Source organism: Streptomyces sp. NPDC017940, assembly GCF_044328435.1.
Classification (GTDB): Bacteria; Actinomycetota; Actinomycetes; order Streptomycetales; family Streptomycetaceae; genus Streptomyces.
This window is the reverse complement of record NZ_JBIRHJ010000008.1, coordinates 279,259-509,944: the sequence shown is the minus strand read 5'-3', so window position 1 is coordinate 509,944 and position 230,686 is coordinate 279,259. Positions and strand designations below refer to the sequence as shown.

The 230,686-nt window shown below is 71.2% G+C and carries 192 protein-coding genes, 4 tRNA genes, 4 pseudogenes and 1 riboswitch (1 of these 201 cut by a window edge); of the genes and pseudogenes, 117 read left to right on the top strand and 83 right to left on the bottom strand.

Annotation, left to right across the window (positions count from 1 at the left end):
• From ACH4DX_RS28540 to ACH4DX_RS28530, 3 genes and pseudogenes are all read left to right on the top strand, one after another.
• Positions 1-215: the 3' portion of a hypothetical protein gene (locus tag ACH4DX_RS28540; RefSeq protein ID WP_398157258.1), read on the top strand. 151 nt of this gene lie to the left of the window's left edge; 215 of the gene's 366 nt are visible here — the last part of the coding sequence; its start codon lies beyond the left edge, outside the window; its stop codon occupies positions 213-215.
• Positions 216-1,880: 1,665 nt separating this feature from the next.
• Positions 1,881-2,012, top strand: a pseudogene (locus tag ACH4DX_RS28535) (NUDIX domain-containing protein); the annotation flags it as partial.
• Entirely contained in the window at positions 1,997-2,761 is a 765-nt protein-coding gene (locus ACH4DX_RS28530; protein ID WP_398157284.1) for a GntR family transcriptional regulator, read from the top strand. The pseudogene ACH4DX_RS28535 and the gene ACH4DX_RS28530, both read left to right, overlap by 16 nt.
• 154 nt (positions 2,762-2,915) lie before the next feature.
• Here the strand turns inward: ACH4DX_RS28530 and ACH4DX_RS28525 are convergent.
• Both ACH4DX_RS28525 and ACH4DX_RS28520 read right to left on the bottom strand, forming a co-directional pair.
• A tRNA-Ser gene (locus tag ACH4DX_RS28525) sits at positions 2,916-3,000 on the bottom strand.
• 48 nt (positions 3,001-3,048) lie between these two features.
• Positions 3,049-4,635 carry a S1C family serine protease gene (locus ACH4DX_RS28520; RefSeq protein WP_398157257.1) on the bottom strand — a complete coding sequence of 529 codons (1,587 nt, stop codon included), beginning with the start codon at positions 4,633-4,635 and terminating at the stop codon, positions 3,049-3,051.
• A gap of 217 nt (positions 4,636-4,852) precedes the next feature.
• Here ACH4DX_RS28520 and ACH4DX_RS28515 point away from each other — a divergent pair, with 217 nt between their 5' ends.
• The 3 genes from ACH4DX_RS28515 to ACH4DX_RS28505 all read left to right on the top strand — a co-directional run bounded on the left by ACH4DX_RS28515 (position 4,853) and on the right by ACH4DX_RS28505 (position 8,071).
• Positions 4,853-5,755 carry a glycerophosphodiester phosphodiesterase gene (locus ACH4DX_RS28515; protein WP_398157256.1) on the top strand — a complete coding sequence of 301 codons (903 nt, stop codon included), beginning with the start codon at positions 4,853-4,855 and terminating at the stop codon, positions 5,753-5,755.
• A 53-nt stretch (positions 5,756-5,808) separates the two neighbouring features.
• Positions 5,809-6,462, top strand: a complete 654-nt coding sequence (locus ACH4DX_RS28510) for an ATP-binding protein (protein WP_398157255.1) — start codon at positions 5,809-5,811, stop codon at positions 6,460-6,462.
• Between the two features lie 625 nt (positions 6,463-7,087).
• Entirely contained in the window at positions 7,088-8,071 is a 984-nt protein-coding gene (locus tag ACH4DX_RS28505) for a DUF5926 family protein (RefSeq protein ID WP_398157254.1), read from the top strand.
• Positions 8,072-8,603: 532 nt separating this feature from the next.
• On the opposite strand, the gene ACH4DX_RS28500 is transcribed toward ACH4DX_RS28505, so the two are convergent.
• Both ACH4DX_RS28500 and ACH4DX_RS28495 read right to left on the bottom strand, forming a co-directional pair.
• Positions 8,604-9,287: a hypothetical protein gene (locus ACH4DX_RS28500; protein WP_398157253.1), complete on the bottom strand. Its 684-nt coding sequence runs from the start codon at positions 9,285-9,287 to the stop codon at positions 8,604-8,606.
• A 55-nt stretch (positions 9,288-9,342) separates the two neighbouring features.
• Positions 9,343-10,146, bottom strand: coding sequence for a bifunctional DNA primase/polymerase (locus tag ACH4DX_RS28495; protein ID WP_398157252.1), 804 nt, complete (start codon positions 10,144-10,146; stop codon positions 9,343-9,345).
• A 624-nt stretch (positions 10,147-10,770) separates the two neighbouring features.
• Between ACH4DX_RS28495 and ACH4DX_RS28490 the strand changes: the two genes are divergently transcribed.
• Together ACH4DX_RS28490 and ACH4DX_RS28485 are read left to right on the top strand one after the other, a co-directional pair.
• A complete protein-coding gene (locus ACH4DX_RS28490; protein WP_398157251.1) occupies positions 10,771-12,249 on the top strand; it encodes a PP2C family protein-serine/threonine phosphatase in 1,479 nt (492 codons plus the stop codon).
• Positions 12,250-12,490: 241 nt separating this feature from the next.
• Positions 12,491-13,960 (top strand): aminopeptidase P family protein, encoded by a 1,470-nt coding sequence (locus ACH4DX_RS28485; RefSeq protein ID WP_398157250.1) that lies wholly within the window; start codon positions 12,491-12,493, stop codon positions 13,958-13,960.
• A 290-nt stretch (positions 13,961-14,250) separates the two neighbouring features.
• Here ACH4DX_RS28485 and ACH4DX_RS28480 read toward each other — a convergent pair whose 3' ends face one another.
• Positions 14,251-14,838 carry a carboxymuconolactone decarboxylase family protein gene (locus tag ACH4DX_RS28480; RefSeq protein WP_398157249.1) on the bottom strand — a complete coding sequence of 196 codons (588 nt, stop codon included), beginning with the start codon at positions 14,836-14,838 and terminating at the stop codon, positions 14,251-14,253.
• Between the two features lie 41 nt (positions 14,839-14,879).
• Here ACH4DX_RS28480 and ACH4DX_RS28475 point away from each other — a divergent pair, with 41 nt between their 5' ends.
• On the top strand, positions 14,880-16,337 hold the full coding sequence (locus tag ACH4DX_RS28475) for a PLP-dependent aminotransferase family protein (RefSeq protein ID WP_398157248.1): 1,458 nt from the start codon (positions 14,880-14,882) through the stop codon (positions 16,335-16,337).
• Between the two features lie 102 nt (positions 16,338-16,439).
• Here the strand turns inward: ACH4DX_RS28475 and ACH4DX_RS28470 are convergent, their stop codons facing one another.
• A complete protein-coding gene (locus ACH4DX_RS28470; RefSeq protein ID WP_398119308.1) occupies positions 16,440-16,946 on the bottom strand; it encodes an ATP-binding protein in 507 nt (168 codons plus the stop codon).
• A gap of 204 nt (positions 16,947-17,150) precedes the next feature.
• Between ACH4DX_RS28470 and ACH4DX_RS28465 the strand changes: the two genes are divergently transcribed.
• The 9 genes from ACH4DX_RS28465 to ACH4DX_RS28425 all read left to right on the top strand — a co-directional run bounded on the left by ACH4DX_RS28465 (position 17,151) and on the right by ACH4DX_RS28425 (position 27,807).
• Positions 17,151-18,020 carry a hypothetical protein gene (locus ACH4DX_RS28465; RefSeq protein WP_398157247.1) on the top strand — a complete coding sequence of 290 codons (870 nt, stop codon included), beginning with the start codon at positions 17,151-17,153 and terminating at the stop codon, positions 18,018-18,020.
• A 181-nt stretch (positions 18,021-18,201) separates the two neighbouring features.
• Positions 18,202-18,972, top strand: a complete 771-nt coding sequence (locus tag ACH4DX_RS28460) for a YcnI family protein (RefSeq protein ID WP_398157246.1) — start codon at positions 18,202-18,204, stop codon at positions 18,970-18,972.
• 71 nt (positions 18,973-19,043) lie between these two features.
• Positions 19,044-19,829: an SCO family protein gene (locus tag ACH4DX_RS28455; RefSeq protein WP_398157245.1), complete on the top strand. Its 786-nt coding sequence runs from the start codon at positions 19,044-19,046 to the stop codon at positions 19,827-19,829.
• Positions 19,826-20,536 (top strand): copper chaperone PCu(A)C, encoded by a 711-nt coding sequence (locus ACH4DX_RS28450; RefSeq protein WP_398157244.1) that lies wholly within the window; start codon positions 19,826-19,828, stop codon positions 20,534-20,536. The genes ACH4DX_RS28455 and ACH4DX_RS28450 overlap by 4 nt, the downstream gene beginning before the upstream one ends.
• 16 nt (positions 20,537-20,552) lie before the next feature.
• Complete coding sequence (locus ACH4DX_RS28445) at positions 20,553-22,682, top strand: copper resistance CopC/CopD family protein (RefSeq protein WP_398157243.1); 2,130 nt, start codon at positions 20,553-20,555, stop codon at positions 22,680-22,682.
• 4 nt (positions 22,683-22,686) lie between these two features.
• Positions 22,687-23,937, top strand: a complete 1,251-nt coding sequence (gene efeB / locus ACH4DX_RS28440) for an iron uptake transporter deferrochelatase/peroxidase subunit (protein ID WP_398119320.1) — start codon at positions 22,687-22,689, stop codon at positions 23,935-23,937.
• A gap of 161 nt (positions 23,938-24,098) precedes the next feature.
• A complete protein-coding gene (gene pheA, locus ACH4DX_RS28435; RefSeq protein ID WP_398119322.1) occupies positions 24,099-25,034 on the top strand; it encodes a prephenate dehydratase in 936 nt (311 codons plus the stop codon).
• Between the two features lie 647 nt (positions 25,035-25,681).
• The gene (serS, locus tag ACH4DX_RS28430; protein WP_398157242.1) at positions 25,682-26,971 is read left to right on the top strand and encodes a serine--tRNA ligase; all 1,290 of its coding nucleotides are present in this window, start codon (positions 25,682-25,684) and stop codon (positions 26,969-26,971) included.
• Positions 26,968-27,807 (top strand): HAD family hydrolase, encoded by an 840-nt coding sequence (locus tag ACH4DX_RS28425; RefSeq protein ID WP_398157241.1) that lies wholly within the window; start codon positions 26,968-26,970, stop codon positions 27,805-27,807. Before serS ends, ACH4DX_RS28425 begins: the two co-directional genes overlap by 4 nt.
• Before the next feature lie 448 nt (positions 27,808-28,255).
• On the opposite strand, the gene ACH4DX_RS28420 is transcribed toward ACH4DX_RS28425, so the two are convergent.
• The 4 genes from ACH4DX_RS28420 to ACH4DX_RS28405 are packed head-to-tail and all read right to left on the bottom strand — an operon-like array spanning position 28,256 to position 31,905.
• The gene (locus ACH4DX_RS28420; RefSeq protein ID WP_398119328.1) at positions 28,256-28,978 is read right to left on the bottom strand and encodes an ABC transporter permease; all 723 of its coding nucleotides are present in this window, start codon (positions 28,976-28,978) and stop codon (positions 28,256-28,258) included.
• Between the two features lie 11 nt (positions 28,979-28,989).
• Positions 28,990-29,901: an ABC transporter ATP-binding protein gene (locus ACH4DX_RS28415; RefSeq protein WP_398157240.1), complete on the bottom strand. Its 912-nt coding sequence runs from the start codon at positions 29,899-29,901 to the stop codon at positions 28,990-28,992.
• 53 nt (positions 29,902-29,954) lie between these two features.
• Positions 29,955-30,836 carry an ABC transporter permease gene (locus ACH4DX_RS28410; protein ID WP_398157239.1) on the bottom strand — a complete coding sequence of 294 codons (882 nt, stop codon included), beginning with the start codon at positions 30,834-30,836 and terminating at the stop codon, positions 29,955-29,957.
• On the bottom strand, positions 30,826-31,905 hold the full coding sequence (locus ACH4DX_RS28405; protein ID WP_398157283.1) for an ABC transporter ATP-binding protein: 1,080 nt from the start codon (positions 31,903-31,905) through the stop codon (positions 30,826-30,828). The genes ACH4DX_RS28410 and ACH4DX_RS28405 overlap by 11 nt, the downstream gene beginning before the upstream one ends.
• A 310-nt stretch (positions 31,906-32,215) precedes the next feature.
• Between ACH4DX_RS28405 and ACH4DX_RS28400 the strand changes: the two genes are divergently transcribed.
• The 6 genes from ACH4DX_RS28400 to ACH4DX_RS28375 all read left to right on the top strand — a co-directional run bounded on the left by ACH4DX_RS28400 (position 32,216) and on the right by ACH4DX_RS28375 (position 38,075).
• Entirely contained in the window at positions 32,216-33,067 is an 852-nt protein-coding gene (locus tag ACH4DX_RS28400) for a M24 family metallopeptidase (RefSeq protein WP_398157238.1), read from the top strand.
• Positions 33,064-34,845: an SDR family oxidoreductase gene (locus ACH4DX_RS28395; RefSeq protein ID WP_398157237.1), complete on the top strand. Its 1,782-nt coding sequence runs from the start codon at positions 33,064-33,066 to the stop codon at positions 34,843-34,845. Before ACH4DX_RS28400 ends, ACH4DX_RS28395 begins: the two co-directional genes overlap by 4 nt.
• Before the next feature lie 37 nt (positions 34,846-34,882).
• Positions 34,883-35,863: a MerR family transcriptional regulator gene (locus tag ACH4DX_RS28390; protein WP_398157236.1), complete on the top strand. Its 981-nt coding sequence runs from the start codon at positions 34,883-34,885 to the stop codon at positions 35,861-35,863.
• 188 nt (positions 35,864-36,051) lie between these two features.
• Entirely contained in the window at positions 36,052-36,210 is a 159-nt protein-coding gene (locus ACH4DX_RS28385) for a hypothetical protein (protein WP_398157235.1), read from the top strand.
• Positions 36,207-37,109 carry an LLM class flavin-dependent oxidoreductase gene (locus ACH4DX_RS28380; protein WP_398157234.1) on the top strand — a complete coding sequence of 301 codons (903 nt, stop codon included), beginning with the start codon at positions 36,207-36,209 and terminating at the stop codon, positions 37,107-37,109. Before ACH4DX_RS28385 ends, ACH4DX_RS28380 begins: the two co-directional genes overlap by 4 nt.
• A 105-nt stretch (positions 37,110-37,214) precedes the next feature.
• Positions 37,215-38,075, top strand: coding sequence for a Cof-type HAD-IIB family hydrolase (locus tag ACH4DX_RS28375; protein ID WP_398157233.1), 861 nt, complete (start codon positions 37,215-37,217; stop codon positions 38,073-38,075).
• A 177-nt stretch (positions 38,076-38,252) separates the two neighbouring features.
• Here ACH4DX_RS28375 and ACH4DX_RS28370 read toward each other — a convergent pair whose 3' ends face one another.
• From ACH4DX_RS28370 to hisC, 6 genes are all read right to left on the bottom strand, one after another.
• Positions 38,253-39,332, bottom strand: coding sequence for a M23 family metallopeptidase (locus tag ACH4DX_RS28370; protein ID WP_398157232.1), 1,080 nt, complete (start codon positions 39,330-39,332; stop codon positions 38,253-38,255).
• A gap of 110 nt (positions 39,333-39,442) precedes the next feature.
• On the bottom strand, positions 39,443-41,176 hold the full coding sequence (locus ACH4DX_RS28365; protein WP_398119343.1) for a GAF domain-containing protein: 1,734 nt from the start codon (positions 41,174-41,176) through the stop codon (positions 39,443-39,445).
• Between the two features lie 356 nt (positions 41,177-41,532).
• A complete protein-coding gene (gene cydD / locus ACH4DX_RS28360; protein ID WP_398157231.1) occupies positions 41,533-45,393 on the bottom strand; it encodes a thiol reductant ABC exporter subunit CydD in 3,861 nt (1,286 codons plus the stop codon).
• 169 nt (positions 45,394-45,562) lie between these two features.
• Positions 45,563-46,645 carry a cytochrome d ubiquinol oxidase subunit II gene (gene cydB, locus ACH4DX_RS28355; protein WP_398157230.1) on the bottom strand — a complete coding sequence of 361 codons (1,083 nt, stop codon included), beginning with the start codon at positions 46,643-46,645 and terminating at the stop codon, positions 45,563-45,565.
• Between the two features lie 32 nt (positions 46,646-46,677).
• Positions 46,678-48,222 (bottom strand): cytochrome ubiquinol oxidase subunit I, encoded by a 1,545-nt coding sequence (locus ACH4DX_RS28350; RefSeq protein WP_398157229.1) that lies wholly within the window; start codon positions 48,220-48,222, stop codon positions 46,678-46,680.
• Between the two features lie 364 nt (positions 48,223-48,586).
• Complete coding sequence (gene hisC / locus ACH4DX_RS28345) at positions 48,587-49,666, bottom strand: histidinol-phosphate transaminase (protein WP_398119350.1); 1,080 nt, start codon at positions 49,664-49,666, stop codon at positions 48,587-48,589.
• A 523-nt stretch (positions 49,667-50,189) separates the two neighbouring features.
• On the opposite strand from hisC, the gene ACH4DX_RS28340 reads away from it, so the two are divergent.
• The 3 genes from ACH4DX_RS28340 to ACH4DX_RS28330 all read left to right on the top strand — a co-directional run bounded on the left by ACH4DX_RS28340 (position 50,190) and on the right by ACH4DX_RS28330 (position 53,950).
• Positions 50,190-51,311, top strand: coding sequence for a LacI family DNA-binding transcriptional regulator (locus ACH4DX_RS28340; RefSeq protein ID WP_058849983.1), 1,122 nt, complete (start codon positions 50,190-50,192; stop codon positions 51,309-51,311).
• 232 nt (positions 51,312-51,543) lie between these two features.
• The gene (locus ACH4DX_RS28335) at positions 51,544-52,869 is read left to right on the top strand and encodes a metallophosphoesterase (RefSeq protein WP_398157228.1); all 1,326 of its coding nucleotides are present in this window, start codon (positions 51,544-51,546) and stop codon (positions 52,867-52,869) included.
• A gap of 193 nt (positions 52,870-53,062) precedes the next feature.
• On the top strand, positions 53,063-53,950 hold the full coding sequence (locus ACH4DX_RS28330) for a hypothetical protein (RefSeq protein WP_398157227.1): 888 nt from the start codon (positions 53,063-53,065) through the stop codon (positions 53,948-53,950).
• A gap of 252 nt (positions 53,951-54,202) precedes the next feature.
• Here ACH4DX_RS28330 and thiC read toward each other — a convergent pair whose 3' ends face one another.
• A complete protein-coding gene (gene thiC / locus ACH4DX_RS28325; RefSeq protein ID WP_398119356.1) occupies positions 54,203-55,990 on the bottom strand; it encodes a phosphomethylpyrimidine synthase ThiC in 1,788 nt (595 codons plus the stop codon).
• Positions 55,983-56,137: riboswitch (TPP riboswitch) on the bottom strand. (Overlaps the previous gene by 8 nt.)
• Before the next feature lie 71 nt (positions 56,138-56,208).
• On the opposite strand from thiC, the gene ACH4DX_RS28320 reads away from it, so the two are divergent.
• Positions 56,209-57,612, top strand: a complete 1,404-nt coding sequence (locus ACH4DX_RS28320; protein WP_398157226.1) for a YibE/F family protein — start codon at positions 56,209-56,211, stop codon at positions 57,610-57,612.
• Between the two features lie 120 nt (positions 57,613-57,732).
• Here ACH4DX_RS28320 and ACH4DX_RS28315 read toward each other — a convergent pair whose 3' ends face one another.
• From ACH4DX_RS28315 to ACH4DX_RS28300, 4 genes are all read right to left on the bottom strand, one after another.
• Positions 57,733-58,167, bottom strand: coding sequence for an SsgA family sporulation/cell division regulator (locus tag ACH4DX_RS28315; RefSeq protein ID WP_398119359.1), 435 nt, complete (start codon positions 58,165-58,167; stop codon positions 57,733-57,735).
• A gap of 101 nt (positions 58,168-58,268) precedes the next feature.
• Complete coding sequence (locus ACH4DX_RS28310; RefSeq protein WP_398157282.1) at positions 58,269-58,994, bottom strand: IclR family transcriptional regulator; 726 nt, start codon at positions 58,992-58,994, stop codon at positions 58,269-58,271.
• 495 nt (positions 58,995-59,489) lie between these two features.
• Positions 59,490-59,705: a DUF5326 family protein gene (locus ACH4DX_RS28305; RefSeq protein WP_398119361.1), complete on the bottom strand. Its 216-nt coding sequence runs from the start codon at positions 59,703-59,705 to the stop codon at positions 59,490-59,492.
• Between the two features lie 296 nt (positions 59,706-60,001).
• Positions 60,002-60,319: a cupin domain-containing protein gene (locus ACH4DX_RS28300; protein ID WP_398157225.1), complete on the bottom strand. Its 318-nt coding sequence runs from the start codon at positions 60,317-60,319 to the stop codon at positions 60,002-60,004.
• A gap of 70 nt (positions 60,320-60,389) precedes the next feature.
• Here ACH4DX_RS28300 and ACH4DX_RS28295 point away from each other — a divergent pair, with 70 nt between their 5' ends.
• Entirely contained in the window at positions 60,390-60,770 is a 381-nt protein-coding gene (locus tag ACH4DX_RS28295) for a phage holin family protein (RefSeq protein WP_030559739.1), read from the top strand.
• 15 nt (positions 60,771-60,785) lie between these two features.
• Here the strand turns inward: ACH4DX_RS28295 and ACH4DX_RS28290 are convergent, their stop codons facing one another.
• Positions 60,786-60,992 carry a hypothetical protein gene (locus ACH4DX_RS28290; protein ID WP_398157224.1) on the bottom strand — a complete coding sequence of 69 codons (207 nt, stop codon included), beginning with the start codon at positions 60,990-60,992 and terminating at the stop codon, positions 60,786-60,788.
• Between ACH4DX_RS28290 and ACH4DX_RS28285 the strand changes: the two genes are divergently transcribed.
• The 4 genes from ACH4DX_RS28285 (at position 60,991) to ACH4DX_RS28270 (ending at position 64,478) form a co-directional block, all read left to right on the top strand.
• Positions 60,991-61,431 (top strand): low molecular weight protein-tyrosine-phosphatase, encoded by a 441-nt coding sequence (locus ACH4DX_RS28285; RefSeq protein WP_398157223.1) that lies wholly within the window; start codon positions 60,991-60,993, stop codon positions 61,429-61,431. The two genes, ACH4DX_RS28290 and ACH4DX_RS28285, sit on opposite strands and share 2 nt — an antisense overlap.
• A gap of 179 nt (positions 61,432-61,610) precedes the next feature.
• Positions 61,611-62,768, top strand: a complete 1,158-nt coding sequence (locus ACH4DX_RS28280) for a cystathionine gamma-lyase (protein ID WP_398157222.1) — start codon at positions 61,611-61,613, stop codon at positions 62,766-62,768.
• Between the two features lie 262 nt (positions 62,769-63,030).
• Positions 63,031-63,936 carry a LysR family transcriptional regulator gene (locus ACH4DX_RS28275; protein WP_398157221.1) on the top strand — a complete coding sequence of 302 codons (906 nt, stop codon included), beginning with the start codon at positions 63,031-63,033 and terminating at the stop codon, positions 63,934-63,936.
• 59 nt (positions 63,937-63,995) lie between these two features.
• On the top strand, positions 63,996-64,478 hold the full coding sequence (locus ACH4DX_RS28270; protein WP_398157220.1) for an NUDIX domain-containing protein: 483 nt from the start codon (positions 63,996-63,998) through the stop codon (positions 64,476-64,478).
• Positions 64,479-64,509: 31 nt separating this feature from the next.
• Here ACH4DX_RS28270 and ACH4DX_RS28265 read toward each other — a convergent pair whose 3' ends face one another.
• Positions 64,510-65,940, bottom strand: a complete 1,431-nt coding sequence (locus tag ACH4DX_RS28265; RefSeq protein WP_398157281.1) for a globin domain-containing protein — start codon at positions 65,938-65,940, stop codon at positions 64,510-64,512.
• Positions 65,941-66,782: 842 nt separating this feature from the next.
• Positions 66,783-67,190: a hypothetical protein gene (locus tag ACH4DX_RS28260; protein WP_398157219.1), complete on the bottom strand. Its 408-nt coding sequence runs from the start codon at positions 67,188-67,190 to the stop codon at positions 66,783-66,785.
• Here ACH4DX_RS28260 and ACH4DX_RS28255 point away from each other — a divergent pair, their 5' ends adjacent.
• Positions 67,191-67,772 carry a DUF2269 domain-containing protein gene (locus tag ACH4DX_RS28255; protein ID WP_398157218.1) on the top strand — a complete coding sequence of 194 codons (582 nt, stop codon included), beginning with the start codon at positions 67,191-67,193 and terminating at the stop codon, positions 67,770-67,772. It begins immediately after the preceding gene.
• Positions 67,773-67,777: 5 nt separating this feature from the next.
• A complete protein-coding gene (locus tag ACH4DX_RS28250; protein WP_398157217.1) occupies positions 67,778-68,662 on the top strand; it encodes a GNAT family N-acetyltransferase in 885 nt (294 codons plus the stop codon).
• 153 nt (positions 68,663-68,815) lie between these two features.
• On the opposite strand, the gene ACH4DX_RS28245 is transcribed toward ACH4DX_RS28250, so the two are convergent.
• Together ACH4DX_RS28245 and ACH4DX_RS28240 are read right to left on the bottom strand one after the other, a co-directional pair.
• Complete coding sequence (locus tag ACH4DX_RS28245) at positions 68,816-69,244, bottom strand: heme-binding protein (protein WP_398157216.1); 429 nt, start codon at positions 69,242-69,244, stop codon at positions 68,816-68,818.
• A gap of 183 nt (positions 69,245-69,427) precedes the next feature.
• On the bottom strand, positions 69,428-70,660 hold the full coding sequence (locus tag ACH4DX_RS28240) for an MFS transporter (RefSeq protein WP_398157215.1): 1,233 nt from the start codon (positions 70,658-70,660) through the stop codon (positions 69,428-69,430).
• 141 nt (positions 70,661-70,801) lie between these two features.
• On the opposite strand from ACH4DX_RS28240, the gene ACH4DX_RS28235 reads away from it, so the two are divergent.
• Together ACH4DX_RS28235 and ACH4DX_RS28230 are read left to right on the top strand one after the other, a co-directional pair.
• Entirely contained in the window at positions 70,802-71,260 is a 459-nt protein-coding gene (locus ACH4DX_RS28235; RefSeq protein ID WP_398157214.1) for a MarR family winged helix-turn-helix transcriptional regulator, read from the top strand.
• A gap of 107 nt (positions 71,261-71,367) precedes the next feature.
• Complete coding sequence (locus ACH4DX_RS28230; protein ID WP_398157213.1) at positions 71,368-71,820, top strand: GNAT family N-acetyltransferase; 453 nt, start codon at positions 71,368-71,370, stop codon at positions 71,818-71,820.
• Positions 71,821-72,054: 234 nt separating this feature from the next.
• On the opposite strand, the gene ACH4DX_RS28225 is transcribed toward ACH4DX_RS28230, so the two are convergent.
• Together ACH4DX_RS28225 and dnaB are read right to left on the bottom strand one after the other, a co-directional pair.
• Positions 72,055-73,428: a serine hydrolase domain-containing protein gene (locus ACH4DX_RS28225; protein ID WP_398157212.1), complete on the bottom strand. Its 1,374-nt coding sequence runs from the start codon at positions 73,426-73,428 to the stop codon at positions 72,055-72,057.
• Between the two features lie 115 nt (positions 73,429-73,543).
• Complete coding sequence (gene dnaB / locus ACH4DX_RS28220; RefSeq protein ID WP_398119390.1) at positions 73,544-75,019, bottom strand: replicative DNA helicase; 1,476 nt, start codon at positions 75,017-75,019, stop codon at positions 73,544-73,546.
• A gap of 459 nt (positions 75,020-75,478) precedes the next feature.
• Here dnaB and ACH4DX_RS28215 point away from each other — a divergent pair, with 459 nt between their 5' ends.
• A complete protein-coding gene (locus tag ACH4DX_RS28215; RefSeq protein WP_398157211.1) occupies positions 75,479-76,816 on the top strand; it encodes an MATE family efflux transporter in 1,338 nt (445 codons plus the stop codon).
• Between the two features lie 224 nt (positions 76,817-77,040).
• On the opposite strand, the gene rplI is transcribed toward ACH4DX_RS28215, so the two are convergent.
• From rplI to rpsF, 4 genes are all read right to left on the bottom strand, one after another.
• Positions 77,041-77,487 (bottom strand): 50S ribosomal protein L9, encoded by a 447-nt coding sequence (gene rplI, locus ACH4DX_RS28210; protein WP_030559716.1) that lies wholly within the window; start codon positions 77,485-77,487, stop codon positions 77,041-77,043.
• Between the two features lie 18 nt (positions 77,488-77,505).
• The gene (gene rpsR, locus ACH4DX_RS28205; protein ID WP_003949403.1) at positions 77,506-77,742 is read right to left on the bottom strand and encodes a 30S ribosomal protein S18; all 237 of its coding nucleotides are present in this window, start codon (positions 77,740-77,742) and stop codon (positions 77,506-77,508) included.
• Between the two features lie 72 nt (positions 77,743-77,814).
• On the bottom strand, positions 77,815-78,417 hold the full coding sequence (locus tag ACH4DX_RS28200) for a single-stranded DNA-binding protein (RefSeq protein ID WP_398157210.1): 603 nt from the start codon (positions 78,415-78,417) through the stop codon (positions 77,815-77,817).
• Positions 78,418-78,519: 102 nt separating this feature from the next.
• Complete coding sequence (gene rpsF / locus ACH4DX_RS28195; RefSeq protein ID WP_030559714.1) at positions 78,520-78,810, bottom strand: 30S ribosomal protein S6; 291 nt, start codon at positions 78,808-78,810, stop codon at positions 78,520-78,522.
• A gap of 264 nt (positions 78,811-79,074) precedes the next feature.
• On the opposite strand from rpsF, the gene ACH4DX_RS28190 reads away from it, so the two are divergent.
• The 3 genes from ACH4DX_RS28190 to ACH4DX_RS28180 all read left to right on the top strand — a co-directional run bounded on the left by ACH4DX_RS28190 (position 79,075) and on the right by ACH4DX_RS28180 (position 81,851).
• Complete coding sequence (locus ACH4DX_RS28190) at positions 79,075-79,386, top strand: hypothetical protein (protein ID WP_398119395.1); 312 nt, start codon at positions 79,075-79,077, stop codon at positions 79,384-79,386.
• A gap of 201 nt (positions 79,387-79,587) precedes the next feature.
• Complete coding sequence (locus ACH4DX_RS28185) at positions 79,588-80,709, top strand: lipid II:glycine glycyltransferase FemX (RefSeq protein WP_398157209.1); 1,122 nt, start codon at positions 79,588-79,590, stop codon at positions 80,707-80,709.
• A 110-nt stretch (positions 80,710-80,819) separates the two neighbouring features.
• Entirely contained in the window at positions 80,820-81,851 is a 1,032-nt protein-coding gene (locus ACH4DX_RS28180; protein ID WP_398119399.1) for an alanine racemase, read from the top strand.
• Positions 81,852-81,985: 134 nt separating this feature from the next.
• Here ACH4DX_RS28180 and ACH4DX_RS28175 read toward each other — a convergent pair whose 3' ends face one another.
• Positions 81,986-83,545, bottom strand: a complete 1,560-nt coding sequence (locus ACH4DX_RS28175; protein WP_398157208.1) for a glycosyltransferase family 87 protein — start codon at positions 83,543-83,545, stop codon at positions 81,986-81,988.
• A gap of 199 nt (positions 83,546-83,744) precedes the next feature.
• A complete protein-coding gene (locus tag ACH4DX_RS28170) occupies positions 83,745-86,492 on the bottom strand; it encodes a transglycosylase domain-containing protein (protein ID WP_398119403.1) in 2,748 nt (915 codons plus the stop codon).
• 375 nt (positions 86,493-86,867) lie between these two features.
• Between ACH4DX_RS28170 and ACH4DX_RS28165 the strand changes: the two genes are divergently transcribed.
• From ACH4DX_RS28165 to ACH4DX_RS28150, 4 genes are all read left to right on the top strand, one after another.
• Positions 86,868-87,554, top strand: coding sequence for a helix-turn-helix transcriptional regulator (locus tag ACH4DX_RS28165; protein WP_398119405.1), 687 nt, complete (start codon positions 86,868-86,870; stop codon positions 87,552-87,554).
• 59 nt (positions 87,555-87,613) lie between these two features.
• Entirely contained in the window at positions 87,614-88,696 is a 1,083-nt protein-coding gene (locus ACH4DX_RS28160) for an inositol-3-phosphate synthase (RefSeq protein WP_398119407.1), read from the top strand.
• Positions 88,697-88,925: 229 nt separating this feature from the next.
• Complete coding sequence (locus tag ACH4DX_RS28155) at positions 88,926-90,182, top strand: MFS transporter (protein WP_398157207.1); 1,257 nt, start codon at positions 88,926-88,928, stop codon at positions 90,180-90,182.
• A 131-nt stretch (positions 90,183-90,313) separates the two neighbouring features.
• A complete protein-coding gene (locus tag ACH4DX_RS28150) occupies positions 90,314-90,835 on the top strand; it encodes a hypothetical protein (protein ID WP_398157206.1) in 522 nt (173 codons plus the stop codon).
• Between the two features lie 216 nt (positions 90,836-91,051).
• Here the strand turns inward: ACH4DX_RS28150 and ACH4DX_RS28145 are convergent, their stop codons facing one another.
• Positions 91,052-92,518, bottom strand: coding sequence for a CCA tRNA nucleotidyltransferase (locus tag ACH4DX_RS28145; protein ID WP_398157205.1), 1,467 nt, complete (start codon positions 92,516-92,518; stop codon positions 91,052-91,054).
• A gap of 227 nt (positions 92,519-92,745) precedes the next feature.
• Between ACH4DX_RS28145 and ACH4DX_RS28140 the strand changes: the two genes are divergently transcribed.
• From ACH4DX_RS28140 to trxA, 7 genes are all read left to right on the top strand, one after another.
• Complete coding sequence (locus ACH4DX_RS28140) at positions 92,746-95,187, top strand: DUF6049 family protein (RefSeq protein WP_398157204.1); 2,442 nt, start codon at positions 92,746-92,748, stop codon at positions 95,185-95,187.
• A gap of 47 nt (positions 95,188-95,234) precedes the next feature.
• On the top strand, positions 95,235-98,060 hold the full coding sequence (gene murJ / locus ACH4DX_RS28135) for a murein biosynthesis integral membrane protein MurJ (RefSeq protein WP_398157203.1): 2,826 nt from the start codon (positions 95,235-95,237) through the stop codon (positions 98,058-98,060).
• Positions 98,061-98,178: 118 nt separating this feature from the next.
• Positions 98,179-99,891 carry a protein kinase family protein gene (locus ACH4DX_RS28130; protein ID WP_398157202.1) on the top strand — a complete coding sequence of 571 codons (1,713 nt, stop codon included), beginning with the start codon at positions 98,179-98,181 and terminating at the stop codon, positions 99,889-99,891.
• 42 nt (positions 99,892-99,933) lie between these two features.
• On the top strand, positions 99,934-100,743 hold the full coding sequence (gene sigM, locus ACH4DX_RS28125; protein WP_398157201.1) for an RNA polymerase sigma factor SigM: 810 nt from the start codon (positions 99,934-99,936) through the stop codon (positions 100,741-100,743).
• Positions 100,740-101,753 (top strand): anti-sigma factor family protein, encoded by a 1,014-nt coding sequence (locus tag ACH4DX_RS28120; RefSeq protein WP_398157200.1) that lies wholly within the window; start codon positions 100,740-100,742, stop codon positions 101,751-101,753. The genes sigM and ACH4DX_RS28120 overlap by 4 nt, the downstream gene beginning before the upstream one ends.
• Positions 101,754-101,978: 225 nt before the next feature.
• Positions 101,979-102,944: a thioredoxin-disulfide reductase gene (trxB, locus tag ACH4DX_RS28115; RefSeq protein ID WP_398119425.1), complete on the top strand. Its 966-nt coding sequence runs from the start codon at positions 101,979-101,981 to the stop codon at positions 102,942-102,944.
• Between the two features lie 50 nt (positions 102,945-102,994).
• Complete coding sequence (gene trxA / locus ACH4DX_RS28110; RefSeq protein WP_398119427.1) at positions 102,995-103,327, top strand: thioredoxin; 333 nt, start codon at positions 102,995-102,997, stop codon at positions 103,325-103,327.
• A gap of 102 nt (positions 103,328-103,429) precedes the next feature.
• On the opposite strand, the gene ACH4DX_RS28105 is transcribed toward trxA, so the two are convergent.
• From ACH4DX_RS28105 to rpmH, 9 genes are all read right to left on the bottom strand, one after another.
• A complete protein-coding gene (locus tag ACH4DX_RS28105; protein ID WP_398119429.1) occupies positions 103,430-104,047 on the bottom strand; it encodes a GNAT family N-acetyltransferase in 618 nt (205 codons plus the stop codon).
• Between the two features lie 326 nt (positions 104,048-104,373).
• Positions 104,374-105,504, bottom strand: coding sequence for a ParB/RepB/Spo0J family partition protein (locus ACH4DX_RS28100; protein WP_398119431.1), 1,131 nt, complete (start codon positions 105,502-105,504; stop codon positions 104,374-104,376).
• Positions 105,501-106,577: a ParA family protein gene (locus tag ACH4DX_RS28095; protein ID WP_398120029.1), complete on the bottom strand. Its 1,077-nt coding sequence runs from the start codon at positions 106,575-106,577 to the stop codon at positions 105,501-105,503. Before ACH4DX_RS28095 ends, ACH4DX_RS28100 begins: the two co-directional genes overlap by 4 nt.
• 262 nt (positions 106,578-106,839) lie before the next feature.
• Positions 106,840-107,556 carry a 16S rRNA (guanine(527)-N(7))-methyltransferase RsmG gene (rsmG, locus tag ACH4DX_RS28090; protein WP_398119433.1) on the bottom strand — a complete coding sequence of 239 codons (717 nt, stop codon included), beginning with the start codon at positions 107,554-107,556 and terminating at the stop codon, positions 106,840-106,842.
• Positions 107,557-107,661: 105 nt separating this feature from the next.
• On the bottom strand, positions 107,662-108,174 hold the full coding sequence (locus ACH4DX_RS28085) for a protein jag (protein ID WP_398119435.1): 513 nt from the start codon (positions 108,172-108,174) through the stop codon (positions 107,662-107,664).
• 14 nt (positions 108,175-108,188) lie between these two features.
• Positions 108,189-109,520: a membrane protein insertase YidC gene (yidC, locus tag ACH4DX_RS28080; protein ID WP_398119437.1), complete on the bottom strand. Its 1,332-nt coding sequence runs from the start codon at positions 109,518-109,520 to the stop codon at positions 108,189-108,191.
• A 3-nt stretch (positions 109,521-109,523) separates the two neighbouring features.
• Positions 109,524-109,883: a membrane protein insertion efficiency factor YidD gene (yidD, locus tag ACH4DX_RS28075; RefSeq protein WP_398119440.1), complete on the bottom strand. Its 360-nt coding sequence runs from the start codon at positions 109,881-109,883 to the stop codon at positions 109,524-109,526.
• Positions 109,880-110,251, bottom strand: a complete 372-nt coding sequence (gene rnpA, locus ACH4DX_RS28070) for a ribonuclease P protein component (RefSeq protein WP_398119442.1) — start codon at positions 110,249-110,251, stop codon at positions 109,880-109,882. The genes yidD and rnpA overlap by 4 nt, the downstream gene beginning before the upstream one ends.
• A 20-nt stretch (positions 110,252-110,271) precedes the next feature.
• On the bottom strand, positions 110,272-110,409 hold the full coding sequence (rpmH, locus tag ACH4DX_RS28065; protein WP_016644655.1) for a 50S ribosomal protein L34: 138 nt from the start codon (positions 110,407-110,409) through the stop codon (positions 110,272-110,274).
• Between the two features lie 377 nt (positions 110,410-110,786).
• Here rpmH and dnaA point away from each other — a divergent pair, with 377 nt between their 5' ends.
• The 9 genes from dnaA to ACH4DX_RS28020 all read left to right on the top strand — a co-directional run bounded on the left by dnaA (position 110,787) and on the right by ACH4DX_RS28020 (position 123,835).
• A complete protein-coding gene (gene dnaA / locus ACH4DX_RS28060; protein WP_398157199.1) occupies positions 110,787-112,952 on the top strand; it encodes a chromosomal replication initiator protein DnaA in 2,166 nt (721 codons plus the stop codon).
• A gap of 933 nt (positions 112,953-113,885) precedes the next feature.
• On the top strand, positions 113,886-115,016 hold the full coding sequence (dnaN, locus tag ACH4DX_RS28055; RefSeq protein ID WP_398119446.1) for a DNA polymerase III subunit beta: 1,131 nt from the start codon (positions 113,886-113,888) through the stop codon (positions 115,014-115,016).
• 107 nt (positions 115,017-115,123) lie between these two features.
• A complete protein-coding gene (gene gnd, locus ACH4DX_RS28050) occupies positions 115,124-116,008 on the top strand; it encodes a phosphogluconate dehydrogenase (NAD(+)-dependent, decarboxylating) (RefSeq protein WP_398119448.1) in 885 nt (294 codons plus the stop codon).
• A gap of 88 nt (positions 116,009-116,096) precedes the next feature.
• Positions 116,097-117,221 (top strand): DNA replication/repair protein RecF, encoded by a 1,125-nt coding sequence (recF, locus tag ACH4DX_RS28045; RefSeq protein WP_398157198.1) that lies wholly within the window; start codon positions 116,097-116,099, stop codon positions 117,219-117,221.
• Positions 117,218-117,928 carry a DUF721 domain-containing protein gene (locus ACH4DX_RS28040; protein WP_398157197.1) on the top strand — a complete coding sequence of 237 codons (711 nt, stop codon included), beginning with the start codon at positions 117,218-117,220 and terminating at the stop codon, positions 117,926-117,928. The genes recF and ACH4DX_RS28040 overlap by 4 nt, the downstream gene beginning before the upstream one ends.
• 285 nt (positions 117,929-118,213) lie before the next feature.
• Complete coding sequence (gene gyrB / locus ACH4DX_RS28035; RefSeq protein ID WP_398157196.1) at positions 118,214-120,316, top strand: DNA topoisomerase (ATP-hydrolyzing) subunit B; 2,103 nt, start codon at positions 118,214-118,216, stop codon at positions 120,314-120,316.
• 56 nt (positions 120,317-120,372) lie between these two features.
• Positions 120,373-122,967: a DNA gyrase subunit A gene (gene gyrA, locus ACH4DX_RS28030; protein ID WP_398119454.1), complete on the top strand. Its 2,595-nt coding sequence runs from the start codon at positions 120,373-120,375 to the stop codon at positions 122,965-122,967.
• An 18-nt stretch (positions 122,968-122,985) separates the two neighbouring features.
• On the top strand, positions 122,986-123,660 hold the full coding sequence (locus ACH4DX_RS28025) for a DUF3566 domain-containing protein (protein ID WP_398119456.1): 675 nt from the start codon (positions 122,986-122,988) through the stop codon (positions 123,658-123,660).
• 98 nt (positions 123,661-123,758) lie between these two features.
• Positions 123,759-123,835, top strand: a tRNA-Ile gene (locus tag ACH4DX_RS28020).
• Between the two features lie 273 nt (positions 123,836-124,108).
• Here the strand turns inward: ACH4DX_RS28020 and ACH4DX_RS28015 are convergent.
• Entirely contained in the window at positions 124,109-124,447 is a 339-nt protein-coding gene (locus tag ACH4DX_RS28015; protein WP_398157195.1) for a DUF6344 domain-containing protein, read from the bottom strand.
• Positions 124,448-124,691: 244 nt separating this feature from the next.
• On the opposite strand from ACH4DX_RS28015, the gene ACH4DX_RS28010 reads away from it, so the two are divergent.
• Positions 124,692-124,820 carry a DLW-39 family protein gene (locus tag ACH4DX_RS28010; RefSeq protein ID WP_003999697.1) on the top strand — a complete coding sequence of 43 codons (129 nt, stop codon included), beginning with the start codon at positions 124,692-124,694 and terminating at the stop codon, positions 124,818-124,820.
• 367 nt (positions 124,821-125,187) lie between these two features.
• On the opposite strand, the gene ACH4DX_RS28005 is transcribed toward ACH4DX_RS28010, so the two are convergent.
• Entirely contained in the window at positions 125,188-125,322 is a 135-nt protein-coding gene (locus tag ACH4DX_RS28005; protein WP_398157194.1) for a hypothetical protein, read from the bottom strand.
• 157 nt (positions 125,323-125,479) lie between these two features.
• Between ACH4DX_RS28005 and ACH4DX_RS28000 the strand changes: the two genes are divergently transcribed.
• Positions 125,480-126,601: a hypothetical protein gene (locus tag ACH4DX_RS28000; RefSeq protein ID WP_398157193.1), complete on the top strand. Its 1,122-nt coding sequence runs from the start codon at positions 125,480-125,482 to the stop codon at positions 126,599-126,601.
• A gap of 41 nt (positions 126,602-126,642) precedes the next feature.
• Here the strand turns inward: ACH4DX_RS28000 and ACH4DX_RS27995 are convergent, their stop codons facing one another.
• Complete coding sequence (locus tag ACH4DX_RS27995) at positions 126,643-128,529, bottom strand: protein kinase (RefSeq protein WP_398157192.1); 1,887 nt, start codon at positions 128,527-128,529, stop codon at positions 126,643-126,645.
• Between the two features lie 47 nt (positions 128,530-128,576).
• The gene (locus ACH4DX_RS27990) at positions 128,577-129,125 is read right to left on the bottom strand and encodes a helix-turn-helix domain-containing protein (RefSeq protein ID WP_398119493.1); all 549 of its coding nucleotides are present in this window, start codon (positions 129,123-129,125) and stop codon (positions 128,577-128,579) included.
• Between the two features lie 185 nt (positions 129,126-129,310).
• Between ACH4DX_RS27990 and ACH4DX_RS27985 the strand changes: the two genes are divergently transcribed.
• A tRNA-Ala gene (locus tag ACH4DX_RS27985) sits at positions 129,311-129,383 on the top strand.
• Positions 129,384-130,032: 649 nt separating this feature from the next.
• Here ACH4DX_RS27985 and ACH4DX_RS27980 read toward each other — a convergent pair.
• Together ACH4DX_RS27980 and ACH4DX_RS27975 are read right to left on the bottom strand one after the other, a co-directional pair.
• Positions 130,033-130,434, bottom strand: a complete 402-nt coding sequence (locus tag ACH4DX_RS27980) for a rodlin (RefSeq protein ID WP_398119495.1) — start codon at positions 130,432-130,434, stop codon at positions 130,033-130,035.
• 314 nt (positions 130,435-130,748) lie between these two features.
• Positions 130,749-131,159 carry a rodlin gene (locus tag ACH4DX_RS27975; protein WP_398119497.1) on the bottom strand — a complete coding sequence of 137 codons (411 nt, stop codon included), beginning with the start codon at positions 131,157-131,159 and terminating at the stop codon, positions 130,749-130,751.
• Between the two features lie 330 nt (positions 131,160-131,489).
• On the opposite strand from ACH4DX_RS27975, the gene ACH4DX_RS27970 reads away from it, so the two are divergent.
• The 4 genes from ACH4DX_RS27970 to ACH4DX_RS27955 all read left to right on the top strand — a co-directional run bounded on the left by ACH4DX_RS27970 (position 131,490) and on the right by ACH4DX_RS27955 (position 135,461).
• Positions 131,490-131,891 carry a rodlin gene (locus tag ACH4DX_RS27970; RefSeq protein WP_398119499.1) on the top strand — a complete coding sequence of 134 codons (402 nt, stop codon included), beginning with the start codon at positions 131,490-131,492 and terminating at the stop codon, positions 131,889-131,891.
• A gap of 243 nt (positions 131,892-132,134) precedes the next feature.
• Positions 132,135-132,368, top strand: a complete 234-nt coding sequence (locus ACH4DX_RS27965; protein WP_398119501.1) for a chaplin — start codon at positions 132,135-132,137, stop codon at positions 132,366-132,368.
• Positions 132,369-132,465: 97 nt separating this feature from the next.
• Entirely contained in the window at positions 132,466-134,025 is a 1,560-nt protein-coding gene (locus tag ACH4DX_RS27960) for a chaplin family protein (RefSeq protein WP_398157191.1), read from the top strand.
• A 287-nt stretch (positions 134,026-134,312) separates the two neighbouring features.
• Positions 134,313-135,461: a glycoside hydrolase family 26 protein gene (locus ACH4DX_RS27955; RefSeq protein ID WP_398157190.1), complete on the top strand. Its 1,149-nt coding sequence runs from the start codon at positions 134,313-134,315 to the stop codon at positions 135,459-135,461.
• Between the two features lie 73 nt (positions 135,462-135,534).
• Here the strand turns inward: ACH4DX_RS27955 and ACH4DX_RS27950 are convergent, their stop codons facing one another.
• The 8 genes and pseudogenes from ACH4DX_RS27950 to ACH4DX_RS27915 form a co-directional block, all read right to left on the bottom strand.
• A complete protein-coding gene (locus tag ACH4DX_RS27950) occupies positions 135,535-136,668 on the bottom strand; it encodes a GNAT family N-acetyltransferase (RefSeq protein WP_398157189.1) in 1,134 nt (377 codons plus the stop codon).
• Positions 136,669-137,540: 872 nt separating this feature from the next.
• Positions 137,541-138,725, bottom strand: a pseudogene (locus ACH4DX_RS27945) (glycosyltransferase); the annotation flags it as partial.
• Positions 138,722-139,528, bottom strand: a complete 807-nt coding sequence (locus tag ACH4DX_RS27940) for a polysaccharide deacetylase family protein (protein ID WP_398157188.1) — start codon at positions 139,526-139,528, stop codon at positions 138,722-138,724. The pseudogene ACH4DX_RS27945 and the gene ACH4DX_RS27940, both read right to left, overlap by 4 nt.
• Positions 139,518-141,356, bottom strand: a complete 1,839-nt coding sequence (murJ, locus tag ACH4DX_RS27935; RefSeq protein WP_398157187.1) for a murein biosynthesis integral membrane protein MurJ — start codon at positions 141,354-141,356, stop codon at positions 139,518-139,520. The genes ACH4DX_RS27940 and murJ (ACH4DX_RS27935) overlap by 11 nt, the downstream gene beginning before the upstream one ends.
• A complete protein-coding gene (locus tag ACH4DX_RS27930; protein WP_398120033.1) occupies positions 141,353-142,693 on the bottom strand; it encodes an O-antigen ligase family protein in 1,341 nt (446 codons plus the stop codon). Before ACH4DX_RS27930 ends, murJ (ACH4DX_RS27935) begins: the two co-directional genes overlap by 4 nt.
• Before the next feature lie 117 nt (positions 142,694-142,810).
• Positions 142,811-143,644 (bottom strand): annotated as a pseudogene (locus ACH4DX_RS27925) (sugar transferase); the annotation flags it as partial.
• Between the two features lie 1,310 nt (positions 143,645-144,954).
• Positions 144,955-146,193 carry a glycosyltransferase gene (locus tag ACH4DX_RS27920; RefSeq protein ID WP_398119513.1) on the bottom strand — a complete coding sequence of 413 codons (1,239 nt, stop codon included), beginning with the start codon at positions 146,191-146,193 and terminating at the stop codon, positions 144,955-144,957.
• A 43-nt stretch (positions 146,194-146,236) separates the two neighbouring features.
• A complete protein-coding gene (locus tag ACH4DX_RS27915; RefSeq protein WP_398157186.1) occupies positions 146,237-147,640 on the bottom strand; it encodes a DUF3344 domain-containing protein in 1,404 nt (467 codons plus the stop codon).
• Positions 147,641-147,943: 303 nt separating this feature from the next.
• Between ACH4DX_RS27915 and ACH4DX_RS27910 the strand changes: the two genes are divergently transcribed.
• The 7 genes from ACH4DX_RS27910 to ACH4DX_RS27880 all read left to right on the top strand — a co-directional run bounded on the left by ACH4DX_RS27910 (position 147,944) and on the right by ACH4DX_RS27880 (position 152,216).
• Positions 147,944-148,183 (top strand): chaplin, encoded by a 240-nt coding sequence (locus ACH4DX_RS27910; protein ID WP_398119517.1) that lies wholly within the window; start codon positions 147,944-147,946, stop codon positions 148,181-148,183.
• A 203-nt stretch (positions 148,184-148,386) separates the two neighbouring features.
• Positions 148,387-148,998, top strand: coding sequence for a hypothetical protein (locus ACH4DX_RS27905; protein ID WP_398157185.1), 612 nt, complete (start codon positions 148,387-148,389; stop codon positions 148,996-148,998).
• A 218-nt stretch (positions 148,999-149,216) separates the two neighbouring features.
• The gene (locus tag ACH4DX_RS27900) at positions 149,217-149,495 is read left to right on the top strand and encodes a hypothetical protein (protein ID WP_398119521.1); all 279 of its coding nucleotides are present in this window, start codon (positions 149,217-149,219) and stop codon (positions 149,493-149,495) included.
• A 171-nt stretch (positions 149,496-149,666) separates the two neighbouring features.
• Positions 149,667-150,170: a DUF5949 family protein gene (locus ACH4DX_RS27895; RefSeq protein ID WP_398119523.1), complete on the top strand. Its 504-nt coding sequence runs from the start codon at positions 149,667-149,669 to the stop codon at positions 150,168-150,170.
• On the top strand, positions 150,170-150,832 hold the full coding sequence (locus tag ACH4DX_RS27890; RefSeq protein WP_398157184.1) for a vitamin K epoxide reductase family protein: 663 nt from the start codon (positions 150,170-150,172) through the stop codon (positions 150,830-150,832). The genes ACH4DX_RS27895 and ACH4DX_RS27890 overlap by 1 nt, the downstream gene beginning before the upstream one ends.
• 105 nt (positions 150,833-150,937) lie before the next feature.
• On the top strand, positions 150,938-151,300 hold the full coding sequence (locus tag ACH4DX_RS27885) for a tyrosinase cofactor (protein WP_398119527.1): 363 nt from the start codon (positions 150,938-150,940) through the stop codon (positions 151,298-151,300).
• Positions 151,301-151,346: 46 nt separating this feature from the next.
• Positions 151,347-152,216 (top strand): tyrosinase family protein, encoded by an 870-nt coding sequence (locus ACH4DX_RS27880; RefSeq protein WP_398119528.1) that lies wholly within the window; start codon positions 151,347-151,349, stop codon positions 152,214-152,216.
• 56 nt (positions 152,217-152,272) lie between these two features.
• Here ACH4DX_RS27880 and ACH4DX_RS27875 read toward each other — a convergent pair whose 3' ends face one another.
• Positions 152,273-152,536, bottom strand: a complete 264-nt coding sequence (locus ACH4DX_RS27875) for a chaplin (protein ID WP_398119530.1) — start codon at positions 152,534-152,536, stop codon at positions 152,273-152,275.
• 215 nt (positions 152,537-152,751) lie between these two features.
• Between ACH4DX_RS27875 and ACH4DX_RS27870 the strand changes: the two genes are divergently transcribed.
• Complete coding sequence (locus ACH4DX_RS27870) at positions 152,752-153,036, top strand: hypothetical protein (RefSeq protein ID WP_398119532.1); 285 nt, start codon at positions 152,752-152,754, stop codon at positions 153,034-153,036.
• Between the two features lie 93 nt (positions 153,037-153,129).
• Here the strand turns inward: ACH4DX_RS27870 and ACH4DX_RS27865 are convergent, their stop codons facing one another.
• Positions 153,130-153,870: a M23 family metallopeptidase gene (locus ACH4DX_RS27865; RefSeq protein WP_398157183.1), complete on the bottom strand. Its 741-nt coding sequence runs from the start codon at positions 153,868-153,870 to the stop codon at positions 153,130-153,132.
• A 112-nt stretch (positions 153,871-153,982) separates the two neighbouring features.
• On the opposite strand from ACH4DX_RS27865, the gene ACH4DX_RS27860 reads away from it, so the two are divergent.
• Positions 153,983-154,549: a hypothetical protein gene (locus ACH4DX_RS27860; RefSeq protein ID WP_398157182.1), complete on the top strand. Its 567-nt coding sequence runs from the start codon at positions 153,983-153,985 to the stop codon at positions 154,547-154,549.
• 344 nt (positions 154,550-154,893) lie between these two features.
• Here the strand turns inward: ACH4DX_RS27860 and ACH4DX_RS27855 are convergent, their stop codons facing one another.
• On the bottom strand, positions 154,894-155,613 hold the full coding sequence (locus ACH4DX_RS27855) for a DUF5324 family protein (RefSeq protein WP_398157280.1): 720 nt from the start codon (positions 155,611-155,613) through the stop codon (positions 154,894-154,896).
• 237 nt (positions 155,614-155,850) lie between these two features.
• Between ACH4DX_RS27855 and ACH4DX_RS27850 the strand changes: the two genes are divergently transcribed.
• A complete protein-coding gene (locus ACH4DX_RS27850; protein WP_398119538.1) occupies positions 155,851-156,384 on the top strand; it encodes a peptidylprolyl isomerase in 534 nt (177 codons plus the stop codon).
• Between the two features lie 139 nt (positions 156,385-156,523).
• A complete protein-coding gene (locus ACH4DX_RS27845; protein ID WP_398119539.1) occupies positions 156,524-157,420 on the top strand; it encodes a rhomboid family intramembrane serine protease in 897 nt (298 codons plus the stop codon).
• Between the two features lie 320 nt (positions 157,421-157,740).
• Here the strand turns inward: ACH4DX_RS27845 and crgA are convergent, their stop codons facing one another.
• Entirely contained in the window at positions 157,741-157,998 is a 258-nt protein-coding gene (gene crgA / locus ACH4DX_RS27840; RefSeq protein WP_398119541.1) for a cell division protein CrgA, read from the bottom strand.
• Between the two features lie 150 nt (positions 157,999-158,148).
• Here crgA and ACH4DX_RS27835 point away from each other — a divergent pair, with 150 nt between their 5' ends.
• The 6 genes from ACH4DX_RS27835 to ACH4DX_RS27810 are packed head-to-tail and all read left to right on the top strand — an operon-like array spanning position 158,149 to position 162,339.
• Positions 158,149-158,922, top strand: a complete 774-nt coding sequence (locus ACH4DX_RS27835) for a DUF881 domain-containing protein (protein WP_398157181.1) — start codon at positions 158,149-158,151, stop codon at positions 158,920-158,922.
• Positions 158,923-158,957: 35 nt separating this feature from the next.
• Positions 158,958-159,656 (top strand): class E sortase, encoded by a 699-nt coding sequence (locus ACH4DX_RS27830; protein ID WP_398157180.1) that lies wholly within the window; start codon positions 158,958-158,960, stop codon positions 159,654-159,656.
• 31 nt (positions 159,657-159,687) lie between these two features.
• The gene (locus ACH4DX_RS27825) at positions 159,688-159,849 is read left to right on the top strand and encodes a hypothetical protein (protein WP_398119547.1); all 162 of its coding nucleotides are present in this window, start codon (positions 159,688-159,690) and stop codon (positions 159,847-159,849) included.
• Positions 159,846-160,496, top strand: a complete 651-nt coding sequence (locus ACH4DX_RS27820) for an aminodeoxychorismate/anthranilate synthase component II (protein ID WP_398119549.1) — start codon at positions 159,846-159,848, stop codon at positions 160,494-160,496. Before ACH4DX_RS27825 ends, ACH4DX_RS27820 begins: the two co-directional genes overlap by 4 nt.
• Positions 160,493-161,569: a class E sortase gene (locus ACH4DX_RS27815; protein WP_398157179.1), complete on the top strand. Its 1,077-nt coding sequence runs from the start codon at positions 160,493-160,495 to the stop codon at positions 161,567-161,569. The genes ACH4DX_RS27820 and ACH4DX_RS27815 overlap by 4 nt, the downstream gene beginning before the upstream one ends.
• A 26-nt stretch (positions 161,570-161,595) precedes the next feature.
• A complete protein-coding gene (locus tag ACH4DX_RS27810) occupies positions 161,596-162,339 on the top strand; it encodes a class E sortase (RefSeq protein WP_398157178.1) in 744 nt (247 codons plus the stop codon).
• A gap of 114 nt (positions 162,340-162,453) precedes the next feature.
• Here the strand turns inward: ACH4DX_RS27810 and pknB are convergent, their stop codons facing one another.
• The 6 genes from pknB to ACH4DX_RS27780 form a co-directional block, all read right to left on the bottom strand.
• A complete protein-coding gene (gene pknB / locus ACH4DX_RS27805) occupies positions 162,454-164,526 on the bottom strand; it encodes a Stk1 family PASTA domain-containing Ser/Thr kinase (RefSeq protein ID WP_398157177.1) in 2,073 nt (690 codons plus the stop codon).
• A gap of 170 nt (positions 164,527-164,696) precedes the next feature.
• Entirely contained in the window at positions 164,697-166,160 is a 1,464-nt protein-coding gene (locus tag ACH4DX_RS27800; RefSeq protein WP_398119557.1) for a peptidoglycan D,D-transpeptidase FtsI family protein, read from the bottom strand.
• Positions 166,157-167,587 (bottom strand): FtsW/RodA/SpoVE family cell cycle protein, encoded by a 1,431-nt coding sequence (locus ACH4DX_RS27795; RefSeq protein WP_398157176.1) that lies wholly within the window; start codon positions 167,585-167,587, stop codon positions 166,157-166,159. Before ACH4DX_RS27795 ends, ACH4DX_RS27800 begins: the two co-directional genes overlap by 4 nt.
• Positions 167,588-167,613: 26 nt before the next feature.
• Positions 167,614-169,371 (bottom strand): Stp1/IreP family PP2C-type Ser/Thr phosphatase, encoded by a 1,758-nt coding sequence (locus ACH4DX_RS27790; protein ID WP_398157175.1) that lies wholly within the window; start codon positions 169,369-169,371, stop codon positions 167,614-167,616.
• 75 nt (positions 169,372-169,446) lie between these two features.
• Positions 169,447-169,956 carry an FHA domain-containing protein gene (locus ACH4DX_RS27785; protein ID WP_398119563.1) on the bottom strand — a complete coding sequence of 170 codons (510 nt, stop codon included), beginning with the start codon at positions 169,954-169,956 and terminating at the stop codon, positions 169,447-169,449.
• A 10-nt stretch (positions 169,957-169,966) separates the two neighbouring features.
• The gene (locus ACH4DX_RS27780; RefSeq protein ID WP_398157174.1) at positions 169,967-170,857 is read right to left on the bottom strand and encodes an FhaA domain-containing protein; all 891 of its coding nucleotides are present in this window, start codon (positions 170,855-170,857) and stop codon (positions 169,967-169,969) included.
• Positions 170,858-171,334: 477 nt separating this feature from the next.
• Here ACH4DX_RS27780 and ACH4DX_RS27775 point away from each other — a divergent pair.
• Positions 171,335-171,421: transfer RNA gene (locus tag ACH4DX_RS27775), tRNA-Leu, on the top strand.
• Positions 171,422-171,544: 123 nt separating this feature from the next.
• On the opposite strand, the gene ACH4DX_RS27770 is transcribed toward ACH4DX_RS27775, so the two are convergent.
• The 3 genes from ACH4DX_RS27770 to ACH4DX_RS27760 are packed head-to-tail and all read right to left on the bottom strand — an operon-like array spanning position 171,545 to position 175,912.
• Positions 171,545-173,251: an acetyl-CoA carboxylase biotin carboxylase subunit family protein gene (locus tag ACH4DX_RS27770; protein ID WP_398157173.1), complete on the bottom strand. Its 1,707-nt coding sequence runs from the start codon at positions 173,249-173,251 to the stop codon at positions 171,545-171,547.
• On the bottom strand, positions 173,245-174,585 hold the full coding sequence (locus tag ACH4DX_RS27765) for an argininosuccinate synthase-related protein (protein WP_398157172.1): 1,341 nt from the start codon (positions 174,583-174,585) through the stop codon (positions 173,245-173,247). Before ACH4DX_RS27765 ends, ACH4DX_RS27770 begins: the two co-directional genes overlap by 7 nt.
• A gap of 43 nt (positions 174,586-174,628) precedes the next feature.
• Positions 174,629-175,912, bottom strand: coding sequence for a hypothetical protein (locus ACH4DX_RS27760; protein ID WP_398119570.1), 1,284 nt, complete (start codon positions 175,910-175,912; stop codon positions 174,629-174,631).
• Between the two features lie 460 nt (positions 175,913-176,372).
• On the opposite strand from ACH4DX_RS27760, the gene gpmI reads away from it, so the two are divergent.
• The 13 genes from gpmI (at position 176,373) to ACH4DX_RS27695 (ending at position 195,407) form a co-directional block, all read left to right on the top strand.
• Positions 176,373-177,872 carry a 2,3-bisphosphoglycerate-independent phosphoglycerate mutase gene (gene gpmI, locus ACH4DX_RS27755; RefSeq protein WP_398157171.1) on the top strand — a complete coding sequence of 500 codons (1,500 nt, stop codon included), beginning with the start codon at positions 176,373-176,375 and terminating at the stop codon, positions 177,870-177,872.
• A 10-nt stretch (positions 177,873-177,882) separates the two neighbouring features.
• Positions 177,883-178,728 (top strand): TauD/TfdA family dioxygenase, encoded by an 846-nt coding sequence (locus ACH4DX_RS27750; RefSeq protein ID WP_398119572.1) that lies wholly within the window; start codon positions 177,883-177,885, stop codon positions 178,726-178,728.
• A gap of 207 nt (positions 178,729-178,935) precedes the next feature.
• Positions 178,936-179,760: an isocitrate lyase/phosphoenolpyruvate mutase family protein gene (locus ACH4DX_RS27745; protein WP_398119574.1), complete on the top strand. Its 825-nt coding sequence runs from the start codon at positions 178,936-178,938 to the stop codon at positions 179,758-179,760.
• Positions 179,757-180,947, top strand: coding sequence for a phosphonopyruvate decarboxylase (gene aepY, locus ACH4DX_RS27740; RefSeq protein WP_398157170.1), 1,191 nt, complete (start codon positions 179,757-179,759; stop codon positions 180,945-180,947). The genes ACH4DX_RS27745 and aepY overlap by 4 nt, the downstream gene beginning before the upstream one ends.
• Positions 180,937-182,175, top strand: coding sequence for a phosphonoacetaldehyde reductase (locus ACH4DX_RS27735; protein ID WP_398157169.1), 1,239 nt, complete (start codon positions 180,937-180,939; stop codon positions 182,173-182,175). Before aepY ends, ACH4DX_RS27735 begins: the two co-directional genes overlap by 11 nt.
• Positions 182,176-182,202: 27 nt before the next feature.
• Positions 182,203-187,488 (top strand): AMP-binding protein, encoded by a 5,286-nt coding sequence (locus ACH4DX_RS27730; RefSeq protein ID WP_398157168.1) that lies wholly within the window; start codon positions 182,203-182,205, stop codon positions 187,486-187,488.
• 28 nt (positions 187,489-187,516) lie between these two features.
• Positions 187,517-188,893: a biotin carboxylase N-terminal domain-containing protein gene (locus ACH4DX_RS27725; protein WP_398157167.1), complete on the top strand. Its 1,377-nt coding sequence runs from the start codon at positions 187,517-187,519 to the stop codon at positions 188,891-188,893.
• A gap of 128 nt (positions 188,894-189,021) precedes the next feature.
• A complete protein-coding gene (locus ACH4DX_RS27720; protein ID WP_398157166.1) occupies positions 189,022-189,924 on the top strand; it encodes a hypothetical protein in 903 nt (300 codons plus the stop codon).
• Positions 189,921-191,351 (top strand): MFS transporter, encoded by a 1,431-nt coding sequence (locus ACH4DX_RS27715; protein ID WP_398157165.1) that lies wholly within the window; start codon positions 189,921-189,923, stop codon positions 191,349-191,351. Before ACH4DX_RS27720 ends, ACH4DX_RS27715 begins: the two co-directional genes overlap by 4 nt.
• Positions 191,338-192,438 (top strand): hypothetical protein, encoded by a 1,101-nt coding sequence (locus tag ACH4DX_RS27710; protein WP_398157164.1) that lies wholly within the window; start codon positions 191,338-191,340, stop codon positions 192,436-192,438. The genes ACH4DX_RS27715 and ACH4DX_RS27710 overlap by 14 nt, the downstream gene beginning before the upstream one ends.
• A 72-nt stretch (positions 192,439-192,510) precedes the next feature.
• Positions 192,511-194,019, top strand: a complete 1,509-nt coding sequence (locus tag ACH4DX_RS27705; protein WP_398157163.1) for a DUF2252 domain-containing protein — start codon at positions 192,511-192,513, stop codon at positions 194,017-194,019.
• A gap of 38 nt (positions 194,020-194,057) precedes the next feature.
• Positions 194,058-194,960 carry a hypothetical protein gene (locus tag ACH4DX_RS27700; RefSeq protein WP_398157162.1) on the top strand — a complete coding sequence of 301 codons (903 nt, stop codon included), beginning with the start codon at positions 194,058-194,060 and terminating at the stop codon, positions 194,958-194,960.
• A gap of 99 nt (positions 194,961-195,059) precedes the next feature.
• A complete protein-coding gene (locus ACH4DX_RS27695) occupies positions 195,060-195,407 on the top strand; it encodes a rhodanese-like domain-containing protein (RefSeq protein ID WP_398157161.1) in 348 nt (115 codons plus the stop codon).
• Positions 195,408-195,587: 180 nt separating this feature from the next.
• Here the strand turns inward: ACH4DX_RS27695 and ACH4DX_RS27690 are convergent, their stop codons facing one another.
• The 6 genes from ACH4DX_RS27690 to paaA form a co-directional block, all read right to left on the bottom strand.
• Positions 195,588-196,799, bottom strand: a complete 1,212-nt coding sequence (locus ACH4DX_RS27690; RefSeq protein WP_398157160.1) for an acyl-CoA dehydrogenase family protein — start codon at positions 196,797-196,799, stop codon at positions 195,588-195,590.
• 363 nt (positions 196,800-197,162) lie between these two features.
• Positions 197,163-198,230: a 1,2-phenylacetyl-CoA epoxidase subunit PaaE gene (gene paaE, locus ACH4DX_RS27685; RefSeq protein ID WP_398157159.1), complete on the bottom strand. Its 1,068-nt coding sequence runs from the start codon at positions 198,228-198,230 to the stop codon at positions 197,163-197,165.
• The gene (gene paaD, locus ACH4DX_RS27680; RefSeq protein ID WP_398157279.1) at positions 198,230-198,706 is read right to left on the bottom strand and encodes a 1,2-phenylacetyl-CoA epoxidase subunit PaaD; all 477 of its coding nucleotides are present in this window, start codon (positions 198,704-198,706) and stop codon (positions 198,230-198,232) included. The genes paaE and paaD overlap by 1 nt, the downstream gene beginning before the upstream one ends.
• Before the next feature lie 149 nt (positions 198,707-198,855).
• On the bottom strand, positions 198,856-199,638 hold the full coding sequence (paaC, locus tag ACH4DX_RS27675) for a 1,2-phenylacetyl-CoA epoxidase subunit PaaC (RefSeq protein WP_398157158.1): 783 nt from the start codon (positions 199,636-199,638) through the stop codon (positions 198,856-198,858).
• Positions 199,635-199,925 carry a 1,2-phenylacetyl-CoA epoxidase subunit PaaB gene (paaB, locus tag ACH4DX_RS27670; RefSeq protein ID WP_398119600.1) on the bottom strand — a complete coding sequence of 97 codons (291 nt, stop codon included), beginning with the start codon at positions 199,923-199,925 and terminating at the stop codon, positions 199,635-199,637. Before paaB ends, paaC begins: the two co-directional genes overlap by 4 nt.
• Positions 199,922-200,878 carry a 1,2-phenylacetyl-CoA epoxidase subunit PaaA gene (gene paaA / locus ACH4DX_RS27665; protein ID WP_398120040.1) on the bottom strand — a complete coding sequence of 319 codons (957 nt, stop codon included), beginning with the start codon at positions 200,876-200,878 and terminating at the stop codon, positions 199,922-199,924. The genes paaB and paaA overlap by 4 nt, the downstream gene beginning before the upstream one ends.
• 390 nt (positions 200,879-201,268) lie before the next feature.
• Here paaA and ACH4DX_RS27660 point away from each other — a divergent pair, with 390 nt between their 5' ends.
• The 3 genes from ACH4DX_RS27660 to ACH4DX_RS27650 are packed head-to-tail and all read left to right on the top strand — an operon-like array spanning position 201,269 to position 204,572.
• Positions 201,269-202,435 (top strand): DUF5819 family protein, encoded by a 1,167-nt coding sequence (locus ACH4DX_RS27660; protein WP_398157157.1) that lies wholly within the window; start codon positions 201,269-201,271, stop codon positions 202,433-202,435.
• Positions 202,435-203,709, top strand: coding sequence for an HTTM domain-containing protein (locus ACH4DX_RS27655; protein ID WP_398157278.1), 1,275 nt, complete (start codon positions 202,435-202,437; stop codon positions 203,707-203,709). The genes ACH4DX_RS27660 and ACH4DX_RS27655 overlap by 1 nt, the downstream gene beginning before the upstream one ends.
• Complete coding sequence (locus tag ACH4DX_RS27650) at positions 203,706-204,572, top strand: TrmH family RNA methyltransferase (protein WP_398157156.1); 867 nt, start codon at positions 203,706-203,708, stop codon at positions 204,570-204,572. The genes ACH4DX_RS27655 and ACH4DX_RS27650 overlap by 4 nt, the downstream gene beginning before the upstream one ends.
• Before the next feature lie 70 nt (positions 204,573-204,642).
• Here the strand turns inward: ACH4DX_RS27650 and paaN are convergent, their stop codons facing one another.
• On the bottom strand, positions 204,643-206,334 hold the full coding sequence (paaN, locus tag ACH4DX_RS27645) for a phenylacetic acid degradation protein PaaN (protein WP_398157155.1): 1,692 nt from the start codon (positions 206,332-206,334) through the stop codon (positions 204,643-204,645).
• Positions 206,335-206,530: 196 nt separating this feature from the next.
• Between paaN and ACH4DX_RS27640 the strand changes: the two genes are divergently transcribed.
• Positions 206,531-208,045: a 3-hydroxyacyl-CoA dehydrogenase gene (locus ACH4DX_RS27640; RefSeq protein WP_398119608.1), complete on the top strand. Its 1,515-nt coding sequence runs from the start codon at positions 206,531-206,533 to the stop codon at positions 208,043-208,045.
• A complete protein-coding gene (locus ACH4DX_RS27635) occupies positions 208,042-208,632 on the top strand; it encodes a TetR/AcrR family transcriptional regulator (RefSeq protein ID WP_398119610.1) in 591 nt (196 codons plus the stop codon). Before ACH4DX_RS27640 ends, ACH4DX_RS27635 begins: the two co-directional genes overlap by 4 nt.
• Before the next feature lie 28 nt (positions 208,633-208,660).
• Here ACH4DX_RS27635 and ACH4DX_RS27630 read toward each other — a convergent pair whose 3' ends face one another.
• On the bottom strand, positions 208,661-209,161 hold the full coding sequence (locus ACH4DX_RS27630) for an Lrp/AsnC family transcriptional regulator (protein ID WP_398119612.1): 501 nt from the start codon (positions 209,159-209,161) through the stop codon (positions 208,661-208,663).
• Positions 209,162-209,359: 198 nt separating this feature from the next.
• Between ACH4DX_RS27630 and pdhA (ACH4DX_RS27625) the strand changes: the two genes are divergently transcribed.
• The 9 genes and pseudogenes from pdhA (ACH4DX_RS27625) to ACH4DX_RS27585 all read left to right on the top strand — a co-directional run bounded on the left by pdhA (ACH4DX_RS27625) (position 209,360) and on the right by ACH4DX_RS27585 (position 220,094).
• Positions 209,360-210,502 (top strand): pyruvate dehydrogenase (acetyl-transferring) E1 component subunit alpha, encoded by a 1,143-nt coding sequence (gene pdhA / locus ACH4DX_RS27625; protein ID WP_398157154.1) that lies wholly within the window; start codon positions 209,360-209,362, stop codon positions 210,500-210,502.
• Positions 210,499-211,503 carry an alpha-ketoacid dehydrogenase subunit beta gene (locus ACH4DX_RS27620; RefSeq protein ID WP_398157153.1) on the top strand — a complete coding sequence of 335 codons (1,005 nt, stop codon included), beginning with the start codon at positions 210,499-210,501 and terminating at the stop codon, positions 211,501-211,503. Before pdhA (ACH4DX_RS27625) ends, ACH4DX_RS27620 begins: the two co-directional genes overlap by 4 nt.
• Positions 211,503-213,155: a dihydrolipoamide acetyltransferase family protein gene (locus ACH4DX_RS27615; protein WP_398157277.1), complete on the top strand. Its 1,653-nt coding sequence runs from the start codon at positions 211,503-211,505 to the stop codon at positions 213,153-213,155. Before ACH4DX_RS27620 ends, ACH4DX_RS27615 begins: the two co-directional genes overlap by 1 nt.
• A gap of 54 nt (positions 213,156-213,209) precedes the next feature.
• Positions 213,210-214,301: pseudogene (locus tag ACH4DX_RS27610) on the top strand (DUF6457 domain-containing protein); the annotation flags it as partial.
• A 341-nt stretch (positions 214,302-214,642) separates the two neighbouring features.
• Positions 214,643-216,448: a molybdopterin molybdotransferase MoeA gene (locus tag ACH4DX_RS27605; RefSeq protein ID WP_398157152.1), complete on the top strand. Its 1,806-nt coding sequence runs from the start codon at positions 214,643-214,645 to the stop codon at positions 216,446-216,448.
• Positions 216,445-217,557, top strand: coding sequence for a potassium channel family protein (locus ACH4DX_RS27600; protein WP_398119619.1), 1,113 nt, complete (start codon positions 216,445-216,447; stop codon positions 217,555-217,557). The genes ACH4DX_RS27605 and ACH4DX_RS27600 overlap by 4 nt, the downstream gene beginning before the upstream one ends.
• Before the next feature lie 87 nt (positions 217,558-217,644).
• On the top strand, positions 217,645-218,625 hold the full coding sequence (locus ACH4DX_RS27595) for an NAD(P)H-quinone oxidoreductase (RefSeq protein ID WP_398119621.1): 981 nt from the start codon (positions 217,645-217,647) through the stop codon (positions 218,623-218,625).
• 299 nt (positions 218,626-218,924) lie between these two features.
• Positions 218,925-219,440: a hypothetical protein gene (locus ACH4DX_RS27590; protein WP_398157151.1), complete on the top strand. Its 516-nt coding sequence runs from the start codon at positions 218,925-218,927 to the stop codon at positions 219,438-219,440.
• Between the two features lie 99 nt (positions 219,441-219,539).
• Positions 219,540-220,094: a bacterial proteasome activator family protein gene (locus tag ACH4DX_RS27585; RefSeq protein WP_398119625.1), complete on the top strand. Its 555-nt coding sequence runs from the start codon at positions 219,540-219,542 to the stop codon at positions 220,092-220,094.
• A gap of 143 nt (positions 220,095-220,237) precedes the next feature.
• Here the strand turns inward: ACH4DX_RS27585 and ACH4DX_RS27580 are convergent, their stop codons facing one another.
• Complete coding sequence (locus ACH4DX_RS27580) at positions 220,238-221,917, bottom strand: protein kinase (protein WP_398119627.1); 1,680 nt, start codon at positions 221,915-221,917, stop codon at positions 220,238-220,240.
• 399 nt (positions 221,918-222,316) lie between these two features.
• Here ACH4DX_RS27580 and ACH4DX_RS27575 point away from each other — a divergent pair, with 399 nt between their 5' ends.
• Positions 222,317-223,936: a protein kinase gene (locus ACH4DX_RS27575; RefSeq protein WP_398119629.1), complete on the top strand. Its 1,620-nt coding sequence runs from the start codon at positions 222,317-222,319 to the stop codon at positions 223,934-223,936.
• A gap of 64 nt (positions 223,937-224,000) precedes the next feature.
• Here the strand turns inward: ACH4DX_RS27575 and ACH4DX_RS27570 are convergent, their stop codons facing one another.
• Both ACH4DX_RS27570 and ACH4DX_RS27565 read right to left on the bottom strand, forming a co-directional pair.
• Positions 224,001-224,414 (bottom strand): pyridoxamine 5'-phosphate oxidase family protein, encoded by a 414-nt coding sequence (locus tag ACH4DX_RS27570; RefSeq protein WP_398157150.1) that lies wholly within the window; start codon positions 224,412-224,414, stop codon positions 224,001-224,003.
• Positions 224,415-224,603: 189 nt separating this feature from the next.
• On the bottom strand, positions 224,604-225,263 hold the full coding sequence (locus ACH4DX_RS27565) for a response regulator (RefSeq protein WP_398157149.1): 660 nt from the start codon (positions 225,261-225,263) through the stop codon (positions 224,604-224,606).
• A 358-nt stretch (positions 225,264-225,621) separates the two neighbouring features.
• On the opposite strand from ACH4DX_RS27565, the gene pdhA (ACH4DX_RS27560) reads away from it, so the two are divergent.
• The 3 genes from pdhA (ACH4DX_RS27560) to ACH4DX_RS27550 are packed head-to-tail and all read left to right on the top strand — an operon-like array spanning position 225,622 to position 229,340.
• The gene (gene pdhA, locus ACH4DX_RS27560; protein WP_398119635.1) at positions 225,622-226,890 is read left to right on the top strand and encodes a pyruvate dehydrogenase (acetyl-transferring) E1 component subunit alpha; all 1,269 of its coding nucleotides are present in this window, start codon (positions 225,622-225,624) and stop codon (positions 226,888-226,890) included.
• 2 nt (positions 226,891-226,892) lie between these two features.
• The gene (locus ACH4DX_RS27555; RefSeq protein ID WP_398119637.1) at positions 226,893-227,873 is read left to right on the top strand and encodes an alpha-ketoacid dehydrogenase subunit beta; all 981 of its coding nucleotides are present in this window, start codon (positions 226,893-226,895) and stop codon (positions 227,871-227,873) included.
• A 12-nt stretch (positions 227,874-227,885) separates the two neighbouring features.
• A complete protein-coding gene (locus ACH4DX_RS27550; RefSeq protein ID WP_398157148.1) occupies positions 227,886-229,340 on the top strand; it encodes a dihydrolipoamide acetyltransferase family protein in 1,455 nt (484 codons plus the stop codon).
• A gap of 143 nt (positions 229,341-229,483) precedes the next feature.
• Here the strand turns inward: ACH4DX_RS27550 and ACH4DX_RS27545 are convergent, their stop codons facing one another.
• Positions 229,484-230,389: a D-alanyl-D-alanine carboxypeptidase family protein gene (locus tag ACH4DX_RS27545; protein ID WP_398120046.1), complete on the bottom strand. Its 906-nt coding sequence runs from the start codon at positions 230,387-230,389 to the stop codon at positions 229,484-229,486.
• Between the last annotated feature and the right edge of the window lie 297 nt (positions 230,390-230,686).

Below are 230,686 nucleotides of genomic sequence, written 5' to 3'. Positions count from 1 at the left end.
CCAACAAAGTCGATCTTACGGTGGCAAACGAGGAAACAGTTCGCACTTCAATGGCGAAGCGCATCTACAAGGTAAGAAACGCCTTGGTTCACGCAAAAGAAGGCGATCTTCCGAAGTATGCGCCTTTCGCGCACGACGATGAGCTCTCGCAAGAAGTGCCGCTTATGCGTTTCATTTCAGAGCAGATCATCATCAAACATGGAAAGGTTCTTTAGCTCAGACCGAGTCTGGACCCCTCCTCGCCGCCATCGCCGAAGCGAGCAACCCAGGTCTGCCCCAGTCGCCTCGGGGCGACCTCCGTCTGGCCCACGTATGGCCCACACGCACTGGTCAGAGGCAGTACATCCCCGAATCAGGGTGAGACAGGCCAAGCGAAGAGGGCGTGACCCCGAATCGGAATCACGCCCTCTGACCAGCGCTAACGCTGACCTGCTGCGGTGGGTGTGGGATTTGAACCCACGGTGACTTGCGCCACGGCGGTTTTCAAGACCTTTCAAGGGTCGGGCGGGTTACCCGCTCCGGTGCAGGTCAGGCGAGCGAAACCGCCCCGCCTCAGTAACCGCAGCGCTTTCCGTGCCCCCTACGTGCCCCATCACCGTGCGAAGCGGAGAGCAATAGGGGAAGCTCCCGACTCCGTCCATGCTTTAGCGAACCACTGACCGATTTTCGTGAGCCGCCAATTATCCACACTGCGCCCACTGCCCACCGCCTGCGAGTCCCCAAGAATTCTCACGTAACCGTCAGATTCCAGAAACCTGAGACATGACCGCTGACTCTGCGGGTGCTGGAAATGCATGCCACCACGCTGCGCGAAGACCTGTAGCCACATGTACTCACTACCTGTGTATCTATCATTCGCCCAAGCGAGACGCGCCTTGATTACTCGCAGGTCATGATCTGGAATACGTCCGGCAGTGTGCTCGTGATGGTGAGCCGCACATGCCCTAAGAAGGTTACCAAAGACATCAGGTCCCCCCTTAGCGCGATCCCAAATGTGACAGTTCTCCTGTGCAGGCATTCGACAGAAAGCAAATGGACACACTCCCCCAACTTCAAGGCGGAGATCGCGCTCCAATGTCGCTGGGAGACTAGGACGTGATCCACTCATCTCAAATAGCCCCATAGTGCTCTCGCGCTGCACTGGCTACTTCCATTCCAACATCCTTTTGCCGTACACCACCGCAGCTTCACTCCAAGAACATGCACTACAACGATCAAGGTACGCATAGGTCGACGCATCTCGTGCGGCCTTCTCACTCAAGCGCCTGAAATTATGGCGATCACGAACACGGCCACAGGGGGCATCAGCAGAGTGATAGATAGTTAGCTCCGGGCCCGGCGTCCATCGCACCAGACATGGGATGCCCCCACTTTCCCTAGCCACTTTGGCCGCCTTTCGAGCAACCTTCAACAGCCTACTACTCACCTCCTCCTGTAAGCGAAGCACTTGAGAATGGGATTCCTCCAAAATCTTCGCCTTCTCCCGCTTCAACTCCTCGAAGACATCACTACCGCTCACAGGTCACCCCTAACGATCTACTTCCGGGACGGTTAATTAATACCACCCGACCACTCTCTAGACGGGGGGTTGACATCTATTTTCCCAGTAAAGGCATCAATCGATCACTTCTCTACGAGATTTGATCACTGGTGATCAAAGCGCAGAGACATCAAGGGGAATTGTTGCCAGGGGATCCATGATCTTAATGGTTCAGGCAGGCCGCACATATCAACACAACGGCCCCCGACTAGATGAGCGTCGGGGGCCGTGCGTATTATGCGTTTAGGCGGGGTGAGGTTGCCACAGCTTACCCGTCTTCCTCCCCGGCAGTACGTGTTCCAGATCCGTGGTCACGCCCACTGAGGTAGCCGGAGTCGTGGTGCGCGAAGACGGACGCCTCCTGGCGATCCGCCGAGCCGACAACGGGACATGGGTACTCCCCGGCGGCGTACTTGAACTCAACGAGACCCCGGAGGCCGGCGTAGCCCGCGAAGTCTGGGAAGAGACCGGCAGCCGCCCTATCTCCGCATCGCCGATGAGCTACGACGGCGGATCGCGGAGCACGTGTGGGAGCCGGGGGATCGCCTCCCCTCGCGCGCCCAGATCGGCCAGGAATGCGGCGTGGGCGAGAACGCCGTCCGCAGGGCTCAAGAGCTGCTGATCTCCCAAGGCGTGCTGGAAGGCCGAGCCGGTTCGGGCACCTACGTCGCCGAGCCCCGGCAACGCGTACGTGTGGTGCGGTCGTCCGCGCGCGAGCAGCCAGAAGGGTCGCCGTTCCGGGCGGACATGAAGGCCGTCGGCAGGCAGGGTGACTGGGAGAGCAAGACCGACGCCAAGGTGCCGGCCCCGGCGGAAATCGCCGCCCGGCTCGGTATCGGCGAGGGTGAGCTGTGTGTCCGGACCGCGTACGAGTTCCTGGCCGACGGCAGGCCCGTGCAGTTGTCGACCAGTTGGGAGCCGTACGACCTCACCGCCGGCACTCTCGTCGTCCTCCCCGAGGGAGGGCCGCACGCCGGGGCAGGCGTCGTGAATCGGATGGCCGCCATCGGGATCACCGTCAGCCACGCCGTGGAGCAGCCCGAGCCCAGGCAGGCGACCGCAGAGGAGGCGTCGCTACTCGGCATCCAAAAGGCTGCGCTCGTCACGCACATCCGGCGGACGTACTACAGCGACCAGGGGCGGCCGGTCGAGACAGCGGACATCGTGGTGCCCGCCGCGCACTGCGAGATCGTGTACGAGATTCCGATCAGCCGGGCGTAAGCGACCCGGCGGCAGGGCCTTCAGGGCATGCCCCAGCCGTGCCCCTTCCGTGCCCGATCGGCCGGGAAATCGCGGGGAACAGCGGCACCCGGCGGGTCCCACCCACGACAACGGCCCCCGACCGTCACACCTGGTCAGGGGCCGTCAATCTCTGCGGTGGGTGTGGGATTTGAACCCACGGTGGTGTGAACCACGACGGTTTTCAAGACCGTTCCCTTAGGCCGCTCGGGCAACCCACCCCGCGCCCGCGGCCCAGACGGCCGTGGCGCGGGGTCAAGAGTAGCGGGTCAGCTGTCGCCCTTGCGTGCACCCAGGATCACATCGGCTGTGCGCTCCTTGCCGTCGCGCTCGTAGGTGATCTTCACGGAGTCGCCGGGCTTGTGGGTCCAGATCTGGCCGATCAGCGTCGGGCCGCTGTCGATGACCATGTCGTCCAGCTTCTTGATGACGTCGCCGGACTTGAGGCCCGCCTTGGCCGCGGGGCCGCCGGGCTCCACCGCGGGGCCCGAGCCGGTGGCGCCGCGGTCGGAGATGGTCGCGCCGTCCGAGGTCTCCGCCAGGGCGACCGACGCGCCGATGACGGGGTAGGTGGCCTCGCCCGTCTTGATCAGCTGCTGCGCGACGTTCTTCGCCTGGTTCACCGGGATCGCGAAGCCCAGGCCGATGGAGCCGGACTGGCCGCCCCCGCCGAGGCCGCCGCCGCTGTCGGCGGGCTTGATCGCGGAGTTGATGCCGATGACCGCGCCGCGCGCGTCCAGCAGCGGGCCGCCGGAGTTGCCCGGGTTGATGGAGGCGTCGGTCTGCAACGCGCTCATGTACGAGCTCTTGTTGCCGCCGTCGCTGGAGGTCACCGGGCGGTTCTTGGCGCTGACGATGCCCGTCGTGACCGTGTTCGACAGGCCGAAGGGGGCGCCGATGGCGATCGTGGAGTCCCCGACGGCCACCTTGTCGGAGTTGGCGATCGGGATCGGCTTGAGGTTCGCCGGCTTGTCCTTGAGCTTGATCACCGCTACGTCGTAGCCCTCGGCTCGGCCGACGACCTCGGCGTTGTACTTCTTTCCGTTCGAGAACGTTGCGGACAGCTTGCCGCCCTCGGCCGCGGACGCCACTACGTGGTTGTTTGTGAGGATGTGGCCCTGAGTGTCATAGACGAAGCCCGTGCCCGTGCCGCCCTCGCCGCTGCCGCTCTGGGCCTCGATCGTGACGACGCTCGGCAGCGCCCTGTTCGCGATGGACGCCACCGAACCCGGCTGTCGCTTGAGGTCGGCGGGGGAGTCCGAGGCGGAGACCGTCGTCGAGTCCGTGCTGCTGTCGTCGTTGCGGTCCGCCGCCCAGAAGCCGAGGCCGCCGCCGACGCCGCCCGCGATCAGCGCCGCCGCGAGGACCGCCGCGACCAGACCGCCCTTGCCGCCGCTCGGCTTCGGCGCGGACGGCTGCTCCGCCGTCCAGGACGCACCCCAGCCGGAACCGGCCCCGCCGCCGTGCCCCCCGCCCTGCGCGTACGTCGGCACCGCCGGCGGGGGCGGCGGGGGCCACGCACCGGCCGGGCTCTGGCCGGTTGTGGGCTGTCCCGCATCCGGGCGGGGCGCCTGACTCCGGCCCGCGCCCTGGTGCGCCGCCGTGTGGGCATACGGGTCCGGCACGCCCGGGGCGGGGGCGGGAGCGCCCGGCGCCGGGGCCTGCGCCGGAGTGTGGCCGGGCGCGACCGGCTCACCCCCGGCGGCGGTCGCCCCGGACTGCGCGGCGGCTCCCCCGGAGTGCTCCGGGGGCTGCTGCGCCGGCGCGTCGGGGGCGGAAGCAGCGGGAGTGGCCACCGGCACAGGAGGTGCGGACGGGGCCGGTGGTACTTCGGTGCCCTCGTTCTCGGTGCTCACAGCTTCTTCTCCTCGGTCCACGCTGTCGTACTCGGTCACGGCCTGAGAGCAGCAAACGATCAGATCGGTTCAGATGTGTCTGTAGTCAGCTTTTCCCATGGACTGTCAGGGCACCATAAGCCGAGGCTGTGCGTTCACGGCGGGCGAAACCGGCACACCCCGCCCCGGACCGACCCGCACGGCGGGCGCGGCGAGGCAGCGATGGCACGATGACGCGGTGACCCACGCACGACAGCACCACATCCAGGTCGTCGCCCACCGCGGCGCGTCCGAGGACGCCCCGGAGCACACCCTGGCCGCCTACAAGAAGGCGGTCGAGGACGGCGCCGACGCCCTCGAATGCGACGTACGGCTCACCGCGGACGGGCATCTCGTGTGCGTCCACGACCGCCGTGTGAACCGCACCTCCAACGGCCGCGGCGCCGTCTCCGCCCTGGAACTCGCCGATCTGGCCACCCTCGACTTCGGCTCCTGGAAGAACGGCGGCGCCGGGGGCACGGCCGGGGGTGTGCCCCCTGGCATGGACGCCGCCGGAGGAGTGCCCCCGGGCATGGACGGAGGTGTCGACGGGGAAGGGCCCGACTGGGACGTGGCGCCGGACCCCGCGGACACCTCGGTCCTCACCCTGGAGCGGCTGCTGGAACTCGTGGCCGAGAACAACGCCTCCGGCCGCCGGGTGCAGCTGGCCGTCGAGACCAAGCACCCCACCCGCTGGGCCGGTCAGGTCGAGGAGCGGCTGCTGCACCTGCTCAAGCGTTTCGACCTCGACGCGCCGCCCGCCGACGGCCCCTCCCCCGTCCGTGTCATGAGCTTCTCGGCGCGCTCCCTCCAGCGCGTGCGGGCCGCGTCGCCGACCCTGCCGACGGTCTATCTGATGCAGTTCGTCTCGCCCCGCCACCGCGAGGGACGACTGCCGCGCGGGGTGCGGATCGCGGGCCCGAGCGTCCGGATCCTGCGCAACCACCCCGGGTACGTGGCCAAGCTCAAACGCGCCGGGCACCAGGTCCACGTATGGACCGTGAACGAGCCCGAGGACGTCGAGCTCTGCGCCCGCCTCGGAGTCGACGCGATCATCACCAACCGCCCCAAGCAGGTGCTCTCCCAACTGGGCCGCGGATAGCCCCTGTCACGGGGAGTGCACCGGCGCGTTCGCTGCGTGTTCGACCGTGTCGAGTGCGTCACCATCCCGTCGTTGGCCGGTTTCCGGTCCAGGCCATTGGGGCATCCACACCGTGGCGTGGGGCAAAGGAGGTCTCGGGGGTGGCATTTGTGGTGGCACGGGAGGTGCCCGCGTCGTCGAGCATGGCCGTACCCCATGGTCCTGCGGGCGTGGGGGAAGCACGACACCGGATGCGTGATCAGTTGCGCGTCAGCGGAGTGTCGGAGACGGTCATCGACGATGCCGTACTAATCCTGTCCGAACTTCTCAGCAACGCCTGCCGACATGGCAGGCCGCTGGGCCAAGGGCTTCATGACGACGGCGACAGCGACGGAGACGTACGCGCGGCATGGCGCGTCGACAGGACGGGACGGCTCACGGTCGAGGTGACGGACGGCGGCGGACCGACCCGCCCGGCCCCCGCCACCCCGTCCGTCACGGCCCACGGCGGCCGCGGACTGAACATCATCACCGCTCTCGCCGAGAACTGGGGGGTCCGCGACGACATCCACGGCGAGGTCACCGTCTGGGCCCTCGTGCAGTCCGGTCACCGCCGCGAGGATTTCGCTACGCGCGTCGCGGCACCGGCCGGGGCCCCGGCGACGGCGACGGCGACGGCGACGATGTCCGAACTGGCCTACGCCGATACGTTCGACGACGGGGACTGACGACAGGGACCCGACGACAGGGACCGGCGGCGGGACTGCGGGCGGAGCTGCGGGCGGGACCGGTGGCGACACCGCGGGCGGTCCGCCAGGGCTCCGGGACGGAGCAGCGAGGGCTGCGGAACAGCAGGATCTACGGAACAGCGAAGGCTTCGGAACAGCGCGAGCTTCGGACGGGCGGAAGGTGCTACGCCCGGTGGCGCGACACCCACCAGCCCTTCGGTACGAGGCGCGGCGGCCCGACGACCCGGCGCCGCCCCGGCCCCTCGGCACGAGACGTACTCGCCCCATGACATGACACGCACCGGCCCAACGGCATGAACCGTACCGGGCCGAAGGCAGGACGGACAGTAGCCGGACCGCACCACATCGGGCGGACCTGCCGCGGAGGGTACGAGAGCCACCGGTACGAAGGCCCCCGATCCCGCGCGGCGACCCGCACCGGGCCCGCAAGCCGACCCCCGGCCGTCCCGCGACGGGACACACCGGGTCCGCCGGCACCACCCGCACCGGTCCCGGGCCGCCGCGACCGCCCCTCGCCGGTGCGCACGCGCGCTCAGTCCGGTCCAGGGTGAACGGCTAGGCTCGCGCCCGTACGCAAGCGAGCCGTAACCGGGAGACACCCACGATGGCCAAGAAGCGCCCGCAGACCAAGGGCAACCAGGGCAACAAGGGCAAGCAGTCGCAGCTCAAGGACCATGAGGTCCCGGTGGTCGGCGCCCGGGAACCCTGCCCCTGCGGTTCGGGCCGCCGCTACAAGGCCTGTCACGGCCGGTCCGCCGCGCACGCGGTGACCGAGCTGGTGCAGCGCCCGTTCGACGGTCTGCCCGGCGAGTGCGACTGGGTGGCCCTGCGCGAGTTGGTGCCCGCCGCGACCGTCGAACTCACGCTGAAGGAGGCGCTGCCCGACGGCGTGCCCTCGGTGACCCTGGCGACCGTCCTTCCGATGGCCTGGCCCGCGCTGCGCCGCGACGACGGCTCGGTCCTGCTCGGCTTGCAGAACGAGACCTCGTCCGGCGACATCAGCCGCGATCTCGCCGACACCCTGCGGCGCGCCCTCGCCACCGAGCCGGGCAATCCGGTCCCCGGCCGCCGGGCGCCCGCCGACGGGCCGCGGCTCCAGGAGCTGATCGACGAGAAGAGCGCGTTCGAGCCGGTCGTGCACTCCGGGTTCGAGTTCTGGGTGCCGGACGCGGAGAACGCGGCGCCGGAGGTGTCGGCCTCCCTGGAGCGCGCGAACGCCGCCGCCATCCCGACCGTGAGGCTGTCCGGCGTGGACGCCGCGTACTGGTGCGAGACGCCGGAGAAGAACCACCTGCGGTGGGTCATGCCGCACCCCGAGGAGCAGTTGCTCGACGCGCTCGCGCGGCTGCACGCGGCCGGTACGTCGAGCCTCGGCGAGGGCACCCGCCTGGTCGGCTCCTTCCGTGCACACGGACTGACCGTGCCGGTGTGGGACCTGCCGAGCGGTGTGGGCGCCGCCGACGTCGAGGGGCCCGCCGCCGAGTTCGCCGGGCGCCTGGCCACGGCGCTCGCGGCCACCGAGCCGCTGACGCCGGAGGAGCGCAGGGCCCGCGGCGGCCTCACCAACCGTCAGGTGACCCTCAGCTGAGGTGTCCCCGGCGGTCGACCGCGGGGCATCCGGACGCCCGGCCGACCCGCAGGAGACCCCCGGCCGACCCGCAGGAGACCCCCGGCCGACCGGCAGGAGACCCCCGGCCGACCGGCAGGACACTCCCGGCCGACCGCCAGGGCGGCGCAGGCGCGGGCGCCCGGATGGCGTAGGCGCGGGTGCCGGGATGCGTGGACGCCACGCGTCCGGTACCGCGCCGCCGTCCGCCGAGGCACTTTCGGACGAGTGTCCGGACACGCTCAGGGGCCGGTCCGCGCGCACCCGGCGACGGGGCTCGCGAGGGGCGGGCCGCCCCGTCGGCTGCGACTCCTCACTGACCCACCAGTCAGTCGGATCGGAATGCGTGACTCCTGTCACAACTCCCGTGGGAAGCAGGTAAATCCCTGTCCGGATAACTGGGATCGAATTTGCCAAGCGCCGATCTCTTGTTACCGTTCTGGTAGCCCGGTTGCTGGTGCATCCCCCGTCGCCAGCAACCGGGCGTTTCTGTGCCCTGCGAACGGTCGCACGCTCAACTGCCCGCTGGGGCCGCCGAGTTGCTGCCCGACCGCAGCAGCAGGGCGTCGCTGCGCTCCACCGCGAACTCCGCCACCGCCGAGTACCGCGCCGCGGCCCCCGCCGTGCGTTCCCGGGGCGTGTCGCAAGCCGTGGGCTCGTCCTCCGCGCCCACCGGACAGTGCATCCGCAGGGTGCGCCCCATGGGCCCCATGAGACTGAGTACAGCCTTCATCGACTCGCCGGTGGCGTTGCGGTAGTACGTGCGCGCCCAGGTCTCACCGGCCTGGGTCAGGACGCAGGTCTGGGCTTCGACGCCTCCCGGCGAGGAGAGTTCCGGCCCGCAGCGCACGGTGGTCTCGGCCGGGGGCGGTACGTCGCCCGCGGCGGCGGGTGCGTCGGCGGACGCGGCCGCGGGTGCGTCGGCATTCGGGGCAGCGGCGCGCGCGGGCCCCTCGGGCGCCTTGGCGTCGTCGTGGACGATGGACCCCTCGGGCGCTTCGGCGTCCTCGTGCAGGACGGACCCCTCGGAGGCCTCGGCGTCCTCGGCGTCCTCGTGGAGCACAGCTCGCTCGCGGGCCTTGGCGTCCTGCGTGGGCACGGGCCCCGCGGACGCGCCGGCGAGCGGCAGCAGCACCGCGACGGCCACGACGCCCAGGAGTGCGAGCAGGCGGGGGTTCACGACCGGGGGCGGGTGCATGGGCCGAAGATAACGACCGGGAAGGCCCGGCCCGTCCGTCCCGCGCCCAGTACCCCTACAACTCGGGCGCGCTCACACCCGGACGAGTGAGCGCGTCGACCACCGCGTCGACGACGGCCTGGACGTCGGGCACCCAGGGGTTCGCGGAGCCCGGGGCCGGGGCGCGCTCCCAGCGCACCTGCCCCTGGCCGGTCTCCGACGGCGGCAGGGCGACGTACCCGCCGTCGCCGTGGAACCGCAGCGATCCCGGGACCCAGTCCTTGGCGTAAAGGAGCGCGCCCAACTGCTCCATCGAGTACGGCGCGACGAGGATGAGGACACGGGTCTGGGTGGCGACGACGGGGCCGAGTCGGACACCGGCCTTGTCGAGTGCGGCCAGGGCGCGCGCGCCGGCCACGGCGGGCAGGCTCACGGCGCACGGGGCGCGCCCGCCGGTGGCCATGAGCACCGGTGCGCCGGGCCGATTGGTCCACCACCAGCGCACCATGCGCTCGTCGGTGGTCGCGGCGAGCAGGCCCGGGTCGAGCGGGTGGGCGCCGGGGAAGGCACAGTCGGGGTCGGGACACGCGCAGCGCGTGGTGGCACTCCGCGGTGCGGACGCACCGGTGCCCTTGGCGGCCTTCCTGGCGGCCTTGCCGGTCCTCCTGCGGGTGTCGCCCTGCCGGTCCGCGCGCGCGCCGAGGGTGTCGAGGCCGTCGAGGCCCCGCCTGACCTGGTCCTCCGTACCGATGCCCGGCAGCACGGGCCATCGCCACGCTGTCGCGAAGGTCAGGGCCGCGAGCAGAGCAGGACTCTGGTCAGGCTTCCTACCGACTCGCCAGGACAGGAGCCTGCGTCGCCTTCCGAGGATCTCGCGCATGAGCGCTCGTTCCTTTCCGTTACACGCAGAGGGACACTTCGGGCCACATCACACCATGAGTGGATCTCAATCGCCGTGCGTACGAGGTGCGCGTACTAGGTGCATGCAAGTGCGTACAGGTGCGTACAGGTGCGTACAAGCTGGCGCATCACACCCCAGCCTGCGGCATGGGGCTCCCCTATGGGCCGAGCGTTGACGTGGCGAGGGGTGGCGACGCCTGGCGTTTGCCGTCCCGCGCATTTCATGCCGCCCGTACCGCGGGAGGATGGGGCACGGTCGCCGTGGGTTTAGACGCTCGACTCGGCCACCAGGTTCCGGGCACCGTACAACTGCCCCCGGCCATCACCGAGTACGTACCCCACACGACCGCTGTGACGCTCCTTCGAACAATGTCAGTCGACCGCAATATGCCGTTCGCTGCAACAGTTTTCAGACAAGTTCTCAAGATCGGTTCCAGTTCACGGAATTCACCCGCGTCGCACTGGACACCACGAATCCTTGCAGGACAATGCTGGACATCCCCTCTTCCCTGCGTGTAGATGTGGAGACATTGCCAGCGACGCAGAATGACAGGGGGTTTGCGATGCTATCGAGCAATACGCGCTGGTCGGAAAGCCGTCAGCCATGAACGCCCCGCATCCTCCGAAAGTGGCCGGAATCGATTCCACTGTTCCCTCGCCCGCCCACACTGCCACGCCCGCCCCAACCGCTCAGGGCGCGCCGGGGGCACTGATCCAGGACCGTCTCGCCGGCTGGGTCTCGGACCTCACCACCCTGCACGAACTCTCCGAGCGCCTGTCCCGCACGGCCACCCTTGACGACGCGCTCAAGGAACTGCTCCGCGCCGGGGCCGCGCTGGTCGGCGCCGCCCGCGGCCTCGTCGTCCTGGAGCCCGCCGACGGCCGCGGCCCCGACACGACGGTCGGACTCGGCCTCACCCGCGCCGACCTCGGCCATCTGGAGACGGTGCCGCGCACCGCGACGTCGCTCGGCAGACTGCTCGACGCCACCGCCGCGTACGCCCCCGGCGCGGCCGACGCGGCGAGCGCCCCGACCGCGGGGGAGACCCCCGCCATGGCCACCGCGGGCACCCCCGCGCCCCGGCCGCCCGTCACCGAGATCGTGCAGCCCGACCTCTTCGCCGACGACACCCTCGACCCCCGCCACCGCGAGGTCGCCCTCCGCATCGGCTACGCCGCGAGCTACGCGCTGCCGCTGGTCACCGACGCGGCGGGACGGGTCGGCGCGGTGGTGTGGCTGTACGCCGAACCCGCCGAGCCCGCCGAGCGCCGACGGCACCTCGCAGGCCGCTACGTCCAGTACGCGACCGAGCACCTGGCGCGCTTGGTGGAGCTCGACCGCGCCCGTACGACCACCGCGACCCTGCGCGAGGAACTGCTTCCCTCGCGGCTTCCGCGCGTGCCGGGGGTGCAACTCGCGGCCCGGCACCACGCGGGACCGCGCGGCGGCGGCGACTGGTTCGACGCGCTGCCGCTGCCCGAGGCGGCGCTCGGCCTCGCGGTCGGCTCCGTCACCGGGTCGGGGCCGAGCGCTGTCGCCGCGATGGGACGGCTGCGGGCGTCGCTGCGGGCGTACGCGGTGATGGAGGGCGAGGACCCGGTCGCCGTCCTGTCCGACCTGGAGCTGTTGCTCCGCCTGACCGAGCCCGCGCGCTCGGCGACGGCGCTCTTCGCGTACTGCGAACCGGCGCCGCGCAAGCTCGTGCTCGCCGGGGCCGGGCACAGCCCGCCGCTGATCATCGGCGAGCGGCGCACGGAGTTCCTGGAGACGTCCCTGTCGGCGCCGCTCGGCATGCTCGCCTGCTGGGAGGCGCCCAGCGTGGAGCTCGACGCGGAACCTGGAGAAACGGTGCTGCTCTATACGGACGGGCTCCTCCACCGCACCGGTGACTCGATGGACCGCGCCTTCGCCCGGCTGCACGCGGCGGCGGTCGGCGTACCGAAGGCGGCCCGCGAGGACCCCGGCGCCGTCGCCGACCACATCCTGCGCACGATGCTGCCGGCGGGCCCCGACGCCCCGAACAGCGTGCACGGCGCGGACAGCGAGGAGGACGTGGTGCTGCTCGCGGTGCGCTTCGAGTGAGGGTTCGCGGTGCGCTCCGGCCAGGACTCGGGGTGCGCCCGACGTAAGGAACCCGCCCCGCGCAAGGAAACCGCCCGGCGCAAGGAACCCGCCCCGCGCAAGGAACCCGCCGGCTGTAAGGAACTCGGTACTCCGCGTAAGCCTGCCGCCGTGGGCCTTCCGGCCCTGGGCCCCCTCCCGTACGACCGTACGATGGAGGGGCTCCAGTGACGTACACAGCCGTGAAAACAGGAGGCAGACCGTGTCGGACGCCCTCAACCCGGAGACCCCGGAAGAGCTGGTGGAGACCGAAGAAGAGCCGATCAAGCAGCGCAAGAACGGCCTCTACCCCGGTGTCTCCGACGAGCTCGCCGAGAACATGAAGTCCGGGTGGGCCGACACCGAGCTGTACGACCTGCGGCCCGTCCCGCAGGCCGCGGAGACCGCCGCCCGGCGCGCCGCGCTCTCCGCGCGCTTCCCCGGCGAGCGTCTCGTCGTGCCCGCGGGCAACCTGAAGACCCGCTCCAACGACACGGAGTACGCCTTCCGCGCCTCCGTCGAGTACGCCTACCTCACCGGCAACCAGACGGAGGACGGCGTCCTCGTCCTCGAGCCCACGGCCGAGGGCCACGAGGCGACCATCTATCTGCTGCCGCGGTCCAACCGCGAGAACGGCGAGTTCTGGCTCGACGGCCAGGGCGAGCTGTGGGTCGGCCGCCGTCACTCCCTGACCGAGGCCGAGAAGCTGTACGGCATCCCCGCTTCCGACGTGCGGGAGCTCGCGGACGCGCTGCGCGAGGGCACCGGGCCCGTCCGCGTCGTACGCGGGTACGACGCCGGGATCGAGGCGGCCCTGGCCGACAAGGTCACCGCCGAGCGCGACGAGGAGCTGCGCGTCTTCCTCTCGGAGGCCCGCCTGGTCAAGGACGCGTTCGAGGTCGGCGAGCTACAGAAGGCCGTGGACTCCACGGTGCGCGGCTTCGAGGACGTGGTGAAGGTCCTCGACAAGGCCGAGGCCACCAGCGAGCGCTACATCGAGGGCACGTTCTTCCTGCGCGCCCGCGTCGAGGGCAACGACATCGGCTACGGCTCGATCTGTGCCGCCGGCCCGCACGCCACCACCCTGCACTGGGTGCGCAACGACGGCGCCGTCCGCTCCGGCGAGCTGCTCCTGCTCGACGCGGGCGTGGAGACGCACACGTACTACACGGCGGACATCACCCGCACCCTGCCGATCAACGGCCGCTTCGACGAGTTGCAGAAGAAGATCTACGACGCCGTGTACGAGGCCCAGGAGGCCGGTATCGCGGCCGTCAGGCCCGGCGGCAAGTTCCGTGACTTCCACGACGCCTCGCAGCGCGTGCTCGCCGAGAAGCTCGTGGAGTGGGGGCTGGTCGAGGGCCCGGTCGAGCGGGTCGTCGAGCTCGGGCTCCAGCGCCGCTGGACGCTGCACGGCACCGGCCACATGCTCGGCATGGACGTGCACGACTGCGCCGCCGCGCGCCGCGAGTCGTACGCCGACGGCACCCTGGAGCCGGGCATGTGCCTGACCGTCGAGCCGGGTCTGTACTTCCAGGCGGACGACCTGACCGTGCCCGAGGAGTACCGCGGCATCGGTGTGCGCATCGAGGACGACATCCTCGTCACCGAGGACGGCAACCGCAACCTCTCGGCCGCGCTGCCCCGCCGGTCCGACGAGGTCGAGGCGTGGATGGCCGCGCTGAAGGGCTGACCGCGACGTGCTGGACGGGCTGGAGGTTTCCGGCCCGTCCCATGTACTGGGCGGCCCGGAGGCTCTGGCCCGTCCGATGTGCTGCGCGGCCCGGAGATTCCCAGCCCGCCGGACGGCCCGAAGATTCCCAGCCTGCCGGACGGGCCGGAGATTTCCAGCCCGTCCGGCGTTTGAGGACGAGGCCGCAGGCCGATTCTTGAACCCCAGCCGGGGACGGGCCGCAGGCCGATTCTCGACCCCCGGCCGGGGACGGGCCGCAGACGCCACAGGCCGGCGAGGGGGCGCCGGGGTCAGCCCCGACGCTCATCCGTCCCGGCAACCTTCCCCGTGGCGAGGGCGATCCGATTCCACGTATTGATCGCGAGGATCAGGGCGAGAACCTGCGCAAGCTCCGCCTCCGCGAACTCCCCCGCGGCCTCCGCGTAAGCGGAATCCGGCACCCCCGCGTCCGCGACACGGGTCACCGCGTCCGTCAGGGCGAGAGCGGCCTGCTCCTTGGCGGTGAAGAAGTTCCGGGCCTCGCGCCAGACGGCCACCATGTGCAGCCGGTCCTCGCTCTCGCCCGCCTTGCGCGCGTCGTTGGTGTGCATGTGCAGGCAGTACGCGCAGCCGTTGAGGTACGAGGCGCGGATCTGGATCAGTTCGACCAGGGCCGGGTCGAGGCCCTCGCGGGCGGCGGCGTCCAGGCCGATGACGGCCCTGAAGACCTTCGGGGCGGTCCTGGCGAAGTCGACGCGGGCGACGGTCCCGGTGGCCGCGGCGGTGTGCGTGCCGGGCGCGGTGTGGGTGGCGGCGGGGGCCGTGCTGTGGGTCGTGATGGGGGCCGCGGTGTGCGTCGTGGCGGGGGCCGCGGTGTTCGTGTTGTTCGTCATGACCATGAATCTATGGCCCGGAAAGACCACGGATAGGGTGCATTCCCATGGCGGAATCGTGGGTCAATTCGGCGGAGCGCATCGGCAGTGACCTGCACCTGGAGCTCTCCGGCGGCGGCAGCCGCAGGGCCGCGCTCAGCCGTGCCCTGCGCGCGGCGGTCCAGGACGGCAGACTCGCCCCCGGCACCCGGCTCCCCCCGTACCGCTCCCTCGCCGCCGACCTGGGCATCGCCCGCAACACCGTCGCCGACGCCTACGCCGAACTCGTCGCCGAGGGCTGGCTGACGGCCAGGCAGGGCTCGGGCACCCGGGTGGCCGAACGGGCCGCCCCACCGCCCGGCGTGCGCGTGCCCAAGCGCTCCGCGGCGGCCGCGCGCCCCGCGCACAACCTCGTCCAGGGCCAGCCGGACACCGGCTCCTTCCCCCGCACCGCCTGGCTCGCCGCCGCCCGGCGTGCCCTCACCGCCGCGCCCAACGAGGCCTTCGGGCCCGGCGATCCGCAGGGGCGCATCGAGCTGCGCCGGGCGCTCGCCGGGTATCTGGCGCGGGCGCGCGGGGTGCGCACGACCCCGGAGCGGATCGTGGTGTGCTCCGGCTTCGCGCACGCGCTGCGGCTGCTGTTCGGCGGGCCCGGCGGTGGCGGAAGCGGAGGGGTGCTGCGCGGTCCCGTCGCCGTGGAGGCCTACGGACTCGGCTTCCACCGCTCGCTGCTCGACGCCGCGAAGGCGCGGACCCTGCCGCTGACCCTCGACGAACACGGTGCCCGCGTCGAGGAGTTGGCGGACCTTCCGGTACCCGTACGGGCACTGCTCCTGACGCCCGCGCACCAGTTCCCGACCGGCGGGCCGCTGCACCCCGGGCGCCGCAGCGCCGCCGTCGACTGGGCCCGTACCAGCGGCGGGCTGATCCTGGAGGACGACTACGACGGTGAGTTCCGCTACGACCGGGAACCCGTCGGCGCGGTCCAGGGCCTGGACCCCGAACGCGTCGTCTACACCGGCTCGGTGAGCAAGAGCCTGTCGCCCGCCGTACGGCTCGGCTGGATGGTCCTCCCGGAGCATCTGGTCGACGCCGTCGTCACCGCCAAGGGCGAGCGGGAGGCCTGGGCGAGCGTCCCCGACCAGCTCACCCTCGCCGACCTGATCGACTCCGGCCACTACGACCGGCACGTCCGCCGCATGCGCCAGCGCTACCGGCGCCGCCGCGACCACCTCGTCGCCGCCCTCGCCGAGAGCGCCCCGCACATCACCGTCACCGGCATCGCGGCGGGCCTGCACGCCGTGCTCCGGCTGCCGCTTGGCACGGAGGCCTCCGCCGTGAAGGCCGCCGCGTGGCAGGGCGTCGGCGTGGAGGGCCTGTCCGACTACCGTCACCCGGCCGCGCCGGACCGGGCACCGGACGGCCTGGTCGTCGGGTACGCGACACCGCCCGAGCACGCGTACGCGGCGGCGGTCGAGGCCCTGTGCAGGGTGCTGCCGCCGCCCCCGGGCGGGCCGGGGCTCTGACGGCCACCTGCGCGCCCTTCTGGGCCGTGCCCCGATCCCGGCACTGGATGTGTACGAGAGGACGGTACGGACCACTGGGCGGTACGCGGCCTGAGGAAAGCCTCAGGCAGAGACGAGCGGGGCGCCCTCACGCCACTTGAGGACCTTGTCGAAACTGATCACCGCGCCGCCGCGCCCAGACTTGTTGTCCAGGTCCACGTGGTCGGCGAGCTCCCTGATGAGACACAGGCCGCGCCCGCTCTCCGACGTCTCGGGAGGCAGGGGGAGCGCTGGGGCCGGAGCGGGGCGCCGGGACCGGCGCCGCCCCCGGCGGCCCGCGGACACGCGCACCCGGCTCGGCGGGAAACCGGGGCCGGAGTCGGCGACCTCGATGCGGCACTTCTCGCCGTCGAGGTACGCCGTGACCCGGTAGGCGCCGCCGGGCGCGTCGGGAGGCGCGGCCCCGCCGTGCTCCACCGCGTTGGCGCAGGCCTCGGTGAGCGCGAGGGACAAGTCGTAGGAGTCGTCGGGGTGCACCCCCGCGCTCTCCATCGTGCCCATCAGCAGGCGCCGGGCGAGCGGGACGCTCGCAGCTTCGCGCCGCAAATGGAGTGACCACCAGATGCTCATGCTCCAGCCTCCTGGCTGCGGCTCGACATACCGATACGTATTGCCGCGCACACCGGCGGATAAGCGCCCTCTTGCCGTGATGCCGCCCATACGGCGGACGCGGTGCCAACCCCGCCCGGTGTAGTCGCGTACCCGTTCCACGAAGCGGAAGCCTGTCGACCTGCCGTAGGCGCGGGAGGCGCCTGGTGCGATGATGGCCCGGCCATGACTGCCCCCCACCAGCGCCACGCGCGCACCGGAGCCGACCTCCGGCTGCTGCGGGCCGCGACGTTCGCCGCGGTCTGCGTCGCGCTGTCCGCCGGGGGCCATGTGCTCGCCTCGTGTGCCGCCGTACCGCTGTGGACGCTGGCCGTGGCCTTCCTCGCGGCCCTCGCCTTCGCCATGCCCCTCGCCGGGCGCGAGCGGACGCTGCCGGGGATCGCGGCCGCGCTCGCCGTGGGCCAGCTCGCGCTGCACGCCCTGTTCGGCCTCGGCCAGCAGCACGGCACGGCGATGACCGCGGCCACCGCCGGTGGCGGACAGGACACCGGTTCGCTCGTCGAGCGCGCCGCCCGCATCGTGTGCGGCGCCGGCGGGGCGACCATCACGCCCCTCCAGGCCCGGCAGATCCTGGAGGGCGCCGGGCTCGGCCCGGCGGGCGGCGCGCACGCGGCGCACGCCCCCGCCGGGGCCACGGCGGCTCCCCCGCCGCCGACGGGGCCCTCGATGGGCCCGGCGATGGACACCGGTACCGCGGCCGCCCTGCTGCCGTCCCTGCCGATGCTGCTCGCGCACCTCCTCGCGGCGCTCGCCGCGGGCTGGCTGCTGCGCCGCGGCGACCTCGCGCTCGGCCGCCTGGTGCGGCTCTCCGCCCAGGGGGCGTACGGAGTCGCCGAGGCGGCGCTCATGCGCTCCCTGCGGGCCGCTCTCGCGCTGGTACGAATCCTGCGCGCCGGGCTCACCGGCGCACCCACGGCAGGCCCGGTGCGCGCCGCCCACACCCTCGTACCGCCGCGGCCGAGGACACCCGCGCTCGATGACACGGTGATCCGCCGGGGCCCGCCCGCGCCCGCCGCACTCACGCTCGCCGCCTGACGCGGACCGCTCCTCCCGTACGACCCGGAGGGGTGCCGCGTGGCGCACCCACACGCGCGCACGCGTGGCCGTACGGCCCGCCGCCGCGTCCCCTTCCGAACACCACAGTGCGTACGGCCGTATTCACCGTTCATCACGGGCACGACCTCGTGCCCGCCTGCTGAAACTGGAGCACTCCGCCATGAAGTCCCTGACCCGCGTCTCCGTCGTCGCCGGCACCGCCGCCTCCGCCGTCCTGCTGCTCTCCGCCGTCCCCGCGTTCGCGCACGTCAGCGTCACCGCCGAGGGCGTGGCCGCCAAGGGCGGCTACGCGACCGTCAACTTCAAGGTCCCCAACGAGCGCGACGACGCCTCGACGACCAAGCTCGAGGTCACCTTCCCCGCCGACCAGCCGCTCGCCTCCGTGATGACCCAGCCCGTGCCCGGCTGGAAGGCGAAGGTCACCAAGACCAAGCTGAAGAAGCCGCTCGAGATCCACGGCGAGAAGATCGACGAGGCCGTCTCCAAGGTCACCTGGACCGCCGACGGCAAGGGCATCGAGCCCGGCACCTTCCAGAAGTTCCCGCTGTCCGTCGGCCAGCTCCCCGAGGACGCCGACCAGATGGTCTTCAAGGCCCTCCAGACGTACAGCAACAAGGAAGTCGTCCGCTGGATCGAGCCGCAGCAGAAGGGCGCGGAGGAGCCGGACTTCCCGGCGCCCGCCCTCGCGCTGAGCGCCGCCGACGACCACCACGGCGGCGGTGCCGCGTCCGACGACGCCGACGACGACGCCGACGACGCCGACGACGCCAAGGCCGCCGGAGCCAAGGACGGCGAGGAGGCCTCCTCGAAGGCGTCCGACAGCGACAGCAGCGACACCACCGCCCGGACCCTCGGCGTCGTCGGCATCGTCGTCGGCGCCGCGGGCGTGGCCTTCGGGGTGCTCGCGGGCCGTCGCCGCGCCAACAGCTGAGCCACCCGCGGGACGCGCCGCGGGCCCGGCCCCGGCGCGTCCCGGACTCCTCACATCTGGGACATTTTCGTATGCGCAAGTTGAGCAAGTCGAGCAAGCCGAACAACGGATCGAGCCACAAGCCGAGTAACAACCCGAGCAACGAGTCGAGCAACAAGCCGGGCAACAAGCCGGGCAAGCAGACCACGAAGGCGCTGGCCGCTGCCGCGTTGCTCACCGCGGCCGCCCTCTCCCTGACGGCGTGCGGTTCGGGCGACGGCAAGAAGGACAAGCCGGTCGCCGACGTGTCGATGGAGTCGGGCACGAAGAAGGCCGCGACCGTCCTCGACAAGCCGTTCAAGAAGCCGGACCTGGTCCTGAAGGACACCCACGGCAAGAAGTACGACCTGCGCGAGCAGACCAAGGGCAAGCCGGTGCTCCTCTACTACGGCTACACCAACTGCCCCGACGTCTGTCCGCTGACGATGAGCAACATCGCGGTCGCCAAGAAGAGCCTGCTACAGAAGAAGACCGTCACGAAGGCGGAGCTCGACAAGCTCCAGGTCGTCTTCGTCACCACCGACCCGAAGCGGGACACCGGCAAGGAACTCGGCACGTGGCTGAAGGCCCAGGACCCCGAGTTCATCGGCCTGACCGGTGACTTCCCGACCATCCAGGGCAGCGCCCGCACCGTCGGCATCAGCATCGAGCCGTCCAAGGAACTCAAGAACGGCAAGATCGAGTCGATGCACGGCACCCAGGTCGTCGCCTTCTCGCCGAAGTCCGACACCGGGTACGTCGTCTACAACGGCAAGGACGCGACGGCCAAGGACTACGAGCGGGACCTCCCCAAGATCATCGAGGGGCGGAACCCGTGAACCACCGCACCACCCGCCGTCGCCGTCTCCTCAGCGGCGGCGCCCTCGCGCTGACCGCGGGCCTCGCCCTCGCGGGCTGCGGCGACGACTCCGGCTCCGGCTCGGCATCGGCGTCCTCCGAAGCCGCGAAGAAGCCCGAACTCGCCGTCAGCGGCGCCTACATCCCCGCCCCCGCCATGGACAACATGGCAGGCGGCTTCTTCAAGATCACGAACAGGGGTGCGGCCGACAAGCTCGTCTCGGCCTCGAGCCCGCTCGCGGGCAGCGTCACCCTGCACGCCACCGTCGGCTCCACGATGAAGGAGCGGAAGTCCTTCGACGTGCCAGCGAACGGCGAGCTCGACTTCGCCCGCGGCGGCAACCACATCATGCTGGAAAAGCTGAAGCACAAGCCGGAACAGGGCGACGAGGTCGAGGTCACCCTCCGCTTCGAGAAGTCGAAGCCGATCACCGTCACGATGCCGGTGCGGGCCGCGACGTACAACCCGGACGCGGGCTCCGAGGACTCCGGCGCCACGGCGAAGCACCCCTCCGGCGCCGCGGAGAAGCACGAGTCCGGCTCCACGGGGAAGCACGACTCCGGTTCTACGGAGAAGCACGACTCCAGCTCCGCGGAGAAGCACGACTCCGGCAACACCAAGACCCACTCCACCACCGACAAGCACGCGGCGGCCGACGAGCCGACCGACCTGCACGCGTCGCACTGAGGGGACTGAAGAGTTGATGCGGACCACCGCTCCCCGCCCGGGGCCGGCCTTCCCGACCGGGTACGGGCGCCTGCTGATCGTCGCCGTCGCCCTGATCGGCGCCGTCCTCGGCTCCCTGCTCGCCGCGGCGGCGCCCGCCGACGCGCACGCCGCGCTCACCGGGAGCGACCCCAAGCAGGGAGCGGTGGTCGACGAGGCACCCCGGCAGGTGTCACTGACCTTCTCCGAGAAGGTCGCCCTGTCCGACGGCTCGGTACGGGTCCTCGACCCGGCCGGGAAGCGCGTCGACACCGGCAGGACCAGTGACCTGGGCTCGCACGCCTACGGCGTGAAGCTCAAGCCGGGGCTGCCCGACGGCACCTTCACCGTCGCCTACCAGGTCGTCTCCGCCGACAGCCACCCCATCGCCGGCGCCTTCACCTTCTCCATCGGCGCGCCGTCGGCCACCAAGGTGTCGCTGTCCGAGCAGGAGGTCGGCGGCGGACTCGTCGGCGGACTCTACGACTTCGCCCGCTACATCGCGTACGCGGGATTCACCGTCGTCGTCGGCGGCGCCGCGTTCGTGCTGGGCTGCTGGCAGCGCGGTGCGGGCGTGCGGGCGCTGCAACGCCTCGTGGTCGGCGGCTGGCTCGCGCTCACCGGCGCCACCCTGGTCACGCTGCTGCTCCGCGCGCCCTACACCGGCTCCGGCAAGCTCGGCGACGCCTTCGACCTGGCCGAACTCGGCGACGTGCTCCAGACCAAGACCGGTGCCGCCCTCGTCTCGCGGCTGCTGCTGCTCGCGGCCGCCGCACTGTTCATCGCCGTGCTCTTCGGCGTGTACGAGCGGCGCGAGGACCCCAAGGAGAAGCGGGACCTCGCCTTCGGCCTGGCCATCGGCGGCAGCGTCGTCGCCATCGGCATCGCGGCGACCTGGGCGCTCGCCGAGCACGCGTCGACCGGTATCCAGCCCGGGATCGCCATGCCCGTGGACGTGCTCCACCTGCTCGCCGTCGCCGCCTGGCTCGGCGGCCTCGCCGCGCTCCTGCTGTGCCTGTACCGCGCGCCGCTCGTCGACGCCGACGCCGTGCGCCGTTTCTCCCGTGTCGCCTTCGCCAGTGTGGTGACGCTCGTGGCGACCGGCCTGTACCAGTCGTGGCGGCAGGTCGGCTCGTGGTCCGCGCTCACCGGGACCGGGTACGGGCAGTTGCTGCTGGTCAAGGCCGGGCTCGTCGTCGTCCTCGTGGGCGTCGCCTCGATGTCGCGGCGCTGGACCGGCCGGATCCTCGCGGAGGCCGGGGGCCTGACGCCCGAGGCGGCGGCCGCGGCGGTCGTCGAACAGCGGACGGGCGCGGTGGGCACCGCGGGCACCACGACCAAGAGGAAGAAGCCCGTCGCCGTGGCGCACAGCTCGAAGACGGGCGTCTCGGCTCGGGTCGAGACCCCGGACGTCGAGGGCGACGGCGGCGGCAAGCGCGGCGGAGTCGACAGCAGCGGCAAGCGCGGCGGAACCGGCGGCGCCAGCAGTGGCAACGGCAGCCACGGCGGTGGAGTCGACGGCGGCGAGAAGACGGGCAGCAAGGCCCCCGGCCAGGACAAGCGGTCCGCGCAGCTCGCCCGGCAGCAGGCCGCCGTGGACGCCGCCCGCGAGAAGCGCATCCGCGACGCCGACCCGCACCGCTCGGGCCTGCGGCGCACGGTCTTCGTCGAGGCGGGCATCGCCGTCGTCGTGCTCGCCGTCACCACGCTCCTGACCAGCACCGAACCCGGCCGTACGGAGGAGGAGGCCAAGAACGCCTCCTCGGTCTCGGCCCAGCAGCCCACAGGCCCCGTCAAGCTCAAGATCCCCTTCGACACCGGTGGCCAGGACGGCAAGGGCACCGTGCGCCTGGAGCTGGCACCGGGCCGCACCGGCAGCAACGACCTGCACGTCTTCGCGAACCGGCCCAACGGCAGCGCCTTCGACCTGCCCGAGGTGAAGGTCGCCCTCACCCTCGAGGCCAAGGACGTCGGCCCGCTGCCCGTCGCCCCCGACCGCATCGCGACCGGACACTGGAGCGCGAGCGGCGTACAGATCCCGATGGCAGGCAAGTGGCAGATCAAGCTGACCGTGCGCACTTCCGACATCGACCAGGTGACCCTCGACAAGAACGTGCAGATCGGCTGACCCCATGGCGGACCACACCATTTCGCGACGGCGCCTGCTCGGCACGGCGGGCGCCACCGGCCTCGCCCTCGGCACGGCGGGCAGCGCCGCCGGATACGCGGTCGCGTCCTCGGACTCCTCCGGCGGCTCCGGGGCGGCCCTGACGACGCTCGGCACGGACGAGGTGATGTTTCACGGGAAACATCAGCCGGGAATCACCACGCCCGTGCAGTCCCGCGGCCATCTGGTCGCCTTCGACCTCGCCGCGGGCGCCGGGCGCAAGGAGGCGGCGGCTCTGCTGCGCCGCTGGTCGACGGCCGCCGAGCAGCTGATGGCGGGCAGGCCGGTGGACGGCGCGGGACCGGACACGGACGTCGCGCGCGACGCCGGACCGTCCGCGCTCACCGTCACCTTCGGCTTCGGCCACAGCTTCTTCGGCCGCACCGGCCTGGAGAAGCAGCGCCCCGCCGCCCTCGATCCGCTGCCGGACTTCTCCTCCGACCACCTCGACAAGGCCCGCAGCAACGGTGACCTCTGGGTACAGATCGGCGCGAACGACCCGCTCGTCGCCTTCCACGCGCTGCGCGCCCTGCAACGCCTCGCCGGTTCGGCGGCGAAGGTGCGCTGGCAGATGAACGGCTTCAACCGCTCGCCCGGCGCCACCACCCGCCCCATGACCACCCGCAACCTCATGGGCCAGATCGACGGTACGAACAATCCCCAGCCGTCCGACGACGACTTCAACAAGCGGATCTTCGTGCCCGGCAGACCGGACGGCACGGATCCGGCCTGGATGGCCGACGGCTCCTACGCCGTCGTACGCCGTATCCGGATGCTCCTCGACGACTGGGAGGAGCTGTCCACGCGCGCCCAGGAAGAGGTCATCGGCCGCCGCAAGTCCGACGGCGCGCCCCTCACCGGCGGCACGGAGACCACCGAGATGCAGCTGGAGAAGACCGGCACCGGCGGTGATCTCGTGGTTCCTCTCAACGCGCACGCCCGTATCTCACGGCCGGACCAGAACGGCGGCGCCGCGATGCTGCGGCGGCCCTTCTCGTACCACGACGGCTTCGACGCCAAGGGCGACCCCGACGCCGGTCTCCTGTTCGTCTGCTGGCAGGCGAACCCCCTCCAGGGCTTCGTCCCCGTACAGCGCAAGCTCGACCGCGGCGACGCCCTCTCCGCGTTCATCCGCCACGAGGCGAGCGGTCTGTTCGCGGTGCCGGGCGGGGCGGGGGCCGGGGAGTACGTGGGGGAGCGGCTCCTGGAGGGGTGAGGCGGCCGAGGGCGCGCGGCGGGCCGGACGCGGCACGGGGGGGCCGCGGCACGGGGGCCGCGGCACGGCGTGGCGCGCGAGGCGGCGTCAACAGTGGCCGCCGCCCTGCTGTAGCGGTCGCCGTACGCCATCCGTCCCACCCGGCGCATTAGTGTGACGGCATGTCGGCGACGCGATATACCTACCTCGGCCCCGAGGGCACCTTCACCGAAGCTGCCCTGCGGACCCTGCCCGAAGCGGCCACCCGTGAGCTGGTCCCGATGGTGTCCGTGCCCGCCACCCTGGACGCGGTGCGCAGCGGGGAGGCCGCGGCCGCGCTCGTCCCCATCGAGAACTCGGTGGAGGGCGGTGTCACCACGACCGTCGACGAGCTCGCCAAGGGCGAGCCGTTGATGATCTACCGCGAGGTCGTCCTGCCGATCGCCTTCGCGCTGCTGGTGCGCCCCGGTACCAAGCTCAAGGACATCAAGACGGTGACCGGCCACCCGGTGGCCCAGCCGCAGGTGCGCAACTGGCTCGCCAAGCACCTGCCGCACGCGGTGTGGGAGTCGGCGGCGTCGAACGCGGACGGCGCGCGGCTCGTGCAGGAGGGCCGGTACGACGCGGCCTTCGCCGGTGAGTTCGCGGCGGCTACGTACGGCCTCCAGGCCCTGGTCACCGACATCCACGACGCGCAGAACGCGGCGACCAGGTTCGTGCTGGTGGGCCGTCCGGCCAGGCCCGCCGCGCCGACCGGCGCGGACAAGACGTCGCTGGTGATCTGGCTGGGCGACGACCACCCCGGTGCGCTGCTCGAACTGCTCCAGGAGTTCGCGGTGCGCGGCGTCAACCTCGTACGCATCGAGTCCCGGCCGACAGGACAGGGCATCGGCAACTACTGCTTCAGTGTCGACACCGAGGGCCACATCACGGAGCGGCGTGTCGGTGAGGCCTTGATGGGCCTGAAGCGGATCTGCCCGAAGGTGCGCTTCCTCGGGTCCTACCCGCGTGCCGGTGTGGCCCTCGAGGACGTGCGGCCGCTGCGGCCGGGGACCTCCGACAGGGAATTCATGGCGGCGGCGGACTGGCTCACGCAGTGCCAGGACGGCCGATTCTGAGCGTTTCTGCGGTCCTACCTGCGGATTTACGTTGTCCACAGAAGTTATCCACAGGTGCCCTTCTCGATCTGGGGACAAGTCGACAACGAAGTGCGACATGGTCGACAAAGCGGCTCTCGGACCCCAGTGGTGTCCACACCCCCGCACGTCACCTCTCGTCCACCCTTTTGTATTGATCAACTCTTTGGAGTTAACCAATTCCACTCGAAAGTTGGCCGGGAGGGGGTTTGGGGGAGGAATCCAGTGGGGCGGGAGGAGTATTGGGAACCGCCCATTCCGGCGTCCACAGATCTTTCGCACAGCCTGTGGATAACTTTTCGGGACCCCCCACCCCTGTGGACAACCGCACCCCCAAGTCCCGTTGCCCGCAAGGTGATCCGGTCAAGGCGACAAGGGGGCTGTGCCCCGTTTCGGGGAATCGTGTCCGCTTTATTGACCTTGCGTGAACCGGTCGATACGGGTCGGCGCGGGCCGATGCGGGTCCGAAGCGAGTCCGAGGCGGGGCGATCTTCGGCCATCCCGGTCGGCACCGGAAGTGACGCGCGAGACCCGATGCATTCCCGTATCCAATCCGGCAAAACGGTCATAACGTACACAGCGAGAATATCGATTCGTGGGCCGCAACGACGCGACGGTAGCCTTGAGGGGTGATTGACCTTCGCCTGCTCCGTGAGGACCCCGACCGTGTTCGCGCTTCGCAGCGCGCCCGTGGAGAGGACGTCGATCTCGTCGACGCCCTGCTCTCCGCCGACGAGCGGCGCAGGTCGTCCGGGCTCCGCTTCGACGAGCTGCGCTCCGAGCAGAAGGCGCTCGGCAAACTCATCCCCAAGGCAGCCGGCGACGAGAAGGCCGGGCTCCTGAAGAAGGCGGGCGAGCTCGCCGCCGCGGTCAAGGCCGCGAACGCCGAGCAGGACGAAGCCGACGAGGAGACCAAGCGCCTGCTCATGCGCCTCGGCAACCTCCTGCACGAGGACGTGCCGGTGGGCGGCGAGGAGGACTTCGTCGTCCTGGAGACGCACGGCACGATCCGCGACTTCGCCGCCGAGGGCTTCGAGCCCAAGGACCACCTGGAGCTCGGCGAGGCCCTCGGCGCCATCGACGTCGAGCGCGGCGCGAAGGTCTCCGGGTCCCGTTTCTACTACCTGACGGGCGTCGGCGCGCTGCTCGAGCTCGCGCTGGTCAACGCGGCCATCGCGCAGGCCACCGAGGCCGGGTTCACCCCGATGCTCACGCCCGCCCTGGTGCGCCCGCGCGCCATGGAGGGCACCGGCTTCCTCGGCCAGGCCGCCGAGAACGTGTACCACCTGGAGAAGGACGACTACTACCTGGTCGGCACCTCCGAGGTCCCGCTCGCGGCGTACCACATGGACGAGATCATCGACGCCGACAAGCTCCCGCTGCGGTACGCCGGGTTCTCCCCCTGCTTCCGCCGCGAGGCCGGTACGTACGGCAAGGACACCCGCGGCATCTTCCGGGTGCACCAGTTCGACAAGGTCGAGATGTTCTCGTACGTCGACCCGCAGGACGCGGAGAACGAGCACAAGCGCCTCCTCGACTGGGAGAAGCAGTGGCTGACCGGCCTCGAACTGCCCTTCCAGGTGATCGACGTGGCAAGCGCCGACCTGGGCGCTTCGGCCTCCCGCAAGTACGACTGCGAGGCCTGGATCCCCACCCAGGGCAAGTACCGCGAGCTGACGTCGGCGTCGAACTGCGACAGCTTCCAGGCCCGCCGGCTCTCGGTGCGCATGCGTGAGGAGCGCGACGGCAAGAAGGCCGTGCAGCCGCTCGCCACGCTGAACGGCACGCTGTGCGCGGTGCCGCGCACGATCGTGGCGCTCCTGGAGAACCACCAGCTCGCCGACGGTTCCGTACGCGTCCCCGAGGTCCTGCGGCCGTATCTGGGCGGCCGGGAGATCCTGGAGCCCCTCGCCAAGTGAGCACCGCCCCCGCCGCCCCGACCGGCACCGCAGGACCGGCCTTCCCGTACCCCCTCGTCGCGACCGACCTCGACGGGACGCTCCTGTCCCCCGACGACACGGTCTCGGCGCGCACCCGGGACGCGCTCGTCGCGGCCACCGCGGCGGGTGCGGCCCACATCGTCGTGACGGGCCGCTCCGTCGCCTGGACCCGGCACATCCTGGACGACCTCGGCTACCGCGGGATCGCGGTGTGCGGGCAGGGCGCGCAGGTCTACCACGCGGGCGAGCACCGCCTGCTGACCTCCGTGACCCTGGACCGGCAGCTCGCCGGGCTCGCCCTCGCCAAGATCGAGGCGGAGGTCGGTCCGCTGGCGCTCGCCGCGAGCCGCGACGGCCTGGACGGCGAGGTCCTGGTCGGTCCCGGGTACGCGGTGCAGGAGGGCCCGCTCCCCGTCGTCCCGTTCACGGACGTGGCGGACCTGTGGGCCGCGCCGCTCAACAAGGTGTACGTCCAGCATCCCGGGCTCGGTGACGACGCCCTGGCGGCCGTGGCGCGGGAGACCGCAGGTGATCTCGTCGGCGTGACGATGGCGGGCGAGGGGATAGTGGAACTCCTGCCGCTCGGCCTGACGAAGGCGACGGGCCTGTCCATCGCGGCCCGCCGCCTCGGCGTGAAGGCCGCGGGCACCATCGCCTTCGGCGACATGCCCAACGACATCCCGATGTTCGCCTGGGCCGCGCACGGCGTGGCCATGGCCAACGCCCACGAGGACCTCAAGGCCGTGGCCGACGAGGTGACGTCGTCCAACGAGGAGGACGGCATCGCAGTGGTCCTGGAACGCCTCCTGCCGTAGGCCAGGCTTCCGGCACAGGCCTCCGGCTCACGGCGGCTTGCCCTGCGGCGACTGGTCCGTCTGCCCCGTGGGTGACTGGCACGCCAGAGCCGACCCCGGGTCGCGGGAACGTTCCCGTGACCCCGGGATCGGCCCGGCGCGACGTTGGGTGGGCGGCCCGCGCAGCGAAGGTGCGCGCTCGAAGCGGCCGCCCCGGGCGATCCCCCGTAGCGCGCTCGGACGGAGTGAGTAACTACCCCGGAGCGCACCCGAATCGCCCTGCCGGGAGCGCGACGAACCGTCGAAGGGACGCCGTCGGCTCCACTCCCAGAAGGTGAGCACCGGGACGAACCCGGCGCGGTGGCATCCCCAACTCTGCCGCTCCCCGCGGCGGACCGCCACCGAATTTAGCTGTCGGCAGCAGACCGCCCCGGGGCCCCCGACCCCCCGTGCACCCCAGGGGAGCGGCCTACTCCTCCCCGGCCAGCGTCAGCGTCCGCAGCTTCTGCCCCGCGTACCAGGTGGCACCGGCCGTGACCACGGCCAGGAGGATCACCGCGGCGGGCAGCCCCACGTCCGAGGTGACCAGGTCACCGCCGTCCGCGGCCCTGTGGGCGACGGCGAGGGACCACTGCTGGACGCTGAGCGTGCGGGCACCGGCGACGAGGGACCCGAAGAGCGCCTCCCACACCAGGGCGTAGACGAGCCCGAAGACCACCGCGTGCCGGGTGATGGTGCCGAGCAGCAGGAAGATCGCCGCGTACGCGATGGAGGAGACCAGGGCGGCGATGGTGTAGGCGACGGCGACCTGCTGGCCGTTGCCGTTCAGGATCATGCCCGCGGCGAAGGTCGGGAGCGCCGAGAACGCCATGGTGACGGCGACCGCGACGGTCAGCTTGGTGACGATGATCGTGGGCCGTTTGACCGGCTTGGACAGCAGGTAGAGCACCGAGCCGTCGTCGATCTCGGGACCGATCGCGCCGGTGCCCGCGATGACACCGATGATCGGCACCATCGTGGCGAGCGCGAAGCCGCCGAGCAGGTCGGACGCGACCTGGTCGTCGGCGCCGCTGAGGGCCCGCACCGCCACGGAGATGACGATGAGCAGCAGCGGCAGGGCGAAGAGGATGAGGGCCCGGCGGCGGCCGAGGAGCGCCCGGTAGGTGAGCCGGGCGACAGTGGGGTCGTACACGATGGCTCCCTTCAGGCCGCGACGAGGTAGGAGAAGACCGACTCGAGCGACTCGTCCGACGGCGAGACGGTCAGGAGCCGGATGCCGTGCTCGCGGGCGATGCGTGGCAGGAGGGTGGTGAAGCGGCCGAAGTCGACGGCCTGGATGCGCAGTGCGCCCTCTTCCGGGTCGACCTCGATGCCCGCGGTCGACGGGTCGGCGATGAGGACGGCGGCGAGCGCGCGGTCGTCGCTCGAGCGCACCAGGTAGCGGTGCGGCCGGTCCGTCATCAGGCGGCGGATCCTGCGGAAGTCGCCGCTGGCCGCGTGCCGCCCGGCGACGATCACCTCGATGTGGGAGGCGAGTTGTTCGACCTCTTCGAGGATGTGCGAGGAGAAGAGCACGGTGCGGCCCTCGTCGCCCATGGCGCGCAGGAGTTCCATGAGCTGCATGCGCTGGCGCGGGTCCATGCCGTTGAAGGGCTCGTCGAGCAGCAGCACGGACGGTTCGTGGACGAGGGCGGAGGCCATCTTCACGCGCTGCCGCATGCCCTTGGAGTACGTCGAGATCTTGCGGTCCTGCGCGTACTCCATCTCCACCGTGGCGAGGGCGCGCTGAGCGGCCTTCTCGCCGAGGCCGTGCAGCTCGGCGTTGGCCACGACGAATTCGCGGCCGGTGAGGAAGTCGTACATCCCCTCGCGCTCGGGGACGATGCCGAGGTGCTTGTAGATCGTCTCGTTGCGCCAGGTCGGCATGGTGTCGAGGGTGACACTGCCCGTGGAGGGGGCGAGGAAACCACCCATCATGCTGATGAGGGTGGACTTCCCGGCGCCGTTCGGGCCGAGCAGACCGGTGACTCCGGGGCCGATGGTCATGGTGATGTCGTTGACCGCCACGACGTTGCCGAACCAGCGGGAGACGTGGTCGATGGTGAGAGAACTCATGGGCGCTGCCCGTTCCTTGGAAGGGTGGTGGTGGGCGACGGGTGGGCCATGGCTCAGAGCCCTGCCTTCCGGTAGCGGCGCATCAGGCCCGCGTAGCTGCCCGCGATGAGGGCGAGGACGACGAGGACGTACACGACGCCCGTGCCGGCCGAGGGGCCCTCCTGCCCCGGGAAGGCGGACGTGGCTCCCAGGAAGGCGGTCTGCACGCCGTCGATGAGGGTGATCGGCGAGAACAGGCCGAGCCAGCTGATGGCACCGTCGCTGCCCTGCTCGTGCGCGATCGCCTGGACGGTGGACACCGCCCCGAAGGTGATGGTCAGGACAGCGATGACGGCGGCGATACCGAGGCCGCGACGCGGGGTGACCGCCGAGATGAGCAGCGCGATCCCGGCGAACAGTACGGAGAGCAGTGCCACGGAGACCAGCCCTTGGGCGAATCCCTTCGTCTGGTCGGCGAAGTCAAGTTTGGCGAGCAGCGCTCCTACGTAGAGCACGATCAGGGGCGCGGCGGTCAGGATGAACAGGGCGCTGGAGAGTGCCGCGAACTTCGCGCGTACGTAGTCGACGCGTTCGATGGGGCGGGAGAAGTACAGCGGCACGGTCTTGAACCGCAGGTCCCTGGAGACGGTCTGCGGGGCCTGGGCGGCCAGGTAGAGGCTGATGACGGCCTGGAGGACGATGGCGTAGCGCGTGTAGTCCACGGGCAGGTCGTTGGCCTTGGTGGCCACCGCGACCGCGACCATGATCAGCGCGGGGGCGCACATGACCCCGAAGAGGATCATCGGCAGGACCTTGGACTTGGCCGAGCGGCCGAGCCCGTAGGCGCCGCGCAGGCTCTGCGAGAACAGTGAGCGGGTGGCGTAGGCGCGGCCGAGGCGCTGGCCGTCGTAGTGGCGGTAGCCGATGTTGTGGATCTGGGTGGAGTCAGCGGGCATCGCGGCCGCCTCCCGTCTGCTCGGCGGCTCCCGCGGTGGCTGCGGTGGCCTCGGTGGCCGTGGACGCCTCGGTGGCCGTGGTGGCGTTCCGGGCGGCGGGCTCGGGGGCCGCCTCCTGCGCGGCCTGCGCGACCTGTTCGTCGTGGGCGCGGAAGACCTCCGCTATGTGGTGCCTGCGCTGTTCCATCCGGACGAGACCGAGGCCGAGTTCGGCCACCACGTCCCGCAGCAGGTCGTAGGTCTCCTCGCTCTCCGCTTCGAACAGCACGGTGTGTCCGGCGCCGGGCAGTCCGCCGCCGTCGTCGTGGGTGGCCACACCGCGGGCCGCCAGTGCCTCGCGGAGGGCGGCGGTGCCGTCGGGGTGGGTGTCGCTGTCGGTGACCTCCACGGCCACCGTCGTGGTGCTCTGGGTGAAGTCGGTGGTGGAGCTGGAGCGCAGGAGCTTGCCGCCGTCGATGACGACGACGTGGTCGCAGGTGCGCTCCAGTTCGCCGAGGAGGTGCGAGGTGACGAGGACCGAGATCCCGAAGTCGGTGTGCACGCGCCGGATCAGGCCCAGCATCTCGTCGCGGCCCACCGGGTCGAGGCCGTTGGTCGGCTCGTCGAGGAAGACCAGCTGCGGGTCGTGGACGAGGGCCTGGGCGAGCTTCACGCGCTGCTTCATGCCGGTCGAGTAGCCCCCGATGGGGCGGTAGCGCTCTTCGTAGAGACCGACGTGGCGCAGGGTGTCCGCGGTGCGCTCGCGTGCCGCGGCAGGTGGCAGGCCCGACATGCGCGCCATGTGGACGACGAACTCGGTGGCCGAGACGTCGGGCGGCAGGCAGTCGTGTTCGGGCATGTAGCCGACGCGCTCGCGGATCTGGCCGCCGCTGGTGGCGACGTCGAGGCCGAGCACGGCCGCGCGGCCCTCCGTGGCGGGGGACAGACCCAGCAGGATCTTGATCAGTGTGGACTTGCCGGCTCCGTTGGCTCCGACGAGTCCGGTCACACCGGGCCCGATATCCATGGAGAGCCGGTCAAGCGCGGTCACCTTGGGAAACCGCTTGCTCAGGCTTTCGGTCGCGATCACAGTCACGTTCCGAACCTAGTGGCGCGGGCCACAACGGGCGTCAGCCCTGAGACCCGGTCCGGCGTCACTCTCGAGTATTACGGGCCCGTAGGGGTCGCCCGGAAGCCGACCCCGAGGTCGACGGGAGTCGCGTCTCCGGGCTCCCTCGGGGAACTTCCGGATCTGTCCCGCGGGGTCGCGCAGACCTATTGACGCAGCCGTCAGGCATTGTCACATTCATCAGTGTCAAGTTACGAACGCGTACGGAGACGGACGTCGGCGCGGCGGTGCGCGGCGCCCGGCGTGGTGGAGACGGCGGACGGACGGTGGCATGACCTCAGCAGTGAAGGGTGGACTCTCCGCGGAACTGCGGGGGTTCCAACGCGTGCAGACCCTGGCGTACGCAGGTGCGGAAGCGGTCGCCGCCCAGCTCAAGCCGGGGGTGACGGAGCGCGAGGCGGCCCGGATGCAGCGGGACTGGCTGCGGGCGCGGGGCGTGCGGGACTGGTTCCATCTGCCCTTCGCCTGGTTCGGGGGCCGCACGGCCTTCGCGAACTTCCGCATACCGCTCCAGTTCTTCCCCACCGGCCGCCGCCTCGAGCCGGGGATGCCCTTCATCCTCGACATGGCGCCGGTCCTCGACGGCTTCACGGCGGACATCGGCTATTCCGGCTGCCTCGGCCTGAACCCCCTGCACGACAAGCTGCTCGCGGACCTGGAGGCGCACCGCGAGCTGATCCTGCGGGAGGTGCGCGAGCGCCGTCCGCTCCGGAAGATCTACGAGAGCGTGGACCGGCTCATGGTCCGCCAGGGGTATGCCAACCGCCATCGCGCGTATCCCTTCGGTGTCATCGCGCACAAGGTGGACCGCGTCAGGGAGCGCCGCTTTTCGCCGCACGTCCTGGGGTTCGGCACGCAGTCCCTGAAGGGCCTGGCGAGCGACGCGCTGCACGGCCACCGGGACGGCTGGTCCCCGCTGTGGTCGCCGTACAGGTTCTCCGACCATCCGCCGCGGCCGGGCCTGTGGGCGGTCGAGCCCCATCTGGGCTTCCGCGGTACGGGCGCGAAGTTCGAGGAGATCCTGGTCGTCACCGACTCCGCGGACCCCGAGCAGAGCGCCTTCTGGCTGGACGACGATCTGCCGCATGTGCGGCGCTGGGCCGAGGAAAGGGCTGCCGCATGACCACCGTCGATCTTCTGGGTGCGCGTGAGCGCCGGGTGCGTACGGGCGGCGTCGAGCTGTGCGTCGCCGAGCTGGGGGACGCCACGCGGCCCACGGTGCTGCTCGTGCACGGCTATCCGGACTCCAAGGAGGTGTGGTCCGAGGTCGCCGTCCGCCTGGCGGACCGCTTCCACGTGGTGGTGTACGACGTGCGCGGCCACGGCGGGTCGACGGCGCCGAAGCCGCTGCGCGGCGGCTTCACACTGGAGAAGCTGACCGACGACTTCCTCGCCGTCGCCGACGCCGTCAGCCCCGATGAGCCGGTGCATCTGGTGGGCCACGACTGGGGTTCGGTGCAGGGCTGGGAGTTCGTGACGGTAGAGCGCACCCAGGGGCGCGTCGCGTCCTTCACGTCGATGTCGGGCCCCTCCCTCGACCACTTCGGCCACTGGATCAAGAAGCGCGTGTCTCGGCCTACACCGCGCAGGGCCGCCCAGCTCATCAACCAGGGCGCCAAGTCCTGGTACGTGTACATGCTGCACACCCCCGTCCTTCCCGAACTGGCCTGGCGCGGCCCGCTCGGCAAGCGCTGGCCGAAGCTGTTGCAGCGCCTGGAGAAGGTCCCCGCGGACGGCTATCCCACGCCGTCGCTGCCCTCGGACGCCGCGCACGGCGCCTGGCTCTACCGCGACAACGTCCGTTCCCGGCTCCGCAGGCCCCGCGCCGACGCGTACGCCCACGCCCCCGTGCAGCTCATCGTCCCGTCCGGCGACATCTTCCTCTCCGAGAGGCTCTACGACGACCTCGACCGGTGGGCACCGCAGTCGATCCGGCGCACGCTCCCCGCCAAGCACTGGGTGCCGCGCACCCGCCCGGACCAGCTCACGGCGTGGATCACGGAGTTCGTCACGGCACACGAGGACGGCGGTCCTGCCGCCCCGTCGCGTGCGGCGGCCCCGGCTCCCGGCAGGCACGCCGAGCGGTTCGCGGGCCAGCTGGTCCTCGTCACGGGGGCGGGCAGTGGCATCGGCAGGGCCACGGCGTTCGCGTTCGCCGAGGCGGGCGCGCGGGTGGTCGCCGTCGACCGGGACGCGGAGGCCGCCGCGCGCACCGCGGAGCTGTCCCGCCTCGTCGGAGCCCCGGCGGCCTGGGCCGAGACGGTGGACGTCAGCGACGAGCAGGCCATGGAGAAACTCGCCGAAAAGGTCGCCACGGAGTACGGCGTGGTGGACGTCCTGGTGAACAACGCGGGTATCGGTCTCTCCGGTTCGTTCCTCGACACCAGTGCCGAGGACTGGAAGAAGGTCCTCGACGTCAATCTGTGGGGCGTGATCCACGGCTGCCGCCTCTTCGGACGGCAGATGGCCGAGCGCGGCCAGGGCGGCCACATCGTGAACACGGCGTCCGCCGCCGCCTTCCAGCCCTCCAAGGCCCTCCCCGCGTACAGCGCGTCGAAGGCCGCGGTCCTGATGCTCAGCGAGTGCCTGCGCGCCGAGCTCGCCGGGCAGGGCATCGGCGTCTCGGCGATCTGCCCGGGCTTCGTGAACACGAACATCACGGCGACCGCCCGCTTCGCCGGTGTCTCCGCCGACGAGGAGAGGCGCCGCCAGAAGAAGTCCAGTCGCCTCTACGGCCTGCGGAACTACCCACCGGAGAAGGTCGCCGACGCCGTGCTGCGCGCCGTCGTCCGCAACCAGGCCGTGGTGCCCGTCACCCCGGAGGCACGCGGCGCCCATCTGATGTCCCGCTTCACGCCCAAGGCCCTGCGCGCGATAGCCCGCCTTGAGCCACCGTTGTGAGCGCGCAGGCAATCCGAGCCTCGGGAAGGTCTTGAGCGTGGAGGAACGGCCGGCAGTCGCCGAGGTGTCGGTGCCCGCCCCGGGCGAGCCGCGGGTGGAGTACCGCATAGAGGACCTCGCGCACCACAGCGGTGCCACGGTGCGCACCATCCGGGCCTACCAGGACCGCGGTCTGCTCCCCCGCCCCGAGCGGCGCGGCCGGTCCAATGTGTACGGGGACGCGCATCTGGCCCGGCTGCGCCAGATCGCCGACCTGCTCGACCGGGGCTACACCCTGGCGTCCATCAAGGAGCTCCTGGAGGCCTGGGACGCGGGCCGCGGCCTCGGGGGTGTGCTCGGTCTGGTAGCCGAGGTCGACGGCCCCTGGACGGACGAGAAGGCCGACCGGATCACGCGGGCGGAGCTGGACGCGGCGTTCGGCGGCAACCCGGACGAAGCGGCGGTCGCGGACGCGGTCGCGCTCGGTGTGCTCGAACCGCTGCCGGGACGCGACGACGAGTTCCTGGTGCCGAGCCCGCAAGAGCTGGCGGTGGCGGCGGAGTTGCACGCGGCGGGGGTTCCCCTCTCGGCGATAGCCGCTCATTTGCGGGAGTTGAGGGGGCAGGTGGAGCACATCGCCGCCCGCTTCCTGGAGTTCACCAACGAGCACGTCTTCGCGCGTTATCTCGGCGTCAGCCCGCCGAGCGAGGCCGACGCGGCGGAAGCGGCCGCACTCGTCCGCCGCCTGCGCCCCCTGGCCCAGCAGTCGGTCGACGCCGAACTGGCGCGCGCCATGCGGACGTTCGCGACCCGGTACCTGCGCCGCCACCTCACCCCGGAGGTAGCCGCCCAACCGAGCGACGAGCCGCAGCATGTGGCCCTGCCCGCGCGCACAATGCGCGCTGTGCAGAGCTTGGTTGGGGTGGAGCACGCCGCGGCGTTCATTGCGGCTGCCGTTGAACGAGAGGTACAGAGCCGTACATTGGACACACTTGCGGCAAGTCATAGCAAGGAGTCAGGAGTTGATCAAAAGGATTAATGCGCCGGAGAGTTGTCCACAGAATTAGCAACGGACCTGTGGATAACTGGAGTTGGTTGTGGATCAAACCTTCCGCTCGAAATTCGTCGATGAAGAGTGGGTGGCGCGAAATAGAGTGCGCGGAGAACGAGCCTTCGCGCGCGCCTGACCTGCGGTACGCCCCGTACGACTGGCGTACGGTCCGCCCCATGCGCCTGACGTGCGGTCCGGCCCGCACCCGCACCCTCGCCCTCGCCCTCGCCCGCGTGATCCCGCGCACGCCTTGGCTGGACGCCCGGGTGCGCCGGGAGCCCGGTCGGAGCCGACCCGTGGTCACGGCGGGCGTCGCCGTACCCTCGGAGCCATGAGTCTGCGTCTGAGCACCGTGATCCTCCCCGTACGCCGCTGGCACGACGGCGGCAAGGAGCGCTGGCAGCGCGCGGAGGAGCTCGGTTTCCACACCGCGTACACCTACGACCACCTGTCCTGGCGGACCTTCCGCGACGGGCCGTGGTTCGGCGCGGTGCCCACGCTGACCGCGGCCGCGGCGGTGACCGAGCGCCTGCGCCTGGGCACGCTCGTCACCTCGCCGAACTTCCGGCACCCGGTGACGCTCGCCAAGGAACTGATCACGCTCGACGACGTCTCCGACGGACGGATCACGCTCGGCATCGGCGCGGGCGGCAACGGCTTCGACGCCAGTACGCTGCGCAGGGCCGGCGAGGAGCCCTGGACACCCCGTGAACGCGCGGACCACTTCGCGGAGTTCCTGCCGCTGCTCGACCGTCTCCTCACCGAGGACTCGGTGACGTACGAGGGCGAGCGGTACGCGGCGTACGAGGCGCGGAACATCCCAGGCTGTGTGCAGCGCCCCCGGCTGCCGTTCGCCGTGGCCGCCACCGGCCCGCGCGGTCTGCGGCTCGCCGCCCGGCACGGACAGGCGTGGGTGACCACGGGCGACCCGAAGATCTCCGAGTCGGGCACCCCTGAGCAGTCCCTCGACGCCATCCGTGGCCAGGTCGACAGGCTCGGCGCAGCCTGCGCGGAGATCGGCCGCGACGTCGGCGAGCTCGGCAAGGTGCTGCTCACCGGTTTCACGCCGGACCGCCCGCTCGCCTCCTTCGACGCCTTCGTCGACTTCGCGGGCAGGCACGCCCCCCTCGGCGTCGACGAGATCGTGCTGCACTGGCCGCTGCCCGGCACGGACTTCGCCGCGGACGAGAAGCTCTTCGAGCGCATCGCCACGGAGGCGCTCGCCCAGCTCTGAGCGGACACCCGACACGAGAGACGGCAGGGGAGCACGGGCGCGCGGCGCACTCAGATGTGCGCCCCGCCACACAGCCGTGCGCGCATATGCGGGACAATCGCGTACGTGACCTCAACCACCCCCCGGCCCCCGGCACCCACCGTCCCGCCCCGGCTGATCGCCACGGACCTGGACGGCACCCTGCTGCGCGACGACAAATCCGTGTCGCAGCGCACGGTGGCCGCGCTCGCCGCCGCCGAGGCCGCGGGCATCGAGGTCTTCTTCGTGACCGGCCGCCCGGCCCGCTGGATGGACGTCGTCAGCGATCACGTGCACGGCCACGGCCTGGCGATCTGCGGGAACGGCGCGGCGGTCGTCGACCTGCACGGCGGCCCCGGCAACCACCGCTTCGTGAAGGTGCGGGACTTGGCGCCCGCGACCGCCCTGGAAGTCGTCGGCATCCTGCGCGCGGCGGCGCCCGGCACGTCGTTCGCGATCGAGCGGACCGGCGGCGTGCACCACGAGCCCGCCTACCCGCCGCTGCACCTCGACCCCGCCGCCGGTGTGGCACCCGCGGAGAAGCTGCTCGCGGCCGAGTCCGACGGCGCCGACCAGCCCGTGCTCAAGGTCCTCGCCCACCACCCCGAGATCCTGCCCGACGCCTTCCTGACGCTCGCCCGGATCGCCGCGGGCAGCCTCGTGGAGATCACCCGGTCCAGCCCGACCGCCCTCCTGGAGATCAGCGGCCCGGGCGTCTCCAAGGCCAGCACGCTCGCCCTGTGCTGCGCCGAGCGCGGCATCAGCCACGAGGAAGTCGTCGCCTTCGGAGACATGCCGAACGACATCGAGATGCTCACCTGGGCCGGTGCCTCGTACGCGATGGGCAACGCCCACGCGGACGTGATCGCCGCCGCGTCCGGCCGCACGGCGGCCAACAACGAGGACGGCGTGGCGGCCGTCATCGAACGCATCCTGGCGCAGCGGTAGGCCTGGCAGCGGACCGGACCGCCAGGCGGCAGGGCATGAACGGCCCGGCGGCGGACCAGAAGCGACCCGGCCGCGGACCAGAAGCGGTCGGCAACGGACCAGAAGCGGCCCGTAGCGGGACCAGGACTGCCCGGTGGACCGGACCCCGGCAGCGGGACCCAGGGCCCCGCTCGCGGCCTACAGGTCGACTCCCCGTTCGGCCAGCCACTCCACCGGGTCCACGCCCGAGCCGTGGTGCGGCGTGCGGCGGGCCTCGAAGTGCAGATGGGGTCCTGTCGAGTTGCCGGTGGTGCCGACCTGGCCGATCCACTGGCCGACGCGCACCAGCTCCCCCTGGTCGACGGCGGCGGACGCGAGGTGCGCGTACTGCGTGTACGCGTCGTCCTCGTGCCGCACCACGACCTCGATGCCGAAGCCGCCGCCGCACGACACGCGCACCACCCGGCCGTCGCCGACCGACCGCACCGGCGCGCCGATGCCCACGGCGAAGTCCTGCCCGGTGTGCCGGCCTGCCCACCGCTCGCCCACGCTGTCGAAGCCCGCGGACAGTTCGTACGACGCCACGGGCGAAACCCACGCGCGCGTGGACGACGACGGCGGCTGGGCGTGCCGCACGGCGCCCCGGCACCGGCCCGCCGCGGCCGACCGGTCCGCCTCCCCCTGCAACCGCCACCGGGCCGACTCCAGCTTCTCCTCGATGTCCCGTTTCAGGCGCCCGAGCTGTGCCGTGCGCCGGTCGAGGACGCGGCGGGCGCGGTCGGCGGCCTGCTTGGCGACGCCGAGCCGGGCCGCGGCCCGCTGTGTCCTCGCGACGGCGTTGGTGACGGCCAGATCCACCTGGCCGACCACGCGCCGGCCGCGCAGCAACTGCTCGGGGTCGTCGGCGAGCAGCAGCTGGGCCGTGAGGGGCAGCCCGCCGCCGGTGCGGTACTGGGCGCTCGCCATCCGCCCCAGGTCCTCGTGCAACACGGCGACCTCGTGCTGCTCATCGGCGAGGAGCCGGTCGAGGCGCCGGACGCGGGCGCGCTGGGCGTCGGCCGCGCGTGCGCCCTCTTCGTAGCGCGCGGTGGCCGCCTGCGCCTCTTCGTAGAGGTGGCTCACCGCGGCGCCCGCGGCGGGAACCCCGGGACCCGCGGCGCCGTCGTCGTCCGCAGCCGCCGAGGGCGGCATGCACAGGGCGGTCAGGGCGACCGTCGCGCACAGCAGGAGCGGGACGACGGGCGGGCGGGGGCGCCGGTGGCGGAACGGTGCACGCATGTCCCGGATCGTTGCCCCTACGTACGGTCGGAGGTCCGGACGACTCGTACGCGCGGGGGACCTCGTGACCCGTACGGGGCACACCCGTACCGCCGAACAGGGGTGGGCCCTCAGTGCGGTGCCTGCCACACCACCGTCGTGCCGCGCCCGTCCTCGCCGGTGCCGGGGCCGTACCAGCTGTCGCCGCCGAGGGACTCCGCGCGCCGCTTGAGGTTCCTCAGGCCGCTGCGCCGACCCCCCTCCTTGATACCGACGCCGTCGTCGGCGACGGTCAGGCGTACGCCCGGCCGCCCGTCGGGAAGGAGCACCGTGGCGTCGACGACGACGTCGATACGGTCGGCCCGGGCGTGCCGGAACGCGTTCGACAGGGCCTCGCGCAGTGCCGCGACGAGGTTCTTGCCGGTGAGTTCGCCGACGAGCGCGTCCACGGCGCCCACGAAGTGGTGCGAGGGCTTGAAGCCGAGCGGCATCGCCGCCATGTTGATCTCGCGAAGGACCCGGGTGCACAGCCCGGCGGGAGCCTCCGCGGGCCCCTGCTGGAGCGCGAAGATCGCCGTGCGGATCTCCTGGATCGTCACGTCCAGCTCGTCCACGGCGTTGCCGACGCCCTGCTGGACCTCCGGTACGAGGGACCGCCGCCGGGCGCCCTCCAGCATCATCCCGGTGGCGAAGAGCCGCTGGATGACCAGGTCGTGCAGGTCGCGGGCGATGCGGTCGCGGTCCTCGTAGACGGCGAGCCGTTCCCGGTCACGCTGGGCCTCGGCCATCATCAGGGCGAGCGCGGCCTGCGAGGCGAACTGGGTGGCGAGGGTGCGCTCCACCTCCGTGAACGGCCGTGCCCCACGCGCGCGGGGCGTGACGAGCGTCCCTAGGACCCGGCCGTCGCTCTGTAGCGGCAGCACCATGGCGGGCCCGTAGCCGCGCGCGAGATCGGTCGTGATGCGGGGGTCCGTGGCCGCGTCGTCGATGAACACGGCCCGCCCTTCGAGCAGATCGGCGATGATGCGGCTCTCCGGGGGCACGGTCATGCCGAGGGCCGCGCTCGGCCGGTCCGAGGACACGGCGACGATCTCCATGCCGCCCTCCTCGTCGGGCAGCAGCACGATGCCCGCGGCCGAGTCCGCGAGGCGGCGCGCCTGCTCCGCGACGACCGCGAGCGCCTCGTCGGCGTCGGAGCCCGAGAGCAGCGCCGTGGTGACGGCCACGGACCCGTCGATCCACCGCTCGCGCTGCTTGGCGGCCTCGTACAGGCGCGCGTTGCCGATCGCGATCCCGGCCTCCGTGGCCAGTACGCGCACCAGGTGCACGTCGTGGTCGTTGAACTCGCCGTCGCGCTTCTCCGTGAGATAGAGGTTCCCGAAGATCTCGCCCTGTACGCGGATCGGCACCCCCAGGAAGCTGCGCATCGGCGGGTGGTGGGCGGGGAAGCCGCAGGAGCGCCGGTCGTCGGCGAGTTCGGCGAGGCGCAGCGTCTCCGGTTGGTGGATGAGCGCACCGAGCAGCCCGCGGTGGCCGTCGGGGGGCCGGCCGATGCGCCGGGCGGTGGTTTCGTCGATGCCCGCGAAGACGAAGTCGCAGAGCCCGTCGGCGTCTTCGGAGACGACGCCGATCGCCGCGTAACGGGCGTCCGTCAGCTCGGCCGCGGTCTCACAGATGCGGTCCAGGGTGGTGTGCAGTTCGAGCCCGGCGCCGACGGACCGCATCGCCTCCAGAAGCTGCGGCACCCGCGCGGTCAGCTCGCTGGAGAGCCCCTGAAGCCCTTGCGCCGCCCGGGCCGCCGCCTTCGCCGGGTCCGGGGCGCCGTCAGGGGGCGGGGTGGGGGCGGAGGCCGGGGGGACGGGCATGCCTTGAGAGTAGTAAGTCCGATTTGCCAGGGAAAGTCGAACCGCGACCGGGCGGTTCGCGGGCACGGCCCGGTTCGCGGGCGCGCCGCTGCGGGTTCGCAGCCGTGGGTTCGCAGCCGCGGGCGGCGGCAGGAGCGAGCACGCGGGCGCAGGCACGCGGCCACCGCCAGGCACCCACGGACCAGGGCGCAGGGCGCGCAGCGCCGGTTTGGCAGCCCCAGCACGCAGCACCGTTCGCAGGGCGGGCTCGCAGCACCGTTCGCAGGGCGGGCCCGCAGCCGCACCCACCCGGCTACCGGCACACAGCGGGGCACGCAGCCGCAGGCACGCCGCTACCGGCACGCAACCGCGCCCGCTCAGCCGCCCACGGCGGTCAGCAGGTCCGCCGCCGCCTCCCGTTCCTGCATGCGCCGCAGCGGCCCGTCGGCGGACAGGAGCTCGTCGTACGACCCGCGCTGCACCACTCGCCCGGCGTCCAGGACGAGCACCTCGTCAACTTTGTCGAGTCCGACGAGACGGTGTGTGATGAGCACCGAGGTGCGTCCCTCGGTGGCCGCGAGCAGGTCGGCAGTGAGTGCGTCGGCGGTCGGCAGGTCGAGGTGTTCGGCGGGCTCGTCGAGCACGAGGACGGGGAAGTCGGCCAGCAGTGCGCGAGCGAGCGCGAGCCGCTGGCGCTGTCCGCCGGAGAGCCGGGCACCGTGCTCGCCGACCGGCGTGTCGAGCCCGTCGGGCAGGGACCGTACCCAGCCGTCGAGACGTGCCGCCGCGAGCGCCGCGTACAGCTCGTCGTCGGCGGCGTCCTTGCGGGCGAGCAGCAGGTTCTCCCGCACGGTGCTGTCGAAGACGTGCGCGTCCTGGGCGCACAGCCCGACGGAGCGGCGTACGTCGTCACCGTCGAGCACCGCCACGTCCGTGCCGGCCAGCGTGTACGTCCCGTCGGTGGTCCCGAGGAAGCGCAGCAGCACATGGGCGAGCGTCGTCTTGCCGGAGCCGGACGGGCCGACGACGGCGACGCGGCGGCCGCGCTCCAGGGTGAGCGAGACGTCCGCGAGGGCGTCGCGGTCCTGCCCGTCGTAGCGGGCGTGCACAGCGTGGAGGCGCAGGGGGAAGGGGGCCCGCGGGTCCGGCGCCGTGGCCTCGACCACCGCCCGCCCCGGCCCGGAAGCTTCGATCCCTGCCTCCCTCAGCCCCGGAGCTTCGATCCCTGCCTCCCCCAGCCCGGAGGCTTCGGTCGCCGCCTGCCCCGGCCCGGAAGCTTCGGCCGCCGTCCGGCCCGGCGCTAGGGCGACGCCCGCCCCGCCCCGCGCGGGGGCGGCAGGAGCCGGTACGGGCTCGGGGGCGTCGAGGACCTCGTGGACCCGCTCCGCGCTCTTTTTGACGCGCTGGCGGTACTGGACGGCGAGCGGCAGCCCGGTCACCGCCTCGAACGCGGCGAGAGGGGTGAGGACGACCACGGCGAGCGCCACGCCGCTGAGCCGCCCGTCGTGCACGCCCTGCACGCCGACGAGTGCGGCCGCCGCCACGGTCAGGCCCATGGCCAGGGCGGCGAGCCCGTCGCCGAGCGCGGTGGCACCCGCCGTCCGCGCGGCGATCCGGGTCAGCTCGGCGTCGGCGGCCTTCGCCCGGTCGGTACGGCCGCGCAGGGCGCCCGCGACCGTCAGCTCGGCGGTGCCGGTGAGCAGGTCGGACACCCTGGTGGCGAGCACTCCGCGCGCGGGGGCCAGCCTGCGTTCGGCACGGCGGGCCACGGCTCCGCTGACGAGGGGCACGCCGACACCGGCGGCCAGCAGGCCCACCGCCAGGACGGCCCCCGCCTCCGGGAGCAGCCACGCGGTGAAGCCGACGGCGCCGGCGCTGACGAGAGCCGCGGCGCCTGCGGGCAGCAGCCAGCGCAGCCAGTAGTCCTGGAGGGCGTCCACGTCGGCGACGAGGCGGGACAGCAGGTCACCGCGGCGGGTCGTCCGCAACCCCGCGGGGGCGAGGCGCTCCAGGCGCCGGAACACCGCGACCCTGGTGTCGGCCAGCATCCGGAGCACCGCGTCGTGCGACACCAGCCGCTCGGCATAGCGGAAGCAGGCCCGCCCGATGCCGAAGGCGCGGGTCGCCGTGACGGCGATCATCAGGAACATCACCGGGGGCTGCTCCGAGGCCCGCGAGATCAGCCACCCGGAGGTGGCCATGAGCCCCACGGCACTCCCGAGGGCGAGGCTTCCCAGCAGCAGGGCCAGCGCCAGCCTCCCCTTGCGCTCCCGCGCCGCTTCCCTGACCCGAGCGAGCACCCCACGCTCCGACCCCCGCCAGGCACCCGCCCCCTCGGAGCCGGTTCCCTCGCGCCCGTCCCCCTCGCGGACAACGACCCCAAGACCGCTACCGCTGCGGGCAACCGCGACGCCCTCATCACTACTGCTGCGGGCAGCGGCGACACCCTCACCGCCACCGCCGCGGGCCACCGCGACGTCTGCACCACTACCACCGGGGGCACCCGCCCCGCCCCCGCCGCTCCCGCTGCGGGACACCGCCCCGCGCGGCGGAACGGCTGGGCTCAGCCCGACATCCCGAGCACCGTCGACGTCCGCACCCACCCGTACGACCCTGTCGGCGACAGCCAGGAGCGCCGGCCGGTGGACGACAAGCACCACGGTCCGGCCGACAGCCAGCCTCCGTACCGCGTCGACGACCCCCGCCTCGGTCTCCCCGTCCAACGCGGCAGTGGGCTCGTCCAGAAGCACCACGGGCCGGTCGGCGAGAAACGCCCGCGCCAGGGCGACCCGCTGCCGCTGCCCGGCGGAGAGCCCGACCCCATCCTCCCCGAGGACGGTCTCGACGCCCCGCGGCAAGGCGGCCACGAACTCCCAGGCCCCCGCCGCCCGCAGCGCGTCGGCCACGTCCGCGTCGTCCGCCCCGGGGCGAGCCAGCCGGACGTTGTCCGCGATGGTCCCCGCGAACAGGTGCGGCCGCTGCGGCACCCAGGAAACCCGCTCCCGCCACCGCCCCAGGTCGACGTCACCGAGATCACTGGCACCGGGCGCGCCGTCGCCGACCAGCACCCGCCCCCGCGTGGGCCTGACGAAGCCCAACAGAACATTCAGCACGGTCGACTTGCCGCCGCCGCTCGGCCCCACAAGGGCCACCGTCTCCCCGTCCGCGACGGAGAACGACGCCCCGGAGACGGCGTCCTCCGTCCGCCCCGGGTACCGCACGGTGAGGTCCTCCACCCGCAGCCCGCCCCGCTCGGGTACCGGCCCCGTCCCCCCGTCGGGAACCGGGGTCTCCAGGACCCCGAAGATCTCCTCCGCCGCGGCAAGCCCCTCCGCCGCCGCGTGGTACCGCGCCCCGACCTGCCGCAGCGGCAGATAGGCCTCGGGCGCGAGGATGAGGACGACAAGACCGTCGTACAGCTCCATGTCGCCGTGGACGAGCCGCATGCCGATGGTGACGGCGACGAGCGCCACCGAGATGGTGGCGAGGAGCTCCAGGGCGAACGACGACAGGAACGCGATGCGCAGGGTGCGCATCGTCGCCTGCCGGTACTCCCCGGTGATCCTCCGGATCGACTCTGCCTGTGCCTTGGCGCGGCCGAACACCTTCAGCGTCGGCAGACCCGCGACGACGTCCAGGAAGTGACCGGAGAGCCGGGAGAGGAGCTGCCACTGGCGGTCCATACGGGCCTGCGTGGCCCAGCCGATCAGCATCATGAAGATGGGGATCAGCGGCAGCGTCGCGACGATGATCGCCGCGGACACCCAGTCCTCGGTGACCACACGCAGGAGCACCGCGGCGGGCACCACCACCGCGAGGCCGAGTTGCGGCAGATAGCGGGAGAAGTAGTCGTCGAGCGCGTCCACACCCCGGGTCGCCAGCGTGATCAGCGAGCCCGTCCGCTGGCCGGTCAGCCAGCCGGGACCCAGCTCCCCCGCCCTCTCCAGGAGGCGCCCGCGAAGCTCCGACTTGACCGCCGCGCTCGCCCGGTGCGCGGCGAGTTCGGTGAGCCATGCCACCAGCGCCCGGCCCACCGCGACGACCGCCAGCACAAGCAGCGGCGTGCTCAGGTCACCGGCGTCGAGCCCGTCCTGGAAGCCGCCCACCACGATCTCGGCGATCAGCATCGCCTGGGCGACGACGAGGCCCGCGCCGGCCAGGCCGAGGACCACCACGGCGACGAGGAAGAACCGCGTGGCACGCGCATAGCGGAACAGGCGCGGGTCGATCGGTTTCACGTGAAACACACCCTCCCAAGGAGCTTGCGCGTCAGTCGAGTTGGGTCAGTACTTGGCTTCGCCACGCAAGCTCTGTGCACAGTCTCGTCACCTTAGCTGTACGCGCGGCATCGTCACGGAACTCCCGCGGTACCTCGTCACCTCTACGCGCCACCTCGTCACGCACCCGTCAGTGTGCGGCGTCGACCGCGTGCGGGCCGGGCTCGTGCGGGTCGGTCGGGTGCGGGCCGGGTGACCGGGGGTTCGGCGCGTGCGGGTCCGGTGCGATGTGCTGCGTACCGATCCGCTTGCGGAACACCCAGTACGTCCACGACTGGTAGAGCAGCACGATCGGCGTCGCGACGCCCGCGCACCACGTCATGATCTTCAGGGTGTAGGGGGTCGACGAGGCGTTGGTGACCGTGAGGCTCCAGTCCTCGTTCAGCGACGAGGGCATGACGTTCGGGAACAGCGTCAGAAAGAGCATCGCGACGGCGGCGACGATCGTGACGCCCGAGAGGGCGAATGACCAGCCCTCGCGCCCGAGTTTGATCGCCACGACGGCCGCGGCCAGGGCCACCACCGCCACGATCATCGCGGCCAGGCTCTTGGCGTCGCCCTGGTCGGCCTGCGTCCAGACGAGGAACCCGAGCGCGAGCACCGCGGTGACCAGGCCCAGGGCGAGCGCCAGCTTCCGCGCCCGCATCCGGATGTCGCCGACCGTCTTCAGGGCCGTGAACACCGTGCCGTGGAAGGTGAACAGCGACAGGGTGACCAGGCCGCCCAGGAGCGAGTACGGGTTGAGCAGGTCCCAGAGGTCGCCCACGTACTCCTTCTGCGCGTCGATCTTGACGCCGCGCACGATGTTGCCGAAGGCCACGCCCCACAGGAACGCCGGGAGCAGCGAGGTCCAGAAGATCGCGTGCTCCCAGTTGGTCTGCCAGCGCTCCTCGGGGCGCTTCGCCCGGTACTCGAAGGCGACACCGCGCACGATCAGGCAGAGCAGGATGATCAGCAGCGGCAGATAGAAGCCGGAGAACAGCGTCGCGTACCACTCGGGGAAGGCGGCGAAGGTCGCGCCGCCCGCCGTGAGCAGCCACACCTCGTTGCCGTCCCAGACCGGGCCGATGGTGTTGATGAGCACCCGCTTCTCGGTGCGGTCGCGGGCGAGCAGTTTGGTGAGGACGCCGACTCCGAAGTCGAAGCCTTCGAGGAAGAAGTAGCCGATCCACAGGACGGCTATGAGCACGAACCAGACGTCGTGAAGTTCCATGTCGCCTGTTCTCCTTCAGGACGAGAAGGCCATCAGTACGAGAAGGCCATGGGCCGGTCGGCCTCGGCCTCGGCGTCGGTGTCCGCGCCCGCTCCGCCGGGCGGGCCGCCGATCCTGGTGGGCGGGTTGAGGTCGGCGTCGGTGAGCTGCGGCGGCCCCTGGCGTACGTACTTGAGCAGCAGCCGGACCTCGATGACGGCGAGGATCGCGTAGATGAGGGTGAAGACGATCAGTGAGGTGAGCACCTCGCCCTGCGAGACGCCGGGGGAGACCGCGTCCTCGGTGCGCAGGACGCCGTAGACGACCCAGGGCTGCCTGCCGGTCTCGGTGAAGATCCAGCCCCAGGCGGTGCCGATGAGCGGGAAGATCAGCGTCCACTGCGACAGACGCCACCACCAGATGCCGACCTTGGGGGTCAGCTCCTTGTTCTTGGTGAGCATCAGCCTCGGTATGTCGTCCGCACCGGTGCGGTGCTCCGGCGCGAGCCAGAACCTGCGCCGGGTGAGCCAGAGCCCGGCGATGCACAGGGCCATGGAGACGCCGCCGAAGCCGATCATCCAGCGGTAGGACCAGTAGGTGGTGGGAATGTTCGGCCGGTAGTCGCCGGGGCCGAACTTCTCCTGTGCCTCCCGGTTGAGGTCGTTGATGCCGGGGATCTCGGAGCTGAAGTCGTTCTTTGCGAGGAAGGACAGGATGCCGGGTACCTCGATGGCGACCTTGTTGTGCCCCTCGGCGACATCACCGTACGCGAAGATCGAGAACGGTGCGGGCTTCTCGGACTCCCACAGGGCCTCGGCCGCCGACATCTTCATCGGCTGCTGCTCGTACATCACCTTGCCGAGGGTGTCGGCGCTGACGACGGTGAGCAGGGTGCCGGCGAACGCGGTGACCAGGCCGAGGCGCAGCGACATCCGCATGGTGCGGACGTGCTGCTTCCTGCGCAGGTGGAAGATCGCGATGCCGGTCACGAAGGCGCCGCCGACCAGGATCGTCGCGGCGATCACATGGAAGAAGTTGACGAGCGTCGTCTCCTGGAACAGCACCTGGGAGAAGTCGGTGAGCTCGGCGCGCTTCTTGCCGTCCCGCTCCGTGATCCTGTAGCCGACCGGGTGCTGCATAAAGGCGTTCGCGGCGATGATGAAGTACGCCGACAGGATGGTGCCGATCGACACCATCCAGATCGTGGCGCAGTGCAGCTTCTTGGGGAGTTTGTCCCAGCCGAAGATCCACAGGCCGATGAAGGTCGACTCGAAGAAGAAGGCGATCAGCGCCTCGAAGGCCAGCGGGGCACCGAAGACGTCACCGACGAAGCGCGAGTAGTCGGACCAGTTCATGCCGAACTGGAACTCCTGCACGATGCCCGTGACGACGCCCATCGCGATGTTGATCAGGAACAGCTTGCCCCAGAACTTGGTCGCTCTGAGGTAGTGCTCCTTGCCCGTCCGCACCCAGGCCGTCTCGAGGATCGCCGTGAGGGCGGCCAGGGAGATCGTCAGGGGGACGAAGAGAAAGTGGTAGACGGTGGTGATGCCGAACTGCCATCGCGCCAGGGTTTCCGGCGCCAGAGCCAGGTCCACGTCGACTTCTCCTTACGTGCCGTGGTCGAACCGGCGTTTTGCTCCTTTTGTCAGGGACATCCCCGGAGCAAGTAGGACACGCTTGTGAACGCGTTCACATTCACAAGCATTATGTCGTACGAGCGGACGATCTCCGAACTGGGGGTCCCCCTTACCGGGGGGACGGGGTGGGCAGCCGCGCGGGGTGCCCGGGACCGGGCATGGCGAAGGGGCCGACGGCGCAGTCTCCTGCCGTCGGCCCCTCGGTTCGGCTTCGCGGTCCGGCCCGCGTCGGGCCGGACCGGGGTCGGACCGGACCGGGGTCGGACCGCTCCGGGGTCGGGCCGCTCCTGGGTCGGGCCGCTCCTGGGTCGGGCCGCTGCGCCTACAGCTCCTTGCGGAACGCCTCCGCGGCCTGAAGGAAGATGTCGTTGGCCTCGGTCTCCCCGATCGTGATCCGCGCCCCCTCGCCCGTGAACGGCCGCACCACCACCCCGGCCTTCTCACAGGCCGCCGCGAAGTCGACCGTACGGTCGTCCAGGCGCAGCCACACGAAGTTCGCCTGCGTCTCCGGGACCGTCCAGCCCTGAGCACGCAGCGCGTCGACCACCCGGGTGCGCTCGTCCACCAGCGCGCCGACCCGCTCCATCAGCGCGTCCTCGGCACGCAGGGAGGCCACCGCCGCGTCCTGTGCCAGCTGGCTCACGCCGAAGGGCACCGCCGTCTTGCGCAGCGCCGCGGCCACCGGCTCGTGGCCGACCGCGAAGCCGACCCGCAGGCCCGCGAGGCCGTAGGCCTTGGAGAACGTACGCAGCACGCAGACGTTCGGCCGGTCGCGGTAGATCTCCAGGCCGTCCGGCACGTCGGCATCGCGGATGAACTCCCGGTACGCCTCGTCGAGCACGACCAGGACATCGCTCGGCACCCGGTCCAGGAAGCGTTCGAGCTCGGCCCGGCGCACCACCGTGCCGGTGGGGTTGTTGGGGTTGCAGACGAAGATGAGGCGCGTGCGGTCGGTGATCGCGGCGGCCATCGCGTCCAGGTCGTGCACCTCACCCGGCGTCAGCGGCACCCGTACCGACGTGGCGCCGCTGACCTGCGTGATGATCGGGTACGCCTCGAAGGAGCGCCAGGCGTAGATCACTTCGTCGCCCGGGCCCGCGGTCGCCTGCACCAGCTGCTGGGCGACGCCGACAGAACCGGTGCCGGTGGCGAGGTGCGAGACGGGCACACCGAAGTGGTCGGCCAGCTCGCTCATCAGACCGGTGCAGGCCATGTCGGGATAGCGGTTGAAGCTCCCGGCCGTGGCCAGCACGCTCTCCATGACGCCGGGCAGCGGCGGGTAGGGGTTCTCGTTCGAGGACAGCTTGAAGGCCACCGGGCCGCCGGCCGCGGCGGGCCTGCCCGGCTTGTAGGTGGGGATACCCTCCAGCTCGGCGCGCAGCCTCGGGCTCGTCTCGCTCACCGCGGTCCTCCTCGTGATCATCCGAACTTCAATGATTCTCACCTTATGAGGATTCGGCGCCGCTGCGAATGGGCTGTCGGTCTCGGTTGCGCATGAGCTGTCGGTCCCGGCTGCGCATGAGCTGTCGGTCCCGGCTGCGCACGGGCTGTCGGTCCCGGTCCGGACAATGGCACCGGTCCGCCCTCGGAGAGCACCCGCCCCGGAGGGCTGTCCCAGGGGCTCTCCCGGGGGCCGTCCCCGGGGCAGCAGCGCTCGGCGTCAGGGGGAGCGCATCCCGCTCCGGCACGCGCCGGTGGCTCACTCCGTGGCGCGCATCACCCGTGAAGGTGAGTTGAGACCTCTTCGAGACCTGGGTCATTTGGCAGGCCCTTGCGCGACGACAAGGTACCGATGCCTAACTGTGCGCCCAACTCCCTGTGTTTCCAAGGTCATTGCACGTTTTCCGCCATGCAGAAACGTGCCTGTCAACGGGTGCATATGCGTCCGCACTACCCACCCCCATGAGCCCTACTATCGGCTCGCCATGACAGCAGCAGGGAAGCACCAGGTGAGCCGAGCGGAGACCTCCCGCCGGGGCAACCGGCAAAGCCGAGCGGGTATCAGAGACGTCGCCGCGGCAGCCGGTGTCTCCATCACGACTGTCTCAGACGCCCTCAACGGCAAGGGCAGGCTGCCCGACGCCACGCGACGCCATGTCCGCGAGGTCGCCGACCGCCTGGGCTACCGCCCGTCGGCCGCGGCCCGAACCCTCCGTACCGGTAAGTCGGGCCTCATCGGCCTCACCGTGACGACGTACGGGGATGAACCTTTCACCTTCACGGAATTCGCGTACTTCGCGGAGATGGCGAGAGCCGCGACCTCGGCCGCGCTCGCCCGGGGCTACGCCCTGGTCATCCTCCCCGCCACCTCGCGCCGCAGCCCCGTCGACGTGTGGTCGAACGTCGCCCTCGACGGCACCGTCGTCGTCGATCCCTCCGACCACGACCCGGTGGTCAGCGAGTTGGTGCGGCAGGGTCTGCCGGTGGTCTCCGACGGCCGCCCCGCCGGTTCGCTCCCGGTCACGGCCTGGGTCGACAACGACCACGAGGCCGCCGTCCTGGAGATCCTCGAACACCTCGCGGCGGCCGGCGCGCGCCGCATCGGCCTGCTCACCGGCACCACCACGGACACCTACACCCATCTCTCCACCACCGCCTATCTGCGCTGGTGCGAGCGCGTCGGCCAGGACCCGGTGTACGAGTCCTACCCCGCGCACGACCCCTGTGCGGGCGCCGTCGCAGCCGACCGGCTGCTCGCCCGCCCGGACCGCCCGGACGCGGTGTACGGCCTGTTCGACCCGAACGGGACCGACCTGCTCGCCGCCGCCCGCCGCTACGGCCTGCGCGTACCCGACGACCTGCTGCTCGTGTGTTGCAGCGAGTCCACCGTGTACGCCACCACCGAACCGCCCATCACCACGCTCTCGCTGAAGCCGCGCCGCATCGGCACCGCCGTCGTCCAGCTCCTCATCGACGCCATCGAGGGGCTCGACGCCGGGCGACCCGTCGAGCAGGTGATACCGACCGAACTGATCGTGCGCACCTCGTCCGAGCGACGTCCACCCCGTACGACGGTCAGCCCGCCGCGGTCCCCCGGCCACAGCTGACCCCGTTCCCTCCGACCGGCCCGGGGCCCGCCACCTGCGGAAAAGCAGGGGGAAACCTCGGGCCAATTCGGGAGAAAAGCGCAGTGAACCGGTTCCCCGCACCGATTCACCACCCCTGGTGCACCACACAGCGACAGCCGCATTCCTATGATGGGCGGACGACACCGCGGGCCGCTGCGACCAGGCAGTCCGATCCCGGTGCAGATGCGGCGCGATGGTGGTGGAGGGGTCGATGACTCAGGGGGCCGGTCAGGGACCCGAGGTGCGGACGGCGACGCTGCGTGACTTCCGCGTGCCCGCGTACGTCTATGAAGGCGTCCGTGAGACCGACCTGCCCGCCGCGCAGGAGCAGGGCGGTGCGCCTGGGGCCGACCCCGACCGAGGGTTCGCGCCTGATCAGGGGTTCGCGCCCGAGCAGGGCCTCGCGCAGGTTCCGCCCGCGGAGGGGCTCGGGCAGGGGCCGGTTCCGCCCGCGCAGGTTACGCCCGCGCAGGCTCAGCAGGCCCCCGTACAGCCCCAGCAGGCGTCCGTGCCGCAGCATGCGCCCGTACAGGACCGGCAGGCCCCCGTACAGCCCCAGGCCGAGACGCAGGCCACCGCGCACCCCGGATCCGCCGGTGAGGTCCCGGAGGGCTACACGCCCACCGAGCGCGACCTTCCGGTGATCAACCGCGGTGACACCCTGGTCGAGGTGCGGGAGATGCCGGAGCCGCCGCCCGCCCCGGAAGGCGACGGCCTGGGTCCGCTGTACGTCGTCGGTGACGTGCACGGCTACCTGGACGAGCTGCTCGCCGCCCTCGCGGCCGAGGGCCTCATCGACGCCGACGGCACCTGGTCCGCCGGCAACACGCGCCTGTGGTTCCTCGGCGACTTCACCGACCGCGGCCCCGACGGCATCGGCGTCATCGACCTCGTGATGCGGCTCTCCGCGGAGGCCGCCGCCGCGGGCGGCTACTGCAAGGCGCTCATGGGCAACCACGAGCTGCTGCTCATCGGCGCCAAGAAGTTCGGGGACACCCCGGTCAACTCCGGCGCGGGCACCGCCACGTTCCAGGCCGCCTGGCTCCTCAACGGCGGCCAGCGGGCCGACATGGAGCGCCTGGAGGACCACCACCTGCAATGGATGGCCCGCCTCGACGCCATCGAGGAGGAGGACGGGCACCTGCTCGTGCACTCCGACACGACCGCCTACCTCGACTACGGTGACTCGATCGAAGAGGTCAACGACACCATCCGCGAGGCGCTCACACGCAACGACGCGGACGAGTACTGGGACCTGTTCCGCAAGTTCACCAAGCGCTTCGCCTTCCGCGACGACTCGGGCCCCACCGCCGTACGCGAACTCCTCGACGTGTACGGCGGCAGCCGCATCGTCCACGGCCACAGCCCCATCCCCTACCTCCTCGGCGAGGTCGGCTCCGAGTACGACGGGGACGACGACGGGCGCCCGGTCATCGAGGGCCCGCACGTCTACGCGGACGGCCTGGCCATCGCCATGGACGGCGGCGTGACCATGGCCGGAAAGCTACTGGTCTGCCAACTTCCACTGGGGAACTGAACGTTCATCCCGAACGTTCACGGGGCACGTGCCTCCATACAGGATCACGCTGGCCAGAGGGCCAATTCTTGATAACCCCTGTCACCGCGTGCCGTCACCGCTCTACCATCGCCTTATCCGTAGCAGGCTCCCCTCCGTTTCTGCCCGACGGCTCGTAACCATGCGAGCCCCAAGCCCTACGGAGCATCGGGGGATGCACATGAACAGCGCTCCACACCTGCTCAATGAGGACCGCCCCCAGTACGAGCGGGTCCTCGATGAGGCGCTGCGCACCGCACCGAACCGCCCGGAGCTGGCCGCGGTGGGCCAGCGACTCAATCCCGAGCAGCTGCGCACCATGGCTCTCAGCGCCACCGCACTGATCACGGCTGCCGCCGCGACCGAGTACCACCACTATGTGAAGGCCCGCGAGGAACTGCGCGACCCCGGGCCCTCATCCGCGACAACGATGCGTGAAAGGAGCGGATCCGGATCCGACTCGCCCGAGTCCGGCTCCGGCGGTATAGGCCTCGCCACCACCATGGGCGAGGTCACCGAAACCGCGGGCGCCGGTCTGGTCGCCGTGGTCGCGGTGCTCGCGCCCGTCCTCGCCGGGGCGGCCGCCGCGATCTTCCTGCTCGTCGGCTACATCCTGAAGATGCTCGACCCCGAGCCCGCCTTCGCGGACACCCTGCTCACCGCCGGGTGGCTGTTCGGCGCGCTCACGGCGGGCGCCATCCTGGTCGCCGCGGTCGGTCTGCTCCTCACCGCCCTGCGCAACGGCTCCACCTCTCTTCAGGCAGGCTCGCACCATGAGCGGGACGAGGCGGTGGAGCGGGCCAGGGAAGCCTGGTGCCGGGCGCTTCTCGAGCGGGGCATCCTGCCCTTCCTGCGCGAGGCGCTCGCGGACCCGGACGCCACGGCGGCGCCCACGCCCCGCACGCCGTCCGCGGGACCTGCCGGGCGCATGCCGCAACTGGGCTACCACAGGCCGGGCTTCAGCAGCCCGGACGGCGGCTCGACCACCGGAACGCGTCCGAGCTACACCAGTCCGGACTTCTCGAGCCCGGACTACGGCGGTCCCGAGCACCGGCCGGACTGACCGGGAGCAGGTTCGTCCGGCCGCCGGACGAGCAGGTTCGTCCGGCCGCCGGACCGACCGGACGCCTGTCCGTCGGACCAGGCGAGCTCGGCACGTACCGCGGGAGAGGCGACGGGAAGATTGGCACCCTTGCGCAGGGAACTGGCAGTCATGCGGCCAGTCTGCCCAGCCCCGCGCCGCGGGGGTACCCGTGCTGTGGGGGTAACCGTGCTGTGGGGGTAACCGTGCTGTGGGGGTAATCGTGCTGTGGGCTCAGTCGGCCAACGGCAGATAGACCCGGTTCCCCGCCGCCGCGAACTCCTCGGACTTCTGCTGCATGCCCTCCTCGATCTCCGTCTGCGTGGTGCCGTGCTCACGCCGGATGTCCTGCGAGATCTTCATCGAGCAGAACTTCGGCCCGCACATCGAGCAGAAGTGCGCCGTCTTCGCCGGCTCGGCGGGCAGCGTCTCGTCGTGGAACTCCCGTGCCGTGACCGGGTCGAGGGCAAGGTTGAACTGGTCCTCCCACCGGAACTCGAAGCGGGCGTCCGAGAGCGCGTCGTCCCAGTCCTGCGCCCCCGGGTGCCCCTTGGCGAGGTCCGCCGCATGCGCCGCGATCTTGTACGTGATGACGCCGGTCTTCACGTCGTCGCGGTTGGGCAGGCCGAGGTGCTCCTTCGGCGTGACGTAGCAGAGCATCGCCGTGCCCCACCAGCCGATCATCGCGGCGCCGATGCCGGAGGTGATGTGGTCGTAGGCGGGAGCGATGTCCGTGGTCAGCGGGCCCAGCGTGTAGAACGGCGCCTCCTCGCAGATCTCCTGCTGGAGGTCGATGTTCTCCTTGATCTTGTGCATCGGGACGTGACCGGGGCCCTCGATCATCGTCTGTACGTGATGACGCTTGGCGATCCGGTTGAGTTCCCCGAGCGTGCGCAACTCCGCGAACTGCGCCTCGTCGTTGGCGTCCGCGATCGACCCGGGCCGGAGTCCGTCGCCGAGCGAGTACGTCACGTCGTACGCGGCGAGGATCTCGCACAGCTCCTCGAAGTGCTCGTAGAGGAAGCTCTCCTTGTGGTGCGCCAGGCACCAGGCCGCCATGATCGAACCACCGCGCGAGACGATACCGGTCTTGCGGTTCGCGGTGAGCGGCACGAACGGAAGGCGCACGCCCGCGTGCACCGTCATATAGTCCACGCCCTGCTCGGCCTGCTCGATGACCGTGTCCTTGTAGATCTCCCAGCTGAGCTCCTCGGCCCGGCCGTCGACCTTCTCCAAGGCCTGGTACAGCGGCACCGTGCCGATCGGCACGGGGGAGTTGCGCAGGACCCACTCGCGGGTCGTGTGGATGTTCCGGCCGGTGGACAGGTCCATGACCGTGTCGGCACCCCACTGCGTGGCCCACGTCATCTTGTCCACCTCCTCCTCGATGGAGGACGTGACCGCGGAGTTGCCGATGTTGGCGTTGACCTTCACCAGGAACTTCTTGCCGATGATCATCGGCTCGATCTCCGGGTGGTTCACGTTCGCGGGAAGCACCGCCCGGCCCGCGGCGATCTCGTCCCGCACCACCTCGGGCGCCATGCTCTCCCGGATGGCCACGTACTCCATCTCGGGCGTGATCTCCCCCCGCCGCGCGTACGCGAGCTGCGTCACGGCCTGCCCGTCGCGACTCCGGCGCGGCTGGCGCGGGCGGCCGGGGAACACCGCGTCGAGGTTCTTCAGGCCTCCGCGGGGCGAGGTGTGCTTGATGCCGTCGTCCTCGGGGCGGACCGGACGGCCCGCGTACTCCTCCGTGTCACCGCGGGCGATGATCCAGTTCTCCCGGAGCGGTGCGAGGCCCCGGCGGACGTCGGTGTCGATATCGGGGTCGGTGTACGGCCCCGAGGTGTCGTACAGCGTCACGGCCTTGCCGTTGGTGAGGTGCACCTGGCGGACCGGCACCCGCAGATCCGTGCGCGAGCCCTCCGGGCCCGCCACATACGCCTTGTGCCAGCCGTTGGACTTCCCGCCCCCGGCACCCTCGGTGCTGGAGGCAGGCGTGCGTGCGTCCGATGTGGTCATGAGACCTACTCCCTACGCCGGCATTACCCGGTAACAGGTTCGGCGGTCGACGCAGCCGTTTCCGTACGGTCCGAACCGGTATCTGCCCGTTCGTACGGAGGTCAGCGCCCTCTCAGCCCGGTGCTCCGAGCTCCCGCGATTGCAAAGGTGCCTCCACGCTAGCGTCCCATCGGGCGCGGTGAACAGAGGGCCCCCACCGTTCTTGCGATGATCGGGCCGTGACGACGACACCTACGCCCACCGGGCCCCCCACCCCGGAGCCGCACGGCCACAGCCACAGTCATGGCCCCGCAGCCCCCGTGTCCCAGCACCTGCGCAAGGTCATCGCCGCCGTCCTCATCCCCTTCGCCGCAGCGGTCCTCGTCGGCCTGGTGGTGCTGTGGCCGGGCGGCGCGCCCGCCCACGAACGCACCGGCGTCGGCTTCGACCGGCAGACCCAGTCGGCCACCGTGACCAAGCTGGACAAGCTCCCCTGCAAGGACCTCAACCCTTCGCAGACCCCGCCGGGCGGCGACACCTCCACCGCCGAGGGGCAGTCCGCCGAGGCCCGCACCCAGGGCACCTGCGGCCGCGCCACGATCAAGGTCACCAGCGGACCCGACAAGGGCCGCACCTTCACGGAGATCGTCCAGCCCGACGCCCCCCGGCAACTGCGCAAGGGCCAGGACCTGGTGGTCGCCTACGAGCCCAAGGCCCCCAAGGACCTGCAATACTCGGTCACCGATGTGAACCGCAAGGTCCCCATGGCCCTGCTCGCCGGCATCTTCGCCCTCGCGGTCGTCGCCGTGGGCCGCTTGCGGGGTGTCATGGCCCTGGTCGCCCTCGCGGTGAGCTTCCTGGTCCTGACCTTCTTCATCCTCCCGGCGATCCTCCAGGGCTCGAACCCGCTCGTCGTCGCCGTGGTCGGGGCGAGCGCCATCATGCTGTGCGCGCTCTACATGTGCCACGGCCTGACCGCGCGCACATCCGTCGCGGTGCTCGGCACCCTGGTCTCCCTCCTGCTCATCGGCCTGCTCGGCTCCCTGTTCATCGGCTGGGCCTCCCTCACCGGCAACACGGACGACAACACCGGCCTGATCCACGGCCTGTACCCCGACATCGACATGAGCGGCCTGCTGCTCGCCGGTGTCATCATCGGCTCCCTGGGCGTGCTCGATGACGTCACCGTCACCCAGACCTCCGCGGTCTGGGAGCTCCATCAGGCCAACCCGACGATGGGCCGCCGCGGTCTGTACCGCGCGGGCATCCGCATCGGCCGCGACCACATCGCCTCCGTCGTGAACACCCTCGTCCTCGCCTACGCGGGCGCCGCGCTGCCCCTCCTGCTGCTGTTCTCCATCGCCCAGAGCAGTGTCGGCACCGTCGCCAACAGCGAACTCGTGGCCGAGGAGATCGTCCGCACCCTCATCGGGTCCATCGGTCTCGTCGCCTCCGTTCCCGTCACCACCGCGCTCGCGGCCCTGGTCGTCTCCGCCGACCGCCCCGGCCCCACCACCCCCTCGTTGTCCGCCCCCACGCCCCCGTCGCCGACCCCGCCCGGAACCACGCCCCCCGCCTCCCCGGGCCGCCCGGCACCTCGTCGCCCCTCCTTGGCAGGCAAGGGCCGCCGCCGCAAGACGTGAGCCCTTGGTCCCAGTCCCGGCCCCGGCCCCTGCTCCAGCACCGGCGTCGACCCCGGCACGGCCCAAGTGCCATGAAATGCCCTGGTCCGCCACCTGCCAGGGTTCGTTGAGGACGCCGAGTCAGCCAGCGCTCTGCTCCGCGAGGATCCGGTCCAGGGCCTCGTCGAGATGCGTCTCGAAGTCGACCAGCGACCGCTCCTGCCCCAGCGGCACCAGCTTGTCCGTCCGGTCGAGAAAGGCGAGCAACGGCGGAATGCCCACCTTGAACAGGGCCTGGTCATGCCCCACTTGCAGCCGGATCAACGCCTCGTCCAACGGGTCGGGGCCCGTCGGCGAGATGCGCACATCCCCGTCCCCGCACGCCCTGCCCACCCCGTCCGCCAGCAACTCCCGCCCGAACGCCCAGGTCACCGGGACGTCTCCGGGGAGGTGGAAGGTCAGCCGCACGGCATAGGGATCGCACGTCTCGTAGCGCAGCTCCACCGGGATACGGAACGACAGCTCCTCCGACACAAGGAAGCTCATCATGACCTCTGCCTGGACCGACTCTCGCATCGCCGTCTACCCCGTCAGTAGCTTTGAGGTGGCAGGAACCAACTCCCTGACACTCTTGGCATCTTGCTTAACGTGCACACCAGATCACAAGGAGTGAGTTTTCAGATGCTGATAGAGAAGGCGAGTGTCCGTAGTAGCTTTCCGGTCTCTTCCTGCAACAGGCGCGTCGCCGGTTTCAGCCGGTAGGCCTGCGAGGACGGCACGGAGATGGCCATCGTGCCCGCGGTCGTGCCCACCGTGACCGGGATCGCGGCGCACACCGTCCCCAGCGCGTACTCCTGTTGCTCCACCACCGGAGTCATCCGCCCCAGCGCGTCCAGTCGGCGCAGCAACGTCCGATCGTCACGCACCGTGTTCGGCGTGAGCGAGCGCACCGGGTGGCGGTCCAGGTGGTTCCGTCGCTCCCCGTCGTCGAGTTGAGCGAGCAGACACTGCCCGATCGCGTGGGCGTGACCCGTCTCCCGGAAGTCGGCCCACTCCTCTACCGCAGGTGCGCCCGCGGTGTCGGCCACGGACACGACTTCGATCTCACCGTCCCGGTAGATCGCGAAGTAGACGGGCACCCCGATGAGCTCGCACCAGTGCGCCAGGGTCTCTGCGATCACGGCGCGACGCTTCTGCTCCGCCGCTCCGGCACTGAGCCGCTCGGTCGCGGCACCGAGCACGAACACCCCCTTCTCCCTTCGCAGATAACCCTCGTGGTTCAGCGTCCGCAGCAGGTGGTACGCCGTCGGCAGTGCGAGGCCGGCCTCGCGGGCCAACTGCTTCGCCGGCGCCCCGTTCGGGTGCGTGGCGGCTGCCTCCAGGAGCCGCATCGCACGCTGCACGGAGCCGATGAGGGTGGGGCCGACACCCTCGGGCGCTGTGGTGGTGTCGGATCCGTTGCTACGGGGCCACGGAACGCGCTTGCTGTTCGGCGGAGTTGACGTGTCGTCGCCGCTCGAAGGTGCGTCACCTGCGCGTTCGCTCGGCTGGGTGTCACGGGGTGCGTCGTCAACCGCGGCCATGGGTCACTCCCGGAGCACATGGGGGTCCACCTCCGCCCGGAGGCATGAGAGTGGCGCAGTGGGCCCGCCTGCGGGGGTGAGCCCGCGTCGGTTTTCGGACTCTAACCCCTGGCCCCCGGCGTGGGGCGCCGTGGCGGAAAACTTCCCCCTGGGGAGGGACTCGGCGTTCGCCCTCTCACCAGGCGCTGCGTCGTCGTCCGTCGCCTGTTGCTCGCCAGGCGTCGCTGCGGCTCGCTCGGCGCGTGCTCACCGCTCTTGAACTCGCTGCTCGTGAGCTCGCTGCTCCGGTGCTCCGGTGCTCCGGTGCTCCGGTGCTCACCAGTCGCCGCGTGACGAGGATGAGCTGGATATGAACTTCCGTACCACGTAGACGACTCCGCCGACCAGGGCCACGAAGAGCAGCAGCTTGAAGAGCAGGCCGAAGACGAAGCCGATGACGCTCGCTATCAGGCTGCCGAAGACGACCAGGGCGATGACCGGCACCGCGATCCACTTCACCCACCACGGCATACCCGTGAAGATCTCTCGCATTGCCCTTGCCTTACCTTTCTCCGCAGCTTCCGGGAAATCCGCTCATGTGCAGATTTCCCACTTCATGCATTCGATGCTAGGACGGAAAAGGCCAGTTCGGGGCGGCGTGAGCCCTTGTCCTCCCCTGACTCTCCCCCTAGGGAACCCCTAGACCTGGCCCCCTAGACCTGAGTCCCAACACCTGGGTCCCGATACCTGAGTCCCTATACCTGGCCACCCGGGCGGGGTGCTCGGGGAGGGCCTGAGTGCTCGCGAGGGCTGGCACCGTCCGGGCCCGTCCCGGTCCCGTCCCGGCCTCACCGCTCCGGCGGCGAGAAAACGACCAGAACCCGCAGGTCCTCGCTGATGTGGTGGAACTTGTGCGGCGCCCCGGCCGGTACGTACACGACACTGCCGCGCGCTACCTCCGTCGTCTCCATCCCGACCGTGATCGAAGCACGGCCGCTGACGACCATGTACACCTCGTCCTGCCCGTGCGGCTGCTGCGGGTCGTTCTCGCCCGCATTCAGCGCGTAGAGCCCGACCGACATGTTCCGCTCACGGAGAAATTGCAGATACGCGCCGTCGTTCGCGGCCCGCTCCGCTTCCAGCTCGTCCAGTCGGAAAGCCTTCATCGCTCTGTCTGCCCCTTGCCCCGGGTCGTGCACCGACCTCTGTTGACCTTCGTCTGCCACGATCAGACACATGAAGAATTTCGTAGTCAAGACGCTCGCCAACGCGGTGGCCCTGGCCGTCGCGGTGTGGCTGCTCGACAAGATCACGCTCACCGGTGACAGCACGGGCAAGAAGACCCTCACGCTGCTCGCGGTCGCCCTGCTGTTCGGCTTGGTGAACTTCCTGGTCAAGCCGATCGTGCAGGTCCTGACCTTCCCCTTGTTCATCCTGACGCTCGGCCTGATCACACTGGTGGTCAACGCCCTGATGCTGCTCCTCACCTCGTGGCTCGCCGACAAACTGGACGTCAGCTTCCACGTGGAGGGGTTCTGGACCGCCGTACTGGGTGGCCTGATCATCTCGATCGTGTCCTGGGCACTGAACGTCGCGCTCCCCGACCACAAGGACTGACCCGCACGCCATGCCTCATTCCTCCTCCGTGCCACCCACACCGTCCGGAACATCCGCATTACCCGGAACCTCCGCCTTGTCCAGAACATCCGCCTCGACCGGAACTCCCGTATCGTCCGGCACCCCCGGACCGTCCGGGACACCCGTGCCGCCCGGAACCTCCGTTCCCGAGGCTTTCGCCGTCTGCTTCGTGTGCACCGGCAACATCTGCCGCTCGCCCATGGCCGCGTCGGTGTTCCGCGCGCGGGTGCGTGACGCGGGCCTCGACGGGGTCGTCGTGGTGGACAGCGCGGGCACCGACGGCTGGCACGAGGGGGACGGTGCCGACCCGCGTACCGTCGCCGTCCTGGACTCCGCCGGGTTCGAGACCGAGCACGTGGCCCGCCAGTTCCAGGCGGACTGGTTCGCCCGGCTCGACCTGGTGATCGCCCTCGACCGGGGCCACCAGCGCTCCCTGCGCCGCCTGGCGTCGACCCCGGAGGACGCCGACAAGGTCCGTCTGCTGCGTTCGTACGACGCGTCGGCAGGCGGTGACCTGGACGTTCCCGACCCCTACTACGGCGAGGTCGACGGGTTCGAGGAGTGCCTGACAATGGTGGAAGCGGCGAGCGAAGGCCTGCTCGAAGCGGTACGGGACGCGGTGGAAGGACGAGCGGCATGACGGACGGGGAGCGGATACCAGACCCGGCACCGGCACCGGCACCGGCACGGGAGCACACGCCCGGCGTCGCGGACGCTGCCCACGCCGCGCGGGGCCGTGAAGACACCGGGAAAATTTGGAACACCGGGGGCACCAGGGGTGCTAGGGACAGCGGAGGCCCCGGAGACAGCACCCGCGCCGTGCGTGCCGGGCTGCCCGACCCCGCGCAGTACGAGCCGACCCTGCCGGGCCCGGTGTTCGCGGCCCACTTCCACCTCTCCGGCGAGCCCACCGGCCCCTACACGTACGGCCGCGACTCCAACCCGACCTGGACCCGTCTGGAGCGTGCCATCGGGGAACTGGAGTCCCCGGAACCGCCCGGCGGGCACGGCACCCCCCACGGTGACGCCCGGGAGGGCGCGGCCGGGGAGAGCGCTCCCGCCGCGGAGACACTCGTTTTCGCGTCCGGCATGGCGGCGATCTCCGCGGTGCTCTTCTCCCAGCTCCGCGCCGGCGACGCCGTAGTCCTGCCGGACGACGGCTACCAGGCGCTGCCGCTCGTGCGGGAGCAGCTCATCGCGTACGGCATCGAGGTCCGTACCGCGCCCACCGGCGGCGACGCGCAGCTCGACGTCCTCGACGGCGCCCGTCTCCTGTGGATCGAGACCCCGTCCAACCCGGGCCTCGACGTCTGTGACGTGCGTCGCCTGGCCGACGCCGCCCACGCGCGCGGTGCCCTTGTCGCCGTCGACAACACCCTCGCCACCCCGCTCGGCCAGCGCCCCCTCGACCTCGGCGCCGACTTCTCCGTGGCCAGTGGCACCAAGCAGCTCACCGGACACGGCGACATCCTGCTCGGGTACGTGACCGGCCGCGACGCCGAGCTGATGGCCACCGTACGGCGCTGGCGCAAGATCGTCGGGGCGATTCCGGGCCCCATGGAGGCCTGGCTGGCCCACCGCTCCCTCGCCACGCTCCCCTTGCGCGTCGACCGGCAGAACGCGAACGCCCTGGCCCTTGCCGAGGCGCTGCGGACGCGGGCCGAGGTGACCGGCCTGCGCTATCCGGGGCTGCCCGACGACCCCTCGTACGAGATCGCGCAGAAGCAGATGCGGCGCTTCGGGTGCGTGGTGTCGTTCGAACTGCCCTCGCGCGCGCGTGCCGAGCGTTTCCTCGCGGCGCTGCGGCTCGTGGACGACGCGACGAGCTTCGGTGGCGTACGCTCCACCGCCGAGCGGCGCGGTCGGTGGGGCGGGGACGCCGTAGCGGAGAGCTTCATCCGCTTCTCCGCGGGGGCGGAAGACCCCGAGGACCTCGTAGCGGACGTGCTGCGGGCCCTGGACGAGTCGAAGAACTGAGCCCGGTCCGATCGCGGCGGCCTCGCGGCCGCCGGGACGCAGGGGACGACGTGGCGGGCCCCGAGGGGAGCCGCCTACGTACAACGGACGGCCCGAACCTCCCCCCTCGTGGCTCGGGCCGCCCCGGTTCTGCGCGCGAAGAACCGCGCGAACAAGGCTAGTTGACTCTGTGTCAGTGTCCAATCACAGTAGCGACAGCAACCTATCGACAAATTTATAGTTGCGCGGTGCGCGGGGGCTGACTGGAGAGGACGGCTGCACCATGGATCTGGCCCTGCTGCGCACCTTCGTGACCGTCCACCGGGCCGGGTCCTTCACGCGCGCGGCAGCTCTCCTCGGGCTCTCCCAGCCCGCGGTGACCTCCCAGATCCGCGCCTTGGAGCGGCAGCTGGGCCGACCGCTGTTCCTGCGCCAGGCTCGCGGCGTGACCCCCACGACCATGGGCGACGAGCTCGCCCACAAGGCCGCCCCACACCTCGACGCCCTCGTCGAGATCACCGAGGAGGGGCTCCACGAGGACTCCTCGGACCGTACGCTGCACCTCGCCGGACCACCGGAGTTCACCGCGGGGCGCGCCCTTCCGGCCCTCACCGCGCTCACGGGCGACGACGGCCACGGGTTCGCCCTGCGTGCCTCATTCGGCAACGCGGAGGAGGTCCTGGAGGGTCTTGCCGCCGGCCATCACGACCTGGCCCTCACCACCGCCCGGCCGCGCGGCGCGTTGCTCACCGCGACCCCTCTGTGCGACGAGGAGCATGTGCTCGTCGCCTCCCCGCGCTGGGCCGCCCGCATCGGCCCCGGCAAGCTGCGCCGCAAGGGTGCCGGGGCCGTGGAGAAGCTGCCGGTGGTCGAGGTCCACGAGTCACTGCCGCTCGTGTCGCGCTACTGGGCCGCCGTCTTCGACTCCCGGCCTGCCGCCTCGGGTGCCGTGATCGTGCCGGATCTGCGGGCGGTGCTGGCCTGTGTCACCACCGGCGCCGGGCTCGCCGTACTGCCCCGCTATTTGTGCGCCGACGCCCTGGAACGCGGAGACGTCGTGGCCCTGCTCGACCCGGCGGTTCCACCACTGCGTACGTACTTCCTGGTCGTCCGCACCGGCACACTCGCGATGCCGCACATTGCGCGGGCGCACGAGTGGCTGCGGCACGCTGCGAGCGACTGGACCTGAGGCGGCCTCCACCCGGCTCACGATGTTTCACGTGGAACAGTCCGGGCCACATTTCTCCCATGACCGTCCGACCCGTGGTCAAGCGCACCGCACGTGCCGTCCTCCTCGACGGGGACCATCTGATCCTGATCAAGCGGACCAAGCCGGGTGTGGATCCGTACTGGATCACCCCGGGCGGTGGCGTGGAAGCGGAGGACGCGACCGTGGTCGACGCGCTCCACCGGGAAGTGCATGAGGAACTGGGCGCCAAGATCACCGATGTGGTGCCGTGCTTCGTGGACACGGTCGAGCACATCGGCGAGGACAGCGGCACGACGGGTGTGAAGGTGCAGCACTTCTTCGTCTGCCATCTGGAGTCGATGGACACGGGGCAGCGGCACGGCCCCGAGGTGGACGAACCCGCCGGCGAGTACGAGATCGTACGGGTGCCGTTCACCCGCGTCGGAATCGCCTCGGTCCACCTCGTCCCGCTGTCCCTGCGCCACTACCTGGACGGCAACATCGAGGGCGTACGCGCGATGCACGCGCCCGACCTGGGCTGATGCCCGCGAAACAGCATCAGGTGGGGCTGGTTCACGCGAGCTGGTCGCCCGCCGCCACCAGTTCCTCCACCGAGTCGTGCCGGATGCGGCCCGCGGGAATGCCCACGTCCCGAAGGGCGTCCACTCCGCTGCGGATCATGCCGGGCGGGCCCGAAAGATAGGCGTCGTACTCGGTCCACGGTCCGTACTCGCGCACCACGTCGGGCAGCTGGGCCGCCCGGTTGTCGACGATCGGGCGGACGGCCAGCCACGGATGGCTCTGCTGGAGGCGCAGCATGGTGTCGATGTCGTACAGGTCGTGATCGGTGCGCGCGCCGTAGAAGACCTCGACCGGGCGTCGTCTGCCGTGCTCGGCGACATCCTCCACGAGCGCCTTGATGGGCGCGATGCCGGTGCCGCCGCCCAGGCACAGCAGACCGCTGTCGGTCGAGTGGTCCACGGTCATGGAACCTGCGGGCGGACCGAGCCTGAGCACATCGCCCGGGCGGGCGTGGTGCACGAGGGCGTTGGAGACCCAGCCCGCCGGGACCGCCTTCACATGGAAGGAGAGCAGTCCGTCGGAGCGCGGCGCCGACGCGAAGGAGTAGTGCCGCCAGACGCGGGGCCACCAGGGGGTTTCCAGACTTGTGTACTGGCCGGCGAGAAAGGCGTAGGGCTGGTCGGGGCGCACGGTGACGACAGCGATGTCCGACGTCCTGAGGTCGTGCGCGACGACTTCCGCGTACCACCAGGCGGGCGCGCGCAGTTCGTCCTCGGCAGCCGCGTCGATCATGATTTGCGAGATCGTCGTGTACGCGCGGACCCAGGCGGCCTCGGTGTCGTCGTCCCAGACCGAACTCGCGTACCGGCTCAGCGCGCCGATCAGACACTCACCGACGGCCGGGTAGTGCTCGGCCTTGGTGCCGTACTTGCGATGCCCGCGCCCGAGGTTGCGCAGATAGCCGACGAGCGTCTCGGTGTGGTCGATGTGCTCCGCCGCGGTCAGCAGCGCCTTGAGCAACCGGTCGCGCTGGGTGTCCATCGCCGCCGGGAACAGGGCCCGCAGATCGGGGTGGCGGGTGAAGAGCAGCGCGTAGAAGTACGAGGTGACCTTGTCGGAGATCGGCGCGATCTCGGCCATCGTGCGCTGTACGAGGATGGCGTCGGGGGACGCGTTCGGGCTGTGGGGGGCGGCTTCGGCGGGGGCGAGAGCGGCGCGCGGGGGTTCCTGCCGGGCGTCAGCGCGTTCGGAGGGCTCGGGTGGGGCTGGGGCGCTCCCAGCGGCGTCGGGCCGGGCGTCGGGGCCTTCGGGGGCGTTCTCACCCCGGTCCGCGACCACGGCCACGCCCACGGCATCGGCATCGACATCACCGGCAAGGTCGGCCTCGTACGCACTCTCGTCAAGGTCGACTTCGTCGACTGCGTACGCACCGTCCGGCTCATCGGCCTTGTTCACATCTGCGGCACTGCCAGCCTCGTTCATGCCCGCGGCACCGTCAGCCTCGTGCTCGCCCGCGGCACCGTCAACCTGACTGGCCTCGTTCGCACCCTCGGCCTCGTACCCGGTCGTGGTCTCGGCTTCTGCCTCGGCCACAGGCTCCGCCTCGGTCACAGGCTCTGCCTCGGCCACGGGCTCCGCCTCGGCTACAGGCCCGGTCTCTGCCTCTGCCTCCGCGGGGCGTATTCGCCCGGTTCCAAGCCCGGGCGCGGCATCGCCCTCAGGTCTGGGCCTGCCGACCGGACGTATCGTCGACACCCGCCGGCCCGGTGTCGCCTCCCGCTGACCGCTCTCGTCGGCGGGCGCGTGCCCCGTCTGCGGCGTGGAGCCGGGCGATTCCACGTCCTCCCGCGTCTCATGGCGCCGCGGCGCCACACGCGGCGTGAACCAGCCGCCGGAACCGCCGCGGTCCCCAGAAGTGCCGTTGCCCGCCGACGTGGTGGTCGGAGCGTCCATGCTGTGCCTCGCCTCGAACATCTCTCAGTCGGTCCGTGCACTTCCGCAACGGAAGGTGCGTGCGTTCCCCGCTCTGCCCCGGCAGCCCATATCGACCACATTGAACCCTGACGCCCCAAGAGTTACGGACAAGTAGGGAGGAATGTGACATTGACCGCAGTCGCCTCAACCGCAGCATCGCAGCTGCGCCGCTCGCCCACTGGGCAAAGCGAGAAGTACGGGTTCTCGATCCAGCCGCCTCGATAGGCTTTGTTGACCTACGTCCCGCCCCCTCGGTGCGCACGTCCACGCCCGGCTCGAATCGCCTTCACCTTTGGCCTGAACCGGATTCGACCATACCGGCCGCAGCTCAGCGCACAAGTCCCCTTCCGTCACTCGGAATTCAAGGCTCTCCCCTCATCGAGTGCCTTTATCGCCGGAATGCGCACCAGTTCGTACGCCTTCCACAAATCGCGCCCGACATACGTATGTGTGGCCAGGTCGACCAGCCGGGCGTCCGCGTTCACCGCGACGGAAACAGGCATGGCGGCGAACAGAGCCAGGTCGGACAGCGAGCCGTGCGTGGCGTGGGCTCCCCACTCCAGCAACCGCTCCACGAAGAACGAAGGAGAGAGCGAAACAACGGCGCAGTAGTCGCTGTTCGCACGGAGCGCCTTCCAGGTCTCCCGGATGCCGGTCAGCCAGGGCGCCCCAGGCGTGCCATGTACGCCGAGGCTAGTACCCGCGGTTACTCCCTCTGTCAGACGCCCCGGCCGCACGCTCCCGGCACCGTGTTTCACGTGAAACTACGCCGCCCCGCACGCCGGGCCACCCTCGTCGTCCATGTCGCCGCCTCCGCCGGCTGGCTGGGGCTCACACTCGGTCTAGTCGCGCTCGCCGCGGCAGCCATCACCACCGACTCCCACCCGACCGTCGAGGCCTCCGTCCGCGCGATGAAGGTGTTCACCGACTGGCTCGTCCTGCCGCTGGCCTTCCTCACCCTGCTGAGCGGGCTCCTGCTCTCCCTCGGCACACCCTGGGGGCTGGCACGGCACCACTGGGTCCATACGAAGTTCTGGCTGACCCTGGCCACGACCACCGCCACGACCTTCGCCCTGCGCCCCGGGATCAACGACACGGCAGTGAAGGTCTCCGCCGGAGAGCCCCTGGCAGCCTCGACCGACCTCATCGCCGGTCCGATCGTCTCGCTGAGCGCGTATCTGTTCATGACGGTCATCTCGGTCCTCAAGCCCTGGGGGCTGACCCGCCGAGGACGGCGTCTACGCACCTCGCATCAGCCCGACCAGAAGCAACATGGCCAAAAGCAACGTGCTTCTCCCCACAAAAAGGTGGACGCCGAGGTCATGCGTCAGACAGCCTGACCCGCGTGTCGACACCTTCCCTCTCCGCACTGCCCATCCGCAGGCTGACTCCCCGCGATCTCGCAGCCTGTGCCGATCTGTCCGAGAACCGTGGCTGGCCCCGTGAAGAGCACAAATGGGGCCTGCTCCTCTCGGCCGGAACGGGCTACGGCATCGACGACCCCGACGCCCCCGGACTGATCGCCGCGTGCGTCGTGACCCAGTACGGCTCCCTCGAAAACCCCGAACTCTCGGCGATCGGCATGGTGCTCGTCGCAGAGCGCCATGCCCGCAAGGGCATCGGCCGCCACCTGATGCGGAACGTCATCGAATCCGCGGGCACCACTCCGCTCACTCTGCACGCCACCTCGAACGGCCGCCTCCTCTACGAACAGCTCGGCTTCAAGACGACCGGCCGTGTCGAAATGGTCAGGGGCCGCTTCACTCCGGACGCCTCGGACACCGGGTCCGCGGCTTCGGGGATCACCACCCGGGCGGCGACAGCGGAGGACCTGCCGACCCTCATCAGACTCGACACAGAGATCTTCGGCCTGGACCGCACCCACGTACTCACCCGCCTTCCGGCATTCACCGACCAGCTGCGGGTAGCGGAGGCGGACGGTGAGATCGTCGGCTGCGCGGGTGCGTGGCCGAACATGGAGACCCACGTCGTCGGCCCCCTGATCGCCCGGGACACACAGACGGCTAAGGCGCTCATCGCGTCGCTCGGCGCCCGCACCGATCGACCGCTGCGCACCGACATCGACGTGCGGCACGAGGAACTGCTCACCTGGGTGAAGGCGCGCGGCCTCGAGTCCGTCGCCTTCAACGCCGTGATGACGTACGGCATCACGGAGCTGCCCGGCGACTGGACGCGCCGCTTCGCCCCGTTGACGGTGGCCGCAGGCTGAGCGGACCACCGGCCGCACACGCGTCGAAGCCCGCCCCCGAGCGCCATGTTCCTGTCGGCGCCCGGGGGCGGGCTTCGTTGCTGCGGGCGGGTACGGTGCTCGCTCGTACTACGGGGGGAGTACGAGGCCCATGGCCGCCCGGTCGGCGATTCGCTACGCGAGGGACCGCGTGGCCTCGGTGGCGAACTCGTGGTCCTGCTCCGGGGCACCACCACCGACACCGATGGCGCCGATCAGGCGACCGTCACGGTGGACCGGCAGGCCGCCCGCGATGAACAGGAGCGGCCGGTCGAGTGCCGTGGGCAGGGTGTGGAACGGGGCGCCGGGCTGTACCGCGTCGACGAGGTCGGCGGTCGGGGCGTTCAGCTGGAGTGCGGTGTATGCCTTCCGGGTGCTGGTCTCCCCGGAGATCAGCACGGCACGGTCGTCGCGCCGGAAAGCCAGGAGGTGACCGCCCGCGTCGAGGACGGTGACGCTCACCGTGACGTCCGCTGCTTCGGCGGCGCGCCGGGCGGCGGCTACGAGGACCTCGGCGTCGGTGGTGGTCAGCGGGGCGACAGCGGTGGCGGGGGTGGTGCTCATGGGGGGGCTCCTCGGTGGTTCTTCCAGGGGTGAGGCCGGGGCGGAAAGGGTTTCGCCCGGGCCGAGAGGTGGTTACGGCGAGAGGTGGTTATGGCGGGCCGAGAGGTGGTGTCGGCGGGCCGTGGAGGTGTTCCGTCCGGGCCGGAGATGGTTTCGTCCGGGCGGCGGTAGGGACGGGTGGGGTCAGCGGTGAGCGGGGGCGGGCACGGGGACCTCAGCCGTGCCGGGCTCTACCGCGGGAGCAGCACCCGTGACGACCCTGCTGGTGCCGGTGGAACGACGTTCCAGGGCGGCAGAGAGGAGGGCCAGGGCGAGGGCGGAAGCGGCCAGCGCGGCGCCCACCCAGTTCGGAGCGGTGTAGCCGAATCCGGCGGCGATCACGATTCCGCCGAGCCAGGCGGCGAGGGCGTTGCCGAGGTTGAAGGCGCCGATGTTGGCGGCGGACGCGAGGGTGGGGGCGGCGGCGGCCTGGTCGAGGACCCGCTTCTGCAACGGCGGCACGGTGGCGAAGCCGAGCGCACCGATCAGCATGACGGAGACGGCGGCCGTGAACTTGTCGTGCGCGGTGACCGTGAACAGGGCGAGCACCAGGGCGAGTGCGCCCAGCGAGACGAACAGCATCGGCATCAGGGCGCGGTCCGCGAACCGGCCACCGATCAGATTGCCGCCGACCATGCCGAGGCCGAAGAGGACGAGCAGCCAGGTCACGGAGGAGTCGGCGTAGCCCGCGACGTCCGTCATCATCGGCGTGATGTAGGTGATGGCCGCGAAGACGCCGCCGAAGCCGAGGACGGTCATGGCCATGGCCAGGAGCACCTGGACATTGCGGAAGGCTCCGACCTCGTCACGGAGCCGTACGCCTTCGGGCTTGGGCAGGTCAGGCACGAGCTTGGCGACGCCGACGAGGCCGATCACGCCGAGAGCGGCGACGACGACGAACGTGATGCGCCAGCCGATGGCCTGGCCGACGAACGTGCCGAGCGGCACACCGACCACGTTGGCCACGGTCAGTCCGGTGAACATCAGGGCGATGGCGCCGGCCTTCTTCTCCGGGGCGACGAGCTCGGCGGCGACGACCGAACCGATGCCGAAGAAGGCACCGTGGGCGAGCGAGGCGACGACGCGCCCGGCGAGCATGACGCCGAACGACGGAGCCACGGCGGAGAGCAGATTGCCCACGATGAACAGACCCATCAGGAGCATCAGCATCCGCTTGCGGGAGATCCGCTGACCGAGAACGGTCATGAGCGGGGCTCCGGCGACGACACCGAGGGCATAGCCGGTGACGAGCAGACCGGCGGTGGGGATGGAGACGTCGAAGTCACCCGCGACCTCGGGAAGCAATCCCATGATCACGAATTCCGTGGTCCCGATTCCGAAGGCCCCGATCGCGAGGGCCAGAAGCGCGAGAGGCATGGAGCTACCTTCCAAACGGTTGCAGGTGCGCTTAACGTGCGTCCACAATAGTTGCAGACGCGGGATAAATGCAAGCGCGGGATATTGCACGGGTGGCTTATCCTGGAGCAGGACGGGCCGCAGGAAGACGGAGGAGCAGTCATGACAGCGACAGACCCCGCACTCACCGCCCTCGCCCAGGGCTGGTGCGCTCTCTCCCTCCTCCACGGAAAGATCGAGGCTCATGTCGAGCGGGCCCTCCAGGCCGAGCACGGCCTGAGCGTGCGGGAGTACAGCCTGCTGGACGTCCTCAACCGCCAGCACGACGGCGACGGGGGCCACCTCCAGATGAAGCAGGTGGCCGACGCCGTCGTCCTCAGCCAGAGCGCCACCACGCGCCTGGTCACCCGCCTCGAAGAGCGCGGGCTCCTCTCCCGCTATCTGTGTCCCACCGACCGGCGCGGCATCTACACGGACGTCAGCGAGAGCGGCGCAAAACTCCTCGCCGAGGCGCGGCCCACCAATGACGCGGCGCTGCGTGAGGCCCTGGACGAGGCCGCCAAGCGCCCCGAGCTGGCTCCGCTGGTCCGGGCGGTCGAGGCGGTCCACGCCCCCGCGTAGCGCCCACGGGGCCCGCGGGACGGGCACCCGGTGCCCCCAGGACAGAGCCCGGAGGCCCTTGAACGGGCGTCCGGCTGCCGCCATGGGGCAGGCCCTAGGCTGCCGCCATGGGAGATCTTGAAATACGACCCGCAGCCGCCGACGACATCCCCGCGATCGTGGCCATGCTCGCCGACGACCCCCTGGGCGCCGAACGCGAGTCCCCTGACGACCTCACGCCCTACGCCGAGGCGTACGAGCGACTCGCGCAGGACCCGAACCAGCGGCTGGTCGTCGCCGTCCGCGAAGGGCGCGTGGTGGGGACGCTCCAGCTCACGATCGTGCCGGGCCTGTCCCGGAAGGGCGCGACCCGGTCCATCATCGAGGCCGTCCGCGTGCACGCCGACGAGCGGGGCGGCGGGCTCGGTACGCGCTTCATCCAGTGGGCCGTCGACGAGTCCCGCCGCGCGGGCTGCCAACTGGTGCAGCTGACATCGGACGCCACCCGTACCGACGCCCACCGCTTCTACGAGCGCCTGGGGTTCACGGCGTCCCACGTGGGCTTCAAGCTACAGCTCTGAGCTCTGAGCCCTGACGACACCGGGTGCACAGCGGGGGTCGAGTGCGGTGCGTCCAGGGTCACGGAGGGGTGCGCGGTGCAGGGGTTGCACGGTGCAGGGGTACATGGTGCAGAGGTGCGCGGTGCAGGGGGCCCGGCCCTGTTTCACGTGAAACAGGGCCGGGCCCCCTGCACTCGGTCCCAGGCGTCCCGGTGGTGTGGACCCCCGCACGGCCGCCCCGGCCCCGCGCGCTCCTCACGCCAGCCCGCGCCAGCCCTCCGGGTCCACCCCGCCGGGCACCGGCGCCCCCGCCTCGTACGGCTCGCGGGTGAAGACGAACGACGCCAGGTCGAGGTGGCTCACGGAGCCGTCCGCGCGCCGCACGGCCTCGAGCCGCTCGCCCGCGTAGTACCCGTCCAGCCCCGTCCATGAGCCGTCCCCGTTGGGCCGGAACCGTGAGCCGCGGCCCGCACCCGAAAGCGGCCCCACCTCGACCCAGCCGTCCCTGGCGAGGCGCAGCGCATAGACCCCGGTCCCCCAGTACCAGGGTCCTGTCAGCTCCAGCACGGACCGGTCGACGTCCGGCAGGGGCTGCCACGGCTCGGGAATGCGCGGTTCGGCCTCCGCCACGATGCGCACGAGATCCGCCGCCAACCCGGCTATCGACACCCCTGAAGTGCAGTTGGCAAGGGCCACCGCCGCCAGCCCGTCCTGCTCGCTCATCAGGAGCGCTGCGAGGAACCCGGGCAGCGAACCCGAGTGACCGGCCAGGACACGCCCGTCCCGGACGATGAGCTCCGCCCCGAGCCCATACGTACGCTGCCAGTCCCCGGCACCCGCCGGAGCCGCGGGTGTCCTCATCTCACGCACCGAGTCGGCGCTCAGCACCCGTTCGTCGCCCTGCATGAGAAAGACCGCGAACCGCGCCAGGTCGGCGGTGGTGGACCACAGTTGACCGGCCGGTGCCATCAGCCCCAGGTTCTGGCTGGGCTCCGGCAGCAGTACGTCCGCCCACGGGTGGACCGCCCACCCGTCGGCGTGCGGTGCCTGCGGGTGGGCACTGGTACGGCGCAGGCCGAGGGGTTCCAGGACCTCCCGGCGCAGGACGTCCTCCCAGGGTTCGCCGCGCAGCGCCTCCACCAGCGACCCCAGCAGGGTGTACCCGGGGTTCGAGTAGTGGTACCGACGCCCCGCCGGGTGCTTGCGCGGCTGCTCACCGAGCACGTCGTGCAGTTCGGGACGCAATGACCCCGCGCTGCGCTCCCACCACACTCCGGGCGACTCCGCCGCCAACCCGGCGGTGTGCGAGAGGAGTTCCGCGATCGTCGACTCGCCCACGCCCGTGTCCGGCAGGTGCTTCTCCAGGGGGTCCGCGAGGTCGAGGACGCCTTCGTCACGCAGTCGCAGCACGAGTACGGCGGTGAACATCTTCGTGATCGAACCGATGCGGTACTGCACGTTCTCGTCGGCTGTCCGGCCCGCCGCCGACGTGCGGGCCCCGTTCCACACCACCTCGCCGTCCCGGACGACCGCGGCGACCACGGAGGGTGCCCGCCCCTCCGCCTGGGCGGTGGCGAGGCGATGGGTCAGGGAGCGACACGTACCGGGAAACAGCTCTTCATGGGTCATGGGGCAAGTCCACAGGCACCACTGCCGATGTCACAAGCCCCTGAGGAACATGTGGACCGCCGTGGCGAAGCCCGCCGGGTCCGTCTCGTGAGTGGCCGTGCCCCATGGCCCCACTTTAGGTCTGAGCCATGTCCACGAACCTCGAATAATGGCCCTGGAACGCCACGGTGATCGTCGCGGTCGGGCCATTACGGTGCTTGCCGACGATGATGTCGGCCTCGCCCGCGCGCGGGGACTCCTTCTCGTACGCGTCCTCACGGTGCAGCAGGATGACCATGTCCGCGTCCTGCTCGATGGATCCGGACTCGCGGAGGTCGGAGACCATCGGCTTCTTGTCCGTGCGCTGCTCGGGGCCACGGTTCAGCTGGGAGAGCGCGATGACCGGGACCTCCAGCTCCTTGGCGAGAAGCTTCAGGTTTCGCGACATGTCCGAGACTTCCTGCTGGCGGCTCTCGGCGCGCTTGGAGCCACCGGACTGCATCAGCTGAAGATAGTCGATGATCACGAGCTTGATGTCGTTGCGCTGCTTGAGCCGGCGGCACTTGGCGCGGATCTCCATCATCGACAGGTTCGGGGAATCGTCGATGTAGAGCGGAGCCGCCGACACCTCGGGCATCCGGCGGGCGAGTCGCGTCCAGTCCTCGTCCGTCATCGTGCCGGAACGCATGTGGTGCAGGGCCACCCGCGCCTCCGCGGACAGCAGGCGCATCGCGATCTCGTTGCGCCCCATCTCCAGGGAGAAGATGACGCTCGGCAGGTTGTGCTTGATGGAGGCGGCCCGCGCGAAGTCGAGGGCCAGCGTGGACTTACCCATGGCGGGGCGGGCGGCGATGACGATCATCTGGCCCGGGTGCAGCCCGTTCGTGAGCGAGTCGAAGTCGGTGAAGCCCGTGGGCACACCCGTCATCTCACCGCTGCGCGAACCGATCGCCTCGATCTCGTCGAGGGCGCCCTCCATGATGTCGCCGAGCGGCAGATAGTCCTCGCTCGTGCGCTGTTCGGTGACGGCGTAGATCTCGGCCTGGGCGCTGTTGACGATCTCGTCGACGTCGCCGTCCGCCGCATACCCCATCTGGGTGATGCGCGTGCCCGCCTCGACCAGGCGGCGCAGGACGGCGCGCTCGTGGACGATCTCCGCGTAGTACTCGGCGTTCGCTGCCGTCGGGACGGTCTGGACGAGCGAGTGCAGATACGAGGCGCCGCCGACCTTGGTGATCTCGCCGCGCTTGACCAGCTCGGCGGCGACGGTGATGGGGTCGGCCGGCTCGCCCCTCGCGTACAGGTCGAGGATCGCCGTGAAGATCGTCTCGTGCGCCGGCCGGTAGAAGTCGTGGCCCTTGATGACCTCGACGACGTCCGCGATGGCGTCCTTGGACAGCAGCATGCCGCCGAGCACGGACTGCTCGGCGTCGAGGTCCTGTGGCGGCACCCGCTCGAAGGACGTGCCCCCGCTGTCCCAGGTGCTCTCCCGACCCCGCTCGTGCTGCTCCTCACGGCCACGGCCCGAGTCACGGCGCGGCCGGGAGACGGGCAGACGATCACCTGGACCGCTGTCGGCCCACGGGTCGTCCAAGGGCTCGGAGATACTCACCGGGCCACCTCCTCCGTCCGCCGCGCGGACCTCGCCGTGCACCTCTTTCCTAGGGCACGACACTGACAAATAAGGGGGCCCGACTCCGCTTCTGACGCGTCGGATTTGCGGGGTTTCCGCGATGGCAGGACGAGGCGGGCGCCGGACCACGGTAGGCCTGTCGGCACCGTCAGCCAATCTGGTTATCCACAGGCGCTGTGGATGACGGGCCCGATGCTGTGGAGAACCCGGCCAAACCTGTGCACGGGCCGGTGGACAGGCCTGTGAACAAGCCCTCAGCCCACTTTCCACACACGCTTTGACCTGCCGTTTTCCCGTCCACCGGCTGTGCAGAAGAAAAACTTTCCCACTCGGCCCAAGTTCTTGTCGAACAGCGCCCTGAGCACTGCCTCGACTTGAGCAAAGTAAGGGTCCTAAGGCAATTGCATCTCTTACCTGTGGAAGATTAGATTGGTGCCCATGACACAGGCTCCCGCGGCGCCCAAGGCCGCCCGCCGACGGCACGACCGAGAGATCGTCGCCCTCGCCGTTCCCGCCTTCGGCGCACTCGTGGCCGAGCCTCTCTTCCTGATGGCCGACAGTGCCATCGTCGGCCATCTGGGTACCGCCCAGCTCGCCGGTCTCGGCATCGCCTCAGCACTCCTGGGGACGGCCGTCAGCATCTTCGTCTTCCTTGCCTACGCCACCACGGCCGCCGTGGCCCGCCGCGTCGGCGCCGGGGATCTCCAGGCCGCCATCCGCCAGGGCATGGACGGCATCTGGCTCGCCCTGCTCCTCGGCGCCGCCGTCGTCACCGTCGCCCTGCCCACCGCACCCGCACTCGTCGACCTCTTCGGCGCCTCCCCTTCGGCCTCCCCGTACGCAGTCACCTATCTGCGCATCTCCATCCTCGGCATCCCCGCGATGCTCGTCGTACTCGCCGCCACCGGTGTGCTGCGTGGCCTACAGGACACCAGGACCCCGCTGTACGTCGCCGTCGGCGGCTTCGTTGCCAACGGTGCCCTGAACGTGCTCCTCGTCTACGGCTTCGACTTCGGCATCGCCGGTTCCGCCTGGGGCACCGTGCTCGCCCAGTGCGGCATGGCAGCCATCTACCTGTACGTCGTCATCCGCGGCGCCAGGCGTCACGGCGCCTCCCTGCGCCCCGACGCGGCCGGCATCAGAGCCTGCGCCCAGGCCGGTGTCCCCCTGCTGGTCCGCACCCTCGCGCTGCGTGCCATCGCGCTCATCGCCACCGCGGTGGCAGCCCGCCTCGGCGACGCCGACGTGGCGGCTCACCAGATCATCCTGTCGTTGTGGAGCCTGCTCTCCTTCGCCCTCGACGCCATCGCGATAGCCGGGCAAGCCATCGTCGCCCGGTACCTGGGGGCGGGCGATCCCCAAGGCGCTCGGGACGTCTGCCGCCGCATGGTCCAGTGGGGCTTCGTCTCGGGTGCCGCTCTGGGACTGCTGGTGGTCGCGGCCCGGCCCGTGTTCGTCCCGCTGTTCTCGGGCGACTCCGCCGTCCAGGACGCGGCGCTGCCCGCGCTCATGGTGATAGCCCTCGCCCAACCCATCTGCGGCATCGTCTACGTCCTCGACGGCGTCCTGATGGGCGCGGGGGACGGCCCCTATCTGGCCTGGGCGATGCTGGTCACGCTCGCGGTGTTCGCGCCCGCCGCCCTTCTCGCCCCCAGCCTCGGTGGCGGGCTCACCGCTCTGTGGGCCGCGATGACCCTCATGATGGCCGTGCGCGCACTGACGCTGTGGGGGCGATCACGCTCGGGCCGGTGGGTCGTCACGGGCGCGACCCGCTGACGTTGCGGAGCATTGACGTCCTCGTACGCCGACCTACGTCTCGGACACCGTGTTTCACGTGAAACACGGAAAGTCCTAGGTGGTGGACCACGGCACGTTTCACGTGAAACCACAGCAGGACGTCGAAGAGGGCGAAGTCGGATACGGAAGAGCCGGATACGGCAAAGGGGCCGCACCCGTGGGTGCGGCCCCTTCACTCAGTCCTGCGAGCGCAATGTTGCCGCTCAGGCAGAGACGACCTCGACGTTGACCTTCGCGGCCACCTCGGGGTGCAGACGCACGGACGTCGCGTGGGCGCCCAGCGTCTTGATCGGCGAGCCCAGCTCGATGCGGCGCTTGTCGACCTCGGGGCCACCGGCAGCCTTGATCGCCGAAGCGACGTCAGCCGGGGTGACGGAGCCGAAGAGTCGACCGGCGTCGCCGGAGCGGACGGCCAGACGGACCTTGACGCCCTCGAGCTGGGCCTTGATCTCGTTGGCCTGCTCGATGGTCGCGATCTCGTGGATCTTGCGCGCACGACGGATCTGCGCGACGTCCTTCTCGCCACCCTTGGTCCAGCGGATCGCAAACTTCCGCGGGATCAGGTAGTTGCGGGCGTAGCCGTCCTTGACGTCTACGACCTCGCCGGCGGCACCGAGGCCGGAGACCTCGTGGGTGAGGATGATCTTCATGTGTCGGTCACCCTTCCCTTATCGCGCGGTGGACGTGTAGGGCAGCAGCGCCATCTCACGGCTGTTCTTCACGGCCGTGGCGACGTCACGCTGGTGCTGCGTGCAGTTGCCGGTCACGCGGCGGGCACGGATCTTGCCGCGGTCGGAAATGAACTTCCGCAGCATGTTCGTGTCCTTGTAGTCCACGTACGTGACCTTGTCCTTGCAGAAAGCGCAGACCTTCTTCTTAGGCTTGCGCACAGGCGGCTTCGCCATGGTGTTTCTCCTGTGTGATCAAGAAGTGTGGGTACGACCCGCCTTCTCGTCCCGGGCCCGGGGGCCCTGGGCCTAGAAGGGGGGCTCGTCCGAGTAGCCGCCGCCGGAGCCGCCGGAGCTTCCGCCCCAGCCACCGCCGCCGCCATTGCCGCCCTGCTGGCCGCCGCCGGCCGGCGCACCGGTCGCCCAGGGGTCGTCGGCGGGAGCACCGCCGCCGCCACCCTGCTGCTGACCGCCACCGGAGCCACCGCCCCAGCCGCCGCCCTGCTGGCCGCCGCCACCGCCGCCGTACCCACCCTGGCCGCCGCGACCGGTGGTCTTGGTGACCTTGGCCGTGGCGTTCTTCAAGCTGGCGCCGACTTCCTCGACGTCCAGCTCGTAGACCGTGCGCTTGATGCCCTCACGGTCCTCGTAGGACCGCTGCTTCAGCCGGCCCTGCACGATGACGCGCATGCCTCGCTGGAGCGACTCGGCGACGTTCTCCGCCGCCTGACGCCAGACCGAGCAGGTCAGGAACAGGCTCTCGCCGTCCTTCCACTCATTGGTCTGCCGGTCGAAGGTGCGGGGGGTGGACGCGACACGGAACTTCGCGACCGCCGCACCGGACGGGGTGAAGCGCAGCTCGGGGTCGTCGACAAGATTGCCGACAACCGTGATGACGGTCTCGCCTGCCATTGGGGGAACCTCTCGGCGGGTTTGCTGCGGGCTGCTTGTGTTGCTGCTACTCGGATCCCGAGTTCCGTCGAGCGATGAGGCTCAACGGGTCTGAGCCGTAGCTCAGTGCATCTCGGGGCGGAGGACCTTGGTCCGGAGGACCGACTCGTTCAGGTTCATCTGGCGGTCGAGCTCCTTGACGACCGCAGGCTCGGCCTGCAGGTCGATGACCGAGTAGATGCCCTCGGGCTTCTTCTTGATCTCGTACGAGAGACGACGACGGCCCCAGGTGTCGACCTTCTCGACCTTTCCGTTGCCCTCACGGACGACGGAGAGGAAGTTCTCGATCAGCGGGGAGACAGCGCGCTCCTCGATGTCGGGGTCGAGGATGACCATCACTTCGTAGTGACGCATGTGGAACCCACCTCCTTTGGACTCAGCGGCCACGGTCGTTCCGTGGCAGGAGGGTCGTGATGCGTACGCAACGGTATCGGCAGCCACTGACAATCGACTCCCGCAAACGGGTTTCGTCCTGTGGCCTGGGCAGACACCGGTGCAGACGGTACAGAGTACCTGCACCTGGGCTTCCGGTTGAAATCCGGCGGCGGACGGGCAGAATCTGTACACATCGGGTGTGTACGGCGCTACGATGCGCCGCCTTCCGCAGGAGGTGCCTCCATGGCACAAGCAATGCGACGCAACACCGCAAGCTCCCTCTTCGCCACCGACGGCAAACCCCACCCCCTCCAGGACACCCTGCTCGGTGTGACGCTGGTGCTCGGAGCCATCGCGTTCGTGACCGCGATGTTCCACCACCTGCATCTGCTGAGCTCCTGGACCGGTCTGGTGGGGATCTTCACCGGGGCCTACGGCCAGTTCATCTCGGTGACGACACGCGAGCGGTTCTTCCTGATCGTCGGCCTCGGCGCCGCAGCGATGGGCTTCTTCCTGGGCATGGCACACGGAGGGCTCTTCGGCGGGCTCTGGTGACCCCGCCGCCGCACGGCCGCGGCCCGGCCCCCGCCGGGGGTCGGGCCGGTCGCTGAGGGGCTCCACTGCCGCCGGTCGGAGGCCGGCGGGGCCAAAGGTTCCATACGCCCAGACGGGGCGCTCACAGGGCGCAGTAGGCTTCGGCGCGAGAGCCGGAGCCCCTGAACCCATGGGGACACACCAGCCCGAGGAGCGCCGCGAATGAGCCTGACCCTGAGGACCATCAGCCGAGAGCAGCATCTGGCGTACATCCAGAGCCTGCCCTCGGCAAGCCATTGCCAGGTCCCCGCATGGGCAGACGTGAAGAGCGAATGGCGCTCCGAGAACCTGGGCTGGTTCGACGACCGCACCGGTCAGCTGGTCGGTGCGGGTCTGGTGCTGTACCGCCAATTGCCCAAGGTCAAGCGCTATCTCGCGTATCTGCCCGAGGGTCCGGTCATCAACTGGTACGCCCCGAATCTGGACGAGTGGCTCCAGCCGATGCTGGCGCACCTGAAGAAGCAGGGCGCCTTCTCCGTGAAGATGGGCCCGCCGGTCGTCATCCGCCGCTGGAACGCTCCCGCGATCAAGGCCGGCATCCAGAACCCGGACGTGAAGCGGCTGCGCGACGTCGAGCCCACGACCATCGAGCCGCGTGCCTTCGAGGTCTCGGACAAGCTGCGCCGGATGGGCTGGCAGCAGGGCGAGGACGGCGGCGCCGGCTTCGGTGATGTGCAGCCCCGTTACGTGTTCCAGGTACCGCTGGCCAACCGGGCCCTGGACGACGTGCTGAAGAACTTCAACCAGCTGTGGCGCCGCAACATCAAGAAGGCCGAGAAGGCCGGTGTCGAGGTCGTCCAGGGCGGTTACCAGGACCTGGCCGAATGGCAGCGCCTGTACGAGATCACGGCGATCCGCGACAAGTTCCGGCCGCGACCGCTGAGCTACTTCCAGCAGCAGTGGCGGGCCCTCAACTCCGAGGACCCCAACCGCATGCGGCTGTACTTCGCGCGCCACAACGGCGTGAACCTCTCGGCGGCGACCATGCTGGTCGTGGGCGGCCACGTCTGGTACTCCTACGGGGCGTCCGACAACATCGGGCGTGAGGTCCGGCCCTCCAACGCCATGCAGTGGCGGATGCTGCGCGACGCCTACGCGCTGGGCGCGTCCGTCTACGACCTGCGGGGCATCTCCGACTCGCTGGACGAGACGGACCACCTCTTCGGCCTGATCCAGTTCAAGGTCGGCACCGGTGGCGAGGCCGTGGAGTACGTCGGCGAGTGGGACTTCCCGCTGAACAAGCTGCTGCACAAGGCCCTCGACATCTACATGTCGCGTCGCTGATCCCGCGCCATCTCTCGCGCAGTCGTCTGCGCAGTCCCTTCCGCAGTTCCTTCCGTATCTCCTTCCACACCTCTGTTACCGCAGACACCAGAAAGGTTCCGGGACCAGCCATGGCGCTCACGCTCTATGTCGACACCGCGCGCTGGCGGGCACACCAGAAGCACATGCTGGAGCAGTTCCCGGGGATCGTCCCGGTCTGCAAGGGCAACGGCTACGGCTTCGGTCACGAGCGGCTCGCAGAGGAGGCCACCCGCTTCGGGTCCGACGTGCTCGCCGTCGGCACGACCTACGAGGCCGCCCGGATCAAGGACTGGTTCAGCGGTGACCTGCTGGTCCTGACGCCGTTCAGGCGCGGCGAGGAGCCGGTGCCGCTGCCCGACCGTGTCATCCGCTCCGTGTCGTCGCTCGACGGCGTGCACGGTCTCGTGGGCGCCCGTGTCGTCATCGAGGTCATGTCCTCCATGAAGCGTCACGGCGTCAGCGAGCAGGACCTGCCCCACCTGCACGCCGCCATCGAGGACGTGCGCCTCGAAGGCTTCGCGATCCACCTGCCGCTCGACCGCACCGACGGCTCCGACGCCGTCGAGGAGGTCATCGGCTGGATGGACCGGCTGCGCGCGGCCCGCCTGCCGCTGCACACCATGTTCGTCAGCCACCTCAAGGCGGACGAACTCGCCCGGCTGCAACAGCAGTTCCCGCAGACCCGCTTCCGCGCGCGGATCGGCACGAAGCTGTGGCTCGGCGACCACCACGCGACCGAGTACCGCGGTGCCGTCCTGGACGTCACGCAGGTCGCCAAGGGGGACCGTTTCGGCTACCGCCAGCAGAAGGCGGCGTCCGACGGCTGGCTGGTCGTCGTCGCGGGCGGCACGTCGCACGGTGTCGGCCTGGAGGCCCCGAAGGCGCTGCACGGCATGATGCCGCGCGCCAAGGGCGTCGCCCGCGCCGGCCTCGCGACCGTCAACCGCAATCTGTCCCCGTTCGTCTGGGGCGGCAAGCAGCGCTGGTTCGCCGAGCCGCCGCACATGCAGGTGTCGCTGCTCTTCGTGCCGTCGGACGCGCCGGAACCCCAGGTGGGCGAGGAACTCGTGGCGCACCTGCGGCACACGACCACCCAGTTCGACCGGATCCTCGACAACTGATCCGCACGGGGCGGACGAGCGGGAGCAACTGAGCGGCTGAGAGGCCGCACAGGCAGACGCCGGAGGGCCGGTACGCGCGAGTCGCGCGTACCGGCCCTCCGGCGGCACCGCGGTCCCCTCGGCCCCGCTCCGCGCTACCGCGCTGACGGGCCCCCGTCGGGAGCCGTTCCCCACGTCACACAGGTCCCCACGCCCTCGTGCACACCCTGGTGTCGCGGGCGCGCCGCCGGGCCCAGCACGAACACGTCCGGAGCACCGTCGAGGACCCCTCCGGAAGGATCGTCCTCCCCGGTTCTGCGCACCACGTCCCGCTCCGGCAGGTAGATGTCACGTACGACCACGGCACACAGGTACAGCGTCCCCAACAGGTGAACGGCGATGGCCAGCTGATAGCCCTCGGTGGGCAGCCCCTTGTGGGCGTCTCCGCTCGTCGTGAACGCCAGGTACATCCAGATCCCCAGGAAGTACGCGACTTCGCACACCTGCCAGATGAGGAAGTCGCGCCACCGCGGCCGGGCCAGCACGGCGAGCGGAATCAGCCACAGCACGTACTGCGGTGAGTAGACCTTGTTGGTGAGGACGAAGGCGGCGACGATCAGGAAGACCAGTTGCGCCAGCCGTGGGCGGCGGGGCGCGGTCAGCCCGAGCGCGGCCACTCCCAGGCAGCAGAGCAGCATCAGCGCGGTCGCGAGTGAGTTGACCGTGTCCGTGGTGAGCGGGTCGTCCATGCGCTGGGAGAGGATCAGCCAGAACGAGCCGAAGTCGACCCCGCGTTCCTGGCTGAACGTATAGAACTTCGCCCAGCCCTCGCGGATGTGGAAGCCGGCCGCGTCATGGCTGATCATCACGGGCAGGTTCACCGCGAGCCAGGCGCCCACCGCGCTCGCTGCGGTGGGCCAGAAGGCCCGCCATCGCCCCGTACGCCAGCACAGCACGAGCAGTGGCCCGAGCAGGAGCGCCGGGTACAGTTTCGCGGCGGCTGCGAGGCCGATCAGGATGCCCGCGGAGACCGACCGACCCCGCGACCACATCAGCATGGCCAGGGCCGTGAGGGCGACCGCGAACAGATCCCAGTTGATGGTGGCCGTCAGCGCGAAGGCGGGGGCCAGGGCGACGAGCAGGGCGTCCCAGGGGCGGCGGCGGTGGATGCGGGCCACACAGACGGCGATGATGACGGCGCAGATCATCAGCATCCCGGCGTTGACCATCCAGTAGAACTTCTCCTGGTGCTGGATGCTCCCGCCGTCCGGCGTCAGCCAGGCCGCCACCTGCATGAACAGGCCCGTCAGTACCGGATACTCCAGGTACTCCATGCCGTCGCCGGGCAGCCGGTCGAAGTACGGCACGAGCCCGTCGGCGAAGCCCCGCCCCTGGTAGAGGTGCGGGATGTCGGAGTAGCAGGCGTGCGTGTACTGCGAGCTCGCGCCCACGAACCAGCCGCCGTTGTAGCACGGCGCCTTCTGCACCATCCCGAGCGCGAACATCCCGATGGCGACCAGTGCGATGACGCGTACGGGTGTCAGCCGGGACGTCGACAGCAGGGCTCTGCGGCCGATCGGTCCACCGAACAGTTCGCTGCCTGCCGTAGCGATCTTGTCCTGTTGCGTGGGCAGCACAGGCTGCGGCGCTTGCTCGGTTGCTGGCTGATGCGCGCGTGTGGGGGGCATCTTCTCTGCGCTGGGCATGGCGCACATCCTGCCGTACAGGTCTGAGAACTCCGGTGGAACGTGCCCGAGAAGTCCGGTTCCGTCCCACCGGACAGCTCCGAGGTCGCGGAAAGTCCCCTTACGCCGCTCTGCGGGGATGCACGAGGCCGCCGCACCTCACCAGGTGCGGCGGCCTTGTTTCACGTGAAACACGCCGTTTCACGTGAAACGTGCGGGAGGCGGAGGGTCAGTCGTTCGGGTCGCCGAACCACCCTCCCTCGTTGTCGTTGTTTCCGTTGTTCCCGCCGTTGCCGTTGCCGCCGTTCGGCGGTCCTGTGGTCAGTGTGGGCTCTCCTCCGCCGGGTCCACCAGGTCCACCGGGTCCACCGTTGACGCCGCCGTTCTCCGCACCGCCGTTGTTGTTGCCACCGTCGTCGCCGCACCCGATTTCCCAGTCCTTGCAGGTCTCGGTGGGGTCGGGCGACTCCGAAGGCGATGTCGGGGTCTCGCTCGGCTCCTTGGTCTCCTTGGTCGGCGTCGGAGCCTGGCTCGGTTCCTTGGTCTCCTTGGTCGGCGTCGGGGAGGGGGGCGGCGGGGTGTCCCCGACGACCTCACCGATCGGCTGCGGCACCGGGAACTTCAGGATCGGCTCTCCCTCGAGCGCGTCACTCATGTAGTCCCGCCAGATCTGCGCGGGGAACGAGGCGCCGTGGATCTTCTTCTCGCCACCGGTGCCGAACATCTCCAGGAACTCACGCTTGCTGTTGTTCTCGTCGTCGTCCAGCCGGTACATGCTGATCGCCGTCGACAGCTGCGGGGTGTAGCCGACGAACCAGGCGGACTTGTTGCCGTCGGTCGTACCGGTCTTGCCCGCTACCTGGCGACCGGGGAGCTGCGCCGCGGTGCCGGTGCCCTTCTCGACGACGGTCCGCAGCACGTCGGTGACGTTGTCCGCCACCTCGGGGGAGAAGGGGCTCTTGGTCTCGACGTCCTGGGTGAAGACCGTCTCGCCCTCCTTCTCGACCTCCTTGACGGAGTACGGGTCCCGCTGCTTGCCGCTGGCGGCGAAGGTGGCGTACGAACCGGCCATACGGATGGCACTCGGTGACGAGGTACCGAGGGAGAAGGACGGGTAGGTGGCGCCCGCCATGGTCCGGTCGTCCCTCAGGCCCGCGTCCATCGCCGCACGCTTCACCTTGTCGAGCCCGACGTCCATGCCGAGCTGGACGTAGGCCGAGTTGACCGACTCCCGCATCGCCTCACGCAGGTCGATCTTGAAGGTCGGCGCGTTGTACGACTTCTGGCCGTCGTTGGTCTGCAACCACTCCTTGCCGTTCTTGTCCTGCCAGACCGTGCCGTCGTACTTCTTGATCTTGAGCTTGTTCTTGCCGCTGTACAGGCTCTTCGGGTTGACGACGGTGCGTTCGCCGTCGCTCTGCACCTCGCCGCCGGTCTCCTTGCGGATGCCGTTCTTGAAGGCTGCCGCGAGCACGAAGGGCTTGTACGTCGAACCGACCTGGGCGCCGGTGATGTCCGCGTTGTTGGTGAAGTGCTTGGTCGCGTCCTCACCGCCGTAGATCGCCTCGATCGCGCCGGTCCTCGGGTTCACCGAGGCGCCACCGAACTGGACGTGGGTGTCCTTGTCCGGACGCTGCTCGGGGTCGAGCTTGGCCTCGCGGACCTTCTGCACGGCCTTCTCGAGCTGCGCGACCTTCTTCTTGTCGAAGGTCGTGTGGATCTCGTAGCCGCCCTGTTCGAGCTGGCTGGCCGTGATCTTCCCGTCGCTGTTGTTGATGACGTACGCCTTGGCGAGCGAGACCAGGTAACCGATCTGACCGCTCAGCTTGACGTTGGAGCGGGGGCTCTCCAGCTTCGGGAACTCGGTGTACTTGTTGCGGACCTCGGCGCTCAGACGGCCGTCCTTGACCTCCTCGTCGAGGACCCACTTCCAGCGCTTCTCGGCACGCTCCTTGTTGGCCTTCGGACTGGCCGCGGGGTCGATCTCCGGATAGCCGGCCGGGTCGTAGTACGTGGCGCCCTTGAGCACCGTCGCCAGGAGGGCGCACTCGCTCGGGTTCAGCTTCTCCGCGTCCTTGCCGAAGTAGGCGCGCGCGGCGGCCTGGATGCCGTAGGCGTTGCGGCCGTAGTAGGCGGTGTTCAGGTACCCCGCCATGATGTCTTCCTTGCTCACCTCCCGGCCGACCTTTATGGAGATGAACAGTTCCTTGAACTTACGGGTGAACGTCTGCGACTGGTCGTCGAGGCGGGCGTTCTTCACGTACTGCTGCGTGATGGTCGAGCCGCCCTGGGTCTGACCGCCCTTCGCCATGTTGACGAACGCGCGGGCGATGCCCATCGGGTCGACGCCCTTGTCCTTGTTGAAGGACTTGTTCTCCGCCGAGATGACGGCGTTGCGCATGGCCTTCGGGATGTCCGCGTACTTGATGATCTGGCGGTTGGTCTCACCGCCCGTCGCGACCATCTGCGAGCCGTCGGCCCAGTAGTAGACGTTGTTCTGGGCCTTGGCCGCCTTGGCGACCTCCGGGACCTCGACGAGGGCGTACGCGATGCCCGCGACCGCGAGCAGGCTGCCGAGGAACCCGACGAACAGGCCTGTGACCAGGCGCCACGAGGGGATCCAGCGCTTGGCCCCGTACTTGCCCGCACGCGGGTAGTCGACGAAGCGCTTCTTGGCGGGATCGTGGCCGCGCCCTGCGCCGCGCCCCCGGCCCGCGCCGCTCTCCATGGCCCTGCGGCGGCCGCCACCACCCCCCACGGAGCCGTTTCGGGCAGCGCGCCGGGCCTCGGCGCGCCCCCCGTAAGGGCGCTCCTCACCCTCGGGAGCCCCCGGTCCGTGCGCCGGCGGCGAGGCCGGTGATCCAGTGGCGCCACGCGGTGCTGCGCGGCGGCCCGACGGCGGGCCGGATGCGCCACGCCTGGCCGCGGCACGTCCGCCGCCCTGCGGCTGCGGCGGTTTGCGACGGTGCTCGCTCATCGAACGACTACTCCTCGGGCAGGCGCGGACCCCCGCGCCTGGAAACGGCGGCTGGCTTCCGGACCCCCCGATGTACGGATGCGGCCGTACCGGCACTCATCCGCACTGCACCGGGGACGACGACGCCACCACGCGTCACTCGGTTCCCGGCGATATTCATGGCGCACAGACTACGCACCGTCAAAACCCTCTTAGGACCGAAGTTCACCCCAAAACAGGCAAGTTACTTCCTACGAATCGGTGATGTGACGCCGTTCACCGTGCCCCCTCTTGTCGCAGACGCAACGTCGTTCTATCGTCGTGATGTATCGAGCCGATACATCAGCTCGGCATAAACGGCCGTGTACGGCAGACTGGAACAGACGGGAGGCAACGATGAGCAGACGCTCCGGCATCCTCGAGTTCGCTGTCCTCGGCCTGCTCCGGGAGTCCCCGATGCACGGCTACGAGCTGCGTAAGCGGCTCAACACCTCACTGGGTGTGTTCCGCGCCTTCAGCTACGGCACTCTCTATCCCTGTCTCAAGACTCTGGTCGCGAACGGCTGGTTGATCGAGGAGTCGGGAACTGCCGGCGGAGAGGCCCTTGCGGCCCCCCTTGCGGGCCGTCGCGCCAAGATCGTCTACCGGTTGACGGCGGAAGGTAAGGAACACTTCGAGGAACTGCTCTCGCAGACCGGCCCCGACGCGTACGAGGACGAGCACTTCGCGGCCCGCTTCGCCTTCTTCGGGCAGACCTCGCGGGACGTACGGATGCGGGTGCTCGAGGGCCGCCGCAGCCGGCTCGAGGAGCGCCTGGAGAAGATGCGCGCATCCCTGGCCCGCACCCGGGAGCGCCTCGACGACTACACGCTTGAGTTGCAGCGGCACGGTATGGAGTCCGTGGAGCGCGAAGTGCGCTGGCTGAACGAGCTCATCGAGAGCGAGCGCGCGGGACGCGATCAGCAACGGTCCGGCCCCGAAGGCTCCGCTCAGCAGAACAGCACATCTGGGGAGTCGGGCGTCCTGCCCCGGCGGCGGGGCAGCACCCCGCCGCCGGATGCGTCCGACGACACCACCAAGTGAGCCCCCGCATTCGGCGGGGTCTCATCCGGAATACCGAGATCACACAGGGAGCAACCGGAATGGGTTCGGTTCGCGTAGCCATCGTCGGCGTGGGCAACTGCGCCGCCTCGCTGGTCCAGGGCGTCGAGTACTACAAGGACGCCGACCCGGACGCCAAGGTCCCGGGCCTGATGCACGTCCAGTTCGGCGAGTACCACGTCGGTGACGTCGAGTTCGTCGCCGCCTTCGACGTCGACGCGAAGAAGGTCGGCCTCGACCTCGCGGACGCCATCGGCGCCAGCGAGAACAACACCATCAAGATCTGCGACGTGCCGAACACCGGCGTGCAGGTCCTGCGTGGCCACACCCACGACGGCCTCGGCAAGTACTACCGCCAGACCATCGAGGAGTCGGCGGAGACCCCGGTCGACGTCGTCCAGATCCTCAAGGACAAGCAGGTCGACGTCCTCGTCTGCTACCTGCCGGTCGGTTCCGAGGACGCCGCGAAGTTCTACGCGCAGTGCGCCATCGACGCCAAGGTCGCCTTCGTCAACGCCCTCCCGGTCTTCATCGCGGGCACCAAGGAGTGGGCGGACAAGTTCACCGAGGCCGGTGTCCCGATCGTCGGTGACGACATCAAGTCCCAGGTCGGCGCCACCATCACGCACCGCGTCATGGCGAAGCTGTTCGAGGACCGCGGTGTCCGTCTCGAGCGCACCATGCAGCTGAACGTCGGCGGCAACATGGACTTCAAGAACATGCTGGAGCGCGACCGCCTCGAGTCCAAGAAGATCTCGAAGACGCAGGCCGTCACCTCGCAGATCCCCGACCGCGAGCTGGGCGAGAAGAACGTCCACATCGGCCCGTCGGACTACGTCGCGTGGCTCGACGACCGCAAGTGGGCGTACGTCCGCCTCGAGGGCCGCGCCTTCGGTGACGTCCCGCTGAACCTGGAGTACAAGCTCGAGGTCTGGGACTCCCCGAACTCCGCGGGTGTCATCATCGACGCCCTGCGCGCCGCGAAGATCGCCAAGGACCGCGGCATCGGCGGCCCGATCCTGTCGGCGTCCTCGTACTTCATGAAGTCCCCGCCGGTGCAGTACTTCGACGACGAGGCCTACGAGAACGTCGAGAAGTTCATCAAGGGCGAGGTCGAGCGCTAGATCCGGCGTCGCTGCCGCCGGTGCGGGACACGCGCTGGACCATGCGCTGAGCGGCGCACGAGCGTGCGCTGAGCAGCGTACGAGCCTGCGCTGAGCCGCCTGCGGCTGTGCGCTGAGCCGCGTACAGCTGCGCGGCGGCCGGATCCACGGGCCGGCCGCGCCGCACGCCAGCCGAGGGCCTCCGGGGCACACGCACCCGGGGGCCTTCGCGTATGTGAGGCTGTCCGCCATGTCTGTCGTCGGTGACCTGCGTGTTCTGCTGCGCCTTGGGGACTTCCGGCGCCTGCTCGCCGTGCGGCTCCTCTCCCAGGGCGCGGACGGCGTCTACCAGGTGGCGCTCGCCGCGTACGTGGTCTTCTCGCCGGAGAAGGAGACCTCGCCCGCCGCGATCGCCTCCGCCATGGCGGTGCTGCTCCTGCCCTACTCCCTCGTCGGCCCGTTCGCGGGTGTCCTGCTCGACCGCTGGCGCCGCCGTCAGGTCCTCCTCCACGGCAATGTGCTGCGGGCCGCGCTCGCCGGTACGACCGCCGCCCTGATGCTCGCCGGGGCGCCGGACTGGCTCTTCTACGCGTCCGCGCTGTGTGTCACGGCCGTCAACCGCTTCGTCCTTGCCGGCCTCTCGGCGTCCCTGCCGCGTGTCGTCGACGCCGATCGCCTGGTGCTCGCCAACTCCCTCTCCCCGACCGCCGGCACGCTCGCGGCCACCGCGGGCGGGGGCCTCGCCTTCGTGCTGCGCGTCGTGGTGGCCGACTCCGACGCGGCCGTCGTCCTGCTCGGCGCCGCGCTCTACCTGTGCTCGGCGCTCGCGTCGCTGCGCATCACCCGTGACCTGCTCGGCCCCGATCCCGAGTGGGTGCAACCCCGTCTGGGCACGGCGCTCGCGGGGACCGCACGCGGCCTGCTGGAGGGCGTGCGCCATGTCGCCTCCCGTCGCCCCGCCGCGCTCGCCCTGGTGTCGATGACGCTGATGCGGTTCTGCTTCGGCGCGCTGACCGTCATGGTCCTGATGCTGTGCCGGTACGCGTGGGGGACGACGGAGGACGACGGGCTCGCCCTGCTCGGGGTCGCCGTGGCCGTCTCCGGCGCCGGGTTCTTCGTGGCGGCCCTGATCACTCCCTGGGCGGCCGGGCGGTTCGGCCCGCACGGCTGGCTCGTGCTGTGCGCGGGAGCCGCAGCCGTTCTCGAGCCCGCGCTGGGGTTGCCCTTCGCCCCGGCACCGATGTTCGTTGCCGCCTTCGTCCTGGGTCTGACGACACAGGGCGCGAAGATCTCCACGGACACGGTCGTCCAGGAGGCCGTGCAGGACGGCTTCCGAGGCCGGATCTTCTCTCTGTACGACGTGTTGTTCAATGTCGCCTTTGTCGGCGCGGCGGGAGTGGCGGCGCTGATGCTGCCCCCCGACGGCAGGTCGGCCCCGCTGGTCGTCACCGTCGCCTTGATCTACGCAGCGATTGCTGTGGCTATGGCCAGGTTTGACGATCAGTAAGTGTCACATCAGTGCCACAGAGCCTTTTTCGGCTTCAGTCCGCGCACAGGAGCCCGATAGCTTACGGGGGGTCAATTCGCGCCATCGCGCAACCAACCCGCGTGCCGTGCACTCTCTATAGGGGGATTTCCGTGTCCACTCCGCCGCCCCAGGGCGAGAACCCGTTCGCCCAGGGCCAGCAGCCCTACGGTCAGCCACCGGGCGGTGCCCCTTACGGCCAGCCCCAGCAGGGCGGCGCGCCGTACGGTCAGGCTCCCGGCGCGCCCTACCCGCCCCACCAGGGCGCCCCGCAGCCGGGCATCCCCTTCTACCAGGGCGGCCCGGACCCCGCGGCGCCCCGCAAGGGCAAGAAGAAGCTGATATTCGGCATCGTGGCGGTCGTGGCCGTCGCCGCGATCGTGGGTGGCGCGGTGTGGGCGGGCCAGGACGAGGCGGCCGCCGCCGAGGTCGGCGACTGCATGAGCATCGGGAACCCGGAGAGCGCGACGGATCCCGATCTGAAGATCGTGGACTGCGGCGACAAGGACGCCAAGTACAAGGTCGTCGAGAAGAAGGACAGCGGCACCTGCGACATCAAGAAGTACGCCACGTACCGGGAGACCGGCGGCAGCAACGACTTCACGCTCTGCCTGGAGCCGTACAGGCAGCCGTAAGTCTCCGCGTGTGCCGAGGGGCACACATGTAGGGGTGCATGTACTGAGGGGCGATGTTTCACGTGAAACATCGCCCCTCGGCGTAGACACGCGAAGCACATGGAGAGAGTGCTGTGTTTCACGTGAAACACAGCACGCCGCACCCCGCACCCCGCCACGCAGGCCGGTCCCTCGCACCCCACCACACAGGCTGGGCCCCGCGCCCCACCCGGCAGGTCAGCCTTCCGCCGCCCACCACTCCTTGAGCGCCGCCACCGCCGCGTCCCGTTCCATCGGGCCGTTCTCCAGGCGCAGTTCCAGAAGGAACTTGTAGGCCTTGCCGATCACCGGGCCCGGGCCCACGCCCAGGACTTCCTGGATCTCGTTGCCGTTGAGGTCGGGGCGGATGGAGTCGAGCTCCTCCTGCTCCTGGAGGCGGGCGACGCGCTCCTCCAGGCCGTCGTACGCGCGCGACAGTGCGGTAGCCTTGCGCTTGTTGCGGGTCGTGCAGTCGGATCGGGTCAGCTTGTGGAGGCGGTCGAGCAGGGGACCGGCGTCGCGTACGTACCGGCGTACCGCCGAGTCCGTCCATTCGCCCGTGCCGTAGCCGTGGAAGCGCAGGTGCAGCTCGACCAGGCGTGAGACGTCCTTGATGAGCTCGTTCGAGTACTTCAGGGCCGTCATGCGCTTCTTGGTCATCTTCGCGCCGACCACCTCGTGGTGGTGGAAGGAGACCCGCCCGTCCTTCTCGAAGCGGCGGGTCCTCGGCTTGCCGATGTCGTGCAGCAGGGCCGCGAGCCTCAGCGTGAGGTCCGGGCCCTCCGTCTCCAGCGCCATCGCCTGTTCGAGGACGATCAGGGTGTGGTCGTAGACGTCCTTGTGACGGTGGTGCTCGTCGCGCTCGAGGCGCAGTGCGGGCAGCTCCGGCAGGACATGGTCGGCGAGCCCGGTGTCCACGAGCAGCGCGAGGCCCTTGGCGGGGTGCGCGGACAGGATCAGCTTGTTCAGCTCGTCCCTGACCCGTTCGGCGGAGACGATCTCGATCCGCCCGGACATCGCCTTCATCGCGGCGACCACCTCCGGGGCCACCTCGAAGTCCAGCTGCGCGGCGAAGCGCGCGGCCCGCATCATCCGCAGTGGATCGTCCGAGAAGGACTCCTCGGGCGTGCTCGGCGTGCGCAGCGCACGCTCGGACAGGTCGCCCAGGCCACCGTGCGGGTCGATGAACACCTTCTCCGGGAGCGCCACGGCCATCGCGTTCACGGTGAAGTCCCGGCGGACGAGGTCCTGCTCGATGGAGTCGCCGTAGGAGACCTCGGGCTTGCGCGAGGTCCTGTCGTACGCCTCCGATCGATATGTCGTCACTTCGACCTGGAAGCTCTGCTCGGCGCCGTCCACCAGCGCTTCCTTCTGACAGCCCACCGTGCCGAAGGCGATCCCCACCTCCCACACCGCGTCCGCCCACGGACGGACGATCTTCAGCACGTCCTCGGGACGGGCGTCGGTGGTGAAGTCCAGGTCGTTGCCGAGCCGGCCCAGGAGCGCGTCCCGGACCGAACCGCCGACCAGGGCGAGGGAGAACCCGGCCTCCTGGAAGCGGCGGGCGAGGTCGTCGGCGACGGGGGAGACCCGCAGCAGCTCGCTCACGGCGCGCTGCTGCGCCTGACTCAGGGCGCGGGGAGTGTCTTCGTTGGCGTTCGGCACAACAGAAAAGGGTACGTGCCCCCGACCATCGCGGCCGCCCGGATTTCCGCAACCGTCGTCCAGGGCGTCCACCCTGCTCATCACGGCCGTCGCCGGTGCGGCGGACCGATGGTGCGATCTTGTGGAGCAGTCCGCGGCACTCAGCCCCGGCGCACCTCGTTACCATGCGTGGACGCAGCGAACGACAAGCACCGACACAGCTGACGACGACGAGGGACGGGCGACGCGTGGCCGAGGCGGCAGACTTCCCGGGGACCAGCCCCTCACCTGCCCGCCGGTGGTTCCGGCACACAGCGGCACTGCTGGCCGGAGCACCGCTGCTCGCCGGTCTGCTACAGGTGCCCGCAAGCCCCACAGCGTCCGCGGCCACCCCCGGAGCGAGCCTGGCCGCGACCGGCGCCGCACACCGGGCCACCGAAGCGGGAAGCGCCCAGAAGACCGCCTCGTCACCCAAGGCCGCCGCCACCGGATCCCGCACCGTCAATGTGTCCCTGAACTCCCTCACCCCCAACGCACCGCGCGAGGGCGACACCGTCACCGTCTCCGGCACGGTCACCAACGACGGCAGCCAGACGATCACCGGTGCCCGGGTGGGCCTCCGCATCGGGTCCCCGCTCGGCGGCCGCACAGCCATCGACAGCGCCGCGAACCGAACCTCGTACCAGCCGGGCGCAGACGGCAGCGAGGTCGGCGGGAAGTACGTCGAGAAGTTCTCCCGGCTCGCCCCGGGGGTCCGGCACGACTTCAGCATCTCCGTGCCCGTGAGCGCCCTGGACCTGGGCCTGGACGGGGTCTACCAGCTCGGTGTCACGCTCACCGGCCAGACCGCTGCCCAGCCCTTCCCGCAGGTGCTCGGCATCGAGCGGACCTTCCTGCCGTGGCAGGACGGCGCGGCCGACACGAAGACCAGGACGACGTTCCTGTGGCCGCTCATCTCGTCCACGCACCTCACCGCGCGGACCCGTTCGGACGAGGAGCAGACCCCGCTCTTCAGGGACGAGAGCCTGGCGAAGGAGCTCCAGCCGGGCGGGCGCCTGCAACAGCTCCTGACGCTCGGTTCCCAGCTCGACGTCACCTGGGTCGTGGATCCCGACCTGCTGGTCTCGGTCGACGCGATGACGACGAGCTACGACGTCCAGGGCGCGGACGGCACCCCGGTCGCGGGCAGGAACCAGGCCGTCGCGAAGCAGTGGCTCAACCAGCTCCAGAAGGCCGTGAAGGGCAAGAAGGTCGTCGCGCTCCCCTTCGCGGACCCCGACCTCGCCTCGCTCGCCCACAACGGCAGGCCTGTCACCGGCTCCCTCGGCCACCTCAAGGAGGCCACCGAGGTCGGTGCCCAGTCGGTGAAGGACATCCTCACCGCCAAGGTCAGCACGGACTTCGCCTGGCCCGCCGAGGGGGCGATCGACCCGTCCGTCGTCGACATCGCCACGTCCGCTGGCGCCCACTCGGTGATCGCCCGCAGCGACAGCCTGCGCGAGACGGCCGGACTTTCGTACACGCCCAGCGCGGCGCGGCCCATCGGGGGCGGCACGACCGCGGTGGTCGCCGACTCCCGGCTCTCCACCGCCTTCCGCGGTGACATGACGGGCGCCGAGGACTCCACGCTCGCCGTCCAGGAGTTCCTGGCGCAGACCCTCATGGTCACGTTGCAGGACCCAGGCAGGCAGCGGAGCATCGTGGTGGCGCCGCAGCGCATGCCCACCGCGAGCCAGGCCCAGTCGATGGCGCGGGCGCTGACCGCCCTCGACGACAAGCGCTGGTCGCAGCCGCAGGACCTCCAGGCGGCGGCCAAGGCCCAGCCGGATCCGGCCGCCACCACACAGGTCCCGTCGACCGGTGCCTACCCGTCGTACCTGCGCAGGCAGGAGCTGCCACGCTCGGCCTTCCAGGAGGTCCAGGACACGCAGGAGAAGCTGGACCGCTTCAAGCAGATCCTTTCCGAGCCCGACCGCGTCATCACGCCGTTCGGGCGGGCGATGGACCGTGAGCTCGCCGCGTCGTGGCGCGGGCGTCCGGCGGAGGCGCAGAACTTCCGCAAGGGCGTACAGGGCTATCTGACCAGCCTCACCCGACAGGTGAAGCTGATCAACAAGTCCGACGTGAAACTGTCGGGCCGCAGCGCGACCATCCCGGTCACGGTGCAGAACAACCTGGTCCAGGGCGTCGACCACCTCGTGCTGCGCCTCACGTCGACCAACCCCACCCGGCTCAAGGTCGGCGACGGGCTCTACGAGGAACAGCCGGTCAAGATCACCGGCGGTGGTCACACGCAGTCCGTGAAGTTCACCACCACGGCTAACGCCAACGGCCCCGTCACCGTCTCGGCACAGCTCTACACCGAGGACGGGCAGCCCTACGGCGCCGCCGTCCGCTTCGACGTCAACGTCACCGAGTTCACCGCCACCGTGATGCTGGTCATCGGCGGCGGCGTCCTGCTCCTCGTCCTCGCCGGGTTCCGTATGTACACGCAGCGCAAGCGCGCGGCGCAGCGGCGGGCGGAGGCGGGCCCGGACGGCGGGTCCGACGGGGACGCGGGCGACGCCTCAGGAGCCACTCCCGACCCCGAGCCCGGCACCGGCGATCCCGAGCAGCCGAGTGACCCGACCCCGGACACCGCACCGGAAAGCACCGAGCCGTCGCACACGGGTGAGAGAGTGGACCGTTGAGCGATGTCGTGGCCGGTGGGCCCGCGGACCATGAGGTGGGGTAAACCATGAACGCGCCGTACGACGGTGAGCGCGGCCAGGGCGCGGGCAGCTCCGGTTCGGCCGGGGGCCCGCCACCCGGCACTCCTGAGGACGGTCAGGTGCCGCCGCAGCACGCGCCGGACGCCTATCTCCAGGACGCGTACGCCCAGGACCCCTACCGGGCCCAGGACCTCTCGGCCCAGGACCCGGTGGCCGAGGCGCTCTACGACCGCTCGGCACACCCCCCGCCCGCGCCCGGCAGCTACCCCGACCCGCAGCAGCTCTACGGACAGCCCCCGTCGTCGCAGTACCAGCCCGACCCGCGCGTGTGGGCCCAGCCTCCGCCCCCCGAGCCGGACGGCGCGACCCGCCATCTTCCGTACGGCGACGACCCGCGCAGCACGCAGTACGTGGGTGTGGACGACCTCGTCACGCAGGCCGGTGAGGAGCGGCACCAGCCGGACGCCTTCGCCCACCTCTTCCGCGACCAGCAGGCCGGCGGCTACCAGGACCCTGGCGCCGGTGCCTACGGCGACCCTCGCGCGCAGCAGCCCCCCGGGTACCAGGGGCAGCAGCACGCCGGGTACCAGGACCGGCAGCCCGGCCAGGACCAGCAGGCGTACGGCGGCCACCAGGGCCAGCAGGACGATCAGCACGGCGGCTATCAGGGGCAGCACGGCGGTCAGCACGCCGGGTACCAAGGACAGCAGCACGCCGGGTACGAGGGACAGCAGCCCGGGTACCAGGGCCAGAGCCACCACCAGGAGCACACCGGATACCAGGGTCAGCAGCAGGGCGGCGGATACGCGTATCCGCCGCAGCAGGGCCAGGCGAGCTTCCCGGGCCCTCCGCAGGCGGGCCAGGAAAGCTATACGGACCCGCTCCTGGGCCAGGCAGGCTACGCGGACCCCCAGCAGGCCGACTACGCCGGTCAGCAGCAGGGCGCCGGGTACGACCAGCACGGCACGCCGTACGCGCAGAACGACGTCTACGGACATCAGCAGGCGGCTCAGTACGCGCACCAGCAGGGCGCGCCGTACGCCGACCAGCAGGGCGGCGGGTACTACCAGGATCCGGGCCAGTACCCGGACCCGAACCAGGGTGGCTACCACCAGGACCCGCAGGCCGGCGTCGCCCGTCCGGCCGCGGAGCCGGCCGGAGCCCCGTCCGTGCCCGCCCCGGCCAAGCCGCCCGCCCCCGCGGCCCCCGCGGGCAAGCCCGGTGGCAAGGCGTCGGGACTGCTGAAGTCGAGCGCGGTGATGGCCGCGGGCACGATGGTGTCCCGCCTCACCGGCTTCGTCCGTTCGGCCATGATCGTCTCGGCCCTGGGCATCGGCCTGCTCGGCGACACCTTCATGGTGGCCTACCAGCTGCCCACGATGATCTACATCCTCACTGTCGGCGGCGGCCTCAACTCGGTGTTCGTGCCGCAGCTCGTCCGTGCCATGAGGAACGACAAGGACGGGGGCCAGGCCTACGCCAACCGGCTCCTGACGCTCGTCATGGTGGCGCTCGGTGTGCTCACGGTGCTCGGCTGGTTCGCCGCGCCGCAGCTTGTCCACCTGCTCTCCGCGCCGGTGGCCAAGGACCCGGACGCCAACGAGGTGGCCATCACCTTCGTCCGCTACTTCCTGCCCTCGATCTTCTTCATGGGCGTGCACGTCGTGATGGGCCAGATCCTCAACGCCCGCGGGAAGTTCGGCGCGATGATGTGGACCCCGGTCCTCAACAACATCGTGATCATCGCGACGCTCGGGATGTTCCTGTGGGTGTACGGCACGTCCGAGAAGTCGGGCATGCGCGTCACGTCCATCCCCGACGACGGTGTGCAGCTCCTCGGGGTCGGCGTGCTGCTCGGACTCGTCGTCCAGTCGCTCGCGATGATCCCTTACCTGCGCGAGACCGGCTTCAAGCTGCGGCTGCGCTTCGACTGGAAGGGTCAGGGACTCGGCAAGGCCGCCAAGCTGGCCAAGTGGACGATGCTCTTCGTCCTCGCCAACCAGGCGGGCGCGATCGTCGTGATCCAGCTGGGTACCGCGGCGGTCAAGCACGGCGGCATGGACGGCACGGGCTTCGCCGCCTACTCCAACGCCCAGCTCATCTGGATGCTTCCGCAGGCCATCATCACGGTCTCCCTGATGGCCGCTCTGCTGCCCAGGCTGTCGCGCTCGGCCCACGAGGGGGACAACGGCGCCGTCCGTGACGACATCTCCCAGGGCCTGCGCACCTCGGCCGTCGCGATCGTGCCGATCGCCTTCAGCTTCCTCGCGCTCGGTATCCCGATGTGCACGCTGATCTTCGGCTCGTCCGGCGTCAACGCCGCCACCCGCATGGGCTACATGCTGATGGCCTTCGGCCTCGGCCTCATCCCGTACTCGGTGCAGTACGTCGTCCTGCGTGCCTTCTACGCCTACGAGGACACCCGCACCCCCTTCTACAACACGGTCATCGTGGCCGCCTTCAACGCGGCCGCCTCCGGCATCTGCTATCTGGTGCTGCCCGCCCGCTGGGCCGTGGCGGGCATGGCGCTCTCGTACGGCGCCGCCTACGCGATCGGTGTGGGCGTCGCCTGGCAGCGGCTGCGCAAGCGCCTCGGCGGCGACCTGGACGGCGCCAACGTGATCCGTACGTACGCCAGGCTCGCGATGGCCTCCGCTCCGGGGGCGATTCTCGGCGCCGCGGCCGGGTACGCGATCACGAAGACGCTCGGCCAGGGCCTCATCGGTTCCCTCGCCGCACTGATCGTCGGCTTCGCCGTCCTCTTCGGTGTCTTCTTCCTCGCCGCACGGCGCATGCGGATCCAGGAGCTGAACTCCCTGGTGGGTATGGTGCGCGGACGGTTGGGACGCTGATGTGAAGAAGTCCGCACAACCATCGTCGGCCACCGTGTGTCGTGCATAGCGCCAGACTGTGGGCACAATTGGCTTCGGCGTCTGACGAAGCGCAACGGATGGGGAGGCAGGAACGACGGTGGCGGAACGGAGCACGGCTGCCGTCGACGTGGCCGACAACAGCGGCGAGGAGCCGCTGACCGCGCAGGCGGGGCAGTCCACGGCCGACGGGGAGGCCCAGACCCGGGAGCGGGACACGGCGGACGACGGCACAGCCAAGACGAACGAGCCCACCGGTCCGTCCGGGGCGACCACATCCCCCGAACTGCACAGCGGCCACAAACTCGCCAGACGCTATCGCCTCGAGGAGTGCGTCACCCGTCTGGACGGATTCAGCAGCTGGCGCGCGGTCGACGAGAAACTCCGCCGGGCAGTGGGTGTGCACCTGCTTCCCGCCGATCACCCCCGGGCCCGTTCGGTGCTCGCCGCGGCCCGTTCCGCGGCGCTGCTCGGCGATCCCCGCTTCGTCCAGGTCCTGGACGCGGTCGAGGAGAACGACCTCGTCTACGTGGTGCACGAGTGGCTCCCCGACGCCACGGAACTCACCGCGCTGCTCGCGGCGGGCCCGCTCGAGGCGCATGACGCCTACCAGCTCGTCGGCCAGGTCACCCAGGCCATGGCTGCCGCCCACCGGGAAGGCCTCGCGCATCTGCGGCTGACGCCGAGCGCCGTTCTGCGCACGTCCTCGGGCCAGTACCGCATCCGCGGCCTCGCGGTGAACGCCGCGCTGCGCGGCATCACCACCGAGACTCCCCAGCGCACCGACACCGAGGCGATCGGCGCCCTCCTGTACGCCTCGCTGACCCAGCGCTGGCCCTACGACAACGACGCGTACGGGATGTCCGGCCTGCCCAAGGACGTCGGCCTGATCTCGCCGGACCAGGTCAGGGCCGGCGTGCACCGCGGCCTGTCGGAGCTCGCCATGCGCGCGCTCGTCAACGACGGCGCGACGGCGTCCCGCCAGGAGCCCGCGTGCACCACGCCGGACGACCTGGTGAAGGCCATCGCCGAACTCCCCCGCATCCGCCCGCCGGAGCCCGTCTTCACGGCACCGCCGGAGTACCAGCGCACGACGTACCAGCAGGGCAACTACGGACGCGGTATGCCGCCCCCCGGTGTCACCCAGCCCGTCCCGGCCCCGCCGCCGCCTCTGCACAGCCGCACCGGCAGGGCCCTCAAGTGGGCCGTGTCCGCGCTGCTCATCGCCGCCCTCGGCCTCGGCAGCTGGCAGCTCGCGGACGCCCTGCTCGACCAGGACAAGTCCAAGGAGTCCGGCACGACCAGGACGACCGACGGCACCGACAAGAAGCAGCCGAGGCCCAGCAGGCCGCTCGCCGTCCAGAACGCCCAGGAGTCCCTGCTCGGCGGTAAGGCACAGGACCCGGAGAGCGTCCCGAAGACGTACGACGGCGACGCCTCCACGCTCTGGCGCACCAAGTCGTACGTGGACGGTCCGCGACTTGCCCCGTACCGCCCGGGCGTCGGCATCGTCTACGACCTCGGCTCCGCGAAGAGCGTCACCACCGCGTCCCTCTCGCTCAAGTACCCGGGCTCCGAGACGACGATCGAGCTGTACGCGGCCGACTCCATGGCGCCCTCAGGACCGGTCAGCTCGCTGAAGAAGATCGGCGACGGGAGCACCACGGACACCAGCTTGAAGATCAAGGCCGACAAGCCGGTCGAGACGCAGTACGTGCTTCTCTGGATGACGCACGTACCGGAGTCCGGCACGGACGGCTACTACGGCGCGGGCTACAAGCAGGGCATCACGGAAGTGAAGTTCAAGGGCTGACCGTTCCGGCGGACGCCGAGGGGCTAGGGAGGGGGTTGCGCAGTGGACGGCACCGAGCTCGGCGAGCTGAGCGACCAGGACCTTCTGGCACGCCACGTGGACGGTGACGAGGACGCCTTCGGCGAGATCGTGCGCCGTCACCGCGACCGGCTGTGGGCCGTGGCCCTGCGCACGCTCGGGGACCGCGAGGAGGCCGCGGACGCCGTCCAGGACGCCCTGGTATCCGCCTACCGCGCCGCCCACACCTTCCGCGGGCAGTCCGCCGTGACGACCTGGCTGCACCGCATCACCGTGAACGCCTGTCTCGACCGGGCGCGCAAGGCCGCCTCCCGGAAGACTGCACCCGTCGACGACGCCGAACGCCTGGACCAGCTCCTCGAACCGCACGAGTCGGCCGCCGCACCCGTCGAGCGGGGCGACCTGCACCGTGAGCTCTTGCAGGCGCTCGGCACCCTGCCGGCCGACCAGCGCGCCTGCCTCGTCCTGGTGGACATGCAGGGCTATCCCGTCGCCGAGGCGGCCCGGGTGCTCGACATCCCGGCCGGCACGGTGAAGAGCCGCTGTGCCCGGGGGCGGGCCAAACTCCTTCCCCTCCTCACGCATCTGCGCACGGAGGCCCCACCACGGCGCGAGAGCACCCGTGCCGTAGGCGAGAACACCCCTGCCGTCGGTAAGGACGGCGGCACGGAGGACGGCGGCGGTGGCGAAGACGGCAGAGACTCTGTCCCGGGACGGAACCGGACGCAGGGGACAACCGTCCCACCCGCAGCGGAGCCGCAGGACGCGGAGTCCGCTCCGGATGCGGGACCCAGTGACTCAGCGGCAGTGAAGGGCGGAGGTGGGCGAGCGTGACCACGACGACAGACTCGGCTGGGCACCCGGACGTCGCCGAGATCTCCGACCTCACCGAGGGCCTGCTCTCCCCTTCCCGCACCCACGACGTACGCCGCCATCTGGACGGCTGCCCGCTCTGCACGGACGTCTACGAGTCCCTCGAAGAGATCCGCGGCATGCTCGGCACCCTGCCCGGGCCGCCCCGGATGCCCACGGACGTCGCGGAGCGCATCGACGCGGCCCTGGCGGCCGAGGCACTCCTCGACTCCGCCGCCCCGTCCACGGCGGCTACGTCGGACGCCTCGGACACGACGGGCGCCACGGTCATGGCGGACACCCCAGACGCCTTGGGCGCGAAGCGCGCCACAGTCACCTCCGGGGCGACGAGCGCGGCGGAGGCCGTACCCACCGCGCATGTTTCACGTGAAACATCGTCTACCGGTCCTTCCGCCAGCGGTCCCGCCGGGCATCCCCGTGCAGCCACCGGACCCGGCCGTAGGGGCCGTCTGCGACGCCACCGTCGTCGGACGGCCGTACTCGGCGCCGTCTTCACCGCGGTTGCCCTGGGCCTGGGGACCTTGCTGATCCAGCCCTGGAGCGATGACTCGAAGGATTCCCCCCACAGCGCCGCGACGGACACGGACAGCACGTTCGCGAAGAACAAGCTGGAGAAGCGGGTCTCCACACTCCTTGCGTCCGAGCAGAGCGGGTCCAAGAAACCCGGCCCCTCACAGCCGTCGTACGACATGCGGTCCAGCCCGGAGGGGATTCCCTCCAAGGGCTCCACAATGCGCGAGGACTACGTCGAGGTCCCTCCCTGTATCGAGCGAGGGCTCGGCGGTCGCACGCCGCTCGCCGCCGACAAAGGCACCTATGAGGGCGAGGCCGCCTATCTCGTGGTCGTGCCGCACGACTCCGACGGCGACAAGGTCTCCGCCTATGTCGTCGACGCCGCCTGCGTCAATGCCTCCGCGGCACCCGACGCCACCGGCAAGGTGCTGCTCACCGCGTCCTACGCCCGGCAGTGACACCCCGCCGCCGGTGCTGACCCGCTGCCCGTCGTCGCGTCGGGCGGTGATCGCATCCCGCACAGACGCACCTCTCCTCCCTTTCTCGCCTCCTCCGGGGCGTACCGCTTCCGTGTGCTCGGACACGTCGGGAATGCTCGCCCCGTAGGATCCGTTGGGTGGGGTGAGAGTCCTGAACAGGCCCCCGGCAGTACACAGCAGTCCCCAGAGACGAGGAATCAAGCCGTGACCGACGTCCGTAACGTGATCATCATCGGCTCCGGGCCCGCCGGCTACACGGCGGCGCTCTACACCGCGCGCGCCTCGCTGAAGCCCCTGGTGTTCGAGGGCGCCGTCACCGCGGGCGGTGCACTGATGAACACCACCGATGTGGAGAACTTCCCGGGCTTCCGGGACGGCATCATGGGTCCCGACCTCATGGACAACATGAGGGCCCAGGCCGAACGCTTCGGTGCCGAGCTCGTTCCGGACGACGTGGTCTCCGTGGACCTCACCAACGAGATCAAGACGGTCACCGACACCGCCGGTACGGTGCATCGCGCCAAGACGGTCATCGTCACGACGGGCTCCCAGCACCGCAAGCTCGGCCTGCCGCGCGAGGACGCCCTCTCCGGCCGTGGCGTGTCCTGGTGCGCGACCTGCGACGGCTTCTTCTTCAAGGACCAGGACATCGCGGTGATCGGTGGTGGCGACACGGCGATGGAGGAGGCCACCTTCCTCTCCCGCTTCGCCAAGTCCGTGACCGTGGTCCACCGCCGCGACAGCCTCCGCGCCTCCAAGGCCATGCAGGAGCGTGCCTTCGCCGACCCGAAGATCAAGTTCGTCTGGGACAGCGAGATCGCCGAGATCCATGGCGACCCGAAGCTCTCCGGCCTCACGCTGCGCAATGTGAAGACGGGCGAGACCTCCGAGCTGCCGGTGACCGGCCTGTTCATCGCGATCGGCCACGACCCGCGCACCGAGCTGTTCAAGGGCCAGCTGACGCTCGACGACGAGGGCTACCTGAAGGTGGACGCGCCGTCGACGCGGACGAACGTGCCCGGCGTCTTCGGTGCCGGTGACGTCGTCGACCACACGTACCGCCAGGCGATCACGGCGGCGGGTACGGGTTGCTCCGCCGCTCTCGACGCCGAGCGTTTCCTCGCCGCCTCCGTGGACAGTGAGGCAGCCGCCGCTGCCGCCACTGTCTGACCACCTCACCCCACCTGAGCCTCACAGCATCAGCAAGATAGGAGCCCACCGTGGCCGGAGTAGTGAAGCACGTGACTGACGCCTCCTTCGAGGAGGACGTGCTCAAGAGCGACAAGCCCGTACTGGTCGACTTCTGGGCCGAGTGGTGCGGCCCGTGCCGGCAGATCGCGCCGTCCCTGGAGGCCATCGCGGCCGAGCACGGCGAAAAGATCCAGATCGTCAAGCTCAACATCGACCAGAACCCGGACACGGCCGCCAAGTACGGTGTCATGTCGATCCCGACGCTGAACGTCTACCAGAACGGTGAGGTCACCAAGACCATCGTCGGCGCCAAGCCGAAGGCTGCCCTGGAGCGCGACCTGGCGGACTACATCGCCGAGTAGGCACTGTGACATCGGCGCTCGCCGCGATGGCGTCGCGCGATGTTTCACGTGAAACACGAATGGGCCAACCCCGTGGGGTTGGCCCATTCGCCGTCTGGGGGCCTACAGCGGACGTAGCGCCGGTTCCTTCTGGACCGCGCCGAGGAGTCGGTCCAGGGCTAGCTCGACGTCCTCCTTCCAAGAAAGCGTCGTCCGTAGTTCCAGCCGCAGCCGGGGATGAACGGGGTGGGGGCGCACCGTCTTGAAGCCCACCGCCAGCAGATGGTCCGCCGGCAGCACACAGGCCGGTTTCTCCCAGCGGGCGTCGCCGAACGCCTCGATGGCTTTGAACCCTCGCCGCAGCAAGTCTTTGGCGACGGTCTGCACGATGACACGGCCGAGCCCCTGCCCCTGGTACCCCGGCATGATCCAGGCGGTCATCAGCTGGACGGCGTCCGGCGAGAGGGGGCTCGTGGGGAATGCGGTGGAGCGGGGCACATAGGCGGGCGGGGCATAGAGCACAAAGCCCACCGGCACGTCGTCGACGTATACGACCCGGCCGCAGGATCCCCACTCAAGGAGGACAGCGGAGATCCACGCCTCCTTCTCCAGCTCTGGGGTCCCGGCCTTTACCGCGGCCTGGCCGCTGACCGGGTCCAGCTCCCAGAAGACGCACGTGCGGCAACGCTTGGGAAGGTCCGGAAGGTTGTCCAGTGTGAGCGGTACGAGCCGTCGCCCCATGTAGGCGGTTCCTCACTTCCTTCGCCCGCGGCGCCACGAGCCGCTGTCAGTGCGCTCCGTTCCCGGAGCAGGCTGCCCACGAAACCCCCGACCGCTCCGAGCCCCAGCCCAGCTGTCATCAGTCCTGTGCGGCTCACCGATCGCATGGCCCCTGCCTCCCCTAAAAGGTGTCGTCAGGTGGATGCGCCATACCCGATCGCATCGTATCCACGAAGCGATTGCCCCGATACCGCAAGAAAGGAAAGAGCAGGCCGTGTTCCGGCATACACCGGACATGACCTGCTCTTACCGTGGCCACGGAAGCGTGTCCCGTGGCTTCGGCCTGCCTACGTCTGCTCGTCCTCGACGCCCTCCGCAGCCTCGGCCTCCGCGATGCCGTTCTTGAGGACCGGCCCCTCCTCCGGGGCGAGCGTGGACAGGATGCGCTCCAGGTCCTCCAGCGAGGCGAAGTCGACGACGATCTTGCCCTTCTTCTGCCCCAGATCGACGCGCACCCGCGTCTCGAACCGGTCCGAGAGCCGGTTGGCGAGCCCGGTCAGCGCCGGGGACAGCCGGGCTCCCGCGCGCGGCCCCTTCGCTTTCGGCTTGTTCTGGGGCCGCGACCCCATGAGGGTCACGATCTCTTCGACGGCACGCACCGAGAGTCCCTCGGCCACAATGCGGTGCGCGAGCCGGTCCTGCTCCTCGGAGTCCTCCACAGACAGCAGTGCACGGGCATGGCCCGCGGAGAGGACACCGGCGGCAACTCTGCGCTGCACCGTCGCCGACAGCTTCAACAGCCGCAGGGTGTTGGAGACCTGCGGGCGCGAGCGGCCGATGCGGTCCGCCAGCTGGTCGTGCGTGCAGTTGAAGTCCTTCAGGAGCTGGTCGTAGGCCGCGGCCTCCTCCAGCGGGTTCAGCTGGGCGCGGTGCAGGTTCTCCAGGAGCGCGTCCAGGAGGAGCTTGTCGTCGTCCGTCGCCCGGACGATCGCCGGGATGCGCTCGAGGCCCGCCTCACGGCAAGCCCGCCAGCGCCGCTCGCCCATGATGAGTTCATAGCGCGCCGGTCCCAGCTGCCGCACAACGACCGGCTGGAGAAGGCCGACTTCCTTGATGGAGGTCACCAGCTCGGCGAGAGCGTCCTCGTCGAACACCTCACGCGGCTGCCGCGGGTTGGGCGTGATGGAGTCGAGCGGGAGCTCCGCGAAGTGCGCGCCCGCCGCACTCGCCGGCTCCTCTACGGAATTGCCGTTCAGCGGTTCCTCCGTTTCACGTGAAACGGTTTCACGGGAGACGGGGCTCTGCGGAAGAGCGGTCACCTTGGCGGCTGCCACACCTCGCTCGGCGGTGAGGACCGGCACGGACGAGGGCGAGGTGGAGACCCCGCCACTCGCGGCCGGAGTAACGGACTTCTCTGTGGGAGCCGCAGGGATCAGAGCGCCAAGGCCCCGCCCCAACCCTCTCCGTCGCTCGCTCACTGGATCCCCTCCGTCGTGCTGTGCTGTTTGTTCTGGTTGCCCGTGTGGCCGTGCTGCACGTCGTAGTGCACACCGACCCCGCGAAGGGCGATCTCGCGTGCTGCCTCGAAGTACGAAAGGGCGCCACTGGAGCCGGGGTCGTAGGTCAGTACGGTCTGCCCATAGCTGGGCGCCTCGGAGATGCGCACCGAGCGCGGGATGCTCGTACGCAGTACCTCTTCGCCGAAGTGGTTGCGGACCTCGTCCGCTACTTGAGAGGCCAGTCGGGTCCGGCCGTCGTACATGGTGAGCAGGATGGTCGACACGCGCAGCAGCGGATTGAGGTGTCCCCGCACGAGGTCGACATTGCGCAGGAGCTGTCCCAGACCTTCCAGTGCGTAGTACTCGCACTGGATCGGGATCAGTACCTCCGCACCTGCCACCAGGGCGTTGACCGTCAGCAGTCCCAGCGACGGCGGACAGTCGATGAGGATGTAGTCCAGCGGCTGCTCATAGGCCTGGATGGCCCGCTGCAATCGACTCTCTCGTGCCACCAGGGACACCAGCTCGATCTCCGCACCGGCGAGATCGATGGTCGCCGGGGCACAGAAGAGTCCCTCGACGTCGGGGACCGGCTGTACGACTTCGGAGAGAGGCTTGCTCTCGACCAACACGTCGTAGATGGACGGCACTTCGGCGTGGTGGTCGATGCCCAGGGCCGTGGAGGCGTTGCCCTGCGGATCGAGGTCGATCACCAGAACGCGTGCGCCGTGCAGGGCGAGCGAGGCGGCAAGGTTGACGGTTGTCGTCGTCTTGCCCACTCCGCCCTTCTGGTTGGCGACCACCATGATTCTGGTCTGCTCCGGTCGCGGCAGCCCCTCGCCGGCACGGCCAAGAGCTTCCACCGCCAGCTGGGCGGCGCGACCGATGGGGGTGTCGTCCATCGGGCTCGGTGTTTCACGTGAAACATCCTCCCCCGCCGACTCGGTACGGGGACCGGGGACCGGATCGGTCATCGGTCCCGCGATGTTGGCGTCGGACCGCAAGGATTCACTCTCCTCGACTTCAGGCTCGCAATGAACAGAGCCTCCCATGCTTTCAGGGTCGTGAACCAGCGAGGCCCGGTCTTCTGTGGACGAATCCCCCTCTGTGGACAACTCCGTGCCCTTGTCGAGGGAACCGAGCGGCCGACGTTCGCGAGGTTCCGCAGCGCGACCGCGACTGATGATGCCATGCAGCAGTGAGCGACGTTTCACGTGAAACACGATGCACGGCGACCGGGGTGCCGCTGGTGCGACACCCCGGTATGCGTACGTTTGGCAGCTTGTGTGGAGTACGGCTCGACGTCAGGGAGGATCAGCGACGGCGACGAGCGCGCCCGACTCGGGCGGCCTTCGCCCGCTTGGCGGCGAACCGTACGCCACCGGGGCTCTCGCCGACCTCGACCCGCACCACGGTGGACAGGGGATCCACGACGCCTTCGCCGACGTGCACGACGGACACGGTCTCCGCCCCGAGCTTGTTCAGGGCGGCGCGTGCTCCCTTGACCTCCTCCTCCGCGGTGTCACCCTTGAGAGCCAGCATCTGACCGTAGGGACGCAGCAGGGGGACGCCCCAGCCCGCGAGCCGGTCCAGCGGGGCCACGGCCCGTGCGGTCACCACATGGACGGGCGGCAGCTTGCCGAGAACCTCTTCGGCGCGGCCACGGACGACCGTCACATGGTCGAGCCCGAGGAGTTCGACGACCTCGCTCAGAAAGTTCGTACGCCGCAGCAGGGGCTCAAGAAGGGTGATCTTCAGGTCCTCGCGGACCAGGGCGAGCGGGATACCCGGAAGCCCGGCACCGGAGCCGACGTCGCAGACCGTCACGCCCTCGGGTACCACCTCGGACAGTACCGCGCAGTTCAGCAGGTGCCGCTCCCACAGCCGGGGCACCTCACGGGGGCCGATCAGGCCGCGCTGCACTCCCGCTTCTGCCAACAGCTCCGCATACCGGACCGCATCCGGGAACCGCTCGCCGAAAACCGTCCGCGCCTCCTCCGGCGCCGGGGGGAGCTCCGCTGCCTCCGTCACGGGGACCGTCCTTCCGTACCGCACTGGTCGCTGGATCGCTGGGTAACAGGCTGACAAAGACCGGCCCCGCCTGCGAACAGACGGGGCCGGGGAAAACGTGTGTGGTCAGGCCGGGAGGACCACGACGAAGCGCTGCGGCTCCTCGCCCTCGGACTCACTGCTCAGTCCGGCTGCCTTGACCGCGTCGTGCACGACCTTGCGCTCGAAGGGCGTCATCGGCTCCAGCTTGACCGGCTCGCCGGAGCTCTTTGCGTCGGCGGCGGCCTGGGCGCCCAGCTGGGACAGCTCCTCACGCTTCTTCGCGCGGTAGCCCGCGACGTCGAGCATCAGGCGGCTGCGGTCACCGGTCTCGCGGTGCACGGCGAGACGGGTCAGCTCTTGCAAGGCCTCAAGGACCTCACCGTCGCGGCCGACCAGCTTCTGCAAATCGCGGCTGCCGCTGTCGCTGATGATCGACACGGCGGCGCGGTCGGCCTCGACGTCCATGTCGATGTCACCGTCGAGGTCCGCGATGTCCAGCAGACCCTCCAGGTAGTCCGCCGCGATCTCCCCCTCCTGCTCGAGGCGAGTCAGGGTGTCGCCGGCCTCAGCCGCGGAGGTGGTGGTGCCTTCCGTCACGGGATGGACTCCTTCTACTTCTTGGACGGGTGCTTGGGCCGCTGCTGGCCCTTGCGCTGCCCGGACTTGGCTTTGCTGCGGGTGCCCTGGCCGGGCTGCTGGTTTCCGGAGCCGGGCTTGCCCTTGGCGCTCTTGGTCGTCGCGGCGGGCTTGTCCTCGACCGTGGCGGCGGCACCGTCGTCGGACTTGCTCAGCGACGGCTTCGTGTCGGAGCCCGTGTCCGTGTCCGCGTCCGTCCTGGCGATCCCGGCTCCGGGACCGGCCTGGCGCTTGGCCTTGCTCTGCCGCTTGGGCTGCTGCCGCTTGGGCGCGCCGCCCGCGGTGGGGGAGCCGTCCTCGGCGGTGGCGACGGCGGTCTCGCTGACCACGACCGTGCCGTCGGGCTGGGCCGCGAGGCCCGCCTTATTGAGGCCGTTGATGAACTTGCGCTCGTACTCGTTGCGGTCGCGGCCCTTGGCGACGACGGCCTTGACGGCGCGGACCTGGCCACGGCTGCGGGTCTTCTTGGTGTCCGTGAGGTGCTTTTGCAGGCGCTCCAGGTACGCGGCCTGGGCCTTGGAGCCCGGCGTCGGGTTCTGGCGGATCACGTACATCTGCTGGCCCATGGTCCACACGTTGGTGGTCAGCCAGTAGACGAGGACACCGACGGGGAAGTTGATGCCGAAGACGGCGAACATGATGGGGAAGACGTACATCAGCATCTTCTGCTGCTGCATGAACGGCGTCTTTACCGTGGTGTCGACGTTCTTCGTCATCAGCTGGCGCTGGGTGAAGAACTGCGACGCCGACATCAGGATGATCATGAGCGCGGTCACGACGCGCACGTCGGTCAGCGAGGCGCCGAGGGAGGCGACCTTGTCCGCGCTGTCCGTGAACTTCACCGCGAGCGGAGCACCGAAGATGTGGGCGTCACGAGCGCTGTCGAGCAGCTGCTGGTCGATGACGCCGACCTTCTTGTTGGACGCGATGCCGTTGAGCACGTGGTACAGCGCGAAGAAGAACGGCGACTGCGCCAGGATGGGAAGGCACGAGGAGAGCGGGTTGGTGCCCGTCTCCTTGTACAGCTTCATCATCTCTTCGGACTGGCGCTGCTTGTCGCTCTTGTAGCGTTCCTGGATCTTCTTCATCTCGGGCTGCAAGGTCTGCATGGCCCGGGTCGCCTTGATCTGCTTCACGAAGAGCGGGATCAGGCAGATACGGATCAGGATCACCAGGGACACGATCGACAGGCCCCAGGCCCAGCCCGTGTCAGGGCCGAAGATCGCACCGTACAGCGAGTGGAACTGGACGATGACCCAGGAGACGGGTGTCGTGATGAAGCTGAAGAAACCGGCAATCGTGTCCACTAATCAGGCTCCTTGAGCATGGGACGGGGTCTCGGCGGCCGGGCTCGCGGGAGCCGGGGGGAGGTCTCCGGACGGCACGCCTGCGGCGGAGGGCCCGCCCTTGCGTTCCCGCCAGGCGGTGCGCAGCATCTCGTGCCACCGCGGGCGCTTGCGCGGTGCGACATGGTCGACACCGCCGAGCGACCACGGGTTGCACCGCAGAATGCGCCAGGCAGTGAGCGCCGTGCCCTTGATCGCGCCGTGGCGGTCGATGGCCAGGTAGCCGTAGTGGGAGCACGACGGGTAGTACTTGCAGACCGGGCCGAGGAGTGGACTGATCGTCCACTGGTACAGCTTGATCAGCGCCAGCAGCGGGTACTTCATCGGGCGCCCCCTCCCAGCAGCCGCTCAAGAGCGGCGTCCAGGTCTCGGGCCAGCTGTGCATGGTCGGCGTCGCCCGCTCCGGGCAACGCTCGTACGACTACCAGGCTACCGGGGGGCAGCTGGGCCACCCGGTCGCGCATGAGATGGCGGAGTCTGCGCTTGACCTTATTGCGCACCACGGCTCCACCCACGGCCTTGCTCACGACGAAACCCGCACGTGTCGGGGGAAGGCTCTCCCCCGGCACGTGCGGGTCCGTTGCACGGCTGCGTAGATGGACGACGAGAAGCGGGCGGCCGGCCCGACGACCCCGTCGTACCGCGGTCGCGAAATCTTCGCGCCGCCTCAGCCGATGCTCGGTAGGCAGCACGACGTCATGACCTAATGCGCTTAGGCGGACAGGCGGGCGCGACCCTTGCTACGGCGGGACGCCAGGACGGCGCGGCCGGCACGGGTGCGCATCCGCAGCCGGAAGCCGTGGGTCTTCGCGCGACGACGGTTGTTCGGCTGGAAGGTGCGCTTGCTCACTCGGGGGCTCCAGAAATGATGTGTGTGGTGGCGGGACATCGCCTGGCTGTCACCGTGCGCCCACGAGAAGCTCGCGAATACGCACCGAGTGCACCGCTTCACAATCACAGATCGTGATCTTTGCCCATCGGAGGCAGGCGGCAGCAGCCATCGACAACTCGACCTGGTTACGGTACGCGGGGCTACGCCATCCGGTCAAACCAGCAGCCTTGGAGAGACACTGTGCACAGGCTGTGGACAACAACTTGAACCGCACCCGTCGCCCTGACTACCGTGGCTGAACTCCGTTTCGTTCCCTTCCCCCTGCCCCTCCCGATTTCCGTCACTACCCGTCCCAAGAACCACACCTTCGTGGGACCCGTGAGAGAGCGTGCCCTGTGGCTGACGTACCTGCCGATCTTGCCGCAGTGTGGCCACGGGTACTGGAACAACTTCTGGGAGAGGGGCGGGGTCAGGGTGTAGAGGCGAAGGACGAGCACTGGATCAAACGGTGCCAGCCGCTGGCGCTCGTCGCCGACACGGCCCTGCTCGCCGTGCCCAACGAGTTCGCCAAAGGGGTCCTCGAGGGCCGTCTCGCCCCCGTCGTCAGCGAGACCCTCAGCCGTGAGTGCGGCCGGCCGATCCGCATCGCGATCACGGTCGACGACTCCATGGGCGAGCCCGCGGCGCCCGCGGCCCCGTCCGGGCAGCAGCAGTCCCGCTACGACGAGCAGCCTTCCCGGTACGAGGAGCAGCCGTCCCGCTACGACGAGCAGTCCTCCCGGTACGAGGAGCGCCCGTCCCGCTACGAGGGCCAGCCCCCCCGGTACGAGGACCCCCCGCAGCGGTACGAGGAGCAGGAACTGCCCTCCTCCGGTCAGGGGCATGACACCCGCGGCGCCCGTGACCAGCACAACTCGCACGACTCGCACGACGCGCACGCCCCCCGCGACACTCGCGACCCGCACGGCGCCCGCGACCCGCACGACACCTACGACGGCTACGGCCGCCGCCCCGGTGACGACCACGGCACCCGGAGCGACCAGCACTCCTCCGCCCGCGGCGACCAGCTCCCCACCGCCCGCCCGGCCTACCCCGGCTACCAGCGCCCCGGCGCCTGGCCGCAGCAGCCCCCGGACGACTACGGCTGGCAGCAGCCACGCCTCGGCTACCCCGACCGCGACCCGTACGCGAACCCCCCGCAACAGCCGCAGCACGACTACCGCCCGCAGCCGCACGAGCGCGGACCGTACGACCAGGAGCGCCAGGAGCGGGACCGCGAGCGGCAGGCGCAGGACAGGCACGAGCGCCGGGAGCGGCACGACCGGAACGAGCAGGGCGGCGGCGCGGGCCCCAACGGCCACAGCGGGCCCTCGGGCCACACGGGCCACACCGGTCCCGGCGGGCAGGGCGGCCGCGGTGGGCCGGGCGGACCGCCCATGGGCCGCGGCGGCACGCCCCTGCCCGCGTCGAGCGGCGCTCCGGGACCGCTGGCCGCACAGCCCGCACCGGCGACCGGCCCCGGCGAGCCCACCGCGCGCCTGAACCCGAAGTACCTCTTCGACACCTTCGTCATCGGCGCGTCGAACCGGTTCGCGCACGCCGCCGCGGTGGCCGTGGCCGAGGCCCCGGCGAAGGCGTACAACCCGCTGTTCATCTACGGGGAGTCGGGACTCGGCAAGACGCATCTGCTGCACGCCATCGGGCACTACGCCCGCAGCCTCTACCCCGGCACGCGCGTGCGCTATGTGAGCTCCGAGGAGTTCACCAACGAGTTCATCAACTCCATCCGCGACGGCAAGGGCGACAGCTTCCGCAAGCGCTACCGCGAGATGGACATCCTCCTGGTCGACGACATCCAGTTCCTCGCGGACAAGGAGTCGACGCAGGAGGAGTTCTTCCACACCTTCAACACGCTCCACAACGCGAACAAGCAGATCGTGCTCTCCAGTGACCGGCCGCCCAAGCAGTTGGTGACCCTGGAGGACCGGCTGCGCAACCGCTTCGAGTGGGGTCTGATCACCGACGTCCAGCCGCCCGAGCTGGAGACGCGTATCGCGATCCTCCGTAAGAAGGCGGTGCAGGAGCAGCTCAACGCCCCGCCGGAGGTCCTTGAGTTCATCGCGTCGCGCATCTCGCGGAACATCCGTGAGCTGGAGGGCGCGCTGATCCGGGTCACGGCGTTCGCCTCGCTCAACCGGCAGCCGGTGGACCTCGGTCTCACGGAGATCGTCCTGAAGGACCTGATCCCCGGCGGCGAGGACGCGGCGCCGGAGATCACGGCGACGGCCATCATGGCGGCGACCGCCGACTACTTCGGCCTCACGGTGGACGACCTGTGCGGGTCCTCGCGCAGCCGGGTCCTGGTGACGGCACGACAGATCGCCATGTACCTCTGCCGGGAGCTCACCGACCTCTCCCTGCCGAAGATCGGCGCGCAGTTCGGCGGCCGCGACCACACGACCGTGATGCACGCCGACCGGAAGATCCGCGCGCTGATGGCCGAGCGCCGCTCCATCTACAACCAGGTCACCGAACTCACCAACCGCATCAAGAACGGCTGACGGCAAGCGCCAGCCACATCGGGAACGACCGACAGCAGGCACCAGCCACATCAGGAACGGCTGACAGCAAGCACCCACCGCATCAGGAACGGCCGACAGCAGGCCGTCGCGCGGCTCCAGGGGCGCTCCGGAAGGCATTCCGGAGCGCCCTTTCGCCTTGTCCGGCGCTCTCCGGCCTCGCCCGGCGTCGTCCACACGCCTGTGAGCGCGACCGCGCCGACACCTGATGTTCGATTACGGGTCGCCGACGGCACGTTCTCCACAGCGGTGTGGCCTTTGCGCCGTCCACACCCTGGGGAGAGGCGAGTTGTCCAGATCGTGTCCACAGGGGACCCTGCTGAATGTTCATCAGACCAGGTCAGTGGGTTGTGGATTCGTGGACGAAGAGTTTCCACAGGCTGTGGATGAAGTTTCTGTCCACAGGGTCCCCGAAGGGTTGTCCACCGGCGGCCCACAGGCTGGGGCCGGTTGTGCACAGCTTCCCCACAGGCCTGTCCACTGTTCGGCAACGCGACGCGCCCTCTCACCGTGACGAGTGAAAGGCGTCACACCAAGGTGCCGGGTTGGCCTGTGGGGAAGCTGGGTAAAACTGGGGACAGGGCTGGGGAGAAGTAGCCCTTCCCTGTGCATGGGGTGTGCAGAACTTTCGCCCGTCCACAGATTCCACCGGTTTTCCACCGCCTCCGCCCACAGGGTCGGTGGACAAAAAACCGATGTTGACCTGGCCTTTCGCGGTTATCCACGGTTTCCACAGGCCCTACTACTACTACCCCCTAGAGTGACCTGGGAATCCGTTTCGAAGTGGGGCCTGTGCACAACTCGCCGCTCGGCCCGCCTCCGCCTCCCGGCACGACTTGACCCCGACGGGCACCAGCTGTCAGTGCGGTGCGTCAGACTGGTCCCCAGTGCCAGCAACAGCAGGAGGGCGGCTAAGTGAAGATCCGGGTGGAACGCGACGTACTCGCGGAGGCGGTGGCGTGGGCGGCACGCAGCCTCCCGGCCCGGCCGCCGGCGCCCGTCCTCGCGGGCCTGCTGCTGAAGGCCGAGGAGGGCGCCCTCTCCCTGTCCAGCTTCGACTACGAGGTCTCGGCGCGGGTCTCCGTGGACGCGGAGGTCGACGAGGAGGGCACGGTCCTGGTGTCCGGCCGACTGCTCGCCGACATCTGCCGCGCCCTGCCCAACCGCCCGGTGGAGATCTCCACAGACGGTGTACGGGCGACGGTGGTCTGCGGCTCCTCCCGGTTCACACTCCACACCCTGCCTGTGGAGGAGTATCCGGCGCTGCCGCAGATGCCCACCGCGACCGGCACGGTCCCCGGTGAGGTCTTCGCCGCCGCCGCGAACCAGGTCGCGATCGCCGCGGGCCGCGACGACACCCTCCCGGTGCTCACGGGCGTGCGCATCGAGATCGAGGGCGACCGGGTCACCCTCGCGTCCACCGACCGCTACCGCTTCGCGGTCCGCGAGTTCCTGTGGAAGCCGGAGGACCCGGAGGCCTCCGCGGTCGCCCTGGTGCCCGCCAAGACGCTCCAGGACACCGCCAAGGCGCTCACGAGCGGCGACACGGTCACCCTGGCGCTCTCCGGCTCCGGCGCGGGCGAGGGCCTGATCGGTTTCGAGGGCGCGGGGCGCCGCACCACCACGCGGCTGCTCGAAGGCGACCTGCCGAAGTACCGCACGCTGTTCCCGACGGAGTTCAACTCGATCGCCGTCATCGAGACGCCGCCCTTCGTGGAGGCCGTCAAGCGCGTCGCCCTCGTGGCCGAGCGGAACACCCCGGTGCGGCTCAGCTTCGAGCAGGGCGTGCTCATCCTGGAGGCTGGCTCCAGCGACGACGCACAGGCTGTGGAAAGGGTCGACGCCCAGCTCGAGGGCGACGACATCTCGATCGCCTTCAACCCGACGTTCCTGCTCGACGGCCTGAGCGCGATCGACTCCCCGGTCGCCCAGCTGTCGTTCACGACCTCCACCAAGCCCGCGCTCCTGAGCGGCAGGCCCGCTCTCGACGCCGAGGCGGACGACGCGTACAAGTACCTGATCATGCCCGTACGTCTGAGCGGCTGAGCCCACAGGTGTGTGGCCGCGTCCGGGCGTAGGCTCGGACGCGGGTACGAAAGTGCCGCGGGTACAGCAGGTGCCCCCACGCCACGTCGCTAGTTAGGAAAGCACTGATGGAGCTCGGTCTCGTCGGTCTCGGCAAGATGGGCGGCAACATGCGCGAGCGCATCCGCCGCGCAGGCCACACCGTCATCGGATTCGACCGCAACCCGGACCTCGCGGATGTCGACAGCCTCGAAGAGCTCGTCGGCCGTCTCAAGGGCCCGCGCGTGGTGTGGGTGATGGTGCCGGCCGGAGCCGCGACCCAGTCCACCGTCGACGAGCTCGGTGAGCTCCTCGAGCCCGGCGACGTCGTCGTGGACGGCGGCAACTCCCGCTGGACGGACGACGAGAAGCACGCCGAGGAGCTCGCGGCCAAGGGCATCGGCTTCGTCGACTGCGGCGTCTCCGGCGGCGTCTGGGGCCTGAAGAACGGCTACGCGCTGATGTACGGCGGCGACAAGGAGAACGTCGCCAAGGTGCAGCCGGTCTTCGACGCGCTCAAGCCCGAGGGCGACTTCGGCTCGGTGCACGCGGGCAAGGTCGGCGCGGGCCACTTCGCGAAGATGGTCCACAACGGCATCGAGTACGCGATGATGCAGGCCTACGCCGAGGGCTGGGAGCTCCTGGAGGCCGTGGACTCGGTCACCGACGTCCGTGAGGTCTTCCGCTCCTGGCAGGAGGGCACGGTCATCCGTTCCTGGCTGCTCGACCTCGCGGTCAACGCCCTGGACGACGACGAGCACCTGGACAAGCTGCGCGGCTTCGCGCAGGACTCCGGCGAGGGCCGCTGGACGGTCGAGGCGGCGATCGACAACGCGGTGCCGCTGCCCGCGATCACCGCGTCCCTGTTCGCCCGGTTCTCCTCGCGGCAGGACGACTCGCCGCAGATGAAGATGATCGCCGCGCTGCGCAACCAGTTTGGCGGCCACGCGGTCGAGTCCAAGAGCGAGCACTGAGCAAGCCCGGTCGTCCGTCCACAGCCTGTGCGCGGGGGCGGAGCACCGAGAAGCAGATGAAGTAGGCCGGGGGAGGTCGGCGTACACCATGCACGTCACGCACCTTTCCCTGGCCGACTTCCGTTCCTACGCCCGGGTCGAGGTCCCGCTCGACCCGGGCGTCACCGCGTTCGTGGGCCCCAACGGCCAGGGCAAGACCAACCTCGTCGAGGCCGTCGGCTATCTCGCCACCCTCGGCAGCCACCGGGTCTCCTCGGACGCGCCCCTCGTACGGATGGGCGCCGACCGCGCGATCATCAGGGCCAACGTCCGGCAGGGCGAGCGCCAGCAGCTCATCGAGCTGGAGCTGAACCCCGGCAAGGCGAACCGTGCCCGGATCAACAGGTCCTCGCAGGTCAAGCCCCGTGACGTACTGGGCATCGTACGGACGGTCCTGTTCGCCCCCGAGGACCTGGCGCTGGTCAAGGGCGACCCCGGGGAGCGCCGCCGCTTCCTGGACGAGCTGATCACCGCGCGCTCGCCGCGCATGGCCGGTGTGCGCTCCGACTACGACCGCGTCCTGAAGCAGCGCAACACCCTCCTGAAGTCGGCCGCGCTCGCGCGCCGCCACGGCGGCCGCTCCATGGACCTGTCCACGCTCGACGTATGGGACCAGCACCTGGCCCGCGCGGGCGCCGAGATGCTCGCCCAGCGCCTGGACCTGATCGCCGCGCTCCAGCCGCTCGCCGACAAGGCGTACGAGCAGCTGGCCCCCGGCGGCGGCCCGCTCGCCCTCGAGTACCGGCCCTCCAGCGCGGACATCGTCGGCCACGCGCGCGAGGAGCTGTACGAGCAGCTGATCGCCGCCCTCGTGGAGGCCCGCAAGCAGGAGATCGAGCGCGGCGTGACGCTGGTCGGCCCGCACCGTGACGAGCTGCTCCTCAAGCTCGGCCGGCTCCCCGCGAAGGGGTACGCGAGCCATGGCGAGTCCTGGTCGTACGCCCTCGCCCTGCGCCTGGCCTCCTACGACCTGCTCAGGGCTGAGGGCAACGAACCGGTCCTCGTGCTCGACGACGTCTTCGCCGAGCTGGACACGCGGCGCCGGGAGCGGCTCGCGGAGCTGGTGGCCCCGGGCGAGCAGGTCCTGGTGACCGCCGCCGTGGAGGACGACGTTCCGGGCGTGCTCGACGGCGCGCGGTACGCGGTGGCCGAGGGCGCGGTGGAGCGCGTATGACCGGCGCAGTGCCGTGGCAGGGCGGCGGCGGACCGTCCGGCGGCTCCGCTTCCGGCCCCACTCCGCCCGGGCCCACTTCATCCGGGCACACTCCATCCGGTCCGGCCGCGTCCGGCAGCTCCGGGCCCGGCAGCTCCGGGCGCGCCCCCCGCGACAGGCCTGCCGACACCCCGGGCGCCCCCGGCGCCCCCGGCACTCCCAAGCCCCCCGAGCCCTCCGGCGTCGACCTCGCCCGGGTCGCCCTGCGCGCCGCCAAGGAGCAGGCACGCGCGCGTGGTGACGCGACGCAGCAGAAGAAGCAGGCGCGGCGTGGCGGGCTGCGCTCGGGCGCGCGGGCCGACGGGCGCGACCCGCTGCCCCTGGGCTCCGCCATCAACCGTCTGATCACCGAGCGCGGCTGGGAGACCCCGGCCGCCGTGGGCGGCGTGATGGGCCGCTGGCCGCAGATCGTCGGCGGCGACCTGGCCAACCACTGCGTGCCCCAGCGGTACGACGAGAACGAGCGCGTCCTGACCGTGCTCTGCGACTCCACCGCCTGGGCGACGAACCTGCGCCTGCTCGCTCCGCAGCTGGTCGCACGGCTCAACGAGGACCTGGGCCATGGCACCGTACGCATCATCAAGGTCCTCGGCCCCGGCGGCCCCGGACACCGCTACGGACCCCTGCGCGCCCCCGGCAGCACGGGCCCCGGCGACACCTACGGATGACGTGGTCCTGGCTGTAGCTGGCGGTTGACCTCCCGAAGCGCTGAGTGCCGCTGTGAGCCTCTGGGACCCCGGGGCCGCATATGGGGAGTCGGCTGAGCCCGGTTCAGGGCGGCACATGCGGACTCAGGTACCGGCAAACCCCCATCACTGTCGGAGCTACCGGTAGACTGGAAGCCAATCCCGCCCCAAGCGTGGGGAGCGACGGGAGAAGCTGAGCAAGAGCTGAACCAGGCTTACCAACGCAACACGCCGCAGCCGCTCCGGCGAGCGCCGGAAGCTTGGCTTGTGCTGTGCCAGAAAGGGCGCTTCGTGGCCGATTCCGGCAACCCCAACGAGAACATCCCGTCCACTTCTGCCGGCGCCGGTGCTGGCGGCGCACCCGCCGGGGGCAACGCCTCCGGCGGGACCACGTCGTCGTACGACGCCAGTGCCATCACCGTCCTCGAGGGTCTGGACGCGGTCCGCAAGCGGCCGGGCATGTACATCGGCTCGACCGGTGAACGTGGTCTGCATCACTTGGTGCAGGAAGTCGTCGACAACTCCGTCGACGAGGCCATGGCCGGGCACGCGGACACCATCGACGTGACGATCCTGGCGGACGGCGGCGTGCGCGTCGTCGACAACGGCCGTGGCATCCCGGTGGGCATCCACCCCGTCGAGAAGAAGCCGGCGGTCGAGGTCGTGCTCACCGTGCTGCACGCGGGCGGCAAGTTCGGTGGCGGGGGGTACGCCGTCTCCGGCGGTCTGCACGGTGTGGGTGTCTCCGTGGTGAACGCGCTCTCCACCAAGCTCTCCGTCGACATCAGGACCGACGGCTATCGCTGGACGCAGGACTACAAGGGCGGTGCCCCCACGGCCCCCCTGGAGCGGCACGAGGCCACCGAGGAGACGGGCACGACCGTCACCTTCTGGGCCGACAGCGACATCTTCGAGACGACCGTGTACTCCTTCGAGACGCTGTCGCGGCGCTTCCAGGAGATGGCGTTCCTCAACAAGGGCCTGACGATCAGGCTCACCGACGAGCGTGAGTCGGCCAAGGCCACGGTGGGCGCCGACTCCACCGAGGCCACCGACGACACCGTCGAAGAGGTCCGCACGGTCACGTACCACTACGAAGGCGGCATCGTCGACTTCGTGACGTACCTCAACTCCCGCAAGGGCGAGGTCGTCCACCCGACCGTCATCGACGTCGAGGCCGAGGACAAGGAGCGCATGCTCTCGGTCGAGATCGCGATGCAGTGGAACTCCCAGTACAGCGAAGGCGTTTACTCCTTCGCCAACACCATCCACACGCACGAGGGCGGCACGCACGAGGAGGGCTTCCGCGCCGCGCTGACCGGCCTCGTCAACCGGTACGCACGCGACAAGAAGCTGCTTCGCGAGAAGGACGACAACCTCACGGGTGAGGACATCCGCGAGGGTCTGACCGCGATCATCTCGATCAAGCTCGGCGAGCCGCAGTTCGAGGGTCAGACCAAGACGAAGCTGGGCAACACGGAAGCGAAGACCTTCGTCCAGAAGGTGGTGCACGAGCACCTGACGGACTGGTTCGACCGCAATCCGAACGAGGCCGCGGACATCATCCGCAAGGGCATCCAGGCCGCCACCGCGCGCGTGGCGGCCCGCAAGGCCCGCGACCTCACGCGCCGCAAGGGCCTCCTGGAGACCGCGTCGCTGCCGGGCAAGCTCTCCGACTGCCAGTCGAACGACCCGACGAAGTGCGAGATCTTCATCGTCGAGGGCGACTCCGCCGGCGGCTCGGCCAAGTCCGGCAGGAACCCGCAGTACCAGGCCATCCTGCCCATCCGCGGCAAGATCCTGAACGTCGAGAAGGCCCGCGTCGACAAGATCCTCCAGAACCAGGAGATCCAGGCGCTGATCTCGGCCTTCGGCACCGGGGTCCACGAGGACTTCGACATCGAGAAGCTCCGCTATCACAAGATCATTCTGATGGCGGACGCGGACGTCGACGGCCAGCACATCAACACCCTGCTCCTGACGTTCCTGTTCCGCTTCATGCGGCCGCTCGTCGAGGCCGGACACGTCTATCTGTCCCGTCCGCCGCTCTACAAGATCAAGTGGACCAAGGACGACTTCCAGTACGCGTACTCGGACCGCGAGCGCGACGCGCTGATCGAGATCGGCCGCCAGGCGGGCAAGCGCATCCGCGAGGACTCGGTCCAGCGCTTCAAGGGCCTCGGCGAGATGAACGCCGAGGAGCTGCGCATCACGACCATGGACCAGGAGCACCGCGTGCTCGGCCTGGTCACGCTCGACGACGCCGCCCAGGCCGACGACCTCTTCTCGGTCCTCATGGGCGAGGACGTCGAGGCGCGCCGCTCGTTCATCCAGCGCAACGCCAAGGACGTCCGCTTCCTCGACATCTGAGCCGGTCAGGCGCCCCGACGGCTGCTGACTGACGTACGAAAGGACCTTGACCGGCCATGGCCGACGAGAACAACCCCACCACGCCCGAGGACGACGAGGGCCAGACGCTGCGGATCGAGCCCGTCGGGCTCGAGACGGAGATGCAGCGCTCGTACCTCGACTACGCGATGTCCGTCATCGTGTCCCGTGCGCTGCCCGACGTGCGCGACGGCCTCAAGCCCGTGCACCGCCGCGTCCTGTACGCGATGTACGACGGTGGTTACCGGCCCGAGAAGGGCTTCTACAAGTGCGCCCGTGTCGTCGGCGACGTCATGGGCAACTACCACCCGCACGGCGACTCCTCGATCTACGACGCGCTCGTCCGCCTCGCGCAGCCGTGGTCGATGCGGATGCCGCTCGTGGACTCCAACGGGAACTTCGGCTCCCCGGGCAACGACCCCGCCGCCGCCATGCGCTACACCGAGTGCAAGATGGCGCCGCTGTCCATGGAGATGGTCCGGGACATCGACGAGGAGACCGTCGACTTCACGGACAACTACGACGGCCGCTCCCAGGAGCCCACCGTCCTGCCCGCCCGCTTCCCGAACCTGCTGATCAACGGTTCGGCGGGCATCGCGGTCGGCATGGCGACCAACATCCCGCCGCACAACCTGCGCGAGGTCGCCGCGGGCGCCCAGTGGGCCTTGGAGCACCCCGACGCCTCGCACGAGGAGCTGCTCGACGCCCTCATCGAGCGCATCAAGGGCCCGGACTTCCCGACCGGCGCGCTGGTCGTCGGCCGCAAGGGCATCGAGGAGGCGTACCGCACGGGACGCGGCTCCATCACGATGCGGGCGGTCGTCGAGGTCGAGGAGATCCAGAACCGCCAGTGCCTGGTGGTCACCGAGCTCCCCTACCAGACGAACCCGGACAATCTCGCGCAGAAAATTGCCGACCTGGTCAAGGACGGCAAGGTCGGCGGCATCGCCGACGTCCGCGACGAGACGTCCTCGCGCACCGGCCAGCGACTGGTCATCGTGCTCAAGCGCGACGCGGTCGCCAAGGTCGTACTGAACAACCTCTACAAGCACACGGACCTCCAGTCGAACTTCGGCGCCAACATGCTGGCGCTCGTCGACGGCGTCCCGCGCACGCTGTCCCTCGACGCGTTCATCCGGCACTGGGTGGCGCACCAGATCGAGGTCATCGTCCGGCGCACCAAGTTCCGGCTGCGCAAGGCCGAGGAGCGCGCCCACATCCTGCGCGGCCTGCTGAAGGCCCTGGACGCCATCGACGAGGTCATCGCGCTCATCCGGCGCAGCGACACCGTCGAGGTCGCGCGCGGGGGCCTGATGGACCTCCTGGCGATCGACGAGATCCAGGCGAACGCCATCCTGGAGATGCAGCTGCGCCGCCTGGCCGCCCTGGAGCGCCAGAAGATCGTCGCCGAGCACGACGACCTCCAGGAGAAGATCAACGAGTACAACGCGATCCTGGCCTCGCCCGAGCGGCAGCGGTCGATCGTGAGCGAGGAACTCGCGGCCATCGTCGACAAGTTCGGCGAGGACCGCCGCTCCACCCTCGTGCCCTTCGACGGCGACATGTCCATGGAGGACCTGATCGCCGAGGAGGACATCGTCGTCACGATCACCCGCGGCGGCTACATCAAGCGCACCAAGACGCACGACTACCGCTCGCAGAAGCGCGGCGGCAAGGGCGTGCGCGGCACGAAGCTCAAGGAAGACGACATCGTCGACCACTTCTTCGTGTCCACCACGCACCACTGGCTGCTCTTCTTCACCAACAAGGGCCGTGTCTACCGCGCGAAGGCCTATGAGCTGCCCGACGCGGGTCGGGACGCCCGCGGCCAGCACGTGGCGAACCTGCTCGCCTTCCAGCCGGACGAGCAGATCGCCGAGATCCTCGCGATCCGCGACTACGACGCGGTGCCCTACCTGGTCCTCGCCACCAAGGCCGGTCTGGTCAAGAAGACGCCACTGAAGGATTACGATTCGCCTCGCTCCGGCGGCGTCATCGCGATCAATCTGCGCGAGACGGACGACGGCGCGGACGACGAACTGATCGGCGCCGAACTGGTGTCGGCGGATGACGATCTCCTTCTGATCAGCAAGAAGGCCCAGTCGATCCGCTTCACGGCGACCGACGACGCACTGCGTCCGATGGGCCGCGCGACCTCCGGCGTGAAGGGCATGAGCTTCCGCGACGGCGATCAGCTGCTCTCGATGAATGTGGTCAGGCCCGGTACGTTCGTCTTCACCGCCACCGATGGTGGGTACGCGAAGCGGACCGCCGTCGACGAGTACCGCGTCCAGGGCCGCGGTGGCCTCGGCATCAAGGCCGCCAAGATCGTGGAGGACCGCGGCGAGCTCGTCGGCGCGCTGGTGGTCGAGGAGACCGACGAGATCCTCGCCATCACCCTCTCCGGCGGTGTGATTCGCACGCGAGTCAACGAGGTCAGGGAGACGGGCCGTGACACCATGGGCGTCCAACTGATCAACCTGGGCAAGCGCGATGCCGTGGTCGGTATCGCTCGTAATGCCGAGGCCGGGCGCGAGGCCGAGGAAGTCGACGGTGACATCGTCGTCGACGAATCGTCCGACGCCGAGCCGGCCGTGGGTACGGACGAGGGCACCGAGCCCCCCGCCGAGTAGCGCGAGGAGAGAGTCATCGTGAGTGGAGCCACGGGCGCCGGAGCCGCTGGAACGAGTGGAACCGGTACGGAAGGTGCCCGTGGCTCAGCCACCGATGCACCCGACTCGCATGAGTCCCATGGATCCCAGGGGGGGACTGTGACAGACACCCGAGGCCGCGTCGGTACGGACACCGACGACGGTGCCTCCAGCGCCTCCGGTGCTTTGCCCGGCGAGCGGCAGCCGCAGCAGAGCAGCCAGCCGTACCACCCGCCGCAGGCGTACCAGGCTGCGCCCACCGGCTCGGTGAAGCGCCCCCGCACCGGGGCGCGCACCACCCCGCGCACGCGCAAGGCCAGGCTGCGGGTGGCCAAGGCCGACCCGTGGTCGGTGATGAAGGTCAGCTTCCTGCTGTCCATCGCGCTCGGCATCTGCACGATCGTCGCGGCGGCCGTGCTGTGGATGGTCATGGACGCGATGGGCGTCTTCTCCACCGTGGGCGGCACGATCTCCGAGGCCACAGGCTCGAACGAGTCCAACGGCTTCGATCTCCAGGCGTTCCTCTCGCTGCCGCGCGTGCTGATCTTCACCACGATCATCGCGGTCATCGACGTCGTCCTCGCGACGGCCCTCGCCACGCTCGGCGCGTTCATCTACAACCTGTCGGCGGGCTTCGTGGGCGGCATCGAGCTGACGCTCGCCGAGGACGAGTAGGGGTTTCCCGGGCGCCGGAACCCATCGATTTTGGGACTGGCCCGGACGTGCGCTAATCTTCAGAGGTCAGCGCGCGGGGCGATCCCGCAGAGCGCGGCGGGGCTATAGCTCAGTTGGTTAGAGCGCATCCCTGATAAGGATGAGGCCACAGGTTCAAATCCTGTTAGCCCCACCAGCCAGAAGACCCCCAGTCGGTGACGACTGGGGGTCTTTGGCATGTCTGGGGGCCGTCGGTACGTGCGCGGGGGCCGGGGTCGGTCATGCATGGGGTCAGCCATGCATGGGGTCAGCCATGCATGGGGTCAGCCATGCATGGGGTCCGTCCTGAGAGCGGTCCGTCCTGAGAGCGGTCCGTCCTGGAAGCGGTCCGTCCTGCGAGCGCCCGAGGGCAGTGAAAAGCCCCCCGGCCGCGGTGGCCGGGGGGCTGCTTCGAGGTTCCTCGGGGTGCCTACGGCTCCGGGGCGAGACGTTCCTCCTTGGGCACCCGGGTGTCGTCCTGGGCCTCCGGGTCCGTCGTCGGCAGGTGGCGGCAGCTCGGGGTGGCGCCGTGGGCCTCGGCGCGGATGCGTTGCTTCATCGTGGGCGGCAAGGACCGTTCGTACGCCGCCGCCCACAGGGCCGCCATCGCGGCCGTCGGGCTCGCGGGGCTCTCGCACGTCGTGGCGGGGCGTTCTGCCGGGGCGGCCGCCGTGGCGCTCGTCGTGAGTCCCAGCGTCGCGAGCAGGGCGAGGACGGCGGTGACGAGTGCGGTCCACAGCTTCATGGCCTTGGAGGCGGAGGCGGTCATGGCCCCTCACTTTCAGGTTGGGCGATTTGCGTACTTTCCTCATGATGTGTATGTCGAGCCCGAAGTGCGGGACCGACGCCGCCGCGCCGTCGATGTTCGGATGAACACCACTCGGACGGGTGCAAGCGGGCCGGGAGTTGAGGACGGCGGGAAGGGCCCGATCCAGGTCACCGACCGGTATCGGTCGGTGTGTATAGTCGGGCGGCAGAAGTCCCCTACGTCAAAGGAAAGACGAGGTCGCGCGGTGAAGAAGCTTCTCCTGGTCGCACTGGCCGCCATCGGCGGGCTCCTCGTGTACCGCCAGATCCAGGCGGATCGCGCCGAGCAGGATCTGTGGACGGAGGCGACTGACTCCGTGCCCACGGGTTCGTGAGCATCGACAGCAGTCTCGTCACAGGGCCCCGATCGCATGAGCGGTCGGGGCCCTGGGCTGTTCCGGGGCCCTTTTGCCCCGCTTCTTCTCCCGGGTGGCGGGGTTCCTCCGCCTCGTGTAAAAGGGCCGGCGACGTCAGCGCGTTTCCCCGGCGCGGTGCGGGTGGGCCGCCTTCACACCGCCTGAACGCCGTGACGTCACCCGGATAGTTCACTCGCGTAATTTCATTCCTTGCTTGAGCGAATCGGTGGAGGGTGAGGGTGGGGGGTCGGGGCACGCGGGCCCAGGTGAGGCGGTTCGCCGGGGCGGTGCTTTGCGGGGTGCTCTGCGCGACAACATTGCTGGTGGAGGGCGCGGCGGCACGGTCTCATGGGGCGGCGGGCGTGGCCCGGGCCGAACCGGGTCCGTACGCGTTCGCCGACGACGTGAAGAGCGTCGCCGGTGCGACGAGTACGGCGGGGAGCAGGATGCTCGTCCCCGGGGCGACGTACAGGAGCGCCATCGGGCACCCCGGGCCGGGGGCGACTTCTCCGGGGGCTTCGGGGGTTACGCCGTCTCCAAGGTCTTCGGGGTCTTCGGGGTCTTCGGGGGCTTCGCCGTCAGGGGCGGCCCGGGGGAGCGAGCTCTATTACCGGCTCGAGCTCGGGGCCCGGGACACCGTGTACGTCTCCGTCACCGCGCTGCCCCCGCCGGGCAGCCGCGTCGCCTTCGCCGACGGCGTCAAGGTGTCCGTGCAGGACGCCGACGGGTTCGCCTGCGACTACGGCTCCGCGCGGTTCGGCGCGTCGCTCGACCCGCGGCCCCTCACCGCGTCCGCGGCCCGCAGGGCGGGACCGGAGGTGCGGCGGTGCGGGACTGCCGGTACGTACTACGTCGTCGTCGAGCGGACCGTCTCCTCCAGGTCGCCGGTGTCGTCGGCGCCCGCGGAGAAACCGTCCTCCACGGAGGACTGGGATCTGGAGCTGTACGTCGCCTCGGAGCCGGCCCTCGCGAAGGCGGGCCCGACGACCCCGCCGCAGGCCTGGGACTCGATCGCACCGGAGCCGCCCGCCGGAGCGCCGCTGCCCCGCGAGGGCGGCAGCGGCTTCGCCACCGCCAGGGCACTGAGCACGGGTGCGTGGGCCGACCGGGTCAGGGCCGGACAGACCCGCTACTACCGCGTTCCCGTCGGCTGGGGGCGGCGCCTCTCCGTCACCCTGGAGATCGGTGGCGGCGCCCGCGGCGGTGACTACGTGACGTCCGCGCTCGTCATGGAGCTGTTCAACCCGGTACGGAGCCGGGTCGAGGACATCGACTCCGCGTACGACGGCCGGCAGCGGACGACCTCCTTGCCCGCGCTGCCGCCGGTCGCCCACGACAACCGCTACGAGGCCCTCCACCGGGTCTCGGGGATGCGGTTCGCCGGGTGGTACTACCTCGCGGTGCACCTCGACCCCGACGTGGGCGCCCGGTTCGGCACGGATGCCGTCGGCCTGACGCTGCGGGTGAACGTCGACGGGGAGCACCGCCGCGGACCCGTGTACGCGGGAACGCCGCGGCCCGCCGACGCGTTCACCATTACGGAGCGTGATGAGTCGGCAGCGCGGAAGGGGGTCGGTGGGGGTGGTTCCGGCGGGCCCGGGGCGGATGCGGACCGTGCCTCGGGGGCGCCGGGCGGCGAGGGCGGCGGCATGGCCATGAAGGTGCTCGCGGCGGCCGGTTTCGGTACGGGGACCGTGTTGCTCGGGGTTCTGGGGGTGTGGAGGGCGGTGGCGCGGCGTCGGGTACGTATGTCGGCCTGAGCGCCCTGATGGGAGGTCAGGAGCAAGTCGCCGTACGGGGGTCAGATCTGGCTGAGGGCCCAGAAGCCGAGCGCGAAGCAGGCCAGGGCGGCGAGCAGCATCGGCAGGGCCACCTTGGCGGGCGGCCCGGGACGCGTCGCGCGTGCGGCGGCACCGGCGGCGTGGCGCGCCTGATGCCGGGCCGGACGCCTGGCTTCCGGCAGCGGGCCGGGAGTGAGCGCGCCGCCGACAGGCACGTGCTCGGGCTGCGCGGCGTACGGCGAGACGGCGGCGTGGACGGGCTCTGCGGCTAGCGCCGGGACCCGGCCCGGGACTGGGCCCGGGCCCCGGCCCTGACCCGGACCTTGACCCGGGCCTGGGCCCGTACCTGGGACAGAGCCAGAGGCAGAGGCAGGGGGGTGGGGTGGAAACGGCGTGGGGGGAGTGGGGGGCTGCACGGGGTGCGGAGGCGGGGTCTGAGGCGGTGCCTGCGGCGGTAGGGCGGGCGGGGGGAGCGGGAAGCTGCCGGACTCCGACATCGGCGGGTGCTGGATCGGCTGGCGCTGGATCGGCGGGTGCGGCGTCGGTGGGTGCGCGGGGGGCGCCGTAGGGCGTACGGGTGCGGCGTTGGGGGTGTTGGGTGTGGGGGGTCCGCCCAGCTGGGGCACCGGGGCCGGTGTGGCCGGGGGTGGTGTTACCTGCGCCGGTGTCACCTGGGGGTGTGCGGCCGGGGCTTGGGGCATGGAGGGCTGGCCCATCGGGGCTTGGGCTACCGGGGCCTGGCCCATCGGGGCTTGGGCTACCGGGGCCTGGCCCACCGAGGCCTGGGCCACCGGGGCATGGGTCTCCGGGGCCGGTGAGGCCGGGGCCTGTGCCACTGGGTTCTGGGTCACGGGCCGTGCCCAAGGCTGAGGCGTTGCGGAGCCCGGTGTTCGGGGCTGGGCCGTGGCGGGGGCCGGTGCCCATGGCTGGGCCATGGGTTGGCCCGGTGTGTGGGGTGGGGGCGTGGTGGGGTCCGGTGTGCGGGGTGGGGGTGGTGGTTGCTGTGGGGGTGGTTGGGGGGCGCGGGTGAGGGGGCCTTCGGGGCCGAATCCCGTGGGCAGGGGCGCGAGTTGGTCGAAGATCTCGACGGTCTCGTCGTCGGGCCCGGCCTCGGGCAGCATCTCGACGGCGGAGGCGAGCGCCTTGCGCGCCCCCGTGGCGGTACGGAACCGCGCCTGCGGATCGGGCTGCAACAGCGTGGCGAGGACCTGCCAGAGCGGCTCGGGCACGCCCCTCGGTGCCCCCGGGGTGCCGTGCGCCGCGAAGTGCTCGATGAGGGCCTTGGCATCGGGCTTGGCGCCCTGGAGGAGGTACAGCGCGACCAGACCGGCGGCGAAGAGGTCCGCGGTGAAGTCCGGTTCGGCGCCCATCATCTGCTCGGGCGCGAAGTAACCGGGGGTACCCACCACGTAGTCCGTCTCGGTGAGCCGCGGCTCGCCCTTGCGCATGGAGATGCCGAAGTCCGACACCCGCAGGTGCGGCCGCCCCGTGCCGGTGGCCTCCAGGAGGATGTTGGCGGGCTTGATGTCACGGTGGACGACGCCCTCGGCGTGCACCGCCGCGAGACCGGCGAGGAGCTGGTCGAGCAGGGTGCAGGCGAACCGGGCGGGCAGCGGCCCGTAGTCACCGATCACATGGGCGAGGGAGCCGCCGGTGATCAGGTCCATGGTGAAGAGGACTTGGTCGTCGTCGGCGGCCCAGCTGGCGGGAGCGAGCACATGCGGATGGTCGATCCGCAGCGCCTGCTCCCGCACGAAGCGCAACAGTGTGTGAGCGTTCCGCTGCTGAAGGACTTTGGCGGCCACATAGCGGCGCCTGCGGTGGTCCCAGGCGCGCCATACGGCGCCCACTCCCCCGCGGCCGACCGGGTCGACGAGTTCGTACCGGCCGGCGAAGACCTCACCCATGGTCGTGCCCCCCTTCCGGGCCGCCCGGCAGCGGCCCGGTCGACGGCTCAGCTCTGGTGCGCCTCGTAGTGGGCGACGGCGTCCGCGGTGCGGCCCGCTCCGTACACCCGAAGGAACTCTGCCAGCTCCGGGTGGGTCGGGGCGAGCGTGTCCGCGGCATCGATGATGTCGCCCGCCGCCGCGACGGAGCGCAGCAGCGACTGGATCTCACGCACCACACGCTTCACGGTGGGCGCGCCCGAACTGGTCGTGCTCTGGGACGTGTTGGTCAGTACGGAACCCCCCTGGGACTTCTTGATCTCGTCCATGCGGTTGGTCGCCTCCGCGGCGCTCACACTGCCGTCCGCGACCTGCCCGGCCAGCTCCTGGAGGAGCTGGACGCGCTGGACGACGGCCGGATTGCCGATCTTGGCGCGCTGGCCGCTCATCAGCTGCGACAGCATGGGTGCGGAAAGACCGAGCACCCCGGCGAGCCGGGCCTGGTTCAGGCCCAGATCGTCGATGAGGCGACGGAAGAGTGCCCCCAGCGGCTCCCCGTACCAATTCCGCTGGAGCTCCCGTGCTCTGGCGGTCGATTCTTGTTGCGCTGCGTCCATGTTGCGTCTCCCCATCGCTTCCCCGAAGGACCGCGGTTCGCTGCCGCGAACCACGTCGAGCATCTTACGGAGAGTGGTCGCGGACGGGGACCCCCAATCCTTTTGCGAGATCCGGGGGGAGACCCGGTACTCTGGTCTGCGACGCCCGCCGGGTGTGCTCCGCACACACCGGCATCGTCACCCTCGGGGCCTTAGCTCAGTTGGTAGAGCGCTGTCTTTGCATGGCAGATGTCAGGGGTTCGACTCCCCTAGGCTCCACCCCACAAAACCCCTCCGACCTGCGGAAACGCGGGCGGAGGGGTTTTTGCTGCCCAGGGGGAGGGCGGGGCCGGGAGGCGTGCGGGGAGGCGGCTTCGGCGACGTCGGCAGTGGCGTCAGGAGGCTGGAGGCCAGGGCCCGAGCGGGGGCCGGGTCGGGGTTCGGGGCGGGGTCCGGCTCAGGGGCAGATTCATGGGGTCGCAACAGGGTTGTGCCCAGGGCGCGCTCAGGGGCGCGGTGCCCGGGTCGGGCTCGGGGCGGTGACCGAGGGTGGGGTCGGATGCCGGGCCCGGGGCCGCAGCCGGGATCTTGGCCGGGACTCAACCGGGGTCGCGGCCGGGACTGCGGCCGGGACTGCGGTCGGGGGCGCGACCTGGGCGGTGAGAGCCTCCAGGGAGATCTTGAGCGCCCCCGCGAGGGGTAGCCCGTGGCCGCCCGTATTGGTTTGCAGATGTACTCTCGCGCCGCCTCCGCGTGCTTTCGGCCACCCCGGCGGAGGCGCGCGGATCGATCAGCACTTTGCTCACGCTACTTGACCGTTGTTCAGTAGTCGGTCGGTCCCGGACGCACGAGGTGGCCGCCACGAGGGGATGTGGCGGCCACCTGATGCGGTGCCGGTGAGGCGCGGGGCCGTGCCGGCCCTGTGGCGTCAGTGGTTGTTGATGCCGTTGCCCGAGAGCGCCGGGATGTCGTTGAGGATGTGCGACAGCGGCTCGTCGCCCTTGGCCTGCGTGGAGTTCTCGGTGCAGATCTGCTTCTGCTCCGCCGAGAGGATCGGGATGTCCTGGACGGCGACGTTGACCAGGCCCACGAGGGAGCCGACGTTGGCGTCGACCGGGATCCCCAGGCAGAGCTTGTTCAGGGAGCCCTGAACCAGCGTCATCTGCGGGCTCATGTTGCCCTTAGTGGCGGAGTTGCCGTACGACTCCTCCGCGCCGTTGCCGCTCATGGACTCGGTGCCCGAGTCGTCACCGATGGCCAGGGCCGTCGGGGCCGCGAGCGCGGTGATACCGACGGCGGCGATGGCGGCGCTTGCCAGCATCTTCTTCATGGTGAGGGTTTCCCTTCGGAGACTGGCTCCGTTGCGGAGCCGCATGCTGATGAACTGCGTGGTGGAACGATGGTTTCGGCGAGTAGCCCGGTCAGCGGAACGCTGTGCCCGGCCCGCCGACGACGGGGTACGTCACCGCCCGTCTCCGGCCCCCGGACCGGGCGCGACGCCACAGCCGGGCGGGCATCGAAGCCGGGCGGGCGTCGAAGCCAGGCGGGACGCCGGGACCGGCAGGACACCGGACCGGCAGGACACCGGACCGAAAACAGCGGGCCGCCGAGGAGAGGGGGCGGCCCGCTGGCTGTTGGCCGGTGTCAGTGGTTGTGGGTGCCGTTGCCCGACAGGAGCGGGATGTCCTGGAGGATGTGCGACAGCGGCTCGTCGCCCTTGGCCTGCGTGGAGTTCTCCGTGCACTGCTGGGTCTGCGGCGCCGAGAGGATCGGGATGTCCTGGATGGCGACGTTCACGAGACCGACGAGCGAGCCGAGGTTGGCCTTCGCGGGCAGCGCGATACAGGGCTTGTTGAAGGAGCCCTGGATGAGCGCCATCTGCGGGCTCATGTTTCCGTAGGTGGCGGAGTTGCCGTACGACTGCATGGCGTCGTTGCCGCTCATCGTCTGGGTGCCGCTGTCGTTGCCGATGGCGGACGCCGTGGGAGCCGTGGCAGCCGCCGCTCCGACAACAGACGCCGATACCGCGGCCGCGGCCATAACCTTCTTGAGCACAGCATTTCCCTTCTGGATATGAACCCCGTCCCTGGAGCACCCTGAGCAACTGCGCCGGACCTGCGTAGTTGCTGCGGTTCACTCTGATGGACCATTAGTGGGTCTGCCGCGATGCTTTTATTACCTCTTCTCGCGAGGTGCTGTACGGATAATCCGATTGCTTGCCGTGTCGGTCGTGCGGTGCACGGGGGAGTGTGAAATTCGGAAATGCGCCGGTTCGCTTCCTGGCCACGAAAAGATCCGATGGAGTGAATGAGCGGAACCAAACGTCCGAGGGTGAGTTGAACAGCCCGCAGCAACCTGTGCGTTCGCCCAGAAAAGGAACAGCAAATGCTCAAGAAGGCAATGGCAGCGGCCGCAGTCGCAGTCTCCGTCGCCGGTATCACCGCCCCCACCGCGACGGCCATCGGTGACGACAGCGGTACCCAGTCGATGAGCGGCAACGGTGCCAAGCAGTCGTTCGGCAACTCCGGCACCAAGGGCGACATGAGCCCGCAGCTGTCCCTCGTGCAGGGCGCCCTGAACAAGCCCTGTGTCGCCATCCCGATCGACGCCAACATCGGCTCGCTCGTGGGCCTGGTCAACGTCGCCGTCCAGGACATCCCGATCCTCTCGGCGGAGCAGAAGCAGATCTGCGCCCAGAACTCCACGCAGGCCAAGGGCGACGAGCCGCTGTCGCACATCCTCAGCGACATCCCGCTCCTGTCGGGCAACGGCACCAACAACGGCTGAGCCCGACGTGCCGCGGGCCGCTCGGGCCGCCTCGACTCCTTCGAGCGGGGTGGCCCGCGCGGCTTTTCGCTGTCCGGCCGCATTCGAGTGACGTGCTGAACTCCCGGATGCTGCCGGTTTCTTCTGTGCTTGTCGATCGTTGGTCAGGACTCAGGACTCAGGACTCAGGTCGCGGTGCGGGTGTAGATGCTGCCCGCCCGGCTCCCACCGCCGTCAGGCGCGACCCGACAGAAGGGAAATGTTATGCAGCTCAAGAAGAGTGCAACCGTCTTTGCTGGTGCCGCCCTGGCGCTGGGCTTCGGTGCTCCGGCATTCGCCGACGCGGGTGCCGCCGGTGCGGCCGCCCACTCTCCGGGTGTCATCTCCGGGAATGTCCTGCAAATTCCCGTTCACGTTCCCGTCAACGTGTGCGGGAACACGGTCGACATCATCGGTCTGCTGAACCCGGCGTTCGGCAACAAGTGCGTCAACGACTGACGTAGCGACTCAGCCGTCCGGCTGTGTCTCCGCCGGCCTTGGCAGGCCCCATGGTTTCCAAGGCCGGCTTCCCTTCGCGCAGAGGAAGACCAGTAGATTGCGACAGGCCCTCACCAAGGGGATGCTTTCTGCGGCGGCCGCCACGAGCATCCTGTCCCTGCCCGGTCAGTCCGCGCTGGCCGCGGACGCGCAAGGGCAGGCCACGGGTTCGCCCGGCTTCTTGTCGGGAAACAACGTGCAGGCCCCGCTGGAGGTGCCGCTGAACGTCTGCGGCAATTCGGTGAACGGCGCGGCCGCCCTCAACCCGACCGCGGGCGCCTCCTGTGCGGGTGCCGCTCCGGCCGCCCCCGCACCCCGGCCCGCTCCGGCTCCGCAGCCCGCGCCCGCCCCCGAGCGCGCGGCTCCGCAGCCCGCCCCCGCGCCGCAGCCCGCCCCGGCTCCCAGGCCCGCCCCGCGGCCCGCCCCCGAGCGTGCGGCCCCCGCGCCCGCGCCCGTGGCGAAGCCGGCGCCCGCGCCCCGGCCCGTGCCCGAGGTGAAGCCCGCTCCCGTTCCGCAGCCACCGCCCAAGGTGAAGCCCGCGGCGGCGAAGCCTGTGGCGGTGAGGCCCGCGCCTGCCCCGAAGGCTGCACCCGCCCCGAAGCCCGCACCTGCCCCGAAGGCCGCGCCCGCGCCCAAGCCCGCGCCCGCTCCGAAGCCCGCCCCGGCTCCCGAGCGCGCGGCGCCCAAGCCCGCGCCCACCCCCCAGCGCACGGCCCCCAAGCCCGTGGCGGAGGCGAAGCGAGCGCCGGTGGCGAAGCCCGAGCGCGCCCCCAAGGCCGCTCCCCAGCGCACGGCACCGAAGCACGCGGCGCCCAAGCACGCGGCTCCGAAGCCTGCCGTCAAGCGCGAGTCCTCCAAGCCCGCGCCCAAGCACGCGGCGCCGAAGCACTCGGCCCCGAAGCACGCGGCGCCGAAGCACGCGGCGCCGAAGCACGCGGCTCCCAAGCACGCGGCTCCCAAGTCCGCTCCCAAGCCCGCCCTCAAGCGCGAGGCTCCCAGGCCCGCGCCCGAGCGGGTGGCTCCGAAGCCCGCCCCCGAGCGGGCGGCTCCCGAGCGCGTGGCGCCGAAGCCCGCGCCGGAGCGCGTGGCCCCCAGGCCCGCGCCCGCGGTGAAGCCCGCGCCCGCCCGGCCGCACGGCGGCGGGGTCGGCGGCTCCCGGGCCGAGGGCGGTGCCACGCACTCCCCGGGTGCGCTGGCGGGCAACGTGCTGGACGCCGTGCTCGACGTGCCGGTGGACGTGTGCGGCAACACGGTGGACGTCGTGGGGGTCCTCGCGCCGGCCGTGGGGAATGCGTGCGACACCCCGGCCGAGGCACCGCACCGGCCGCGGCAGCCGCACCGTCCGCACGAGGACCCGCCGCGGCCCGAGCGCCCGGACGACCGGGTCGTGCCGCCCGAGGAGCAGCCCCGGGCGCCGCGCGAGGTTCCCCGGGCCAGGGAGGTCCCGCAGGAGGCTGGACCGCGGCCCGTAGAGCGGGCGGACGTGCCCAAACCCCGGGCGGGCGCGCGGCTCGCGGAGACCGGTACGGACCAGAACGCGCTCGGGATGGCGGGCGCCGCTGCCGGGCTGCTGCTCGGTGGGGTGCTTCTCTACCGGCGTGGACGCCGCGTGTACTGAACCGGGGTACGCACCCCGAGCCGGAGCGCGCTCCCCCTGCGCGCGGGCGCTCGGGTGACGGAATGACAACTGAAGAGCCGGACATGCACGGAGTCGGGCAACGAAGGAGGACGGACGGGTCGGCGACGGCCCGTCCGTTCTTCATGCGTGTGCGTGTGCGTGTACGCGACTTTCGCTCGCCCAATGGGGGGATGTGAGGCAGCGAAGGGTTAAGGACTCGTTTGGCGCAATAGGAATACATATGACGGAACGTCAGTATTCCTGAGCAGGTCCCACGAGGAGCACTCATGCGTCTTGCTTTTGTCGCCGCCGGAATCATCGCGGTGACGGCGGTCACCGCCGGGCCGGTACACGCCGTCGCACGCATTCCCGCGCCGGAACCGCCGCCCGCTCCTGCCGTACCGAAGGTGCCGGAGTCCGTGCAGGCTCCCGCCATCGGCGCCTACCTCGACTACGGCCCCGACGGCGTCGACCGGATGACCGACCTCAGCAAGTGGCTGGACGGGACCGAGCTGCGGGTCGGGCACACCTATCTGCCGGGCGACCGCTGGAGCAACATCGAGGGAGCGCCGCGCTTCCTGGAGAGCTGGGCGGCCTGGCGCAAGGCCAAGGACGACCGGATGTTCGTCCTCAACGTACCGATGATGGAGCGCAACGAGGACGGTGTCGACGACTGGGAGGTGCGCGGGCTGCTGCGGCGGGGTGCCGCCGGTGCATTCGACGAGCACTACCGCGTCCTGGCCGAGCGCCTCGTCGGCCTCGGGGTGCCGGACACGGTGATCGTGCTGGGCTGGGAGATGAACGGCACCACGTACACCCATCGCTGCGGCCCGGATCCGGATTCCTGGAAGGCGTACTGGAAACGCATCGTCAAGACCATGCGTGCGGTTCCTGGGCAGAAATTCGCCTTCGATTTCGCCCCGAGCCGCGGGCGGGACGCCATTCCCTGGCCGGAGTGCTATCCGGGGGACGAATCGGTCGACATCATCGGCATGGACTCGTACGACCAGCCGCGCGGGATGACATTCGACGAGCAGGTGCGCGAGGAATACGGCCTCCAGCATCACGTGGATTTCGCGAAGGCGCACGGCAAGCCCGTCTCGTACCCCGAATGGGGGCTCTTCCGCAACGGTGACAACGACGAGTACATGCGCCGGATGCTGAAGTGGATGGGGGAGCACAAGCCGCTGTACAACACGGTCACCGACTACTGCCCGCACGGCGTGTGGCAGTGCAAGGACAACCCGAAGGCCACGAAGGTCTACCGCGAGGCGCTGTCGGGGCTGCCGGTGAACCCGACGCCGAAACCGAACGACCCCGCGCGGCCACCGCATTGTTCGCCGCTGGACCTGGGTGACTGGGTCGAGTACTGGCTGGGCGGCAAGCTGTGTCTGCGGTTCGACTGGTGGGAGCGGAAGGAGCCGCCGCGGGCCTGAGTCCCCGGCGGCGGCCGGGCGCGGGGGCGGAGGCGTCACGGGGCGCCTCCGCCCCCGCCCTCACCCCCCGCCCTCACCCCGCCTGCCCGGCCCGCCGTCCTTGCCGTTCCTGCTGATCCCGCCGTTCCTGCCGATCCCGCCGTACCCCTCGCGCCCACTCCCGTGCCGAGGCCTCGCAGACCGCGGCCGTCAGGAGGGGGGCCGTGCGGCCGCGGGCCAGCAGGAAGCGGCGGTTGGGGGCCGCGGTGGGGCGCCAGTGGTGCTTGTACGGTTCGTCGCCGCGCAGCAGGCTCAGGGTGCGCGGCTGCTCGCCCGAGGTGTGCCGGGTGCAGGCGTCGAGCAGCATCGTGGCGACGTCGACCTTGCGTTCCCGCAGGCTCGGGTGGGCGCCGTAGAGGTAGCCGCCCGCGAGGCGCGACGACAGGAGCGTCAGGTCGGCGGCAAGGACCTCCCCGTCCACCAGGAACTCCGTCACCACGGCCTCGCCCGCCGCGACCATGGGCGGCACCGCGCGCAGCAGATGCTCGCGGAACCGCGGCCGCAGGTGCTCCGACGTCACCTTGCGTCCCTGCCACTGGAGTCGGTGCAGGCGCAGCAGCGTGCGTACGGTCGACTCCGCCTCGTCCGCGGGGACGACACGGTGCCGCACACCGGCCGCGGACAGCTTGCGCAGCTTGGCCCGGGCGCGCTGCGAGGTCGTCGAGGGCAGCCGCTTCAGGAGCTCGTCCACGGGCAGCGGGGGCAGTTCGAGGCAGCGGGAGTCCACCAGTTCGCGGCGCGGGCCCTGCCAGCGTTCGCAGACGCGCTCGACGCACGCGCCCGCACGCACCTCGCGGAAGTCGATCGGCGCGGTACGGGCGAGGGCCCGCAGCCCTTCGGTCAGCGCGTCCGCGGCGCGGTCGCGGATCCGGGCGGAGAGCAGGACGTCCGCGAAGTCCGAGATCGCGCCGCCGAGCGGACGGTGTGCGGGCACCGGCGCGTGCACCCGCATCAGGGGCGCCGCCGCGACCAGTTCACCGCCCTCGCGCACCAGGACCACGCGCAGCCGTCCCGGTCTGCCGTACGAGCGCCACCACGAGGCCAGCCACGCGTGGCTCTGGAACGAGGTCGCCTCCTCGCACTCCTGATAGAGCCGCCGCCAGGGCCCGGCGAGGGCCGCGAACTCGCCCTCGTCCACGCAGAGTCCGGTGGTCAGGTCCGTCGTCACGCGCCGCTCCCGACCTCGGCGCCGCGGGGCCGCACCAGGAGCACGAGGCCCCCGAGCAGTCCGCCCGCGCACAGGCCGACCAGTGTGCTCACCGCTGTGGAGAGGTTGGAGGGCGCGGTGGGTTCGACGGCGCGCGAGAACGGCAGGAGCTTCACCTGGGTGCTGTCCTTGGTGTGGTTGGCGCCGGTGGTCAGCGCGCGGGACACCGCGTTCGCGAGGACGGCGGCGTCGTCGGACCGGGCGGCCGATGCGGCGACGGAGATCATGGGGGCGTCGGGGGACGTCGCCACCTTGACGCGGTTCCGCAGCTCGCCCGGCGACACCCGCGCGGCGACCTGCGCGTCGCCGAGGACCGCGAGCTGGGTGGCGACCTTGCCGTAGGCCTGCGCGAAGCCCAGAGCGGTCGCGGGGTCGGTCCTGCCCTGGGGCACGGCGACGACATAGCTCGTGGCGGTGTACTCGGGCGCCTGCGTCAGCCCGTACGTGCCGCCTGCCAGGGCGCCGAGGGCGGCGCAGGCCGGGAGGATGGTCCAGCGGGGCAGCCGGGCGAGGGGGGCGAGGCGGGTACGCAGCTCGGCGCGCAGGCGCGCGCCGGGGGACGCCTGCGCCGTGCCGCCGCCGTGCCCCGCGGAAGCGGCCGGGGCGTCCGGCGAGGAGGCCTGGGCTCCGGGCCGGGTGGCCGTGGAGCTGGCGGAGGACGTGGGGGCCGTGGGGGCCGTGGGGACCGAAGGGTTCGGAGGGGCTGTGGAGCCCGGGGAACTCGAAGGCGCCGAAGAGCCTGAAGCGGGCGAAGAGGTCAAAGAGGTGGGTGAGGGCGAAGAGGTCGAAGAAGTTGGAGAGGGCGAAGAGGGCGAGGGGGCAGTTGCAGGGGCGCTTGAGGGGGCGCGCATCAGGGGGGTCACCTCCTGGTCGGGGCCGCCCAGCACGGACGCGTACACGTCCATGAGCCGGTCGGCGCTGCGGGTGATGTCGTAGTGCCGCACCGCGGCGGGCACCGCCCGGTGCTGTGACAGGTGGCCGCCGCGGCGGTGCAGGCCGTGCAGGCCGTTCAGGGCCCGGGCGAAGGAGTCGGGGTCGCTCGCGCAGTGCGCGGAGTCGACGCGCGCCCGCGCGGGCAGCGCGTCGACGGCAGGGCAGGACGAGTACAGGACGGGCAGCCCGGAGGCGAGGCCCTCCATGAGGGCGAGGCCGAACGCCTCCTCCGGCGAGGGGGACGCGAGGGCGTCCATGGCCGCGAGCAGGGAGGGCAGGTGGGCGGCGGCCCGGACGAGTGGGCGCGGGGCCTCCTCGGGACCGGTCTCGCCCGCGAACCGCACCCGCTCGGCGATCCCGAGCCGCGCGGCCAGCAGCCGCAGCTCCCGCTCCTGCGGCCCGGCCCCCACCAGCAGGACCCGTACGTCGTCGGGGAGCAGGGAGGCGGCGCGCAGCAGGACGTCGAAGCGCTTGCCCTCGGTGAGGCGGCCGACGCCGCCGATCACGAAGGCGTCGTCGGGCAGGCCGAGCTGGGCGCGCGCCGCCGCGCGGGCGGCCGGGTCGAAGGCGAACCGGTCCACGTCGATGCCGTTCGGCACCACCCTGATCCGCTGCCACGGCACGCCCCACCGGTGCAGCCGGGTTCCCACGGCCGGGGACACGGCGACGGTCATCCGGCCGAGCCGCTCCCCGGCGAGGTACAGCGCGCGCACCCCGGGGGTCAGCGGCCGCCCCTCCATCTGCGAGTCCCCCAGGGAGTGTTCGGTGGCGACGACCGCGCGCACCCCGGCGATCCGGGCGGCGATCCGCCCGTACAGGCAGGCGCGGTACAGATGGGTGTGGACGACGTCGTAGCGCCCCGCGCGGATGAGCTGGACGAGCCGGGGCAGGGCGGCGAGGTCCCGGTTGCCCGCCATGCCGAGGTCGGTGACGCGGGTGCCGTCGGCGGTGATGCCGCGGGCGACGCTGCCCGCGTTGGTGAGGGTGAGGACGTCACAGGTGGCGGGTACGTGGCGCAGGAGCAGGCGCAGTTGCTGCTCGGCGCCGCCCATGCCGAGGCCGGTGATGACGTGCAGGACCCTCACGCGGTCACCGCCGCCGGCGCGGATGTCAACGCCTCCGGGCGGGGCGTGCGGCCGCGGGGGCCGCCCGTGGCCTGCTTCAGGCGCAGCCGCCAGGCGGTGTCCCGCTGGCCGATGTGCATCCGGGGCAGCGCGAGCGGTCCGGTGAGCTCCCCGGGCGCGATGGCGCAGGCGTAGCCGTACCCTGCGGCCCGTACGGCGGCGAGTACGCGCGGGTCGGCCTTCCCGTACGGGTAGCAGAAGCCGTGTACGTCCTGTCCCGTCAGGTCGGTGAGGGCGGCGCGGCTGCCCGCCACCTCCTGGTGCAGGGCGTGGTCGTCGGCAGCGGTGAGGTCGATGTGGGTGTGGCCGTGCGAGGCGATCTCCATGCCGTGCGCGGCGGCGCGCCGGATGCCGTCGGCGTCGAGGAGGGGCTTGCGGGGGCCGAGCGGGTCCCAGGCGTTGTCGCCGCCGAGCCTGCCCGGCAGGACGAAGACGGTGGCGGTGCAGTGGTAGCGGTGCAGCAGGGGCACGGCGTGGTCGAGGAAGTCGCGGTACCCGTCGTCGAAGGTGAGCCCCACCAGGCCGCGGGCGCGCCCCCGCCGTGCCGCGTCGAGGAGCCGCCGCATCGACACGCCGCGCAGCCCCCGGCGACGCAGCCAGGCCAACTGCGCGTCGAGCCGCTGCGGCGACACGGTGATCCTGTACGGGTCGTCGGCGGGGTCGGCCACGGAGTGGTACATCGCGATCCAGGGCGCGGTGCCGGCCGTGCGCGGCGCGGGCGTGGCACCCGCCGGGCGCGCGCGGCGGTTGCGGTCATCGGTCATGGCGGCGTCGCTTTCGTGTGACGGAGCGAAGGGCACGGGCGGTCAGGGCGTGCCCGCGGGCGGCACGCGGCAGCGCGGCGCACCGGCCGAGGACGTACGCGCACGGCCACGCCCCCAGGGCCCGGCCGAGGAGCAGGAACGCGACGGCCACGACGAGGCCGCCCGCACAGACGGCGAGCGCGGGCGGCCCGGCGTGGTGCGCGCAGAGCGCGCCGAGCGCCGCGGACCCGGCGGCGGCGAGCCCGAGCCGGGCCAGCCGGCCGACGACGGCCCGGGTGCGCAGGGGCACGGCGCGCGGCCCGAGCGCCCGCAGCAGGAGCGCCGCGGTGACGCAGATACCGGCGGCGTTGGCGCCCGCGATCCCGTACACGCCAAAGCGGCCCACGGTCAGGGAGCCGAGGCCCGCCGTGGCGACGATGCCGAAGGCCATCGCGGCGAACGGCGCCCAGGTGGCGCGGCCGACGGAGAAGTGCGCGCGGGCGAGGGCGCCCACCAGGGTGTGGCCGAGCAGCCCGAGGGCGTACACCCGCATGACGGCGGCGGTGGTGGCCGTGTCCGTGCCGGTGAAGGCGCCGCGTTCGAAGAGGAGCCGGGCCAGGGCCGGGGCGCAGGCGACGATCGCGGCGGCACCGCAGAGCACGACGGCCCCGGCGAGCACGAGGTCCCGCTCGACCCGGTCGCGCGCCCGCCGGGTGTCGCCGTCGGCCAGGGCGCGGGCCACCACGGGGAAGGTGACGGTGCACAGCATCAGGGAGAGGACCATCGGCATCTGCGCGACCTTCTGCGCGTAGTTCAGATGCGAGATGGCTCCCGCGGGCAGCGAGGACGCGAGGAACCGTTCGATGAGCACCTGCGCCTGGCGGCAGAGCGCGAACAGGAGCACGGTCCGGATGACGGCGGTCTCCAGGCGCACGGCCGGTTCCCCGGCGGTACGCGCGACGGGCGGGGGCGCGGGCGTCCTGGCGGGCGCGGCCGTCCCCCGGTGCCGCCGCAACTGCCGCCAGAGGGTGGGGGCTTGTACGAGGACCATGCACGCCCCGCCGACGGCGACCCCCAGGGCCGCCGCCCGTACGCCCAGGGGCGCGGCGAACAGGGCCAGGGCGGTGATGATGGCGGCGTTGTAGACGACGTACACGGCCGCGGGCGCGACGAAGCGCTGGTGGGCGCGGAGCGCGGCGCTGGCGTAGCCCGCGAGGCCGAAGGTCAGGGCGCAGGTGGCCGTGAGGCGGGTGCAGTCCACGGCGAGCCCGGGGTCGGGCAGGCCGGGCGCGAGCAGGGCGACCAGGAGGGGTGCGGCGGCGATGAGCGCGAGCCCTGCCGCCACGAAGCACAGGGCCATCCTCGGCAGCGAGGTGACGACCAGGGCACGTACGGGATCGGGGCCCGGGCCCGAGCCGTGGCCCGGTCCGGGGCCCGGACCGGACGCGGTCGCGGCGCGGCGGGCCAGGGCCGCGCTGAACGCGGGCACCAGGAAGAACGCGAGCCCGTCCTCGATGAGCAGCGTCGCCGCCATCTCCGGCACGGTCCACGCCACCAGGAACGCGTCGGTCTCGCTCCCGGCCCCGAAGAAGTGGGCGAGCACCTGGTCCCGCACCAGGCCGAGGAGGGATCCGGCGACGGTCAGCGCGGCGGTGACGGCGGCGGCCCTGGCGAGGAAGGAGGGGCCGCCGCCCCCGCCGGAGGCGGTTCCGGCATCCGAAGCCGAAGCCGAAGCCGGTACCGGTACGAGCACCGGCGCGGGCTCCAGCGGTGCGGGGGCGGCGGGGGCGGTTGCGGTGGCGGGGACCGTGGCCGGAGCCGTCGGCCCGGTGCCGGGCACGGCTGTCATCGGGCGGCTCCGGCCACCGGGCCCCGCAGCCCCCACCAGGCGCACCCACCGAGCGCGACCGCGGTCAGAACGGTCGAAGGGCCGCCGATATCCGCGTACACGAAGTCGACCAACTGCCAGACGAGCAGCCCGCAGGCCACCAGCGCGCAGTCCACCTCCGCCGACGGCGACCCGCCCGGGCCCCGGGCCCCGCCGCGCCGTACGCGCACCCGCGCCCACCCCCGTACCGCGCAGGCGAGCAGCGCCAGCCAGCCGCCCGCGAGGGTGAGCAGGCCGAGGAGGCCCTGTTCGCTGAGGATCAGCAGGTACATGTTGTGCGGGGAGAGCAGCGGCTGGCGGCGGAACTCACTGCCGGCGCCCGCGGTGTCGCTGCCCGACGACAGGGCGAGGGAGGCGTGGCCGTCGCGGTGCTCGGGGAAGCCCTTGAGGCCGACGCCGGTCACCGGCCGCTCCCGCCACATGTCGACGGAGGCGCCCCACATCGCGTACCGGTCGGTGACGGACTGGTCGGGGGCGTCGGTGACCTGGGTGATGCTGCTGAGCCGGTCCTGGAGCAGCTGGGAGCCCATGCCGAACCCCGCGACCAGGACCACGGCCGCCGCGGCGGCCACGAGCGCCGTCCGCAGCGCGTACCGCACCCCGGCGAGCAGCAGCACCACCCCGACGGCCGCCGCCGTGGCGATCCAGGCGCCGCGGCTGAACGACAGCGCGAGCGGTACGGTCAGCAGGCCCGCGCAGGTCAGCGCGGCCGCCCGCTGCCGGGGCGCGTGCGGCCTGAAGGCGAGGGCGAGGGCGGCGACGAGGCCGTAGGACACGACCGTCGCCATGCCCATCACGTCCGTCGGCCCGAACGTGCCGACGGCCCGGATGTCCTCGCCCGTGTACGAGGCACCGGTGCCGGTGAGGTTCTGGTGTACGCCGAGAGTGCCCTGGAAGAGCGCGAGCGCGACGAACGCCCAGGCGAGCAGGCGGAACTGGCGCGCGTCCCGGACGAGGACCACGGTGGCGGCGGGGACCAGGACGAAGACCTGGAGGTAGCGGGCGGCGCCGGTGAGCCCGGTGGCGGCCGACGAGGAGGCGCACGCCGCCACGGCGATGCCGACGACCGGAAGGCCGAACAGCACGGCGGCGGTCCACGTCAGGGGGCGGCGCGTGGTGCGGACGACGTGGACGAGGGCGCAGCCGACGACCAGGGCGGAGAACGCGTCGGCCGGGGTGGACCCGGAGCCCTCGCCGTCCCCGGCGGGGACGGGCAGCGCGAGCAGGGCCACCAGGAGAACGAGGGGGACGACGGAGACGACGGAGACGACGGGGACGTCGGTGAGGACCGGCCGCAGGGCGTGTACGGAGATGCGTACGGACGTGCGCGCGGGCACACGTACGGGTGCACGTACGGGTGCACGTGCGGCCGGGGTGGCCGGGGCGGAGGCGAGGGCGTGGTCCACGGCGTCGTCTCAGCTCCCCGTACGGCGCAGCAGGCACCCGACGGTGCGCAGCAGGATGCAGAAGTCCTGCCAGAGCGACCAGCTGTCGATGTAGGCGTTGTCGAAGCGGCACCGGTCCTCGATGGAGGTGTCCCCGCGCAGCCCGTGGATCTGGGCGAGTCCGGTGACGCCGGTCTGCATGCGGTGGCGGTGCGCGTAGTGCGGGTGGCGGCGGCTGAACATGTCGACGAAGAAGGGGCGTTCGGGGCGCGGACCGACCAGGCTCATGTCCCCGCGCAGCACGTTCCACAGCTGTGGCAGCTCGTCCAGCGAGGTGCTGCGCAGGAACCGGCAGAACGGACTCATGCGGTGCTCGTCCGCGACGCTCCAGCGCGTGTCCGACTCCCCCGGGTCGGTGGGCCGGTGGGTGCGGAACTTCAGCAGCGTGAAGAGGCGGCCGTCCTTGCCGACACGTTCCTGCCGGAAGATCACGCCGGGCCCCTCGGTGACGCGGAGCACCAGGGCGCAGGCGGCGAGCAGCGGCCCGCAGAGCAGGAACATGACCCCTGCCACGACGACGTCGAGCAGCCGCTTGGCCGGGCTGGTCCGCAGCGGCCGCCCGGTGCCGCCGAGCGGGCGGCAGCGGAACCCGGCCACGTGCAGCGGACGTGCGCCGTCGCGGGGCGCGGGGTGTGCGACGTGCGCGGGGCGGTGGTCCACCTCCCACAGCTCGACACCGAGCCCGCGCAGCGCGGGCATCCGGGCCTCCTGGGCGGGACCGCCACCGGCGAGGAGCAGGACGGCTCGGACGTCGTTCTGGATGACGGCTCGGTGGAGTTCGTCGTTGGTGGAGAGGAGCGGGACCTCGGGGGCGGGCGGGGTGGGGTGGTCCTGGGCGGGGGGTGCGGGGACCGCGGGGGGTGCGGGGGCCTTGGAAGCCGCGTGGGGCTCGGGGGCGGTGGGGGGTGCGGAGGCCGCGTGGGTCTTGGAGGTGGCGGGGGGTGCGGAGGCCGCGTGGGCCTCGGGGGGTGCGGAGGCCGTGCGGGCCTCGGGGGCAGCGGGGGGCGCGGAGAGCTTGGGGGGTGCGGAGGGCGCGGGGGGTTTGGGGGGTTCGGTGGCGGTCGTGGGGGGTTGGGGGGTCGGCTGCCGAACCGTTTCCGTTCCCGGCGCCGGTACCGCCGCCCCCCTCGTCGCCGCGTGCTCGTCGTCCGCGGTGTCCCCCACCACCCCGACAGGCCGAAGCCCGCACCGCGGTCTGCGCAGGAGTGCCGCCGCCACGCCCCGGGCCTGGCCGCCGTGGCCGATGACCAGGACCGGCCGGGGGCTGCGCCGGACGGCGGCCCGCCGGTGCCAGTGGACCAGGGCGCGGCAGCCCGCCCCGAGCAGGCCGTGCACGGTGGCCGCGGTGAGCAGGGCGGTCAGGGGCAGCGGCGGTACGGCGGGGGCGAGGGCCGGGGTGAGGGCGGGGGCCATGAGCGCGGTCACGCACCAGGCGAGGGCGATCCGGCCGCAGAGCGCGGGCAGTTCGTCGAGCACGGCGGGCGCGAGCGTGTCCGCGTACAGCCGTCCCTGGACGTTGAGGGCGAGGACCCCGGCGAGCAGCAGCGGGAGCAGGACCGGCGAGCGGTACGGGCCGGGGAGCAGGAGGAAGGCTGCCACGGCGGCGAGGGCGTCGGCGGCGAGCAGGGCGGTGGCGTGGCGTCCACGCAGGCCGTGGCTTCCGCGCAGGCCGTGGCGTCCACGCCGGCCGCCGGTGCCACTGGGCCTGGCCTTTTCGGTCGTCCTGGCCTGGCCGGTGGTCCTGGTCTGGCCGGTCGTCCTGGCCTGGCCGGTGCTCCTGGCCTGCCCGGTGGTCCTGGTCTGGCCGGTGGTCCTGGCCTGCCCGGTCGTCCTGGCCAACCCAGTAGACCTGGCCTGCATGGTCGGCCCGACCTGCGAGGTCGGCCCGGCTTGCCCGGTCACCCCGGCCTGTCCGGTCACCCCGGCCTGTCCGGCCACCCCGGTCTGTCCGGTCAACCCGGCCTGCGAGGGCTGCTCCGCCTGCCCGGCCTGGGAGGGCCGTCCTGCCGGTGCGGCCTGCGGGGGCTGCTCCGCCTGTCCGGTCCCGGAGGACCGTCCTGCCTGTCCGGCCCGGGAGGGCTTCCCGTTCGGCGTGGTGACGGTTCGTTCCGCGCTCACGTGGTACTGCACTCCCTGTGCTCGGTGGGCGCCGTGCCCAGAAGTTCGCGGTACACCGCTTCGACCGCGGCCGCCGTGTGCCGGGCGTCGTGGTGGTCCAGGACGTGCGCGCGGCCCTGCCTGCCGAGGCGCTCGCGCAGGGCGGGGTCCCGCAGCAGGGCGGTCAGGGCCCCGGCGAGCGCGGCCGGGTCGTCGGGCGGGACCAGGGCGTGCTCGTGGTGGCCGGGCGGCAGGCTCTCGCGGGCGCCGTCCACATCGGTGAGGACGACGGCGCGGGCGCAGGCCATGGCTTCGAGGGGCGCGAGCGCCATGCCCTCCCAGCGGGACGGCAGGACCACCACGTCGGCGGCCTGGTACCAGGGCAGCGGATCGGCCGCCGCGCCCGCGAACGTCACCGGCCACGCGCCCGCGGCCGGCACCGGAGCCGCGTCCGCGAGCCCCCGCAGCGCCGCCGCGTCCGGCCCCTCGCCCACCAGCACGAGACGGGCACCGGGCACCCGTGCGGCCACCCCGGGCCAGGCGCGCAGGAGCACGTCCTGGCCCTTCTGCCTGCACAGCCGCCCCACGCAGACCACGAGCGGGTCGTCGGGGCCGACCAGGGGTACGGGCAGGGGGCCGTGCGGAGCCGTGAGCCGGGCGCGGGCCGCTCCCGGGCCGGGGTCCGCGGGTACGAAGCGCTCGGGGTCGACGCCGTTCGGTACGACCGAGCAGGGGCCCGTGATGCCCGCGCGGCGCCCGGTGTCCCGCTCCGCCTCGCTGACGCAGAGGGTGCGCGCCGTCCAGCGGGCCGCGTGCCGCTCCCAGGTGCGGGCGAGCAGTGCGACGCCGCCGTCGACGGCCTCGAACGACCAGGCGTGCGGCTGGAACACGGTGGGCACGCGGCCGCGTACGGCGACCCGGGCGGCGAGCCCCGCCTTCGCGCTGTGTGCGTGCACCAGGGTGGGCCGGACGGCGTCCACGATCTCGGCGAGGCCGCGTACCTCGGAGCGCAGTCCGGGGCCGGGGGAGCGGGCCGCCGCCCACGGGTGCACGGGCACGGCCGCGGCCCCGGCCGACCGGGCCAGGGTGCCGCCGTCCGGGCAGGCCAGGTGCACGTCCATGCCGGCCGCGAGCTGCGCGGCGACCAGGTCGGTGACGACCCGCGCCACACCGCCGTCGACGGGCTGGCTGACGTGCAGGACCCGCGGGGCGGGTGCCGGGTTCGAGGAGGCAGAGGAGTGCGAGGGCAGGTGCATGCACGACTCCTTGGGTTCCGTGGTCAGGACGGCGGAATACGCGCTACCGGGGCCTGTCGGCGGGCCGGGGGACCGTGCCCCCCGGCACATCCACCGCCGCGAAGAGCACCCCGATCCACGCCGCGTCCGCGCGCGAGGACACCCGCAGCGTCAGCTCGCCCCGCTGCCCGCGCAGCCGGTCGCCGAGGGGCAGCACGTCGGAGTCGTAGCCCAGGGTGTTGGCGTACGCCGGGCTCCTGCGGGCGGGTGGCCCCGGCTCGCTGACGGTGGAGTTGAGTACGTCGTCGGAGGGGTTGGCGGGGTCGGAGAGGGGGGCGGGACCGCTGCCGCGTCCGGCGGACACGCGCAGGGCGTCACCGCGGACACCGCGGTCTCCGTCGTACGCGACGACCCCGACGACCCCACCGGCCATGCTTGGCCCGTCGGCCTCGACGGCCCCACCGGCCATGCTTGGCCCGTCGGCCCCGACAACCCCACCGGCCCCGCTCGGCCTGTCGGCACCACCGACCCCGTCAACACCACTGACCCCCTTGGCTACGTCGGCCCCGACGACCCCACCGGCCCCCTTGGCTCCGTCGGCCCCGACGACCCCACCGGCCCCCTTGGCTCCGTCGGCCCCGACGACCCCACCGGCCCCACCAACCCCCCCGACGCCACGCCCCGCACCCACCCGCACCTCCGCGTGCTCCCGCCCCGGCGCCCCGAAGGAGTCGAAGCCGTCCCACAGCGAGAGGGAGCGCAGTGGCTCGTCCGCGTTCTCGTACGCCACGACCAGCGTCCAGCCGCCCCACGCCCCGGTCCTTGAGTGCCCCTTCGCCGTGTTGACCTGCGCCACCGTGTAGAGGCCCGCGCCGGAGTCGCGTACCAGCGAGGTGACGTCGGCGGAGGCCTGGAAGGCGTCCGCGCCGTGGGCCGCCTGGTGCCCGACGAGGGTGTCGGCGAACAGGGCGCGGTACCGGCCGCCGGGCTCGGCGATCAGCACCCGGCCGCTGTGCTCGGGCGGCTTCCGCTCACCGGCGCGGAGGTTGCCGCCCCAGTAGAGGCGGGCGTAGGAGACCCGGGACCCGGCGGGCATCCGTACCTCGCCCGCACTGGAGTTGTAGGTGTTCGGGTCGTCGTCGATGTCCGTGTGGGACATGTCGAAGCCGTGGTTCGCGCCGGGCCCGCCGCGCCGCACGTCCGCGCACGCCGCCGCGCCCGCGGCCGCCGACTGGGTGCGGGGCACGGGGCGGCGGCACGTGACCACGGAGTTGGCGGCCCGGACGAGCCCGCCGTGCTGGACCGCGTGGTACCGCTGCGCGAAGGCGATGCGTACCTCCTCGCCAGACGTCGCGGGCACGGCCGGGGCGCCCGCGACGGTGCCGTCCAGCGTGAGGCAGCCGGTGAGGGCCAGCAGGACGACGACCGTCCGACGCACCCGACGACGCAGGCCCAGAAGATGACGCATGACGGCACTGGCCTTCCATGGTGTGAAGAGTTCCGAACCACGGCTGTCAACGGTTGATCACATGTAATGAGCACATTTGAACGCATATGACCGAAATAGACTGAGAAGGAAGCGCAACAGTAGCGTTTATTGCGGGAGTTTCTACCTACTGCGCGGCGTGTGTCGGATTGGTGAAGCGTGTGGGCGAGCCGCGAGGGACACATCACTCATCTGGCGCACAACTCCACGTCGGGGAAGGCAGTTGATCCCCACACCGAGCATCACGCACGGATTCCGCAACATCAGATCAAGGAGCAGAACTCCATGTCGCGTACCAGCAAGGCCCTTGCCCTGTCCGCCGTCGCCGCCGCCGCGGTGGCCGGCGGCGCCGGTGTCGCCGCTGCCGACAGTGGCGCCCAGGGCGCGGCCACCCACTCCCCCGGTGTCATCTCGGGCAACGCCGTCCAGGTGCCGGTCCACGTGCCGATCAACATCTGCGGCAACACCGTCGACATCATCGGTCTGCTGAACCCGGCGTTCGGCAACACCTGCGCCAACGACTGACGCGGTACCGGCTGACGCGACGTCGTCACGACGTCGCCTGACGCGCAGTCGGCTCAGCGGCGGCGCCCCCTGTCTCGGGGCGGCCGCCGCTTTCGTGTGCGCGGGTCGCGGCGGCGGCGAACGGGCTACCCCCGGTTGCGGGCCCGGAGCGGTGTTCGGACGGTGAGCACAGGATCCGACGCACCACCGAAGGGAAAAGACCCATGCGAGCTCTGCCGGTACGGCGCATCGCGACGCCCTTCCTGTGCACCGTGCTGCTGCTCGGCACCGCGGGCCCCGTCCACGCCGTGTCCCTCGACGACCCGGCGCGCGACCCAGCGCAGAGCGTGCCGCGTGCGCCCTTGCCCGGCGCCGAGGCCCTGCTGGCGCAGACCAAGCAGCTTGCGGACCTCGCCAGCGTGCTCAAGCCGGTCACCGACCTGCTCGACGCGGTGCTCAAGGCACCCGACGGCAAACTGCCCGCCGCGGATCTGAACAAGCACGTCGAGGCCATCAAGAAGGCTCTCGAAACGGTCGAGGCACCGGCCCCCAAGGGCACCGGACTCACCGACAGCGAGGCCCAGGCCCCCGAGGGCACCCAAGTCCCCGACACCAAGGCGCCCCTCGACATCAAGGCCGACGCGGTGACCGCCCTGCGAAAGGCGATCGACGACCTGGTCAAGGCCGTCAACGGGGGCGACCCCAAGGCGATCTCCCGAGCGGCGCCCGCGGTCGTCACCGGCCTGGTGAACCTCGTCGCCGCCACCCTCATCGGCGGCAAGCTGCCCGCGCCGAACCTGCCGGGCCTGCCCCCGATGCCGAAACCGCCCGCCTGACACCCGCCGGTACCGGGAATCCGCCACGGGAATGGGCCGATCGACAGGAGAATGGCGAAGAATCCCGGACCGCGCTTATGCGGTGAGTCCGCGGAAGTTTCCTTTCAGGGGTTTCCGTACCGTCCTGCGCTCGTTAGGCGTAGTGAACCGAGGCGCCAGGCAATGGATGCCTGGGCCGTGCCCCACGGGCGACCGGATTCGCCGAGGAAAGGAACACGATGAAGTCCCTCAAGGCTGCCGCTGTCATGGCCGGATCGATCGCTCTCGCCGGTGCCGCCACCCCCGCCCTCGCCGGTGACCTGACGCCCTCCAGCCTCAACGGCGGCGTGGAGACCCTGACCAGCAAGGGGCTGCTCGACCCCAAGCCGATCGGCACCAACATGCTGTCCCCGGAGAACAAGGACTCCGTCGTCAACGCCGTCAACGGCGTGGCGAAGAGCATGAGCAAGAAGGGCGGCCCCGGCAAGCTGCTCGGCGGACTTCCCGTCGCCAAGTAGGAGAGCGTCATCTCCGCGTCCCACGGGGCTCGTTCCCAGTGCATCGCGCACCGGGTCCGGATCGAATCCGGCCCGCACAGATGACCCCAACGAGTGACGCCGCTGCCGCACTGCGCCAGACAGGTGACAAAGACGCCGGAACGGCCGCCGTACGTCTATACGGTGCAGCCCATGACCTCAACGTCCAACGAACAGCGCACCTTCCGGGTGTCCGACCTCGGGACCCTCGCCGTGCTCGCCTGGAGCGGCAAGCATCCGGAGGACGAGAAGGACATGGCCTTCATCCTCGCCTACTCCCTGGGCGATGCCGAAGGCGGCCCCGAAGCAACGGCCGAGGCCATCCGCACCCTCCTGCACAACGCGAAGCTGCCGATCGGCGGCCCCGTCCTGGACGGCGCCCGTCAGCCCTCCCTGCCGGTCGGCCTCCTCGTCGAGGCCGAGCAGGCCGTCGTGACCATGCCGTACGTCAAGGCGCAGTGCGCCGTCCCGCCGGAGTGGCTGACCGCCGTGCGGCTGCGCGGCCACGCCTACTTCATGATCTCCACGGTGGCGTGGCCCGAGGGCAAGCCGGGCAGCCCCGTGGACGAGGACGCCCTGCGGGCCTTCGCGGGCTCCGAGGAGACCATGCTGAACGCGGCACACTGCCTGCTGCCCGTGCGCAGGCTGCGCGGCTGATGCGCACCGCCGCACCGACGGGCCGGGTCCCCGCGCAGGGCTCCGCCACCGCACCAGGACCCGCCGCCGGCCCCGGCACCTCGCGTACGGCCGGGAGCGGGCGCGGTCTCGGACTGCTCCTCGTGCTTACGGGCGCGGCGGGGCTGCTCGCCTCCTGGGTCATCACCCTCGACAAGTTCAAGCTGCTCCAGGACCCGGACTACGTACCGGGATGCAGCATGAACCCCGTCGTGGCCTGCGGCGGCATCATGAAGAGCGAACAGGCGGCCGCGTTCGGGTTCCCCAACCCGATGCTCGGGCTCGCCGCGTACGCCGTCGTCTGCTGCGTCGGCGCGGGACTGCTCGCCGGGGCCCGCTTCCCCACCTGGTACTGGCTGGTGCTCAACGCGGGCGCGGCCTTCGGTGTGGCTTTCTGCACCTGGCTGCAATTCCAGTCCCTCTACCGCATCAACGCGCTGTGCCTGTGGTGCTGTCTGGCGTGGGCGGCCACACTCGTCCTGTTCTGGTACGTGACCTCGCACAATGTGCGCCGGGGAATGCTGCCGGCACCCGCGTGGCTGCGTACGTTCCTGGACGAGTTCACGTGGGTGCTTCCCGTGCTGCATTCGGGTGTCATCGGCATGTTGATCCTGACGCGCTGGTGGGATTTCTGGACGAGCTGATTTCCTGTCGCCACCTATTGCCGCCTATTGCCACCTGTTGTCACCTGTCGCCACGCATCACGGGAGGAGACCGTCCCAGTGCCGTTTCCACGCACCGTTCCCCGGGTGACGCGCAGGCGTCTCATCGCGGTCGCGGGCACGGCCGTCCTCGGTGCCGCGGGAGCCTTCCGCGGGCTGCGCGACCCGGACGACCAGGGACAGCCGGGGGCACCCGGCGGCCCGGCGTTCGACGAGACGTACCGGGGGCGGCGGATCCAGGGCGAGCCGACCACCGGCGGGGGCGCCCACGGCCCGCACGGCTGGCGGGTCACCGTCGACGGGAAGCCGCTCGGGGTGATGCGCCGGGCCGACGGCAGCTATCTCAGCATGGTCGACCACTACCGTTCGTACGGGACCCCGCTGGCCGCGGCCCGTGGCGCGGTCGACGAGCTCGGCCCCGGCCGGACCCCCAGCGGCCTGCTGCACTGAGCCCCGCCCCGCGCCCCTGACCGGAGAACGGACGGAGTCGACGGACATGGTCCACACGCGCAGGAACCAGCGGAGCCTCAGCCGTGCCGAGCGGCGCAGGTTCGTCGGCGCCGTGCTGGGGCTCAAGCGCAGCGGCGCGTACGACGACTTCGTCCGCAGACACATCGACCACTACGTCTCCGACGGTGAGGAGCGGCTGCGCGTCGCCCATATGACCCCCACCTTCCTGCCCTGGCACCGCCGCTTCCTGCTCGACTTCGAGCGGGCCCTGCGCCGCGTCGACGGCGGCGTCACCGTGCCGTACTGGGACTGGACGAAGGACCGCACGCCGGCCGCCTCGCTGTGGGGCGAGGACCTGCTGGGCGGGACGGGGCGGCGGGGCGACCGGCGGGTGACCACCGGTCCCTTCGCCCGCGGCAACGGCTGGATCGTCAAGGAGGACGTCACCGACGGCGACTTCCTCACCCGCGACCTCGGCCGGCGGGACGACCCGCTGGACCTGCCCACCCGGCAGGACGTGGCGTGGGCGATGGCGGAGCGGACGTACGACGTGTCGCCCTGGGACTCCACCGCGCCGCGCGGGTTCCGCAACCGCCTGGAGGGCTGGACGTCCGACATCGGCAGCGGACGGTGGCGCAACCACAACCGGGTGCACCGCTGGGTCGGCGGGCACATGCTCGGCGGTGCCTCCGTGAACGACCCGGTGTTCTGGCTGCACCACGCCTTCGTGGACCTGCTGTGGACCAGGTGGCAGCGGCAGCACCCGGACTCCGCCCCGTTCCTGCCGGAGCGCCCGCCCGCCCTCGGCGAACCCCAGTACGGGCGCGTCGTGGCACGCCACGAGCCCATGCCGCCGTGGCGGACGACCCCGCACGACATGCTCAGCCACCGGGGGATCTACCGGTACGCCGAATAGCGCCGTACGCGAAGAAGCCCCCGGGGTTTCCGGGGGCTCCGGCCTCAGGTCCGGGATCAGCCGCCGTAGCCGTGGTCGCCGCCGTTGTTGACGCACTGGTTGCCGAACGCGGGGTTCAGCAGACCGATGATGTCGACGGTGTTGCCGCAGATGTTGATCGGGACGTTGAGGGGGACCTGGACCAGGTTGCCCGAGATCACACCGGGGGAGCCGACGGCAGCGCCCTGCGCACCGGCGTCCGCCGCGGCGAGACCGGCGCCGCCGAGGACCATGGCACCCGTGCCGAGCGTGACAGCGGCTGCCTTCGCGAAACGAGACATCACGTTCTCCTTTTGCGTGGGAAATATGTTTGCGTGAAGAATTGCGGCCGCACGGGGGTACGGCCGTATTTCCTTTAACGCGCGCTGTTGACGCGAGGTCACGCCGACGGCGTCCGCCCGAATTCCCCACCGCATTTCCCGGCGCGGGGTGCGCTTCCTGAGTGACGTGGGGCGGCGGGCCGTATCCTCCGCCGCGCCCGGGCGTTTTCCAGGGCATGACATCAGCACGCCGACTCATGGCCGCCGTCTCCCTCGCCGCCGGTGCCGCGGCGCTGGCCGCACCCGCCGCGCACGCGTCCACGGACGCTCCGGCACCGAAACAGAAATCCGTCCTCGCCATGGTCGACGACTTGCAGACCTCGGCCCTGCCCGCCGAGCGGCGGCACGAGGTGCCCACCGTCGCCGGACAGCTCGGCGGGATGAACCAGCTCTGGCAGCTCACCCAGCTCGTCGCCCCGGTCGCGCCCCTGTTGAACCTGGTGCCCGCGGTAGCGGAGTAGCCGACGGCGGCGGAGCAGCAGAGCAGTCGACGGTGGCGGAGCAGCAGTCGACGGCGGCCGCCACTGGAGGAAGCCGCCCGCCCCCGCCCGCGTCTACAGCAGCCGGACCCCGCGTCTGGCCAGGTAGGAGACGGGGTTGACGTCCGAGCCGTAACCGCGCCGGGCCCGTATCTCCAGGTGGAGGTGCGGGCCCGTGGCTCGTCCGGTGGCGCCGCTGTAGCCGATCCGGGCACCGGGGCGGATGCGCTGGCCCTGACGCACCGAGATGCGCGACAGATGGCCGAAGACGACGTAGTGGCGGTCCTTCAACCGCACCGTCACCGCCTTGCCGTACGCCCCCGACCAGCGCGCGAGCACCACGACACCGCCGCCCACGGCGTACACCGGGGTGCCGTTGGGGACGCCGAGGTCGATGCCGGTGTGGTGTCCGGCGGCCCAGTTGCCGCGTACGCCGTAGCGCGACGTCACGCGGTAGCGGCGCCGCAGTGGTCTGGCGAATCGGCCCGTCGGGCGCGCGGGGGCGCCCAGGCCCCGGCTGTCCTCGTCGACGGGCAGGGCGGCCTCGGCCGCGGTGAGGTCGGCCTCGAACTCCTCGTCGAAGTCCGCGACGCACCCGTCACCGCCCGGCGCGGCCGATGTGGGGTCCCGCAGTGCCCAGTCCCCCTCCGGCGGCAGCCAGCCCTCCTCCCGCGGCACCCAGTCGTTCTCGTCGGCGGCCGCGGGGGTCGCCATCGCTCCTGACAGCGCCCCGCCGGCCAGCAGGCCCGCGGCAAGCCCGAGCGCGTCCCGTCGTGTGGTGCCCGCTTGGCGCGGGCTGTCTATGTCGTAGCCCATAGCTGCCAGCACAGCCGGGCGGGCACCGGCCCGCACGGCCGATTGCGCCGCCTGGGCTAAGGACGGGCCGCCGGGAGGGAGGACGGCCGCCCTCCGGGCACCCCGGGCCGGGGTGGTCGTTCCCGACGGCGGGGAGTCGGCCGAACGGTACGAGGCGTACCTGATCGAGTCCGCCCGTGCGCCGCACGCCGACCTCGCTGCCGTCCTACGCAGGCCGGCGGTCTGTCACCGCTCGTCGGACCTCCAGGAGGCGTTCGCGGGACGTGTGGCGAAGTGGGTGCGGGGGTGCGGGGAGCCACCGCGGTTCATGGCCGGTGTCGCCGAGGCGTGCGGCGCCAAGAGCGCGGTGCTCGTTCTGGTGGACGCGCGCAACAAGCAGCTCGCGGTGGCCGATTCGGGCGAACTCGCGCGTGCCGCACAGGACTTGGAGTTCGTGCTCGGTGAGGGCCCGTCCCGGGATGGCGCGACGCGGCACGGGCCGGTCGGCGCGACGGGGGACGCGATCGTGGCCCGCTGGCCCTGCTATGGTCCCGCGGTCATCGCGCTCAGCGTCCGTAAGGTCGCCGCCGCGCCCCTGGACACCGGTGCTTCGGCGCGCTCGCGGTGTTCGACCCGCGGTAGGCCGCGGGCATGGTCTCGGCGCATGTCGGCTGCCGTGTCGATGACGCGCTGGCACTGATCAGGGCGCGGGTGTTCTCACGGGGGATGCCGGTGGAGGCTCTCACCCGGGCGATCGTCGCAGGTGACCTCACACTCAGGCTGAAAGGACCGTCGTGACGGCACCCCGACCAGCCCCACACCGAAGGCGTACCGAAAAATTCCGTGCCGGGGGCCCGTCCGCGCGACCGCAGTCGCCCGCACCGCCGGTGGTCACCCCGGAGCCCGGCGTCAGCCGCACCAGCGCGAGGTGCTCGACCCGGCCGAAGTGGCGCGGAGGAAGTGGTGGAGGGCACGCTCAGGACCTGAGCCGCACCTCCACCACCGCGCGTGCCGCGCACGCGTGCCGCACGTGCGTGCGTGCCCTCAGCTCCGCTTGTCGTGGCCCTCGGACTCGGCCTCCGCCTCGGCCTGCTTGGCCTGTACCTCCGGGTCGAGGGACGTCTGCGCGCTGCCGTCGACCGAGGCCAGCGGCGTGCGGTCGGGGACCTCCGTGGCGGCCGGGGGTTCGACGAGCCAGTCCGGGTTGGCCTGCTTGTCCCACCACTTCCAGGCGGCGACGGCACCGGCGGCGAGCAGCCCGACGACGGCGAGGCGCTTGGCGAGCCGGCCGGTGCGGGCCCGGCGCGCATGCCGGCGGGAGAGCCGCTCGATCTCCTGCGGGGTGACCTGTCCGCGCAGCGCGGCGAGCGCCGCGGCGCCACGAGCGGCGGCCTCCTCACGGGCCGGGCCCGCCGCGGCCACGGCCTGCTCGATGCGCGGCTTGGAGAAGTCGGCGGCCTGGCGGGCCGCCCTACGGGTGCGGGCGGCGGCCTGGTGCGCGGCGAGGTCGACCTTCGGCGGCACATGCGTACGTACCTGCTCCAGGCGCGGTGCGACATGGGCGCCGTACTGGGCGCGGGCCTGCCCGGCGGCCTCGTGCGCCGCGTGCGACACCTTGGGCGCGAGCTTGGCCCGGGTCTCGTGGGCGTAGTGCGCCGCCGTCTCCTTGGCCGTGCCGGCGTAGGGCGCCACCACCTCTGCGGCGTGACGCACGCTGTCCTTGGCTGTGCTCGTCGCGGCGCGCACGCTGTCCTTGCGGGTCACGGGTTCCTCCTCCTCGGTGGCGTATAGGTATGTCACCTTTCCACCCTTTCGAAGATCATGCCTGCCGATATGACTCCGCGGCATGAAGAGGGCGGGCATCCGGGTACGGGGGTTCCCCGGCGACAATGCCACGGTTCGCCGACGGAGGAGCCTTCCCTGCGGGTACTCGTCAGCTACTGGTCCCAAACAAGTCCGTGCGAGGATCGTGGAGTCACAGACGACAACGGAAGGCAGATCGTGGCCGAGCAGCTCTACGCCACCCTCAAGACCAACCAGGGCGACATCGAGATCCGGCTGCTGCCGCATCACGCGCCCAAGACGGTCAAGAACTTTGTTGAGCTCGCCAAGGGCGAGCGCGAGTGGACGCACCCCGCCACCGGCAAGAAGTCCACGGACAAGCTGTACGACGGCACGGTCTTCCACCGCGTGATCAGCGGCTTCATGATCCAGGGCGGTGATCCGCTGGGCAACGGCACCGGCGGCCCGGGCTACGAGTTCGCGGACGAGTTCCACCCGGACCTGGCCTTCGACAAGCCGTACCTGCTCGCCATGGCCAACGCGGGCCCCGGCACCAACGGCTCCCAGTTCTTCGTCACGGTCTCGCCGACCGCCTGGCTGACGCGCAAGCACACCATCTTCGGCGAGGTCGCCAACGACGCGAGCAAGAAGGTCGTGGACGCCGTCGCCGGGACCCAGACGAACCCGCGCACCGACCGCCCGGTCAACGACGTCGTGATCGAGTCCGTCGTGATCGAGACCCGCGAGGGCTGAGCGCCGACGCGAGGTCTCCGGGGGCGGCCGCGCGGCAGCGCCCCACGAGGGAACCAAACCGCCCCGCCCGTCCGTAGAGGAAGGGCGGGGCGGCGCGTTCGTCACGCCGCGCCTTCGTACGGAGAATGAGGGGACCGCAATGGACCAGGCGCCAGGCAACCCGCAGGAGCCGCGGGACGTACAGGGGCCGCCGGGCTGCTACCGGCATCCGGACCGGGAGACCGGCATCACCTGCACCCGCTGCGAGCGCCCGATCTGCCCGGAGTGCATGATCAGCGCCTCCGTCGGCTTCCAGTGCCCGGAGTGCGTCCGCAGCGGTTCCGGCACCGGGCACCCGCCCACCGCCTCCCGGCCGCGCACCCTCGCGGGCGGCACCGTCGCGCAGGACCCCCGGCTGCTCACGAAGATCATCCTGGCGGTCAACCTCCTGGTGTTCGTCGCGGTGCGGGTGCGCGGCGACAGCCTCCTGAACGACCTGGTGCTCATCGGCCAGTGGCCCCCGTACCCCTTCGTGCCCACCGAGGGTGTCGCGGAGGGCCAGCCGTACCGCCTGGTCACGTCGATGTTCACGCACCAGGAGATCTGGCACGTCGCATTCAACATGCTCGGCCTGTGGTGGCTCGGCGGCCCCCTGGAGGCGGCGCTCGGCCGGGCCCGCTATCTGGCGCTCTATCTGCTGTCGGGTCTCGGGGGCGGTGCCCTGACGTATCTGGTGGCGAACGACCACGAGGCATCGCTCGGGGCGTCCGGTGCGATCTTCGGTCTGCTGGGTGCGACGGCCGTCCTGATGCGTCGCCTGAACTACGACATGCGCCCGGTCGTGTTCCTGCTCGCGCTGAACCTGCTCTTCACCTTCACCTGGAGCGGCATCGCCTGGCAGGCGCACGTCGGCGGCCTGGTCGCCGGTGTCGCCCTCGCGTACGGGATGGTGCACGCCCCGCGGGAGCGGCGCGCCCTGGTGCAGTGGGGCACGTGTGCGCTGGTGTTCCTGGTGATCGTGGTGGTCGTGGTGGTGCGGACGGCCCAGCTCGGCTGAGGCACGTTGTCCACAGTCTGTGCCCGATCTTGTGCACGAAGTGGGGAACGCGTGTTCCGAAGGTCACTGATCCGGGTTTTCCCAGGCAGGGCACGGGATGTGCGGACGGGGGCCGATCGCGGAACCGGTCACACCGGCGTCAACATCCGGAGAGTTATCCACAGATCTTCAGACCTTTCCCCAGGTCTGTGGATGGCAGTGCTCGCGCTGTGGATAACTCAGGCCAGGGCTTGCGGGCGGGGCGCGCTCATGCTGCCGTGGAGCACCCACTCCATGGCATGCGTCAGCCGCCCCACCGCGCCCTCAGCTCAGTGGAACCGTTACTTCCACTGCGTGGAGACGCCGAAGCCCGCAGCGATGAAGCCGAAGCCGACGACGATGTTCCAGTTGCCGAGCGGGTCGATCGGCAGCTCCCCGTCCGTGACGTAGAAGACGACGATCCAGGCCAGGCCGATGAGGAACATCGCCAGCATCACCGGGGCCACCCAGCTGCGGCTGGTCAGCTTGATGGCCGTCGCCTTCTTGGTCGCCGGCGGCGTGTAGTCGTCTGCCTTCTTGCGGATACGTGACTTCGGCACGAGGGTCTCTCCTGTCGATGCGCTGCGTGGCCGCGCAGGGAACGGGGCGTGGCGCCGGGCGGGCACTGGGGGCACTCAGGTGCGCCAAGTCCTCCCCCCGGGCGTCCGTTAGCGTAGTGCTTCCGCGGCGGTGAAGGAGATAAGGGTACGTTGAGCAATTCTGCCGACTTCCCGGGAGGCACGAAACGACGTGGTCGCCTGCACCCCGTGCGGCTCCTGACGATCGCGGTCTTCGCCCTCGCCGGACTCATCTTCGTCACCAGCTTCAACACGGCCAAGGGCACCAACATCCGTACCGACGCCTCCCTGTTGAAGCTCTCCGACCTGGTCCAGGAACGCAGCCGCGAGAACAAGGACCTGGAGGACGCCAACGGCTCCCTGCGCGGCGACGTCGACTCCCTGGCCCAGCGCGACAGCCCCGCGACCAAGGCCGACGAGGCCCGCCTCGGGGCCCTGGAGCGGAACGCGGGCACCAGGAAGCTCAGCGGCGATGCCGTCACCGTCACCCTCGCCGACGCCCCGCCCGACGCCACCGCCAAGCTCCCCGGCTACCCCGAGCCCCAGCCCAACGACCTGGTCATCCACCAGCAGGACCTGCAAGCCGTGGTGAACGCCCTGTGGCAGGGCGGCGCCGAGGGGATCAGGGTCATGGACCAGCGCCTGATCTCCACCAGTGCCGTGCGCTGCGTCGGCAACACCCTGATCCTCCAGGGCCGGGTCTACTCCCCGCCGTACAAGGTCACGGCCGTCGGCGACCCGGGCCGCCTCAGGAAGGCCCTCGCCGCCTCCCCCGAGATCCAGAACTACATGCTGTACGTCAACGCCTACGGACTCGGCTGGAAGGTCGACGACGACGGGACGGTGACGCTTCCCGGCTACTCGGGCACAGTGGATCTCCACCACGCGAAGCCCGTACAGCCGTAGCCAGTCGTAGCCAGCCGTAGCCCTTGGGGGACACCGTGCCGGTGCGAGTGATCGTCAGGACGTTCAGCGAACTCTGCCTCACCGTCGGCACCTTGATCGTGCTGTTCGTGATCTACGTGCTGTTCTGGACCGGCGTGCAGGCCGACCGGGCGATGGACCGGCAGATCGACCGCCTACAGGACCAGTGGGCCGAGCAGTCCCTCGGCGGCGACGGCATGGGCGAGGGCGGCGCCCCCCTCCTCGCCCGGAACGACGGGCCCTACAAGGACGGCGAGCCCTTCGCCGTGATGTACATCCCCCGCTTCGGTTTCACGTGGAACAAGCCCGTGCTCCAGGGCACCGCCACGGGCACCCTGAAGAAGGGCCTCGGCCACTACGCCCGCACGGCCCGGCTCGGCCAGAAGGGCAACTTCGCCGTCGCCGGGCACCGCCGCACCCACGGGGACCCCTTCAAGGACTTCCCCGAGCTGCGCCCGGGCGACGCCGTCGTCCTCACCGACGGCAGCACGTGGTTCACGTACCGCATCGAAAGGAAGCCCTACCGGACCCTCCCCACGGACACCGGCGTCATCGACCCCGTGCCCCGCAAGTCCGGCTACCGCACGCCCGGCCGGTACCTCACCCTCACCACCTGTGAACCCGAGTGGGGCCACAGCCACCGCCTGATCGCCTGGGCCCGCCTCGACGCCACCCAGCCGGTCGAGGCCGGGAAACCGGGGGTACTGCGCCGTTAGTCTGGTGCCGTACGGCGACGGAAGGGACGGCATGTACGGCTGGATCTGGCGGCATCTGCCGGGGAACGCATGGGTGAAGGCACTGCTCTCGCTCGTGCTCGTCCTCGCGGTCGTCTACGTGCTGTTCCAGTACGTCTTCCCCTGGGCGGAGCCGCTGCTGCCCTTCAACGATGTGACGGTGGACGGCCAGTGAGCTCAAGCAAGAACGCCCGCATTCTCGTCGTCGACAACTACGACAGCTTCGTCTTCAACCTCGTGCAGTACCTCTACCAGCTCGGCGCCGAGTGCGAGGTCGTGCGCAACGACGAGGTCGAGCTGAAGCACGCTGAGGACGGCTTCGACGGCGTGCTGCTCTCACCGGGCCCGGGCACGCCCGAGCAGGCCGGTGTCTGCGTGGAGATGGTGCGCCACTGCGCCGCGACCGGGGTGCCCGTCTTCGGCGTCTGCCTGGGCATGCAGTCCATGGCGGTGGCGTACGGGGGCGTGGTGGACCGGGCGCCGGAACTCCTGCACGGCAAGACCTCGCCGGTCACCCACGAGGGCAGGGGCGTCTTCGCGGGCCTGCCGTCACCGTTCACCGCAACCCGCTACCACTCCCTCGCCGCCGAGCCCGCCACCGTCCCTGCCGCCCTCGAGGTGACCGCGCGCACGGCCGACGGCATCATCATGGGCCTGCGCCACCGCGAACTGCCCGTCGAGGGCGTCCAGTTCCACCCCGAGTCCGTGCTCACCGAGCACGGCCACCTCATGCTGGCCAACTGGCTCGCGGAGTGCGGCGACACCGGTGCCGTGGCCCGGTCGAGCGGGCTTGCCCCGGTGGTGGGCAGGGCCACGGCGTGACCCCAGGGGCGCACGGGGGCGCCGACGCCGACGGGGCGGCGGAGCATCCGTCGCCGTGGTTCCGCGCCGCGCCGCCCGGAGGGCCCGTCCAGGAGCCCGCGCCCGCCGACGACGAGACCATCGGGCTGCGCGCGGTGGACCCGCGGCGGACCGGGGCCCCGGAGCCACCGGCGGCCGTCGTACAGGGCGGGCGCGCCGCACGCCGCAAGGCCGCCAGGCACAAGGGACGGCGGGGCGCGAAGGCGGGGACGCCCGCCGGGAGCGGCACCGGGGCCCGGGCCGGGGCGGCGCCGACGGCCGCAGCGGGGGCGGCGGGGGCCACGGGGCCCGCGGGGACGGCGGAACGCCCCGAGCGCCCCCTGACCCGCGTGGAGGCCCGGCGTGCCGCACGTGCGGCCAGGCCGGGCCCCGCCACGGTGGCGAGCCGCGCGCTCGGGGAGGTCTTCATCACCATCGGCGTCCTGATGCTGCTCTTCGTCACCTACCAGCTGTGGTGGACGAACATAAGGGCTCAGCAGCAGGCCGACGCGGCCGCGCGCAAGCTCCAGGAGAACTGGGCGAAGGGCGAGGGCAAGCCGGGCGCCTTCGAACCGGGGCAGGGCTTCGCGCTGATGCACATCCCGAAGCTGGACGTCGTCGTGCCGGTCGCCGAGGGCATCGACAAGCACCGGGTCCTCGACCGCGGCATGGTCGGCCACTACAACAAGGGCGGCACCAAGACCCCCATGCCGGAGGCGGACCCCGGCAACTTCGCGGTCGCCGGGCACCGCAACACGCACGGTGAGCCGTTCCGCTACATCAACCGCCTGAAGCCCGGTGACCCCATCGTCGTCGAGACGCAGGACACGTACTTCGTCTACAAGATGGCAAGCATCCTGCCGCAGACATCGCCCGCCAACACGGCGGTGCTCGACGCGGTACCGCCGGGGTCCGGCTTCACGCGACCCGGCCGCTATCTCACCCTGACGACCTGCACCCCCGAGTTTACGAGTAAGTACCGGCTGATCGTGTGGGGCAAGATGGTCGAGGAACGGCCGCGCGACAAGGGCAAACCGCCCGCGCTGGTCGACTAGGCGCCGAGACGGACGGGGCGAGAGCAGTGGCAGCCACCACCGAAGAGGACGAGCAGGAGCGGACCGGGGAGCCCCCGCCCACGCCCGTCGCGCCGCGGCGCGGCCGCGGCCGGATCGCGACGGCCGTCAGCGTCTTCGGTGAACTCCTCATCACCGCGGGCGTGATCCTCGGTCTGTTCGTCGCCTATTCGCTGTGGTGGACGAACGTCATAGCGGACCGCGAGGCGAAGAAGCAGGGCAACCGCGTCCGCGACCACTGGGAGGCCAAGGGGCCCGCGGCCTTCGACTCCAAGGACGGCATCGGCTTCCTGCACGTACCCACGATGAGCGGTGGCGAGATCCTGGTCACCAAGGGCACCAACACCAAGACCCTCAACCACGGCGTGGCCGGCTACTACACCAAGCCCATCAAGTCCGCCCTGCCGCAGGACAAGAAGGGCAACTTCACCCTGGCCGCCCACCGGGACGGCCACGGGGCGAAGTTCCACCGGATCGACAAGATCGACGAAGGCGACCCGATCGTCTTCGAGTCCCGCGACAAGTGGTACGTCTACAAGGTCTTCAAGACCCTCCCCGAGTCCTCGAAGTACAACGTCCGCGTCCTTGACCCCGTCCCCAAGGAGTCCGGCGCGAAGCGGGCCGGCCGCTACATCACCCTCACCACCTGCACCCCCGTCTTCACCTCGAACTACCGCTACGTGGTGTGGGGCAAGCTGGAGCGCGTCGAGAAGGTCGACGACGAGCGGACGCCGCCGCCCGAGCTGGACTAGGCCGCACAGGTCCCTCGGACAGGCCGCCGCACGGGCCCCCAGGACAGGACGAAGGGCCCCGGCGCCACTCCTCAGGAGTGGCGCCGGGGCCCTTGTCCGTGTGCTCCGCGCGGGTCAGTCCCGGCCGTGGCGGCCCCAGCCGCCGGCGCCCTCGATGAAGCCGCCGCCGCCGTTGTCACCGCCGCCGTTGTCACCGCCGCCCTGGTCGCCGCCGCCCTGACCGCCGCCGTTGTCGCCGCCGCCCGGGTTGCCGCCGGTGGTCACGAGGTTGACCGACGTGCCGGTCTTGACCTGCTGGCCGCCGGGCGGGTCGGAGAGGACCACCACGGCGTCGTCGCCCTGCGGGCCCGTGATGTTGCCGACGGAGAGGTCCGCGTCATCGAGGGCGTCGCGGGCGTCGGAGAGCTTCTGGCCGCCGAGTGCGGGGACCGCGACGTTCTCCTCTTCCTCCTCCTCGGGTGCCTTCGCGACCTGGACCGTCACCGTGGAGTTCGGGTCGACCGAGGTGTTGGCCGCGGGCGAGGTCTGGACGACCTTGCCCTCCTCGACGCTCTCGCTCTCGACATCACTGCGCTGGGCGGTGAGACCGTTGGCCTCGATCTGCTTCTTCGCCGCTTCCCAGCTCTGCCCCGAGACGTCGGGGACGGTCACCTTCTGCTGCTTCTTGGCGACGATCAGGGTGATCGTGCTGCCCTTCTGCCGCTCGGCGCCCGAGATCGGGTCCTGCTCGAGGACCTCGCCCTCGGTCTCGCTGGAGACCCTCCGCTTCTGCTCGACCTTGAACTGGTACTTGTCGCCCTCGAGCTTCTCGCGCGCCTCGTCGGCGTCCAGGCCGATGACGCTCGGAACCGCCACCTTCGGCGCCCCCGTGGACACGACCAGATTGATCGTGTCGCCCTTCTCGACCTTGGCGTCGGCGCCGGGGTCCTGGGAGCAGATCTCGCCCTTGGGGTACTTCTCGCACGGCTTGCGCTCGGACACGGCGACGTTCAGGTCGACGTTCTCCGCGTCCTGCTGCGCTTCCTTCAGCGTCTGCCCGACGAAGTTCGGCGCCTTCTTGTCGTCGCTGCCGCTGTTGGTCCCGCTGAACGCCCACTTCCCGATCAGGATCGCGCCCACCAGGACGAGGATGCCCGCGGCCACGAGCAGGATCGTGGAGGTGTTGTTCTTCTTCTGGCGGCCGCGCCGGGACCCGTCGTCGTAGCCGTCGTCGGGGTTGACCGGCGGCATCATGGACGTCTGGCCGTGGCCCCCGGCGCCGTTCTGCGGGCGGAGCATGGCCGTGGCCTGGTCGTCCGGGTGGCCGCCGTAGCCGACGGAGCCCATCGCGGCCGTCGCCGCCACGGGCTGCCCGTCGAGGCAGGCCTCGATGTCGGCGCGCATCTCGTCGGCCGACTGGTAGCGGTAGTCCGGGTCCTTGGTGAGCGCCTTCAGGACGATCGCGTCCATCTCGGGCGTGATCTCGTGGTCGAAGACGCTCGGGGACTGCGGCTCCTCCCGTACGTGCTGGTAGGCCACCGCGACCGGGGAGTCGCCGATGAAGGGCGGCCGGACCGTCAAGAGCTCGTAGAGCAGGCAGCCCGTCGAGTAGAGGTCCGAACGCGCGTCGACCTGCTCGCCCTTGGCCTGCTCCGGTGAGAGGTACTGGGCGGTGCCGATGACCGCGGCGGTCTGCGTCATCGTCATGCCGGACTCGCCCATGGCACGGGCGATGCCGAAGTCCATCACCTTGACCTGGCCGTTGCGCGTCAGCATGACGTTCGCGGGCTTGATGTCGCGGTGGACGATCTGGCTGCGGTGCGAGTACTCGAGCGCCTGGAGGATGCCGATGGTCATCTCCATGGCGCGCTCGGGCAGCAGCTTCCGCCCGGAGTGCAGCAACTCGCGCAGCGTGGAGCCGTCGACGTACTCCATGACGATGTACGGGATGGAGACCCCGTCGACGTAGTCCTCACCGGTGTCGTAGACCGCGACGATCGCCGGGTGGTTGAGCGAGGCGGCCGACTGGGCCTCACGGCGGAACCGGGCCTGGAACGACGGGTCGCGGGCGAGGTCCACCCGCAGCGTCTTCACCGCCACGGTGCGGCCGAGGCGGGTGTCGTGCGCGAGGTAGACCTCCGCCATCCCGCCGCGGCCGAGCACCTGGCCCAGCTCGTACCGGCCGCCGAGGCGACGCGGCTCTTCCATAGCTATTCCAGCCCTCTCCGTCGGTCCCCGACCGCACCGTGTTGCGCGGTCCGGCGGTGTGCTGTCCGGCATACCGTACCCGGCTCGCCCTACGTGTCCCGGCCGCAACCGTCAGCCGATACAGGACCGGTATCGCAACGTGCACCGATGCGAAGGGGCCGTGACCGGGGTCACTTCTTGCTGTCGAGAACCGCCTTCATCACGTCCCTGGCGATCGGTGCCGCGAGACCGCCGCCGGAGATGTCGTCACGGGAGGCCCCGCTGTCCTCGACGACCACGGCCACCGCGACCGGGGAGCCCGAGTCGGTCTTCGCATAGCTGATGAACCAGGCGTACGGGTTCTTGCTGTTGTTCAGGCCGTGCTGCGCCGTACCGGTCTTGCCGCCCACGGTGACGCCGGGGATCTTGGCCCTGGTTCCCGTGCCCTCGTTCACCACGGTCTGCATCATGTCCTGGAGCTTCTGCGCGTTCTCCTTGGACAGCGGCTCGCTCATCTCCTTGGGCGAGTGCTTCTCGATCACGTCGAGGTTCGGCGCCTGGAGCTCCTTGACCATGTACGGCTCCATCAGCGTGCCGTCGTTTGCGATCGCGGAGGTCACCATCGCCATCTGCAACGGCGTCGCGGCGGTCTCGAACTGGCCGATGGAGGACAGCGCGGTCTGCGGCCGGTCCATCTCCTTGGGGAAGGTGGAGGCGTTGGAGCGGACCGGCACGAACTGCTGCTCGTTGAAGCCGAACTTCTCGGACGTCTCCAGCATCTTGTCCTTGCCGAGGTCCGAGCCGATCTTGCCGAAGACGGTGTTGCAGGACACCCGCAGCGCCTCGCGCAGCGTGGCGTTCTTGCAGGGGATGTTGCCCTCGTTCTTCAGCGGCGTGGTGGTGTTCGGCATCGTCCACGGCAGCGGCGAGCGCGTCTTGGCGTCGATGTCGGTGTACAGGCCGTGCTCCATCGCCGCCGCGGCCGTGACCACCTTGAAGGTGGAGCCGGGCGGGTAGGTCTCGCGCAGCGCGCGGTTCAGCATCGGCTTGTCGGGGTCCTTGTCCAGCTTCCCGAAGGTCTCGGCGTCCTTGTTGAAGTTGCCGGCGAAGCTGGAGGGGTCGTACGAGGGCGTGGAGGCGAGCGCCAGGATCGCACCGGTCGAGGGGTCGATCGCGGCGACGGCGCCCTTGCCCTTGCTCTTCAGGCCGTCGTACGCGGCCTTCTGCGCGTCCCGGTTGAGGGTCGTGACGACATTGCCGCCCTCCTTCTTCTTGCCGGTCAGCATGTCGAGGCTGCGGCGGAAGAAGAGCCGGTCGTCCTTGCCGGTGAGGATCCCGTCCTCGATGCTCTCGATCTGGTTGGCGCCGATGCGCTGCGAGGCGAAGCCGGTGACGGGCGACCACATGGGCCCGTCCTTGTACGTCCGCTTGTACTTGAAGTCGCCGCCGTCGACCTTCTTGGAGCCGGTGACGGCCTTGCCGTCGACGATGATGTCGCCGCGCGGCTGGGCGTACCGCTCGATGGGCACGCGGCGGTTCATCTTGTGCTCGGCGAGCTTGTCGGCCTGGACGTACTGGAGCCAGTTGTCCCGGATGAGCAGCGCGAGGACGAGCAGGCCACAGAAGATCGCGATGCGGCGCAGGGGCTTGTTCACGGCCTTACCACCTGGGTCATCTCGGCGTCGGGGTTCGGGGCGGGCGACGGGGCCGGGCGGCGCGCGGTGTCGCTGATGCGCAGCAGGATGCCGACCAGGGCCCAGTTGGCGATCACCGACGAACCGCCGTACGCGATGAACGGCATCGTCATGCCCGTCAGCGGGATCAGGCCCATGACGCCGCCCGCGACGACGAAGACCTGGATGGCGAAGGCGCCGGACAGGCCCACCGCGAGCAGCTTGCCGAACGGGTCGCGGGCCGCGAGGGCCGTGCGGACACCGCGCTCCACGATCAGACCGTAGATCAGCAGGACGGCCATGACCCCGGCGAGGCCCAGCTCCTCGCCGTAGGTGGCGAGGATGAAGTCGGAGTTGGCGGCGAAGCCGATCAGGTCGGAGTTGCCCTGGCCGAGCCCGGTGCCGAGGGTGCCGCCGGAGCCGAACGCCATCATCGACTGGGCGATCTGGTCGGTCCCCGTCTGGTTGATGACCTCGATGGAGAAGGGGTCGAGCCAGGCGTCCACACGCACCTTCACGTGCGGCTCGAACGAGGCCACGGTGACGGCGCCGACGGCCGACATCAGCAGGCCGAACACGATCCAGCTGGTGCGCTCCGTGGCCACGTACAGCATGACGATGAACATGCCGAAGAACAGCAGCGAGGTACCGAGGTCGGTCTCGAAGACCAGGATCAGGATCGACATGGCCCACACGGCCAGGATCGGCCCGAGGTCACGGCCGCGCGGCAGGTACAGGCCCATGAAGCGGCGGCTGGCCAGGGCGAGGGCGTCCCGTTTCACCATCAGGTACCCGGCGAAGAACACCGCGATGACGATCTTCGCGAACTCCGCCGGTTGGATGGAGAACCCGCCGACCTGGATCCAGATCTTGGCGCCGTAGATGTTCTTGCCGAGGCCCGGCACGAGCGGGAGCAGCAGCAGGCCCATGGCGGCGATCATCGAGATGTACGTGTACCGCTGGAGGACGCGGTGGTCCTTCAGGAGCATCATCACGGCGACGAACAGGGCGATGCCGATCGCTGAGTACAGCAGCTGCTTGGGAGCCGCCGCGTTGTACGCCCCGAAGGAGGCCTTGCCCAGCTGCTGCAACCGCTCCGACTGGTCGAGCCGCCAGATGACCACGAGCCCGAGGCCGTTGAGCAGCGTGGCCAGGGGCAGCAGCAGCGGGTCCGCGTACGGTGCGAACTTGCGCACCACCAGGTGCGCGACGCCCGCGAGCAGGCCGAGTCCCAGGCCGTAGCCGAGCATGCCGGGCGGCAGCTCGCCGGAGATGGCGAGGCCCACGTTCATGTAGGCGAACAGCGGGATGACGACGGCGAACACCAGGAGCGCGAGCTCGGTGTTGCGCCGGCTCGGCGCTCCGATGGCGCCGATCGTCGACGTGTGTGAATTGCTACTACTGCTCATGGCGTGCAAGGGCCCCCAACGGCTGCTTACTGCTTACCGCACTGCGGGACCAGATCCTTCTCCTGCTCGGAGAGGCTGGGGCCGGGTGTGGGAGTCGGTGCGGCGGTGGACTTGGACGTGGCGTCCTGGGTGTTCTTGTCGTTCTGGTTCTCGTCGGTGACAGAGGTGACAGAGGCGACGGATGTGGCGAGGCCGGCCGAGGTGACGGAGGTGGCGGGCGTGCCGACCGCGGTGGCGAAGTTCGCGCTGCGGAAGTCGGGCTTGGAGCTGCCGGCGTTCTCGGGGAACTCCCCCTGCCGCTCCTGGCCGCCGGAGCCGCCCGTGCCCGCTCCGCCCGCGCCGGGCGCACCGTCGCGCTTGTCCTTGTCGCGTTCCTTCTTCTCGCGCTCTTCGCGCTCGCGGTCCGCCCGCTCCATCTCGCGCCGCTCGGCGTCCTTCTTGCAGGCCGAGGCCTGGAGGCCGAGCTCGCCGATCTTCTTCTCGGCGTCGTCGAGGTTGCCTTCGGAGATCGTGGACTCGACCTGCTTGCGCTGGTACGGCGGCAGGTACTTGAGTTCGATCTCGGGGTGGTCCTTCTCGACCTTCGACAGGCTCACCCACGCGAGGTCCTGGTCGATGCCGCGGTAGAGCGCGACGTGCTCGTCCTTGGTGCCGACGTAGTACTGCGTCTGCGTCCAGCGGTAGCCGCCGTACAGGCCGCCGCCGATGACGGCGAGGGCGAGCGCCGTGTACAGGGATCTCTTCAGCCACTTGCGGCCGCCGCCGGGCTTCATCAGGTCCTCGTCGCCGTACGCCCCGAAGGAGCCGCCCTCCGGGTCGTACCCGGGGGTGCCGTCACCGCTGCCGGGCGGGCCGAAGCCGCCGCCGGAGGGGGGCGGGGCCTGGCGGCCGAGGCCCGACGCGCGGCCCGCGGGTGTCTGCATGGCGCCGTCGTCGTTCGCCTGGAGCTGGTTCTCTGCGACCGCGCCGACCACCACGGGGGTGTCGGACAGCCGGCCCGCGAGGGTGTCGCCGGTGTCGATGTCGAGGACGTCGGCGACGATCACCGTGATGTTGTCGGGGCCGCCGCCGCGCAGGGCGAGCTGGATCAGCTCCTGCACGGTCTCCTGGGGGCCCTGGTAGCTGGCGAGGGTGTCCTCCATCGTCTGGTGGGACACGACGCCGGACAGGCCGTCGGAGCAGATCAAGTACCGGTCGCCCGCGCGGACTTCACGGATGGACAGATCCGGCTCGACGTGGTCGCCGCTGCCGAGCGCGCGCATCAGGAGCGAGCGCTGCGGATGCGTCGTCGCCTCCTCCTCGGTGATGCGGCCCTCGTCCACGAGCCGCTGCACCCAGGTGTGGTCCTGCGTGATCTGCGTGAGCACGCCGTCGCGCAGCAGGTAGGCGCGCGAGTCGCCGACGTGTACGAGGCCGAGGCGCCGGCCGGTCCACAGCAGCGCCGTGAGCGTCGTGCCCATGCCCTCGAGCTGCGGGTCCTCCTCGACCATGAGCCGCAGCTGGTCGTTGGCCCGCTGCACGGCCGTGCCGAGCGAGGTGAGGATGTCCGAGCCCGGTACGTCGTCGTCGAGCGTGACGAGTGTCGAGATCACCTCGGAGCTCGCGACCTCGCCCGCCGCCTGGCCCCCCATGCCGTCGGCGATGGCGAGGAGGCGCGGACCCGCGTAGCCGGAGTCCTCGTTCCCCTCCCGGATCATGCCTTTGTGCGATCCGGCGGCGAAGCGCAGTGACAGACTCATGCGCACCTCGCCCGTCGGCTCCGGGTACATCCGCACGGTGCCCACCCTCCGGTCGGGAGCGCGCTGGCGTCCAAGTCCTGGACCGCGTCGGCTCGCTCGCTCCGCTCGCTCATTTTCGTACTACTTCCGCAGCTCGATGACGGTCTTGCCGATGCGGATCGGCGCGCCGAGGGGAACGGGCGTCGGGGTGGTCAGGCGGGTCCGGTCGAGATACGTGCCGTTGGTGGACCCGAGATCCTCGACGATCCACTGGCCGTCACGGTCCGGGTAGATCCTGGCATGCCTGCTCGATGCGTAGTCGTCGTCGAGGACGATGGTCGAGTCGTGCGCCCGGCCGAGGGAGATCGTCTGGCCCTGGAGGGCGACGGTGGTACCCGTGAGGGTGCCCTCCGAGACGACCAGCTTGGTGGGGGCGCCGCGCCGCTGGCGGCCGCCGCCCTGCTGGCGCTGTGGCGGCGGCGCGGCCTGCTGGCGGGCCGCGGCCCGCCCGGCGCCCTCGCGGCGCGCGCCGCGCTGGGTGACCCGCGTACCGAACAGGTCGCTGCGGATGACCTGGACGGCCACGATCACGAACAGCCACAGAACGGCCAGGAAACCCAGCCGCATGACCGTCAGGGTCAGCTCTGACATTGCCCCCGCTTCACCCTTCGGCTTGCCGGTAAATGATGGTGGTGCTGCCCACGACGATCCGCGAGCCGTCGCGGAGCGTAGCGCGGGTGGTGTGCTGCCCGTCCACCACGATGCCGTTGGTGGACCCGAGATCCTGGATCGTCGAGGGCGTTCCGGTCCGGATCTCACAGTGCCGGCGCGAGACGCCGGGGTCGTCGATCCGCACATCGGCGTCGGTGCTGCGGCCCAGCACCAGCGTCGGGCGGGAGATCTGATGGCGGTTGCCGTTGATCTCGATCCAGCGCCGCACCTGCGCTCCCGCGCCCGCGCCGGGGCCCGGCGGTCTGCCCGGCGCCTGCCCCGCGCCGCGGCCCGCACCCGCCCCGGGAGGCGGTGCGGCGGGCATGGGAGGTGCGCCCGAAGGGCCCTGCGGGGGGCCGAAGCCGCCGGGGGCCCGGCCCGCGCTCGTGGGGCCGCCGCCGGCCGGAGCGGGGGGGCCGCCGGGGCCCGCGGGGCCGCCGGGAGCGCGCTCGGGAGTCTGTGAGGTGCTGGAGGCGAGCGTGCGGCTGCGCACCCGGTAGAGGCCCGTGTCCAGGTCCTCCGCCTTCTCCAGGTGCACCTTGATGGGCCCCATGAAGCTGTAGCGCTGCTGTTTCGCGTACTCGCGCACCATGCCGGAGAGCTCGTCGCCGAGCTGTCCGGAGTACGGGCTCAGTCGCTCGAAGTCGGGCGTGCTGAGCTCCACGATGAAGTCGTTCGGCACCACGGTCCGCTCGCGGTTCCAGATCGTCGCGTTGTTGTCGCACTCACGCTGGAGGGCGCCGGCGATCTCGACGGGCTGGACCTCGGACTTGAAGACCTTGGCGAAGGTGCCGTTGACCAGACCTTCGAGTCGCTGCTCGAACTTCTTCAGGACTCCCATGAGGCACCTCCTCCGTCGTTGTCATCCTCGTACTGCTTACTGATCGTATCCACGCGCCGGGAAATCAGGTGGTTCCCCCTGTCCGCCCAGACCACGAGTGTCGCCTCTCACAAGGCCTGCCCGCACCGGTCTTCCGCGATCCTCCGGGTCCCCTCTTCGACGATCCTCCGGGTTCCCCTTCGACAGGGATCGTAGAGGGGGTCCGACGACAGTGTCCCGCACCCGGCTGTGGACCTGGGAGGAGGACTTGACGGGCGGCCCGGTTGCCTCGGGCGGGGGGTTCGGCCGGAACTCGTCCCGCCCTCGTCCGGGTGGCGTACTCCGCCGCCGTGCCCGGAGCCGCCCCCGGCGGCCGCCCCGGTCCCCACGCAGGTGCCCCCGCACACGGATGTGAATCCATCCTCTCCAGCGTGCTAATCTTCTGGATGTCGGCAGGCGCTCGCACCACGCAGTGAGAGACCCAAGGACAACACCCATGCGCGGGTGGCGGAATAGGCAGACGCGCTGGATTCAGGTTCCAGTGCCCGAAAGGGCGTGGGGGTTCAACTCCCCCCTCGCGCACCACGACGAAACGGTCGTCATCGTGATCCACGATGGCGGCCGTTTCGCGTTGGGCGTGTCGGTCGCTGTGACCTATGTCATGCCCGGGTGGGGCGGCGCCGCCGTGCGACGCCGCCCCGGGGCCGTTCACCGCCGGTACTCGTCCTGGATGTCGTCGATCCGCCGCAGCAGCGCGTCGTCGTCCGGAGCCTTGATCACGTAGGAGTCGAGGAAGTCCGTCGAGTGGCGGACGCCACCGCGGCCGTTGCCCGCGCCCTTGGTCGCGATGTGCTCGACGACGCCCAGCTCCGCGAGGCGCGCGGGGGCGATGGCGCGGCTCTCGCCGCCGCCCGGGTAGAACGCGAGGAAGCCACAGGTCCCGCCGCCCGGTGCCGCCGGGTCCGTGCCCAGGGAGACATCGAGGCCCGCGTCGAGGCGGATCTGCGCCTCCACGATGTTGAAGCCGTACTGCCACTCGATGACCGGCGGGATGATGCCGCCGGGCGGGCGGCCCGCCACCTCGCAGAAGATCAGTTCGTCGGCGGGCGTGTGGAACAGCTCCAGATGCGTGGTGCCGTCCTTGATCCCGAGCGCGGAGAGCACGGAGGCGCTGAGTTCGGTGATGCGCTTCGCCAGCTCGCCCTCGCGCACCAGGACGGTGCCGAAGATCCCGCCGGGCCGGTACCCGGCCGGGTCGGTCAGATAGCGGCCGACGCTGCTGAAGCGGATCTCACCGTCCCGCACCACGGAGTCGCAGTGGTAGATCCGGCCGGTGACGAACTCCTCGATGCCGTAGTGCGCACCGGACAGGTCGAGGCGCGCGACGACGTCGCGGGCCTCGTCGAGGGTGTCGACCATGAACAGGTCCTTGGCCGCCAGGCCCCAGCGGCTCTTGATGACCTTGCGACCGGTGCTCCAGTCCACGTTCAGGAGGTCGGCCGGGCTGTCGAGCGCGGAGAAGTCGGGCACCACGGCCGCCCCGGAGGCGCGCACCGCCTCCTTCATCCGCAGTTTGTCGCGGAAGAGGGTCGCCGTCTCGAAGTCCATCCCCGGCAGCCCGAACTTCGAGCGCAGCTCCGCCGCGAGCAGCACCGCGCGCTCGTGCACGGCGATGACCCGGCCGACGGGCCGGTTGCGCAGCGTCCACTCGCAGACGGCGCGCCAGCGGTCCTCCTCCTCCGGGTCGCACATCGCGACCTGCGCGACGGGGTTCTGCGCGAGCCCGCGCACGCCCCCGTGGAACTGGTTGCGGGTCGCCAGGTGGACGTCCAGCTCCGACATCGGCAGGAAGTGGCGGCCGCCGCGGTGGAAGTGCGCGTACGAGTGGTGGTTGATGAACAGGGCACCGGGCTTCGGCGTCCGGGTCCCGGTGCCGCCGGGCAGGAAGGCCGGGGCGGCCGGGGCGGCCGGGACAGCCGGGTCGGAGGGCGGCGCGGGGGCCGGTGTCGGCTCCGTCAGGCGCTCCAGGTCCTCGGCGGGGACACCGGCCGTCCCGAGCAGGGAGTTCGCCACCGCCGCGGCCCGCTGCCCCGCCGGGGACAGACCGACCACCGCCATGGGCGCGAGGGGCCGCAGCACCCGCGTCACGAAGTCGGTGAACGCCTGGGGGACCGGGTCCCCGGCGCCGTCCGCCGCGCCGTCCGCCGCGAAGTCCACGGTGTAGTAGCCGGAGTGGTCGTCGACCAGGTCCTGTACGGGCGCGCCGGGGCGCTGCACGAAGAACGTCTGGTACGGCAGGGAGTGCGCGGTGCGTGCCGCGGCCACGCTCGCGTCGATGAGGACGAGGCGCCGGTCCGGGTGGGCGGGGCTGGCGGCCGGGTCGAGATGGGTGGGGGTTTCTGCGGGGTCTACCACTGCATGTCCCTGTCTGCGGTGTATGCGGTGTCGTCGGCGATGTCCGTGATTCCGGCGATGCCCGCGATGTCGGTGACGTCTGCGGCGTACGAGGCGTACGAGGTGTACGCGGCCTGCGAGCCCTCGCCCGGGTGCGAGCCCTCGCCCAGGTGCGACAGCTCGTCCCTGATGGAGGTCTGCTCCCAGTGCTCCCGGTCGCGTACGTAACGGGGGGCGTCCGCGACGATCGCGGTGGTCGCGGTCCTCGCGCCGTCGAGCCGCCAGGTCACCGAGCCGGTGACGGGCGCCACGGCCTCGGTGACGAACGCCTGGCAGGCGGCGCGGAGTTCGCCGAACCAGCGCCCTTCCAGCGCCTCCCTGACCCAGAGCTGCTCCATGTGCAGCTTCTCCCTGAGCACCTCGGCGTCGAGCACCGCGGTCTCCAGGTGGCGGCGCGAGGCGAGCAGCAGCCAGGCCGCCGGCATCTCGCGCACCTCCAGGACCTTGCTGCCGCCGGGCAGGTGCTCGAGGCCCGTGTACCGGCCGAGGCCGTGGGCGCCGACGGCCGTGTTCAGGCGGGCGATGACGTCGGTCAGGGAGAGTTCTTCCCCGTCGACGGCCACCGGCAGGCCCGAACGGAAGGCCACCGTCAGGCTCCGGGGCCCGGCGGCCTCCGGTGACGGCCGTGCGCTCCACCGGTAGAAGGACTCGGGTACGGCGTGGTCCTCGGGGTCGTCGAGGATGCCGGACTCGAACTCGCGGCACCACAGGTTGGAGTCGCCGCTGGCCGAACGTTCGGCCATCTCGTCGAGGCCGATGTGCCGCAGCTCCTTGATCTTCCGCTCCCGGTCCACGGGGTCCAGGTCGTAGGGGCTGCCGAAGTGCCCGTCGAAGCCCAGCTGTTCCAGGGCGCCGTTCAGTCTGCGCAGGCTGTTCTGCGAGCGGTTGGCGGTGTGCAGGATCACCCCGGCGCCGAGGTCCCCGGCCACCTCGGTGGCGACGCGGGCGATCAGCGGGCGGCTGAGGGTGGAGCTGACGGGGTGCGTGTCCAGGTACACGGCGTGTGCGGTGATCGCGGGCCGTACGAACTCCTCGACGAACGCGGCCCTGCCGTCCACCAGGTGCAGGCGCACCCCGAGCGCGGTCGTGATCCGCTCGATGTGGGACCGCTCCTCGTCGCCGCCCACCGCCACGCTGAGGGCGTGCACATCGGTGGCCCCCGCCTGCACGAGCCGGTACAGCAGGTAGCTGCTGTCCAGGCCGCCGCTGAACAGCGTCACGATGGGGCGCCGCAGGTCGACATCGCCCTGGGTGATGTCGCGGAAGGAGCGGATGCCCCGTCGGCTTGTCTTCACGCCGTACGTCCTTAATCGTCCAGAATCGTCCAGCCGGGCAGGGCTAGGAGGCGGGCGGCGGGACCGGTGCGCCGGCCGCCACGCAGTCCCGCAGGAACGAGAGCTTCGAGTAGTGGTTGCGCTCGGAGGCGATACCGGCCTTGGCGAGGTGGGCCTCCACCAGGCGGGTGAGCCGCTCCATCTCGTCGTCGATGGTGGTGGCGTCGAGTCCCTCGTGCCGGTAGGTCTCCAGGTACTCCATCTCGACCTGGCGCAGCTTGCGCCCGCCGGCCGCGTCGACGGTCACCTCGTCCGTCTCGATGCCGAAGCCGTGGCCGGTCGCCAGGGAGTGCACGTTCACGTCGAAGCGGGTGCGCCGGAAGCTCGGAAGGCGCCGGAAGCCCAGTGCCGGGAACTCCCGGGACAGGTACGCGTCGAAGTCGCCACCGGGAACCTCGACGCCCTTGCGGAAGGTCTCCTCGCGGCGCAGGGCGTCGGCGGGGAACTTCTTCATCTTGAGCTGGTAGCGGTTTCCGGGGTTCTCCTGGAAGGCGTAGTGGCCCACTTCGTCGGCGGGCCCGGTGACCTCGAAGTTGTGCTGCACGAAATGCCAGCGGGTCAGTTCGTAACCGGGGTACGTGATGAAGCCGGGGAAGTCGCCCGCTTCCACGGCGGTCCACATGTCCTTGGTGAGGGACCAAATGGAGGCTTCGTCGAGCAGGGTGACCTTCTGCTCGATCTCGATGTCCTCTTCGCAGTTGATATGGGCGTTGCTCTCGATCCGCATGTGGTCCTGGAGCTCGGTGCGGTACTCGAGAGCGCGGGCCACCAGGTCGGCGAGGCCGATGTCGGTTGCGTGCTCGAATCGTGCCGTCCGCACGAACAGGGTGCCGTTCGTGCGGTACCGGGCGCATATCAGGACTTCGGTGAAGGGTCCCGAAGCGGCCGTGTGCGTGCGCAGGAGCAGCAGGGGGCCGAGCGCGGAAAGGGTGGCGTCGGCAGAATCCGGAATTCCGCCTTCCGTCGTGAGGACACGGCCCAGATAGGCGGTGAAATCAGCCGGGAAGTGGGTGCAGGACCAGGTCGGCAGGGGGGCGGCGGGCGGGCTGAGCGGCCGTTCCTGTCCCGTCGCCCGGACCACCGTGAGGGCCTGTGACGCGGTGTGCTCGGGGCGCAGGAACTCCATGGCCCGGGTGGCGTCACCGGCTTCGGCCGCCAGCTCCGCCACCAGGGCCGGGGCGTCGGCGACCGGGGTAACCGAGTACTGGTGGGCCATGTCGGCGATGACGAGGCGCCTGGTGACGATGGTCCCGGCTTCCCCGACGTCGGCGTTCGACTGCGCTGTCAAAGCAACTCCTAGAGATACTCGGGACACCGGAAATTATCGGCGGAGAATGCGGCGGAAAACCGCGCGCGGACGCCTTGGGAAATGCGGGGCGGCAAAGTGCGCCGATCGCATTTACGGGTGGGTGCACTGCGCCGGAATCACACGTTCCGCTGTGCACAGAAAGCCGGAAGGCTCGGTGTGGATTCGGCCGTCGGCGGCCTGTTTGATCACAACGACGACGCACACTAAGCGGTGCTGACATTGCACGTCAATGGCCATTGATCGGCAACCGGATTCGGTGGTCAGTCGCTATCGGCTCCTTTGAGAAGCAAACGTCTGAACTGTCCGAAACTGGACATTAGCTCACTTGTTTGACAACGCAAAGTTACCCCCTTGACTCCCACTGTTCATTCAGTGAAGCTGCTTGCTGCGATCTTGATCGACTCGATCAGGTGCTTCGGATCGGAAACGGGGGGTTCGGGTGCGTGACACTAAGCAGCGCCTTGTGCTGCTGGTGCTTGACGGGCTGGGATGGGCTCCGGAAGGCAGCCACAATCCACTGCTGGAAGCAGATATTCCATTCATCTCCCGGCTGACCGAGGACACGCCTCCGACTCTTCTCGAAGCCTCGGGTTCGGTGGTCGGACTGCCGTCCGGGCAAGTGGGGAACTCCGAAGTCGGGCACCTCACCATCGGCACCGGGCGCACCGTCGCACAGGCTTCGGTGAAGATCAGCCGGGCCGTCACCGAGGGCGGTTTCCGTGCCTGTCCCGCCCTCGTCGACGTCTTCGCCAGGTCACGTGCGGCGGGCACCGCGGTGCACGTGATCGGCATCGCCTCCGAGGGCGGCGCCCACGGGCACATCGACCACATCGGCGCGGTCCTCGACCTGGCCGAGGAGTACGGCTGGTCGGACCGCACGTATGTGCACGCCGTCAGCGACGGACGTGACGTACCCGCCCGCACCGCCCTCAGCGACCTCGTACGACTGGAGGAGAAGGGCGCGCGGCTCGCCACGGTGGTCGGGCGGAAGCTCGCCATGGACCGCTCGGGCCGCGCGGACCGCACGGCGAGTGTCGTGGCGGCCCTGACGGGCGAGAGCGCGGACGACGGCGAGGCGCCGGCGACGGCACCGGGCACGACACGGGACTGGCGGGCGGCGGTCGCGGAGCACTACGCCGCGGACGTCACGGACGAGCACCTGCCGCCGATCGTCCTGGACGCGCCCCGCATCGCGCCCGGCGACGAGATCGTCATGACGAACTTCCGCCCCGACGGGCTGCGCCAGCTCGCCACCGCCCTGGCCGCGACCGGACGCCCGCTGACCACGATGACCCGGTACAGCGACGACATCCCCGCGACCGTGGTCTTCGACCAGGAGCACGTGGACGGCACCCTGGCCCAGGCGGTCGCCGCGGCCGGACTCGCCCAGGTGCACATCGCCGAGCGGGAGAAGTACGGGCACGTCACCTACCTCCTGAACGGCTACACGCAGCAACGCCAGCCGGGCGAGCGGCACATCATGGTGGCCAGCAGGACCGACGTGCCGAGCTTCGACCTGGCCCCCGAGATGTCCGCGCGGGAGATCACCGCACGGCTGATCGGCGAACTCCGTTCGGGCGAGGCGCAGTTCCTGGTCGCCAACATCGCCAACATCGACACGGTCGGGCACACCGGCAACTACGACGCCGTGCGGCAGGCGGCCGAAGTGGTCGACGCCTGTCTGCGGGACATCGCCGGGGCCGCCGCCGAACACGGCGCGTACCTGGTGGTCACCGCCGACCACGGCAACGGCGAGTCCATGCGCGAGGCCGACGGCACCACGCCGAGCACCCGGCACACCTCGAGCCCCGTACCCCTGTGGGTGCTGGGCGCGGACCGTGCGCTCGCACCGTCCGGAGACCTCAGGGACATCGCGCCGACCTGTCTCCACCTCCTGGGCATCGAGCCGCCCGCGGCCATGTCCGGCCGAGTTCTGTGAAGGACCCCACATGACCACGCACCACGCCTTCGACCCGGTGCGCTTCGAGCTGCCCGAGCGGCTGCGCAAGGGCGCTACGCGCGAAGAACTGCGTGCCGAACTCCTGCCCCACGCCCGCCGCTGCCTGGAGGGCGACCCCGGCTTCTTCGTCCTGACCGGCCTCGCCCACTTCGACGAGGAGGAGTACCGGCAGTTCGCCGTCACCGCCTCCGCGGCCCTCGGCGACCTCGTCCCGCAGGACAGCAAGGGAACCCTGCTGCGCGAGGTCCGCTACCGGGGCGTCAAGCTCGGCGAGGGCGCCACGGGACGCTACTCCGACTCCCGCACCGGCGGCAGCCTGCACACCGACTCCCCGCACCGGCCCACCGACGTGCCGGACTACTTCGCCCTCGCCTGCGTGCACCAGGCCGCCGTCGGCGGTGACCTCGTGCTCGTCCGGCTCGCCGACGTCGTGGCGCGCCTGAGCGACCGGCCCGACGTGCTCGACACGCTGCGCAGGCCCGTGTACTTCGACACCCGCGACGACACCCCTGGCGCGGCCCGCACGGTCCTGCGCCCCGTCCTGGAGCACTCCGACGACGGCCGGGACCGCGTGCACTACCTGCGCGAGTACATCGAGATCGGGCACCGCGGGGACGGCGTCCCGCCCCTGACCGAAGCCCAGATCGAGGCGTTCGACCAGTTCGACGCCCTGCTCGACGACCCGGAGCTGCGGTCGCAGGACCGGCTCGGGGAAGGCGAGATGATCTTCATCGACAACCGGTGGACCCTGCACGGCAGGGTGGAGTTCCAGGACAGCGACCAGGGCCACCAGCGGCTGATGCTGCGCACGTGGATCGCCGCCGACGTCTCCTAGCCCGACGTCCCGCTCTACCGTCGCCGCCGGGGCACCACCGCGGCGACCTCCGCCGTCCGCTCGCTTCTTCGCCGTTCACCGCCGCACATCCGGGTGCCGTAACGCACCTTCCCACCGCCGTCGGGAAACGGTCGTACGACCGTGCCTCCGGCGAGACCCAAAGGAGCAGCAACCTTGACCTCTCATCGGGCCTCCTTCCGTGCAGTCATGTCCCAAGGCGACCTGGTACGGGTCGCGGGCGCGCACGACGCGATGGGCGCGACGCTCGCCCAGCAGGCCGGTTTCCAGGCGGTCTGGTCGTCGAGCCTGGAGGTGTCCGCCTCGCGCTGCCTCCCGGACGCCAGCGTCCTGACGATGACCGAGTACCTGGCCGCCGCCGCCAACATGCAGAAGGCGATCGACATCCCCGTCGTCGCGGACGTGGACACCGGCTACGGCAACAACCTGAACGTCGCGCACATGGTCCACGAGTACGAGGCGGCCGGCATCACCGCCGTGGCCATCGAGGACAAGCTGTACCCGAAGGTGAACAGCTTCGCGGAGGTCGCACAGACCCTGCTGCCGCTCACCGACTTCGCGCAGAAGATCGAGACGGCCAAGAACGCCCAGCGCGGCGAGGACTTCTACGTCATCGCACGCACCGAGGCCCTCATCGACGGCCTCGGCGTCGAGGAGGCCCTCGAGCGCTGCACGGCCTACGCCGACGCGGGCGCCGACGCGATCCTGATCCACTCCAAGAAGAAGGACGAGGGCGAGATCGTCGAGTTCCTCGACGGCTGGGACGGCCGCAAGCCCGTCGTCATCGTGCCCACCACGTACCCGCAGTGGTCCGCGGCGGAGGCGACCAAGCACGGCGTCTCCGTCGTGATCTACGCCAACCAGGGGCTGCGCGCCACCGTCCAGGCCCTGCGCACCACCTTCGGCACCATCTACCGGGATGGTTCGTCCCTCGGTGTCGAGTCCGAGATCGCCCCCGTGTCCGACGTGTTCGCCCTCCAGCGACTTCAGGATTGGCTGGCCCTGGAAGCGTGATATCCAACGACGACTTCTGCACGGCGCTCGCGGACCGCGGCTTCGACTTCGTCGCCGGCGTCCCGTGCTCCTACTTCAGCGGCCCGATCGAGCGGCTGACCCGTGACGGCGTCTACCTGCCGGCCGCGAACGAGGGCGCCGCCCTCGCCGCCGCCGCGGGCGCCGCCGTCGCCGGGCACCGCGCCGCGGTCATCGCCCAGAACTCGGGGCTCGGCAATCTGATCAACCCGCTGGCCTCGCTCACCGAGACGTACGGGATCCCGGTCCTGGTCTTCATGAGCCTGCGCGGCTGGCCCGACCCCAGCCAGGACGAGCCCCAGCACGAGATCATGGGCACGTCCACGCACAAGCTCCTCGACGCGATGGACGTACCGCACCTGACCGTCCCCGCGACCGCCACCGCCGAGGACCTCGCGGACGTGCTCGACCACGCGGAGACCGAACTGGCCGCCGGGCGCACCGTGTTCGTCCTCACCCAGAAGGGGGCGATCGAGAAGGCCGCCGGAGCCGGGGGCAAGGACGGCGAGAGGCCCGCGGGGACCGAAGCCGCCCCCCGCGGACCGGGGCTCGGCCGGGTCGAGGTGCTGCGCGCGATCGAGCACCTCCTCGAGGGCGCCGCGGTGGTGTCCACCACCGGCTACACCTCCCGCGAGCTGTTCGGCGTCACCGGCTCCAGGAGCCACTTCTACATGCAGGGCTCGATGGGGCACGCCGCCGCGTTCGGCCTGGGTGTCGCCCTGCGCGAGCCGGGTACGCCGGTCGTGGTCCTCGACGGGGACGGCGCCGCCATCATGCACCTGGGCACGCTGTCGTCGGTCGGAGCCGCGGCGCCGGACCGCTACGTCCACGTCGTCTTCGACAACGGCTCGTACGAGTCCACCGGCGGCCAGGCCACCACCGCGCACACCACGAGGTTCGCCACCGTCGCCGAGGGGGCCGGGTACGCCTCCGCGCGGGTCTGCGACTCCGTGCGGGAGGTGGCCGAGGCCCTCGCCGCCGCGCTCGGCGGCGGCGGGCCGCACCTGATCGTCGTCCCCGTCGCCACAGCCGGGGCCTCCGCCTTCTCCCGGGCCACGGCCGCCATGACCACGACCGACATCCGCGAGGGCTTCGCGGCCCGGCTCCGCGGCGGGTCCGGGCCCCGGGGGTCCCGGCCCCGGGGCGAGGAGCACTCCGGTGGGGGCTGAACCCGGCGGGCTCGCGGGACATGGCGGGTTCGGTGGAGACGCGGGGCTCGCGGGACATGGCGGGCACGGTGGAGACGCGGGGCCCGGTGGGCACGGCGGGCACGGCGGTGTCGAGGTGGTGTTCGGGGCGGGTGCGGTACGGCGTCTCGACGCCCTGGTCGACTCCTACGGCGCGCGCCGCGTCCTGGTCGTGGCCTCCGAGGGCGGCCTGCGGCGGGCGGGCTTCGGGCACTGGCTTGAGTCCCCGCGCCACCACCTGTTCTCCGGCTTCCGGCCCAACCCGGCGCTCGACGACGTCCTGGCGGGCTGCGTCCTGCGCGACCGCGTCGACCCGGACCTCGTCGTGGGGCTCGGCGGCGGCAGCGCCATGGACGTGGCCAAGATGGTGCGCGCCCTGCCCGCCGACGGCGCCGCAGCCCGCGCCTGCCTGGGCACGGGCGCCGCCCCGCCGCCGGTGGCGGGGGACCTCGTCCTCGTGCCCACCACCAGCGGCACGGGCAGCGAGGTGACGCAGTTCGCGACGGTCTTCGACGGGGAGCGGAAGTTCTCCTTCGACCACCCGACGGCCGCCGCGACGCGCTCCGTCGTGGATCCGGAGCTGACCGCGACCTGCCCGGCGGAGGTCACCACGAGCTGCGCCATGGACGCGCTGTGCCACGCCGTCGAGTCGCTGTGGGCCCGCCGTTCGCAGGCGGCCTCGCGGGCCGACGCGCTGCGTGCCCTCGACGCCCTCACCGGCCCGCTCGGCGACGGCGTCAAGGACACGACGGCCGCCGTGCGGGAGCAGCTGGCCCGCGCGGCGATCGACGCGGGCCGCGCCATCAACGTCACCCGCACCACCGCGGCACACGCCTTCGCCTACCGCCTCACCGGCCGCTACGGCGTCCCGCACGGCGTGGCGTGCCTGCTCAACCTCCAGTGGCTGTTCGCCTACAACACCGAGCGGCACGGCACCCACTGCGAGGACGACAGGGGCCGGGCCCACGTCAGGGCCCAGCTCGACGCGGTGGCCGCCGCCTTCGGCGTCGACCTCCTCGACGTACCCGGCAGGCTCGGCGAGCTGCTCGCGCAGTCGGCGTGGTCGCCGCGGCTCGGCGACTACGGCCTGACCGAGCGGGACCTGCCGGACTACGTCGCCGCGGGCCTCGGCTCCACGGCGCGGGCCGCCAACAACCCCGTACGACTCGACGAATCGCTGGTGCTGAGGGCGCTCCGCGCCGTGCACTGACGCGGCAGGAAGCGGAAGGAAGCAGTCATGAGCAAGGCCGCTCCCTACGGGGCATGGAATTCACCCGTTTCGGCGGCGGACGTCGCGGCGACGGACAGTCACCCCAACTGGCCCGGTTTCGTCGGCGACGAGATCTGGTGGTCGGAGCGGCTGCCCGAGGAGGGCGGGCGCACGACGCTCATGCGCGCCGAGCCCGGTGGCGGCGCGCACAGCGCCCTGCCCGCGCCGTGGAACGTGCGCAGCAGGGTCATGGAGTACGGCGGCCGGGCCTGGGCGGGTGCCGCCACCGGGGACGGTCCGCTGATCGTCTTCGTGCACGCCGACGACCAGCGGCTCTACCGCCTCGACCCGGCCGCCCCCGGCGCCGCGCCCCGGCCCCTCACGCCCGTCGGCGCGCCCGGGGCCGCGTCGGCCTTCGTCGACCCGGTGCTGCCCGCCGCCGCGGGGGCGGTACCGACGGAGGTCTGGTGCGTACGGGAGCAGACCGCTCCCGGAGGTGTTCCCGTACGGGAACTGGTGGCGGTTCCGCTGGACGGTTCGGCGGCGGGGGACGGCGCCCTAGTGCGCACGCTGGCTCGCGGGCACGACTTCCTGACGGGGCCGCGCGTCGCACCCGACGGGCGGCATGTCGCCTGGATCGGCTGGGACCACCCCGACATGCCGTGGGACGCGAGCGAGGCCTGTGTCGCCGAGATCCGCGGTGACGGCACCCTGGCCGCGGCGCGCGTCGTCGCGGGCGGGCCCGGGGAGTCCGTCGCCCAGGTCGAGTGGACCGACGACGGCGACCTCTATGTGATCACCGACCGGTCCGGCTGGTGGAATGTGCACCGGGCCGACGTCGGTGAGCACCGTGCCGACATCGGCGTACACCGGGCCGACCCCCGCGGCGGCGCCCCGCGGGTGGTCGCGGTGTGCCCGCGCGAGGAGGAGTTCGCCGGGGCGCTCACCAAGATCGGGTTCACCTGGTGCGCCCCGCTGCCCGGCGGACGGCTCGCCGTCGTGCACGGCACCCACTCCCTGTCCCTGTCCGTACTCGACCCCGCGTCCGGGGAACTCAGCGCGCTGCCCTGCCCGTTCACCGAGTACGAGCCCCTGCTCGTGAGCCGGGGCCATCGGCTGGTCGCGATCGGCGCGCGGGCGGACCGCGACTTCACGGCCGTGTGCGTCGACACCTCGGACGGTACGTGCACGACCCTGTCGCAGCCGCGCGCGACCGTACCCGCGGACCTGCTGCCGGTGCCCGAGGCGCGCACCTTCCACGGCAGCGACGGCCGCCCCGTGCACGCCGTCGTCCTCCCGCCGCGCAACCCCGGCTTCACCGGCCCGCCCGGGGAACTGCCGCCCTATGTCGTCTTCGCGCACAGCGGCCCCACCAGCCGCTTCCCCATGGCGTACGACCTGCGGACCGCGTTCCTCACCAGCCGCGGGATAGGCGTCGTCGGCGTCAACTACAGCGGTTCGACGGGGTACGGCAGGCAGTACCGCGAACGCCTCCGGCACGCCTGGGGCATCGCCGACGTCGCCGACTGCGCCCTGGTCGCCGAGGCGCTCGCGGCCGAGGGCGCCGCCGACCGCGACCGGCTCGCCATCCGTGGCGCGAGCGCGGGCGGCTGGACCGCCGCCGTCTCCCTGACCATCCTCGACACCTACCGCTGCGCGGCGCTGCACTATCCCGTCCTGGACCCGGTGACCTGGCGGAACACCCAGAACCACGGCTTCGAGGCGTTCTACCTGGACACCCTCGTCGGGCCCTGGCCCGAGGCCGAGAACGACTATCTGACGCGCTCGCCCGCGCACGCCGCCGACCGCGTCGACGTGCCGTTCCTGCTGTTCCAGGGCAGCGCCGACCCCATCTGCCCACCGGCGCAGGCCGAGCGGTTCCTGGCGGGGGTACGGCCGGAGGCGGCACCGTACCGGCACCTGGTCTTCGACGGCGAACGGCACGGATTCAAGCGGAGCACGACCGTCGTGGAGTGCGTCGAGGCGGAACTTGCGTTGTTCCGGGAGGCGTTCGGGGTGCGGGAGGTTCCCGGGGCGTCCCCGGCCCCCGACGCGCTCGACGCGCCCGAGGCGGAGACCGTGCACGGCCTGGTCGCGGACCGGGCGGCCCGCGCGCCCGAGCGGATCGCCGTCCAGGACGCCACGGGCTCCTGGACGTACGCCGAACTGCTCGCGCGCGCCGACGACCTCGGTGTGCTGCTGCGCCGGGCCGGGGTGCGTCCCGGCGACCGGGTCGGCATCCACCTGGACCGTACGCGCGACCTCGTGGCCGGGCTGCTCGCCGCGCTGCGCGCCGGATGCTCGTACCTGCCGCTGGACCCCGAGTACCCGGCCGACCGGCTGCGCTTCATGATCGAGGACGCCCGGCCCGCGGCCGTCCTCACCCGCCGGACCCTGCCGGAGCCTCCGCACGGGGGCGGGACGCGGCTCGTGCACGTCGACGAGCCGGGCACGCCCCGGGGTGGGGCCGCGGGGCTCGCACCGGTGGTCTGTTCCCCGGACCAACCGGCCTTCGTCATCTACACGTCCGGTTCCACCGGCACCCCCAAGGGCGCCGTGCTCGCCCACCGCGGCATCGTCAACGTCCTGCGGCACAGCAGGGACGCGTTCGGCTTCACCGAGGACGACTCCGTCCTTGCCATGGCCGCGTTCTCCTTCGACTTCGCCCAACTGGAGCTGCTGCTCCCGCTGATCAGCGGGGGTACGGTGCAGCTGCTCGACCGGGCCGCGGCCCGCGACCCCGAGCTGCTCGAAGCGGCGCTCGACGCGCGTCGGGCCTCGTTCGTGATGGGCACCCCTTCGATGTTCGCCGCGCTCACCGCGTTCGGCTGGCGGCCGCCGCGCGGTGTCAGCGTCGTCTCGGGCGGCGAGAGCCTGACGCCCGCCCTCGCGGAGGCCCTCGCGCCCGCTGCCGCGCTGTGGAACATCTACGGTCCCACCGAGACGTCGATCTTCTCGCTGTACGAGCGGGTGCCCACGTCCGGCGGCCCGGGTGCCGCCGTCTCCGTACGCGGAGAGCTGCCGGGGGCCGCCACCTCAGCGTCCGGAGAGCTGCCGGGTGCCGCCGTCTCCGTACCCGGACAGGTACCGGGAGGCGCCGACATCACCATCGGCCGACCCGTGCCGCACACGGTCGTCGAGATCCTGCGCGACGGCGAGCGCTGTGCCGACGGTGAGACCGGCGAGATCCACCTCGGCGGTCCCGGCCTCGCCCTCGGCTACCTCGACCGGCCCGAGCTGACGGCCGCGCGCTTCCTGCCCGACCCGTTCCGCCCCGGCGAGCGCCTCTACCGCACGGGCGACCTGGGCCGCAGGCTGCCCGACGGCCGCATCGCCTACGAGGGGCGCGCCGACGACCAGGTCAAGATCCGGGGGCACCGCGTCGAACCGGGCGAGGTGGAGGGTTGGCTGCTGCGGCACCCGGCGGTACGCGCCGCCGCCGTCGTCGCGGAGCGGGGGCACCATGCGCTGCGGCTCGTGGCTTACGTCGTCCTCGCGGAGGGAGTGGAGGGAGTGGCGGACGCGGAGCGCACGGGAGGCGCGCAGGGTTCGGCGGGCTCAGGGGGCGCGGAGCGCACGGGAGGCGCGCAGGATTCGGCGGGCCCGGGAGGTGTGGAGGGCGGTGTCGCCGGTCTGCGTGCGCATCTCGCCCGGCACCTGCCCGTCCACGCCCTGCCCCATCGCGTCGTCGCCGTCCCCGAGATCCCGCTCAGCCCCAACGGCAAGACCGACCGCCGTGCGCTGAGTGCGGTGGCGCGGCCCCGGCCCGCGGGGGCCGAGGGGCTCGCCGGGGTGTGGCGCGACGTCCTCGGCGTCACCGGCGTCACCGCCGCGGACAACTTCTTCGCGCTCGGCGGCGACAGCCTCAGCGCGATGGAGATGACCATCAGGGCACGGGACCTCGGCATCCAGTTGCGCGTCGCCGACCTGTACGGCACGCGGACCTTCGGCGAGCTGGCGGACACGGTCGGAATGCGCGACCCCGCACGCTCCGCCGTTCCCACCGCCACCGCCGAGCTGCCGACGGCGCTGTCCCCGGCCCAGCTCCGCTTCCTGGAGTGGGACTACCGGGACGCCGACCACTACAACGTCTCGCTGCTCCTGGACGTCGCCGACACCGTGGACCGGGACGCGCTCCGCGCATCCCTGGACGCGCTGGCCGAGCGCCACCCCGCGCTGCGCCTTCGGCTCACCGGCCCCGCCGGGGCACCCGTACCGGTCACGGACCGGCCGTCCGGCGCGCCCCTGTCCTGGCACGAACTCCCCGGAACCGATGACGACGACGCGGTCGAGCGCGCCTTCCTGAAGGAGGCAGACCTCCTCCAGCAGTCGCTGAGCCTGCGCGAAGGACCCGTCTGGCGTGCGGCCTTCTTCGCCGGGAGCGGCGGTCACCGGCTGCTGCTCGTGTTCCACCACTTCATCGCCGACGGCATGTCCCTGAAGATCATCGCCCGGGACCTCGGAGCGCTGTACGCGGCGGGTGCGGACGCGGAGCGGGGGGCGGTGCCGCCCGCCCCCGCGTCCTCGTGGGCGGCGCACGCGGGCACCCTGCGCCGGTTCGCCAACGGCCCGCTCGACGAGTTCTTCGTACGCCGCTGGGAGTCCCTGCCCTGGTCGCAGTGCGCCCCGCTGCCCGCCGACCGCCCTGACGGCAGCATGCACCTGAGCCACGTCAGGGCGTTCGACACCGAGGTCCCGCTGCCCGCGGGCATCAGCGCCCCGCGCCAGGAGGAACTCCTGATCTCGGCCGTCGCGGCGGCCGTCGCCGAGGAGTCGGGCGCCCGCGCCGGCGCCGTCGAGGTGTGCCGCCACGGCCGGACCGACCCCACCGGTGGGCCGGGGCACTTCGACGCGGTGGGCTGGCTCAACAGCATCACGCCGTACGTACTCGCCCTGCCGGAACCCGGCGCCGACGACGGCGCCACCGCCGCCGCGCTGCGGGCGCAGATCACCGAAATCCGCGACCTGGAGCAGACCTGGGGAGCCCTGCGCCACCTGCACGACGACGCGGGCGTGCGCGCCAGGCTCGCCGCGCTGCCCGCCCCGGACGTCTATCTGAACTTCCTCGGCTCGCACATGTACGAACGGGAGCCCGCGGGCCCCTTCCGGCCGCGCCACGGCGACGTCGGCACCGAGATGACCCTCGACCGCACCCAGCCGTACCGCATCAAGATCTACGCGGAGACGGCGCCCGCCCCGGTCACCGTACGGCTGAAGTGGCAGTACAGCGCCGACGTCGACGACGAGTCCCGGATCCGGCGCGTCGCCGCTTCGTGCGCGCGGCACCTCGACCGCCTGGCCCGCTGCCCCTGAGCCGTCCCTGACAGGAGACCCGACCCCCATGCAGCACATCCTCATCGCCAACCGCGCCGCGATCGCGGTGCGTGCCGCCCAGACCTGCCGCGGCCTCGGCCTGCGGACGACCGCGCTCGCCGCCCGTACCGACACTCAGGCCGCCGCCCATGTCGCCGCCGCCGACCACGAGGTCACCGTCGAGGGCCGGGGCCTGCCCGACACCTACGACTCGGCCGCGCGCGTCCTCGACGCCGTGGACCGCAGCGGGGTCGACGCGGTGTACCCGGGCTACGGCTCGCTCGCCGAGAACGCCGACTTCGTGGCCGGTCTCGAGGAGCGGGGTGTGACGTTCGTGGGGCCCTCGGCCGCGGCGCTGCGGCTCGCGGGCAGCAAGGCCGCCGCCGCCGAGGCCGCGCGCCGCATCGGCGTCCCGGTGCTCCCGCACGCCACGGGCCGGGGCCGGGACGAGGTCCTCGCCCATGTCCACGCGATGGGCCTGCCCGTCGTCCTCAAGCCGGAGTTCGGCTACGGGGGACAGGCCGTGCGCGTCGCCCGTACCGAGGCCGACGTCGAGCGGGCGGTGGCGGGCAGCCCCGAGGCAGCGGGGGGCACCGAGGCCGCGGGGACTTCTTGGTACATCGAGAAGTACCTGCCCGTGAACCAGGTCGTCGGCGTCACCCTCGCCGTGGACCACGACGGCAACGTGCTCCCCCTCGGCGAACGCGAGAGCCTGCTCGTGGCCGACGGCCTCAAGCTCCTGGAGGCGTCGCCGGTCGCGGGCGTCGACGCGCAGGTCCTGGAGGCGATGCGTGCCGACGCGGCCCTGGTGGCGCGGGAGTTCGGGCTGACCAACGTCATGACGGTGGAGTTCATCGTCGGCCCCGACCGCTACTACTTCCTGGAGGTCAACGGCAGGTTGCCGCTCGCCTACCGGATGTCCGAGAGCCAGCTCGGCACGTATTCCGGGGCTCGGTCCGGTACGGATTCCGGGGCTCGGTCCGGTGCGGTTCCCGGGGCTCGATCCGGTGCGGATTCCGGGACTCCGCCCGGCGCCGACCTCGTGGAGCTGCAACTCCGTATCGCCCGGGGCGAGTCCGTCTCCGCCGCCGCGCACCCCGTCGACCGGACGCGGCACTGCCTGGAGGCCCGGCTCTTCGTCCACCCGCAGGAGCTCGCCGACTTCCCGGACGTGGGCACGCTCGACCGCTTCGAACTGCCCGACGTCGACGGCGTCACGTACGCCAGGTCGGTGGACCCCGAGCGCCCCGTCACCTACGAACTCATCCTCGCCCAGGCCCTGGCCGCCGACACCTCGCGCGCGGCCGCGGCCCGCCTCGTGCGCAAGGCCGTCGACGGCGCCCGCGTGACGGGCCTGCGCTGCTACGTCGAGGAGATCACATGGCGGCTCGACGACGAGTGCTGAGGCCGTACCAGCGGTGCCGTACCAGCGGTGCCGTACCAGCGGGGCCGCGAGAGCAGTGCCGTACCAGCAGTACTGAAGTCCGGACAGCAGTACGGAAGCCGGACCAGGAACACCAGGAGGACATACCCATGAGCCAAGGGCTGACCGTCGCCTTCCTCGGCATCGACGGCATCGGCAAGAGCACCCTGTGCCGCGCCTTCGAGGAGCGCGTGCGCGAGAGCGGCCAGGAGGTGGTGACCGTCACCTGGCGGTCCGCCCTGGAGGAGACCGCCGCGCCCTGGCCCGCGGTGCCGCTCCAGCAGCTGTGGCTGGAGTCCTTCCGCACCCTGTACGGGGCCGGTCTGCGCGACGGCGAGCCGCTGGACATCCCCCGCGGCTACGACGACTGGCGCGACAACGACTGGGAGCGCCACCTGGCCGCGGAGCCCGTCCTGGGCAACAAGGCGTCCGGTGCCCTCGCGGCCGCGTTCGTGGAGATCGCGGGCAATGTGCTCCTGGCCTCCGAGGTGACCCGCAAGGCGCTGGCCAGGGGCGCGATCGTGGTGCAGGAGTCGTACCCGATCAAGCACGTCCTGAAGGAGCTCGCGGTCGCCGAACGGCTGGCCGTGGAAGGCGCCGGCGCCGAGGGCGGCGACCCGGCCGCCGAGGCCGTCGGCGAGCTGACCCGCACCCTGCGCGGCCTCCTCGACCTCGTCTTCGGCTCGTCGCTGCTCCGGCCCGACGTCGGCATCCTCGTCGACGGCCCGTCCTCGTACGCCTACCGCTGGCGCACCGCGCAGAACGGTGCCGTCGGTGCCCTGGAGGACTACGGGCCCGCGGGCGAGCGCAGCGAGGAGTCGTTCAGCCGGATGCAGGACGAGACGGCCGAGCTGTTCCGTGAGTACGCCGACTCCTGGGGCTGGATCGTGCACCGGGTCGACGACGGCGGCGTGGCGGCCAACACGGCCCGGGGGCTCGCGTCCCTGTGCGCCCACCCGGAGCTCGCCCGCCGCCTCGGCGCCCCGGAGCGACCCGGCGACGTGACTGCATGACGGTCCCGCCCCCCGACCCGGGCGCGGTTCCGGCCCCCGACCCCGGCGTCATACCCCCCGCCCCCGGCGCTGCCCCGGGCGCCGCCCCGGCCGTGGACCGGGCCCCGGCCGCCGCGCCGGAGGACAAGCGGATCCTGCGCGTCCTGATCACCTCGTCGATGTTCTCGAAGGTCGCGGACTGGCAGCTCGGCATCGTGATCCCGCTGGCGGTCCTCGCCGAGTCGGACTCCGTCGCGCTGTCCCTCGTCTCCTTCGCGCTGCGCGGTGTCACCTACGTGGGTTCGCCGTTCCTCGGCTCGGTCATCGACCGCTTCGACAAGCGTCTGATCTTCGTGCTCGCCCAGCTCCAGCAGGCCCTGTGCCTGGTGGTGCTCGCGGCGACGCTGTCCAGTCAGGTGTCGGTGGCGGTCCTTGTGCTGCTCTCGGGCGTCGGCGGGGTCGCGAGCGCCATCACCGGCCAGTTCGTACTGATCCCCAAGCTCATCAGCGCACCCGGCCGCCCGCTCGCCGTGGCCAAGCTGAACTCCGCCATCGAGCTGTCGAAGGTCATCGGCCTGGTCCTCGGCGGCGTCGGCTTCACCCTGCTCGGGCCCGCGGCCGCCACGCTGTGCATCGCGCTCCTGTACGTGGTCGCGGGCTGCGTCGCGATGCTGCTGCCCGCGGTCGCGGCGAGCCCGGAGAAGATCAACCTCCGCCGTGACCTCGCGATCGGTTTCCACTGGGTCGGCAAGCGCGAGATCCTGTGGCTCGTCGTGACCATGTCGATGACCAATCTGGCCATCGGGCAGCTGGAACCCGCCCTGATCACCGAGTTCGGCGACCAGGGCATGAACACCACCGTGATCTCCGTGGTGATGGCGACCGGCCTGCTCACGGGCGCCGTGGCGAGCCGTGCGGCCCCGCACTTCCTGCCGCTGTGGACCCCCGAACGGCGCATCCTGGTGTGCCAGTTGATCGGCTTCGCGGGCCTCGCGCTGATCGCCGTACCGGTGCTGCCCGTGCGGGTCGTCGGGTTCATGGTGGAGTGCTTCGCGATCGCCGTGAGCAACGTGGCGTCCATCACCTACCGCCAGGAGACCATCCCGGCGGAGGTCGCGGGCCGCGCCAACGCCACGATCCGCATGTTCATCACGGGCGCCGCCCCCCTGTCCGGCTTCCTCTACGCCTGGGCCAGCCGCCTGGACGGCTACTGGTACTGGCTGCCCGCGCTCGGCCTGTGGGCGGCGGCGAATGTGATCTGGGCGGTGCATGCGCGGCGGGGGGCGGGCGTGGGCGCTGCGGCTTCCGCTTCCGCCGCGGCTTCCGCTGCTGTCCCCGCCTCCGCCTCTTCTGCAACCTCCGCCTCCTCTACAGCTTCCGCTTCCGCTTCCGCTTCCGCGCAGGAGGCACCGAAATCTCCCGAAGGAGTCACCAGTGGAGATCGTTGAGCAGGACCATCTCGTCATCGCCGTGGTGGACCGGGCGGAGGCGGAGAGCCACGCCTGGAAGGCGGCCGGGGAATCGGCCGGAGCGGCGGCCGGAGAGGCGGCCGGGGAGTCAGCGGGGGAGTCGGCCGGGCCGATCGACATCGTGCGGCTCGCCGAGGACGACGTCGACCCTTCGGGGGGCATCGACGCCGACCTGGCCGGCCTGGGGTTCGTGGCCCGCCCGAAGTGGCTGAACTGGTGCGCCCCCGTACGGGATTCCCAGGCGGACTTCGAGGCGGCACTCTCCGGCACCGAGCGACGCAACATCCGCCTCGGCACCCGCTTCGTCCACGACGAGGGGCTGCGGGTCGACGTCCGCGTGGGCCTGACCGAACAGCTCGTGGACGAGTTCCTGGTCCTGTACGAGCAGCAGATCGCCGGTATGCCGCGCGGCCAGAACTTCGCGCGGCGCGGCCGCGACCGGCTGCTCGCGGGCGCCGACCAGCACGTCGGCGTCTGCGTGCGGACCCGCGACGGCGCCATGCTCGTGGGGTCCCTCTGGTGGATCAGGCCCGAGGACTCGGTGCTCCAGATGCGCTACTCCGCGTCGGCGGCGGACGCCCGGTCCGGCCGGGTGATGCGGGTGGCGTACGCGCGGGCACTCCAGTTCGCCCGTGAACAGGGCCTGACGTACGCCTCGTTGGGGAACGACCCCTCGCTCTTCGGCCATGTCGTCCAGCCGGGCCTCTTCAACTTCAAGACCCGCTTCGGCTTCGCCCCCGTACCCGCACAGGTGCTCACGCCCAAGCTGGGAGGCGGCTTCGTGGACAAGTTCCTCAGCCTGCGGTCGCTCGCGGACCCGGCCCTCGTGGTGACGTGGGGGCGGCATGCGGGGACGGTGCCGGTGTGGCCCGAGGTCGGGGCGGCGGGGCCGGGGCACGATCTGCTGATCCTGTCCGGGGCTTCCGGGGCTTCCGGGGCTTCCGGGGCTTCCGGGGCTTCCGGGGCTTCCGGGGTGCCGGGGGCGTCCGGTGTCGCGGACGAGGAGCTCGCGGGCCGGTTCCGTACGGAGGGCTTCCGCCGGACGCGGGTGGCGGCCGTCCCGTAGCGGGGGTGGGCGCCCGGGGCCCCCGGCGGTACCTTCGACGCGCACTGATGTTCGTGACCGGGGGCGGGAAACATGGCTGACGCGATACGTACGGAGACCGGAGCAGGGACCGGGAGCGGCGCCGGGGCCGTGCCGGACGCGGTGTCGGGCGCGCGTCGCCTCCCGCACGTGGACGGCTTCGCGCGCCTGCCCGCGCCCGGCGACCCCGGGCCCGGGCAGCCCAAGCAGGAGGGCAAGGCCCTGCGCGCCGGAACCCCGCGCTCCGCGCACGCGCGGTACGAGCCGGACGACCGGCGCCCCGACCCCGTACAGGTCGTCGAGGAGACCAACCGCTGCCGCATCCCGGAACTCGCGCCGCTGCGCGTCGGCAGGATGGCCGCGTCGCCCTTCGCCTTCCTGCGCGGCACCGCGGGACTGATGGCGTACGACCTGGCCCGCACCCCCCTCACCGGCATCGGCGCCCAGATCTGCGGCGACACCCACGCGGCCAACTTCGGTCTCTACGGTGACGCCCGCGGAGGCCTCGTCATCGACCTGAACGACTTCGACGAGACCGTGCACGGCCCCTGGGAGTGGGACGTCAAGCGCCTCGCCACCTCCCTGGTGCTCGCCGGGCGCGAGGCGGGCGCCGATGAGGACGCCTGCGAGGAGGCCGCGTACGACGCCGTCGGCGCGTACCGCCGCACCATGCGGCTCCTCGCCAAGCTGCCCGTGCTCGACGCGTGGAACGCGATCGCCGACGAGGAGCTCGTCTCCCACACGGACGCCCGTGACCTGCTCGGCACCCTCGACCGGGTCTCCGAGAAGGCCCGGCAGAACACCAGCGCACGCTTCGCCGCCAAGTCGACCGAGCCGGTCCCCGACACCGAGGCCGACGTCCCGGCGGGCGGCGTCACGCCGCGGCGCTTCGTCGACGCGCCCCCGGTGCTGCGGCGGGTGCCGGACGCGGAGGCCGCCGCGGTCGCCGCCGCCCTCGGCGCGTACCGCTCCACGCTGACCGAGGACCGCCTGCCCCTGCTGGCCCGGTACGCGATCCAGGACGTGGCCTTCCGCGTCGTCGGCACCGGCAGCGTCGGACTGCGCTCCTATGTGGTCCTCCTCCTGGACCACCGGGGGGAGCCGCTCGTCCTCCAGGTCAAGGAGGCCTGCCCCTCCGCGCTCCTTCCGCACCTGCCGGTGGCGGGCTTCAAGGAGCAGGAGGGCGAAGGGGGGCACGAGGGCCGCCGGGTCGTGCTCGGGCAGAAGCGGATGCAGGTCGTCAGCGACTTCCTGCTGGGCTGGACGACGATCTCGGGCCGCCCCTTCCAGGTGCGCCAGTTCAGGAACCGCAAGGGCAGCGTGGACCCGGCGGCCCTCGCCGCCGACCAGCTCGACGACTACGGCCGGATGACCGGCGCCCTGCTCGCCCGCGCCCACGCGCACAGCGCCGACCCCCGCCTGATCGCCGGGTACTGCGGCAAGAACGACGAGCTGGACGAGGCGGTCGCCGCTTTCGCGGTGGCGTACGCGGACCGCACGGAGGCCGATCACGGCCGGCTGATCGCGGCGGTGCGGGAGGGGCGGCTGCGCGCGGAGGCCTAGAGCCCGTCCGGGGGACCGGTGTGGCCTACGCTGGACCGGTGACGACCCCGGAAGCCGAGCCCACGCCCCAGGAACCGCATGCGGCGGTGCCCCCACCCACGGACGGCGCCGGTGGCGTGGGCGGTGCCCTTGGCGGCGCGGGCGGCGCGGGCGGTGCCGGTGGGGCGCCCCGGCCCGAGGAGCGGTTGGAGAGGGCGGTGCGCGCCGCCGAGCAGGCCCTGATCGAGTACGAGATCGCGGTCGAGACGTTCCGGGTGGAGGTGGAGAACTTCTCCCGGCTGCACCACCAGAAACTCGGCCCGATGTACGCCCGCCTCGACGAGCTGGACGCGTTGATCGCCGAGGCGGTGGCGGCGCGCTCCGGCGACCCCGAGGACCGGCGCAGGGCCGACGAGGCGCGGGCCCGGGTCCTTCCGATGCCGGGCGTCGAGGAACTGTTCCACGGCTGGATGGACGGCGAAGGCCTGTACCCCGAGGCCGCCGCGATGCTCACCGACCAGTCGGTGCGGCCCCCGCAGCGGGTGCGGCCGAGCGACGAGGCCCGCAGGCTGTACCGCGAGCTCGTCCGCAAGGCACACCCCGACCTCGCCCAGGACGAGGAGGAGCGTGCGCGCCGCGACGAGTTCATCAGCCGGGTGAACGCCGCGTACGCCCGCGGCGACGAGACGCTGCTCGGAGAGCTGCTCGGCGAGTGGGACGCGGGGCCCGCGCCCGAGGAGCAGCGGCCGACGCCCGCCGAGGAGCTGTACGCCCGCCTGGAGTGGCTCGCCCGGCGCAAGGAACTGCTCGCGGTCGTGGCCCACGACCTGGAGGAGAGCGCCATCGGCTCGATGCTCAAGCTGGCGCCCGACGACCCGGACCGGCTCCTCGACGAGATCGCCGAACAGCTCCTGGCGCAGGTCGCGGAGCGCGAGGCGGAGCTGGAGCGGGTCGGCGCGTAGGCCGACCGTCCCGGTGGCGGTGCGGCGGCCCCCGGGGAGGCGTTCGCCGGCCGACGGGCGGGCGGCGGCGGGTCCCGGCGGTCGGGTAGCGTCGGGGCCATGCATTTCGGATCTGGTGTGCCCACGGTCGGCGTCGACGCGCTCACGGACAAGGACTTCCTCCTCGACGTCCGCGAGGACGACGAGTGGCAGGCGGGCCACGCGGCGGGCGCGCTGCACATCCCGATGAGCGACTTCGTCGCCCGCATCGGCGAGCTGACCGAGGCCGCGCCGCAGGACGCCAGGGTGAACGTCATCTGCCGCTCCGGCGGCCGCTCCGCCCAGGTGACGATGTACCTCGCCCAGCAGGGCATCGACGCGGTGAACGTCGACGGCGGCATGCAGGCCTGGGAGGCAGCGGGGCGGCCCGTCGTCGACGACGGGGGCCGACCGGGCACGGTGGCCTGAGCCTGGGCGGTTGTCTGGTCCCAGCTGGTGGTCTGGCCGCGATTCCCGTTGTCTGGCGTCAGCCGGTGGCTCGGTGGGCCGGTGTCGTGACCTTGTGGGGCGGTTGGTCGGGGCACCCTGGACCGGTGGCCAATTGGCCGATGTGTGGTACCCGGTAGCGTGGGTCGGGGCGGTGGGCGGTCAGCCCAGGGGGTGCGCGGCCAGGAGGTCGCCCAGGGCCTCCTCGTGCGCCGCCGCCGGGCCGAGTGCCAGCTCCAGGTGCTTGGCCCAGGCGTGGTACCGGTGCAGGGGGTACTCGACGTCGGCGCCGAAGCCGCCGTGCAGGTGCTGCGCGGTCTGGACGACGCGGCGCACCCCGTCCGACGCCCAGATCTTGGCCACCGCCACATCCCCCGACGCGGGCAGCGGCCCGCCGTCGCCCGCGGCCCCGCGCCCCGGCTCACTCAGGCGCCAGGCGGCCTGCCACAGCGTGGCCTCCATGGCCCGCAGGTCGATGTACCGGTCCGCCGCCTGCATCGCCACCGCCTGGAACGTGGCGACCGGAAACCCGAACTGCTCCCGCTTCCCGGTGTAAGCACTCGTCATCCCCAGCACCCTCGTACCCAGGCCGAGGGCCAGCGCACATGTGCCCGTCGTCAGCAGGTCGCGCAGGTGGTCCCACGCCCCCTCCACCGCGATGACGTCCCGCGCACCGACCCGCACGGAGTCCAGCCGCAACTCCGCGAGCCGCTCCCCACTGGTCGAGAACTGCTCAGCGAAACCGAGCCCCGTACCCGTACCCGTTCCCGTATCTGCTTCCGCTTCCGCCCCTGCCCCCGCACCCGGCACCAACGCGAGGACCGCCACCCCCTCGGGCGAGGCGGCCGGAACCACGACGAAGTCGGCGTCGAACCCCCAGGGAACCCCGCTCTGCACCCCGTCGAGCACCCACCCGCCACTCCCGTCGACACCGTCACCGTCGGGGCGCGCGGTGACGGCCAGCGCGGCGTCGTCATGTCCCGTGCGGCCGTTCGTCGCCACGGTCAGGACGGTCTCACCCCGCGCGGCCGCGGGCAGCACGGCCTGCTTCAACTCCCGGCTCCCGAAGGCCTGTACGGCATACACGGCAGCGCTGCTCTCCAGCAACGGCACCCTGGCAAGCACCTTCGCCGACTCCCGCAACACCAGGCAGAGCGCGATCGGGTCAAGACCCGACCCCCCGTACTCCGGCGCCACCACCAGGCTCAACAGATCGGCACCGGCGAGCCTGCCCCACAACGCCCGGTCGAAGTCCTCGGCCACGGCCCCCGGCGTGAGCGCGGGACTGGGCACCCCGTCCGGCACGACATCGGCGAACACCGCTTTCGCCGCATCGAGCGCCGCCTGCTGCTCCTCGGTGAAACTGAAGTCCACAGCTCGTCCCTCCGCACGGCCCGGCCCTGACGGGTCGTCAAGGTAGAACAAGTTCCACTGGAAGGGAACGGCCGCGTCGAAGGAACGGCCGCCTCGGCAGGGAGCAGCCGCCTGGCGGGGAGCAGCCGCCTGGCGGGGAAACAGCCGCCTGGCGGGGGACCTCGCGGAGAGCAGTCGTCCGGCAAGGAACGGCCGCCTGGCGGGGAACGGTCGCTGGCGGGGAGCAGGCGTCCGGCAGGGAGCGGCCGCCCAGCGAGGTACTGCTGCCTGGCGAGGAGGAGTCGCCTGGCAGGGACCGGCCGCCCAGCGGGGGAGGGCCGGGTCGAGCTCGCGTATGCGCCTGGCTGCCCGGCCCGGGCCCGCTCAGCGGTCGAAGTCCAGCTCCACCCTGTCCGTCGTCGGACGCGACTGGCACGCCAGCACATAACCGGCCTCGGTCTCCTCCGGCTCCAGCGCGAAGTTCCGGTCCATCCGCACCTCGCCGGACACCTTGAACGCCCGGCACGTACCGCACACCCCGCCCTTGCACGCGAACGGCGCGTCCGCGCGGTTGCGCAACACCGTGTCCAGGAGCGACTCCCCCGCCCGCACCGGCCAGGTGCCGGAGCGCCCGTCGAGGGTGACCGTGACCGTGCTGTCCTCCGGCGCGGGGGCGACCGGCACGGCCGCGATCCCGTCGTCCACGTGGAATATCTCCTCGTGGATGCGCCGCCGCTGCACCCCGAGCCCCCGCAGCGTCCGCTCCGCGCCCTGCACGAGTCCGTACGGACCGCAGAGGAACCAGCCGTCGACCTCATCGACCGGCAGCAGCGCGGGCAGCAGCCGCCCCAGCCGCTCCTCGTCGAGCCGTCCCGAGGTGAGCCCGGCCTGCTGCTCCTCCCGGGACAGCACCGTCACCAGCTGGAAGCGGTGCGGCCAGCGGTCCTTGAGGTCGGCCACCTCGTCCAGGAACATCGTCGACGCCGCCGTGCGGTCGCTGCGTATGAGGCAGAACTCGGCCCGCGGCTCGCGCTCCAGAAGCGTCGTGACGATGGACAGCACCGGGGTGATGCCGCTGCCTCCGACCACCGCGGCATACCGTCCTGGAGCCGGGTGCAGCGTGAAGCGGCCCGCCGGGGTCATCACCTCCAGCTCGTCACCGACGACGACCTCCTTGTGCGCGTACGTGGAGAAGGCACCGCCCTCCACCACCCGCACGCCCACCCGCAACTCTCTGGGCTCACCGGCCGCCCGCGGGTCCGGCGCCGGGGAGCAGATCGAGTACGTGCGCCGGATCTCCGTGCCGTCGACGACGCGACGCAGGGCGAGGTGCTGACCCGGTGCGTGCCGGTACTCCTCGCGCAGCGCCGGGGGCACCGCGAACGTCAGCGTCACGGAGTCGTCGGTGAGCTGCTCGACCGCCGCCACGCGGAGCGGGTGGAAGCGTGCCATCACAACTCCTTGAAGTGGTCGAAGGGCTCCCGGCAGGCGACGCAGCGGCGCAACGCCTTGCACGCGGTGGACGAGAAGCGGCTGAGCAGTTCCGTCTCGGTCGAGCCGCAGTGCGGGCAGCGGACCGAGAGGGAGAGCGGGACCGGTCCGTCGGCGGCGTGCGGGCGCGGCGGGGCGATGCCGAACTCGGCCAGCTTGCGGCGGCCCTCGGCGCTGATGTCGTCCGTGGACCAGGCGGGGGAGAGCACCGTGCGCACGGTGACGTCGTCCCTGCCGTGCTCACGCAGCACCTGCTCTATGTCCGCGGACATGGCCTCTATGGCGGGGCAGCCCGTGTACGTCGGAGTGAGCTCGACGTCGACGTGGCCCGTGCCGCTGACGTGGACGGAGCGGAGCACGCCCAGCTCACCCAGGGTCAGGACGGGCAGCTCGGGGTCGGGCACGGACCCCGCGAGGGCACACAGCTCGGCTTCCAGGGCGGTGGGCGCGGCAGGCGCGGCGGGTGCGGTGAGTGCGTTGGGTGCGGTGGGTGGGGTGGTTCCGGTGGGTGGGGTGGGTGTGGGCGCGGCGGGCGCGCTGGGGGCCGGGGGTGCGGTGGGCGTCGTGGATGCGGGGGACGGGGTGGTCACCATGACACCCCCGGGTGGCTGCGGTGCAGGTGCTGCATCTCCGCGAGCATCCTGCCGAACGGCTCGGTGTGCAGGCCCTCGCGTCCGGCGCCGGCCTGCCACGCCCCGCTCTGCGGACCCTCGGGGACGGTGAGGGTCGCCTTCTCGATCACCGCCGTGATCGTGGCCGTCCACTGCTCGCGCAGGGCCTCCCAGTCGAGATCGAGGCCTGACACCGGCTGGAACAGTTCCCCGGTGAACCGCCACAGCGCGTCCAGGCCGCGCTGCATACGCTCATGGCTCTCCGCCGTGCCGTCGCCGAGGCGGATCGTCCACTGCTCGGCGTGGTCCTGGTGGTAGGCGACCTCCTTGACGGCCTTGGCTGCCAGCGGTGCCAAGGGGCTGTCCGTGCGGGCCAGCCAGTCGTACATCAGGGTCTGGTACACCGAGAAGTACAGCTGGCGGGCGATGGTGTGCGCGAAGTCGCCGTTCGGCTGCTCGACCAGCTGGACGTTGCGGAAGGCGCGCTCCTCGCGTAGATAGGCCAGCTCGTCCTCGTCACCGACCAGGGAGAGCAGCACCCGGGCCTGCCCGAGGAGGTCCAGGGCGATGTTCGCCAGGGCGACCTCTTCCTCCAGGACCGGGGCGTGCCCAGCCCACTCGCCCAGGCGGTGCGAGAGCACCAGGGCGTCGTCGCCCAGGGGGAGGGCCGCCGCCGGGGGAGCAGGGGCGGGCGAGGACGCGGCGGTGGCGGTGGCGGTCGCAGGAATGGACGCGGACGCGGGCGGGGTGGCGGTCACAGGTGCTTCACTCCCTCCGGGATGTCGTAGAACGTCGGGTGGCGGTAGGGCTTGTCGGCGGACGGGTCGAAGAAGGAGTCCTTCTCGTCCGGCGAGGACGCGGTGATCCCTGCGGAGGGGACGACCCAGATGGAGACGCCCTCGTTCCTGCGGGTGTACAGATCGCGGGCGTTGCGCAGGGCCATCTCGGCGTCCGGGGCGTGCAGGCTGCCCGCGTGGGTGTGGGACAGGCCGCGGCGCGAGCGCACGAACACTTCCCACAGCGGCCATTCGGTCGAGCTGCTCATGCGGTCGCCTCCTCGCGCTCGCGGTGCTCGGCGGTGGGGGCGGCGTGCTTGGCGGCGTGGGCGGCCGCCGCCGCACGCACCCAGGCGCCCTCATCGTGGGCCCGCCTGCGCTGGGTGATGCGCTGTTCGTTGCACGGGCCGTTCCCCTTCAGGACCGACCAGAACTCGCTCCAGTCGATGGCGCCGAAGTCGTGCTGCCCGCGCTCCTCGTTCCACTTCAGGTCCGGGTCCGGGAGGGTCAGACCGAGCGACTCGGCCTGGGGGACGCAGATGTCCACGAACCGCTGGCGCAGCTCGTCGTTCGAGTGGCGCTTGATCTTCCAGGTCATGGACTGCTCCGAGTGCGACGACTCCGCGTCCGGTGGGCCGAACATCATCAGGGACGGCCACCACCAGCGGTCCACGGCGTCCTGAGCCATCGCGTGCTGGGCCTCGGTGCCACGGCTGAGGGCGAGCAGCAGTTCGTACCCCTGGCGCTGGTGGAACGACTCCTCCTTGCAGACCCGGACCATCGCGCGGGCATAGGGGCCGTACGAACACCGGCACAGCGGGACCTGGTTGGTGATCGCCGCGCCGTCCACGAGCCAGCCGATGGCGCCCACGTCCGCCCAGGTCAGCGTTGGGTAGTTGAAGATCGAGGAGTACTTCTGGCGGCCCGAGTGCAGCTTGTCGAGCAGGTCGTCGCGGCTCGCGCCGAGCGTCTCCGCCGCGCTGTACAGATAGAGGCCGTGGCCCGCCTCGTCCTGGACCTTGGCCATCAGGATCGCCTTGCGGCGCAGCGAGGGCGCACGCGTGATCCAGTTCGCCTCCGGCTGCATGCCGATGATCTCGGAGTGGGCGTGCTGCGCGATCTGGCGCACGAGCGTCGCGCGATAGGCGTCCGGCATCCAGTCGCGCGGCTCGATGCGCTCGTCGGCCGCCACGGCCGCGTCGAACGCGGCCTCCAGCGTCATGGCGTCCGCCGCTGCCGTGCCCGCCGCCCCGGCAGCCCCTGCCGTTCCCGCCGCGCTCCCGGTGCTCGGGGCATTCCCCGCGCTCGTGGAGCCCGTGGCGCTCGCGGTGTCCACCGTGCTCGCGGGCCGTTGCGCTGTAGCCATCTCGGTCCCCCTCGACCTCGGGCGTCGTCCGACTCCCACGGACCTGGCGATCAGGCGACCTACCGACCGATCGTTCGGTTCGTATGGACTCAATGGTGCGGTGGCTCGCCTTAAGGTGTCAACCCTGTGGATAACCTCCGGGACGCCTGGGCCTGGCGGACGGGTCTGAGTACCGTTCCGGCGGCGGGGTCCGGTGCGGGGTCCGGCGGCGTGGTCCGGTGCAGAGACCGGTGCAGGGACCTGTGCATGGACCGGTGGAGGGTCGAGGAACGGGGCGAGATGGACGGGTACGACAAGGGTCCGCGCGGCGAGCCCGCCGGGCGGGCCTCCGAGCCCGCCGGGCCCACGGAGTCGGCTGGGCGTGCGGCCGAGCCCGCCGGGCCCAGACGTGCCGCCGAGCCCACCGAGCCGGCCAGGCTTGCTTCCCGTCCCACCGGGCCGGGCCAGGGGTTCGACGGGCCGACCGGGCCGAACTCGGGGCGCGAGGAGCCAACCGAGCCGGGCTCGGGGTTGGACGAGCCGACCGGGCCGGACCCCGGGCGCAAGGAGCCGACCGGTCCGGGCCCTGCGTTCGACGGGCCGACCTGGCCGGGTCCGTGGGGCGACGGGGCGACCGGTCCGAACCCCGGCCTCGACGAGTCGCCCGGGCCCGAAACCCCGACCGCGCCCCCGCCGCCCCCCGCCCCACCCCGCCCCCCATCCGGCATCGCCGCCCTCTCCCGAGGGCCGCAAGCCGTCGCCGCCCTCGTCCTGGCCGTGGTCGTCGCCGCCGTCTGCGTCCACGTCGGCATGCTGTTCCTGCACGTCGCACCGTCCAACACCGTGACGAAGGAGCACGGCCGGACGGTCGAGGACTGGATCTATCCCGAGTTCGAGCAGAACTGGAAGCTGTTCGCGCCCAACCCGCTCCAGCAGAACGTCGCGGTGGAGGTGCGTGCGCGGGTCCGTACGGCCGACGGGTCCTCCAGGACCACCCGCTGGTACAACCTGTCCGCGCAGGACGGCGCCGCCATCGACCACAACCCGCTGCCGAGCCACACCCAGCAGAACGAACTCCGTAGGGGCTGGGACTTCTTCGTCGCCACCCACGACGCGCAGAATCGTCCCACCGGCCTGCGCGGCGAATTGTCCGAGCGCTACGTCCGCCGCATCGCGCTGCTCCGCCTGGACCGGAACGAGCCGCTCGCCCACGCTGAGGCCTTCGACCAGGTGCAGGTCAGGTCCCATACCACGCCGGTGCCGCCGCCGGAGTGGAGTGACGAGAAAATCAGTACCAAGCCGGTGCAGCGCGTCCTGCCGTGGTGGTCGGTGACCCCGTCCGACCTGCCGCTCGCGGACGAGGACCGGGCGCGCAGGGACGTGGCCGCCGAGGGCAAGGACGTGGCCGCCGAGGGCAAGGGAGCCGTCCGGTGATCCGTCTCGACCCGTTCGCCCGTGCCGTGCAGCGCGTCACGGCGCACGCCTTCGGCCCGTACCAGACCGCGGTGGTCCGCATCGGCTTCGCCGCCACCTGGCTGCTGTTCCTGCTGCGCGAGCTGCCGCACCGGCATGAGCTGTACGGGCCCGAAGGGCCCTGGAGCTGGGACATGGCCCAGCGGCTCATCTCCGCCAACGACGCCTTCACCGCGCTGATGTGGTCGGACGGTCGCGTGTGGTTCGAGATCGTCTACTTCCTGGCGATACTGTCCAGCGCCCTGCTCCTGGTGGGCTGGCGCACACGCACCATGTCCGTGCTCTTCATGATCGGCGTGCTCTCGTTGCAGAACCGCAGCATCTTCATGGGCGACGGCGGCGACAACGTCATCCATCTCATGGCCATGTACCTGGTGTTCACGCGGTGCGGCCAGGTCTGGTCCCTGGACGCGCGGCGGGCGGCGCGCGCTGCCTCCCGGGGCGGGGAAAGCGATGGCGCCACCTCGCCGGACCGTGGGGAGAGCCGCGTCGCCGCCTCGCCGGGCCGCGAGGACCGGGTCGGCCCCGTGCTGTGGTGGGTCCTCGGGCTCGCGCTGTCCGTCGTGACGTTCATGGGGGAGCTCGACGGGTACTGGCCGGTGCTCTTCTGGGGGCTGTGGCTCGCGCACGGCCTGTGGTGGTTCGCCGGTCGTAGGGCTCCGGACGGGGAGCCCCGGCTGCTGCTCGACGTCGTCGCCAACCTCGCGCACAACGCCGCCGTGTTGGTGATCATGGTCGAGGCGTGCCTGATCTACGCCACGGCGGGCTGGTACAAGATCCAGGGCAGTCGCTGGCAGGACGGTACGGCCGTCTACTACCCGCTCCAGCTCGACTACTTCTCCCCCTGGCCCGCGCTCGCCGACCTGCTGGCCTCGCACGGTGTGCTGGTGATGCTGGTGACCTACGGGACGGTCGCCGTGCAGGTCGCCTTCCCGTTCACCCTGTTCAACCGGCGCGTCAAGAACGTCCTCCTGGCGGTGATGATCTTCGAGCACGCCGTCATCGCCGTCGTCCTGGGGCTGCCGTTCTTCTCGCTCGCGATGATCGCGGCCGACGCGGTCTTCCTGCCCACGCCGTTCCTGCGCCGCCTCGGCGGCCGGGTGGCACGCACGCGTGACGGCTTGCTCGCACGCGCGCCGCGACTGCCGCGCAAGTCCGCGCCGTCGCCGCTACCGAAGGAAGAAGAGCAGGCCGCAGCGGTCACCGAGCAGGCGCGCGTAGGGTTCGGAGCATGAGCGGCAGCGCGACAGCGGACAACGACAGGCCGCGGAGGGCGGCAGCGGAGGAGCGCGACGAGTTGCGCAGGACGGCAGCGGCAGGAGGGCGTGGCGGGGCGCCGGAGGCGGGCGCGGAGGACCCCGTTCGGGTCTGGCGGGCGCTCGCCGGCTCCCATGTGCTGCTCGACGGCTTCCACGCCCTGAAGCACGCCCTGCGCTTCGACGCCCGCGTCCCCGTGGCGCTGGCCGGGGACAAGGCCGCCGTCCTCGCTCTCGCCGAGGACCTGGCCCCGGACGTGACGGCCGCCCTGGACGCACTGCTGGCCGAGACCGACGACGCGACGCTGCGGGCCCTGGTGCCCCGGCTGCACCCCACCGCCGTGGCGGCCCTGGCCGTGCGCCCCTCGCGTGCCGCCAACCTCCGGACCCTGGCGCACGCGCCGAGGTCCGCGCCGGTCGTCGTCCTCGACGACCCCCGCAACCTCGGCAACGCCGGGGCGGTGATCCGGCTCGCCGCGGGCTTCGGCGCGACGGGAGTCGTCACGACGGGCACGCTCGACCCCTGGCACCCCACGGTCGTACGCGGTGGCGCGGGGCTGCACTTCGCCACGGCGGTGGAGCACATCGACGTCCCGGAACTCCCCGCGGGCCCGCTGTTCGCCCTCGACGCCGAGGGTGCGGACATCCGCGGGCTGAAGATCCCCGACGACGCCGTACTCGCGTTCGGCTCGGAGCGCAGTGGCCTCTCCGCCGCACTGCGGGCCCGCGCGGACCACCTGGTGTCGCTGCCGATGCGGCCACAGGTGTCGAGCTACAACCTCGCGACGAGTGTGGGTATGACGCTGTTCCACTGGTCGTCCGGCAGACCGCCGGGAGCCTGAGCACCCGCCTCCCCGGCGGCCTGGGACGAAGTCCGCGCCTCGAGCCGCGGACCCATGGCTGTCGGCCGGCTCACGCCTCCTTGCGGATCTCCACCACCCGGAAGCGGTTGGCGACGAACGCGGCGTCGCACAGCGCGGAGTTCGCGGCCGGGTTGCCGCCCGAGCCGTGGAAGTCGGAGAACGCCGCCGTCTGGTTCACATAGACACCGCCCGTCAGGTTCAGAGACAGCTGGGCGCTCTCCTCCAGACAGGTCTCCTCCACGGCTTCGGAGAACTCCGGCGAGGTGGTGTACGCCCCGACCGTCATCGCGCCCTTCTCGCGGACCGTGCGCCGCAGCAGCTCCACGGCGTCCGCCGCGGAGTCCACGGCGACGGCGAAGGAGACCGGACCGAAGCACTCGCTCAGATACGCCGCCTCGGCGTCCGGCTTGGCGCCGTCCAGCTTCACGATCACCGGCGTGCGCACCACGGCGTCAGGGAACTCCGCATGGGTCACCTCCCGCGAGGCGAGGGCCACCTCACCGAGCCCGGCAGCGGCCTCCAGGCGTGCGCGCACGTCCGGGTTGACCAGCGCGCCGAGGATGCCGTTCGCCCGGGCGTCGTCGCCGAGCAGGCCGTTCACCGCGCCCGCTAGGTCGGTGACCACCTCGTCGTAGGTCTTGGAGCCCGTGTCCGTCCGGATGCCCTCGCGGGGGATCAGGAGGTTCTGCGGGGTCGTGCACATCTGGCCGCTGTACAGCGACAGGGAGAAGGCCAGGTTGGACAGCATGCCCTTGTAGTCGTCGGTCGACTCGACGACGACCGTGTTGACGCCTGCCTTCTCCGTGTAGACCTGGGCCTGCCGGGCGTTGGTCTCCAGCCAGTCGCCGAAGGCCGTCGAACCTGTGTAGTCGATGATCTTGATTTCGGGGCGGACGGCCAGGGTCTTGGCGATGCCCTCACCGGGGCGCTCGACGGCCAGCGCGACCAGGTTCGGGTCGAAGCCCGCCTCGCCGAGGACCTCCCGGGCGACACGCACGGTCAGGGCGAGCGGCAGCACCGCGCGCGGATGCGGCTTGACCAGGACGGGGTTGCCGGTGGCGAGGGAGGCGAAGAAGCCGGGGTAGCCGTTCCACGTCGGGAAGGTGTTGCAGCCGATCAGGAGGGCGATGCCGCGGCCGACCGGGGTGAAGCGCTTGGTCAGGGCGAGCGGGTCGCGCTTGCCCTGGGGCTTGGTCCACTCGGCGGTGCCGGGGGTGCGGGACTGCTCCGCGTACGCATAAGCGACCGCTTCGAGGCCGCGGTCCTGGGCGTGCGGGCCGCCCGCCTGGAACGCCATCATGAAGGCCTGGCCGCTGGTGTGCATGACGGCGTGCGCGAACTCGTGCGTACGGGCGCTGATGCGGGCCAGGATCTCCAGGCAGACCATGGCGCGCACGTCGGGCCCGGCGTCGCGCCAGGCGGGCGTGCCCGCGCGCATGGCGGGCAGCAGGGCGTCCACGTCCGGGTGCGGATAGGTGATGCCCAACTCGGGTCCGTAGGGCGACACTTCCGCCCCCGTCCAGTCGTCCGTGCCCGGCTGGTCGAGGTCGAAGCGCTCGTTCAGCAGGGCTTCGAAGGCGGCTTTGCCCTCGGGGAGGCTCAGGCTGCCGTTCTCCCCATAGGCCTTGGGGTGCTCGGGGTGCGGCGACCAGTACGCGCGGGTGCGGATCGTCTCCAGCGCCTGGTCGAGGGTGGGCCGGTGCTTGTCGATCAGCTGGTGCGCGGTGAGTTCGGCGGCCATGAGGGACCAACTCCTCGTCGAGTCAGCTCTCCTTCGAGCTGGCGAGCTGGGCAGGGGCAGTGGGCGGGAACACCTGGACAGGGCTAGAGTAACCGAACGATCGGTCGGGACAAGGGGGTCCGTCGAACCTGTGGAAAACCTTCCCCGGCCACCCCCGGACCCTCGGTCCACACCCCCGTGCGGGAGGATCGCGAGCATGACAGCACTCGATCTCGCTGGCCCCGTCGCCGTGGTCGGCACCGGCACCATGGGCCAGGGCATCGCCCAGGTCGCCCTGGTGGCGGGCCACCCCGTGCGGCTGTACGACGCCGCGCCGGGCCACGCGCGCACGGCGGCCGCCGCGATCACCGCCCGCCTGGACCGCCTCGTGGAGAAGGGCCGCCTCGACGCGTCCGCACGGGACGCCGCGGCCGGACGCCTCGAAGCCGTCGACGGACTCGACGCCCTCGCCGGGTGCAAGCTGGTCGTCGAAGCCGTCATCGAGCAACTCGACGTCAAGCAACGTCTGTTCCAGGACCTCGAGGAGGTCGTGGCGGACGACTGCGTGCTGGCCACCAACACGTCGTCCCTGTCGGTGACGGCCGTCGCGGGCGCGCTGGGGCGCCCGGGCCGCTTCGTCGGACTGCACTTCTTCAACCCGGCGCCGCTGCTGCCCCTGGTGGAGGTGGTCAGCGGTCACGCCACGGACGAGGCGACGGCCACGCGCGCGTACGCCACCGCGCGGGCCTGGGGAAAGACACCGGTCCACTGCGCCGACACCCCCGGCTTCCTCGTCAACCGCGTGGCCCGGCCCTTCTACGCGGAGGCGCTGCGCGTGCACGAGGAGCGCGCCGCCGACCCCGCGACCGTAGACGCGGTCCTGCGCGAGTCCGGCGGCTTCAAGATGGGCCCCTTCGAGCTCACCGACCTCATCGGCCAGGATGTGAACGAAGCCGTCACCCGTTCGGTCTGGGAGTCGTTCTTCCAGGACCCCAAGTTCACCCCGTCCCTCGCCCAGCGGCGCCTCGTCGAGTCCCGGCGCCTCGGCCGCAAGAGCGGACAGGGCTGGTTCGCGTACGGGGACGGCGCCGAACGGCCACGGCCCCACACCGCGGGCCCCGCGGAAGCGCCGGGGTCCGTCGCCCTGCACGGTGAGCTGTTCCAGGCAGCCGGCCTGCTGCCGCTCATCGAGGGCGCCGGCGTCCGGGTGGAGCGAGGGAAGTCCGCGCACCCGGACTTCCCCGGCTGGATCGAGCTCTACGGGGGCACCCGCCTCGCCCTCGCCGACGGCTCGTCACCCGACGCCGCCGCACAGCCCACCATCCAGTTCGACCTGGCCCTCGACTACGGAGCGGCCACCCGCATCGCCCTCGCCCCCGCGGCGCGCGTGGACGAGCGCGCGCTCGGCGAGGCGGTGGGCCTCTTCCAGGCGCTCGGCAAGAAGGTCAGCGTCGTACGCGCCACCCCCGGGATGATCGTGGCCCGTACGGTCGCCATGCTCGTCGACTTCGCCCACGACGCCGTGGCCCGCGGCGTGGCGGACGCCGACGACATCGACACCGCCATGCGCCTGGGCGTCAACTACCCGCGCGGGCCGCTCTCCTGGGGCGCCGACCTCGGCCTGTACTGGGTCACGGCAGTCCTCGACCACCTGCACGACGAGTACCCCACGGGACGCTACGCCGCATCCCAGGGGCTGCGCCGCGCCGCCGCGAAGGAGGACCACGCATGAGCGCCCGGCGTGACACCTACACCCCCGACACCCTCCTCGACGTCGCCGTACGGGTCTTCAACGAGCGCGGCTACGACGGCACGTCCATGGAGCACCTCTCCAAGGCCGCCGGCATCTCCAAGTCGTCGATCTACCACCATGTGTCGGGCAAGGAGGAACTGCTGCGCCGCGCGGTGAGCCGGGCACTCGACGGGCTCTTCGGGATCCTCGCCGAGGAGCACGCGCGCGAGGGCGGCGCGGTCGGGCGCCTGGAGTACGTGACCCGGCGCACCGTCGAGGTCCTGATCGCCGAACTGCCCTATGTGACGCTGCTGCTGCGGGTGCGCGGCAACACCGACACCGAGCGGTGGGCCCTCGAGCGGCGCAGGGAGTTCGACCACGAGGTCGCCGAACTGCTCAAGGAAGCCGTCGCGGACGGCGACCTGCGCTCCGACGTCGAGCTGCGGCTGGCCACCCGGCTGCTCTTCGGAATGATCAACTCCATCGCGGAGTGGTACAAACCGGAGGCACGCAACGCCGCCAGCGGTGCCCAGGTCGCCGACGCCGTGGTGCAGCTCGCGTTCGCGGGACTGCGCACCGGCGGCTGACCCGGCCGGGAGGCCGCTGCCCGCGACCTCAGCGCTCCGCCTCCAGGTCGTCCTCCTCGAAGACCAGCAGCGTACGGGTGCTGAGTACCTCCGGGATGGACTGGATCCGGGTGAGCACCAGCTCCCGCAGCGCGCGGTTGTCCGGCGTGTGCACCAGGAGCAGTACGTCGAAGTCCCCGCTGACCAGCGCGATGTGGGAGGCCCCCGGCAGGGTCCGCAGCTGTTCGCGGACCGTGCGCCAGCCGTTCTGGACGATCTTCAGGGTGATGTAGGCGGAGGCGCCCTGACCAGCACGTTCGTGGTTGATGCGGGCGCCGAAACCGCGGATCACGCCGTCGTCGATGAGGCGATTGATGCGCGCGTAGGCATTGGCCCGGGAGACGTGCACGCGCTCGGACACGGAGCGTATCGAGGCGCGACCGTCCGTGTGCAGGATGTGAAGGATGTCGCGGTCGATGGAGTCCAGCGGGCGGAGCTGGGGCTCCGGGCGCTCACCTGCGCCGCCGTCGGCCATTCGTTCAGGTGCCATGTCCCCCCGCCTCCCTACCATGGACGTACTGCATCCATCCCAGGCTGTGGAGAACCGTTTGTCCACAGCCTGGAGGTGCCTGTAGCCAAAATGTGCCGACGACCGAACAATCGGTAGGTGAGGCGCATCACGTCGGCGCGCCTCGCTTCCGCTCCCACGAGGAGACTGCTTTTCCGAGTTCCCCCAGGAGGTGCCGTCATGACGGTCATGGAGCAGCGGGGCGCCCACCAGCCCGCCCCGCCCCCCGCATGGCAGCCGAGGACCGACCCCGCGCCGCTCCTGCCGGACGCGGAGCCGTATCGCGTCCTGGGCACCCGGGCCGCCGGAGCGGTGGACCAGGAACTGCTGCTGCGCCTCCACGGCGAGCTCGTGCGCGGCCGCCGGTACAACACGCAGGCGACGGCCCTCACGAAGCAGGGCAGGCTCGCCGTGTACCCGTCGAGCACCGGCCAGGAGGCCAGCCAGATCGCCGCGGCGTTCTCCCTGCGCGAGCAGGACTGGCTGTTCCCGAGCTATCGGGACACGCTCGCCGCGGTCGCCCGCGGCCTCGACCCCGTGGCGGCCCTCACCCTCCTGCGCGGCGACTGGCACACCGGATACGACCCGCGCGAGCACCGCACGGCCCCCCTGTGCACTCCCCTGGCCACCCAGCTGCCGCACGCCGTGGGCCTCGCGCACGCCGCGCGCCTCAAGGGCGACGACGTGGTCGCGCTCGCCCTGGTCGGCGACGGCGGCACCAGCGAGGGCGACTTCCACGAGGCCCTGAACTTCGCCGCCGTCTGGCGGGCCCCCGTCGTCTTCCTCGTACAGAACAACGGCTTCGCGATCTCCGTGCCGCTCGCCAAGCAGACGGCCGCCCCCTCCCTGGCCCACAAGGCCGTCGGGTACGGCATACCGGGCCGCCTGGTCGACGGCAACGACGCGGTCGCGGTGTACGAGGTCCTCACCGACGCGGTGCGCACCGCCCGGGAGGGCGGCGGCCCGACGCTCGTCGAGGCCGTCACGTACCGCATGGAGGCGCACACGAACGCCGACGACGCGACGCGCTACCGCGGGGACGCCGAGGTCGACGCCTGGCGCGACCACGACCCGATCGTGCTCATCGAGCGTGAACTCACCGAGCGCGGCCTGCTCGACGAGGACCGCAGGAACGCGGTGCGCGCCTCGGCGGAGGCGATGGCCGCGGACCTCAGGGAACGCATGAACGCGAAACCCGCCCTGGACCCCATGGACCTGTTCGCGCACGTGTACGCGGAGCCGACCACCCAACTGCGGGAGCAGGCGGCCCGGTTGCGGGCCGAGCTGGCGGCCGAGGACGAGGCGTACGGAGCGGGACGATGACCACAGTCGCCGTGAAACCGGCCACCATGGGGCAGGCGCTCGGACGCGCGCTGCGGGACGCGATGGCCGACGACCCCACCGTGCACGTCCTCGGTGAGGACGTCGGCACCCTCGGCGGTGTCTTCCGGGTCACCGACGGCCTCGCCGCCGAGTTCGGCGAGGCGCGCTGCACGGACACCCCGCTGGCGGAGGCGGGCATCCTGGGGACGGCCGTGGGCATGGCGATGTACGGACTGCGGCCGGTCGTGGAGATGCAGTTCGACGCGTTCGCCTACCCCGCCTTCGAGCAGCTGATCTCGCACGTGGCGCGGATGCGCAACCGCACCCGGGGCGGCCTCGCGCTGCCCCTCACCGTCCGGGTGCCCTACGGCGGCGGTATCGGCGGCGTCGAGCACCACAGCGACTCCTCCGAGGCGTACTACATGGCGACGCCGGGCCTGCACGTCGTCACCCCCGCCACCGTCGCCGACGCGTACGGCCTGCTGCGGGCGGCCATCGCCTCCGACGACCCCGTCGTCGTCCTGGAGCCGAAGCGGCTCTACTGGTCCAAGGCCGACTGGAATCCGGACGCGCCGACCGCCGTCGAGCCCATCGGCAGGGCCGTGGTGCGGCGCGCGGGCCGCAGCGCCACTCTTCTCACGTACGGCCCTTCCGTGCCTGTCTGCCTGGAGGCGGCCGAGGCGGCGCAGGCCGAGGGCTGGGACCTCGAAGTGGTCGATCTGCGCTCCCTCGTGCCCTTCGACGACGAGACGGTGGCCGCGTCCGTGCGGCGTACGGGCCGCGCCGTGGTCGTGCACGAGTCGGGCGGCTTCGGCGGCCCCGGCGGGGAGATCGCCGCGCGGGTCACGGAGCGCTGCTTCCACCACCTGGAGGCGCCGGTGCTGCGGGTCGCCGGGTTCGACATCCCCTATCCGCCGCCGATGCTGGAGCGGCACCACCTCCCGGGCGTCGACCGGATCCTGGACGCGGTGGCACGGTTGCAGTGGGAAGCGGGGAGCTGATGGCGCAGGTCCTGGAGTTCAAGCTGCCCGACCTCGGCGAGGGGCTCACGGAGGCCGAGATCACGCGCTGGCTCGTGGAGGTCGGCGACGTCGTGGAGGTCGACCAGCCCGTCGTCGAGGTCGAGACGGCCAAGGCCATGGTCGAGGTGCCGTGTCCGTACGGGGGCGTGGTGACGGCCCGCTTCGGCGCGGAGGGCACCGAACTGCCCGTGGGCGCACCGCTCCTCACGGTCGCCGTGGGCGCCCCCGCGGCAGGCCTGGGCACCGGCGCCCCTGCCGTGGACCGGGCCTCCGGCGGTCCTGCGTCCCGTGGCGACGGCGGTGCGGCGGCCGGGGACGACGCATCGGGGAACGTCCTCGTCGGGTACGGCACGACGGCACCGCCGGCGCGGAGGCGCAGGGTGCGGCCACCGGAGGTTTCCGGAGGGAGCGCGGGGGGTGGTGCCGGGGCCGCGGGCCGGGGGGCTGACGGTGCGGGTTCGCCGTCCGGCGTAAGCTCCCCGTCCGGTCCGGGCTCGCGGGCGGGGGGCGTGGCTTCGGGGGAGAGGGGCACCTCCGGGTCCGCCCTCCTGGGAAGCGGGGGTTCCGGGGCCGGGGTCACGCACGCGCGAGGCGAGGCCGCTCCCGCGCGAGGCGACGCGGCTCCCGCGCGGAATGACGGCCCCGTCCCCGTGATCTCCCCGCTCGTCCGCAAACTGGCGCGGGAGCACGGCGTGGACCTGCGGCAGCTCGTCGGCTCCGGTCCCGACGGGCTGATCCTGCGGGCCGACGTGGAGGACGCCGTGCGGGCCGCCGCGACCCTCGTCGCGTCGATCACGGGCCCGGCGGCCGCGGCGCCTCCCGCGACCACTGGCACGCAGGGTCCGGTGCCGGGCATCGGGGTCACCTTCGGAGCAGGCGGAGCGGGTACGACACCGGCCGGCGCGGCGTCCGGCACGGAAGCGGACGGTACGACCGGCACGGGGGTCGCGCGGATCCCGTTGCGCGGTGTACGCGGCGCCGTCGCCGACAAGCTGGCGCGCAGCCGCCGTGAGATACCGGACGCGACGTGCTGGGTCGACGCCGACGCGACGGAACTGCTGCACGCCCGCGCGGTGATGAACGCGGCAGGCGGGCCGAAGGTCTCGCTGCTCGCGCTCCTCGCCCGAGTCTGCACGGCGGCCCTCGCCCGCCACCCGGAGCTCAACTCCAGGGTCGACATGGACGCGCGGGAGGTCCTCCAGCTCGACGAGGTGCACCTCGGCTTCGCCGCGCAGACCGAGCGGGGGCTCGTCGTGCCGGTCGTGAGGGGCGCGCACGACCGCGACACGGAGTCGCTGAGCGCCGAGCTGACGCGCCTCGCGGAGGCCGCCCGCACGGGAACGCTGACGCCGGGGGAACTCACGGGATCCACGTTCACGTTGAACAACTACGGCGTGTTCGGGGTCGACGGGTCCACACCGATCATCAACCACCCCGAGGCGGCCATGCTTGGCGTCGGCCGCATCGTGCCCAAGCCGTGGGTGCACCAGGGTGAGCTGGCGGTGCGTCAAGTGGTGCAGTTGTCGCTCACCTTCGACCACCGGGTGTGTGACGGTGGTACGGCGGGCGGTTTTCTGCGCTTCGTCGCGGACTGTGTGGAGCATCCTGCGGTGCTGTTGCGGTCGGTGTGACGAGGACACCCCCGCGGGGGTGGCATTGATCGTGGCTGTGTCCATACTCGTGGGGTGAACTCACGCACGGCTCCCGACGCCGCCCCCTTCGACGCCGTCGTGCTGGCCGGAGGTCGGGCCGCGCGGCTCGGCGGCGCGGACAAGCCGGGCCTGCGGGTAGGTGGGCGCGCCCTGCTCGACCGGGTGCTCGCCGCGTGCGCGGGCGCGGGGACCACTGTCGTCGTGGCGGCGCCCCGGCCGACGCCGCGGCCCGTGGTGTGGGCGCGCGAGATCCCTGCGGGCGGCGGGCCGCTGGCCGCGCTCGACGCCGGGCTCCGCCGTACGAACGCCGAGCTGGTCGTGGTGCTCTCGGCCGACCTGCCGTTCCTGCGGGAGCGGACCGTCCACCGTCTGATCGCCGCCCTGTCCGTGGCGGACGGCCAGGACGAGGGAGACGGCCACGACGGCATCCACGACGACGCGAGAGGGGTGCGGCGCGCGGGCGGCGCGGGGCTTGGCATCGGCACGGGTGCCGCCGACGGCGCGATGCTGACCGACCCCGACGGCCGGGACCAGCCTCTCGTGGCGGTCTACCGGACAGCGGCACTCCGTGAGGCTCTTCGAGGGCTCGCCGATCCTGCCCATAGAGGGCTTGCCACGAACGACGGCGACGGCGCGGGGGCGGGGCCCGGTACGTCCGGGCACGGAGAAGTGCGGCACGGACTCGCCGGGATGCCGTTGCGGCGCCTCGTCGCCCGGCTCGAGATGGTGCGCGTCGCCGATCCCCTCGCCGCGTTCGACTGCGACACCTGGGACGACATCGCGGCGGCCCGCACGCGGATCAGGGAGCATGGGCACGTGTTGGATGAATGGATTACCGCAGTCAAGGACGAACTGGGCATCGAGCTCGACGTCGACACCGGCATCCTGCTGGACCTCGCCCGCGACGCGGCGCACGGCGTGGCCAGGCCGGCCGCGCCCCTGACCACCTTCCTGGTCGGGTACGCGGCAGCGCAGGCCGGGGCGGGCGGCGGCGGTCCGCAGGCCGTGGCGGACGCCGCGCGCAAGGCGGCCGTGCTGGCCGCGCGGTGGGCCGAGGAGGAGGCGGCGAACGGGACGAGTGCGACGCCGAAGCCCGACGCCCCCACGTCCTCGGCCCCCAGCGCCGCTGCCCCCTCCTCGGCCCCCTCCGGGTCCACCGGGTCCACCGGGTCCACCGGGTCCACCGAGCCTGCCGGGGCTACGGGGCCCTCCGGGGCTGCTGGGCCCTCCGGGGCTACGGGGCCCTCCGCGCCCTCCGGGGCAGCTGAGCCCTTCGCGCCCTCCGGGGCTTCCGGTTCCTCCGAGGCTTCCGGTTCCTCCGGGGCCCCCGGTTCCTCCGGGACTGCCGAGCCCCCAGGGCCCGCTGGAACCACCGGGCCTGCCGGGTCCGCCGACCCCTCCAGCGTTACGGGACCCGCCGAACCCGCCGTACCCTCCAGCCCCTCCCACACCCAGCCAGGCACCCCATGAGCGGCAGCGCGGCCGACGCCGAGCTCGATGAGGCGTTGGCCCTGGTGAACGAAGACCGGAACCGGGCCGGGAAGGGCGCCGTGCGTCCCGAGCGCGCGGCTGCCGCCAGCGCGGGTGCAGGCAATGCCGCTGGTACCGGCAGCGGCACGGGTACGAATACCGGCAGCGGCGCGAGCACGGGAACCGGCAGTGGCGCCGGTACGGGCTGCGGCGCCGGTACAGGTGACGGCACCGTCAGGGACGGCGATGGCACCGGCACCGGCCTCGCCACCCCCGGAGCAACGGCTCCCCCGCAGACCCCCGCCGCCCCCGCCGCACACACCGAGCCCCACCACGAGCCCACCTACAAGACCAGCCACGAGCCCCACCACAAGACCAGCCACAAGACCAACCCGGCCTCCCCTCCCCCGCACAGCCCCGAGTCCCCCGAGCACACCGCCCGCTCCCGCTCCACCCGATGGACCGAAGCCCGTGCCATCGCGCGCCGCGCCGGTGTCGTTGCCGCAAGGGCCGCGGTCCCGCCGGAGGCGAAGGCGACCCCGCTCCCCAGCACCCTCGGCCGCACCCTCGCGACCCCCCTGACCGCGCTCACCGACCTGCCCTCCTTCGACACCTCGGCGATGGACGGATGGGCCGTGGCGGGCCCGGGGCCATGGACCTTGCTGTCCGGTACCGACAGCCGCACGACCAACCGCACCGACACCCGCACGGACGCTCACCCCGACACCCGCACGGCCAACCGCACCGACCCCCGCCCGCCCGGAATCCTCGCCGGACAGGACACCCCCGACCCCCTCGGCGACGGCGAGGCGGTGCCGATCGCGACCGGGGCGCGCATCCCGCGGGACACCACGGCCGTGATCCGCAGCGAGCACGGCCACGTCGACGACAAGAACCATCTGCACGCACGGCGCGAGGTCGTCCCCGGGCAGGACATCCGGCCGCGCGGCCAGGAGTGCCGGGCCGGTGACCAACTCCTGCCGCCCGGCTCCCAGGTGACCCCGGCGGTGCTGGGGCTCGCGGCGGCCGCCGGGTACGACGCGCTGTACGTCACCGCACGGCCGCGTGTGGAAGTCCTGGTCCTCGGGGACGAGTTGTTGACCTCGGGTCTGCCTCAGGAGGGCCGCATCCGGGACGCCCTCGGGCCGATGCTCCCGCCGTGGCTGCGGGCGCTCGGCGCGGAGGTGACCGCGGTCCGTCGCCTCGGTGACGACGCCGAAGCACTCCATGAAGCCCTCGCCACGGCCACGGCCGATGTCGTCGTGACGACCGGGGGCACCGCGTCCGGGCCCGTCGACCACGTCCACCCCACGCTCCGCCGCCTGCGCGCCGAGCTGCTCGTCGACGGTGTCGCCGTGCGGCCGGGCCACCCCATGCTGCTCGCCCGGCTGCCCACCATGGCAGGCGACAGCCGGATGCGGCACCTCGTGGGCCTGCCCGGCAACCCGCTAGCCGCCGTCTCCGGCCTGCTGACACTGGCCGAGCCCCTGCTGCGCGGGCTCGGGGGCCGCCCGACCGCGGAGCCGTACACCGCTCCCGTACGGGACGACGTACCCGGCCATCCGCACGACACGCGGCTGGTCCCGGTCGCCCTGCGGGGGGAGTACGCCGTGCCGCTGCACTACAACGGCCCCGCGATGCTGCGGAGCATCGCGGTCGCCGACGGGCTCGCGGTGATCCCCCCGCGGGGCGCGGGCCGTCAGCAGGAGCTGGAGCTTCTCGATCTGCCCTGGACGGAACCGGGCGCAATGCAAGGAGAGGTGAGCGCCCCCGGCGCCGACGGCGAGGTGTGTTTCACGTGAAACTTTCCGGCCATGACGCCATCGCGCGCCAAGCCGACGAACACTTGGTGACACACCGGGTGAAACTGCCCAGGCGGGTGGTGGAGCGGCCGCTGCTCCAGGTCGGCAAGCGTCTGCTGATGGCGCTGTTCGTGCTCGTCCTGACGATCTTCATCGTGTGGATCGACCGGGACGGCTACCACGACAACGCGAACGACACGGTCGACCTGCTCGACGCGTCGTACTACGCCACCGTGACCCTCTCCACGACCGGTTACGGCGATATCGTGCCGCACAGCGACAGTGCGCGGCTCGTCAACATCCTGCTGATCACGCCGTTGCGCGTGCTCTTCCTGATCATCCTCGTCGGCACCACCCTCGAAGTGCTGACCGAACGCACCCGTGAGGAATGGCGGCTTTCCCGCTGGAGGTCCAACTTGCGTGAGCACACCGTCGTCGTCGGATTCGGCACCAAGGGCCGGTCGGCGGTGCAGACCTTGCAGGCGACCGGGCTGAAACCCGAGCAGATCGTGATCGTCGACCCCAGTTCGAAGGTGGTGGACGCGGCCACCGCCGAGGGGTTCGCCGGGGTCGTCGGTGACGCAACCCGTAGCGACGTCCTGCTCCGGGCCGAGTTGCAGCGGGCCCGGCAGGTCATCATCGCGACCCAGCGCGACGACACGGCCGTCCTTGTCGCGCTGACCGCGCGCCAGCTCAACCGGGGGGCGAAGATCGTGGCGGCGGTGCGCGAGGAGGAGAACGCGCCGCTGCTGCGCCAGTCGGGTGCCGACGCCGTCATCACCAGTGCCAGCGCGGCGGGCCGGTTGCTCGGCCTCTCGGTGCTCAGCCCGAGTGCGGGCCTGGTGATGGAGGACCTGATCCAGCAGGGCAGCGGGCTCGACCTCGTCGAGCGGCCGGTGATAAAGGCCGAGGTGGGCAAGGGGGTGCGGGAGACTGCCGACCTCATCGTCAGTGTCGTACGGGGCCATCGGGTGCTCGGGTACGACGACCCGGCCATCGGCAAGCTCCAGCTGACGGACCGCCTGATCACCATCGTGCGGGCCTCCCCGCACCCGGCGCCGACACCGGCCACAGGCGGCATGGACCCGAGGCGCTCACCCCGCCCCTGACCGAGCGACCGCCCCCGCCCCGCCCGGGACAGCCCGCGTGGCCCCTCAGCAGGTCGGAACGGGACGCCCCGGAGTAGCCTCGCCCGCATGTATGCGATCACGATTCCCGAACCCGGCGGGCCCGAGGCGCTTCAGTGGGCCGAGGTCCCCGATCCCGTACCCGGTGAGGGCGAGGTCCTCATCGATGTCGTCGCCAGTGCCGTGAACCGTGCCGACCTGCTCCAACGGCAGGGGTTCTACGAGCCGCCGCCCGGCTCGTCGCCCTACCCCGGCCTGGAGTGCTCGGGCCGCATCGCCGCGCTCGGCCCTGGCGTGGGGGGTTGGTCGGTCGGCGACGAGGTGTGCGCGCTGCTCGGGGGCGGCGGCTACGCGGAGCAGGTCGTCGTTCCCGCCGGGCAGATCCTGCCGGTGCCGGATGGCGTCGACCTCGTCACGGCGGCTGCGCTGCCCGAGGTCACGTCCACGGTGTGGTCGAACGTGTTCATGATCGCCCATCTGCGTCCCGGCGAGACCTTCCTGGCGCACGGCGGAGCGAGCGGCATCGGCACCATGGCGATCCAGCTCGCGAAGGCGGTCGGCGCCAAGGTGGCGGTGACGGCCGGCGGCAAGGAGAAGCTGGACTTCTGCCGGCAGCTCGGCGCCGACGTGCTCATCGACTACCGCGAGCAGGACTTCGTCGAGGAGGTCGAGCGGGCCACCGACGGGGCCGGTGCGGACGTCATCCTGGACATCATGGGCGCCAAGTACCTGGACCGGAACGTGCGCGCCCTCGCCGTCAACGGGCGCCTCGCCATCATCGGCATGCAGGGCGGCGCGAAGGCCGAGCTGAACATCGCGGCGCTGCTCAGGAAGCGCGCCGCCGTCACCGCGACTTCGCTGCGCGGCCGCCCCGTCGCCGAGAAGTCGTCGATCGTCGCGGCGGTACGGGAACACGTCTGGCCCCTCATCGGCGCGGGCCAGGTCCGCCCGGTGGTCGACCGCACCCTGCCGATGCGTGATGCGGGCGCCGCCCACCGCGTCCTCGAGGAGAGCGGCCACATCGGCAAGGTCCTCCTGGTCAGGTCCTGACCAGCCCCTGACCAGCCCCTGACCAGGTCCTGATCAGCCCCTGACCAGGCCCTGACCAGGGAAGTCACCATGTCCTGACGTCGTCGCGGGGGCCCGACACGGGCCTCCGCGACCTCCCGGAGGACACCCGGCGGGGGCCCGTCGGGATGCCGGATGCCGTGGCTCATGTGACGCTGGCCGTACGCCCCTTGGTCCTCGCGTACCTCGTGTACCTCGCATAGCTCGCGTACCTCGCGTTCGTGGCGGCCGGGCGTTCTGCGGACTCGGCGACAACCCGGCACCGGGAGGGGGCCAGCGCGGTGACATCACGGCTGCGGGGCGCGCTCCGCCCGGCGCTCCCCCCGGTGCTGCTCACGCTGTTGCTCCTCGCGGGATCCGGTACGCCCATGGCGTTCGGTACGGCGGCGTACGCCGGGCCTCCCGCCGCCCCGGTGGCGTCCCCCACCCCGTCGCCCTCACCCTCGGCCTCGGTCTCGGCCCCCGCTCCCGCCCCCTACTACGGCACCGGCTCCCTGGCAGGCAACAGAGCGGGTGAGGGGCGGCAGCGGCCCGGGCGCGGCGAGCCGGAGTCCGTCCCCGACCCGGCCGTGTGGCGTCCCCTGCCGCTCCCGCCCCGCGAGGTGCGACGCCCCGAAGGGACGAGGCCGACCCCGCCCGTCCCGGTGCCGTCCGTACCGGGCACGGCCGACGAGCCGAGGGAGCGGGCCGCCGAGGGGCCGCCGTTCCCCGGTCTGCGGGTGCTGCCCCTCGGCGCGGGCATGGTCCTGATCGGCCTCGGCCTGGGCTTCCTCGGGCTGCGTCTGCGGCGTGGCTGAGGGGCGGAGCTGGACAGGGCGTACGCCCTCGTACACGGTGGATCGACGTCGTACGGGGGCACACGGAGGTGTGAGCAGCAGGTGCGAGAGAATGGCCGTATGGAGATGCCGAGGAACGAACGGTCGCCGGAAGAACCCCATGTCCTGGTCGTGGGTCAGGACGGAATGGCTCTCGGGGGCGGAGACGGCGGAGACGACGAGTCCCGTGAGCTTCCGGTGACGGAGATGGTCGAGCAGCCCGCGAAGGTCATGCGCATCGGCAGCATGATCAAGCAGCTGCTCGAAGAAGTGCGGGCGGCGCCTCTGGACGAGGCGAGCCGGGTGCGCCTCAAGGAGATCCACGCCAGCTCCGTGAAGGAACTGGAGGACGGTCTGGCCCCGGAGCTCGTCGAGGAGCTGGAGCGGCTCTCGTTGCCCTTCACCGAGGAGGGCACCCCGAGCGACGCGGAACTGCGCATCGCGCAGGCCCAGTTGGTGGGCTGGCTCGAAGGCCTCTTCCACGGCATCCAGACGACCCTCTTCGCCCAGCAGATGGCCGCGCGGGCCCAGCTCGAACAGATGCGCCGCGCGCTCCCGCCGGGTGTGGGCGGCCACGACGGCGCCGAGGACATGGGCGGTGGCATCGCGGGCCGCAGCGGCGGGCCCTACCTCTAGGCCTCGGAAACGCCCGCCGGACCTCCAGAACGTCCGGCGACGGAACCTCTGCCGACCCAGACCTATGGAAACCCGAAGGGCCCGGTGCGCGCGTCGCGTACCGGGCCCTTCGTGGCGGTGTGGGGCGTCAGCGGTGTGGGGCGTCAGGCCGGATTGCCCGTGGAGATGTCGAACTGGATGCTCACGCTCTTGGGGTCGAGGTCCTCGCCCGCCTTCGGCAGGGTCCGCATGACGGTGTCCTCGCCGTACGTGTTCTCGTCGACCGCGATCTTGTCGTAGCGCCAGCCGGACGCCTGCAAGCAGGAAAGGACCGAGCGCCAGTCCTTGTAGGTGAAGTCCGGCATCTTGATCTTCTTCGGGTCGTTGGTGGCCGTCTCGGGCTCCGTGCACACCGTCTTGTCGACGGTGTTCGTCCGGTCCGGCCCCCGGTGGCCCGCCACCGGCTTCTTGGACTCCTTGCCGCTCTCGCCGTCCTTGTCGCCCCCGCCGCTCAGTGAGACGGCCGCGATCAGGCCGCCGATGGCGAGGAGCGCGACGACGATGGAGCCGACGATCACCGGCATGTTCCGCTTGCGGCCGCCGCCGGGTCCACCGCCGGGCCCGCCGCCCGGGCCACCGGACACCGCGGCCGTCGTGTGCTGCGGCGTGAGGTTGTACGGCGGCGGGGTCTGGGCCGACTGCGGGCCGTAGGCGCCCGCGGGCGGCGCGGTCTGGTAGCCCTGCTGGGGGTAGCCGTAGCCCGGGGTCGGCGCGGGGGCCGGGGTCGGGGGTCCGTAGGCGCCCGGCTGGTAGGGCGTCTGGACGCCGCCCGAGGCCGGTGCGGCGGCGTCGACCGGCGGGAACACGGCCGAACCCACGCCCGCGCCGCTCGCCGTCGGGGCCCCCGGCACGATGCTGGGGGCCTGGGAGAGCGAAGCCTGGAAGGACTGGGCGACGCGCAGACACTCGTCGCGCATGGCCTCGGCGGTCGGGAAGCGCTCGTTCGGGTTCTTCTTCAGCGCGCGGGCGACGAGCGCGTCCACGGCCGGCGGCAGGGAACGGTTGATCGAGGAGGGGGCGACCGGCTCCTCCTGGACGTGCGCGTACGCGATGGCGAGCGGCGAGTCGGCCTCGAAGGGGAGGCGGCCCGTCGTCAGCTGGAACAGCATGATGCCGACCGAGTACAGGTCGGAGCGGGCGTCCACGCCGCGGCCCAGTGCCTGCTCGGGCGAGAGGTACTGGGGGGTGCCGACGACCATGCCGGTCTGTGTCATCGACGTGACGCCGGACTGCATGGCGCGGGCGATGCCGAAGTCCATGACCTTGACGACGTTGCGCTTGGTCATCATGACGTTGCCGGGCTTGATGTCGCGGTGGACCAGGCCCATCTCGTGGCTGATCTCCAGGGCCGCGAGCACATCGGCGGTGATCTTCAGGGCCTGGTCGGTCGGCATCGCGCCCTGCCGGCGGACGGCCGCGTCCAGGACCGAGCCGAGCGGCTTGCCCTCGACGTACTCCATGACGATGTAGGGCATGGGCGCCCCGCCGTCCGCGGCGGAGCCGCCGATCGTCAGGATGTCCTCACCGGTGTCGAAGACCGACACGATGTTGGTGTGCGTGAGCTTGGCCACGGCCTGGGCCTCGCGCCGGAAGCGCTCCCTGAAGGACTGCTCGCGGCCCAGCTCGGTGTGCAGTGTCTTGATCGCGACCTGCCGGTCGAGCACGGTGTCGTACGCGAGGTGCACCGAGGCCATGCCGCCCTCGCCGAGCAGATCGCGCAGCTGATAGCGGCCGCCGGCCAGTGAACTGCCCGCGTACCGGCCCTGAGCGCCGTCCTGGCTCATGTCGTGCGTCCCCCATCGGCGCGGACGCGAGACGGCGCCGCGGTTGTGACTGTGGCAAAGGGCGCGGCCGAAGACGTCCTGATGACGCTGATCGATCCGCTATTCCAGGCCAAGTCTGCCCGAGGGCCCCGACACGTCAAGCTCGGTGCCCGTTCCGTGACCGTACGCGCAAGAAGCGTCTCGGAAGCGTTACAAGTTCACCTCGCCGGGCCCGTGGAGGGTTTGCCGGGCGGCTCACGCCGGACCGGTCGGCCCCTGGAAGGCTGTAGCGTGGCACGCCGGAGTACCCCGTACCGCTCTATCACGTAACCGGTACACGCTTTACACCACGTACACGATGTACATCATGTACACGGCGGCCATGCGGCGGCCCACGATCAGAAACGACGGCGAGGACTGATGGCACAGACGCACCCCGCTCAGGGCCCGTCCGACCCCGAGGCGGCTGGTGGCGGTATGTCGGACGTGCCTGAGATGTGGGGGAACGGCGGTCTTGTCGGCGACGGCAGGTACCGCCTGACGGGGCGGCTCGGACGCGGCGGCATGGCCGAGGTGTTCGCCGCCGAGGACGTACGCCTCGGCCGTACGGTCGCCGTCAAGCTGCTGCGCTCCGACCTCGCCGAGGACCCGGTGTCCAAGGCCCGCTTCACGCGCGAGGCCCAGTCGGTGGCCGGTCTGAACCACCACGCGGTCGTCGGGGTCTACGACTCCGGCGAGGACGTCATCAACGGCAACTCCGTGCCGTACATCGTGATGGAGCTCGTCGAGGGCCGCACCATCAGGGACCTGCTGATCAACGCCGAGGCCCCGGGGCCCGAGCAGGCCCTGATCATCGTCTCCGGTGTGCTCGAGGCGCTCGCCTACTCGCACCAGCACGGGATCGTGCACCGCGACATCAAGCCCGCGAACGTCAGCATCACCCATACCGGTGCCGTGAAGGTGATGGACTTCGGCATCGCCCGCGCCCTGCACGGGGCGCAGTCGACCATGACGCAGACCGGCATGGTCATGGGCACCCCGCAGTACCTCTCGCCCGAGCAGGCGCTCGGCAAGGCCGTGGACCACCGCAGCGACCTCTACGCGACCGGCTGTCTGCTGTACGAACTCCTCGCGCTGCGGCCCCCGTTCACCGGTGAGACGCCGCTGTCCGTGGTCTACCAGCACGTCCAGGACATTCCGGTGCCGCCGTCCGAGGTCTCCGAGGCGGCGCCGCCCGAGCTCGACGGGCTCGTCATGCGCTCGCTGGCCAAGGACCCGGACGACCGGTTCCAGACAGCCGAGGAGATGCGCGGCCTGGTCCAGTACGGCCTCCAGATGCTGGCCGAGCAGGGCAGCCACACCGGTACGTGGAACACCGGGCCCGTCGCGCTCGCCGGTACGCACGAGGGCGCGCACACCCCCGCGATGGGCGTCGGCGGCACGGCCGTGATGCCGCACCCCGGGGACTCGGGCACCCAGCAGATCCCCGGGCCGATGCTGCGGACGCCGGGCGGCGACGACGGCGGCTTCGACGGCGGTCACCGGGACGGCGGCGGGAGCGGCCGCGGCAAGGTGTGGATCCTCGCGGTCCTCGCCGTGATCGCGATCGCCGCGGGTGTCGCGTTCGCGCTGTCCGCGGGCGACGACAACGGCGGCAAGAAGGACAAGACCCCGACGACGCCGTCGACGAAGCAGTCGCAGGAGAAGTCGCCCAGCAAGAGCAGCAAGGAAGAAAAGACGCCCGACGGGACCACGCAGCCCGGAGGGGACGGGACCGGCGGGCAGACAGGGGACTGGACCGGGCCGCCGACGCAGAAAACGCAGCGGCCCTCGCAGCCGACGCAGCCGACGACCGATCCCTCGGACCCGCCGCCGGACCCGTCGGATCCGCCGCCGGACCCCTCGGACCCGCCGCCGGACCCGTCGGACGACCCGACCGAGCCGAGCGATCCCGTGACGACGCCGGGTGGCGACAGCGGGGGCGACAGCGGAGGCGACACCGAGGGAGCCGCCCAGGGCGGCGAGGGGGACCCGGAGTGAACCTACGGGGGAGCCGCTGCACGCGGCTCCCCCGTTGGGGTTCCCGCCCCCGCGCGGGGACGGTTCAGCTGCTCGCAGCGGCGGTGCAGCTCGTCCACGTGTGCACCCTCGCCGTCCGCGGCGTGAGGCGCAGATGGACCGGGGCGAAGACCTCGCCGTCGACGTGGTCGGGGCCCGGGCCGAAGAGGTCCAGTTCGGCGGGGGTGGGCTCGGCAGGTTCGCACGGGCCGAGGAACTGGACGGTCCACCGGCCGCTCCGCGCCGTCCCGCTGCTCAGATTGTCCGCCCCGTACGCGACGACACTGCCCACGCACGCCTGGTGGTGGCCGAGGCCGCGGTGCATGCGCAGCAGGATCCTCCCGTCGGCCACCACGTGCCGCGCCACCGCGAGGAAGGGCAGGGCCCGCCTGCTGGTGGCGACCCGGCCGTAGTCGGTGCGCCGGAGCAGTTCGAGGGCGAGCTGTTCTTCGGTCGGCATCCCCCCACCCTCCGGCACGGGCCCGCGCCGCAAGAAGGGCCTCCCGCCCTCGGGCGCAGGGCCATAAGTCCCGTGTAAGCCGGTGCGGGACTGTTCAGTGAAGCCGTGCGGGACTGTTCAGCGAACCCCGTACGGGGCCGCTCGGCGAACCCCGTGCGGGCCTGCGCAGCGAAGCCCGTAAGGAGCCGCTCAGCGCCGCTCGGCCTGCATCCGTGCCACGTACGCCGCCGCCTGCGACCTGCGCTCCATGCCGAGCTTGGAGAGCAGGCTGGAGACATAATTCTTGATCGTCTTCTCGGCGAGGTGCAGCCGCTCACCGATGACGCGGTTGGTCAGGCCCTCGCCGATCAGGTCGAGGATCTTGCGTTCCTGCTCGGTGAGGCTCGCGAGCCTCTCGTCGCCCTTCGCGCGGTCGCCGTCCCGCAGGCGTTCCAGGACGCGGGCCGTCGCGACCGGGTCGAGCAGGGATTTCCCGGCGGCCACGTCGCGCACCGCGGAGAGGAGTTCATTGCCGCGAATGGCTTTCAGGACATAGCCCGAAGCACCGGCCATGATGGCGTCGAAGAGGGCTTCGTCATCGGCGAACGACGTCAGCATCAGGCATTTGATGGAGTCGTTCTGGGAACGGATCTCGCGGCAGACCTCGACCCCGCTGCCATCCGGAAGGCGGACGTCCAGAACCGCGACATCGGGGCGGGTGGCCGGAATGCGGACGAGGGCGTCGGCCGCCGTGCCGGCCTCGCCGACCACCTCGATGTCCGACTCCACGGAGAGCAACTCGTGGACTCCGCGCCGCACGACTTCGTGATCGTCGAGCAGGAATACCGTGATTTTTCCTTCTTCGCGCACTCTGTCAGTGTCACACATCGACTCTTCCCGTGCCCTAGCCGGTCGGGATAACGTGCCGGTGTTCCGGCCCCCTGCCAGGCTGTGTTCAGTGCTGTGACCAGGCTGTGTTTCCGCGTTTCTCGATTTACTTGGATTTCCTAGTGCAGCTTACTTGGATATCCAAGCAAAATTGCAGGTCAGGCGGGGTTTCACAGTTTCGGGAGACACTGGGTAACGTGCTTGGAGAAGGGTCTCGCCGGAGCAACTGTCACGCCTTGTCCCGGCCGAGCCGCACCCACCCCGTGCGACGGGCCGGAATCGGGCGAGCCGTACTGGCCTGCCGGTGGATCCCGGGGGCCGGACCGACGGAGGAGCACACGTGACCGTGGAGAGCACCGCCGCGCGCACACCGCGCAGCGCAGCCGGCGCAGGCAAGCGCGCCGGCGCCAAGACTGTGAGCGCCAAGAAGGACTCCGTCCCGGGCCGGGGGACCCCGCGGGGGAAGAGCGCCGCCCGGGGCAAGGGCGGGGCGGCAAGCAGCGGCGAGCCCGAGCTCGTACAGCTGCTGACCCCCGAAGGGGTACGGGTGGAGAACGCCGCGTACGACAGCTACGTCGCGGACATCACCCCCGACGACCTCCGTTCCCTGTACCGGGACATGGTCATCACCCGCCGCTTCGACGCCGAGGCCGTCACCCTGCAACGCCAGGGCGAGCTGGGCCTGTGGCCGTCGCTGCTCGGCCAGGAGGCCGCCCAGGTCGGCTCCGGCCGTGCCACCAGGGAGAGCGACCACGTCTTCCCCACCTACCGCGAACACGGCGTCGCCTGGTGCAAGGGCGTCGACCCGACGCTCCTCCTCGGCATGTTCCGGGGCGTGAACAACGGCGGCTGGGACCCCAACACCAACGGCTTCCAGCTGTACACGATCGTCATCGGATCGCAGACGCTGCACGCCACGGGCTACGCGATGGGCGTGGCCTACGACGGCGCGGACAGCGCCGTGGTCGCCTACCTCGGCGACGGCGCGACCAGCCAGGGCGATGTCGCCGAGGCGTTCACGTTCTCCGCGGTCTACAACGCCCCGGTGGTGTTCTTCTGCCAGAACAACCAGTGGGCGATCTCCGAGCCGACGGAGAAGCAGAGCCGGGTGCCGCTGTACCAGCGCGCGCAGGGCTACGGCTTCCCCGGCGTCCGTGTCGACGGCAACGACGTGCTCGCCTGTCTCGCGGTCACCAAGTGGGCCCTGGAGCGGGCGCGCGCGGGCGAGGGCCCGGCGCTCATCGAGGCGTTCACGTACCGCATGGGCGCCCACACCACCTCCGACGACCCGACGCGCTACCGCCGCGACGAGGAGCGCGAGGCCTGGGAGGCCAAGGACCCGATCTCGCGGCTGCGGGCGTACCTGGAGTCCGAAGGTCACGCGGATGAGGGATTCTTCGCGGAACTCGAGGCCGAGAGCGAGACGTTGGGCAAGCGAGTGCGGGACGTGGTGCGGACGATGCCGGACCCCGAACCGATGTCGATCTTTGAGAACGTCTACGCGGACGGTCACGCGCTAGTGGACGAGGAGCGTGCCCAGTTCGCCGCCTATGAGGCGTCGTTCACGGACGCGCCGGTGGACGCCGTTACGGGCGGGGAGGCCAAGTAGTCATGACGGTGAAGAAACTTCCGCTCGCGAAGGCGATCAACGAATCCCTGCGCACGGCCCTCGAAGCCGACCCGAAGGTCCTGGTCATGGGCGAGGACGTGGGCAAGCTCGGCGGTGTGTTCCGGGTGACCGACGGCCTCCAGAAGGACTTCGGCGAGAACCGCGTCATCGACACCCCGCTCGCCGAGTCGGGCATCGTCGGCACGGCCATCGGACTCGCCCTGCGCGGCTACCGACCGGTCGTGGAGATCCAGTTCGACGGCTTCGTCTTCCCCGCGTACGACCAGATCGTCACGCAGCTGGCGAAGATGCACGCCCGGGCCCTCGGCAAGATCAAGGTGCCCGTCGTCATCCGCATCCCCTACGGCGGCGGCATCGGCGCCGTCGAGCACCACAGCGAGTCCCCGGAGGCGCTGTTCGCGCACGTCGCGGGCCTGAAGGTGGTCTCGCCCTCGAACTCGTCGGACGCGTACTGGATGCTTCAGCAGGCCATCCAGAGCGACGACCCGGTGATCTTCTTCGAGCCCAAGCGGCGGTACTGGGACAAGTCCGAGGTCACCACCGACGCCATCCCCGGGCCCCTGCACAAGGCCAAGACGGTCCGCGAGGGCACCGACGCGACCCTGGTGGCGTACGGTCCGATGGTGAAGACCTGCCTGGAGGCCGCCGCGGCCGCCGCGGAGGAGGGCAAGTCCCTGGAGGTCGTCGACCTGCGCTCGGTCTCGCCGATCGACTTCGACACGGTGCAGGCGTCGGTGGAGAGGACCGGCCGCCTGGTCGTGGTGCACGAGGCGCCGGTGTTCTTCGGCTCCGGCGCGGAGATCGCGGCGCGCATCACGGAGCGGTGCTTCTACCACCTGGAGGCGCCCGTGCTGCGGGTCGGCGGCTTCCACTCCCCGTATCCGCCCGCGCGGGTCGAAGAGGAATATCTGCCGGGCCTCGACCGGGTGCTCGACGCCGTCGACCGCTCGCTGGCGTACTGAGGGAAGAGGATCGTGACGACAATGACTGACACCACCTCGGCCGTCCGCGAGTTCAAGATGCCCGACGTGGGCGAGGGGCTCACCGAGGCGGAGATCCTCAAGTGGTTCGTCGCCCCCGGCGACACCGTCACCGACGGGCAGGTCGTGTGCGAGGTGGAGACGGCCAAGGCCGCCGTCGAGCTGCCCATCCCGTTCGACGGCACGGTGCGCGAGCTCCGGTTTCCCGAGGGTTCCACGGTCGACGTGGGCCAGGTGATCATCACCGTCGGGGGCCCCGGGGACGTCGCCCCCGAGCCGCCGGCCGCGCAGACCGGGGCGTCCGCTCCCGAGACCGCTGCCGTTCCGGCGGCGGAGGACGGGAAGCCCGCGGGCAGGCAGCCGGTCCTCGTGGGGTACGGGGTCTCCGAGTCCTCGACCAAGCGGCGGCCCCGCAAGGGAGCCACGGCCGAGGTCGCCGCGGCCGCCCCGAAGCCTGCCCCGGCGTCCGCGCCGGAGCCGGTGGCGGTGGCCTCCGTCGACGCCGGGGTCAACGGGCACGGCGGGCGGCCGCTCGCCAAGCCACCGGTGCGCAAGCTCGCCAAGGACCTCGGAGTCGATCTCGCCGCCGTCACGCCGACGGGGCCCGACGGGATCATCACCCGCGAGGACGTGCACGCGGCCGTGGCCGCGCCCGAGGCGACGCCGCAGCCGGCGGTGTCCCGGGAGCAGCCCACGGCGGCCGAGGCGGCACCGGCGGCCCGGGCGGCCTCCGCGCCCACCACCCGGGGCCGCGAGACCCGCATCCCGGTCAAGGGCGTCCGCAAGGCCACCGCGCAGGCCATGGTCGGCTCGGCGTTCACCGCGCCGCACGTCACGGAGTTCGTGACGGTGGACGTGACCCGCACGATGAAGCTGGTCGACGAGCTGAGGCAGGACCGGGCCTTCGAAGGCCTGCGGGTGAACCCGCTCCTGCTGATCTCCAAGGCGCTCCTGGTGGCGATCCGCCGCAACCCGGAGGTGAACGCCGCCTGGGACGAGGCGAACCAGGAGATCGTCCAGAAGCACTACGTGAACCTGGGCATCGCCGCGGCGACCCCGCGCGGTCTGCTCGTGCCGAACATCAAGGACGCGCACGACAAGACCCTGCCCGAGCTGGCCGCCGCGCTCGGCGACCTGGTGTCCACGGCCCGCGAGGGCAAGACGTCGCCCGGCGCCATGCAGGGCGGCACGGTGACGATCACGAACATCGGCGTCTTCGGCATCGACACGGGCACGCCGATCCTGAACCCCGGCGAGTCCGCGATCCTCGCGGTCGGCGCGATCAAGCTCCAGCCGTGGGTCCACAAGGGCAAGGTGAAGCCGCGTCAGGTGACCACCCTCGGCCTCTCCTTCGACCACCGCCTGGTGGACGGCGAGCTCGGCTCCAAGGTGCTCGGTGACGTCGCGGCGATCCTGGAGCAGCCCAAGCGGCTGATGACCTGGTCGTAGCTTCGGCCCGCCATATCGGGCCGCCCCGGCACCCATAGGCACGAGGGCCGCCCGCGGAAGCGAGGACGGGGCCCACCGCACCAGCGGTGGGCCCCGTCCTCGTACCGGTGGTACGAGCCGCTACGCGACCTCGGTACGAACCGCTACGCGACCTTGAAGCCGTAGTCCATGATCTTCTTCGCGTCCGCGACGCGGGCGGAGTTGGACGTGGACGTGAGCACCGTGCCGATGACGGTCTTGCCGTTGCGGGTCGCTGCGAAGACCAGGCAGTACTTGGCCTGCGCGCCGGAGCCCGTCTTCACACCGATCGCGCCGCGGTAGGAACCGAGCAGTGCGTTGGTGTTCTTCCACGGCGCCATGGTGCGGGTGCCGCCGGTCTTCGTCTTCGTCTTCGCCGTGTACGTCTTCGTCTTGACGACCGTACGGAACAGCGAGTTCTTCATGGCGTTGCTCGCGAGCTTCGTCAGGTCGCGCGGCGTCGAGTAGTTGGCGCCGTTGCTGATGCCGTCGAACGAGTCGAAGTGCGTGTTCTTCAGCTTCAGGTCCTTGGCCGTCTTGTTCATCTGGCCGATGAAGGACTTGACGCGCGCCGAGCGGGACGAGCCCTTGCCGAACTTGTCTGCGAGGGCGTACGCGGCGTCGCAGCCGGACGGCAGCATCAGACCGTAGAGCAGCTGGCGGACCGTCACCTTGTCGCCCACGATGAGGCGGGCGTGCGAGGCGTTGTGCTTGACGATGTAGTCGCTGTACGCCTTCTGGATCGTGACCTTCGAGTCCAGGTTGAGGTTGCGCTGGCCGAGGACCACCCGGGCGGTCATTATCTTCGTCGTCGAGCCGGTGGCACGGCGGGTGTCCGCGGACTTCGTGAACAGCGTCTTGCCCGAACCGTTGTTCATCAGGAAGCCGCCCTTGGCGGCGATCGACGGCTTGGGCGGCGCGGCGGCCTGGGCGGGCGACACCACGACGCCGGTGGACAGTACGGCTCCGGCCGTGACGGCGGCGGCTGCGCTTATACGGCGCACGCGCACGCCCGGGGTGCGGATTCTCAAGGTGAACACTCCGTTGATCCCTGCTGATGGGGTAGTTGACGGCTCTTTGTCCCAAATTCCCCTGCGATACAGCCGACATGGGAGAGCCGCCACAGGGATGACGCGTGAGAGGCCCGAAGGGATGCATGCTCAACGGGTAAAGATGCGGCCAAGTGTCGCGGAGGGGGCGCGGGCCACTCCCCCCCCCCCCCCCCCCCCCGCCCCCCCCCCGCCCCCCCCCCCCGGGCCCCCCCCCCCCGGGGGGGGCCCCCCCCCCCCCCCCCCGGGGGCCCCCCCCGGGGCCCCCCGGGGCGGCGG

Coding starts and splice junctions, on each gene's coding strand:
- ACH4DX_RS27660 (WP_398157157.1), top strand. CDS start 201,269: ATGGACCGGTGGAGGGTCGAGGAACGGGGCGAGATGGACGGGTACGAC.
- ACH4DX_RS28185 (WP_398157209.1), top strand. CDS start 79,588: ATGAGCCTGACCCTGAGGACCATCAGCCGAGAGCAGCATCTGGCGTAC.
- ACH4DX_RS28460 (WP_398157246.1), top strand. CDS start 18,202: ATGAAGTCCCTGACCCGCGTCTCCGTCGTCGCCGGCACCGCCGCCTCC.
- ACH4DX_RS27940 (WP_398157188.1), bottom strand. CDS start 139,528: ATGACCGATGACCGCAACCGCCGCGCGCGCCCGGCGGGTGCCACGCCC.
- rplI (WP_030559716.1), bottom strand. CDS start 77,487: ATGAAGATCATCCTCACCCACGAGGTCTCCGGCCTCGGTGCCGCCGGC.
- ACH4DX_RS28105 (WP_398119429.1), bottom strand. CDS start 104,047: ATGGGGCGACGGCTCGTACCGCTCACACTGGACAACCTTCCGGACCTT.
- ACH4DX_RS28170 (WP_398119403.1), bottom strand. CDS start 86,492: ATGAGCGAGCACCGTCGCAAACCGCCGCAGCCGCAGGGCGGCGGACGT.
- ACH4DX_RS28295 (WP_030559739.1), top strand. CDS start 60,390: ATGAAGAATTTCGTAGTCAAGACGCTCGCCAACGCGGTGGCCCTGGCC.
- murJ (WP_398157203.1), top strand. CDS start 95,235: ATGAACGCGCCGTACGACGGTGAGCGCGGCCAGGGCGCGGGCAGCTCC.
- efeB (WP_398119320.1), top strand. CDS start 22,687: ATGGCGGACCACACCATTTCGCGACGGCGCCTGCTCGGCACGGCGGGC.
- ACH4DX_RS28095 (WP_398120029.1), bottom strand. CDS start 106,577: ATGGGAGGCTCTGTTCATTGCGAGCCTGAAGTCGAGGAGAGTGAATCC.
- ACH4DX_RS27580 (WP_398119627.1), bottom strand. CDS start 221,917: ATGAGCCAGGACGGCGCTCAGGGCCGGTACGCGGGCAGTTCACTGGCC.
- ACH4DX_RS28175 (WP_398157208.1), bottom strand. CDS start 83,545: ATGTGCGCCATGCCCAGCGCAGAGAAGATGCCCCCCACACGCGCGCAT.
- pheA (WP_398119322.1), top strand. CDS start 24,099: ATGTCGGCGACGCGATATACCTACCTCGGCCCCGAGGGCACCTTCACC.
- ACH4DX_RS27555 (WP_398119637.1), top strand. CDS start 226,893: ATGACGGTGAAGAAACTTCCGCTCGCGAAGGCGATCAACGAATCCCTG.
- ACH4DX_RS27900 (WP_398119521.1), top strand. CDS start 149,217: ATGAAGTCCCTCAAGGCTGCCGCTGTCATGGCCGGATCGATCGCTCTC.
- ACH4DX_RS28270 (WP_398157220.1), top strand. CDS start 63,996: ATGACCGTCCGACCCGTGGTCAAGCGCACCGCACGTGCCGTCCTCCTC.
- ACH4DX_RS28400 (WP_398157238.1), top strand. CDS start 32,216: ATGACCTCAGCAGTGAAGGGTGGACTCTCCGCGGAACTGCGGGGGTTC.
- ACH4DX_RS28240 (WP_398157215.1), bottom strand. CDS start 70,660: ATGCCTCTCGCGCTTCTGGCCCTCGCGATCGGGGCCTTCGGAATCGGG.
- ACH4DX_RS28285 (WP_398157223.1), top strand. CDS start 60,991: ATGGCCGCGTCGGTGTTCCGCGCGCGGGTGCGTGACGCGGGCCTCGAC.
- ACH4DX_RS28165 (WP_398119405.1), top strand. CDS start 86,868: ATGAGCAGACGCTCCGGCATCCTCGAGTTCGCTGTCCTCGGCCTGCTC.
- ACH4DX_RS27595 (WP_398119621.1), top strand. CDS start 217,645: ATGTATGCGATCACGATTCCCGAACCCGGCGGGCCCGAGGCGCTTCAG.
- ACH4DX_RS27955 (WP_398157190.1), top strand. CDS start 134,313: ATGCGTCTTGCTTTTGTCGCCGCCGGAATCATCGCGGTGACGGCGGTC.
- ACH4DX_RS27910 (WP_398119517.1), top strand. CDS start 147,944: ATGTCGCGTACCAGCAAGGCCCTTGCCCTGTCCGCCGTCGCCGCCGCC.
- ACH4DX_RS28200 (WP_398157210.1), bottom strand. CDS start 78,417: ATGGCAGGCGAGACCGTCATCACGGTTGTCGGCAATCTTGTCGACGAC.
- ACH4DX_RS27650 (WP_398157156.1), top strand. CDS start 203,706: ATGAGCGGCAGCGCGACAGCGGACAACGACAGGCCGCGGAGGGCGGCA.
- ACH4DX_RS28490 (WP_398157251.1), top strand. CDS start 10,771: ATGAACGCCCCGCATCCTCCGAAAGTGGCCGGAATCGATTCCACTGTT.
- ACH4DX_RS27895 (WP_398119523.1), top strand. CDS start 149,667: ATGACCTCAACGTCCAACGAACAGCGCACCTTCCGGGTGTCCGACCTC.
- ACH4DX_RS27720 (WP_398157166.1), top strand. CDS start 189,022: ATGAGCCAAGGGCTGACCGTCGCCTTCCTCGGCATCGACGGCATCGGC.
- ACH4DX_RS27870 (WP_398119532.1), top strand. CDS start 152,752: ATGACATCAGCACGCCGACTCATGGCCGCCGTCTCCCTCGCCGCCGGT.
- ACH4DX_RS28410 (WP_398157239.1), bottom strand. CDS start 30,836: ATGCCCGCTGACTCCACCCAGATCCACAACATCGGCTACCGCCACTAC.
- ACH4DX_RS27825 (WP_398119547.1), top strand. CDS start 159,688: ATGTACGGCTGGATCTGGCGGCATCTGCCGGGGAACGCATGGGTGAAG.
- cydB (WP_398157230.1), bottom strand. CDS start 46,645: ATGGAACTTCACGACGTCTGGTTCGTGCTCATAGCCGTCCTGTGGATC.
- ACH4DX_RS27875 (WP_398119530.1), bottom strand. CDS start 152,536: ATGTCTCGTTTCGCGAAGGCAGCCGCTGTCACGCTCGGCACGGGTGCC.
- ACH4DX_RS28470 (WP_398119308.1), bottom strand. CDS start 16,946: ATGAGCATCTGGTGGTCACTCCATTTGCGGCGCGAAGCTGCGAGCGTC.
- ACH4DX_RS27730 (WP_398157168.1), top strand. CDS start 182,203: ATGAGCAAGGCCGCTCCCTACGGGGCATGGAATTCACCCGTTTCGGCG.
- ACH4DX_RS27705 (WP_398157163.1), top strand. CDS start 192,511: ATGGCTGACGCGATACGTACGGAGACCGGAGCAGGGACCGGGAGCGGC.
- ACH4DX_RS28040 (WP_398157197.1), top strand. CDS start 117,218: ATGACCGGCGCAGTGCCGTGGCAGGGCGGCGGCGGACCGTCCGGCGGC.
- ACH4DX_RS28475 (WP_398157248.1), top strand. CDS start 14,880: ATGGCGGAATCGTGGGTCAATTCGGCGGAGCGCATCGGCAGTGACCTG.
- ACH4DX_RS28300 (WP_398157225.1), bottom strand. CDS start 60,319: ATGAAGGCTTTCCGACTGGACGAGCTGGAAGCGGAGCGGGCCGCGAAC.
- ACH4DX_RS27750 (WP_398119572.1), top strand. CDS start 177,883: ATGACCACGCACCACGCCTTCGACCCGGTGCGCTTCGAGCTGCCCGAG.
- ACH4DX_RS27795 (WP_398157176.1), bottom strand. CDS start 167,587: ATGAGCAGTAGTAGCAATTCACACACGTCGACGATCGGCGCCATCGGA.
- paaE (WP_398157159.1), bottom strand. CDS start 198,230: ATGGCACGCTTCCACCCGCTCCGCGTGGCGGCGGTCGAGCAGCTCACC.
- ACH4DX_RS28215 (WP_398157211.1), top strand. CDS start 75,479: ATGACACAGGCTCCCGCGGCGCCCAAGGCCGCCCGCCGACGGCACGAC.
- ACH4DX_RS27640 (WP_398119608.1), top strand. CDS start 206,531: ATGACAGCACTCGATCTCGCTGGCCCCGTCGCCGTGGTCGGCACCGGC.
- ACH4DX_RS28290 (WP_398157224.1), bottom strand. CDS start 60,992: ATGGGCGAGCGGCAGATGTTGCCGGTGCACACGAAGCAGACGGCGAAA.
- ACH4DX_RS27880 (WP_398119528.1), top strand. CDS start 151,347: ATGGTCCACACGCGCAGGAACCAGCGGAGCCTCAGCCGTGCCGAGCGG.
- ACH4DX_RS27605 (WP_398157152.1), top strand. CDS start 214,643: ATGAGCGGCAGCGCGGCCGACGCCGAGCTCGATGAGGCGTTGGCCCTG.
- recF (WP_398157198.1), top strand. CDS start 116,097: ATGCACGTCACGCACCTTTCCCTGGCCGACTTCCGTTCCTACGCCCGG.
- ACH4DX_RS28005 (WP_398157194.1), bottom strand. CDS start 125,322: ATGGCGCTCCTGTACGTCGCCCCGGGGACGAGCATCCTGCTCCCCGCC.
- ACH4DX_RS27920 (WP_398119513.1), bottom strand. CDS start 146,193: ATGCACCTGCCCTCGCACTCCTCTGCCTCCTCGAACCCGGCACCCGCC.
- ACH4DX_RS27715 (WP_398157165.1), top strand. CDS start 189,921: ATGACGGTCCCGCCCCCCGACCCGGGCGCGGTTCCGGCCCCCGACCCC.
- murJ (WP_398157187.1), bottom strand. CDS start 141,356: ATGACAGCCGTGCCCGGCACCGGGCCGACGGCTCCGGCCACGGTCCCC.
- ACH4DX_RS27845 (WP_398119539.1), top strand. CDS start 156,524: ATGGACCAGGCGCCAGGCAACCCGCAGGAGCCGCGGGACGTACAGGGG.
- ACH4DX_RS27780 (WP_398157174.1), bottom strand. CDS start 170,857: ATGGGAGTCCTGAAGAAGTTCGAGCAGCGACTCGAAGGTCTGGTCAAC.
- ACH4DX_RS27725 (WP_398157167.1), top strand. CDS start 187,517: ATGCAGCACATCCTCATCGCCAACCGCGCCGCGATCGCGGTGCGTGCC.
- ACH4DX_RS28505 (WP_398157254.1), top strand. CDS start 7,088: ATGGCCAAGAAGCGCCCGCAGACCAAGGGCAACCAGGGCAACAAGGGC.
- paaN (WP_398157155.1), bottom strand. CDS start 206,334: ATGGCCGCCGAACTCACCGCGCACCAGCTGATCGACAAGCACCGGCCC.
- ACH4DX_RS28340 (WP_058849983.1), top strand. CDS start 50,190: ATGACAGCAGCAGGGAAGCACCAGGTGAGCCGAGCGGAGACCTCCCGC.
- ACH4DX_RS28500 (WP_398157253.1), bottom strand. CDS start 9,287: ATGCACCCGCCCCCGGTCGTGAACCCCCGCCTGCTCGCACTCCTGGGC.
- ACH4DX_RS27630 (WP_398119612.1), bottom strand. CDS start 209,161: ATGGCACCTGAACGAATGGCCGACGGCGGCGCAGGTGAGCGCCCGGAG.
- ACH4DX_RS28480 (WP_398157249.1), bottom strand. CDS start 14,838: ATGGTCATGACGAACAACACGAACACCGCGGCCCCCGCCACGACGCAC.
- gnd (WP_398119448.1), top strand. CDS start 115,124: ATGGAGCTCGGTCTCGTCGGTCTCGGCAAGATGGGCGGCAACATGCGC.
- ACH4DX_RS28245 (WP_398157216.1), bottom strand. CDS start 69,244: ATGAGCACCACCCCCGCCACCGCTGTCGCCCCGCTGACCACCACCGAC.
- ACH4DX_RS27980 (WP_398119495.1), bottom strand. CDS start 130,434: ATGAAGAAGATGCTGGCAAGCGCCGCCATCGCCGCCGTCGGTATCACC.
- rpsR (WP_003949403.1), bottom strand. CDS start 77,742: ATGGCGAAGCCGCCTGTGCGCAAGCCTAAGAAGAAGGTCTGCGCTTTC.
- thiC (WP_398119356.1), bottom strand. CDS start 55,990: ATGACCACATCGGACGCACGCACGCCTGCCTCCAGCACCGAGGGTGCC.
- ACH4DX_RS27995 (WP_398157192.1), bottom strand. CDS start 128,529: ATGGGTGAGGTCTTCGCCGGCCGGTACGAACTCGTCGACCCGGTCGGC.
- ACH4DX_RS27620 (WP_398157153.1), top strand. CDS start 210,499: ATGACCACAGTCGCCGTGAAACCGGCCACCATGGGGCAGGCGCTCGGA.
- ACH4DX_RS28180 (WP_398119399.1), top strand. CDS start 80,820: ATGGCGCTCACGCTCTATGTCGACACCGCGCGCTGGCGGGCACACCAG.
- ACH4DX_RS28230 (WP_398157213.1), top strand. CDS start 71,368: ATGGGAGATCTTGAAATACGACCCGCAGCCGCCGACGACATCCCCGCG.
- ACH4DX_RS28365 (WP_398119343.1), bottom strand. CDS start 41,176: ATGCCCGTCCCCCCGGCCTCCGCCCCCACCCCGCCCCCTGACGGCGCC.
- ACH4DX_RS28415 (WP_398157240.1), bottom strand. CDS start 29,901: ATGAGTTCTCTCACCATCGACCACGTCTCCCGCTGGTTCGGCAACGTC.
- ACH4DX_RS27990 (WP_398119493.1), bottom strand. CDS start 129,125: ATGGACGCAGCGCAACAAGAATCGACCGCCAGAGCACGGGAGCTCCAG.
- pdhA (WP_398157154.1), top strand. CDS start 209,360: ATGACGGTCATGGAGCAGCGGGGCGCCCACCAGCCCGCCCCGCCCCCC.
- rpsF (WP_030559714.1), bottom strand. CDS start 78,810: ATGCGTCACTACGAAGTGATGGTCATCCTCGACCCCGACATCGAGGAG.
- ACH4DX_RS28370 (WP_398157232.1), bottom strand. CDS start 39,332: ATGCGTGCACCGTTCCGCCACCGGCGCCCCCGCCCGCCCGTCGTCCCG.
- ACH4DX_RS28445 (WP_398157243.1), top strand. CDS start 20,553: ATGCGGACCACCGCTCCCCGCCCGGGGCCGGCCTTCCCGACCGGGTAC.
- ACH4DX_RS28235 (WP_398157214.1), top strand. CDS start 70,802: ATGACAGCGACAGACCCCGCACTCACCGCCCTCGCCCAGGGCTGGTGC.
- paaA (WP_398120040.1), bottom strand. CDS start 200,878: ATGACGCTGGAGGCCGCGTTCGACGCGGCCGTGGCGGCCGACGAGCGC.
- ACH4DX_RS27635 (WP_398119610.1), top strand. CDS start 208,042: ATGAGCGCCCGGCGTGACACCTACACCCCCGACACCCTCCTCGACGTC.
- ACH4DX_RS27865 (WP_398157183.1), bottom strand. CDS start 153,870: ATGGGCTACGACATAGACAGCCCGCGCCAAGCGGGCACCACACGACGG.
- ACH4DX_RS27585 (WP_398119625.1), top strand. CDS start 219,540: ATGGAGATGCCGAGGAACGAACGGTCGCCGGAAGAACCCCATGTCCTG.
- ACH4DX_RS28385 (WP_398157235.1), top strand. CDS start 36,052: ATGCGCCTGACGTGCGGTCCGGCCCGCACCCGCACCCTCGCCCTCGCC.
- ACH4DX_RS28225 (WP_398157212.1), bottom strand. CDS start 73,428: ATGACCCATGAAGAGCTGTTTCCCGGTACGTGTCGCTCCCTGACCCAT.
- ACH4DX_RS28395 (WP_398157237.1), top strand. CDS start 33,064: ATGACCACCGTCGATCTTCTGGGTGCGCGTGAGCGCCGGGTGCGTACG.
- ACH4DX_RS27570 (WP_398157150.1), bottom strand. CDS start 224,414: ATGCCGACCGAAGAACAGCTCGCCCTCGAACTGCTCCGGCGCACCGAC.
- ACH4DX_RS28315 (WP_398119359.1), bottom strand. CDS start 58,167: ATGCGAGAGTCGGTCCAGGCAGAGGTCATGATGAGCTTCCTTGTGTCG.
- ACH4DX_RS28455 (WP_398157245.1), top strand. CDS start 19,044: ATGCGCAAGTTGAGCAAGTCGAGCAAGCCGAACAACGGATCGAGCCAC.
- pknB (WP_398157177.1), bottom strand. CDS start 164,526: ATGGAAGAGCCGCGTCGCCTCGGCGGCCGGTACGAGCTGGGCCAGGTG.
- ACH4DX_RS28305 (WP_398119361.1), bottom strand. CDS start 59,705: ATGCGAGAGATCTTCACGGGTATGCCGTGGTGGGTGAAGTGGATCGCG.
- ACH4DX_RS28160 (WP_398119407.1), top strand. CDS start 87,614: ATGGGTTCGGTTCGCGTAGCCATCGTCGGCGTGGGCAACTGCGCCGCC.
- ACH4DX_RS28155 (WP_398157207.1), top strand. CDS start 88,926: ATGTCTGTCGTCGGTGACCTGCGTGTTCTGCTGCGCCTTGGGGACTTC.
- ACH4DX_RS28330 (WP_398157227.1), top strand. CDS start 53,063: ATGCACATGAACAGCGCTCCACACCTGCTCAATGAGGACCGCCCCCAG.
- ACH4DX_RS27965 (WP_398119501.1), top strand. CDS start 132,135: ATGCAGCTCAAGAAGAGTGCAACCGTCTTTGCTGGTGCCGCCCTGGCG.
- ACH4DX_RS28495 (WP_398157252.1), bottom strand. CDS start 10,146: ATGCGCGAGATCCTCGGAAGGCGACGCAGGCTCCTGTCCTGGCGAGTC.
- yidD (WP_398119440.1), bottom strand. CDS start 109,883: ATGAAGTACCCGCTGCTGGCGCTGATCAAGCTGTACCAGTGGACGATC.
- ACH4DX_RS27695 (WP_398157161.1), top strand. CDS start 195,060: ATGCATTTCGGATCTGGTGTGCCCACGGTCGGCGTCGACGCGCTCACG.
- ACH4DX_RS28015 (WP_398157195.1), bottom strand. CDS start 124,447: ATGACCGCCTCCGCCTCCAAGGCCATGAAGCTGTGGACCGCACTCGTC.
- ACH4DX_RS27575 (WP_398119629.1), top strand. CDS start 222,317: ATGGCACAGACGCACCCCGCTCAGGGCCCGTCCGACCCCGAGGCGGCT.
- ACH4DX_RS28465 (WP_398157247.1), top strand. CDS start 17,151: ATGACTGCCCCCCACCAGCGCCACGCGCGCACCGGAGCCGACCTCCGG.
- ACH4DX_RS27905 (WP_398157185.1), top strand. CDS start 148,387: ATGCGAGCTCTGCCGGTACGGCGCATCGCGACGCCCTTCCTGTGCACC.
- ACH4DX_RS27615 (WP_398157277.1), top strand. CDS start 211,503: ATGGCGCAGGTCCTGGAGTTCAAGCTGCCCGACCTCGGCGAGGGGCTC.
- ACH4DX_RS27785 (WP_398119563.1), bottom strand. CDS start 169,956: ATGTCAGAGCTGACCCTGACGGTCATGCGGCTGGGTTTCCTGGCCGTT.
- ACH4DX_RS28265 (WP_398157281.1), bottom strand. CDS start 65,940: ATGAACGAGGCTGGCAGTGCCGCAGATGTGAACAAGGCCGATGAGCCG.
- paaB (WP_398119600.1), bottom strand. CDS start 199,925: ATGAGCAGCTCGACCGAATGGCCGCTGTGGGAAGTGTTCGTGCGCTCG.
- ACH4DX_RS27915 (WP_398157186.1), bottom strand. CDS start 147,640: ATGCGTCATCTTCTGGGCCTGCGTCGTCGGGTGCGTCGGACGGTCGTC.
- ACH4DX_RS28190 (WP_398119395.1), top strand. CDS start 79,075: ATGGCACAAGCAATGCGACGCAACACCGCAAGCTCCCTCTTCGCCACC.
- ACH4DX_RS27890 (WP_398157184.1), top strand. CDS start 150,170: ATGCGCACCGCCGCACCGACGGGCCGGGTCCCCGCGCAGGGCTCCGCC.
- ACH4DX_RS28335 (WP_398157228.1), top strand. CDS start 51,544: ATGACTCAGGGGGCCGGTCAGGGACCCGAGGTGCGGACGGCGACGCTG.
- ACH4DX_RS27970 (WP_398119499.1), top strand. CDS start 131,490: ATGCTCAAGAAGGCAATGGCAGCGGCCGCAGTCGCAGTCTCCGTCGCC.
- ACH4DX_RS27745 (WP_398119574.1), top strand. CDS start 178,936: ATGTCCCAAGGCGACCTGGTACGGGTCGCGGGCGCGCACGACGCGATG.
- gyrA (WP_398119454.1), top strand. CDS start 120,373: ATGGCCGACGAGAACAACCCCACCACGCCCGAGGACGACGAGGGCCAG.
- ACH4DX_RS28275 (WP_398157221.1), top strand. CDS start 63,031: ATGGATCTGGCCCTGCTGCGCACCTTCGTGACCGTCCACCGGGCCGGG.
- ACH4DX_RS28380 (WP_398157234.1), top strand. CDS start 36,207: ATGAGTCTGCGTCTGAGCACCGTGATCCTCCCCGTACGCCGCTGGCAC.